Genomic DNA, 184017 nt, shown 5'->3' on the forward strand with positions numbered 1-184017 from the left:
TCCGCTCGACTTGCATGTATTAGGCACGCCGCCAGCGTTCGTCCTGAGCCAGGATCAAACTCTCCATAATAGGCGAAATGGCGGAGCCATTTGCGCCAAATGAATTTGCTTGTTAGCTCATTCAAAAAACTAGCTCGTCAGAAACACTTTCGCCAAATGGCGATCGTCGTTTCGACGTATTTTATGACCTTTTGACAGGTCGCTCATTGTTCAGTTTTCAAGGAACAAAATTCTTTATTTCTCGTCCCAACCTCTCGGCCGGAACTAGAATATATCATATATCGAAACTCAATTGCAAGCTTTATTTTTCAACTTGTTTTTCGTTTCGCCCACCGTGCTTGGCTTACCTCTCAGCGGCAGAATGCTATATTAACATGATATCAGCGTAGTAGTCCAGTGTTAAAATATTCCTGTTCATTCTCACTTCCCTTAAAAGATATTGTGGCGTTCACAAGCTTACTCTACTTTCTAATCGCAACAAATGAAAAGCTGCCCGAGTTACCTCGGACAGCTCACAATCATCATTTAATTAAAGCATCTATTCTCATAGAAAAACTGTCCCAGTCTCCATGGTAACCTAAGTTCATGCCCCAGCCTACTGCCCTTAAATCATCCTTTAGTTTTGTTAACTCCTCTTTTTGATTGTTATTGAGGTTTGTGTTTGGATAGCCTGTGTAAGTAGGATACTTTGAGAAATATCTATATAAGTTCCATAAATCATTTTCTTGGCTCTTTGACATTAATCCTGAATCTTTACCTGTAACCATCAAGTAATTAATATCTTCTCTGATATCTTCTATTTTTTCGAGAACCATATTTGCTTCCTGCCAGTTATTCTTTATTTGATAATCTATTGTACTTTCCAATTGAACTAGATCCCCCTGCAATCCAAAGGATAAATGGGAATAAGCATCTTTAATGTGTTTAACATTCAGATAAACATAAGTGAAGAGAATAATGTTAACTAGAACTGACACTATAATGATGCCTTTTTTGTATTTCATTTTGTCTCCTTTTGTTTTTTTAATGCCGAGGTCCTTACACAAAAATCCCATATTTCGAATATTCGCGAAGTGATTGAACTCTCCTGCCCGTTCGTAGTAAAGTCTGCTGGATCTACCCATATGGAGCGGCTCTGCCTTTTTACTTTCTCGGAATTATCTGTAAAAGCTTTTAAAGAACATAAAGTGCTGTGCATTACAATCAGTGGTTTGTATGTATTAGGTTTGCCACTCTTTCATTTAATAGCGAAGAAATTGCGTCTCCTACTGAGTATTGGGAATCAAATAGAGAAAAGAAGGGTAGCGATTAAGCTATCCCTTCTTTTCATTTGAGTCTGCTTATACGGATAAGCTTGGATCATCGAATCGGATTTACTTCGACTCCGTCAGCATATTGTTCACAGACTTGCTGAGCTGGTTGAAAATAAACTTCGGAGCAATCCGGTTCATAAGCTTCAAGGCGTTACTTTGCCCAGGCCGGATTTCGAAGTTATCCCGCTCCATGCCCCGAATTGCAATCCCAACCATTTTGGACACGCTCATCGCTTTGGAGCCTGCTAGATCTGCTGGCTCGAACGAGTCCACCAGCGGAGTTTCTGTCAACGGAGGCGCTAGCTCAAATACTTTTACTTTCGTATTTTTGAGCTGCACTCTCAACGACTGTGTATAAGAATGTAATCCTGCTTTTGCTGCACAATACACCGGTGAGATAGGCAGCGGGACGAAAGCAAGTCCTGATGATACATTCATGATAGCGGCCGACTCCTGCGTTTTTAAATATTCTAGGAATTGTTTCGTCATCCAAATTGGTCCGCTTAAATTCGTTTCGATCTCGCGATTGAGATCCTCCAGATCGATGTCCTGGTCATGAAGATTAATTCTACGCATGAATCCTGCATTATTGATTAGGACGTTGAGTTTAGGGAATTGCTTCACCACGGTTTCAAACAAACCAGCTATCGCTTTAGGATCCGCTGCATCGCTCTGTAACGTATGTACTGTCGGAAGTTTTTTCTTCGCAGCATCCAGCCTCACCAGATCTCGACCAGTAATGATAACGGTATTCCCTAGCTTAATCAGTTGTGCTGCAAATTCGAAGCCGATGCCAGATGTGCCTCCTGTGATAAGAACGGTGTTACCACTCATTTTCATACGGTTTCCTAACCTTCCTTGTTATGAGTACGAAGCTTCTATTCAGTATAGTAGCACACAAAAGAACTAAACTACCCGTTACTTCAACTAAAAAAGAGACCCACAGCAACGGGCTGCGGATCTAACCTCGAAATTTATTAGTCCTCATTTCATTGCAAGCCAGTATAGATTTGAATTTCTTCTATAAACAAATCATTAAGTGAGCTGACAGTGCCGTCTTTCTCCACCTGATATAAATCCAGTTTCTCTCCATTTACTGTAATCTCAATACAGCAGTTCCAACAATAATAATGTTGTTTACCGATCTTACCTATATCAACCGAGTTACAGTTCAAACATTTCATGCAGCATATCCTCCTTACATTTAAAACGGCTATAATCTATCAATATCTTTCCCTTTTGTTAGTAGATTATACGTAGTTCCATCTGTAAGCGCGGATTTGTATTCTAACAAACTCTCGATGTATACCATTTATAGAGCTGAATCGATCTTTTCTATTAAACCAGGCAGTTCTATTTCATATCGTTACTGGTTGGGGTCACTTGTCATGCTTCAATATAAAATCCACGATCGGCTTGGGATCCGGCAGTCCGTGCGGATGGTGCCCGCCCCCTTCTTTGCCGAAAACGGTGATTATGTCGCTCTATCCGTGTTTTTCGTAGAAGTCGCATAACTAATTGCCGGAAGTTTCAAGTTCCTCTGGTGAAGGTGGCTCAAAAATTTGTATCCACTCTTTAAGTTTAGCTTTGGGTATGAAAAAAGTTCCCTCTGGGTTCATCACATTTCTAGCTTCTAAACGTTCAAACAACACTTCTTCAGGCACATCAACAAAATGAATTTTAAAGTCGGCCCCAAGGTTATTAGCTCGAGTACGAAACTCGTCTCGTTGACTTCGGACCCAGCATCCAAAATCCAAAATAACATCAACACCAAGAATTAAAACTCTAGATGCCACTTCCCACATTAGGGATTCCACAGAATCATGTCTAGAATCATGCTTTGTTTCTTCAGATTGCGTCATGTTATCCCCGAAATCATGCCCAAATAAATGGATATGCCATTCATCAGGAGTAAGGCGAAGTGCAGAGTATTTCGTTTCGAGTTGACGGGCCAAAGTAGTCTTACCGCTACAAGGGAGACCAACCATTAAATGTAGAGACGCCACGAGATTCCTCTCCTTTATAAAACATATATCCAGCATTTTTTTGAAATAATCTGCTCTAGAGCTGCATACACATCGCCTTAAATCGGCTTCACCATGCGGCGATAGTCGCTGTCTCCAATCCGCATCGTGCCGGTTTCGTTATAGCCGCTTGCCACGTAGAGCTTGTAAGCTCTATCGTTATAGGCTTCCACGATTAGCGCCGTGCGGTCGAACCCGAGCTCGGCTGCACGCTGCTCGGCCGCAGTCATAAGCCGCTTCGCGATACCTTGCCCGCGGTAAGGCTCCGCGACAGCCAGTGCATCCAAGTAGTATTCACCGTCCTGGGCTTCCCTGACAATTGCGCTTTCCGCCATCAACGGAGACCGGCGGCGCAGCGGCGCCAGAAAAGGCTCGTCCAGCAGATGCGCATCATTGCCGGAGTAAGCGACGAGCATGCCCGCAACCTGCCCGTCTTGCTCAGCGACGAGGACATGGTCGCAGCTGACCCGATTGCCTTGCTGATTGTAGAAGCCTGCCAGCCGTTCAGCCGCCTCGGCCTCATCGGAAGCTCCAGTAAGCAAATACGCGATATCCCCGATCGCTTCGAGCAGCAGCGGAATGACCGCCGGCGCGTCGTCTCTTGTCGCCATACGCGTTAACACGGCAATTCGCCTCCAATCCTAATTCTACTTCTTCCTATGATACCGACTTCACTGAAAGTTATCTACGCACATTATATCCACTTGCCGAATGATGCAAAACTGCCCTTTTGCGTAGAAGCTCTACATTAAGTTTGCTTATTAGTTCGAATTACTGTAGCATAGGATAATAGTTGAACGTTAAATGATCAAAGTGCTTAGTTATACGATCATTATCGCGGGGTGGAGCAGCTCGGTAGCTCGTCGGGCTCATAACCCGAAGGCCGCAGGTTCAAATCCTGCCCCCGCAACCAACCTACACGAATAGCTCGACACATAGATGAAAATGCCTCCAATCCACGTTCAGTGGATTGGAGGCATTTTTGCATTACTAGTTTTCACGCATTATTTTTCAAGTAACGCACTGAATCAGACAAGCTCTTGCTCCGCTCACCGGATAAGCCGCATTCCAAGGATAAAAACCCCTCATAACGCAGCTCCTTCAATTTGGCAAAAGGCTGACGGAAGTCCAGATGGCCTGTACCCGGTTCCTTCCGCGCGCTATCCGCGAGGTGGAAGTAGCCGATGTTGCTGTAATGCTGCTCGATCGAAGCAGTAATATCGGCTTCCTCAATGTTCATGTGGAAGAAGTCAGCCATCACTTTAATGTGCGAGCTTCCGGTCCGCTGAATGAGCGATACGGCCTGCTCGACCCGGTTAATCATATGATCCTCGTAGCGATTAAGCGGCTCTAGCAATAGATACACGCCAAGCTCCTCTGCTTCTCTGCGATTCTCGTTAAGGAATCTAGCAATGCTTCCTCATCGCCTGCGGTATCGCGTGGCAGGGGGACGCCTCTCGTTACGATGCCAAAAGCAGCAGGTGCAATCAGGCCCTGCGCCCCGATTCGCCGAATTTGTTCCAGAGACTGACCGATTCCGGCTACTGCTACGAGACGCTGCTCGCGGTCAAAATCTCCGATCCAATGTTTATAACCGCCGCATACGGCGCTTGCAGGAATACCCGAACGCTCCGAAGCGAGTATAATTTCGTCTGCTGTTGCTCTGTTAAAGGCGCTCCATGATGCGTAATCTCCACGCCGTCATATCCCAATTGCTTAGCTTCCGCGAAGATATCGCTGTAGTCGCTCTTTCCGGTCAATCTGTCCTGCAATGCGAATCTCACCCTAGCATGACTCCTTTACTCAGACAAGTTGTTGTTCATGTATGGAAGCCGAAAGGCTTGTTGAGCTCCCGATATTGAGATGGCGGGACGCCCACATAGGATTTGAATAAACGGCTGAATGTCGGGATACCGCTGAAGCCTGCCGCAAGCGCGATCTCGCCGATGGATAGGTCGCTTGTTTGGAGCAGTGTCTTCGCTTTGAGCACTCGCATCTCGCGGTGAACCTGGATTGGAGACTTCCCGAACAATTCTTTGAAGCGATTGCTGACATACGTCGGATGCATCTGTATTTTCTGAGCTAATTTGCCGAGAGACAGCTCTTGCTCCGGATGCTGAATAATTTGCGCTAATATATCCAGAAAGCTGTTCGAATGCTGATCCGGTCGAGTAACCGCGTTCTCATTCATCGCCGAAACGAGGATATGATACAGCAATTCCAGCGATTTGGCTTTCTCCAGAATACGGGTCGGTAGAAAACCGGGCGCCGCATTGCGGGAATTCGCGGAGTTCTGAAATTGGAGGAACGCTTGCTCGAATTCGGACGTATTCTCCAGCTTGAATATAAGAGGAAGCTGAAACAACCGGAACACATCAATTAAACCAGCGATTTGGAACGTAAAATGCCACCAGAGAAAGACGGATTCCTCATTCGTGTCCTTGTAATGATCATGCTCGATATTGGGAGGAATAAGGACGACATGCCCTGTGTCGATCGGATAGATGACATCTCCAATCCGTAATGTCGCCTTGCCTTCTTTATGGTAAGACATGACATAATAGGGAAGGACGCGACTGAGAACCTTCAGCTCTCTTCGGCTATGAATGTCGAATTGTTGGATATGCAGCGACGCATGCTCGAGCAGCATGTTCAAGCTTTCACTCACGTTTCTTCCCTCCCTAACCAACCTTTTATTAGAAAGTCACACCAAGCTTGACGCTTCTTTCCGGATGCTGATCGACAAACTCCTCATAGCCTTCCGCACACTCGAGGAAAGGGATGACCGGATTAATGATTTCTTCGCAATTCATTTGATTTCCCTGCAAAATCGTCCAGCATTCGTTCTCGATTCTTCTCCAGCTCCATCTCGGATGGTCAGGGTTCGGATCGCTGCACGCGCGGGAGAAGATGATCTTCGCGTTATTGAAATGTGCTTCCCGGCCAAAATCAAGTCCGCCCTTGAAAGCGCGAGCCCATCCGACGTAAGCGATTGTCCCGCCGTAGGCTAACCCGCGCAGTGAAGATTGGAGCGCTTGCTCATTCGCGCTTGTTTCAATGATGACATCGACGCCGAGCTTGCCCGTTGCCTTCTTCAATTCGAGGCCAATATCCTGAGATAACGGATCGAATGCGGCAGTAGCTCCTGCCCGAAGCGCTGCTTCCCGCCGCTTGGCGATTGGATCAATGACCGCTACGTAGCTAGCTCCCCCGAGACGTGCCAATTGCGCCGCAATAGCGCCAATGGCTCCGAGTCCAAATATCGCTACCGTATCTCCGATTCGCATCCCGCTGTCCCGAATTCCGCTTAGCGCGAACTGGGCAGGATCGAAGCATAGCGCATTTTTCCAAGGCATGGCGTCAGGCATCTTGAGCAAATAATAGTTATCAACTGCATTGACGATATGCGTTTCACGAATGCCTCCGTAGCTGCACACCCGATCGCCCACTTTGTAATCAGTGACGTCGCTTCCCGCTTCCACAATAACGCCGACCCATTGGTTGCCCAAATTCCATTTCCCAAATTTATCGGACTTGTTCGTCTCATCCCTCGGAATAAACGCCTGCCACTCTTCATTATAGTAATCGTTCACATGCGGGCTCTCTCCACGGAACTCAGCGAGCTCGGAGCCGTGCTTCGGTGAAGCATACTGAATTTGGACCTTCACTTGATGCGCCTGAACGACCTCATCCTCATATGGAATCAAGGCTGCTTTTCTAGGAGAAACCGCTATCAATTTCTGCGTCATATTATTCATGCTCCTTTGATTTTCTATGGTTTCGTAGTAAGCGCTTACGACGACTTAGCCCTAATTATAATGTCATCTGTAGAACGCGTATATAGCCGTAATAAATTGATATATAACAGTTTTACAGGTCGTGCGGCTTATCTATCACCCCTAGTAAATAAGTACAAATTTGCTACTTCGTTAAAAATAAAAATGACCCGCAGGACAGTCACTTTTCAAAAAGTGTCTATCTTACAGGTCAAGGCTCGTATCGTGTTACACCAGCGACTTCAGATCTGCAATGTAGCGTTCGAAGCTTACCGTCTCGCCGGTCAAACGCGACTGCTCAGCGGCAAAAACGAGCAAATGGCTGTGCGCGGATTCCATGCCCGAGCTTACGCCGCTCGTCTCCGTCTCCACCTGCCTGACGAAGCTCTGCATCAGCACCGAATCAGCTCCGCTGTGCGAACCTTCCTGCTGCTCTGGCCGAATGATCTCCGTCTTGCCGGAGAAATGGCGAATCTCAATCTCATTCGTGCCGGAATGGCCGAGCAGCTCTCCGGTCGTGCCCATGATTTTGAAGGAACGGCTCGTGTCGCGGGTGAATGCCGTCATCGTGAAAGCGACCGTCACCTCATTATCGAACAGCATATTAACGACTTGATGATCGACGACGTCGTTATCGCAGCGGAACACACATCTACCGTACGGTCCGTGCTTTAAAGCGTGCAGACGCGCTTCGATTGTAGGGGCGAGCGAGACGACATTTTGCGGCCATTCGTCCTTCTCGTTCAGATAGAGCTTAATCGCCGATACTGGACATTCATGCTCCACCTTGCAGCCATCCGTGCAGCGGGCAGTTGACCCTTCGGGCGCATTCTCCTCTCGGAAATAAGACAAGCTGCCGTAGGAGGAAACGCTCTTGCAATTACCGCCGATAATCCACTTCAAGTAATCGAGATCATGGCAGCACTTCTGCAGCAGCATCGGGCTGGACAAGGTGCTATTGCGCCAATTGCCTCGCACGAAGCTGTGTGCTTGATGCGCGAAGCCGACGTTCTCCGTCCAATGAATCGTCATTAGTTTGCCGACGGCGCCTTGATCAAGCAGCCGCTTCACCGTGCTGAAATAGTTCGAGTATCGCATGCTGTGGCAGATTGTAAGTATCCGATTGCGGCGCTCCGCCTCTTCCGCCATAAGCAGCGCTTCCTTCGGATTCGGCGACATCGGCTTCTCTAGCAGAATATGATAGCCGACCTCAAGCGCCTTCATCGTCGGATGAAAATGTTCCCTGTCCATCGTGCAGATGAGCAGCGCCTCGCACAGCTTGGGCTGATTAAGCAGCTCCTCCCAGCATGCGAACTGCTTATCCGGCGTAATGCCGTACATCTCGGCGAACTTCAGCCTGCGCTCTTCATTCGGCTCCGCCACAGCAACGAATTTGATCTCATGCGGCTTGCGCAGCGCGTAAGAACCGAGACCGAACATGCCCCGATTGCCTGCCCCGATTACTGCAGCGTGAATCATTGCTCCATCCTCCTATTTTATGAAAATATTAGAGGTCCGTAATAACGCCAGTGACGCCGTCGTATGGAATGATTGTAAACAGCGCCGACTTCTGCAGCTTCGTTTGGTCATATACCGCATACACCTTGCTTGACCGTGCGATGAACAGTTGTGCTATGCGGGCTTCCAGCTCGGAATGTGTCGTGAAACCATGCTCGCGAGAGACTCCGTCGACACCGAGGAACATCTTCGTAATGTTCAGCTTCTCGATAACGCTCTCCGCCAGCGGCCCGATCAGCTCGTAGCTTTTATGCCGCATGACACCACCTGATACGACGACCTGGACACCTTCTGCATCAAATAATTCTGCTGCAATATTAACGGCGTTCGTGACGACCGTAATGTTCTGATGATCCTTCAGCGCCTTGGCAATGAGGAAAGTCGTCGTGCCGCCTGTCAGGCAGATGACATCGCCTTCCTCAACGAGCGCGGCAGCATCGGCAGCGATACGCTCCTTGCCTTCCTTACTGACGGATCGTTTATCGGCAAAAGCAAGCTCAGCGGCGTTGTTTCGGCTACTGCCTTCATCATAGACCGCCCCGCCAATGGTACGGATGATGAAATTCGATTGCTCCAGCGCCTCCAGATCACGGCGGATCGTGGCGATTGAGCTATCGGTAATATCCATCAGCTCACTAATTGACGCTTTGCCAGATTGTTTAATGCGCTCCAGCATTTTCGTTCGGCGCAGTTCACCTTTTGATTGCATAATCATTCTTGCCTCCAGCTTAACGTTGTTGGATGTGAGCAGCCTTGCCTATACAGCCACATAGCTGCATTTTCTCGATGGCAAGCTGCTTGACGGCTTTCTTCGCCGGTACCATGTAGGTTCGTGGATCGTTCTCGCTGGGCCGCTCCGCAAACACCTGCTTAATTGCATCCGAGAATGCAATACGAAGCTCTGTCGCAATATTCATCTTCGCCATGCCGAGCGAAACGGCGAGCTTCACCTGCTCGGCCGGGATGCCGGAACCGCCATGAAGCACGAGAGGCGCTGTCACCAGCTCTGCAATCGCAGCGATCCGCTTGAAATCAATGTTCGGTGTTCCTTTGTAGATGCCATGCGCCGTGCCGATCGCAGGCGCCAGTGTATGGACACCGGTTCGAGCCATGAATGCCACGCACTCATCAGGGTCAGCGAGCAGTGCATCTTGTTCCTCCACGACGATATCATCCTCGACGCCGCCTACTTTGCCAAGCTCTGCTTCGACATTCACGCCAGCGGCATACGCCACCTCCATCACCTTCTTCGTGCGGGACACATTCTCTTCGAATGGAAGCATCGAAGCATCAATCATAACGGAAGTATAGCCTGCACGAATGCATTTGACGATGATGTCGAAATCCGTGCAATGGTCAAGATGCAGAGCAATCGGCAAGCCGGTCCGGTTCGCAGCAACTGTAGCAGCGGCGGCGATATAGTCCGGTCCGAGATGCTTCACCGTCCCTACGGTCGATTGGATAATGAGCGGTGACTGCATCTCCTCAGCAGCTTCTGTTACGGCTTGAAGCATCTCCAAAGTATGAACATTGAACGCGGCAACGGCATAACGGCCTTTTCTTGCTCTGTGAAGCATGTCGGTAGATGAAATGAGCGGCATTCGATCTTCTCCTCCCCATGCTGAACCTTTGAACTTTTGAACCTCTGATCCTTATCCTTATCTTTATAGTTTTATCATAGCTGCGCTTCGTGATCTTTACAATCATTATTTGATCGTAAAGTTCAAATTGTGATTGATAGCATCAGCGAAACGATCTATGATGGAGATAGAAGAGATTGACCTATTCGGAGGAGGAGTTCAAAAATGAGCTTGACCTATGAGGAAATCAAACAGCAATACTCTGCCTTGCTGCAAACCTACGACTATATGCTCGAGCGCCGCGATTCGATTACCGAGTTCGTCCGTGCACAGGGGAAGAGCTCGGTCACGTTCATCGGCTGCGGCTCCAGCTACACGTTAAGCGCATCAGCCGCATTCTCGTTCCGCCTGCGGACAGGATTTCCCGCATCCGCACTAGCTGGCGGCGATCTGCTGCTGAACGCCGATGCCTATGCGCCGATGCTTCGCGATACGCTGCTCATCACCCCATCCCGATCCGGCTCAACAAGTGAGATCGTCGAAGCTGTTCGCCTGCTGAAAGCTCAAGGTGACGAGGCTTCAGTACCCGTACTCGCACTTTCTTGCGTTATCGACTCGGCGCTCGCGGAAATCGCCGATTTCACCTTGACCCTGCCATGGGCATTCGATCACAGTGTGTGCCAGACAAGAACGGTCACGAACTTATATACTGCGAATCTCTTGCTTGCGGCTTTTCTAGGCGATGAGGAAGATGTCATCGCAGATATCGGCTTTGCGATTGCGCAAGGCGAAGCTTACATGAGTCGCGTCGAAGCATCCATTCGGGCAGTAAGCGATTATGGATGGACGAACGCCGTCATTCTCGCCGACGGGGAGTTGAACGGACTTGCAGCTGAAGGCGCGATTGCACTGACGGAAATCGCCAAAATGCAGGCACATGCCTATCATCTGCTAGACGTCCGCCACGGTCCGATGGTGACAATTGGTCCTGATACGCTTGTCATTGCGCATCTGACCAACCAAGGCGCCGAGCATCAACGCAAGCTCATGCAGGATATTCGCGCGCGCGGCGCTAGAGTCATCGCATTCGGAGATGCGACATTGACGACCTTGCAGCCGGATGTCGATCTCGTCCTTACTGCGGTGTCACCGCTAGCGCTTCCAGCGCAAGGCATCCCGTTCCTGTTCATCCCGCAGATCGTTGCCCTCTGCAGCGCGGAGCGGCAGGGCTTCAACCCGGATCAGCCGGATGGACTGACCGCTTGGGTGAAGCTGTAGCTGATTGTTCATTTTTTCACCCTCAGCTTTTTATATAGCTACATGAAAAAAGGCATCGTTCCCGTCATACACGGGAACGATGCCTTTTAACTTATCGAGTGGTCGGCAGCTTGGCGGAGCTGTGAGTGCGTAATACGTACTCTCAGCGCGAAAATCAGCCGATTGATGCTCTGAGAGTGCAGATTCAACACTCTCAGATATGGAACCAACCGAAATCGGCAGTTTGGCGGAGCTGAGTGAGCTAAATACGTACTCTCAGCGCGAAAATCAGCCGATTGATGCTCTGAGAGTGTAGATTCAGCACTCTCAGATATGGAACCAACCAACATCGTCAGCTTGGCGTAGTTGAGTGAGCGAAATCGAGATTGGCCGATTGAATCGACACTCTCTATATGGGGGGCCCTCACCGCCGAGGCCGATCAAACTAATCTCAGTTCTGTAACTGAGAGAACACACACGTGCTCTCAGCATCCAAAACGCGCCATAAGTAGTCTGAGAGAACCTATATGTGCTTTCATCGCTGAAGTTCAACAAACTAACCATTGTTTCGTTGCTGAGAGAACACATATGTGCTCTCAGCACTCAAAACGCGCCGAATTGCGGCTGAGAGAACACATATGTTCTCTCGATGTGCAAGCTAGCCCCAAACCGCCGCCACGACCTATGTGTTCCTGGCACACTTTGATGGAGAGAGGGAAAACCCTCTCTCGACCATCGAAGCTACCCAAACAGGAACCTGAGTGCGGAAAAACCCTCTCTCAGTGAGCGCAAGAGCAAGAATTCCCCCGAAAGAGCAGCTCTAGAGTGGAAAAAGCCTCTCTCAGCTGTAAAAACACCGAAAAATCTAAAAGAGAGCGGGAAAACCCTCTCTATGAATTCTACGCGAAGTAATGGCGTGGGCCTCCGGCTCCCACTAGGCAAACTCACAAACATCACTCCAATAAATAAAAAAAATCCCTCTCACCGAATTCGTGAGAGGGATTTTGTGATCTTGCTTAATCTTGAGAGGGATTTTATAATCTCGCTACATTTTAAGAGTGATTATGTGTCTTGCTTAATCTTAAGAGTGTTATGTGATCTCGCTTATTGCAGCGGGTAATGACAAGCAACCTGCCGCTCATCCGCCATGCTCAGAAGCTGCGGCTCCTCCACCTTGCAGCGGTCCTGCACGAACGGACAGCGCGGGTGGAACCGGCATCCTGAAGGCGGGTTCGCCGGCGAAGGCACGTCTCCTTGAAGTATAATTCGCTCTTCCCGATGCTCCGTCGTCGGCTTCGGAATGGCGGACAGCAGCACCGAGGTATATGGATGAAGCGGCTTAGCGAACAGCTCCTCCGTCTTGCCTACTTCGACCATTTTCCCCAAGTACATAACTCCGACGCGATCCGAAATATGTCGAACGACGTTCAGGCCATGCGCGATAAACAAATACGTTAAGCCGAGCTCCTTCTGCAGCTTCATCATCAGGTTCAGTACCTGCGACTGCACGGAAACGTCAAGCGCCGACACCGCTTCATCCGCTACGATGAACTTCGGATTAAGTGATATTGCCCGGGCAATACCAATGCGCTGACGCTGTCCACCTGAGAATTCATGCGGATACCGGTTGCGTCTTCCGGCATCAAGTCCGACTAGCTCCATCAATTCGACAACACGATTATCCAATTCCCGTTCGCTCATTCGACGATGTACGCGCAACGGTTCACTGATTAAATCTTTCACAAGAAACCGCGGATTAAGCGAGCCGAACGGATCTTGAAAAATAATCTGCATCTCCTCGCGCAGCTTGCGAAGCTCCCGGCTTCCCGCGGTGAGAATGTTCGTGCCGTCATACTTAATCTCGCCATCCGTAGCACTCTTCAGGTTCAGCAGCACACGAGCGAGCGTCGACTTCCCACAGCCGGACTCTCCGACAAGGCCGAATGTCTCTCCTGCCCGAATGCCGAAGGAGACGTCATCGACCGCTTTCACATGGCCGATCACCCGATTCAGCAGCCCCGTCTTGATCGGAAAATACTTCTTCACATGGTTTGCTTCCACCAAATATCCGCTGCTGCTCATAACGCCACCTCCGTCTTGCTGCTGATCGTCACTTTCATCCCGTGGCTGCTCGCAGCCGATTCCGCCCCCGCAGTTCTTTTCAGCTCCGACTCATCGAGCCAGCAAGCCGCTTTATGCCCAGACGGTGACGCGAGAAGCGCAGGCTCTTGCTCCTTGCAGACATCCATCGCATGCGGGCAGCGCGGATGGAACCGACAGCCAGACGGAAGCTGGCTGATCGGCGGAATGACGCCCTTGATCGTATAAAGCTCTCCTCCGCGCTCGCCTTCGAGGCCAGGGATCGACTTCAAAAGCCCAATTGTGTACGGATGGCGCGGCTGCTCGAAGATCTCCTTCACGGTCCCTTCTTCCACGACCGTGCCCGCATACATCACGGCAATGCGGTCGGCTACCTCTGCCGCGACGCCCATATCATGCGTGATCAGCAGCATCGACATGCCGAACTCCTGCTTCAGCTGCCTTAGCAAATCCAGAATTTGCGCCTGCACCGTTACGTCGAGCGCCGTTGTCGGTTCATCGGCGATGAGCAGCTCGGGATTACACGCAAGCGCCATCGCGATAACGACCCGCTGGCACATTCCGCCTGACATCTCATGCGGATACTGCTTCGCGCGCATGTCAGGGTCCGGGATGCCGACACGGCGCAGCATCTTCACACTCGCCTGCCAGGCGTCCTTCTTGCTCATTCTCTTGTGAATACGCAGCGCCTCAGCAATCTGATCTCCTACCGTGAAGACAGGATTCAGCGCCGACATGGGATCCTGGAAAATCATCGTAATACGATTGCCGCGTATCTTCAGCATCTCCTGCTGCTTCTTCTTCACGAGGTCGCTGCCGCTAAACAGCATCTCCCCGCCTTCAATAAAGCCACCAGCATAATCAATGAGCCGCATGACCGACATGGCGGTGACGCTCTTGCCGCTACCGGACTCGCCAACGACGCATAATGTCTGTCCGCGATCGAGCTCAAGCGTGACGCGATCGGTCGCTTTCATGAACCCTTTTTCCGTCAGGAAGCCTGCCGTTAAATTACGGATTTGGAGAACTTTTTCCACCACTGCGCCAGCCTCCTTCGAGGAATTGTCGTCATCCTTGGATCGAGTCCATCACGTATGCCATCGCCGATAAAGTTCACTGCGAGCACGACGATAAGGATACTTAAGCCCGGGTAGAGCGCCTGCAGCGGATCGGTCAGCATGAACTCCTGAGCGTTGCTCAGCATCAGTCCCCAGCTCGTATCCGGCGTCTGCACGCCTAGCCCTAAGTAGGAAAGCGCAGATTCGCTCAGGATTGCGCCGCCAACCATCAGTGTCGCGGTTACGATAATTGGAGCGGTCGCATTGCGAAGCAGATGGCGAAAAATAATGCCGAGATGCGAGACGCCAATCGCCTTCGCTGCTTCCACATACTGCATCTCGCGCAGCTGCAGATACGTTCCTCGGACGAGCCGCGCGACCCCCATCCAGCTTGTAAAGGCGAGAACGAGTATCATATAGGACACTTTGGAGCCAAAAATCGCTAGAATCAGGATGTTCAGAAACAGAGATGGAATCGAGTTCATCACATCCACGAAGCGCATCGCAATCGTATCGACCCATCCGCCGAAATAACCGGAAAACGCTCCGACAAGCGTCCCGATGAAGACGGAGACAAAAGCGACGGAGAAGCCAACCGTTAGCGAGATTCGGCTGCTGTATAGCAAGCGGGAAAGAATGTCGCGACCGAGCTCATCGGTACCGAGCGGATGCCCGCTTGCCCCAGCATGAAGATTCGGTAACATCATATCGATGCGCGTCGGATCGTAAGGCGAGATCCAGCTGGCACATACAGCCGCAAGGATGAAGATTGATAAAATGACAAGCCCAACAACGGCGAACGGATTCTGCACGAACTTCTTCCATGCCGTTCTCCAAGGTCCCGGCGGCCGCTTGTCAGCAGGTGGGGTAACATCAGCCGACGAGACCTTCACAGCCTTCACTTGCTCCAGCTTCAGCCCGCTCATCGCGCCACGCTCCCTTTGCCGCCAAGCTGCACGCGTGGATCAACAATGGCGTACAGAATGTCCGCGATCAAGTTCCCGGCAACAACGATAACCGAAACGACGAGCGTAATGGACATGAGCACGGAATATTCCCGGGCAACAGCCATATCGACGAACAGGCGCCCCATCCCCGGCCAGTTGAACACCCGCTCAGTCAGCGCGGCGCCGCCGACAAGAATCGGCAGATCCAGCCCGAGTATCGTAATGATCGGAATTAGCGCATTGCGAAGCGCGTGACGGAAGATAACCCGGCCTTCACGAAGCCCTTTTGCCCGAGCTGTACGAATATAATCCTGCCCGAGCACCTCCAACATGCTCGCCTTCGCATACTTCGTGTAGGAAGCAAGAAAGCCAAGAGTCAGCACCGATACGGGTAAAATGAGATGCATAAACAGGTCGGCAATATTGCCCTCTTTCCCCATCGTATACATGTCGGATAAGGGGAGCCAATCGTGCTTTAGCGAGAAATATTCCTGCAATATGATACCGAACCAGAACGTCGGCATCGCAAACCCAATATAGGAAATGAAGGATGAGGTCTGATCGGAGAAGCCATATTGGGATGTACTGTTATAGATCCCCCACGGAATTGCAATAAGGAGCGAGAACAGCCAGGCAGCGCCCATGAGCACCATCGTGTTCTTCACCGTCGGCCATAGAATATCGCCTACCGGGATATGATTCTTGAACGTGTAGCCAAGGTCACCTGTCAGCAGATGTCCCAGCCAGATCGAATATTGTACGAACACAGGGCGGTCTAGCCCTAAGTTATGCGCTTGAACTTTGGCTGCTTCCGGTGAGAGTCCAGGTGCTAGAAACACTTGTGTGGGACCACCGGGAGCCGCATGAATCATCGCAAAGGTAAGGATGGAGATAAAGAATAGGACTACTACGGATTGGAATAAACGGCGTATTAGATATTCGGTCATTACGGATTTGGCCCCCCTTTATTCCTGAATACAGGAGAAGAGCCCCTCGGCTCTTCTCCTGATCAGACTGCGATATTTGAATTTTCCTTATTTCTTGTCGGACCACCAGTTAATCGCATGGAACAGATAGCCATAGCCAAGCGATGATTCCGGCTTATCAGCATCCGCCCAGTGCAGCGTCGACTGATCGATGACTTGCGGCAAGCCATATTGGTACAAGAATACATAAGGAAGATCAATCGAGATCTCTTTTCCGATTTGGTGATAGACTTCTGCGCGCGCAGCTTGGTCGGTTGTCGTCTGACCTTTCGTCCAGAGCGCGTCGATCGCTTCATTCTTATACCAGCCGCCATTCTGGCCAGCAGGCGGGTAGTACTTGGAAGAGAAGATGCTCTCTGCATCCGGATCCGGGTTAGATAGCGACCAGGAGAGCAGAATCGCAGGGAATTTACCCGGTGTAATGTTCTGGTCAATCCATGTTGCGAAGTCGATGCCCTTCGGCGTCACTTCGATGCCGACATCCTTCAGGTTCTGTTGAATAACGGCTGCTACCTGTTCGCGGCGGCTGTTGCCTGCGTTGTACTGGAGCTCGAAGGAGAAGCGGTGGCCGTCCTTCACGAGAATGCCGTCTTTGCCAGCTACCCAGCCGTCTTCTGCCAGCAAGCTCTTCGCTTTCTCTGGATCGAATGTGTAGTTGACCGCTTGATCGCCCGGATCCGCCCATGAGCCTGGCAGGAATGGCGAGTTCATCAGCTTGCCTGTGCCTTTCAGGACGTTATCCACCATGCCTTGACGGTTCAGCGCATTAGCAATCGCTTGACGCGTCTTCTGGCCTTTGAACGGCGAATACTTGTCCGGGAAGTTCTCATCCTTGAAGTTAAACTGTACGTACTCGTATTGCGGTCCTGGCGCAAGAATCGTGCTCAGCTTGTCATTCGCTTTAATCGCATCCATCGAAGTGACCGGAATCGCTTCGGACATTTGGATGTCGCCTTTGATCAGAGCTTGAACCTCTGTATTCTGATCGGCATAAATTTTGTAGATGACCTTCGCCACATGCGGCTTCACTTCACCCCAATAGTTCGGGTTCGTCTCCAGCGTAAGGTATTGGCCTTGCTTCCATTCGGAGAATTTCCAAGGGCCGCTTGTGACCGTTTTCGCTGGATCAACGCCGTACGCATTCTTGCTCAGTTCCTTCACCGGCACATCCTTCAGAACATGCTGAGGAACGAGAGAGCTGTACAGCGAGTATTGGAACGGCGCATACACCTGCTTCAGCTTAAATTCCACGGTGTAATCATCGATTTTGGTAATCGTATCGATCTTATCGAAGGCACTGATGCCTGGTGCACCGGCGTCCGGGTTGCGAACCGTGTTGTATGTAAACAGGACATCCTCTGCCGTAATCGGCTGGCCATCATTCCATTTGGCCGTGTTTTTCAGTTTGACCGTATAGGTCTTACCGTCCGCGCTAATCTGCGGAAGCTCTGCGGCAAGTGACCAAGGTTCTACCGCTAGATTCGCATTGCGGTCAACATCATAGAGTCTAGCATTAATGAGGTTCTCAATATCACCTGAGGAAGTATCGTTGATGTAAATGGGATTGACGGAGACGATATCGGAGAAGGTACCAATTGTTAATGTTCCGCCGTCTACTGGTGCATTTGGATCAGGAGTAGCTGTGTTGTTCGTCGTAGCAGAGTCATCTGTGGTAGCGTTGTTGGTTGTACTATTGTTCGAAGTGTTAGACGTGGTGTTTGAGTTCGCGCTGCTGTTTTTAGTACCATTGTTACCGCTGTTGTTGTTCCCCGAATCCCCACAACCACTGAGTAGAACTCCAACTAGCGCGATGACTGATAAGCCGGATACCCATTTCATTCGTTTGCTCATCTTTTACGTCCTCCCTCGTCATTAAACTTCGAAAGTTTAAATATCTCTACTTTTTAGAATTTACCAGATAACTAGCAATTGTTCAAAACATTTTTTTGAATATTTATATAATTCAGATAATTATTTAGTAAATCTTTAATTGACATTCTAGTTAAAATGTCTTAGTAAACCCCTTCCCTCTCTCTGTGATAGGTATGTCCGGCCATGGGATCATTGTAAACGATTTCAGTCATCTGCATATTGGGGGAATTAATGTCGAAATCCCTTGTAAATGGTAATGATTACGGAATATCTCTCGATTCTGCTGCGTCTTTATTGGGGGAAATTAGTGATGCCCATCTCGTATACGAATAGCGATTCCTGTCGAATGACGACGCTTCCCGCCATAAATTAGAAAGAAAAAGACCTGCTAGTCCAACCGGAACTTCCGGCGATCAGCAGGTCTTGCTATTCTATATCTACTCTCCTAGCCCACCCGGTGCAGCTTCTTCTGTTTAAGCTTCTGATAAACCACGATGTAACGGTCTAACCGCTGGCTGATGGAAACGACTTTTTCATGAGTAAAACTACCGTACGTAGAGGCTCTGTCGATCATTTCATATCGCATTGACTCAATTCGCTGTGCAAGAAATGATTCCATCTTGATCACTCCGTTCATCGTATGGTTGTTTGCTTGACCTCATGATAACAGCAAGATTTTAGAAAAATATTAGGAGTCTATTAGTTTCCACAAAAAATTGCATAAAATTATATAAAAAAGCGGCTGCCTTCGGCTAGGTGCTAAAGCCGTGGACATGCCGCTTATTCAAATTAGTTCTTAAAACCTATTATCCTCTTATATTCCTACTCGATGTCGATAAATACTTTACCCGCTTCCACTTTCACCGAGTACGTCTGCAAATCTTTGCAAGCCGGTACGCGTACGGCAGCGCCGTTCGTAATATCGAATCGGCCGTTATGCTTCGGGCATTCGATTAACTTCCCCATCACAAGTCCTTCCGCTAGATGGAAGCGGCCGTGCGTGCAGAAGCCGTCCGTCGCGTAATAGTCGCCTTTGTCGGAACGGTATACCGCGAAGGTACGCTCCTCTTGATCGAAACGGATCACATCTTCCACTTCAACTTCGCCTGCTTCACATACTTCAACCCATGCCATTAGGCTTCACTCCTCGTCTGTTCAAGTTCATCCAAATCCGGTCCGTAGCGGTAAGGCAGCGCCGTTGATGGCAGTGGCTTTACCACGACATAAGCCGGGTCATTCATCTGTTTACGTAGTGCGCTGATTACTTCGCGAAGAGCAGCCCATAGGCTTGGGCGCGCTTCCGGACAGTCGTGCTTCATCTCCTCATGCAGCTTCGGAAGCGCATGGAACGGAACCATCGGGAACATATGGTGCTCCGTGTGGTAGTTCATGTTCCAGTAGAGGAACCGGAAGATCGGATTCATATAGATTGTCCGTGTATTCAGTCTGTGATCCAGTACATCCTCATACAGACCAAGATGCTGCGTAACGCCGAACGTCAGTACGAGCAAGAAGCCGTAGAACGTAGGCAGAATAATAAACATCGCTGGCAAAATGCTGCCTGTTGCGATACATGCGGCAATAACGGCGAGGAAGATCAGCATATAGATGCGCGCTTCACGGAATACCTTATTGTGCTCCGAGGCCGGAATATATTCCTTCTCTTGTTCCTCCAACTTGCCAAACGTGTGCAAAATGAACCTTTTTATCTCAATAGGTCCACCGTAGAGATGGAAGATTTGCATATAAAGGATCTTCCAAATCGGAGGTCTTGCGGTGATGATCTCCGGATCTCGGCCAACAATAATCGTATCGGTATGATGGCGTGCATGGCTCCAGCGCCATGGCGTTGCGGAACGAAGCACACAAAACGAAGCGATATGGTAGACGACATCGTTCATCCAAGGCGTCTTAAACGCTGTTCCGTGTCCGCACTCATGCCATCTGGAATCGCCAGGCGATGCGTAAAGCGTGCCATAGAGGAAGAACGCCGGTATCGCCCACCATGTTCCCCATGATAGGTACGCGATGTACCCAAGCACGATCAAGCCTCCGAACCAGATCAGTGTATCCCTGATCGCCGGACCATCCTTGCGCTTCATGAGCTCCTTCATCTTCGCACGCGGGATTGGCGTGGCATGCCATTGTGCGGATGCCAGCCCTTTCTCATCGGCGCGCTTGCTCTCAGGCCCTTTCAAGCTATAATCTCTTCGTTGTACAACGATGGCCATACGAATCTCCCCCTCATCTAGTTATATCATGATAAAATGTGTGCCCGGGCACGAATTATTGTAAAAAAGAACCCCCTACAGGCTCTCGGGGATATAAATATGGGTTTCTGTAAAATAATGCTCCGTCTCCGGCTGCTTGCCTGCAAATACGAGATCGAACAGCAAGCGAAGCGATAAGTAGCCTTGTCTCTCCGGATTTTGAACAATGGTGAAATCTATAATTCTATCGCGCAGTCCTTGCTCCACCGAGGGAAGCATGTCGTTGCACACGACCCGGATCTTCCCTTCCTTGCGATGAAACTTGATGACTCCCAAGCAAGCGTCCGTATCACCTGTCGCCATATAGATGCCGCTTATATCCGCGTGATCGCTTAAAGTCTGATTCAGCTGCGCAAACGTATCCTCATAACGGTCGAACCCTTCGATAACGCGCTCCACTTGAAGGCTGCTGCCGCTGTCCTCCAGCCCTTGCTTGAACCCTTCCACCCGTGAGCGGTGAGCATGGAACTTCAAGTTACCTGTGACGATGACAACCTTCGCTTCCGCGGGAAGCACCCGATTCATCAGCCCCGCCGCCACGACGCCGCTCTTGTGCAAATCCTGCCCGACGAAGCAGACACGCTTGCTGCCCTCTACATCCGAATTGAACGTAACAACCGGCACGTTCTTCTGTGCCGCATAATTGATGCTCTCGCGGATAAGCTCGTCATCCATCACGGAGAACATAATGCCGCTTACGCCAATTTCTACGAACTCGCGGATTGCAGCCGCCCCTTCTTCAGGACGTTTATTATCCACATACCGATATTCCAGCCTGACACCGAGATCCTTAAGCTCTTCCGACGCGCTGCTGATCCCGCTCCGAATGAGTTCGAAGAACACAATCTCTTTGGGCGGCATGACGATGCCGAGCGTGACAGGCTTCTTCTGGTAAGCGAGCGCCTTGGCTGCAATATTCGGTACGTAGTTCAGTTCGTTCACAATCTCCAGTATCCGGTCACGTACTTCCGGCTTAACGCCGGGACGGTCATTCAGCACACGATCGACAGTTCCTCTCGATACTCCTGCATGCTTGGCAATTTCTCTTATCGTAACAGTCATAATTCACTCCTGTGAAGGCTGCAAGTTGCTCCTCGTGCCATGGGCAATATCATTATAGAGCGAAATGGTTCATTCCTACAAGAGCAGGTGTTGTAACGTTACCTTTTAGACGCCGACCTGTTTCAGCTTGCCATCGAGGAATTTTTTCGCCCGTGGAATGTCTTCCTCTTCCAAATGCTCGATAATAATCGGCACATTTGGATGAAGCTTCGCTAGACGCTCCAGGTATAGGTCATAGTTCAAGTTGCCAAGCCCTGGAGCCGGCAGCTCAACTGCACCAGCGCCGCGGAACGAGTGCGACTCGGAAGCGTCGATATTCGCGTGCTTCTCACCTGTATCTTCAGCAGGCTTGCAATCTTTGGCGTGAGCGATTTTGATTTTGTCGCCGAGTGTGTTGAAGATGCGGTGTAGAGTTTCATCAATATGGCCGATGTTCGTGTCCGTGTAATAGTTTGTTGGATCCATCAAGAGTCCAAGACCAGGATGGTTCACATCCGAGAAGAGACGAGCAACCTGATCGACGGAGCCAATCACGTTGTTCACGTAGTTCTCAACGAGGAACATAGCACCGTTGTCATACGCGAACTTCGCGAGGTCTTCAATCTGCTTGACTACTTCTTCGTAAGCCTCTTCGGTGCCGTTCTTCGGATCCCACACCCAGTCGCTCTCTGTGTTGAACGTGCCTGTCTCACTGACAACGTACGGGCTGCCGAGGTCGCGCGCGAACTGGATCGTTTTCTTCAAACCATGAATATTCTCGCGGCGCTTAACTGGATCGCTATGAATGATATTCGTGTAACCCGAAACGCAAACAATCGGAAGATTGGCGTCACGGAACGCATCACGGATCGTGCGGCACTTTTCTTTCGTTAGAGCATCGGGCGACAGATCCATACCTTTGAACGCAAGGTCGAGCTGGACGCAGGAGAAGCCGTCTTTCTTCATTCTTGCAATAGATTCCTCTAGAGAATAAGGATAATAAGCGTTAAAAATACCGACTGATAACATGTTGGTGGCCTCCTAGATAATTTATATCCACGTTATAATACTTCTTTGAATTGTACGGTTCTGCCTTCTGCGATGGACTTGTAGCATGCATCAACCGCTGCCATCGTCCGCAAATTGTCACGCCCGCCGATCTCCGGCTCGCTGTCGGATTCCACTGCGCGGAGCAGCTGCGCCATCGTTCCTTGGAACGCATCCGGGAACCAAGCCGCGTCCCACTGCGGACGAATCCACTCGTTCGGCACTTGCCGCGTCGTGAGTGCAAGTGTGCTCGGCGTATGCTCTGGATACTTCGGCCAGCCGATCGTACCGGTCGCCATCCCATCTAGCCCTTCAACCCGCCATTTAATATAAATATCCTTCTCGGTTCCTTCGCCCGGCCAAGCCCATACATCGTCAAGGCTCGTTGCCATCATCTCGCTCGCATATTGGAAGGTGTACTGCGAGATACCGTCAATATGAGGGAACTGCGTGCGCGGATCTCTGCGGGTAACTGCGGTAACCTTCTCCGGATCGCCGAACAGATAACGGAAGGAATCGATATGATGAATGCCCATGTTCAAAATCTCAATCTGATCGTACTGCTGCAGAAAAGCCTGCCAGTGTGGAATCGCCCGCATTTCGATCGTCGCTAGCACCGGCTCTCCGAGCAGGCCGCGATCCAGAATCGCTTTGAGCGCTCTGATCGACTGGTCATAGCGCATGTTGGAGTTGACCGCGATTTTAATGCCGGCTGCCTCGCACAGGTCGACGATTTCACGCGCCTCGCGCGAATTCATTGCGAGCGGCTTCTGGCACAGAATGCCGCGAATATGCGACTGCTTCACCGCTTCACGAACAACCTCAAGCTGCTTATCCGGCGGGAAAGCGATATCCAGAATTTCGATATCGGGATCACGGACTAGCTCTTCCCACGTGCGGTGCACCTTCGGAATGCCGCGCAGCTCCGCGACCTCCTTCGCATTCTCATAAGTGCGCGATGCGATTGCGACCGGGTTAAAGCCTGCGCCCTGGTATGCGACAAGATGGCAGTCCCGCATAATAAAGCCGGAGCCGATACAGCCGATCCGGAAATCTCTGCGAAGCGGCATCTCCGGTTTGATGGCCTCCGCGAAATCGATGCCGATTTTCTCAGCGATGCTGCTGTTGTTGCTATTGCTATTGCTATTGCTATTGCTAAGATCCATCTATTAGTGCTCCTTCGTCTTGAATTCGTTCGACTCTGTCCACAAAGCCGTCGTCAGTCGACGTTCTTCACCGGGGCGAATCCCCTGAGCGCCTGTCAGCTCGCTTGCATAGGGCAGATTAAACGCGTCAGTTACATAGGTGTATGGCTCAATGGAGAACGCATCGTCCCAATTCGGCCGGAACAGCAGCACGTAAGGGAATGCTTCATCCAACTGGTATGCGATAGTGTAGCCCCGCAGTGGAAAGGCGATTCGGCAGGTTGTGTCTGCTGCTTGGTCCAGCGTCAGCAAGGAACAGCCTAGGACAGGATAGTCCACGAGGTTAATGCCTTCTTCGCGAATGTTTCGGCTAAACGCTGTTACAGAAGGCAGATCAGTGACAAAAGCCTGATTCGTAACCGGCCACTCGTCCTTCGCCGGCACTTGAAGCACAGCCTTGTTACCGCTTTCATATGGTACCGAGAAATAAGGATGCAAGCCATAGGCGAACGGCGCATCATCAGTCCCTTCGTTCACGATGGAGCTCTCCATATGCAGCTTCCCATCAACGAGCCGGTACGTAATCGTAAAAGATAACGGATGTGGATAATAGGCCATGATGTCCGGATGCTCGCTGAAGCTGAACCGGCTCTTCGCCCATGCGCCAAAGTCATCTAATGCGCCAAACTCGACGAGATGCCAGCCTCTGCTAATGAGTTCACCATGCAGATGAAAATGCGGCGGTTCATTAATCGGTAGCTGGTAAGTACGTCCATTGAATGTATAAGTGCCTTCGCGAACCCGGTTGGGCGGAAATAAAATCGGCGTCCCGTATTTGGAGCACGCGAATGTTTCATTCTGAAGCGTCTGCAGGCTAACGGACGTCTTAATAACCTCATGTCCGCCATGCTGAAAGCTGAATAGGTTGTTGCCGATATCGGGAATCAGCTTGGCGATGCTATCGCTGGCTGAGTCCTTGAGCACGATAATATTGTAGCCGTCTTGAACACGGAGTTCTGCTGAATATCTACCCATTTTCACCCCTCCTGGCCTATAAACAAATGGATGCCGGAGCGTTGGTGCACTGTTACCTTACGCTTTTGTGCCCGGGCACATTTGATTATATACCTCTCTTCTGAATCCTTCAATAGTAATTGCTGCACTTGAGAAAAATTAAAAAAGAGATCGGTTTTCACTCCAACACTGAGAGCCAGCCCGCAGCTGCATATAGCGGCGGACACAAAGAGGCAAGCATACGGGATTCCCGATGCTTGCCTCTTTCTCTTTGGCCGCTTAGTTGATCAAGCTGGCTTTTTTCAGCATTCTTTCGATGATGGAAGCCACTTCCGCACGTGTAATGTTGCTCTTCGGATGGATTGAGTGGGTTTGATCCCCTGTAATCAAGCCGAATTTCACGTTGATTGCCGCGAAAGCTTGTGCCCATTCGCTAACGGAGCTGCCGTCTTTGAAGTCATCTAGGGATGCCTTGATATCGCTTGCGCTGATCGTCGTGTCGATTCCTGCAATTGTCATCGCACGCGTGAGCATAACCATCGCTTCTTGGCGTGTCACTTTCTTCGATGGCGCAAACGTATCCGTAGTTACGCCTGTAACAATTCCGTAGTGTGCAGCTGCAGAGATTGCACCAGCATACCATGCATCTGCGCTTACATCTTTGAACGGACTTGCTGCATCGGTTGTCTTCATTCCAAGGGCGTTCACGATAATCGTCGCAAATTCCGCTCTTGTCATATCGCCATTCGGATTGAACATCCCGTCACCTTGACCTTTTACGATCAATCTCGAAGCTAGGTTCTCAATGGATGCTTTCGCCCAGCCTTTAATGTCCGTGAATGTTTTATGACTGCTAACGAGTGCATACAGGCTGTTTGTCAGACTGTATACTTTGGCAACTTGCTTGCCATCCTTCGTTTCGAAGTAAGTCGGTACCTGACGCATGTTACCATCTTCATCAACCACCACTGCCGTAACCGCTTCGCCATCATTTCCAGCTGGAATGACGATGTCACGCTCAACGTAGCTGTTAAACTGATCGATCACCGTTTCATGACCGTCATGTGAAGCGATGATCTCGAACGAGACAGGATATCCAACAAGCTCTACACCATTGTTAGTTGCTGCCTCTTGAGCCGCTTGACGCTCCGCTGCTTGCGAATTCGCGATACGCAGTTCAATTTGAACATCGCTCAGACTCACGCCTGTTCCCAGCTGCGCTTTAAGCGCGTCTGCCAATTGTGCGGCATCAATGGTATAGGTCGCTTCCGGAGTGACAACCGTAACGGTAGCTTGTTTGTCTACCAAATGCTGAACCAGCTGTCCTGTCAGCACTCCAGTCGTTACATCGGTCACTTTATCGGTGCTGATTGTAACCGTTACGCCATCGGCACTGTTTTGCAGCTGTTCAAGCAATCCGGCTTCGTCTACTGTAATCGTAGTCGTATTTCTGCCGCCTTCAACAGCGTTTGTTTCTGTTACCGGTGCTTGAATGGCAGTGCCAGCGTCTGGATCCGGAGTGCCTGGATCCGGAGTGCCTGGAGTTCCCGGATTTTCTGGAGTTCCTGGAGTGCCAGGCATTCCCGGATTGCCTGAAGCTGCTTTCTTGACGATAAGTTCGAACTCTTTCGTCAACGGCGTTGCCGCGTTCTTAGTCGTAGTTGCTGTCAGGACAACGGTCTCATCAGCACCCATTCTATGGACGGTTCCGTCTGTTCCGATCACTTGCGGGTTGCTTGAGGTCCACGTAATTGTCGTATCATTCGCGCCTTGTGTCGGCAAGTACAGATCGGATGTTACTGTATTCTGATCCACGTTGTTCCTCTTAATGAGATTCCATACGATCGATGCCTGCGCTGCTTGTACAGGCGCATTGTCGTTCGCATCCTCGCTTCTGACGTAGAATCCGAAGGAAGCATATTTGTAGAACTGACCAATATTGAACAGACCTTCAACCATAACATATTGGTTCTGTGCAGGTCTTGTTATTTTACCGTCTGCCGCAATGACTTCCGGTGCATCGGATAACCAAGTGACCGAAGCATCACCGACAGTTGTAGGTAAAGTAATGTCGTGAGTGACATCAAGCTCGCTCTTGTTCTCACCGAGCAATTGCTTCAGCGTCAATGATTTAACCGCATGAATAAGAGCTGTTCTTTCCGCATTGTTCGCATCCGGCTTCACCGTCAAGGAGAACGTCTTGATTGCCTTGGTGCTTCCTCTTTGCACAGTCGCTTTCAGAACGACAACTGCATCGCTTTCATCAAACAATGGCTTATAGACACGGCCTGCATCAGTGATATGTGCCGTATCGTCTGAAGACCATGTGATGGTTGTGCCATTTGCTCCGCTCGTAGGTAGCGTAAGCGGCAGCGTGACATCATCCTGCGATCCATTTCCACCGCTGATCACACTCCAATCCAGGAACACTTTATCTTGATTGACTGCCGATTGATTGCTTGCAAGCTTCGCCAGTACGGTAAACTCGAACGATTTGGTCGCTGTCTCGCTGCCTTTCGTAACGGTTGCCGTCAGCGTAACAGGTGTATCCACAGCCGGTCTTGTTACAGCACCTAAACTGTTGATGATCGACGGTTCATTGCTGCTCCAGCTAATTTGCGTTTGGCCGGCTTCATCTCGATATGGCAAGTTCAGATTCGTCTCAATCGCATTCTGGCTTTCATTCCAGCCTTTAATCTGATCCCACGTCAGTGCCGCAGCCGATTGAGCTGCTGCTACCGAATCAGGAGCTTCCGAAGCGCCAAGACGGTAAACGATCAAATTGAATACAAGTGGATGGTTACCATAGAATACTTTGCCATCCAAGATGAGATCACCATCAATCTCCAGCATATTAATTCCGGGATGGAGATTATCTACTGTAATCGTGAAAGGATGTACGCCGGCTGGCTGTTCAAAGCCCTCAGGGAACGTGAAATCCTCATAGTAGATGGTGTTGCCCCACTCTGAGCCAAACAGGTTTCTCACATAATCTTCCGGACCCCTTCGAGTGTCTTTCAAAACGGTATAGAAAGGCGCGCCCTCACTATGAACCGTTCCTGAAATCTCAAAAGAGGTTTGATCTGTGAAGAAGGTAGCTGTGCCTGTCGACTGATCGATCACGGTATCATCGAATTGAACATAAGGGAAGCTCGTATTCTTGATTACAGTTACAGGAATCGTCGTCTGATTGCCTAAGAAATCAATCATCGTGACCGAATGCGTGCTTTCTCCTTCGACGATATCACCAGCATCCTCATAACCTAGAGGCTGATAAGTGAAATAATATTGATCCGCTGCTGGATCATATTTGAGATCCGTTTTAATCGCGTGATCGCCTGTCAGAAGAATTGGATAATAATCCCGGACGCCATAATAAGGATATTCTCCAACTGTTCCATCATTGCCATACTGGGATGTAACCGTTCCATACATATAAGGCGAAGCAAACTCCTCATGGATCTTACCGTCAACGCTGCTGCCTAAATCAATGAATATCGATCCATCATACGTCGCCAGGTTAGCAGGCACATCCATAATCGGAATCGCAGCTTCCTGATCATCGCCTACGGACATTACGACTTGCTTCTCCGAAAGGTTCATATGATAGTCGACTTGGATGGAGCTCGAATTCTCCATATAATCCGTTGCCGTGATGACAAGGGTATGTTGATCCTCATCCGTAATGACAACTGGATAACGGAACGTATCATCAACATAAGGGTTGACTTTACTGCCCATGACTACAGGATCTCCACCATCAAGTGAGTATTCGACCTTGAAGCCTCTTCCGTTCTTGATCAAATCCGTCACGGTTGCGTTGAGCATAAGCGAAACATTGGTCGTATCCGGTACGAAATAAGCTTTCGTCGTTTGGCTGCCGTCCCCGTCGCCCGTATTGAAGGTGATGGCTGGTGCCGTCTCATCGACATACGTATCGATGTTGATATAAGGAAGGTTTGGCTCAAAGCCGGTTTGCCCTTCTCCCAAGCAAACGAAATTCATCGAGTATTTGCCATCCGGCAAGCTATCCGGAATGACAACATGCGCTGAGATCGAATAATTCACCCCCGTTCCAAACGGAGTTGGCGTAGGCCAGGTGCCGACATTGTCGATCGGCTCTCCGACAATCGTTTTCGAGCCGTCTTCGTTCGTCTTTACGAATTGAACTTGGACGCTATCCAAATTTTTACCATAAGCATCGAAGCTGAGATCGAAGGAATCCCCTCTCTTCACATTCGCGTCATAGTAAACACTTCTTGGATTACCATTAACGCTTGCAGATTGGATATCAATCCAAACGGCCTTGTTCGTATTATTCACGATGACCGAATATTCTTCACCGTAATTGCCCACTCTGTCGATCGGCGCTATCGAAATAACGTTCAGTCCGTCTCTCAGATCTTTAATCGGCATTTCATAGGTTCCGTCATCGTTACGCTTCACGTCATCCTTGTAGTTGGTATACGGCTCTGAACCATTGATTGCGTAATAAATGTTCCAGTCCCCACCGCTTTCCCCGTTCGGCGCGTCTGCGTCGTCGTCCATCTTAAAGCGCAGCGTGTACTCGCCTGTATTCGTCTCGTCCGGCTCGTTCAGCTCATCGTAGCCGACATGCTTCAGGATATCCACGCTTGGCGCATGGGTATCTTTATAAGCAGGCATATAAATCGTCGGCTGTGGCTTTGCATTGGGAGCGTCCGCTGTAGCTGTGATGGCAAAATAGTATTGGCCATCCGGCACAGGAACGCCTAGGTTCGTTCCATCCCACATCGTGCCAGCGGATAATGAACCCGCTATACCGCCAGAGTAAGGGTCATTCTTTACAACCCAATCATCATTCGTCAAGTGGGTGACGAGGTTGTGCTCCGCATCGACGACATCGACTTTCACATTACGCGCATCGCGAAGCAGCGCAATTACCGGTACGGCGTACAAAGCGTTCACCGGTGAGAAGGCAAAGAATTTGTCCCCTAGCGATCGTTCATAGTTATCTTTTGGTTCACCATAAAGGAATGGGAATCCGGTGTGCATGTCTACAAAGGCCATTTGAGTTCCGAGACCGGAACTCCCCCATACGCTATCTGGGCCGGATGGAGCATCAATAATGGCCGGAGCATCCCACTTGCCATTAAAGCCTGTGTACGGGACATTCAATGTAGGCAGGTCCTCATCAGTCGGTGTCAGATACACATAGCCTTCAATGAACGTATTCTTCATCTCGGACGGATCCACGGTCAGTGTAACGGTCACACGCTGAGTGGATTTCGCCCCTACAGTGATTTTAGACGGGCTGAAGCTCAGCTTTGAATGCTCCAAATAACGGCTGCGGATATTGTCGGAACTAGTATCCAAATTCGCGTGAAGCAAATCCGTCATCACCGTTCCGCTCAGTTCATACGTTGCAGCTGTGCTTGTCAGATTGGAAGCGGTCAACGTAAACGTCGTCTTCGCGCCTATTTCCTTCAGACTAACGCGGCCCGTGCCGTCCGGTCCGGATACGACGACCGGTGTTTGCACGGCCAGGTCTGGACGAATCATGCCAGCGCCTTGGCGTCTTGGCTGATACTCCGTATTGTAATCCGCACGATCAGCAGGATTCTCTTCGTTCTCATAATCTCTTTTCGCCGGAACCGAAGTATTCATAACGACGTTTTTCACAAGTTGAACGAAGCTTCTAGTGCCTGGCTGGAAGCCCTTCTTCTTAAAGGCCTGCATCACGTCGGCTACCGCTCCTGCAACATAAGGAGCTGCCATCGAAGTGCCATCTTCACTCTCATATGCGTTGTGAACATTCGGATCTGATGTCCGAACGGAAGATACGATTTTGTGACCCGGCGCCATAATCTCTGGCTTCAGCAGCAAATCGCTCGTCGTTCCCCATGAGGAGAAATCCGTAGGGCTTCCAGGAGCGGATGCCTCGAAAGCAGAGCTTGTCTCATCAGTTTCAATGTACATCGGCAGCGTCGCGGATGCTCCTGGCTCCGGCGGGAGGTCAATGCCAATGTCAACGCCAGAGAGAGGACCAATATCGATGCCACCACCGCCGCCGTCACCGCCGCCACCCATTGATGCAAGTGCAGCTTCTAAAGCTGTACCGTCCTCGTAGCTAATAAACGAGAATGGAACTTCCATTTGTCCTTGTGGCGTCGGCGCTTTCTTACCCGCGTCGCTATTATAGACGATAGCGCCGATTGCACCATGTTCTTTGGCGATCTTCACTTTATCGTTAAAAGTGAGAGAGCCGCGTTTGATTAGTACCACTTTTCCCGCTACATCAACACCGTCGTAATCCTCGTCATAGCCCAAATGGTCGTTCCTCAGACCAACCAGCGAGATGGAATCGTTCTCCCATACATCAAGACCTTTCCAAACGTCCAGACCATGTCCCGTAATAAACGGCGCATCGAAGCTGTAGCTGAAAGAGACATCGTGCTGAACAACACTGTTGTTCGCTGCGGCTACCGTGAAGGAGTCGGGATAAACGCCCGGATTGCCGATTTTGTTCAAATCCGGCGTTTCTCCAAGCTTAATGGAAGCTCCCGATTCGCCTTTATCATCGTAGGCATTGGAAGCATTGCCAGCTGCGACGACAACGACAACGCCTGCATCTGTCGCATTGCGAATGGCAATGCCCATCGGATCATTCGCATCACGCGTATCAAACGTCGAGGAAGCACCAAGGCTCATGTTGATGACATCCGCCTTCATGGCTGTCGCGTGATCGATCCCTTTAATGATATCCTCCGTCAGGGCTCCCGCTTGCGTTTCGGAGAACACCTTCTCCGCGATCAGCTGCGCTTCCGGAGCAACGCCTTGCAGAACATCGCTAGAACCTGCCGCAATCCCCGCTACGTGCACGCCGTGCGAGCTTGGCGAGAGGTTCGTCCATTCCATGCGAGGAGTGATATCCTCGTTCTGATCGGCCCAGTTGTATCCTCCAACGACTTTGTCCGTAAATGGAGCTTCGTTATGCTTGTACTTCGCTTTCGACATATCATGCGGAGCAGGGAACGCTTCGTGGGAAGGATCGATCCCTGTATCGACGATCGCGATGACCATGCCTTCGCCCTTGTAGCCAATTGGCTCTTCGCCGGTTGCAGATCCATTCCACAGATTCTTGATGCCCGTCAGATCATGCTGTTCGTTAACGGCCGGAAGGAAGGTTTGCTGAAGCGTAACGGCCTTCACGTTCGGCAGTTTTTTAATCGCGTCTATATCGCTATACTTGATGTCATCAAGGCTGAAGCCTTTGAACACGTTCTCATAGTCATGTTTGAAATGGAACACTGGACCTGTGCTCTTCGACTTGCCAGTAGACAGCGTACTTATAACCTGATTCTTCGCCGACTTAATATCCGCCGTTATTGCGGTGTGTGCGGAACTTTCGACAGAGGTAGCATTAACGCCTGGCTTTGTCCCTGAAGCTGACAAAGCTTGCGAGATGGTTTGACCTTTTAACTCCACAATGACATTAACAATCTCATCTGGCTTATGCAGCTCAGCGCTCAGCTTCTCCGAAGCCGTCGCTTTCTCGCTTTGCTTCTTCTCGAAGTCACGCATTGCTGCTTCCTTCAAGCTGTTCTTCGCCTTCGCTTTGAACGCTTCGAGCTGCTCCTGCGTGTACGAGGAACCGCCTTTAGTTCCTGCACCGTTTACGTTCTGTACATGAACCCCTGCATGAGGTTTCGGAGCAGCGTTTCCTTCTGCTGCTGTCGGTGGCTGCAACGGCGCATCTTCGGCCGCCAACACAAGCGAGCCGTTTGACAGCACGAGAGCAGAAATAGACAAATAAGTAACTACTCTCTTCAATCTGTTCGAAATCTTCATCCGTCTCCCCTTCTTCCCTGATAAAAATTGCAAATGATAATAGCGCTTTCTACTTATAGTAATGGAGCGCTCGCTCGCGGTAAATCGGGGGAATCCGAGCTTCCAAACCTCTAGAAACGAGTAGTTTGTATGCTATAATGCAGGTACTGCACGTACATTGAAATGACTTTCTTCACATAACTTGGGGGAATTCATTTGTTTTCTAGCAAATAATGGAGGACCACCGCATGCATGAAGGGAAAATCATCAGATTTTATCGCGAAAAAGCTGGAATGACCCAGGATCAGCTCGGCAGAGGAATCTGCTCCGACACGCATGTCAGCAAAATCGAACGCGGATCGACGGATGTTTCTCTGGAAGTAATCACGCTTCTGGCCGATCGGCTTAGCATTCAGATTGAGCAGGAGCTTCACCATTTAGCGACGATTAAGAAACGGCTGCACGATTGGCACGAAGCCATCATACTGCTGCTGTATGACGATATGGAAGTGATTAAAGAGGAGCTGGAGAAGGAGAGCTTAATCCAAATTTCGGATTATAAAACCCTCTATAAATTGCTGCAGGGCAGATACTACCTCGTTCATCGGAAGCTAGGCAAAGCACTTGGCATCATCAAAGAAATGGAACGAACCAAATCAAAGCTGCCTCACTATGAAAGCAACCTGCTCTTGCATATTACGGGTATCTATCATTACTATACGCAGGACTATTTCAAGGCGATTGAAACCTTGAATGCAATCAACGAAGAGGAATATAACAATCCGGAGTACTACTATTATCTGGCCATGTCCTACCATTGGCTCGAATCTCGGATGATGGCCTACTATTACAGCGAGAAAGCCTTGCGACATTTTAAAGATACCCATAACTTCTTAAAGAGCATCGACGCGGAAATGCTTATGCTCCTTCAAATCATCTACGACGACAACCGGAATTATCAGGCAATCGTCAACCGGTTTGAGAACATTATAAAATCCTGTGATCTCTGTCACGCGCCCGAGCTGAAACGGATTGCCGTGCACAATCTCGGATTTCTATACCATGAGAACAAAGCCTATGAGCTGGCAGGAAAATACTACCAGGAAACAATGGGGCTATCAGAACCAACCTCAACGCTTTATCTGCTTTCCTATGAAGGGTATATCCGGAGTTCCGCTGAGGGGAATTTGTTATCCCAAGAGGATGTACTGAGTTTGGCGCATAACGGACTGACGATATCGAAAGAAATACGAGATGAGGTTCTGATTCTCAGATTTCATCTGCTTGTCCTGTTCATCGAGGAGAAGCAGGCAGACTATTACAGCTATCTACGCATGACCGCCTTGCCCCTTCTACGCAAGCAAGGCGATGCCTTCCTTGTGCAGCGTTACGAGAAGGAGCTATTCAACTATTATGTGGAGACCAATCAGATCGCCTTGGCTCTGGAAGCGGCCAGCTTCTTCATTAACAAAGCAAAGCCGGATCCGAAGTCAGCGGTAGCGCATTAACGATTGGCATGAAGAAGGCAAGCACGTTCCGGCCATTAGCCGGAGCAGAATATGCGATTTGCAAACCGATGAATCCATTCATCGGTTTTTTCTTTATTTTTAGGTAAAAAAGGAAAAACGAGGCATACTAACGGATGCGAAGCAGTCCATCCATGCAGCGAAGGGGGCTCAGTTTGACGATGATAAGACGATCAGCTCGTTCCAAAGGCGGCAATGACGACGGGAATAACGGGAACAACAGCAACAATCGGAACAGCGGCAATCTCTCTGTGCCTCGCGGCCAGCTCGAAACGAATCTGGAGGCGAACATGGACCGGATCAAGTCCGAAGTTGCCGCAAGCCCAGACCTAATCGTACGCCGATTTACGCTGCGGACCGCGCAGCATCAGCATGTAGCAGCTGTCTATCTAGAGACGATTACAGACAAGGAAGCGGTCAACGAATTCGTCATGCGTTCCTTGATGTCACCTTTTCTGCCAGAAACGCCGCCAGAGGAAGGAACGTCACCTGAAGAAGCATTCAAATATATTTGTGATAATGCATTAGCCGTTGGACAAGTTGAAGTGCTGGACAATTGGACGACGATGCTGCTTGAGCTGCTAACGGGTAAGACGCTCCTCTTCGTCGACGGCTGGGATCAATGCGTTAGCTGCAGCACAATTGGCGGCGACAAGCGAGCGGTCTCAGAAGCAAGCACCCAGGTCGTCATTCGCGGCCCTAAGGATAGCTTCACGGAATCGCTCCCGACAAACATAGCGCTTATCCGTAGGCGGATTCGGAGCGAGAGGTTCGGCTTCGAAGCAACTAAGATTGGCCGAGTGACGCAAACGAACGTTGCTATGCTCTATATCGATGGCATTGTCAAGGAAGAGATCAAGCAAGAAGTGCGCAAGCGGCTCGCGAAGATCGATACCGACGCCATTCTGGAGTCCGGCTATATCGAGGAGTTCATTGAGGACAACTGGAGCTCACCCTTCCCGACGATCTATAACACGGAGCGGCCCGATGTCATTGCGGCGAACCTGCTTGAGGGGCGCATCGCGATACTCGTTGACGGCACTCCATTCGCCTTGGTTGTGCCAACGATTCTGCCTCAATTCTTCGCGTCGGCCGAGGATTATTACCAGCGGTACGATATCGGCACCTTTCTCCGTCTGCTGCGGTATGCCTCCTTCATCATTTCGTTATTCGGCCCAGCTGTCTATATTGCATTAACGACATTCCATCAGGAGATGCTGCCGACGACACTGCTCATTAATCTGTCCGGTGCAAGAGAGGGCGTGCCTTTCCCTGCGCTGATTGAGGCGTTCGCGATGGAGCTCAGTTTCGAGATTCTGCGTGAGGCCGGGGTTCGGATGCCGCGGGCAGTCGGGCAAGCGGTATCTATCGTCGGTGCGCTCGTCCTTGGCGAAGCGGCTGTTCAAGCCGGTATCGTCTCGCCGATTATGGTTATCGTCGTAGCGATCACAGCAATCGCAAACTTTTCCATCGCAGCTTACAACCTGGCTATTACTGCACGGCTGCTGCGTTTTCTCTTCATGATTGCAGCGGGAACGATCGGCTTCTACGGTATAATTCTTGGCCTCATCATGCTGGTTGCCCATATGAATTCACTGCGCTCGTTCGGCGTCTCCTTCCTGTCGCCGCTCGTTCCGCTCAAATTCAAGCAGATGAAAGACGTCTTCGTCCGAATGCCGCACTGGAGCTTTACAGAACGGCCCGATGACACAACGGATAATACCACTCGGATGCCTTCGGGACAGAAGCCTCAAACTTAAAAAAGACGCGCGAACGAGGAGGTACAGGTACGGATGAGAGCAAGATTACGGATCGTGAAAATCATTCTGGCGGCAGCCGTCCTTGTCGCTTCCGCTTCGCTCGTAACCGGTTGCTGGAACAGCCGGGAGCTCAATATGCTCGCCATCGTTACAGCGATGGCAATCGATAAGACGGATAAAGACGAATATACGTTGGCATTCCAAGTCGTTATGCCCGGCGAGCTAAGCAATTCGGTTAAGGGCGGCGGCGGGGGCGCGCCGTTCTCCGTCTACACCGTAAAGTCGAAGACATTGTTCGAAGGCATCCGCAAAGCGTCGAAGCAGGTTCCGCGCCAGCTGTTCTTTTCCCACATCCAGGTCGTCATCCTGGGGGAGCGTCTTGCCCAGTCCGGGATCGAAGAGATCTTCGATTTCTTCGAGCGCTCCCATGAGGTTCGGCTCACCTCCATGCTGCTCGTGGCAAGAGGAGCTACGCCGGAGAAGCTGGTCAGCACACTTGTCCCGCTCGCTCCTATTCAGGCAGAAGCGCTGATGGGATCGGCCGAATTCACTACAAAACTTTGGTCAAGCTCGCCAGCTATCGGCATCGATGATGCCATCCGTAAGCTCATTAATCCAGGCGTTGAGCCATCGATCAGCGGTCTGAGGCTTTTTGGAGACGATCAGGATGTATCAAGCAAAAGCAATCTCGAGAAAACGCGGCCGCCCTATCATCTCGAAATAACCGGCGTCGCCATGTTCCGCGAAGGGAAGCTCGTCGGCTGGCTCGACAATAACAAAGCGCGGGGGTACATGTTCATCATCAATCGAATCAGCAGCACCGTTATGAATCTCAGCTGTCAGGACATGTTGGAGGGACTTGCACTCGAAGTCATTAAGAGCAAGACCAAGACAGATGTCTCGATGCAGAATGGCCGCGTCAAAGTGAAAATTAACGTCATGGCCGAAGGTAACGTATCCGAGGTGAAATGCGGCGTTCCGCTAAGCGATCTTGAAGTGTTGAACAAGATGGAGAAGGAATGGGGCGATGCCGCAATCGCGGACATGATGGGGGCGATTAAGAGTGCACAGTCTCTCCACGCCGACGTCTTCGGCTTCGGCGAAGTGCTGCAGCGAAGGCATCCGAAGCAGTGGCGGAAGGTGCAGGATCAGTGGAAGGACAAGTTCACCGATGCGGAAGTTAGCATCACGTTCCAGGGGCAAATTTTGCGGACAGGCATGAGAGGCAAGTCACTGCTCGAGAAACCTTAAACCGGCAAGGAGGCATATTTCATGAAAAAAACGATTGAGAATATTGGCCCTTTGCATCTTTTTGCATGGGTAACGTTATTCGAGCTCGGTACGGCCGTCGTCATTCCCGTTGGTATGGATGCGAAGCAGGATGCCTGGATTGTAACGCTCTCCGGCTGTTTAATCGGGATGACGTTCTTCTCCCTTGTATTTGGTGGCTTGTACAGGTTATATCCCGATATGCCGCTTACAGCATATACACGCAGAATTGCAGGATCGTTCCTGGGCTGGCTGATCGGTTTCGGCTATCTGCTCTATTTCATGTACATTGCAAGCCGAAATATCCGCGATTTTATCGACCTGCTAACAGCAGCAGCATATGATGCAACGCCAATGTTTGCCCTTGGCGCATTCATGATGGTCGCCGTCGGCTACATCATTAGCTTAGGAATCGAAGTATTTGGCCGGACGGCTTTCATCTTCTTCCTGCTCTGCTGCTTTGTGTTTATGTTTATCGTCGCACTGGTCCTCTTGTCGGATTTATCGGACTTTCATCGCATCGAACCTATTCTTGGCGAAGGCTGGAGGCCAATCTGGAGTGCGCTGCTTCCGACAGGCTTAACGTTCCCTTTCGGCGAAATGGTCGTCATGTCTATGTTCCTGCCTTACTTGAACAAGAAATACAAAGCCGTGCGGATCACTGCCGGCGCCATGGCATTCAGCGCGATTCTGCTGTGCATCGCAACGTTCGTGAATATCTCGGTGCTCGGCATCGAAATCGCATCAAGGTCGACGTTCCCGCTCTTCACCTCGCTCAGTCGGCTGAGACTTGCGGAAATTGTGCAGCGACTGGACTCCGTCGTCCTGTTCTTGCTCATCATTACAAGCTTCTTCAAGATCGGCACGTTCATGTTCGCTTCGGTCCTTGCCGCGCAGGATCTGTTCAAGATCAGCAACTACAAGACGCTCGTCATGCCGATTGGCGTCATCGTGCTGCTGACTTCGCTGACAATTGCCGGCAATCTGACGGAGCATCTGAAGGAAGGACTCAAGATCGTGCCGTACTATATGCATCTGCCGATGCAGTTCGCCATTCCGGTCTGCTTATTGCTGCTCGGCCTGATCCGGCGCGCCTTCCGCCGCAGTCGTTCCGCTTCCGCTGCTCCCTCCTCCTGATTCGTCGCCTGTTGCGCCGCTGCCGTCGTCAGTCTGTTTGCCCGGCAGCATGCGCTGCACGATCATGTAGAGCGGCTTGCGAATGAACATGAAGATAAGAGCCGCCATGATAAGCTTCTCAATGGGGTCCAGCATCAGGAACGGATAAGTGAAATTGCGAAGCATTCTGCTCGGTGGCAGCTTCAGCAGCACGTCCATGATGAGATCGACAGCGATGAGGCATGGCAGGAGCAGGGCGAATATCGCGTAGGGCTTCACATTTTTCATAACCGTCGCACGCTCCGTTTCTATGTCGCTAACACGTATTATTTCCCGAAATACCGCCAGCTAGCATAAACGCCAAATACCGCCAGCACTTAGCTGGCGGCCTCATCATACGCGTGTTGGATGCTAATGCTATGCTTCTGCTAAATCGACCATTCCTTGCGCGCTTCTTCCATCGACTTCGGCTTCTCCTTGTTCCACGCATAGTGGCCCTTCGGCTTGACGCCAATCCAGCGGTCATCGACCGGCTCCGAGCGAAGCTGATAACGCGTATCCGAGCTGATGCGATACTGATTCGTCGTGTTATTGACAGAGCCATGCAGGAGGAACATACCGAAGATAATCATATCTCCCGCGGCAAAAGGCGTCGTTGCCCATTGTCCGCCAAACTTCTCAACACATTCAATCGGATCCTTCGAGATCCAGCCGAGCTCGATATTGTCGCGATCGACGTCCATTTGCCCGTAAGTCGCCTTCATCTTCTCAAAATGCTGCGAGCCCAAGCAGATCGAGAGCGGCCCCTGCTCGTAAGGGACATCGCCGAGTGGCGTCCACATTGTATACAGCTGCTTCGTGCCTCTGCCCATGTAGACGATATCGTAGTGCGCGCCAGTGAAATCGCCGTTGCCGACAGCGCGCGGCCATTTGTAATCATACGTCATCGCCTCCCCGCCGAGCAGCCGGTCGAAGAATTGCATAACATTGTCACCGTTTACAAGGTTATAAAATGGCTGCATGTCCGCGTCCTCATCATTCGCCGGTCCGCCGAACATCGCGCTCTTCGCGCCTTCTGCAATGATCCCGTCTTCGACCTTGAAGTTCGTGTCCAGGCGGCCAGCACTGTTTAGCTTTCGCAAAATCCCGCTGCGCGCGTCAAGCACCTGCTCACGATCATGGAAACCGCGAAGGAGCAGATAGCCGTCTTCCTGCAGCCGCTGTCTCAGCGCATCCGTATCATCGAAGATATCATTGCTGCTGCGCAGCTCCGTCATATACTTGCTTCCCATCGTAAGCTCTGCGTTTCCCATCTTGATCTTCATCGTCATGGTCAATTAATACCTCCGGATTAAGTGGTCAGTTCCTTGCTCACTCTCTATCCGAATCATAACACCGGCTGTTGCCGCCAACCATTCGTAATGGTATGGAGTAGTTGCATAATTGTAGTCTATAATTAGGGAAACTACCTCGATACGTGTTGTAATAGCTTCTCTGTGATCCGTTAGACACGCAGGTAGAGTGTTGATTGGGGTATACTAATCCCGCGAAGCCTCGATCAGCTTCGTCGCATAGTAAGCAGGCTGTGTACGGAAATAGGTCATATGGTCGCCCTCCGCAACGACGAGTCGGAACATGCCCAGTCTACTCGACATATGCGGGTGCCAGCCGTAGCCCTCTCCTTGCTGAATGGCATTGTCCCCTGTCAGAAACAGATAACTTCGCGGCGTCTGCAGAGCATAAAATCTCTTCAGATCGAGTTTCTCGAACAACGGCTTCGCAGGCTCGGGGCGGATCTCACTGTAAAGCTGGCGCGCAAGAGCCTCGTCGGCCAAGTTCACGAAATTGTCCCGAAACAGCGGATAGGGCAGCATAATCGTGTCGTTAGCGCCTGATGCTTTGCGCAGCTGCTCGAAGCCGCTACGCGCTGCGGGCGGGAACTGATCTGCCAGCGATTCACCGTCACCTACCACGAATCCGTCCATAAAGACCATACGCTTCAGCCGGTCCGGCAAAAGTTCCGCCGCCTTCTGGACGACAGAGCCGCCGAAGCTGTGGCCAACGAGGATGACATCCTGTAAGTTATGGCCGATGATAAAGTCGGCGACGGCCTTGGATAACATGCCGTGCGTCACGTTCGTGTTCGGATCACTTCCGTGACCGGGGTACTCTGGTGCATAGACGATGTGGCCTCTTGCCGCGAGTTCTGCACCAACGCTTCTCCAGAAGCTCGAATCCGCCCATGATCCGTGTACGAGCACGAATGTGAGCGGCTTTCCCGGATTGCCATGACGGTAGTAAGAGGGCCAATAGCCCGAATGAACATAGTTTGCATAGTACATAACAACGTTCCTCTCTAAATAGACGCGGATATACGCCTATTTTATGAAAGGACTGCTCCCGAGGTTCAAGAGTTCAGAGTTCAGAGTTCAAAGTTCAAGGTTCGAGATTCAGCCTCAACTTTTGCTTATTTATCCCGATCGCAAAAATTGTCGAATCGTGGCGATTCAAAAACAGCCAAAGATGTTTAATGTAACTTGTGTAATCATACGCCATGCAAGCTTATTCATTGAAATTATGACTCAAATATATAGCGAAAAGGAGTGCTCACAGTGGAAATCAGATCGTTCTTGTTACCTAAAGAAGAAGTGTCATTCCTAACGACAGCCGCAACGATGAAGACGGCCGTCGACAAGCTGGATGCTTGCCATTACACGGCGATACCACTCATCGACGAGGACGGCAAATATGTCGGGACGTTGTCCGAAGGGGATTTGTTATGGAAGCTGAAGCGCACGCCTGGCCTCGATTTCGATAACATGCACGAGGTGTCCATCATCGACGTCAAGAAGCGCATTTACAACGAATGCGTCGCCGTTGACGCGCATATGGAGGATATGCTCACGCTCGCGGCTGACCAGAACTTCGTTCCAGTTGTCGACGACGACCGCTTGTTCCTGGGCATCATCCGCCGCAGAGATATTATCGAATATTACACTCGCAATATTACGGACTAACGGACTAACTGACGAACGCTAATCTTAGCCTAAAAGGAGGACCTACAGCGCTGCTGCACGCTGCATGTCCTCTTTTTCTATTTCAATCACGGCCGAAGCAGGCTCATCCCTTCACCAAAACTAGACATTTTCCAACCTTTTACACCTCTACTCCTGCCGGCAATTTCATGCTACCTTTATACATACACTTCGCTATCTTGTTGTACAAAGGAGAGAGTTCGCATGAGATTAATTTATGAAAACTACAGAGGCTTCCAGATTTACAAGTATGATGACTCTTATAACGCTGTCGCGCCGAATTTGAAATTCAATCACAACCAACTCAGCCAACTGTTGAACAAGGTCGATCTATATCTCGATAGCCAAGTCCTGCATATCGCGACATAGGGCCTTGACTTATACGTTAAATTGTAAGCGTATACAATACAAAGGACATGCAGCGCTTGAATGCGGTGCATGTCCCCTTTAACTCTACCACAGATACCGATCGAGGAACGAATTGCGGAACTTTCCTTGCGGATCACACTTGGAAGCGAGACTTAGAAAATCAAGGCGTTTCTCATACTGCGACTTCACCCGCTCCGGCGCCATCGTGAACAGCTTGCCCCAGTGTGGGCGCGCCTCATAAGGCTCGAGCGCTGCTTCGATAAGCGGCAATATACGCTGAACGGCCTCACCAAGCGGCTTCCACGTAAAATGAATCGCGACCGAATCTCGTCCATAGCTTGGACTCATCCATAGCTGATCGGCGGCGATTGTGCGCACTTCAGAAATATACAGCAGCGGCGCAATATGCTCCCGCAGCTGATGAATCGCATCTAATGCAGCATAGGCATGCTTGCGCGGCACAAAATACTCGCTTTGCAGCTCCTCTCCCGCGCTTGGAGTAAACTCCATGCGGAAATGCGGCAGCCGCTCGTGCCAAGGTCCCCGCTTGCCAAGCTGCTCACTGCAAGGCTCTGCAGAAATACCGGGTACGGGATGCAGCGAATTGACGGCCCTTGTCGCCCCGTGAAATTCTTCTGCGCCGCGCAAATCTTCTGCGCTAGCCAGATGCTTCAACCACACCTGATTGAAGCGATCGCTGCTCCAATCCGTGAACAGACTAACGCTGTACGCGCTTGAGTAAACATCGTCGAACCCATTTTCCAGCTTGGATAATGCAAGGTTCTCATACAGTAGCTGGCTAATGTCAAAGGTCGGCATAATGTCGAGCGTCAGCTTCGTCACGATGCCAAGCGCTCCAAGTCCGACAAAGGCTCCTTCCGCTTCTGGCTGCTCGCCACGCGTGAAAACAACCGTTTCTCCGCTTGCCGTAACGATCTCGATGGAGCGAACGGCCGTGGCAAGTCCTCCGTTGCGGTCCCCTGATCCATGCGTCCCTGTTGCGCAAGCACCGGCAATTGTGATGTGAGGCAGCGAAGCTAGATTATGCAAGGCGTAGTTGTTATTATGCAAAAACGCAGCCAGCTCTCCGTACCGAATGCCGCCTTCCACTGTGACGGTCCCCCGGGCATGATCAAGCTCCAGCACTTGATTCATTTTCTTCAGCGATAGCAAGCTGCCTTGCGTATCAGCAATACTGTTGAACGAATGGCGCGTCCCAAGCGCCCTCACTTGTTGGCGATTCGCCACCCATTCCTGAAGCTGCTCCATTCGCTCAGGCTCGAACAGCTCCGCAGCGCTAAACCTGTAATTCCCCGCCCAATTGCGTTCCTCTTGCATCATACCCTTCACACCTTCCACTTTGTTATTAGCCTAATACCGGCGCTACATTTTCCAGCAGATTCGCTTGTTCAGTAAGCCGAACGTAATTCGTCTTCCCCGTTCCTAGAATCGGGACTTCGGACAGATAGTGTACTTGAGTCGGAATATAAAGGGATGAAATCTTCTGAGTCTTGATATATTTCTTCAAGCTGCTCAAGTCTGTATCTGCCCTGGTTGAGAAGAGCACAATACGCTCCCCCTTCTTGTTATCGGTCACCGAAACCGCATAGAACCCAGCATGCTCGAAGCACTCGCTAGCCAGCTTCTCGACATGTCCAAGAGCAACCATCTCGCCCGCAATCTTGGCGAATCGCTTCAGCCTGGATTGAATGGTAATAAACCCTTCATCGTCCACGGTTACAACGTCTCCGCAGTCATGCCAGTCGTCGCAAGGCACAAACCCTTTGCCATGAATCAGGTAGCCCTTCATCACATTCGGCCCTTTCACGACAAGCGTTCCCCCGTGTGCAATGCCTTCGACCTTGTTTATCCGATATTCCAGACCAGGCGCAAGTCTCCCCACCGTTCCCGGTTTGCGGACATCCGGCGTATTCGTGGATATAACGGGAGACGTTTCTGTAACGCCATAGCCTTCGAAGATATGAATCCCGAACCGCTCCTGCCACAGCCTCGCTACTTCTTCCTTCAGCTTCTCAGCGCCGGCAATGACGAGACGAAGCGAAGTGAGGTCGCCGTCATCTGCATTTACGCCATAACCCTCAAAGAACGTGGATGTTCCACATATAATGGTCGCTTTCGTTTTGCGAATCGAACTTGGAATTTCCCTGTAGTGCAGCGGGTTGGGGTACAAATAGACGGGCAAATCATTGATCGCGCCAAGCAATACGAGCAGGAGCCCAAAACAATGAAACATCGGCAGCGCATTAAAGATCAGATCACTTGGCATAAAATGAACGACCGACAGCATCTGATTCACATTCGCATACAAATTATCATGCGTCAGCACAACGCCCTTCGGCTTGCTCTCCGTACCGGACGTAAACAGAATGATTTCGTTCGTTTGGTGAGCAGTCCGCCTCTTCAGCGCGTAGCGGACAAACCCATTTAATTTGTGACCGAAATTGACCTGCTTCTGAATATCCTCCAAGTAGATGAATTGAACCGTGGAAGACAAGTGCTTCACAATGGAATCCAGGCCGCCCTTCTCGATAAAAGCTTTGGAGGTAATGACCTTCTTCACCTCAGCCGTAGCACAGCAATCCGCAATGGATTCGGCGCCCATCGAGAAGTTCAGCATACACGGCGTAACGCCGAGCTTGAATAAGGAGAACAACGTAACGACGTTCCCAATGACGTTAGGCAATAGAACGCCGACCTTCGGCTGCCCATCAAGGTGCTCCCCGAGGACAGCGCTTACAACTTGAATCGAGAGCAGAAGCTTCTTATACGTCACTTTGCCAAGCGGGTCTTCGATAATGGTTGTTGTTCTCCCCTTATCTGCAGCGGCAAGAAGCTCATTGTATAGATTGACATTGCGCTTGTCTCCCATGCGCGAGAGAAACGCGGATTCGATAATCGATGGATCGGAATAGGAAGTTTGCTGCATCATATAACCCCTTCTTTATAAATAAACCAAAGTGGAGTATTCGCGTTAGCAGCTCGAAATTCCTTCACCTGTATGGCTTTATCTCATCTATCGTTAACCTTAAGAAATTACAGCTATACGTACAATTAGGTTATCTCCATACGGATACCCTGTTGCATGGAAACATAATAAACCTGATTCCACATCATGCGTGTAGGTCAGCTCTTCATCGTTATCGAGCCAGCGTATGCTAGAGACCGGTTTTGTTACGTTAGTAAACACTCTAGGTCCGATTCCCCCCGCAGCTGTCGTTACATTCGCATGGCCGTCAATCGTTAAATCATGCACAAAAAGATATGTAGTTCCGTCTTCTGTTTCCAGCGCAAAGTTATTGCCTTGTCCTTGAACCCGGCTCGGCTTCCCTTCGTAGATGACATCACCATGCAACTGGGACCAATCCCCGATGACCTCAAGCGTTGCTTCTTGCAGCTTCGATATTGCTCCGCCTGCCAGAGGACCGACATTGAGCAAATAGTTCGCTCCAACCTTGCGGCAAGCAAGCAGATTAGCAATTAGCTCACCGGTTGATTTATTCGAGAAATCATGTCGTCCGAAGCCCCAATGACCATTAATGGTTTGGCACATTTCGGCGGAGATATACTTGCTCATGCCTTCTCGATTCATCGGTTCAGGCCGTCCCTGCTCAAACGTAACGCTGTCGACCTCCGGATGTCCGACTTCTCCGCGATGATCTAATCCCGTATTGTTAATAATCATGGCATCCGGCTGTAAGCGGCGGATCGTCCCATACAATTCATCGAGCTTCCAATCCGCGCCTGGTTTGCTCCAATTCCCGTCAAACCAGAAGCCGCCAATCGGACCGTAATGCGTACACAATACCTCGACCGATGACCGTAAATATTCCAGGTAGCTGTCGAAATCCTCGTTAAAGCTCTTCTGGTACCAATCCAAAGTCGTATGGTAGAAGAAAGGAACAATGCCTTCTTCCCTGCATCCCTTAACGAATTCTGCGATTAAATCCCGCTTGGCTGCGCTGTGCGGCGCATCATAATCCGATAAACCACGCGTATCGTAAAGCGAGAATCCATCATGGTGTCTGGTGGTCAATACGATATACTTCATACCGGCACGCTTGGCAGTTGCCGCAATACGCCGCGCATCGAAATCACTTGCAGTAAATGTATCCTTTAATCTAGCATATTCCTCCATCGGGATATTCCTCAAATGCTGCACCCATTCCCCTTGCCCGAGCTGGGAATAGAGCCCCCAATGAATAAACATCCCGAATGCCTGCTTCTCGAAGTTCGCTACTCGCGGTAATGGAGTCGGTATCGCCATCGTCGAATTCATCTCCTCTAACTTTGATCAAATCAACAAACATTGATATTGATAATACGACATCAATCCAAATTCACCTTCCGTTTGAAGAAAATGGATATAAACATGCTGAAGCATCATCGCAGTTAGACTCTTGCTTTCACCGTCCGCGCGTACTCCGTCGGAGTCATATTTGTTTGTTTCTTGAATGCCTTGGAGAAATAGTGAATGCTGCTGAATCCGAGCTTCTCTGCAATCTCAGTCATGTTATCGGTACGCTCGCGAATCATCAGCTTGGCCCGCTCCACTCTTGCATTCGCTGCGTAGGCCATGACCGTATGGCCGGTCGCTTGCTTGAACAACTCTTTGAGCCTGGTCTTCCCAATCATAAACATGCGGCTGATCTCGTCCAGGGACAGCTCCGTATGGAGGTGATCATCCAAGTACTTGGCAATATGCCGAGCCAGCTCGTCGCTCGCTCTCTCCTTGGCGGCCGATGACAGCGATGGCTTGCGTGCATGCAACGTTTGTCTCCGCAGCAGACGAAGCAGAAACATCTCCAAGTAGCATTTGATCAGCTGCTCGCTGCCAAGCTTAGCATCCTCGCGGCGCTTCAGCGGATGCCGGAACGGAAATTCGAACGCATTCATACCCTCTCTGACGATATCCGCCAGCAGATTGCGTTCTTCGTCTTCCAATTGGATGACAAGATCACGGAACAGGGTGATCGCTTCCGATTGGCATTCGAAGGTCATCACGATCACGTTCGGCGCCTTGCCGCCCACTGCATTGAATTTGTGATATTCATTGGGCTTATGAAAAATCATCATGCCTTGCGTGAGCAAATGCCTCTCTTCATCCGCCATCACTTCGATTTCGCCGCGATCGACGTACAGCAGCTCCCAGAAATTATGACTTTCACCGCTAAACACGTAATCACGGCCGAATTCGAAGTAAAACATCGTAATCATCTGCTCAATCACGATCGTCTGCGTTAGCTGCGTGCGATAATAGTCGTCTAGCTCCGTCTGCGATTGTTCCATTGCTTTCCCCTCCGGGATGATAACCATTTTATAGAGACTAGCTTATCATGTTCTCTATCAGACATGAATGACAAAAAATACGGCTTTAAGGATAAAGAATCGGATAGTTAATCAGCTTATACTGGTACCATCAAGCACTTGAGGGAGGCTGCTAGCGACAATGAACATTGGCATTATTGGCTTCGGCGGGCGCATTCAAGGCGTCGCTAAAGATACGTTAAGACAAGACCCAAACTGCCGGATTGCGGCTATCGTTGATCCACGAAGCGGAGCGATTCAAGCAGATCGAGAGCGTCTGGGACTTGGCGAGGACGTTCGCTACTACAGCACAGCGGAAGAAATGCTAGATGCGGAGCAGCTAGACGGCGTTATGATTGGAACGAGATGCTCCGGCCACACGGAACAAGCGGTAAAGGTACTGCCAACGGGCCTTCCCTTGTTTATGGAGAAGCCTGTCTCGACCAATATGGCGGATCTCATGAGGCTCAAAGCGAGCTATGAAGCGAATCCAAGTCCAGTCGTCGTGTCATTCCCTCTGCGGGTAACCTCCATCGTTCAGCTGGTCAAGGAAATTGTTGATTCCGGCAAAATCGGCACAATCGAGCATGCCCAGGCGGTGAACAACGTCCCCTACGGCGGTGTTTATTTCCAGAATTGGTACCGTGACGAGAACGAAACGGGCGGCCTCTTCCTCCAGAAAGCAACGCATGATTTTGACTATATCAACTACGTTGTTGGCATGAAGCCTGTAACCGTCTGCGCGATGACCTCCAAGCAGATCTTCAAAGGCGATAAGCCGGCAGGCCTCAAATGTGTAGATTGCGATCAATATCTTACATGCCCGGACAGCACCTTGCAGACGAAGGTCGCTTCCTGGGAGTATTGCGCCTATGCGAAGGACACGGGCAACGAAGATTCCGGCAGCGCTTTAATCCGTTACGAGAGCGGCATGCACGTCTCGTACTCGCAGAACTTCTTCGTGCGGGGCGAAGCCGGTGCTCGCGGAGCCCGCTTCATGGGCTACAAGGGAACCGTCGAATTCGACTTCAACACGGGTGTCGTCACCGTGTACATGCATCATACGTCTCGCGTGGAAACATATCGAGTCGGGGCAGGCGAGAATCACTTCGGAGGTGACGCAGCACTCGCTGCTAGCTTCGTAGAGCTGATGCGAGGTACGACGAAGAGATCGGTATCGCCGCTGGAGGATGGCATTGACAGCGCGCTGCTGTGCCTGAAGGCGAAGGAATCCGCGGTGACGGGGCAGTTCTGTGCGGTGGAATTTGATCCAAGCCCAGTTCTTTCTTAATAAGAACGAAAAGAAGCGATTGTACCTACCGCAGGTACTAATCGCTTCTTTTCGTTCATCAAGTTTCTCTGACTTTTTTACAATTGAAGTTCGATATTACAATACGCACTTTCAGGTGCAGATTATAATTGGCTCATAACTTGAACACGAGGAGTGAGCACGCATGTGTTTGAAATTATCGGAGCAAGAAAGAACTGAAAGTTACTTGTTAGATCAGGCAATTCATACAGCTAGTGCTAAACAAGATCCCAGCTTAAGCGCTCCACAGAAACAATGTAAACAAAAGTGCGCAGACTGTAAACTCGTCCTTAAATCGTTAGAATGAATTCATTATTCCAACACACTTTTTTACAACTGTAATAGGACAGAAGAGGCTCACGAGAATTGAACAATAATGAAAAAAAAGTGCCCGAGAGGAAGTCCCGAAGACCTCTCTCTAGGGCACTAAGGAGACTCCTACGAGAGTCTCTTAGACGCGTGTGTTAAGCACTCTTCCTCTTCTCCATCTCGTGCATGATGCTCTCGCCTTCAATGTCGATGTTCGGCAGAATGCGGTCGAGCCACTTTGGCATGTACCATGCGGATTTGCCCATCAAGCTCATGACCGCTGGAACAAGCGTCATCCGTACGATAAAGGCGTCGAACAAAACGCCGAAGGCAAGCGCGAGGCCCATCGACTTGATGATCGCATCAGGAGCCAGCATGAAGCCGATAAATACCGAGATCATAATGAGTCCCGCTGCTGTTACGACTTTGCCGCTGTCGCGAACTCCGTCCAGTATGGCCTTTCGCGGATCACCTGTTTGGGCGTATACCTCGCGCATTTTGCTAACGAGGAAGATCTCGTAGTCCATAGCTAGTCCGAACAAAATACCGATCAAGATAACCGGCAAGAACGCCAGAATCGGACTGGACGCCGGGAAGCCGAAGAAATGAATCAGATGGCCATCCTGTACGACGAAGACGACGAAACCGAGTGTTGCTCCTAGCGATAACAAGAAACCAAGAACAGCCTTCAAAGGAATAAGAATCGATCTGAATACGAGCACCAGGATCACATAAGCAAGTACAACAATAAGTGCAGCGAATACGGGCAAAGCATCGTTTAGCTTGTTTGCGATATCAATATTCATCGCCGTCGTGCCGGTAACGAGCAGCTCGATCCCGTTCTCGGATTCCGTCTTGCTAGAGAGGTCTCGAATCGCCTTCACAAGATCCTTCGTCTTGGTATCATCAGGGCCAGACTTCGGAATGACTGTCATGATATACAATTTACCTGATGGTCCAGGGAAAGGCTGCGTAATGGTCTGGACATCAGCCAGCCCACTGATCTCTTTCTGAATACCCGTAATAGCCTCAGCAGTAGCTTCCGTCGGATTAGCTGCTTGCGCCCCGATGATCAAGGAAGCGTTGAAGCCTTCGCCATATCCTTCAATCAGCAGGTCAAAAGCTCTTCTCTCCGTCGTTGCTGTCGACTTCGTTGTTCCGTCTGACGGCAAACCGAGATTAATATGGAAGAATGGAGCAGCGATCGTTGCAAGCAGCGCAATACTTACGAACGATACGAGCAATGGACGTTTCGTAACGAATGTCCCCCACTTGCTGGTCGATTGCTTCTTACTAGCAGCCCGCTTGCGCTCCGATGCCTTCTTACCTTTAGACGGGGAAAGCTTGTGACCCATCCAGCCTAATAGAGCCGGCAACACAATGATAGATACGAGAACCGTCGTGATGACGCAAAGCGCCGAAGCGATTCCCATCATGGTCAGGAACGGAATTCCTGCAACAGACAGTCCGAGCAGTCCGATAACAACAGTGACGCCTGCGAAGAGTACCGCGCTTCCGGCTGTACCATTCGCAATGGCTACAGATTCCTGAACTGAGTACCCTTGAGCCAGCTGCTGCTTGAATCGGCTAATGATGAACAGCGCGTAATCAATGCCTACAGCTAGCCCCAGCATCGCTGCCAGTGAGAGCGATACGCTCTGAACTTCAATGAAGCTCGATGCAATGACGATGCCCAGCATGCCTATACCGAGACCGACCAGAGCCGAAAGGATCGGCAAACCTGCGGCGAGGAAAGAAGCGAATGTAATCGCCAATATGACGAAAGCTGCGACAATCCCGATCACTTCAACCGGAAATTCTCCACCCTCCGTTAGTACAACATCACCTCGCGCCTCTGTCGTAAGGCCCGCTTCTCTTGCCACATCCATCTGATGCACGATAGCTTCCTTCGTTTCGCTCGAAACGTCCAAGGCAGACAATTTAAACGTGACTTCTCCGTAGCCAATCTGCTTCGTCATGTTCTTGAGCTGCATGGGTGTGGTAACGGCCGCGACATCTGGCGCTTTGCCCATTTCACTGATTGCGCCCTCAATCACCTTCTGCCATTTCTCCGACGCCAATGTTTCGCCATCCGGTGCCTTAAAGACGACTTGGATCTTCGCTGACTGGAGCCCCGGCTGGGAGAACTCTTTGCTAATAAGCTTAGCGGCCTTGTCGGCCGGTGTATTCGGGATCGTTAATTCATTGCTGAAGGAAGGTCCCAGCGTCAAACCAATTGCACCTAGTGCGATTAAGAGAATAAGTGCGCCGAGCAGCACCTTCTTGCTGCCTTTGGCTGCCCACAACCCTAGCTTATATAAGTATTTTGCCATGCGTAAACTAACTCCTCTTCCCCATGCTGCCTCTTCTCTAGCTCTCGGATGGGTTTTCTTTTGGTAAAAACAAGATATCGTAATAATGATCATTCTGGGTTCCATCGGCCTTTGCTTTTTCTTTGACAGCTGTCACGAATAGCCGAAAGCCTTCTTCAACGGTCGCTTGATCGTCTGGCGGAAGCAGACTGAGGACGTCTCTTACATATTGGTTCAAAGGCTCCGGTGTTCTGTCTTTAATTTCCTTCAGAATCGGATCTGGCAGCGATATCTTCACAGCTCGCTTGTCGCTCGGGTCTATCGTCTTCATAAGAATGCCTCTTGCGGTCAGTCGCTCCACAATGTCAGAGACGGTGCTTTGCGTCATTCTGAGGTTCTGCGTCAGCTGCTTGATGCTGATCGACTCGTTCATCAGCACTTCAGCGATCACTCGCGTCTGAGGAACAGTGACCCCATGCTGCTCGGCATGCCTCTGCAGACTCTTCATCATGAACCGGTGCAAGTAATCAATGGATTCCCGTAGAAACTCTGCTCGTTCCACGTTCGTTCTCCTTTCCTGCTAAATACATCCCAGGCGATACATCGCACACGATGTATCGTGTTGGATTTATTCTAGCGTTCCCCACTTGGTATGTCAAATGCAAGGCAGACGACAATTATGCAAAAAGTCAGGACGATCGGAAAAGCAGTCTCCAATTCGTTAGTGCTACGATAGTACAGATAGCTGGAAAGGAGAAGATGACAAGATGCGTCTTCAAATCTATAAATCATTATGGGGCATGGAGCATCTCACTTATCAAGAAAGCTTGAGGCAAATTGCAGCCGCAGGCTACGAAGGTGTTGAAGCGCCGGTGCCTCAAGCCGAACATGTCGACGAATTTATGGAGCTGCTGCGTGAGCATCGGCTCCATTACATTGCTTTAATTGCTTCAACAGGCAGCTCCTTGAAGGAACATATCGAAACCTTTGCAAACGGAATGGGACGGGCAGCGCTGCTTAACCCGCAGCTCATTATTTCGCATAGCGCACGGGATTGTATGTCAGATGAGGATCAGGCGGCTTTCTTCCGGGCCGCGCTTAGCGAGGAGAAAGCGCATGGCGTCGCTGTCGGACATGAGACACACCGACACCGCGCTATGTATACACCGTGGAATACGGCAAAGATGCTTCATCAATTCCCGGATCTTAAGCTCACCGCTGATTTCAGCCACTGGTGCTGTGTATGCGAGACGCTTCTGCACGATCAAGCGGAGGCGATTGCACTCGCAAGCGAGCGCACCATTCACATTCATGCCCGCGTCGGGTACTCGCAAGGTCCGCAAGTGCCTCATCCGGCTGCTCCGGAGTATGAGCTGGAGCTGCGCACACACGAGGCATGGTGGAGGAACATTTTATCGATCAGACAGGCGCGCGGACTCGATGTCACGACCGCTACGCCGGAATACGGACCGCCGGGCTATATGCACACATTGCCTTTTACAAGACAGCCTGTATCCGATCCTTGGGATACCTGCCTTTGGATGAAAGATCGAATAGGGACAAGCCTTACCCGTTGACATAAAGTCTAATAATCAAAAAGTGATAGGATGGGATCAACACGTGGCAACCTTTGCAATAGACGGACGTGATTTTGTACTAAACGGGAAGAAGCAGCCAATCATCTCGGGAGCGATTCACTACTTCCGCATCGTTCCGGAATATTGGAAGGACCGTCTGTTGAAGCTGAAAGCTTGCGGCTTCAATACCGTTGAAACGTACCTCGCATGGAACCTCCATGAGCCGAAGCCCGGACAATTCAACTTCACCAGCATCGCGGACGTCGTACAATTCATCGAAATCGCAGCCGAGCTTGATCTTCATGTCATCGTTCGACCAAGCCCTTATATTTGCGCAGAATGGGAATTCGGCGGCCTGCCTTCTTGGCTGCTTGCGGAGGACGGCATGAAGCTGCGCTGCCATTATCAGCCTTACCTTGACCGCGTGGATGCGTACTATGATGTGTTAATGCCTTTATTAGTGCCGCTTCTGCATACGAATGGCGGCCCGATTATCGCCATGCAGGTGGAGAACGAATATGGCAGCTACGGAAACGATAAGTCCTATCTGGCTTACCTAAGGGAAGGCATGATCAATCGCGGCATCGATGTTCTACTTTTTACCTCGGACGGTCCTGTGGATCATATGCTGCAAGGCGGTATATTGCCTGGAACGCTCGCAACGGCGAACTTCGGCTCGGGCCCTGAGAATGCTTTTGCCAAGTTAAGCGAGTATGAGCCTGACGGTCCGCTCATGTGCATGGAATATTGGAACGGTTGGTTCGACCATTGGGGTGAAGAGCATCATGTCCGCGGCTATGACGATGTAGCGGATGTGCTCGATCGGATCTTGAAATCCGGCGCATCGGTTAACTTCTATATGTTCCAAGGAGGAACGAATTTCGGCTTCTATAACGGAGCGAACTTCTTTACGTCCTATGAACCTACGGTCACAAGCTACGACTATAACGCCCTGCTTACCGAATCCGGCGATATTACGGACAAGTATTTAGCCATCCGCGATGTCATCGCTAAGTATGCTTACATTCCCGAGGGGATTCTCCCAGAGCCGATTGTCAAAAAAGGGTACGGGACGGTTCAGCTGACACAGCAAGCAAATTTATTCAGCCAGCTCGAGGCGATATCAAAGCCGGTGAAGCGTGCTTATCCGGAGACGATGGAGAAGCTAGGTCAAGACTACGGATTTGTGCTCTATACAACGCATGTGAGCGGACCTCGGTCGCTCAGCAAGTTGACGGTGCAAGAGGTGCGCGATCGTGCACTTGTCTACTTTGGCGGGAACTATCAAGGTGTCATAGAACGGAATAAGCATGACTTGACGATTGAAATAGCCGAAGGCGATATTGCGGTTGAGACGCCAGCCGAAGGCGCGACCTTGAGCCTGCTCGTGGAGAATATGGGACGCATCAATTATGGGTGGAAAATGCATGATCCGAAGGGCATCACGGAAGGCGTGCGGATTGAACGACAGTTTCTATATGATTGGACGATGTATCCGCTCCCGCTCGATGACTTGTCGGGTGTTGTCTACTCCCCGCTTGATGCTGGCGCTGTGACTCAGGAAGAGCCGACCTTCTATAAAGGGAGCTTCCAAGTAGATGAGCCTGCGGATACGTTCTTGAACATGAGCGGCTGGACGAAAGGCGTCGTGTTCATCAATGGCTTTAACCTCGGCCGGTACTGGGAGATCGGGCCGCAAATTACGCTCTATGTCCCTGCGCCGTTGCTTCGAGAAGGCGAGAATGAGATTGTTATCTTCGAGCTTCACGGCACGAAGTCTCCGCAAGTTACGCTGCAGGAGCTGCCCGATCTTGGGTAAACGCACAAAAAAGATCAACTGCCAGGTTACGGCCTGGCAGTTGATCTTTTTTTAATATCGCTTATAGCGCTCTAGCACGCTGCCGAAACCGGATCGGCGGCATGCCCACCGCTGAGCGGAAGGAGCGGCTGAAGTGAGCGGACGAGGAGAAGCGCAGATGCAAGCCGATCTCCTCCATGCTCCAATCTCTCGTCAGCAGCAGGCTCTTCGCTTCACGTATGCGCGAGCTGTTAATGTACATGCTTGGCGAAACGCCGTACACGTTCTTGAAGCAGTGATGAAGATGCGTGCGGTGAACATTGAGCTGTTTCGCCACGTCATGCACGCGGATGTCATCAAGCAGATGCTCTTCGATATAGCAGGAGGCTTCGCGAGCCAGCCGAATTTGCGAAGGGGTAACTTGCATATCAGATAAGCTGACGCTCATCTGCATCAGACGGTTTGCAAGCATGCCTATGAACTCAAGCAAGCGGGAATGAATGCTGAGCGTGCGGATTGACCGCTCGAGCTGCTGCAAGTACGGCTCCTGCCGCTGCTCTCTTTTGCCGCCCGAAGCCGCAGCGTTCTGCCGCCCCATCTGATGAAGGTCCTCGCCAAACTCGCCTAGAAACTGCTCGATACGAGCGAGCAGAGGCTCGTGATCCACGTATTGAAGCAGTGGAGAGGCCGTAGACTGCATAATCGAATGAATATCAGATTGCTCCACATCAAAGTGAAAATCGAAGAACAAGCAATCCTTACCGATTTCCGTCCTGTGATGCATATCGGAGCCGATCAGAATCATATCTCCCGGCGTCAGCACATACAGCTGTCCGTTGACCCACTGCCGAATTTCTCCTTCTACACAGCACAGAAACTCGAAGTACGGATGCCGATGGCTCGGAAACGACCAGCCGGCAGGCTTCCTTGTATACTCCATTCCCGGTATGCGGATTGCACTGTACATCGTGGGAAGCTGAAATAAATTATCCATGGACGCTTCCTCCCGCTAGACATGCTGCAGCGTGTTAGATACAAAGATCGACAACGAAGATTGCGGAGTCAGCACGACAGGCGAGGCAAATGAACAGTCGCCGTTTGCTGCTTGGTTAACCGGAATTAAATCGCCCGCGAGAGTAGCAGCCAGCAAGGAGTCACCTTCCAAGAAAGGCAAGCGCAGCGTGCGAATAGAAAGTGTGCCATAGAGCACATGCAGTTCAACGTTCTTCCGCGTAATCCTAACCGTTCCCCAGCCTGAATCCAGCGACCAGAATGCGGTAAATTGGCCATCCTCGGAGGTTTGAACCGGATTAAATCCGATCATCCCTTCCACCATGTCGTACTCGAAGCCGCTGAATGCCGGCAGAAGCGCATAGCTCGCCATCGACCTTGCGTAATGGCTGCCGCATTCGAATTCGTTCCACGGATTGCGCCGCTCCCCATCATAGCGTGCACGAATGGCGCGGACGATTTCCATGCCCTCCTGTACCATGCCTTCTTGAATCATATGAATGGCAGCTTGATATTCGAAGCCGTTCATCGTTTCTTGATTGTACGTCAGCGGAATTCTCGGCATTGAGTCTGCCTTCGGCCAGGAACAGATAATGAGCCCTGCTTCGTCATTCAAGCTGAACAGACGCCATGCATTGAAATAATCGCCGACGACCCGGTAGTTATAGCTGTAGATAGAGCGCAGCGCCTGTTTCGTCTGCACCGGATCGAAGATTTCACCGAGACCGCTCAAGTTCGCATGCCACTGTGCGATGACCTGATCAACGCCGCAGCCGTCCCCGATTTGGTATTTCAGCTCACCTGACTCCTCGTTCCAGTAGTAGTCGGCGACTCGGTCCTCATACCCTTCAACCATCGATCTATCGGTCAAATCAATCTGCTGGACGTAATACTCTCCGTTGAACAGATGCTCGTCTGTCCATTTCTTCCCTTGCTCGAACAAGCCGGCATATTCATCTGCCTTCTCGGTATCGCCAAGATAACGCGCCATCTCGGCGCCAGCCTTGAGCGCTGCGAGATAGAATCCGTTCAACCAAGCATTCGGCCCGAACAGTTCAAGGTCAAGTGTATGATGCTGGCGACCTTCAAGCACGCCATCCTTATCGAGGTCCCACTTGTGCTCATTCGTCTCCGCCCACGCGTATTCGATCGACTTCTGTATGGACGGCCAGCTAGATCGCAGCCAGTCCGTATCCCCTGATATTTTCCAGTCACGGTACGCCTTCACGACGCCGCCGAACTGTCCATCCGCACAAGCGAACATCGTATTCGGCTTGCCGAGCGGCAGCATCAGGCGGAACGACATTCGCCCATCTTCACGCATATTGTACTTGTAATCCAAGTCCCGCATAGAACGCTCCAGCTTCGGGAACAGGAACGGCAGCGCATAGGCATAGTTCCAAACATGCGTACAGGAACCTTCACAGCAGCCCGAATGCTCAATGGTACCTTCAAACCCATAGAAGGAACCGTCGGCAAGGCGCAAGCAGGTAGCTGTTTTCAACGTTGAGATATTCGCAGATATTGCATCTATGGCTTCTACCGGAATGCTGGAGGAGAATAGCGCTTCCTTGAACAGCAGCGTATCTCCGTACAAACGATCCCAATGCCGCAGCGAATATGCGCCGCTCTGCACGGAATTCTCGAACAAAGAAGCATAATAATTGCTCCATACGGTCGGATGCTCTGGATGATAATAGGGATCATCCTTCGCGCCGTAAACTTCCGTGCTCCAGTAATTGAAGCAGTTTGGGTAATTCCAGGTGATGACGAATCGGACTGATTTCGTCTGCCCTGGCTCAATCTCGACGTGGGCAGCGAGTGAACAGAGGTCCGAGCCTTTGAACTCCTGATTCTCATAGGTCCGATTGTTAAACTTCGACGTTTCGGTGAAATCCCGCCAGAACATCTCGAGGTTATCGCACCAGGTGCCGCGATACCAATATTCCTGATAGCTGACATCCGCGGCATCCGTCGAGATGCTGATGTCGCCTCGCTTCGGGCTATCGGAAGCGTATTCATCCGTGCCCATCTGAATGTGATGAAGCCCGCTCCCGCTATCGTGTTTGTATCGGTTCCATCTGACCGGGCTCGTGTGGGGATTGCCCACCGAAGCGTTTACGGTATAGGTAATCAGCTGATCTGTCGTATTCGTAAGCTCAATCTCGAAGAAAGCGCCTGGAATACTGGAATCCGCATCATTAAGCGGGATAAACGGATTAAACGCACGCATGGATGCTGCACCGGGAAACCTTTCATCAGTAAATTCCAGCTTTGCAAGCGGGAACTCTCCAGTAAATACGCAATCGCGAAAATGCGGTACGCCCGCCATTGTCGTTGATTCCGGCCCGAATCCGTAACCGCTATGAGGAACGATACGACGCTCCCCCATATATGAAGGAAGCAGGTCCCCATTCAGCACACGGGCATCGAGCAGCTTCCCGCCAGCTTCTGCTTTTACGCTAAAATGGCTAAAGCTGTTGACGCTCCGTTTGTTAGGCCGATTGAATATCTCCCAGTCCACGAGCCGGCCGTTGCCGGCGAGGCCGATGCTGCCGCTTCCAATGCCGCCGAGCGGAAACACGATTTCTTTCGTCTTCTCTCCCTGGTAAACAAAGCTTGGCATCTCACTCTCTCCCTATTTTGACCGAGTCATTATTCTTTCACAGAGCCGAGCGTAATGCCATGTACGAAGTACCGCTGCAAGAACGGATAAATGATGAGTACAGGCACCATAGTGACTACGATCTTCGCTGCATTCAATGTTTTGTTCGATAGCTGCGACAGATTCTGCAGCTGATCGGTGGTAAGCTCCGCCGTATTAATGTTAATAACGAGCTGCTGCACGTAGGATTGCAACGGATAATGGGCCGGCTTATTCATCAGAATCAGACCGTCGAAGAAGGAGTTCCAGTGGAACACGATGCTGAACAGCGTGACTGTTGCCATGACGGGAACCGAGAGCGGCAGGTAGATCTTGAGAAGCAAATACCAAGCTCCCGCTCCATCGACCATCCCCGCTTCATCGAGCTCCTTCGGCAAGCCTCTGAAATAGTTGATGACGAGAATAATGTTGAAGACCGGCACCGCGTATGGCAGGACAAGCGCCCAGATGGAATCTAGCATACCGTACGATTTGATCGTCATATACCATGGGATGAGCCCGCTGTTAAACAGCATCATGGCGACCAGAAACCACATAATGATATTGCGTCCCGGAAAGATTGTATTCTCTTTCGAGAGCGGATAAGCCATCAATAAGGTAATGACAAAACTAATCGAAGTTCCGAGAACAACCCGTTCGATCGAAATCAGGAACGCCTTAAAAAACTTCCGGTCGCTCATAATTTCATGGTAAGCCGCCAAATTAAAGTGAACGGGATGCCATTTGACGAGGCCCCCTGCCGCTGCGCTGCTATCACTGAAAGATACCGCAACAGTATACCATAACGGATAAAGCGTAGAGATCATAACGATGCCTAAAATCAGGTAAATGAGTGTATCAGCGGAAATCGAGCCGAATGAGCGTGTTTTAACCATGGTTCAATCACTTCCTTTATTAGAAGATACGGTAATTCGCGAATTTGGACGCTAATGTGTAAGAAACACCGATCAGCAGCAAGCTGACGACCGATTTGAGTAAGCCTACCGCAGTCGCCAATCCGTACTGCACATTCAAGAGACCTACGCGGTACACATACGTATCGATAATATCGGAGGACGAGTACACGAGCGGATTGTACATGTTATATATTTGATCGAAGCCCGCATTCAAGACATTACCGAGGCTGAGCGTTGCAAGCAGCACAATCGTCGGTTTGATGCCGGGCAGCGTTACATGCCATAGCTGTTTGGCTCTACCGGCTCCATCGATCGCTGCTGCTTCATAAAGAGATGGATTAATGCCGGTCAGCGCGGCTAAATAAATAATGGTATTAAAGCCGAATTCCTTCCACACGTCACTTCCAACGAGAATGCCGGGAAACCACGTATTGTTAGCTAGAAACAGGACAGGCTTAAAGCCGAACACACCGAAAAATTGATTCACAATACCATGATAAGAGAACATGTCTGTCACAATGCCGGCAAGAATTACCCAAGACAGAAAGTGAGGCAAATAAACGATCGTCTGTACAAAACGCTTAAATGCCATCTTACGAACCTCATTCAGCAAAAGGGCAAATACGAGCGGTACAATCAAGTTTGCGATAATCTTCATCACTGCTAGGTAAATGGTATTCATAAAAATAACACGGCTGTCGGACAGCTGGAACATATACTTAAAGTTATCGAGTCCCACCCATTCCGAGTGCCAGATGCCAAGACCGGAGTTGAAGTTCTCGAAAGCGATTGCAACCCCGAACAGCGGAACGAGAGAGAACATAACAAGTAGTATCATTCCGGGAATCAGCATCAGGTAATAGTTCGTAATGAATGCCTTGTTCTTCATCTTTGCTTTCCCACTCCTTCATTTAGAACAATTAGCGCCAGGAGCTAAGCCCCCAGCGCTAATCGCTAGCTCGTTCTTCCTATCCCTTGAGAGCTTCTGTAACTTCCTTCGTAATCTCATCTCCACCTTGCGCCTTGAAGTTCTTAACGAACTCGTCAAAAGCATTCAGGTCGGCACTGCCCATAATGATTTTGGTATACGTTTCGTTTTGTAATTTCAGCAAGTTCGCCCATTTGGTTTCCATGGATTTGGTTTGACCATAGAACAAGCTGAATACTTTGTTCATTGGCTTGAACAGCTCCTGACCGGAAACAATGTAGGAGAATGCAGGGCCCCACGCGCCGAAGTCAGTTGCAGGAGCGTCTTTCGTTTTCAGCCAATCTTCATATAGCGGTTTTTGGTTGCTGTTTAGTGTCGATACGTCTGCAGTGCCGCCAATCACATCGTTGATCGCCTTCGAGTTGCGTTCTACGTTATCTGCATACGTCGTCACGCTGCGCAATGGCCAGTTCTGCAAGCCAACACCTGGATCAAGCTTCGACGAATCCGGATCCGCATAAGTTTCCGCTGCGACTTGAACATTAATATATTTCATGAGTGCTTCAGGATGCTTAAAGCCTTTCTTCATAACGAAGTAAGCGCTTGTCGGCGATTGTACATGCGTATTGAACGTGCCTGCGGAATCAAGAGGTACCAGATAAGGCTTCCAATTCGCTTTCGGATCATTCTTCATCGTATCCGGCAGCGGGTCGTAGCCCATCCACCATGGTCCGAAGAAAATACCCGACTTACCGCCTCTCACAAGCTCAAGCGGATCGGTGTGAAGCGCGAATTCCTTATCAATTAAGCCTTGCGCATACAGATCGCGGAGCTTGCCCAGCGCTTCCTTCGTCTCTGGCGTAATGCCGCCAAAACTCACATTACCGGAGCTATCCTTCACCCAGTTGAGCGGGTAGGACTTGAATGACGCGAAGATCGGATCCAATCCGCCGACAGAGTTGTCCATTTCGAACAAAGCTTTGTCTCCCGTAATACCGACCGTCCCTTTGCCGCTAGCATCTTTGTCGATGAATGCTTTCGCGACCGCTGCAAGCTCATCCACCGTCTTCGGCGGCTGCAGACCCAGCTTATCGAGCCAATCCTGACGGATCCACAGCATGTAGATCGAGTCCGCCAACGTTTGCGAGTTCGGAATCGCCATCAGCTTGCCGTCGAACGTCGCCTGCTTAAGACCGATTTCGCTCGCAGATTCATACATTTCTTTAATTTGCGGAGAAGCATAGTTCTTGTAAACCTCAGTCATGTCCTCCAATTGGCCAGCTTCCACCAGCTTCACGAGATCCGCATAGTTTACGATCATCGCATCCGGAATGTCGTTACTAGCGATCGCCAGCTTCTGCTTCTGCGTGTAAGCATCGCCTTGTGCTTGCCAAACATGGTTAAACTTAATGTTCAATTTCTCTTCCGTATAGCGGGTATACTGATTGTTCTCAACCGTATCACCAGCTGGTAGTGTCTTCTCCGAGGTCGGGTCAATCGATTTGCCGATATTGATCGTCACCGGCTCTGCGTATTTACCGAAAGGATCCGCAGGTGCAGCTTGTGCTGCAGAATTAGCTGCATTCCCATTCGCATTCGTAGTATTCGAGGTGTTCGCCGCTGCATTTTGCTCATTGTTGCTTGAGCTGTTGTTATTTGAAGCGCACCCTGTTGCTAGTGCCAAACAAGCTGTTAACATGATTGCTGTACTTCGCAAACGCAAATTCATCTTAATCCCCCTATAGTTTGGTTTGGCTTTCTTGCACTATCGTATATTAAAAAGGACCTTCTGCGAGAGCAAAAACGGTCCTTTGAAGGTAGCTATTCGATTCGTTCCTTTTAGGACAATTGGTAGACCGACTTCATCAAATCGGACGATTTTATACCTTTAGCACGATATTCACTTGGCAGCAGGTGAAATAAAGAACGAAATACTTTACTGAAGTACTTTTCGTTCGGATAGCCTGCCTTCTGAGAGACTGCATAGATCGGAAGTGTCGTCTCTTCCAGCAGCTTCAGCGCAAACTCCAGACGGGCGTTTCGCAGATAGTTTTGAAAGGAGATACCAACAATCTCTTTGAAGCATTCGCTGAAATAGCTCCGGCTTACGCTGACCTCGCGCGCCACTTGGTCCAGATGAAGATCCTCACTCAGATGCTCCCGGATATAATGGGCTGCCCGAAGGATCGCCTCGATGATTTCAATCGAGTACTGCGACAGCTTCTGTTCATTCTGGAACCAAGCTCGCAGTGCGATGATCTCCGTGTGCCATTCTGACAGCGTAACGATGGAAGCTGACGCTACCTTCCGCTCTTCCGGCAGGATCGGATTCAGCTTATGGAGCAGTTTCTCGCTAGCTTCTTGTACAGCTTCAAGCTTCAGCTTGTGCTGGCTCATATATTCGGTCAGCTTGGCAAACTTGCTAGCATCTCTAAGCCAGTCAAACGGCATCATTGCCGCCATGATCCATGCCTGTTCTTCAGGTGATGCAGACTGCTGCCGCTGGCCGCCTTGATCGTTCGGATGGTTAGTACGCTGCTTTAATTCAAACTGAATCCGCTTCGTAATCCGCTCCAGCACTTCTTCCAGCTTTACCTTCTCGAGCTGAATCTTTGCAATATAATCAATCGCCCCAAGACGGAGCGCTTCCTGAACCAATTCGAAATCCTGATGATAAGACAGCACCACAATAAATAGGTTCGGATAGAGCTCACGAACCTGCCGCATCAGATCGATTCCTGATAAGACCGGCATCGCGAGGTCCGTTATGAGCAGATCAACCTCATTCTCCTGCAGAAATTCAAGCGCCTTCTCCCCATTACTTGCTTCACCGACCACCTGTAATCCGAACTGATTCCAAGGGAGCAGGTTCATTAAGCCTGTCCGCGCCAAACGATCATCATCAACGATAAGTACGCGCATCATAAGCTTTCACCTTTCTTCATTGCATACATTCTAGGTAGTCGAAGCGTAATACACGTTCCTTCTCCTATTGCGCTTGTCATGTCAAATGCGGCTTGTCCGTCATATTGAGAATCGAATACGCGCTTCACATAGTAGACCCCGATTCCAAGCCCAATCCGATTCTGCTCTTCCGATTGCTTCTCGAGCAGCCGCGCAATCGTTTCTTGCGTCATACCGCGTCCGTTATCGCGGATACGAATGATCATAAACGCGCCGCCATCCGGCTCCACTGTAACTTCAATGAGACCATTCTTGTCAAAATTCCCATGATAGAGAGAGTTTTCCACGAGCGGCTGCAAAATAAACCGCGGTACCAAGCAATTCTGCAGCTCCTCCCCGACTTCGATTGTGACGCTGAACTCGAAATCGTAGCGGATCTTCTGCAAGGTCAAATAATCCTTCAGCGCCTCCAGCTCTTCCGCGATCGTCGATTGCGGTCCCTTCTTGCCAAGGTTGTAATAGAGCAATTTATTCAGCGAGGTCGCGACGGTATCGATATCCTCTTGCCCCTTCAAACGAGCCAGCCATTGAATCGTATCGAGCGTATTATGAATAAAATGCGGGTTAATCTGGTACAGCAGCTTCTCGACTTCAAAGTCAGCCCGGCGCTGTTCTTTCAAGGCGTTCTCTTCCAGCAGTTCCTTCACTCGGTCGCGCATCGTATCGAAATGCCGCATCATCGTATCAAATTCAACAATCGAGAATCGCGACAATGGCGTGTCAAAATCACTGTTCTCAACAAGCCGCATATCTTGATTGACCTTCCTCAGAGGCACATAAACCATCCGCCAAATCGCCAAGGCGAATAAGGAGCAAAGCAATATAGAAATGATTAGAATGACCACGAGCTGCTCAATCCAGCGTATGACTTCTTTGTGATAGGCGGCCTTCGAGATGAGATACACCGCTTTCCAGCCTTGATTGCTCGCTGTCTCAAACACATAATAGCCTCTGGCTTCCTTGAGCTTGCCTGCCGAACTGTCACGCAGAATCGACCCAATCGGAAAATCAGCCGTATTCTCGCTGAATGTAACCCGGTTCTCCTGATCGACAATGAGACGATACTCGTTCATGCTATCCTCATGGCCCGTTTGATTGATTTTATCCCACAGCTTATAGCCCGTCTCGAGATAGACGTAGACGTTATTCTGATCTGGCATGACAATTTTTCGTGCGACAGATAGCACTTGAACGTCGCTGTACTGCCGATTCGTCAAATGCGGCCCGTAATAGGTGATCCCGTTCAGCTCGACGAGCCGAGGAAGCTTTACCAAGGAGAAGTCGGGATTTACCGTATAGTTCTGGTAAAGGATCTTCTTCTGATCTTCGAAATAATAGAAGAATAGTCCGAGTGTCGGATTCGTGCTGGATATAATCGTTAAATCCTGCTGGATATCGTTGTTAATTTGTGTTTTCTTATAGAGGTCCTTTTCCGAAAGGAACTGACTAAGCTTCTTCCCAATTCTGCCGTCATACGCGAGGATTTGAGAGACGTTGTTAATGTTGGCGAGTGTATTCTCAAGCGACATCTGGTATAAATTCAGGTTGTTCTGGATGCCTGTCCGAATACGCTGATCGAGCAGCGGATATACGCTCTTGTATGAGATGAAGATAACCAACAGAAGCGGAATGAGAACGTTAAAGCCTAAGATGATGAATAATCTATTCTTTAATGTCTTCGGCCACAGGCCTGACATCGAAACTTTTATCCTGTTCTTTATGCTCATGATGACCTCCTTGCTGTCTATCGCAATAACTATAGCGCAAATAATCACGAAAATGTAACGATACGGATGAATCCGTAGGAAAGTGTACATTAACGCGTAAATTTCGGATGATTTTATACCCTGTGTGGAGAATGGCGAATCTCCTTAAACAGAGCAAGGGCCTTATCCTCCACAGGATAAGGCCCTTGCTCTTGATTATGCTTACAGCTTAAACTTCTCGACTGCTTGCTGAAGCTCACCTGACATCCCGTTTAAGCGGGTTGCCGTCTCCGTAACCTCGGACATTGTAGCCAGCTGACGCTCAGAAGCGGCGGAGATGCTCTTCGTCATTTCCGATGTCATGCGGGACTGCTCGGCCATCTCCGTAATGGAAGCTGACACTTCCTCGGAGCCTGCCGACATCTCTTCGGAAACGGCGGAGACATCTACCATTTGCGCAGCTACCATCTGTACGGTGAGAGCAAGCTGCTGGAAGGCTTGATCCGCCTTCTGCACGACCGTTTCAATGGCCTCGACTTCCACCATGCCGCGATCCATCGCGACGAATGCAGTTTGCGTCTCAAGCTGCACGCGACCGATCAGATCCTCGATTTGCTCTGACGATTGCTTGGACTGCTCCGCAAGGGTTCGAATCTCGCGCGATACGACAGCAAAGCCGCGGCCATGTTCGCCTGCACGGGCAGCTTCGATCGAAGCGTTAAGAGCAAGCAGGTTCGTTCGATTCGTCACTTCCGCGATCATCTTCGTAATCGTGCCAATCTCTTCCGATAATGCCTTCAAGCTAGTCATCGCTTGTACGCCTTGGCGAATTTCGCTCAGCGCCTGCGTCATTTGCGTAAGGTTCTGCTGCATGTGCTGATTGCCTTCGGAGGTCCATTGCATCGCTTCTTCGGAGCCTCTCGACGATTCGCCAGCCGATTCCGCAATACGCTGGATACCAGTCGTAATCTCATGCATGGCACGGCTGTTCTCTTGTGCCCCGACTAGCTGTTCATCGGAACGGGAGGATAGCTGCTCAATAGATCCAGAGATCGCCTGCGTTGCTTGTACCGTTTCCGCTGCGCCGTTCAACAATTTCTCTGAAGCTCCTGACACTTGCCGGGAAGATTCCGCGATATGCTCAATGAGCGAACGGAGATTGCCGATCATCGCGTTGAAGTTCTCGCCAAGAAGTCCAACTTCGTTACGGCTCTTGATCGAAATTTGACCGGATAAGTCTCCATTCGCCGCATTCTGAGCAAGGGTGCTGAGGCGATTGATCCCGCGGAGGTTAATTCGCACCGAGATGGAGAGCAGGATCATAAAGACGACGAGTGCGATAACACCGGCAGTTATGCTTTCCATCAAACGTTTATTTAGAATGGATTGAATGAGCTTATAATCAAAGTCCAGTCCGGCGAACGCGACGAGCTTGCCATCCTTGTCTCTAATCGCGCTGATGGCGCTGATCCATGTACCAAGATCGTCCGTGTAAGGCGCCGTAACGCTGTATCCAGTTGCCTCGGCTTCCTTGAGCGCATCATATAGCGCGGGCTGAGGAACGTAAGACATCGCAGGCAGTTCTCCGCCTTCGTAAAGCTCGGAATTAGACAATAAATTCAGCAGCGCAGGCTGCCCATCTTCTGTCGTCCATTCGGGATAGAACATATAGGCGTTCTCGACGAGGTCGGAAGACGCTGCTCGATCCATCTCTCCCTGTACCTCTGCAACCTCTGGAACGGTTTTATACGCTGCCGCATTCTTCTTCGATTCGACCTTCGATAACTCGATTTTGTCGGTTTGAAGCATGAGCGGGGAATGGAACATGCCCTCCACTGCATTCAATTCATCGTAAACTTGACTCGTCTGATGCCGGTAAGATACATAGGTCAATACGATGCATAGCAATAAACAACATACTCCGGCTAGTAGGGAAATACGAAAAGCAAGTGAACGAAAGTAAGAGATTTTCATGACCTTCATGCTGCGATGCACTCCTCAGGCGTTGGTGTCTACGGTAGATTGTTGCTAACTGTCTCACAGTTACAACTTATGAGAAACTTTTCCTACAATATATCACGAAGCAGCAATTGCCGAACACCAAAACCATATGTTGGAAATTACCGACGCGATACACGCAGTATCATACAGCAAGAGCCCCGTACGCAGTGTACGGGGCTCTTGCCATTTACCATTTCGCCTTCTACAGCACAACCGGCTGTCCGAGCTTGTTCGATTCATAACCTGCAATCGCCACCTGCGCGGCTTTCAAGCCATCTTCGCCGGTAATCGGCACCGGCTTTCCCTGCACCAAGGCGTTCACGAAATCCTGAATCATATAGAAATCCATGTCGTCGCCCCAGAAGGAATAGACCCCCTTGCCCGTTGCGTCGCTGAACAGATCGTTCTTCTGCGCGAGGCCGTCTACAGAAATAACACCCTTCGTGCCGACGATCTCCATCGTGACGTCGCCCCAGGTCGGGAACGATTTCGGACGGGACCAGCTCGTATCCAATACGGCGAATACGCCGTTATCGAACTTGACGTGAAGCATGCCGGCATCGTCGACTGCCAGCCCTTCCGTGAACAGAGTTGCGGCATAAGCATAGACTTCCTTGACCGGCGACTGCAACACCCAGTTCATGAGATCCATGACATGGACCGTGTGGTCCAGAAGAGCTCCGCCGCCAGAGAGACTTGGGTCGACAAACCATCCACCCGGATTGCCGCCGTGATTCGTTCCTTTAATCGCAACAATCTCGCCGATATCGCCACGATCAATCGCTTCCTTCGCGCTGATCACAGCTGCCAAGTAGCGACATGGGAAGGCCGTCATCAGCTGCACGCCATTCTCCTTGCATACGTCGATCATCTGCTGCATCTCTTCTACCGATACGCCAAGCGGCTTCTCGCAGAGTACATGCTTCTTCGCTCTCGCCGCATCGATGACCAGCTTGGCATGATGCACATTCTCCGAGCATATGACGATTGCATCGACATCTTGGGCAAGAAGCTGCTTATAATCCGCATAGTACGGTATGCCATGACGCTCCGTAATATCTGCCACTCGGCTCTTGCTGTCATCGGCTATGCCGACGACCTGCACATCCGGCAGCTGCTGCAAACTATTGAAGTAACTGAAAGCATGTCCGTGTGCGAAGCTGATCATGCCTACCTTTAACGTTGTCATGCTAGTGTCCCTCCCGTTTCATCATCACAGTAATACGACTTTGCCTGTCTCCAAGGATTCGCGCGCAGCTGCTGCAATTTCGAGCGCCTTGTACGCGTCATGTGCCGTCACAATTGGTTCGCTGCCTGTCTTAATACAACTCAGGAAGTGCTGCAATTCCTTATAGTAAGGATCGGTGAAGCCTGGGCTTTGCGGGATTTCCACGACCTTGTCTCCGCTCTGCTCCTGGGCCGATTTGCGAATCTGCAACGACTGCGACTTCATGCTGTCCGTGCTGACTAACCCTCCCGAGCCGGCAAATTCAGCCGCATAACGGAACGAACCCGGGTAACCCCAGAATGCCTCCAAATTGGCGACGGCGCCGCTCTCAAATACCAGCGTAACTAATGCGTATTCGATCTCGCCGTTACAATGCCCCATCGCATACACGGACTTCGCCTCTCCAAGCGTCCATCGCATGAAATCAATGTCATGCACCATGAGATCGACAATGACGCCGCCGCTTTTATCCGCTTCCTTAAACCAGCTTCTCGCTTCGCCTGGATGGCCTCCGACGCGGCGAGCATTGGCAACCCGGGCCTTGCCGATGAGACCGGCATCAACCTGCTGCTTGATCTGCGCGTATTCCGGGAAGAAGCGTACGACATGACCGATGAATAAGCGAACCCCATACTCCTCGCAGCATCGGATCATCTCTAGTGCGTCCTGCGGATGAAGCGCGATTGGCTTCTCGCAGATGATATGTTTGCCCGCAGCAGCAACCTTTACCACCAATTCCTTATGCAAGTAGGAAGGTACCGCAATGCTGACCACATCGAATTCGGCAGACAGGACCATCTCCTCAAACGAGCGGAACGCGGACGTATTCACCTTCTTCGCAGCATCCAACGCTAATTCATAATCGACATCGCAGACGCCAGTGAGTTCAACTCCGGGCATCTTCGCATAGCTCTGTGCATGGTACTGTCCCATGCCGCCGCAGCCAACAACAGCTACTTTCATCTCTCAATCGCCCCTTTAGTTGGTGTATACTAGTTAAAGCTATCATAACGATTCTCTTAGACTTCATGTATGCCGAGTTTTGACTCGTTTATATCCAAATTTGCACTTACTAGATAAGGTGAGCGATTAAGATGGAGACATTTCAAGAACCGATTCATTACCAGAATGAGCGCTTGTGCATGAAGGTTTGGCAGTTCACAGATTTCCGGACCAACCAGCCGCTCACAAGACAATGGCATTATCATAAAGAAGTAGAGCTCATTGTCGTACAAGAGGGCACGCTAGACATCCGTACGCCAGACAACACGTACATCCTCTCCCCAGGAGACGTCGTCCTTATCGGCTCCTCTCAGCTTCATCTCAGCAACAAAGTGGATGATGGGCCACTCGTCTATATCGTGCTGCATCTAGATCTCAGGCCATATTTCGATGAAGCGATGATGGGGTATTACCGCCATTTTTCCGAAATAATCAGACCGCTTGAGGATCTGAACTACATCTTTAGCGAGAATCCACGCACGAAGCAAGCAATCGGTCAGGTCATCATTGATATTCACGATGAAATGATGAACAAGACCAAGGGCTATGAAATCGCGATGAGCATGTACGTCAAGCGGCTGCTTCTCACCCTCCTTCGCAATGACGGGCGCGAGCTGCTCCAGCCCTTCGAGCATGTTGACGCTGCGGTGATGCAGCCGATTCTCGACTATGTGGAAAGCCATCTGAGCAGCAAAATTGATATGGAAGAAGCAAGCCGAATCGCCGGTATGAGCTACACTTACTTCTCCAAGTTCTTCAAGAAATGCGTCGGCGTTTCATTTACCTACTACGTCAATAGGCAGCGCATTCGCAGAGCCGAGCAGCTTCTAATTACGAAGAACATGATTATCGGAGATATTGCCACTGAGGTCGGAATCGAGAATATGGCTCATTTCTATGAGCTATTCAAGCGATTCACAGGCTGCACGCCGAAGCACTATTTGAGAAAGCTTAGACAATTGGTTTAACGCTCAATGCAGCCAATATCTTTGATACGCACTCTTCCGTTGAATTTTCGTATGTATTGATCTCCACATCGTATTTCATATGTTTATGTACAATTTCCAATTGTTCTTTGGCGATGCCGATATTTCTGTCACCACGGACGCGTTCGCGTCGTTCCAATTCTTCGAGCGGACAATGTACACCGACATATAATACATCTTCATCCTTGAACTGCTCTAAGAAATCCTCGGCATCGCTTTCCGCATCTAAGACCGTATCAATAATGATGTTAAAAGAATATTCCGAGATCACTTTTGTCAGCCTGTGCAAGATAAAGGTTATAAAATGCAGATCATAGTTTTGGTTGTTTATGATGGACCATGTCGACGGATCTTTTTTATAGTTACGCATTTTTGATATTAAGTCACCTAGATCGTCAAACCCTAATACGAAATAATTGGGCAATCTTTCCGACAGCATAGTGGCTATTGTAGATTTACCTGAACTTGAAACACCGTTCAAAAGGATAACTTCACCTTTAATCATAGCTACTTCCTCTCTTCATGAATTTCAAAACTTTCCTTATACATTCGTCGCTAACCAACCACTTTCCTTGGCGCTGATGTCGCTGAGTGATACGAACAAATAAAAAACCGTCCTTTATAAGGACGGCCTACTCCAGTGATAATCCCTCTTCCAGCATAGCCAACGCTTCATCGACCTTCGTAATAAAATAGGCATCCTCATTGTCGAGACAATATTGCTGTACCGCCATAACTGCCCCCAGGATGGATCCGGATAAAGTCATGATCTTGAAATCCTGCTTCGGAATGCCAAGCCGCTCGGATAAAATCTCCGTAAATATCATTAACGTATCATTCGTATGCAAGAGAGAAGCTGCCCGAAGCTCCGGAACGCTCATCGTCAGCCTTATTCGCTCTTGAAGCGCCGCCTTCTCTTCTTCCGAAATCTCGTCAAAGCCTTCCCGAATCGCTGCCCGGAACGCCTGAATCGGTGTCAGCTCAGGAGACTGCCTCTGAAAAGCACGGATGAGAACAGGATCGTAATCATCCTCTAGCACAAGCGCTTCCTTGGTCGCGAAATAACGGAAGAAGGTGCTCGGCGAAATCTCGCTCGCTTCGGCGATCTGCTCAATTGTGGTCGCCTGATAGCCCTGCTCCTTGAATAGACGCAGCGCGTGCTGTTGAAGCGTTAAGCGCGTCTTTTTCTTCTTCTTCTCGCGAAGTCCGATCTTCACCGGCTTTAGGTCACCAGGGGACATGGCCATAACTCCTATCTTCATTTCATAATTAAGCTTCGATTGTTGACGTACCTCCTGCTGCTGCGTGGTCGTCTTTCTTGTCCGATACGATCAGCACTTCCTTCTTGAGGAAGAAGCAGATGACGAATACGATCAACACGAAGACGAACGAGATCTGGTATAGATGCTGGAAAGCATTCGAGAACACACCTTTGATCTGTTCGACCAGATCCGCGTCCAACCCTTTTGGTATACCGCCTTGCGCTGCATGGCTTAATTGTTCCACGCTGTCCGCCGGTAGCGAGCCCGTAAGCTTGCTCATTCCGGAAGTAATTCTCGACGCCAGCAAGCTGCCGAATACGCTGACACCAATTGTTAGGCCGAAGGATTGGAACAATGTAACAGACGTTAATGCAATGCCGCTGTTGTCCTTGTCAACCGATTCCTGTACAACCAGGCTGTTATTAAACAATACGCCAAAGCCAAGACCAAGAATGAGGAAGAACACAACAATCTCGATCAGACTGGAATGCATGGTCAATCCGGTCATGAGGTAGAATGCAATCGCCGGCATCACCATCGACACGACGAATAGATATCGGTAAGGGAGCTTTGTCATCATTCTACCAGAAATGATACTGGAGAGCACAGCCCCTACCATCAGCGGCATTGTCAGATAACCGGACGCGATTGGCGTCAAGTCTAGCACGTTCTGAGCGAAGAACGGGAACGATGCGAAGGAACCCATCAAACCGATCATCATGAGGAAGATAATAAGCGAGATCACGACAAACGTGCGGTTCTTGAACAAGTGCATAGGCAGAATCGGTTCTTTCGCTCTCCGTTCCACGAGTACGAATACGGCAAGCAGCGCAGCTCCAAGCACCCACAAGCTAATCAGCACTGGTGAGCTCCAAGCATAGCCTTCCGTTTCATGAAGCACTGGCGTAATCAGCAGCGAAATAATTGCACCAACGAGTAGCAAAGCACCCGCCCAGTCGATGCTTGCCTCCTTATTCCCCTTCGATTCTTGAAGTCCCGCGGAAAGGACAATCGCTGCCAGTACACCAACCGGAATGTTCACCCAGAATATCCAATGCCACGAAATATGCTGTGTAAAATAGCCTCCGATCAACGGTCCAAGCAGCTGCGGTATGAACATAATCGCTCCGAAGATGCCTTGTGCCTTCGCTCGTTGTTCCACTGTAAAGATATCCCCAAAGATAACCATAGCGAGTGGCATTAATCCGCCTGCGCCAATCCCCTGAATACCGCGTCCAAGCAGAAGTACAGGCATGGCATCAGCAAAGCCGCTAATGATCGAACCCGCGATAAACAAGCTCATGCTCAAAATATAAATCTTCTTCCGTCCGTACAAATCAGCCAGCTTGCCGAGAATCGGCATAAATGAAGTCATCGTCAGCATGTAAATGCCTGCCACCCAGCCGTACAGCGATAATCCGTTCAGATCACGGATAATCGTCGGCAGTGCCGTATTCACGACGGTCTCATCCAGCTCAGAGAACACGAAGCCGATGAGCAGCCCCATCACAATAAGTGCTTTGTTATTCGTGCGTGTCAATATAAACCCTCCTACGTTGTCATGTTGCGTTCCATAATGAGAGTCTATATAAAATGATAGTCACTGTCAAATTAAATAAGCATTCACTTTTCAATGTGTGGGCAAAAAAAAGAACAGCGAAAGCCTTTAGGCTGTGCCGTTCCAATCCTACTTTTACAGATATACTTCTTTCCCTGTCTCTGACGATTGGTAGATCGCTTCCAGAATTTGCGTTACAACGAATGCCTGCTCCGGCGAAACGACAGGTTCAGTATCGTTAATGATGCACTGCAGCCACTGACGTGCTTCCCTTAGGCCTGGATCTTCCGCACCCGGTCCGAAATACGTGGATTGGTACCCTGAAATGAATCGGAGAATCTATCTATTCTGATAAAATGACCTGCAACTTCATCATATTGCTCTCTTAACCTGCCTACTTTCAATTTCCATACTATTTTCCTTCAATATAACGACTTCTTATCACACAACAAAAAAAATCCAGAATCGTGCAACCAGGTAACTTGGCTGGTTGACCGCTTCTGAATTTGTCTTTGCGATCTCGTTCCCTACATACGTAGTTTAATAATAACCATTAAGACTTCACCGTAATTTGCATACCCTTAATGAAATTTTTCTGAAGAAAGAAGAAAAGCAGCAGAGTAGGTATGGACGTAATGACGATACCTGCCATTAAGGTTGTAATTCCCGTAGAGAAATAGATGCCCTGCATGGCGGCAAGTCCTGACATAATGGGACGAATGTCATCGCTTCGCGTTAGGATCAACCCAAACACCAAATCATTCCATATGAATGTGAATTGAAATAAGAACAACACGGAAATCGGCGGTACCAAGAATGGAAATATGATCCGGAATAAGATGCCTAGTGTCGTATAACCGTCCATTTGAGCTGCTTCTACATATTCCCTCGATATCGTCGTCATGAAGTTACGCAATAGAAACACGCAGAATGGGATACAAATGGCGGTATAGAAGAGGCACATCCCAAAAAAGGTATCATAGATGCCCACTTTCTGATAGCCCGAGAACAAGGGAACCAGATACATTTGAAAGGGAAAGATCGTTCCGCTGTAAATGAACAAAAACCAGTAAAAGGAGCCTTTCAAGCGTAGGACAACCAAGCCATATGCTGCAAAGGCCGAGAGCAGGATACTAGCTGCCGAACCGATGACGCCATAAGTTAAGCTGTTCTTCACATATTTCGAAAGCTTGCCTACTTTCAACGCTTCCTCTACGTTCTGAAAGAAATGGAAGCTCTTCGGCCACGCCCACATACTCCCATTCGTAAAGTCAATTAATGATTTCGTCGAATTCATGAGAACGAGCACGACGGGAGCGATCCATAGAATGGCCAAAGTAATGACGATCATATATTTAATTGCTATTGCGAGCTGTTTCATGTTCTCACTCCTCTACGATTGTTTTTCTCAAATAAAACCAAGATGCAACAACCGTCAAAATCGTTAAGAGAATAGAGATCGCAGCACCTTGTCCGAAATGGAACAGCATAAATGTTTCGCGATACATCGTTACGGCCAGCGTCTCCGAGGAACGATAAGGCCCCCCCTGCGTCATGACCCAAATAATATCAAACGTCTTGAAGCTGTTTACGAGAGCCAGCCCCAGCACGACGATGGTTACCGGATTTAAGAGTGGCAGCGTTATTCTCCAGAAGATCTGGAACCGATTCGCGCCGTCGATTGCCGCAGCCTCGAACGGATCCTTTGGCAATGATCCCAGCCCGACTAGAAACAGCAGCATATTCGTGCCTGTTCCTTGCCATAAAGAGGCAATGAGCATGGCGACTGTATTATAGTGAGGCGTTTGCAGCCAATCCCTCGTCCATGATTCGAGACCCATATGGGTTAAGAGATAATTTATTCCACTAGAAGAGAATAGAAAGATCCAGATCACGCCTACGACCGTCAGGGACATCGCATAAGGCAAATAAAACAGATTCTTGAACAATCTCTGGCCTTTGATTTGTTGCAGCAATATGCTGAGGAGAAGTCCAAGACCCACGGGAAGAATTAAAGACAGTCCCACCCACATGAATGTATTCTTGAGCGAGGTGATATACGTAACATCACTGAACACCTCGACGTAGTTTTTCAAGCCTACCCAATGAGACCTCGTCAATCCATCCCAGTCTGTAAAGCTGACTACGAGTGTGTAAAGGATTGAAGATATAAAAAATACAGCTATTATCAAGGCCGCAGGCAATACATATAGCAATGCCTCTCCGTGTTTTTTGATGTAATTCATCTGGTCACACTCCCTATAGGTCCCGATAATAAGTAGGGTTAAGAGGCTTTTCTAACACCCCTTAACCCTAGCGACTATTATTTATTTTCCGCCCAGTACTTATCCGCCTTCTTCTGGATGTTATTCAAGACATCCATATATTGGTCCGGATTGAGCATGAACCTTATAAACTCACTGGATCCATATTCCGAAAGCTCCGATGGCGTCGCTTCCCAGTACCTTGTTATAGCGGCGTAATTGTCTTTCGAGATATTGTCCACGAGAGCTTTAATCGTCGGACTGCTTGCTTCGACATCCTTACGAGTAGGCACACCGCCAAATACAGCCAGCAGCTTCTCATTTGCTTCTTTCTTCGTAAGCGCAAGAGCAGCCTTAATGGCACCCTCTTTATTTTTGGCATTCTTCGAAACTAGAAACGGTGTAATTTCGGAGATAACGGTTTTGCCGGCTTCCGGCTTGATCGCAGGCATAATGAACGAGCCGTAGCCTTCCTCAGGCTTGAGGCCTGCGCCGGTCAAGAAGCTCTCATACCATGTACCGCACAAGAACATGCCGATTTTACCTTTTGCAAAAGCTGGCGGGATCTCGGTGTCCATCGTCATCGGTTTCGAGAAATAGCCTTTATCGTACATGGACTTCCATAGCTCCATCACTTCTACCACTTCAGGGTCCGTATATTTCGCCTGACCGACAACGAGCTTCTTATAGACCTCAGGGTAAGAGTGAATCATAAGATCCTCGAACCAAATAAATCCATTCCACGAATCCTTAATCGAAGTACCAATTGGTGTGATGTCCTTCGCTTTGAGCGTATCGTTAATTTTGATGAACTCATCCCATGTTGTCGGAACCGTTAATCCATTATCCGCGAATACCTTTTTATTGTAGAAGATCGTCCAATAATGGGCGGACGCTGGAATGCCGTAGATTTTGCCGTCAACAGTCAACGGACCGGAAAGCGAGGGCAGAATGCCATTCTCATCCGCGGTTAGCTCGTTCCATTGCTCCGTCATATCTGCCAAGTTCCCGCTATCTGCCAGCTCCTTCAATTTGTAGCCATTCCACCATTTGAAGAGATCTGGTGCCTCTTGCGTCGTAAATCCGATGCGCACCGCGGTTTGGTAAGCCGTCGTGTCGGTATAAGGAACACCTTCGAAGGTGACATTGTCTGAGGCTTGAACTATCGGATTGACATCGGTAATGTACTTGGTGAGTGCTGCGAAATCATAATAAAACTGTGCCTTAATCGGTTCCGCTTGATCTGCTGCTGGCGCATTATTATTCGTCGTATCAGCAGATGAATTGGCCCCTGAGTTAGCTTCTGTATTGGCCTCCTTATTAGCCTCTGCATTAGCTCCCTTATTCGCACTTGCCGTTGCGTTGTCCTTAGAATCTGATGAGTTGTTACTTGAACAGCCGGCCATGACTAGAGACAAGCTTGTCAATGCAACCACACAGCTGAGCAGCAAATTTTTCTTCTGCATTCTTGTTCCCCCCTAATTGATTTGACTGAATCGTATCCAACTACTTAGATTGTATAGGGGGAACGCTCCCGCTCCCATGAAGGAAATATAGATTATCTTCGAATATTTATAGTTCTGTATTCGAGTGGAGATACACCACTGTATTTCTTGAATAGCGTGGAAAAGTATGCGGCATCGTTGTATCCGACCATCTCCGCAATCTCATAGGTTTTTAACTCCATATTTAACAGCAGTTTCTTCGCTTCTCCCATTCGCACCTCGGTTAAGTACTCGATGATGCTTTTTCCCGCCTTCTTCTTGAACATGACGCTTAAATAAGCTGGATTCATATAGATAAATTCCGAGATTGAAGTTAGGTTGATATTCTCGTTGTAGTGTTCCCTTATGTATTTCATCACTTGTTTGGACGTGCAATTCTCTATGAACCCCTTCTTGCTGTCAGAGCTGATTGCCTTAAGTACGTTTAGCAGCGGGTTCATTCTCGCATAGAAGGAGTCTGCCGTTTCCATGATTCCGATTTCCGCTCCGAGATCGTACTCCCGGTCACCTAGTTCTTTCACAAAATGTCTAAGTAACGAATGGAACACCACTCTCACTTCTTGCTCCATGACTTCAAGAGAACCCAGACTCAGCTCTGCAGCCTTGAGGGCTTCATACCATTCTTTGAGCTGCTTAATAGCGGTATCCGCATGATCGAGATCGAACAGCTCTGCCAGCTGATCCATATGCGGCTTGATCAAATGGTTCGTATAGCGGCTAACTTGAGAGTGGAATTCGATTATAGGCTGGTCGGAGATGAGTCGGTACTTCAGAACCCGCGTTGCTTGCCCGTAACCTAGAGACAAGTGATATAGGTCATGCTTCTCGGAAATCCCGATAGAAACGGTTATTTTTAATAGCTCTCTACTTTTCATTGCAATCCGATTACCTAACACATTCAACTCTTCTTCATCCGCGATGCCCGCATGGAGCACAATGAGAACTTCATGTTCGTCATAATAACACGGCATATAACTGGTCAATTCCTCAACAATATTATGTAGGGCGTATTTCATAAGCATCCAACCGTTTTTTCCATAGTTACGCTTCTTTTCCGGCTTTTCTTCGATCTGAACAGCGATGATCGAGTAGCAGCTCGCTTGTAAATAAACGCCAATTGTCTCCGCTTCGGCAAGGCGTGCTTCAATCTGCAGCATCTTCTCCAGCTGTATGAACGTTCTCAAGAACTCGTGCCGAATGAGAGATTGATTCTGATTGAGGATCCCTTTCAGTTTTACTTCTTCAATCATCTTCGTCTGCATCGCAATGAACTCGGCCTCAATCTTACTTAGAAGCTCATAGAGATCCTGGAACATAACGGGCTTCAGCAAATAATCTTTACAGTTTAGCTTTAATGCTCGTTTCGCATATTCAAAATCATCGTACCCGCTTAGGATGATTGAACGTATATCGAGATTCAACCGCTGCACTTCCTCTAATAGCTGCAATCCATCCATTCTCGGCATCCGGATGTCCGTGATAATTAAATCAACACCTACGTGGGAAAGCTGCTCTAACGCATCTTCTCCGTTACCGGCAATGGCGACGACAGAACCGTTCAAGCTCATTCGTCCGATCATTTTAATAAGCCCGTCGCGAAGAAGCTCTTCATCCTCGACTACCATGATTCTCATGCGCCGATCCTCCCAGGAATTTCAATATAGAACCACGTGCCAATTCCTAACTTGCTTTGCATAACAAATTGAAAATCGCCTTCATAAGAGAGAGCGATGCGATTATAAACGTTCTGCAGACCGATTCCCCCCGGCTGTGCTTCGTACTCCTTCAATCGTTCCATGGTCTCGTCAACCGCGTGCTGGTCCATACCCACACCGGAATCTTTGACAGAAATAAACAGCCTGCTCTCACCGTCTTCAACCTCTTTCACTCCGACATGAATACTAACTTGTCCTTCCTTTCCTTTCGGAACGATGCCATGAATGATTGCATTCTCTACAATAGGCTGAATTAATAAGCGTATCATTAACCAGTGATTGACGCTTTCGTCGATGTGCAGGTCGAACTGAATCAATGGGAATCGATATTGCATGATGCGTATATACGTCCGGATATAATCGCATTCTTGCCTCACCTCCACCCACTCCTCCTGGCTGCCGATGGAATAGCGCAGCAGCTTTCCGAGCAAGGCGGACATGTCCGAAATTTTATAATTCTCATCAAGCTCTGCCTGCATGGTAATTGAACTTAATGTGTTGTAGAGAAAGTGAGGATTAATTTGCGATTGCAGTGCTTCGATTTCCGACCGCTTTCGTCTGCGTTCCGTTTCTGTCACCGTATCGATCAGATTATGAATTCTTCTGACCATCTGATTGAAGCTGCCCGTTATCATGCCGATTTCATCTCTCCGCTTGAAGCTGATCGTGTCGATGATGAAGTTCGTTTTCGAAGCTTGCTGCATGACCCTGCTAAGGTTCCACAGCGGCCTGGTAATTCGATAGCTGAGCAAATAGACGATTGCCATCGTCAATAATATAAATACAATATTGGCTAGTAAGATCCATTTGCGAAGGTAATCGACCTTCTGGAATAAAACATCCTCGGGCAGTGTGCCGACGAGCCGCCAGCCGGTTAAGTTAGAATTGTAGCTGACATGAAAATTCTGATCTTGCGAGTCCCAGTTCATTTTCTCGCCGGTCCATTTGCCGCTTAAATCAAAAATAACTTGGTCCTTACGATCCAGAACAAGTAAATCTCCGTGCTGCAAAAAGTTTTTATTATCCGTTTGCGTAAGGAAATTCAATTGAAACACAAGCTGAATCGTCGCCGTCATATGAAAGGAATTCGGATTAATAATCGTTCTCGTCACCGAGAATACCGTTTCACCATTCCCAAGCTTTTCAGGGGGCCAAACAAGGCTTCCTCCATTGTATTCACGGGTTTTATTAATCCACTCCTTGTTTATATCCACATAGTCCTTGCCCAAATGAAAGCGGTTACCATTTAAATCAACGAAATTAACCGCATAGATGTTATTATCCATTTCTCTTAACATGGACAGCCAGCCATTGATTTGTACCTGCTCCTCAAATGAATAGCCGTATAAACCGTTCGTATTGAATCGATGTTTCTCGAATATGTTCATCAGCGTACTGTCGTATTCCGGATTTTTGGTAATCCCTTTGACAAGCTGAATATAGCTATCCATCGTTCGCCCCGAGTTTTCCGTAATCCCTTTCAGCCATGTAATAGCGTCTTCCTGCATTTGTGTTTTTATCGTGGAGAAGGTAAGAAAATTAAGAAGTACCGACGGCAGCAGCACGGTCAAGAGGATAACCAGCATTAATCGGTGTTGAAAGGAAAGTGGTTTTCGGATCATCTACTCAGCCCAATCTATGTGGATTGATGCCCGGTGTTATCAGCATTATGACAATTATAGAGTGAGGAGCGAGTTCATGTATAGTACTCGATTTCATATAAAAGATAGACCTCTGACTATCAAAACAAGATTAGCATGTCCAAAAGTAGGCTTGCACTCACAATAAATAACACGTCTGAAAAATCAGACGTGTTATGGTCTTTTGGGAGTTATTTAAAATCCATCCATCAGATACGAAGTGCGATGAGAAATTCTGCGTCTCATCATCCTCGCATCCGGCCAAGAGACCATGCAACGGGCGATCCTATGTGACGGTATCTGCAGTAATCAAGAATAACCACAAAAAAAGCCGCGATTTACGCGGCAGTTTCTTAAATGTCCTGACTTCGTTTTTTGCTTATGCTCGTTAGCTCAAAAGCCTCTTTGGAAATACCCATGTCTAAGGCCAACTTCTTCTTTATCACCATGGCTTGCTGTAAACTGGTGGCTCGGTATTCAAACGTAGTGCCGGATGGATCTTCGAATGAATAGTAGCATTTTTGATTCGACAAGAACGATTCACCTCTCTTTGCTGATAGTTAACAAAATCATTATGTCCCTGATTAAAGTTTATAAACTCAAAGTTAACGATACCAGATAAGATTCCCCAACTCTTGCCGACTGGTCAAACACCAACGTTCCTTTCTCATATACCTTTAATCGATTACATTCACCGTTCCTAGTCACTTCCAAATCGAACACCGTTTGAAATGCATGAATCTCCCTAAGCGCTGCTTCTTCCCAATTCGTCGGCAGTTGCGGATTGCAGGTAAACGATTTAAAGCCGACCGGGCGAATTCCAAACAGTCCTTCAATAAAAATTCTAGCGTATAGCCCGCTTTCGGCCGACAAATGACGTTGGTTCCCCTCAGGGAAAGCTTCCACAAAATACGGAACATGCTCGCCAAGAAGCCTTACTGTACTCAGATGTTCTAAATGCTTTAATGCTAAATCAGGCTCTCTTACTGCAAATACGCCTCTAAGTGCATATATATCCGCTGCGATTCATTATAACGTCCACGATTGAAATCATTAGAATTTATTTAGTAAATGTTTACTAAATTCGATGAAGAGGATTAGTTCAAAAAAAAAGAACATACGTATCCCGTATGTCCCAATGGCTTCGTTCCAACGCCCTTGCGTCAGCTGGAAAAGCATTGTAGTCGAGGCTATCGTAAACTCACTCGCCATCAGGTCGAAATCTCCTAGCGCGATGCTAATTATCTATTATCATGTTCAAAAAAAAGGCGCAGCTGCCGCCTCGGCAATCTGCCCCTGATTATATTACGGTTGTTTCTAGTTTCTTAAACCTTTTACTCAGAAAAGATCCTGAGGAAGCTGAGGGTGCTCCTCATCCAATGGGACCGTTATGCCAGTATACCTTCAATGCGCTCAATCATGTCGGAGCTCAGCATAACGCCGGCTGCCTTTACGTTCTCTTCTACTTGCTCAGGCCGGCTTGCGCCTACCAGGGCACTGCTTACGTTCGTCTGCCGCAGAATCCATGCCAAGGCCAACTGTCCGACTGTCAAGTTCAGCTCGGCCGCCGCTTCGCTCAGTTGCTGCACCTTGGCGATTTTCTTCTCGGTGAGCCCCTTTCGCATTCCATCTAGTTTGGATGCCCGGCTATCTGCTGGTAGGTCCTGCACAGAGACATACTTGCCCGTCAATAAACCTTGAGCAAGTGGTGAGAAAACAACTTGTCCGATCCCACCACGCTCCCCGTAAGGAATGACATCCTTTTCGATATAGCGATTGAACATATTGTAAACTGGTTGATTTGCAACTATGCGATCGAGCAGGTAACGATCAGCAATCGCATGCGCTTCAGCCATCTGCGATGCCGTCCATTCGCTGACCCCCACATACAGCACTTTGCCCTGTCGTACCAGATCGTCCAATGCACGAAGAGTTTCTTCCATTGGCGTGTGTGGATCAAAACGGTGGCAATAATACAGATCGATATATTCGACCCCCAACCGCCTTAGGCTTGCATGACATTGCTCCATGATGTGCTTACGTGAAAGTCCACGGTCGTTAGGACCATCGCCCATCTGCCCGAACACCTTGGTCGCTAGCACGTACGATTCGCGAGGGAATGCCCGCAGCGTTTCTCCCATGAGCTTCTCAGCCGCTCCCCGCTCGTAAACATTCGCTGTATCGAAGAAATTGATGCCCAGTCCATAGGCGGTTTCTATGGATTTGACCGCGTTCTCCCGCTCGACATATCCTCCATAAGTCAGCCAACTGCCCAGACTAATCTCGCTGACCTTTACCCCACTCTTTCCCAATCTCCGAAATTGCATGGTAGGCTCCTCTCTCTTTCTACTCGAATTTGCCCTCTTCTGGGCTCGTTAACTATTATATGTAAGTAGGCTTAATAACGTAAGAAGTGAATATATTATCACTAAATTATATAGTATATACCTACTATACTATAGTTAACTACTACACTATAGTTAACTACCAAGGTTATAAGGAGTGGTATGCTTCGGGAAGTGAACCAGGATATAAACCCTGATATGTCTTCTATAATCTTGTTTTCCCGAGACTATAACCAATACTCAGACAGAAAAAACCTTGATAGATCAAGCTAAATGGTCATCAAGGTTTCTTCTGTTATATTGCCGTAATCTGTCTCAACTATGGACGTTCCCCAGAGAGGGGGATTCCTATTAATTAATAATCAAATTGGGAATAGTTCGCCGCTCGATCATGAATTAAGTTCGACTATAAACGATCGGAAACATATCTCCTTGCACGATGTCTCCGTCCTTGCCGCCGGCAGCGATGAATTTCTTGATTTCCGAGTATTCATCGGCGAATCCCGCTCGATAGCGAGTCTCTGCTGTAAGATAATGAAGCGCTGACGAACGGCGTACTCGGTCAGATATGTTTGGCCCGCTTCCGTGAATCGTTAAACTATGATGGAAGCTTATTTGACCTGCTTTCATAATAATAGGTACGGTACGAGCGATTTGCCCTTCCGGCGCCATATCCTGTAGCTGCTTCTGCATGTTTTGCTCATAAAAGTCGTTACCGTTCAAAATCCCCCAATTGTGGCTGCCTGGCACCATTTGCATACAGCCATTATCCAAGTCAACGTCATCGTAAGCTACCCATGCGGTGATCATCGTCTCCGGGTTTTGAAAACATCCCCAGTAATGATAATCCTGATGCCAGCCGACATTCGCCGCGTTTCCGCTGGATTGCGCTGGTTTAAGCAACAGCTGATCCTCCCAGAAACGAATCGTATTCGTCCCTTTCAAGGCTGCGGCGATCTGTCCGATTTGTGAGTCATGGGCTAGCGCTCGGATCGTTAAATCTGACAAGTTTGCATTATCAGTCTTTCGAAGGGAGTTGGGACGGCTTGTCTCCCGGCTCCATACGGCATCAGGTGCTGTTCCGGTTTCAAACTCTCCCTGGTATACCCTCTCCATCCTATCACGCAATTTTTCAAGCCTTTCATCACTAATTATTTTAGGCGAGATCCAATATCCGTTTGTATTGAAAAAATCGACATCTTCTTGCGTTGGCACTCCATTTGCATGCGGCATTCTGCTTCATCCCCCTAATATTGTAATCGCTTTCTAACTAAGTTAATTATGACACCCACAGGAGTTTCCGTCTTTAGCGAGAACTATTATTGTTATCCGATTGTATGATAATTTCAATTAAATACGTAGGAGATGAGGTTAAAGATGCAGCCAATGTATCCCTTTGTACGGTTCGGTATTCGGGTCCCTATTCGTCCGGAAGATCGACATCCGGCTCGATTTTGTTTCGTTCCTTCTCTTTATTTCATCGAATCCGGCTGCGCTAAAGTAATCTACGAGGATGGTACCATTGTACGGCTGAAGACAGGGACGCTGTTCTTCCTGCAGCCGGGTATAATGCATGTGTGGGAGGTAGAGGGGCCGAATCCGTTCGCGTTCCGGTGTGTGTTCTTCGAATGGTCGTATCGGTCAAAATCAGGAGCGACAATTCCCGGTGATTTGTTGTGCCACCATCCGGAGGATTACGACAACAGCATGCTTGATGAGCCGATCGACATGGGAATCCCTGAACGGCTCTCTGTCGAGTCAATTCCTTTCTGGAAAGGATTGTTCGAAGCCGTATCAACCGAGTTCAGAGTATACAATCATGAGGATTATCCGGATATGCTTGCTATAAACGGCTATTTCCACCTGCTGCTGCATCAAGTCTATCAGCTCATTCAACGTCAAAACGATTATATGGACCCACGGATCGCCAAGTTAAAGACGTTAATGGAGCAACAGGCTGGAGAAGAAAATGGGGATATCGACCATTGGGCGGCGACACTAGGGCTCAGCCGAAGCCACTTCCATTCGTTGTTTCGTGCTCAGATCGGTTTCACGCCTACACGATATTGGAACCGATGCCGCATCAATAAAGCACAAGCCGACCTACGCGGCACCACCGATTCCGTTACCATGATTGCCCAAAAATATGGTTTCTCTTCAGTTCACGCCTTTATTAAAGTGTTCCGCCAACTGACAGGCGTTGCTCCGACAATCTATCGACAGCAAAGCCGATTAACTTAATAAAACAACAACCGCCTACTCATAAAAATCTAAAACAGACTCATCCAATATTCACGGAACAGGGCGCCATTGGCGGCCGCCTTGTTTTATTCTACCGACCGTCTCCACATGCTCGGCGAGCAGCCGATCACCTTTCGGAACACATTCGTAAAGTGCTGGCTTGTCTTGAACCCAAGCTCATGCGCAACATCAATAATCGCTTGGCTTGATTGGAGCAGCACGCATGCACGCTCAATTCGAATCCTTTCCAAATATGCTGCAGGCGATTGCCCGAATGTTTCGTGGAAGATTTTAAAGAAGTGCGATTCGCTCACATTAACAGATTGAGCCATCTCCGCAATGGAATACCGTTTTTCAGGCGACTGACCAAGCTGATTGACCAGGTGCACCATCTGCTCCCGGAGCCCGGGCTCGATCGTCTTTATCGGAGCAGGCTGAAGCAATCCCAACAAAATTTCAAGCACTTGATGCCTGGTAAATAGTTTCAAGCCTTCCCCTTCCTGCTCCAGTGTCGCCTTTAGCCGCTCGAATTGCTCCCGCACCCGATTGCTCCCCCGAAATACACGCGGCAGCTGAAGCAACCGCTTGTGAATAAAGTCTCGCTCCTCTTGTACCAGCCCGAGCCAGCTAGATCCGCAGGCAGGATCCTTCACAATCAACCACCAAATACGGCTTGGCTCCATATGATCGAATCTCGCTTTATGCAGCTCCCCCGGATAAGTAAAGAACCACTGCCCTGCGCTCGTCGGGTAGTGAACGCCGTTTATCTCCCAAGTCACGCTTCCGTGCTCCAAATAAACAAACTCGTAAGCTTGCTCATGAGCATGCATTGTAAGCTGATACGCTTCCGAATACTTCTGGCATCCCAGATTAATTAGCTCGGGAATCAGCCCTCCCCTCGGTGGCTTCACATCTGACCATTGATCCCTATCCAATTCCGCTATATCCGGATAAAGCCAGCGCATCGCGCCTGATGATGATTTGCGTGCCATTCTATTGCTTCATCCTTTCGATATTCTCTGATGTACCAAAAACTATTTCGTATGATTTGGAAAGCCAGCTCATTCGCACTTCATTACACTATAAAGTAAGCGAGTAACTACATTGGACAAGGAGCGCAATTATGAGAGAACAGGCGAAGCGAGATTACAGCATAATAGGGCCAGAGCGAGATAAAGCGATCGAGAAAGGACTTGTCTCCGCCGATTGGTACACCTGTCCCATTCCGAGGAAACGATTGAAAGAGCTGATGACCCGTAGAAACGCACCTGCGGTTCGAGACATTCTGTTATGGCTCATTGTCCTTAGTGCTTCAGGCTATCTCGCTTACTTATCATGGGGGACGTGGTGGGCAATTCCCAGTTTTGCTCTTTACGGTACCATATACTCGGTTTCCTCCGTATCGAAGTGGCATGAGTATGGCCATGGAACACCTTTCAAAACCGCGTGGCTTAATGAAGCCATCTATCAGATCACATCGTTCCTCATTCTCATTCAAGCCACGAATTTCCGCTGGAGCCATGTACGCCACCACACGGATACGATCATTGTCGGCAGTGATCCGGAAATTATGGAACCGCGTCCTCCGAGGTGGATGCGGCTGCTCAAATCGCTTCTTCGTATTGACGACCTGCGAATTAATACGGCGAAATCACTATTTAAGCATGCTTTCGGTCGACTGAACGCCCAAGAGAATGAGCTCATTCCAAGCAGCGAATATCGCTCTCTATTCTGGGAGGCACGTATCTTTCTTCTGCTCTACACCGCTATTATTGCACTTTGCTTCTATGTGCACAGCATCCTGCCGTTGATGTTTGTCGGATTGCCTGCGTATTACGGCTACTTCCTGATGACATGCCTGAACTCCACCCAGCATCTTGGACTGTTCGAGGATAAGCTGGATCACCGGCTCAGCTGCCGAACGTTCTATACAAACCCGATTCTTCGGTTTCTCTATACGAACATGAATTATCATATGGAGCATCATATGTTCCCTATGGTTCCGTTCTATAACCTGCCTGCACTGCATGAAGAAATCAAGCAATATTGTCCTGCCGCCGCTCCAAGCTTTCGGGTTGCGCTCCGCGAGACAGTGGCCGCCTTATGGCGAATCCGGAAAGACCAGGCTTTTGTCGTAACGCGTTACCGTGAGTTTGCCAATCGCATTGAAAATGACTCCAAAGGGGTTTAATGAAAAATGACAACGACCAGCAATTGGATTGAAGTTTGCAGCTTAGACGATGTTGAGCAAGAGGACGTCATCCGCTTCGATTATGGTGATCGCACATTTGCCATTTACCGCACTGACCGGGATATCTGTTATGCAACCGACGGCCATTGTTCGCACGAGAAGGTGCATCTCGCTGACGGGCTCGTGATGGGTAATGTGATCGAATGCCCCAAGCATAACGGACGGTTCGATATATCGACCGGCGCACCGATGCGGAAGCCCGCATGCAAGTCTCTTATTACCTACCCTGTCAAAGTTGAGGACGGGAAGATCCACCTGCAATTGAACTAAGAGAGCAGCTCGCTATCCCGCCCTTTGCTTATAGGAAACGGCACATCAAGCGGCTAGCTTGATGTGCCGTTACAAGTGTATTCCTTCACATGATTATTTCAATTCGAGCGAGAATCTGAACTTCATATCATCTTCAAACCACATGCGGAAGTTCGTTCCCCATACGTTGTTATGCAGGTTAAAATGCATGCCGCCCTCTAATGGAGCAAACTGCTGATTGAACTGCAGCATCCGTTTTTCTCCAGGCGATAGAACGCACGCGTCTGATGTCAATAGATTCACGCCGCCGTCGCTACCTTCGTAATAAACGCCCGTACCCACGGCATGCAGGCTGCGATTGCCGTTCTTCACAACATGAAGCGGCGATACCCTCTCGCCTAGCTTGTCCATCTTCCACAGATTCGGATTGTCGACATTTAGCATGAACGAAAACCAACTGGCTTCCGGCAGCCTGTTTGCCTGCTTATCGAACCAATCCAGCTCGACCTCGATGCGCTGCGTCTCCTTGAAGAAACGATAGCGAACTTGCAGCTTCTTAGGTGCACCATACATTTGCGAGGCTTCATCACTCATACTTAACTGCAAGCAAACTTCATCATATTGCGCGTCTTCCCGTACCGCAGCTTCACGAACTCGTGGAGAAAACCGCTTGTGCTCCGGTCTCGGCTCCACAAACTCTATGCCTGGCTTGCCAAAGTCAGGCTCCGACCAGGAGCACGTTTCAGCCCAATTGACAACGTAATCTCTGAACCAATTATTATAGTGATCCATGCCGAATGTCTCATACTCGTAGACACCGATCCGATGCTGCTCGTCGGCCCATGCTTTCCCCTTCTCATCAACGAGCTTAACGATGGAGCCGTCGCGTTCGAATTGAACGGTAAAGCAGCCTAATTGCTGCTCTTGATCGATTTCGAATTCGTGCCCACTAACCTTCGACACACTCGGAATCAGCTCAGCAAGCGCCATTCGCGCCTCGTCTTGCTTGTCTTTGGACAGCGCGGCTATCGCACTGTTGATATAATCCCGCTGCTCCTGCCAGGAGCTTTCGTATAAGCTGAAGCTTTTGCCAGCATTCGTTCCGATGTGGTGCGGGTCACCACCATAAATGCCGAAGTACCCTGCATATCGGGCCGGGATTACATCATTCTTGACGATATTATCCTGCCTAGCTGCATGGAATTCTTGAACCGAATAATGCTTGAAATCGGTCAAATGCGTCTTCTCGTCCATGCCCCATGTATGTTCGGGAACGAGCATTAGCTGCTCGCAGAAGTCGGCATATTCTTGACAGCCAGCATCCAATCGGCCTTCGCCGGCCCACTTGTCGCGCAGCTTCAGCAGTTCCCGATACTGGGCTATCTTTAATGGATCAGATGCCGCACCATGAATCCATGAATCGCCGATTTCTTCGGTCACGACCGGGAATTGATCCTTCAAAGCAATAAGTTTGCTCGCGAAGGCATCCATTGTTGAGGCCGCGATGGCTGCGTTCGGGAACTGCTCGGACAGCCGTTCGTACAGCTCGTGAATACTGCTTGCCGAAGGTGGTCCCATATTATCGTTCGTATGCGCGAAATATAGAGCTTCATCCAAGCCATCAACAATCGTCATATTTCCGTAGCTGCCCGCATAGTTAACGATGATTTCCGAGCCATCCTTCGCTCTCCATACGAAGACATCCGGAACACTCGGCTTTGTGGAAGCATAATTGACGCCTAGATGCAGATATTGAATGTTGTTCTTCGCCAAATACGGAACCATACCGATCGTATGGCCCGGGACGTCCGTCATCTTGGCACTAATCGTACGCTTGCCGTACTTCTCATCCAGCTTGCGAGAAATCGACAAGCCATGCTCGAGCAGCATCGGATCCATCAGCTCGGTATGCGTCGTAAACGGTAATCCGTGCCACACGATTGTACCGGCTGCAATCGCTCTTTCCAAGCGGCTTCGCTGCGCTGGATTTGCTGCTTTCAAATATTCATGAATGAGCCAAGAGCCAGTCGTCCAGATGAACTTGGCACCACCTTGCTCCTGTCCCAATTCCTCTGCCAGATCAAGCGCCCCGGGAATAAACGAATGAAAATATTGATCAACAACTTTGCTGGCTAAATCCGTAAATCCGATATCCAGATGCGTTTTAAAAACGACATGAACCTTGCGAATATTGTTCATTTAAGCCTCTCACTCCTATTCTTTTACGGCACCAAGCACAATGCCGTGAACAAAATATTTTTGCAAGAACGGATAGATTGCCAGCAGCGGAACCATCGCAACGATCAGCTTAGCTGAATTGAGTGTCTTATCCGAAGCTTTCGACAGCTCAATTAGTTGTTCTGTCGTCAACGTCTTCATCAGCTCCGGATCAATGCGCACAACAAGCTGTTGAATATAGGTCTGCAGCGGATACATACTCGGCTTATTCATATAGATGAGTCCGTCAAAGAAGGAGTTCCAATGGCCGACGATGCTGAACAATGTGACCGTCGCCAGGGCCGGCATCGAAACCGGTATAAATATTTTCAATAACGTATACCATGGGCCGGCGCCGTCAACGATTGCTGCTTCTTCGAGCTCCTTCGGCAAGTTTCTGAAGAAGTTCATAATGAGAATGACGTTAAAGATAGGCACAGCACCTGGCAATACGAGCGCCCACAGCGTGTTCTGCAGGTGCAGATTCGTCACTGTCATATAGAGCGGAATGAGCCCTCCGGAGAAGAGCATGCAGAACACCAGGTACCAGATATAAATCGTTCTGCCAGGAAACTTCTTGTTGTCTCTTGCTAATGGATAAGCCATGATGACGGTTAATACGAAGTTGATCGCGCCGCCAAGCAGAACCCTTTTCACGGAAATAAAGAAGGCTGCAAAAAATTTATGATCCTGCAAAATAATTTTGTACGATGTCAAGTTGAATCCAACTGGCCACGCGAATACTCTCCCCGCATTTACCGCAGACTTGTCGCTGAAGGAAATAGCAATCGTGTACCATAGTGGAAACAACGAAATGAGTGCGATTAGCGTTAATGCGAAATAGATGAAACCATCAGCGCTCCGACTGCCCCATGATTTTGAAAGAACCATGCCTAAACCCCTTTTCTTAGAAGATGCGATAGTTGGCGAATTTATCGGCCAGTTTGTTAGAGATCGAGATTAATATAATAGCGATCACCGACTTCAAAAGGCCGACAGAGGTGGCCAGTCCGTATTGCTGATCGACAAGTCCCATGCGATATACGTACGTATCAATTATATCGCCAGACGAATATACAAGCGGATTGTACAGGTTGAACACTTGGTCGAAGCCTGCATTCAAGATGTTGCCAAGGCTCAGCGTCGACAGCAGTACAATCGTTGGCAATATGCCTGGAATCGTCACATGCAATAATCTGCCCATTCTCGTCGCGCCATCGATCTCGGCAGCTTCATAGAGTGACGGGTTAATGCCAGCAAGCGCTGCCATATAGACGATCGCACTAAAGCCAAACTCCTTCAGCACATCGCTCCATACGATAATTTGACGGAAATAGTGATTATTAGCCAAAAACATAACAGGCTCTTTGTGAAACAAGTGGGTTATCTGGTTAACAATTCCGTCTATAGATAACATCGCAATCAGTATCCCCGATAGAATAACCCAGGACATAAAGTGCGGCAAATATACGATAGTTTGTACGATACGCTTATAGGCACGCGTACGAATTTCATTCAATAGCAAGGCAAACGTAACTGGAATAATCATACCGAGGACAATCTTCATTGATGCGATCGTAATGGTGTTGATGAATACCTGTCTGCTATCCGGAAGCTGAAGCATAAATTTGAAGTTATCAAGGCCGCTCCATGTCTGCTTTAAGATCGGAATTCCCGGAATAAAATCCTGAAACGCAATAACGGTTCCGAATAACGGAACTGTACTGAAAATGATGAGCAGCAAAATACCCGGAAGCAGCATTAAGTGATAGTTTAGAAGCCATTTCTTCGAAGTCATCGGTGTTCCACCTATCCTATGGAATGATAGAAGGAAAGCGCCAGCATTCAGCACTGGCGCTTTCCCATTGTACTATTTTGTTTACTATTTGATTAATTGCTGTTGATTTCGTCTGTAACTTCTTTAGTAATTTGTTTACCGCCCAGCGTATTCCATTGATCTACAAACTTATCGAAGCTGTCAAGCGGCTGCTCGCCCATAATAATCTTGAGGAAGGTTTCGTTCTCAAGCTTTTGCAGAATCGACCATTTTGTTTGCATCGACTTGGTTTTACCAAAGAAAAGATTGTGTGACAGGACGACTCTGCTGTCATTCATCAATGCTGCGCCTTCAAAACGAGCTGAAGCATTAGCCCAAATGGCAACATCCTTCTTCGGATTAGCTTGATTTGTAAAGTAATCCTTATACCAGCCCTTAAGCTCGGAGTCGAGTTTCGAATCGTCTTTCGCATCTACAGCTTCTTGAGCTTGTACATGCGTATCATAAACGGTTGTTTCAGGACCAACTTGAAGTGTATAAGGCCACAGCTCCCAGTGCTGCTGAACTTCTGGATGACCAGCGTACAGCTGAGCTGCTTCCGGATCAATCTTACGAATACCTTGATACTCCTCATTCAACACGCGAACAACTGCATCCGGATGCTCGTAGCCTTTTTTCACGACTAGGAAACCACTCGTTGGATCTTGGTCGCCAGTGTAGAATTTGCCTTCGCCATCAAGCGGCGCGATATATGGCTTCCACTCTGCCTTCGGATCATTCTTAACCGAATCTTCCAGCGGCCAATATGGAATCCACCAAGGACCAAATGCGATACCGACCTGATTGTTTGCTACAACTTCAGCCGAATCCTTACGGATCGCGAATTGCTTATCGATGATGCCTTGATCATACATTTCGTGCAATTTACCAAGCGCTGCTTTCATTTCTGGCAATGTCGAGCTGTACACAACGTTGCCATCGGCATCCTTTACCCATTGATCAAACGTTGCATGGTAAGCGCCCATGATCGGGTCAAAGCCTGCGTAATTGTTCCAGCCTGCAAGAGAAGGAACACCGGAAAAACCAAGCGTATCATGTTTGCCCTTGCCGTCTGCATCCTTATCAATGAATGTTTTCGCTACGTTAATCAGCTCATCCACTGTCGTCGGCGCTTTCAAGCCGTATTTATCAAGCCAGTCCTGGCGAATCCACATAATATTGTATTGCTGACCGATATTCGTGTTTGGAAGACCCATCAATTTGCCGTCGAACGTTGCTCTGCCAAGCACGCGATCACCATAGGAATCGTAGTAGCCTTTAATGAGATCGCTGGCATTGTCTTTGTAAGCTTGCGTCAAATCTTCGATGAGATCCGCTTGTACGAGCTGCTTGAGCTGCTGCTCATTAACGATGAAGGCATCCGGAAGATCACGGCTTGCGATCGAAATACCCATCTTCTGATCATATGCATCTGCTGTTTCTACCTGCCATGCATTCTTAACCTGGACATTCAGCTTTTTCTCGATCCAACGATAAAATTCATTGTTATCAACCGAATCACCACTCGGGAAAGTGATACTTTTGGTATTAATCGATTTAGCGATATTCAGCACAACGGGCTGATCGAATTTGCCGAATGGATCAGACTTCGCTGCATCTGACGACGTGTTCGTCGCTGCTTGATTCGTCGAATTATCCGAAGTCTTGTTGCTAGCATTGGTTGCTGTGTTGCTTGTACTGTCGTTTGTGTTGCTTGAACCGTTGTCACCGCAAGCGCTTACAAGTAACGTTAGCGATATCAAGCTCATAGCTGCCAATTTTTTCTTCATCTGTCATCCCCCATAGAATCTAGTTTGAATATGCATTAATCATAACTGCAATAAGTCCGATTCAGGGAGAGAAGCTTGATGTTCCTCGTTAGAATATGGTTCATCCTCCCCCCCCTCCAGAGAAAGATAATTTCATTTTCTACCCTGCCCGAACCATTTTCACACCTTTAGTTCTGAGAACCAACAATTGCAAGCGGAATCATCAGCTTTACCGTCGTGCCTTGTCCCAGCTGACTATCAATCGAGAACGAACAGTTATCGCCGTATAACGCACCAATGACTCGCTTGACGTAATCAAGTCCAATACCTAACCCTGATTTTTGCAGCGGGTTTTTCTCTTCAAGCATCACTTTCGCGATTTCCTCAGCTGACATGCCATTGCCGTTATCCTGAACCTCAATCACAAGCTTCGACTCGGGCATTTTTGTATAAATGCGAAGCGTAATTTTGCCATCTACTTCACTGAGGCCATGATAAAGCGCATTCTCAACAATCGGCTGCAGTATAAATCGCGGAACATCCGTACCCAGCAGCTGCTCCTCTACATTCGCCTCGATCTGGAACTCGCAATCATACCTGACGCGCTGCAGCGCTACGTAATCCTGCATGGACGCCAGTTCATCTCGCAGCGCAATGATTTCGCCCTTCTTGCCCAAGTTATAATGAAGAATACGGGTGAATACGGAAACAAACTGGTCGATCTCTGTTTGACCCTTCATTCTGGCAAGCCATTGAATCGTGTTGAGTGTATTATGAATAAAGTGCGGATTGATCTGATAAAGCAGCTTCTCGACTTCGATCTGTCTCTTGTTGTGCTCTCTTTGCTCGATTTCAACGATCAGCTCCTGAATTCGTTCTCTCATCTGGTAGTACTTCTGCATGAGCGAATCGAACTCAACGATATTGGTGTACGATTCGGGGGAATCGAACTTGCTGTTTGACAGCAACTGTATCTCGCTGCCGACCTTTCGAAGCGGCCGATAGACCGTTCTCCACAGCACAAAAGCAAATAGAAGACTGATGAACAAGCTGCCTGAAACGATCAAAATATATTTGAGAAACCACTTGCTGAATTCATTCTCGAAATCCTTCTTGGCGATGACGACCATTAATGTCCAGCCCTGCTCATTATGCTGGCCGAACAAATAGTAGTCTCCTTGCTTCTCCTTAAAAGTATCTGCTGCGGACGATTTGGGGAATTCAGTATAGTTGCCAAGCTGAAATTTCTTCGGGAGATCACTGTAAACAATGCCCCCTTGCTCGTTAATCAACACGTTATAGGCATTCATGCCGTACTGCTGCTTGTCCATAATTTGACCGAACAGTTTATCGTTCGTCTCCACGTACAAATACACGGGATCCGCTCCGGATAAATACAAGGGCCTTACCAATGAGAAGACTGGCTTCTTCATGCCATACCGATATAACGAATCATGCGGCCCGTAAAACTGAACGCCATTCCTCTCCGTCAGCTTCGGCAGCTCATTAAAGTTGAATTGGGGTTCTATCGCCAAGTTTTCAAACCTCACCTCTCGCGTCTTCGGCAAATAATAGAACATCACGCCAAGGTTAGGGTTCGTGAAATTGACCAAATTCAAATTTTGCTGAATGCTTTGCCCCAGCTCCAGCTTTTGATAGATGCTGTCCGTTGTCAAATAATCGTTCATTCGCTGTCCGACGCTGCCTTCATTCGTTAGCTGCAAGGAAGCATAATCTATATTGTTCAAGGTGCTGTTTAGGTTAAAGCTGCCCTGGTTCAACGAGTTGAATATACCGCTTTCAATTTTTTTACTCGTAATTTCTTCGATCGATAAATAAGACACCCATCCTAGCAGTGTCAGTGGAATTAATGCGCTAAGCAGTAGAATAAAGATTAAGCGAGTCTTCAATGACTTTGCTTTTCTTTTGCGAAATAGGATTACATTCACGGCGTCCACCCGCTTCTTCGGCCATGTTGCTTGCGATACTCCTGCGGGTTTTTGCCGAACTGCTTGAAGAACATTCTGCTGAAATATTTCTCGTCCTGAAAACCTGTTTTCTGGGCGATCATATAGATCGGCAGCTGAGAGGTCTCGACCAGCGCAAGTGCCTTCTTGAGTCGCATGTTCTTCGTATACTCGCTGTAGGATTGGCCTATGATATCTTTGAAGCAGCGGCTGAAATAGCTTCCGCTCATATGAAACTTTGCAGCGACTTCGTCCCGATTAAAATCATAATTGTCGCTCTCGTGAAGAAGCTGAACGGATTTCATCATCATAAGAATAATCTCCGTCGAATATGGCACCGTCCCCGTTTGCTTGTGCACAGCCTCTCGAAAATGCGCCAGCCATGCCGCAAGTTGATGCCAAAAGTAACAGGTGTGCATGTTATGAAGAAGCTCGTCATATCCAGCTCCGCTTAACCAGGAAAGCCAATGGACCAATTGTTCTTCATTCAGCTGCTTCGTTGCATGGTAATCAGGCTTTAAATGTTCGATCGCTCTTAGGAACTCACGAAATGAAGCGTCATCATAAATCCAGCCCATACCACTCCAGCGAGCCAACAGCTGCGTCCATTCCCCTGTTTCGAGATACGAATCGGCTGATGCTGCGTTATTTAACGAAATAATGCCCATCTTCTGCCCGGACTTAAAGCTATAATAAATCTGCTTCAGTGCGGCTGTATCAACGACTCTAATGACTGCATTAACCGATCGTTCACGGCTGCCTTCAATATCCACCCAGATCCAATGATCACGCCCAGTGACAAATTGCTGAATCACGCGATCCAGCTCATGATTATCCTTACAGAACAGCCACATTCCATTGCCTGCATCATATACATGCTCTGATCTCGTGAGCTGTTCGGGAAAAGGACTAGACTCATTCGTATATGCAGCTGCAACATCGATAAGCAAGGAATAATAATACTGCTGCCGAGCTATTACTTTCTCGCTTCCATGAGAGCTCGTATCCTCACTCTGAAACCGCTCTACGATCCGACCCAATATATCATCGATCTTCTCCGTATCGAGCTGCGTCTTGACGATGTAATCAAGCGCTCCTAAGCGCAGCGCCTCTTGAATATAATCAAAGTCTTGATGACAAGTCAGAACGACCATCCTCGTGGATGGAAATGTCCGCTTGACTTCCTTCATCAGTTCTATCCCGTTCATCACTGGCATCGTCAAATCAAGAAAAAGCAGGTCGACCTCATGCTGCTGCATGAATTCGAGGGCGAGCTTCCCATTTGCAGCCTCGCCTGCGACTTGAATCTGAAACTGCTCCCACGGAACGATGGATATAAAGCCCTTCCTGGCAAGTTTTTCGTCGTCTACGATGAATGCTCTGATCACAACAAAAACCTCCTATTTAACGGCTCAAGCAAAAGCAAGCGGCACTCCTTTATCTGCTCCCGACTGTCATCGAATGGAAAGCCGTTTCAATTTGCAATAAAGCTTGCTCAACGATGGAGCGAGGACATGCCACATTCATCCGCATAAATCCGCTACCTTCAGCTCCGAAGTGGTAGCCAGCGCTTAGCGCAACCTTGGCCTGATGAACAAAGAAGTGCTCCAATTCCTGATCCGAAAGCTTGAGCCCACGGCAATCCAACCAGATCAGAAATGTCCCTTCCGACTGTATCGCTTTAATCTCAGACACGTGTTCTTTCAAGAATCGCGTCACAACCTGCACATTATGCTCCACGTACTGAAGCATCTGTTCCAGCCACTCTTCCCCATGCCGATATGCAGCTTCTGCGGCAATAACGCCAAATGTGTCCGGGGAAGCCATCGATAAATCATTCATAGCTTGAATATACGTGTCGCGCCATTTCGTATTCGGAATAATAACGCTCGACGTATGCTGATCCATCAAATTGAATGTTTTGCTCGGCGCGATGCAGGTGATGCTGTTCCGGGCTAATTCCGGTGAGATGGATGCGAACGGAATATGCTTATGGCGGCTATGCACGAGGTCAAAATGAATTTCGTCCGACACAACCATAATGTTGTGTTTGAGGCAAATCTCCCCTAGGCGGGTCAACTCTTCCCGGCTCCACACGCGTCCTACCGGATTGTGCGGATTGCACAAAATCATCATGCGCACTTGTGGATCCAAATTGGATTCCAAACTTTCAAAATCCATCATGTACCGTTCGTTATCCAGCTTAAGCGGATTAACGGCAACTTCGCGCCTCTGTGCCTTAATAACACGATAGAAATTATGGTAAACAGGCGATTGTACCAGCACTTTATCTCCAGGCTTTGTAAACGCATGGATGATCAGCGATAACGAAGAAAGCACGCCAGGGCTGTGTGCCAGCCATTCTTTCTCTATTTTCCATTGATGCCTGCGTCCGAGCCAATCCACGACGGCCTGCACGTAGGAGTCTGGTCTTACGGAATAACCGTAAACTCCATGCTCGACCCGGCATTTCAATGCTTCAATGACTGCTGGCGGAGAACAGAAATCCATATCTGCCACCCACATCGGAATCGCATCTTGAACGCCGTAGCTGTTCTCCAAATGGTCCCACTTCAGACACGCGCTATTACGGCGATCGATCGGTAAATCAAAGTTGTAGTTCATCACATAGCCCCCAAATTTGTTTACAATTACACATTGCCAATTGACTTAAAGCCGAATATAACACTTTCGACCTAGCGTGTACAGAAGTACAATTCCCAACTCTAAATGTGTCAAATCCTCTCTGTGAAGAAGTGGGGCACGTGGTGAGCCATACCTTAGTTCAGCAAGCATTCGGCATTCTGAATTCCTGAAAGCCAGTACCGAAAGCTATTCTGGAAGGCTCGCATTTTCATAATTGTGATTGCGGTGTGGAAACAAACGAGGTTTCAAGATATGTTGGGTCCATAGTTAACTACTAGATGGTAAAGTGCAGATAGGTCACCTATTGCCATTATAATCCCTGATGACAGCGTCGACGGGTGGTAAGTATTACAAGCCATGACAAGTGAATTCCCCCGATCATAGAAACGTTATTTATGCGCTGCGGCTCGAATTTTTGAACGAAGCCGGAGAAACTGCTGACCAACGAGGGCCAACTTCGCTTAGTTATGGTTCGGTATTCAGACTTAGATTCGGGAGAGTGGAAATGGCTGAACGGTGGTCGATCCTCTGGCAACTGTGGAGCAATATTGTCTAAAGTACCGGAGCTCGAGCATAAGAAAAACCGCCAGAGCACAATACCTTGGCGGTTTATTTATTGTTGATCTAATTTATATTCTTTGTCAGTACCATCAGACTGTCCGACTTGCACAGTTCGTGATACTATCGTGACCCGTAAAACCGGACCTATGTGAAAATGAGAGCATTCATGGAAGAAGCTACAATCATGATTAAAGAAAATACAATAAGCAAATAATCTCTAGGTTCCGGAGGTGAACTCCGCTTTCAAATCCTCAACGTATTCCCGTATGGACACGACCCGCTTCTCCAGCCTGGATTTCTCCGCGGCGAACGCAATCAAGTGGCTCTGCACCGAAGCCTTCGCTCCGGTCAGCCCCTTCTCCTGGCCGTCGCTTCGAACGAGACGAATAAAATCCCGCATAATATTCGTATCCCCGCCGCCATGCCCCGCCGCATCCGTAGCCAGATGAATCGTTTCCGTTTCCCGAGTAACGAAGCTTGTAACGTCGATGATGTTCTTATCCATATCTGCCCGTATCTGGCCGTGCGTCCCCATCAGCTTCACCGAACGCCCTCCTTCGAACGTGAAGGCGCTCATCGTGAACGCAACGGTCACGCCGCTCTCGAATTCGAGGTTGACGACTTGATGGTCTACTACGTCGTTATCGCAGTGATAGACGCAGCGGCCGTAAGGACCATCCTTTAACGAGCTGAGCACGCCTTCGTCACTCGTATCATTGCTGACGACCGCCCGCAGCACCGCTCCTACCCAGTCGTCTCTTTCGAGATACATGCGCGGCGCATAGTACGGGCATGTATCTTGAACCGGGCACCCATCCAAACAGCGTTTGGGAGCGCCTTCGGGTGCACTTTCTTTGCGAAAGTGAGTCAGTGAACCGAAAGAGGACACGTTCACGCATTCCTCATCGACAAGCCATTGCAAAATATCCATATCATGACAGCTTTTCGCTAGAATCATCGGGCTCGAAACCTCAGCTTTGCTCCAATTGCCACGGACGAAGCTATGAGCTTGGTGCCGATGCTCAACGTTCTCCGTATGTTGAATCGAGACGAGCTTGCCAATTCTGCCGTCCGAAACAAGCTGCTTGATCGTTGCGAAAAAATCCGTATAACGAAGCACATGGCACACGGATAGCACACGCCCATACTTCTCCGCGTATTCTCCCATAATGAAGCATTCCAACGGGTCTGGTGACATCGGCTTCTCCAGCAGTACATGGTAGCCTTTCTTCAGAGCCCTGACCGTCGGCTCAAAATGCATTTTATCTTGCGTGCAAATAAGGACAGCATCCGCCAGTTTGGGTCTTGCTAACAGCTCTTCCCAGTCGTCGAACGTGTTCGAATCGGTGATTCCATAAGATTGTGCAAACCGTTCCCGCCGTTCCGGATCCCCCTCCGCAACCGCCACGAAACGTAAGTCCTCTGGAAAATTTATCGCATAGGGAGCGTAGGCGCCAGCCCCTCTTTGTCCCGCTCCGATCAAGGCAACCGTGATCGTTTTCATCTAATGTCTCTCCTTCATATGAGGTTTTAGCTTTAATTTCTCTTCTCCAACCTATCAATGACGAGAGAGTCTGTGAACATTGAAAAACTTACATTCCTTCGAAACCGAAATGAGAGCTACTTCAGAATCCACATATTTCTTAAAAATAAATAGAAAAGCAGACCGCCAAAAGAAAGCCCCTTTTGATAGGCATAATATCTCCAGATCAAAAGGGGCTCTTCTGTGCCGACTACTAGCTCTCTTTCATTACTTACCGTTTGCCGCTTTCCATGCGTCGATTTGTTTCTGCTTCTCGGCGATGATATCGTCGGCGCCAGCGTCCTTGAGTTTCTTCAGATACGTATCCAGGTATTTGTCCGGATCGATTGCACCTACTTCGAGCCCCTTCAGCAGTTCGGCGGTGACAGAGTTCACATTTGCAACTTGAGTCTTAACAGGCTCGGAGTCGAAAACGAAGCCCATGACCGGCGATACCATTGCTGTCTTGTCCGCTGCGTAGATCGTGCTGAGGCGCTTATCCCCAACGGTCAAATCCGTGCTCTTGTCCCAAAGCATTCTTCCGTAAGATTGTCCAACTTCCCACTCGGAATAGTTGAAATTGTACTTATCCGGTATTAACTCGAATTGTCTGTCGCCCACCGGCTTGTAATCGACATTTGGCTGTCCGAATGCGATCAGATGGAACAACTCGTCATTCGTATTGAGCAATTCGATCAACTGCATCGCCTTTTCCTTGTGCTGCGAATTCGCGCCAATTGTCAGGACTGCTGCAGAAGGCGTGCTCGCAGAAATGAACGCAGGGGTGAACCGTTTTTGATAAGAATAAACTTTCGCTGCAGGATCCGCTTGAGACATCATAGCGGCACCTGCACCTTCCGGCATATCCACATCATCCGGGAAAGACTGGGTATAGATGGCTGCGAGTTTGCCAGCTTTACGGTCAGGGAGGTTATCCTTCAGTGTAGCAGCGTCTTTCCGAAGATAGCCGCTCTTATACCAATCGCGCATCGTCTTTAGATACGCATTGAATTCTGGCGTCTCATACTGATTGAATACTTTAATATCTTTGTCGTCGTATTTGACCCAACCTGGAACGGTTGTATCGCCAACGGAATCCATGTTGTAGTACACCGGCTGACCCGAGAACAATTGTCCCGCTTCCATCGGAATGGTACTTTTCTCGCCTTTCTTGACTTCAGCGAAGAATGGCGTCAGGTCGTTCCAGCTCTTAACCGATTTCCAATCAAAGTTATATTTATCTACAAGGTCTTTTCGAAGCTGAATGCCCCTTGCTCCTGCCATCCCCCACACTTGATAGTTGACGGCACCGTAGATTTTACCGTTTACCTTCACACCGTTCCATACGGAATCAGGCACACGTGATTTCGTCGTAGGCGCATATTTGTCAAGCAAATCTGTCATATCGGCAAATGCGCCTTTAGATGCGCTTTGGAAGTAGTTCAGATCACCCCAGCTTGCGCCAAATGCGATGTCGAACGGTTCGCCGGAGGAGATCATCAGATTCAGCTTTTGCGGGTACGAGCTCCAATCCGTTACGACAAGCTTGAGCGTAGCATTGATGTTTTCTTTAATGATCTTGTTAGCTGCTTCCATAACTCGGTCCATGTCTTTAACTGGTGAGTTCGCAATATACATCGTGATCTCGACCGGATCTTCAGCAGCTGTATTTGAAGCTGTTGCGTTGTTAGTTGTTGCGTCGTTAGCCGCTGCGTTTGTTGTTGATGAATTCGAATTCTTGTTGGAGGAATTTGAGGTTGATTGATTCGTCGTATTGGCTGCTGAATTAGTAGAAGCTTGATTGTTATTACTGCCGCAGCCGGTGAGTACTAGTGATCCCATAAGCATGACTGCAACTGATGAAGCAACGAGTTTCTTCTGTTTAGACAAGTACTTCGCCTCCCGTTTCATTGAATGGATAATTGATGCAGATGATGCAGATCCCTCTTCGTTTTTGTAGATCGGTCATCTTCCTCTCCCCCGAAATGGTGTGCCCATCATGTTGCCGAGCTCAATTTTAAGATAGAGGTTCACCATCTCGCTTGAATACCGAAAAATGCATACCATCCATCAATTTATTGCGATTGAAGTACTTCGAAAAAAGCAGATTACAAAAAAATCATGCTATTTATCCGTGTTTTTCGGCTTAAGGCGGTATTGGGACAGCGGCATTCCAAAATGCTTCTTAAACAAAATATAAAAATAATTGGAGTCTTCCCAGCCGCACTGCTCTACGATTTCTTTCGTCGTCAAGTTGGACTCGTCCAGCAAATGCTTAACATGCTCCATCCGAACAGCGGTGATGTGTTCAACGACGGATTGACCGGTCGATTCCTTGAAGATCCGCCCTAAATAGACATGCGACATCTGAAATTCCTCGGCAAGTACGCTTAGATTCAAGTTCGGATCCCGATATTGCTCGGCGATCATCTTCTTGATTCGAGTCACGATCATATGACGCTTGTTCTGTTTATTCGTATCTAGTGAAGCTACGATTCCTTTGAAGATCTCTTCGAAATTCCGCTGAATCTCTTCGAGCGACTCGATGCTCTCGATATTAATGAAGAAGCCCTGGAGTAAGTCCGGCACACGAGATTGATCACTGTCTGCAACGCTAGGGAAAGCGCTTCGAATCATAAACATCATACGCATAACCGATGACAGAACCGTCTCATACTTCGACCTGATAAGACCTTCCATGATCTCGTCGTAATACCCAATGGCTTTATCGAGATGACCAAGCTTAAGTGAATCAAGCAGCAGCTTGGCCTTACTTTCCGGGAAGGCTGGCTGATTAGGCTCGATAGAAGACAGGAAGACAGGTGTGAGTACACTTCCTTTCCCAGTAACCAGCCGGTACATGGAAAGCGCCAGCGTTTCTGAATAAGCGTCTCCTAGGAAATGCGCAGATACTGCCGGCTTTCCTATCGCAGCCGAGACGGAGAGGCGCAAATAATCACTTACTGAACGCTGCACATTTCGAACCAGTTCCACTAAAATCGGTTCTTCCTCTTCCGAACCACCCGAATCGAGCAGCAGCACAATCTTATCGCTGTCCATATCGATGGCGTCACCGCGATGATGGGCTAGCGAGAGATCTTCGATAATATTAGCGATTGCGAATTTCAACAGTCTACGGTCTCTCTTGCTGTAGTTCTCCACGAACGATTTATATCCATCCATTCGGAATAATACCATCCGAACCGTTCCGGCAAGACTCGCGTGAATGCCGAGCTCCGACTTTTGAGCTTCCAATTCTTGTTCATCGAATGATTTATTTCCTAGAACGACTTGCTTCAGCCAATCACCCTTCAGCGTATGACGCTGATCACGCTGTTTTCGTACGAGCTCGTCGTTCTTATTTCGAACGGAATCGATGAATGTTCTAACCGGTGAATAGAGCGATCTGGACATGAATAGCGAGAAGAGCAAACCAAGCAAGAGCACAATGACGCTAATGAGCAGCGTTGACGACTTGATGGCTTTCACAGGCGACATGAATGTGTCATACGCAGTCAAACTGATAAACTTCCATTTTAATTTATCAGATGATACAAACGTAACGTTGAAAGGCTTCCCCTCGATATTCGTCTTGAAACTGCCGGACGATTGATTAGATTCAAGTACGGTACGCGCATAGCTCGTTTCCTTCATATTGTGCTTGAACATCTCCGCCGAAGTGTGGTTAACGACTACACCGTTTGCATCAATGACGAAGATATCACTGGTGTAATCAGCTTCTTTCGTATTCAAGGACGTAATCAGCGCGCGAAGCACGCTTGCTTTGATATTAACAACCAGAGCTGTCTGAAGATGCTCGCCTAAACGGGCCTGATAAGGCATGACGTAGGTATAAACATTGACTCCCCCTAAACTAACGCTCGGGATTGTGCGGGCAATTGGATTCGAGGACATGGAGTCTTTCCATTCTCTCACGAGCCGAACAGCTTCAGGATCATAGAAGTCGTGAACGGAGTAGAACGCACCATTCTCTGTAGACACGATTCGATCTAATGGAAGGCTCACCGTATAAGCCGAATAGACATAATCATTGGTCGTAACAAGCAGGTTAAGGAACCGGAATGCACCGCCAAGCAGAACCATATCATCTTCCGGATTAAAGAAGAGGTTCGCGACACTTGGTTCTGCCGTTGCTGCGGTTATAAACTTCTGCGTAACGTTATCCATGTAATTAGCGCTGTAGCTGATCTGATGCAGCATAGACGTATTCGTCCGATTAATACTATCGATGGAAGCCGAGGTATAGTTCCGGTACAAGAGGGCCGACAATCCGAAGATCAATAAGGTGACTGTTAACGTAAAAGTGACAAGCAGTTTTGTATACAAGCTGCTCAGGTGCAGCTTACTTTGAATTGCCATGCTCAATTTCGCCCCTTCAATGATCTCTCTTTTTACGCTTGTTTGTTCGTCATACGAAACAGGTTTCCTGTAGAATGATTTTCCATTGTGGTCGAAATCGATAGGAAACGCACAATATTAGTGAAAAGTGCATTTTTTCATGTGCTTCATAATCGGATTGTTGTAGGAAAATACGCATTTTTCGGTTTGTTCCTCGCCTTGCTGCTGATACATTGATAACAAGACAACAAAACAGGTTTCGAATGAAGGAGTGGTAAAATGAGTTCCCCATCACATACGGTTGCAGCATCCGTGAAAGGTGAACAGAAGAAAACTAGAGTCCTCTCACCGATGACTTTCCTGAGGGAGATCACGAAGCATTGGGCTTTCTACGCCATGACTGTACCAGCGCTGCTCGTCGTGATCATCTTCAATTACTTGCCGATGTTCGGGGTAGTCATTGCGTTCAAGGACTATAATCCAGTCGCAGGTGTATGGGCCAGCAAATGGATAGGCTTCAAAAATTTCGAGTTTTTCTTCAAATCCGATGCGCTATGGCGGGTTACTTCCAATACGATTTTCTATAACCTGCTCATCATGGTCCTCGTAACTTCGATCTCAATCGTGTTTGCCATCTCGCTTCAGGAGACCGGAGGCCGTTTCCGTGCGGGCATCTACAAGAGCCTTATGCTACTTCCATTCTTCCTCTCATGGATTGTTGGCGATTACATCGTGTACGCCTTGCTCAACCCGGATCAAGGATTATTAAACCACATCAGGGGGATGTTCGGATACGCTGCGATCGATTGGTATGGCGAAGCTTCCCACTGGCGAATTATTATGCCAATGGCTTATCTTCTGAAGAATGTGGGCTTTACGTCTGTCATTTACGTTGCGGCGATCACCGGCATTTCCTCCGATTATTATGAGGCTGCTGATATCGACGGCGCCAGCAAGCTGCAGAAGGCAAGATTCATTACGATTCCTCTTCTGATTCCAGTTGTGATCATTCTCTCGTTGCTCTCGCTTGGAAAAATCTTCAACGGCGGACTTGGCGACTGGAACGCATTCTTCACGCTGCCTCGGGAATCCGGCATCTTGTTCCCGGCTACCGACGTTATCGATACCTATGTATTCCGGGCGCTGAGAGGCTCGAGCGATATCGGCATGTCATCCGCGGTCGGTCTCTATCAAGCGGTCGTAGGACTCGTCATGGTACTTGCGACCAACTATCTTGTCAAGAAATACGATTCCGAAAGCTCGTTATTCTAGATATGAAGGAGTGATTGCAATGCAAAAAAGCGGATCCGTGCTGGGACAAACGCCCAAGCTCGTGATTAACCTTATTTTCATCATCTACAGTCTCATGTGTATCCTTCCGGTTGTGCTGGTGCTGTCGATATCAATGACGGACGAACGATCACTGATGACCGACGGCTACCATCTCATACCGAAAGTATTCAGCTCCTCCGGCTATGATTATATTATTTCGGGCACATCGACCATTCTGAATGCATACAAGGTATCGCTTTTCGTAACGCTTGTCGGCGCCTTCTCTTCCTTACTCGTAACGTCGTTGATAGGTTATGCCTTATCAAGGCCCGAGCTCAAATATCGCGGCCAAATCTCGTTCATCATCTTCTTCACGATCCTGTTCAATGGCGGATTAGCTCCGTATTATATCTTGGTCACTCGCTATCTTCATATGAAGGATACGCTTCTGATCTTGATTCTCGCGCTGCTCGTCTCACCGGGGAACATTCTTCTCATGCGCAACTTCTTCAAGGATGTGCCAAGCTCCATTATTGAATCAGCTAGAATCGATGGTTCGGGCGAGTTCCGGACGTTCTTCCAGATCGTACTGCCGGTGTCTACCCCCGTACTGGCGACGATTGGATTATTCGCCTCCATCGCTTACTGGAACGACTGGTTTACGTACTCATTGTTTATCGAGAATGGCAAGCTCTACAATCTTCAATACTTGCTCCAGGCGCTTATGTCCAATCTTGATTACTTGCAGAGCAATGCAGCAGCATTAAAATCGCTGGAAAACGCAGCGGCTATGCTGCCAGGGGAAAGCGCGCGAATGGCGACATGTATTCTTTCCATTGGGCCTATCATTCTCTTGTATCCGTTCCTGCAGAAGTATTTCGTAAAGGGACTTACGCTTGGCGCTGTGAAATCGTAGGTATCATCCTTCATTATCACAGATTAGGGGAATTATAGTATTGAAAATCAGTTATGTATAATACACAAATTGTTATCATACATAGACTGAAATATATATGAATGTGATCAAAAAGAATGGAACAACCAGCTAATGATATACCTGGTTGTTCCACTCTTTTTGTCCAAGTGATGCTATGTCCAGGAAGCAGATTTCTGATCCATGTACTTGGCAACCGACACATTGTTGGCACAACAAGAAGCCCTGAGACAGAGATTGTTCTCAGGGCTAATTCTTTTTCTTTTTCTTTTTTTTTTCTAATTCTAATTTCTCGAGTGCTACCTCTCAAAAAACACGAGCAAATGCTTCATTTCTTTTGCTCCTAGCATAATCTTCAAAGATTCAACTTGTATGTCCAAAATATTTGTTTGTATATCTTCTAAGACACTGACTATAAATGCTGCTTCGATGTTTCGGTTCGGGAACTGCAGTTGCGCATTCGTATCTTGATCCGTTACATTGACTAAGCGCACCACAATACCTCTATTATCTTCCGCAGGTTTCACGTCGAATACTTGAACGCCGTCTCCACTTAACTGAATAAATTGACCAACCTCTTCTTTACAATCAATAACAGGCGTTGCAAATACAGAAGCCATGGCTCCTATAGAAGAAATCATAGCGGTAGACGGATCGAAAGAGCTACATGTATTCAAATAATAGGTAAAGGTTACGGCTCCTGGCTGGCTTCCTCGGAAGTTCGTATCCCAGTAATTATTCATCGGCCAAGCTAATAACAGAGGGTTATCGTTCTTTTCGATAAATTGCTGCTCTTTGCCGAAATTAAAATTCCCCACTTGCACGAGCGGTGCATCCGGACAACTCATCGTCACGCCATGCTGTCCGTCATATATCGATACGCTTTTATCAATCGTGATATAATCTCGACACACGCCCTGCATCTGCTGCGCGTCCAGTTCAACCCATTGTCCAGCCGTATCATAATGGCAGCGCCACTTCTGTAGATTTAATGGAATAGCAAAATAAGTGCCCTCAGGCGTCGTAATATCTTGCTTGAAGAAAGAGGCTTTCATTTCGATGTCTGGCTGATAGCTAAAGAAGGTATATGTCTGTTCAAACTGCTCCACCCCCGGCGCCTCCCAGCTCAGGATCAGGGAGGCGCTATGCGCGCTCCGCTCGACGCGACATGAGTTTAACCGGGTATAGGATTGTCTACTCGCCTTCCAGTTATGGTTCCAATCGGTTAAACTGTTGTTTCCTCTCTCAACGTTTCTAGGAAAGATCGCGCTGCGGATATTCAAATGATGGATGGGATCGACCGTTTCCTGTACGTATTGAAACAACGCCCACGGACTGGAGGTATCAAGCACTTCCCAATCCTGACGTTTATCGATTAGGCTTGTAATCCGGCCTGTTAACGGGTCGAAGCGCATCGAATGGAACGGCGTTTCGATCGCTCCCTCCTGAATTTTAACCTTCCGAAGCCAAGGACCCTCCCCCTCCGTTCCGACTTCCCCAACATCTGCCATAATGCTCGCTGACCATTCCGCTTCCTGAAGAGTTGCAAACGGTATTTTACGCCAGCTGAAAGGCGGCAGATCGATCGTACCGTAGCTTGTCCCTTGATGATGGACGTCGTTATTCATTAGAACATGGCGCATTCGGTCGGCGCCGAGATGCCTTCCCTCCGTTTTGAAGCTGGAAGGAATGCGAATGTCGTGCGTTAAAGCAACGGAAGTCGGATTAAGAAGCAACAGACCTTCCGGTTCTTCCGATTGTAGCGGGTTACCTGCAAGCTTCTCAAGATGAACATTAAGCAAATAACCCGTCAAGCTGTTTGCTTGGTAGGCGTAATGGGCTTTATGCATCCATTGAATTTCAACGTCCGAATTGTATGGCTCTGAAACGGAGTTGTGTGCTCCCCAAGTATGCTCGTCGTACAGGTGGATCTGATGCCAGGCTTCCTTCTTTATCCTAACAAACGAAAGGTCTTCTTCCGGTAGGAAAGCATCAAGCAGTTCTACGGCCTTCATACCATGCTTCGTGCGACGGCTTAACTTCGTTTCTTTCGCAGAGCTCGCTGAACCGAAGTTCCAATAGTCCGTCCAATCACCGGCATGAGTCGGCAGATTCGCGGCATGCTCTCGGACCCTTTTATACAATTGTTCGGGCGTGACAAACGAGATTCGGATGCCCCGGTCTTCTTCATTCCACTTCTTTAATAGTTCGGCAAGGTCACGATCAGGCGGATTGTTGTCGTACAGCGGCAAATTCGTCGCTGTCAAGTAAATGAAGTCAAATGGATACTCCGGATTCGCTTCGATTTTTCTCAAATAGGTAGACAAACCATCGGCCATTTTGTCCGTGCACTTGGCATTGACGTCGCAAATTTGGCTGAACAACGAGTAGTGCTCGCCATTGAAGGTTAACAGCTTTCTGCGGTCCGGAGCTTCCCAGTGAAAGGCATTTGGACGATTGAAAGGAACTCCGCCAAAATGAATATTGATACCCATGATGAAAAACTCAACACCTGCATCGAGCAACAGCTGCGCATACGGCCAAGGCTGCCCATTTATATCATGGTGAATGGCTGTTTTGAGCTCGATCCCGAACACCTCGCGCAGCCGACGAAGGGGATACAGCGTTCTCGCTGCTTCCTCAGCCGAAGTGAGCGGGGTCATGTGCATATACGAAGCTACGATACTCATCTGACCATTATGCAAATAATGCTTAAATCGTACGATTTGTTGCTCCGAAGCCGTTTCCAGCCAGTTTAGAACGGGTAAGGTGGACTCGCAGGTCCATCTGAAGCGGTTATACTCCTCCCACTCCTCGGTCATTTCACAAAGTTCCAGCGCTTGATCGATGTACCTACTTTGCATTGCCAGCAAAATCGGCTGGGCAGTCGTGTATCCGACATCCAAATGGCTGTGGTGCAGCACGAGCACTTCTTTGATTTTCGGCATAAATTCATCCATCCTCACTCAGTTAATAGGTTGCAAATGATATTGTTTGTCTGCTTTTGTGGTGAAAATGATGACGCTATCTTCCAATTTCCACTCAATTTCCTCTCGACTATTACCATCAATTTCAAGAATTCTGATTTCACCATTAGGCCACGGGTTTAAGAGGCGGCATTCTCTTCCTCTCTCACTTGTAATGTCAACGTATTGAATGATTCCATCTGACAGTTCACTCGAAACGAGAAAGGCACCAAAGGCTCTCAGGCTCATGAATCGAGCTTTTCTCTCACGCGGCCAAACAGGGTACAACCGGATGATATGCTCATGACTTTGCAAAAGCATCTCGTTGATTGCCGAAGGTACTCCACTGCAGCATTCAATGCCGCCACCACCAAAGAAGATAAATAGATTAGGAAAACTATGCTCGCGGCACTGATGACGAAGTTCATGCAAAATAATCTCAGGATCATAGCCAACACGTGCTGCAGCGGTAAATATCGTTGGAAAGCCGTTATAATCCGTCCATCTGTTCATTACTGAGATTGTATTTCTTGCGATTTCAAGTAGCTGCGGATCTGAACCGAGACCGATCGTGCCAGCAGGCCAGATATGCTGAATAGCCAGCGTATTGTCATCCCACCAGTCGCGTCCTTGCTCCGTTAGCCTAAAAATCGTTTTCCCATCAAGCTCAAACGTTGGGAAACCGCTAATATGCTCCAAGATATGTGTCCACTTTTCCCGCCGATTCGCATCGACGCTCAATTCGTTCGACATATCGATCAGTCCTTTGAAAACTGCCCTGAGAAGCCCTAATGAAAGGATAGGATTCATGTCCTCAAATTCCCGCAGCCATTCATCATTAGAATGGGATTCAGCCCAGGTTGGGACTTCATGAATGGCGTCTCGATAAATAACGTATCGGTTATCTTCGAATGTCAAATAATCCTCCCAAAAATTAGCAACCTCGAACAAATATGGATAAGCAACCTGACCAACATAATGCAAATCATAGGTAGCATAGAAACGCATCAGCATGTTAATTGCGGTATAGGCTGTATTGCTTTTCTGCCCCAAAAATAAATGACCGTGCTCGTATTTCAGGCTTGCTTGTGTAGTAGACAACGCAGTAGGCAATCCCTTAGGCCCGATTCCGACATCATAATAGATGCCGCTGCGCCCCAAATATTGTTCAGCATATCTCTTGCCACTTGGCATATATTCTAGCAGCGGTGTATCGTAGGGTTCACTCAATTCAATATGATTGGATGAATATACTCCCCACCACGGCGCCTGATAATTGTAATTTAAGTGGTAATCTCCCGCCCAAGCTGGACTGTCTGTTGTAATCCAGCTTCCAAACAAACCAGGTGGAAATGATTTGTTGCGACTGCTGCAGGCCATGATGTAATGAGAACCATACCAAAACTTCTCCAGCAGCTCATCACCGATATCGATCGCTGATTTTGCCCAAAATTGATTCCACCAGTCTTCGTGTGCAGCGTAAATCTCATTTATCTGGCTCTCATTTATGTCCTTTATCCTTGTTATCGATTCATGCAAATAATCCTCCACATCATGATTCGTCAGCACATAACTTACGATGTAGGTTTTTGTTCCAGGCTTTAATTCAAATGAACTGCCGCGATCAGCTAAGCAGCGCAGGGCAATAGCGCCTTCGGTTGGCCATTCTAAGTCATCGCCGTTAAATGCTCTTGTCGCCCATTTCACATCGGCCTCAATACCATATTCGGTTTGGGATTCATTCCCTGACTGAACCCACAAGTCTAACGCAACCGATACAGCATTCCCTTCACAAGATAATTCCACGACCAGCATATTGTCTGCAGCCGATATCCAAGTTGTCATGGTCACCGACGAGGCGATCCCACGAAACGTTGACACCACTTTGGCTTCAAGCAGTCGTTGTTCGCTGTAATACGTTGCTCCAGCCAACTCCGGGATATGAATGTCTATCCCCCCAATCAGACAGAGACCTCCATTCGGATACACCAATTTGGACTTCCAGAAGTCTGTCTTCGATATCCATATCCTCTGTTGTTCAGGAGGGCCACTAAGAACAACGCCGACATCTCCGTTTCCAATTAAAGGTCCATCCACAACTTTCTCTGAAGGCACCTGTTTCGGGGGCTCATGAAAGACTCCCTTATACTTTTCTAGTTGGTTTCTCCAATACGCAAACACCTTTGTATCCTCCTTTAAATTGTCCACGCTTTACCTTACTCGATACTCCTCAAAGTACCTCGGTAGAATTGTCGTCGAAGCGCCTGGTAGTTCAGGCAGCACATAGTGCCCTTCTTTAACAGTTGCCGGCTCCTCAAAGATATGGCGGATCCACGGGATGTACTCCAACATAATCGCATTCTGGGTCGAGGCAACGAGATGCTGGTGGATCTGGCCCATATCCCCGACATGCGGGCAAATCGGTACATCGTAAGACGCGGCAAGTCCAGCTACCTGCATCCATTCTGTGATACCGCCTACACGTGTTACATCGACTTGGCAGTACTCAATCGCGCCTTGATGGATATAATCGCGGAAAGCATATTTGTTGTAAACATGCTCGCCTAGCGCAATCGGCACATTAAGTGCATCCGCCAGCTTCTTATGCCCCATAATATCATCTGGATTGAGCGGTTCTTCGAGCCAGAACAGATCGAACTCCTCCAACTTTTTGCCCCATGTCATAGCAGTATTGATGTTCCACTGCTGATTGACGTCGATCATGAAGATAACGTCGTCACCGATTGCCTTCCGCACCGCTTTGCATCTATCGTAATCCTCGCGAGGGTCTGCCTTGCCTACCTTGATTTTGACCCCAGTAAAGCCCGATTCTACGATCTCCGTTACATCCTTCAGCAGTCGTTCCTTTGACCAGTTCAGCCAGCCGCCGTTCGTATTATAAGCTTTAATCGGCTTCGACTTGGCTCCGCCAAGCAGCTGCCACAATGGCTTGTTCGATGCTTTCGCCATGATATCCCAAAGGGCAATGTCAACCGCGGCAAGCGCCATATGCGTAACGCCCGCTCTGCCGATCCAATGCATTTTTCCAAAACGCATCTCGTCCCACAGCGCCTTCACCATAAATGGATCTTTGCCGATGAGCAGCGGAGCGTAGTATTTCTCAATCGTATCGACGATCATATCATCGCCATGCGCACATGTTCCGGTATATCCGTAGCCGACGAAACCCTCGTCGGTATAGATTCGAACACCTGACAAGCCCCAGTGTGTTGCGACATTGATGGCATCGGTAATTGGAGGTGTAATCGGGACGTGCAAGACGAAGCTTTCTACTTTCGTAATTTTCAATTGAAACATCTCCTTGTATTTAGGTATAAAATCTATTAATAACCAAGCGATGCACCGCCATCGACGGGAAGAGCAACACCTGTAACAAATCCGGACATTTCGCTTGCTAGAAAGAGAGCCGCCTGCGCCACTTCTTCTGAAGTAGACGGTCTTCCTAAAGCATGCATATCATTCAGGTCCTGCACCGTTTGAGCCGGATTATCCTGCTGCAGAATCCATTGCTCCAATAATGGAGTCGTGACTCCCGCAGGACAAATGCAATTCACTCGAACGCCGAATGGCGCGTAGTCCAATGCCAGAGCCTTTGTCATCGCGTTCATGCCGCCTTTAGTTGCCGCGTATACCGGATTCATTTTCTGTCCGATCAAACCGTTTAGCGAAGACATGTTGACGATGGTCCCTCGTGTTTTCTTCAATTCCGCTATGGAATGCTTGATCATCAGAAACACGCTCTTTAAATTCACATTGAAAATCCGATCCCATTCTTCCTCTTCGAAGTCTTCTAAATACTTAGGCATGATAGCTGCAGCATTGTTAACTAGGATATCGATTCTCCCGAAGTTCCTAACCGTCTCTTCTATGACCTCGCGAACATTGTCTTCCTTGGAAACATCGGTTCTCACGGCAATGACATTGTGCCCATTGGCCTGCAAGTGATCGGTAACCCGGGACGCCTCCAGCGTGTTCCGACTGGCAATCACCACATTCGCTCCTTGTGATGCAAATAATCGAACAATTGCTTCACCGATTCCTGATGAACCGCCGGTAACAATAGCTGTTTTTCCAGCTAACATCATAAACACCACTCCTTGACGATGTATCATACATGATAGAGCTCAAAAAATTAGACAAAAACTGCTCTTGTTCTTCTATACGAATTTTCCAGATGCATCTTAAGAGCCCGCTCTGACTCTGCCATCTCTCTTGTAGCCAGCCAGTTTACGATTTGCATATGTTCATCCCACTCGTCTCGAATCAGTCGATGATCTAGACTCTTCTGATTGAAAACTAAGTATCTTTGGATGATTTCGATATACTTAATGATTAAGTTTTTTAAAGAATCGTTATCGCAATAATTTAGAATTAAGCCATGCAAACATTGATTCATTTCGGCGATGACCTGAAATTTGGATTCACTTGTCATGCTCTCGAAGTTGGAATACGCTTGCAACTTTAGTTTTAGCTGATCCAGACTCGATGGAGGTATTAATAGTACGGCCTTACGAATCGCCAAACATTCCAGTTCTATCCGAATTTCAAACATTTCATATAACTCTTGTAACGACATTTTGGCCACATACATGCCTTTGAATGGCACGTTAACAACTAAGCCTTCCGCCGATAATCGGAATAATGCTTCACGTATCGGAATATTGCTTACCTCTAAATCGCGTCCCAATTGATCGATGTTGATTTTCTCTCCGGAGGCAATTTCGTGGTTCAGAATTCGGCTCTTCAATATCGCATATATTTCATCCGTTAAAACATATCGATTCAAGCGGCTCGTCATGTTACATCCTCTCATCCAACCCTATTAATACGGATGACTGTGCTGTCAAAATCGCCGATTAGATTCAACTTAATCCCAACTTGCTTTAAGGCCTTGCCGCTAATAGGCTGCTGCTCGCCTTCGATTAAATAAAGCGCGTGATCCTCGAGCCCGTCAAGACGGAGCTTGGGCAATGTACTCGCAAACGAGTTGGAACGTAAGAAAATGAAAACAACTGCTTCGTCCTTCGACCTGTTCACATACATCGTTGCCGAAAGTTCATTGTTTCTCGGCGATAGCAGCCTGTACTGATCGCCGTGCTGAACGATCGGACGAATGTTTTTATACAACTCGACCAGTTCCCGCGCTTCTTCCTTCTCCGTATCGGACCATTTCAACAAATTGTCGCCAATTCCCAAATTCCCCATCATGGCGCTATGGAACCTATATTTCAGCGAGAGCTTTCTTTGATTTAAAGGATGGACCTCGTCGGATACCCAAGCCTCCATGATTTTGGCACAGTAAGCAAAAGAAAACCCTTCCTGAATGCGAAGCCGATCATACGCATCTGTGTTATCGCTTGTCCATACTTGGTCGAAATACTGGATGATGCCAAGATCAACTCTACCTCCGCCGCCGGAACACGACTGAAAGAGCACCTTAGGATGTCGTTCTTTTAATTTTGTCACTATCTCGTATACACCTAATGCATGCCTTACCCAGACTTCACGCTGTTCGGAAATTGGCGCCTCAGGATTTCCAGGTTCACTGAAGTTCCGATTCATGTCCCACTTAATAAATTTGATCGGGTGCTTGCTTAGCAACTCGTCCATGAAACCAACTATGTACTCTCGAACATCTTCTCTCGCCAAATTCAAGATGAGTTGATTGCGAATCTCAGTCCGCAGCCGCGTTGGAAAATGGTACACCCAATTCGGATGCGCGCGATATAAATCACTATCCGGATTCACCATCTCCGGCTCGACCCACAAGCCGAAGTCCATTCCGAGTGCATTCACCTTTTCGATCAACCCGTTCAGTCCACGCGGAAACTTCTCGGGGTTCACATACCAATCTCCCAACCCTGCTTTATCATTCATGCGCTTCCCGAACCATCCATCGTCAATGACGAACAGCTCCACGCCGATGGAAGCTGCCTCCACCGCAAGCTTAGCCTGCAGGTCCTCGTCAAAATCGAAATACGTCGCGTCCCACGAGTTATAAAGCACCTTTCTCAATTCCCCTCTTGCTGGGGCTGGCAATAGGTGTTGACGCTGGAGTCGATGCAGGTTGCGGCTTGCCTCACCAAATCCGGCATTGGAATAGCCAATATAGAAGCTAGGCGTCGTGAAGTTGCTGTGCGGTTTCAGGTCCCAACTGAAATCAAAGTCGTTCACGCCAGCGCTTATTTTTACGAGTCCGAGTCGGTCCTTCTCAAGCGTTATTTTCCAGTTCCCGCTAAACGCAAGCGCGCCGAAATACACTTCACCCGACTTCTCAGTTGCCTGTCCGTTCGGATCCAGCGTATAGAAGGGATTAGCAAAATGACTCGTCGTTCCCCTTCTGCTCTCCAACACGACTTTCGTAGTCGTGAGCATCATCTGATCGAATTGTGTCTCACCAACCCACTTGCCCGTCAAATATCCGAGTCTATAATTCTGATGCTTAGGCACGTAAGTCGAACCGGAGAGAACCGCCTCCAGAGCTACGCATTGCTCAGACTCGTTGACAATTGTTGCAGACCTCTCGATGATGTCGAACTCTTCGTAGAGCTTGTAGGTTACAAGCACCGACAATGGGTAATGTTGATCCTTAAGGACGATTGTGAGCGTGTCCGCCGTCATACTCCACGAACAATATTCAAGAACGACATCTCTCACATGATCGGCAAAGGTTGCCTTTAGACAAGGTTCCGTAAATTTGGCCTTTGACCATCCCATAAATTCCTCAGCGCTCAATTCGCTGCCTAACGTATACGGATATTTTGCCTCGATCGAGGCGTTTGGATAATCGGATAGGTAAGGGAGCTTCTCACCGAAATAGATATGGTTGATTGTCCCTGATTCGCATAACCCTATTGCATATGCCGCTGTTTTTGTTTCCATAACCCATATCGTTCTCTGATCGTCAAAGCGAATCATGGTATTCCCCCTATCCTAGTTCCTCGTAATCCTGCAGAGTAACGACGGCCTCTTCCGTTCCATGGAGCTCGAAAATGATTAACTCATTCTCACCTTTACACAGGAGCGGAGCCGGAACATATAACGTTTGCTGTGGCCCTTTGTTCCAATAACGGCCTAAGTTAAAGCCGTTCAAATAAGCAACGCCTTTCGTCCATCCCGCCAACTTAAGGAACGTATCTCCTGCCTCTTCCACATAAAACTTTCCTTTATAGAATGTAGGCGTGGAAGTTGTACTAATCTGCTGCTTTGAACTAAATTCAAGCCCCGTCAACTGATCCAATGGAAGCGTATGGATTGTCCAATCATATTGGAACTGCCGCTCCAGTCGCACACCTTCCGTAATGCCCTTCGAATCCTTCATCATCCAGCCGTAATTGGTTCGCCCCATGTTCTCGACCAGAATGCTGAGTGTCGCGCCTTCCGAAGGGATTTCAAGCAGGATGTCGTTTTCCTTAATCGCCAGCGTAATGTCATGCGTGTTGCGATCGATGACACCCTGATAGCGGCCATCCAGATAAACAAGCGCACGATCGCGAACGTTCTGAAGCGCTAGCTTGCTCGCGGCTCGCGGTCCCGTTACGCGGGTCGTGTATAAGATATAGCCATAATTCTGGCCAAGCTTCTCCATCGTTTCAGGGCAAGTCCGCTGCACCGGCGAAGACAGCTGCTGCAGTGATGCGAATAGAGGCACATGCTCCGTAAGCTGAACGCGCCCATAGTTCCGCTTCGGCTGCAGCTCTGGAAGCTCCACCTTCGGAATTTCAACGTATCTCGCGATAACATCACGAATGGCCAGGTATTTATCCGTAATATCGCCAGACTCATTTAGAAGCGCATTATAATCGTAGCTCGTAACGGTCGGCTCATAGCTGCCGAAGTCATTGGCACCGTTATAGAAGCCGAAGTTTGTACCTCCATGGAACATATAGAAGTTCACGGATGCTCCCGATTTCAGGATCCGGTCAAGCACATCGGCAACATCGTCGAAGCCTCTGACATGGTGCTCTTCCCCCCAGTGATCGAACCAGCCGTTCCAATACTCCATGCAGACAAGCGGCTGTTCCGGTTGATACTGCTGCAGCTTCTCGAATGCTTCCTCCGGCCGAGAACCGAAATTGACGGTCGATAATACGCCGGGGATTGAACCGCCTTGAAGCATATGGTCTTCGGGACCGTCTGAAGTAAATAAAAGGACATCCATCCCCCTATCCCTCATTCCTTGCCGTAGGTATTCCAAGTAAGCATGGTCATTGCCGTAACTGCCATACTCGTTTTCGATTTGCATCGCGATGATCGGACCGCCGTTCGTACACAGCATCGGCTTCAACATCGGCATCAAGGTGTCATAATACCGGTCTACCTTCTCCAGATAATGCTTGTCCATGCAACGCAGCCTCATATCCGGGGATGCCAACAACCATGCCGGTAGACCGCCGAACTCCCATTCTGCGCAGATGTACGGACTTGGACGGACGATGACGAACAAGTCGAGCTTTGCTGCAATACTGATAAAGCGAACAATATCCGCAATACCCTCGAAACAAAATTGCCCTTCCTTCGGTTCATGCATGTTCCACGCGATATACGTTTCAACTGTATTGAAGCCGCAAGCTTTCATCTTAAGCAGCCGATCTTCCCAGTACTCAGGAACGATTCGAAAATAATGCATCGCCCCGCTCAATATGCGAGCTGGCTCCCCGTTGTAATAAAACTGATTTCCTTCTATCATGAACTCGCTCATTGTCGCACCTCATTCTCCTATATGATCTTGTTGTCCTGGAGCTGAACGCCGCTGCAAGCCGTTAAACGGAAAGCCCCGGTCAGATCGTTTGGTTTACGATCAGTACCTGTAAAAGTGATGTCATTCTCCCGAAATGTCAGTCCGCGTGTACTCTTCGCATCAAGCAAAAGCGCATCCGCAGTATGAATGCAATTCTCTTCGATCCGAATGTTCCGGTGAACCGGAATATCGAGATCGACGTGTCTATTCTCCGGAGCAATATAAATTACGGGATGCTCTCTCCCCCCGCAATGGTTGAACGTATTCTGTCTGATCGTGACATCCTCTACTCGGCCAGACTCGAACCAGCTCTCCGCATCATCTGCTATTAGAATGCCGCTCATCATCAGCCGATCGAAGTGATTTTGTTCAATAACAACTTTACGGCGTGTAGTGACCAAGATGCCTCTTGTCGGAATACGTGCGAACCGATTGTTTCGAATTTCCACCTGAGGTGTCCATGTAACATTCTCAATCACATCATGCGGAGCGATACTATCTGATGGAGGTTTATCTAAAGTCAATAAGATGTCCCTCGCGTTAATACGCTGAGCATCCGTTACGATATTGCTGTCAAAGACCGCTAGAGAATGGGCTCTTACGAATTCAATATGGTCTCCAGGGAAAAAGGCGTCAAAGCCATAGCTTTGACCATGCATAAAGCGAACAAGGATCTGATTGGCAGAGGGCTTGTCTATAACCCGAAGATGAGTGCCATGAATATTTATTGGATCATCATGCGTACCTTCAAACTGGCAGTTTACAATTTGCACAAGTCCCCGACATCCTGACAAATGAATGCCGTCGGCAAACGCAGCCGCTGTTCTTCCCGACTCCTTGCGCGGCACGATAGCTAAACCGTCGAACGTCAGATTCTCGCTGTACTGTCCGACAACACCTAAACCGTGAGTGTAATGCAAATTAACGTTCTTCCAAGTGATACTGCTGCTTCTATGAATGAATACGCCCGCTTGATCGCGAATCCCGTCACGCATCTGATAAGTGAGTCCGACTGCCGTATCCGGCACATCGCCCTTCTCGTAATGAAGCCGCAACCTTCCATGTTCAATCTCCTCGATATGAATGGCCGATGAAATCGGGCTAGGCACCCGCCATGTCGTATTCATTGCCGGATCGAAGAGCTGTGCCGGACCATCTTGATAGGTCCAGCCTTCACCTTTCCAATGCAGCTTCCCGTCATGCAGCTCGTACCACGAATCAGGATGAACGCTCACCTCGATATATCCCGGAGCTATTGCAGCTACAGTCATTTCAGACATCGTCGGTCTAGAGAAGTCCGTACTCAGGTTGCGAACCTCAATATTCTTGCATTGATCGAAGACGAACATCGTAAATTTGCCATGGAACCGAAACAGAGCCCCATTGCCCTCAAGAACGATGTTGCGTAGCCCTTGAAGCAGCACGCCGATCGTCTTCGTCACATCCGGAGTTTCTTGCTCGCTGGCACTGTTTGTAATATAGAAAGGAACCTTCGCTGCATGCTCTGGATAGAAATCGTAGCAACCTTCACTGCATGCCAGAACAACAGGCATATCCTGTGCTGCAGCGGCTTCAAGAGCGCGCCTCATTGGAAGCACCGTATCCTCGCCGCTATTCGGTCTCGCTCCGAAATCCATAAGATGAATGACCTTCATGTTTAGCTCCCTTCAAAAGCGAGGCCATACAAAGCAACCCTTGCATGGCCTCTTCTCTAAACGAAATCGTTACTTCGACCAGGCCTCAATTACTGCATTCGCATCGGCAGATAGAACCTTCTTGGCATTGCTGGAAATGTTATTCTGCAGAGCAGAATTATTCATATGCTTCAGGAAATCCTGCATATGTTTTACGGCTTGATCCGTATGACCTTTGACGGACTGATCCATCGCTTGTCTCAAGCTATTGGATAGCTGGGACTGAATTGACCCGGTCAATTCGCCTGATGCAGTGAATTTATTTAAGAGCTGTTGCATTGAATTACTGCTTGTCGTTACATTCACACTCGCGGTCCAATTTGTTGCATTACCTGCTTGGTCCGTTACGATGACTTGGATGACATGAGGCCCGATCTGCCCGGCGAAATTGAGTGGCGCTCCGGGCTCATAAGGCTTTCCGTCCACAGTTACGGATTGAGATGCCCCTCCTGCTAATTGATCCGCACTTTGCAAATTGAGCGTAATCGTCTTGTAATCCTCGAATACATCGCCGTTGTTCAACGATTGTCCATTCGCCGATAGCGTGAAAGCAGGCGCCTCAATATCGGACTTAATGGTAATGGATTGGGTAGCGCTCACGTTACCCGACTGATCGGTGGAACGATATTGAATTTCATAAATCCCGTCGCTAAGCACAATTGGCGATGTATAAGGGACAAAGCCACTCGTCGATTGTGTGCCGTTACTGCTTTGGTCGGCAATAAGTGAATATTCGGTAGACGCAACTCCAGATTCTTGATCCGATGCTTGCAGCGATACGGTCACATCCGATGTATACCAGTCATTCGCTCCAGCGGTTCCGCTTACGGTTGCGGAAGTAACTGGCGAAACCGTATCGGTAACGGCCACGTACGCGGTCCATTTACTTGAGTTACCCGCTTGATCCGTTACAAGCACTTGGATGACGTGAACACCGATTCCCGCTAGATTCAGTGGAGCTCCTGGCTCATATGGCGTACCATCCACCGTTACAGATTGCGTAACCACCCCAGATAAAGTATCTGCACTTTGCAGTTCGAACGTAACCGTCTGTCCATCCTCGAATACTGCGCCGTCCTCTAGCGGATTACCGTTCTCCATCATGGTGAACGTAGGCGCGTCAGGGTCCGACTTCACCGTGACGGATTTTACGACTTCTACGTTACCCGCTTGATCCATCGAGCGGTATTGAATTTCATAAATTCCGCTGCTCAGTACGATAGGAGACGTATAAGGCACAAAGCCTGCGGTCGACTGCGTACCGTTATCGCTGAGCAGGACATTGATGGCGTACTCGGTCGATTTGACTCCTGATTCGTCATCCGTTGCTTGGAGTGAAACAGTTGCTTCCGATGTATGCCAATCATCCGCTCCGACAGCTCCCGTTACAATCGCAGAAGTGACTGGCGATGTAGTATCCGGTTCTTCTACCAGCCCTTCTTTGGCATAGAACAGATTGCTATTAGCCTCACTTACCTGAGTTTCAGTTGCACCCGGATTCCCAAGCACTTGTTCCGCCGCCGTGAGCGCTGCCGAAAAATTCGCCCAAGTTTCATCCGTGTACCTGTTTGTTACAAGTGTTAAACAGTCATCATACAAGCTTTGCAAAACAGACTTATCTGCTCCTGTAACCGCCTTGGCATAGACTTTCACTTCGGCCAAGCTTAAGTAATTCGTGCCTGTTAATTGAATTTTTACATACCTGCCGTTGGCGCCGCCCGCATCGACAGTCGTGCTTGGATTTGGCTGTGTTGTCTGATGGTTAGACCAAACGACATTTTGATTCTCGTCCAAAAGCAGTACGTTAAAATCACTCAAGCGATTGCCACAACAATCCGTTCTTCCAAAAATTTGAATTTGCCCAATCGAATTCGTCGCGCCAAGATCCACCATCCACCAAGCTTGCGCGTTATTATCCGTGTGCGAAACGGAACCGTTGCTATAGTTGCCATCGGTATTCCCGTCTACAGCCCGACTTGCCACCGCGCTGGAACTGGATAAGATTGAGCTTTGAGTCGCTGTTCTATTTAAAGCCAAGTTACCATCCGTTGATGATCCTTTTATCGCTTGACCTACGCCAAACAGATTGAACTCGCTGATTTTAGGAAGAGCATTCGCGGAGACAATATACAATCTCACTTTCTGGGTTTCAACTGTTGGGAAATTAACCTCTAGAGATCCCCCAATTGATGCTCCGCCGACAAGATCAACCCACGTCGAGCCTTTAAAGTACTGGAGCTTGTAGCTAGTTACTGCGTTGCCTGCCTCATTGATAACGGCTCTGTTTACTCTGGACGTTCTTGAAAAATCCATTTCCAGCCAAGCACCCGCCGTTTTGGTCGGTTTCCAGAACGTCTCTAGCGCTCCATCATTTGCATTTTGGCTATTTTCTGCCACTGTATAATTGACATTGACGCCCCGATCATCCGGGATCACCAACGTATCCGTCGTAACGGAGTCAGCAGAAGACGCAGCCTTTCTCGAAAGGTTGGCATCCGCATATACGCTGAACTCTTTGATTTGCGGATTATTTAATGATTGAGCGATATAAAACCTAACCTTATCGGTTCTGATATTCGGGAACAAGAACTGTTTTTTAGCTCCTATTTTGGTGCCGGCTTTAAGATCAACCCAAGCATCACCTTGCTTATATTGAAGCTTGTACCCATAAATTTTATTGCCCTGCTCCATAATATCTACGCGGTTTACTTCCGTTTCATGGTCGAAAGTAACTTCCAGCCAAGAGTCGCTTCCACCTTCTGCCGTCCAAACCGTAGCCTCATTGCCGTCAACCGCATTGGCTGCAAAGTCGGTTCCCGACTCGCTCGAAGCTTCCGCCTGGCCTTCTTTTGCCGTGTTGACAGCGCCTGCTTCTACCGCTTGCGAAGCTGCAGGGACAAGGATATAAGGTACCTTCGCAGGGGTATCCAAATGAACTTGGCCATCCGTTACATCAATTCGATCAATATAAGACTTTCCGGACTCCGTAAGCTCATAACGATCGACTTGTGCAACTCCCGCCCAAGATGCCGGAAGCACCCAATCCCGACTGCTTCCGTTCAAGCTATAGACATGAATCTGCTGACTTGGTTCCTTCAGATCCGGAATAAATCTGTCATTACCGTCCGCTATGATAACATTGCCTTGTGTAACCATAAACTTGTTGCCCTTGGTCTTATCAAGCTTGGCATACGTGTTATTGCCCCATCTTACAGCCGTCATTTGTGCATTATCGATATACTCCGATGCAGATTGCTGCTGTAAGAATGCGTTCAAATACGTATAGGTATAGAAGTCATCGATTACGGCATTACCAAATATATTGCTAGCCTGCAATAAATTTCCCGAACGACTGGAGCTTGCAATAAGTCCACTGAATAATTGAGCTAGATTACCTGAACCGATGTGATAAGAAGAACGGCCGGCAGCTACGAAATCATCGATTCGGGAATTCGTGTTGTTTCTGTATTTGTTGCTGAATTGGCCATTTCTCAAGTGAACCGGCGAATAGCCCTCAGTGGCAATATTAATCCCAAATTTACGGTAGGTATCAAAAATTTGTGCTTCAGCCCAAGCTTCGTGTACGCCATACACACCGTTAAATGGACTTGGGTTTTTCCACATCTGGTCATTGTAAAGCATCTTAGGCGCCGGCATGCCTTGCGTAGTAAAGAAGTTATTCATCCGTGCAGGCGTGTTTCCGGCTGCCCAATCCAAAAAGTAAGATTTGTTATAAAACGTATGTTGACCGAATACGGCGTTATATGCAATTAAACCTCCGCTAGAATTACGCGAAATCACTTTTGGATCGTAGGAATCCGCTTGGTCAAGCGTGAGCTCTTGATTTAAGTGGTAGGATACTTCTCCGCCATAATTAGACATATCGTCTTCGGCCTTAATCATAGCCTGAAGACCGCCTGCACCCGGGCTTACCGGCTGATTCCAGTCTCCCCATCTCCAGTCATGGCCGTGTTGCTGCCATCCGGCTACGGCGAATTCCTGTGGCGAACCTTCTGTCATGTAGTAAATTTCTCTCATTTGAGGCGCAAAAATAGAATACGGTGACCTTACCTCCGAGTTGGTAGCGTTGCTAGGGAAAGTGCCGTGAACTTGCTGCCATGCACCTCCGGCCGCATATATATCCTGCATGCCTTGCAAAGGTTTCGGCAGCTGGTCTCTTACCCAAATAGCGCCGTCCTGCCAATCCACTACGCCGTTGGTATTCGTATCGGCGCCGATATAAGTTCTGCTTTCCAACAATCGCCCTGTTGGTACGCTAGTTTCGGCACCGAGCGTATTTCCGGCCCCCGTGTTCGGCTTATACGGTAAACGATAATAGTATTCTCTCTCATACAAGCCGGCGTGCTTGACGTTATTATAGGTTTTTACCTTTACTTGTAACGGCGTATCGAACAGATTGTTATATACCGTACCTACAATCTTATCCGTATACGTAAATGCCCATGAGCTCCAATCCGTACGATCAGTCAGCGCACTGACCGCAGATAGGGTATCGCCATTTACTTCGCCTTGGTAGTTATTGTACATATCCGGATCATCTTCATATTCGTATGCAACATTGGCATTTGCCTGATCGCCTCTAGCCCTAATGGTAGGAACATCGAGCTTAAGCGACATGAGGCTAGTTTCACCGGATCCGGAAATGCTTGTTATTTTCTTTACGAGTTGATTGCCGTCCAGTGAAAATTCATACCCGATATTAACACCGCCGTGGAAGTCGGGCACGCTCAATGTATAAGTTGATTTCAGTGCTCCCTGAGTAAAAGAGGTAACCGTGGCAGGATAGGACTTACCTACCTGGTTTACACTATCCGTAATATAGGCTACATGATCGGCGTTCGGATATCCGCCATAAAGCAAGCCGTTTGTCGATTTCAATTGATACGTTAGTGCTTGAGGGAATGTTTTGTCCAAAGAAACCTTAATACTATCATTTTCCATCACATAGCTGTCGGCCGGCGCATTATCATCCGGTCCTCCTGACAGCGAAGAAGCAATATATTGAAAGGCATCGATATTCATACCGCCGCCATTTCTGCCATAGGCATCGACCTCAATGGTATGCGTGCCCGGCGGCAAATCGGTTTTCTCAAAAATGAGTTGATTGCCGGCATTTGCACCGCCATTATTCAAACTATAAGTCGTTCCCTGCTGCACATTGTCAATTAACACCACAGCGTCATTGGCGGCCCCATTCCACTTCTCAGCAATCCACCTAATAGCGCTTCCAGTAAAGGTGAACTTTGCCGAACCTGCCAACACTCCGCTTGTTTGGCCGCCGTTATTATGAATATCGTTATTGATGTCGGCTGGGGTAACAGTCCGATTGGAACTGCCGGACCAATTGTTAGCTGCATTTGTGTAAGTGATGCTAGAGTCATTGTCATTCACTGTAATCCAAGTGACCGTTTGTCCGCTAATTACGATCGATGCAGAACCCTTCACTCCGCTACCGTCTGTAGTAGTCGCGACGACCTTAACGCTCCCGTCTTTGAGGGCCGTAAGCAATCCATTGGCATCAATTGATGCTTTATCCGTAGCTGTCTGACCATCAGCTTCATAAACACTCCAGGTTACATTGCTGCTTGCACCGACTGGCAGAACAGCAGCCTGCATTTGCAGCGTGCCGTTCTTAACCGCAATAGCAGTCGCACCGCCTGCTCCGCTTACAGTCAGCGATGTAGCAAGTGTAGAGGAGACTAAATATTGGAATGCATCGATATTAGTGCCGCCGCCATTTCTACCATAGGCATCGATCTCAATGGTATGCGTGCCTAGTGGCAAATCGGTTTTCTCAAATATCAGCTGGTTGCCGGCATTTGAACCGCCATTGTTCAAACTATACGTCGTCCCCTGCTGCACGCCGTCAATTAACACTACAGCATCATTGGCGGCCCCATTCCACTTCTCAGCGATCCATCTAATACCAGTTCCGGTAAATGTTAATTTTGCGGATCCACCCAAATTACCACTTAAATTGCCACCATTATTATGAATATCTTTATTGATGTCGGCTGGGGTAACATTCCGATTGGAACTACCCGACCAAGAGTTAACTACATTTGTGTACGTGATGCTTGAATCGTTGTCATTCACTGTAATCCAAGAACCCGAATCTCCTGTAGCTGCGCTTGCGGTTTTTACAGTGGATGGGATATTGGGCGCAATAATTAATGCCGTCAGCATAAGACATGTACTTTTCTTCAAAAGCTTTTCCCATGACTTTCTTGCCACAAAATGACCTCCTCTTTGTATAGAACGCATACTTTGATACTTCCTCGCTACAACTTGTATTACATGTTACATTTACAGATTCATGATGCTCCTCTCACCGTGCACTGGTCCCCCGCTTCAAGCAACATCGGGCATACCCCGCCAATCCTACATTCCAATACAGTTACAGCCCCATCTCGCTCGACAGTGAGTTTATCCGTATCAAACCGGTTCTCGAGCAAAAATACTCCGCCCCGCTCAGCCTGCAAATGTACATAATCCAATCGCCCTCCAACCGCTTTGGCAGAGATCAAGATGCCCATTTCACCGCGGAACCGTTGAAACTCGACTCCCTTCTCAAGCCAATCGTTCGGCACGGCTGCGAAAGGTCTTATGATCCCGCCGTTTGTTTGAAGTAGCATCTCTTGCAAAGCATCCGCCGCAGCCATATTCCCTTCCAGCGTGAATGGCCGGTAGTGGAACTGTGTAAGTCCCGTCCTTCGGAAGTCACCATTAAGGTGGAATCCGTTAGGTGAACAGAGGTGCTCCCAGAATTGCTGTAAGTGATACCTAGCCGCCTCGCCGTTCCCCTGTCTCGTATAGAGAGCCGCCATCCAGGCGAACGAGTAGCCTACCCACATCCCTTTGCCGAGTACCTCTAGACGCGCAATTGTATCGTCAATGATCTTCTTCTCCGCTTCGGAACGGTGATAATCGACGGTTTGCAACGGATATATGGCCATCGCATGCGAGAAGTGACGATGACTTTCTAGCAATCTCTCATCCGGACTGAGCATGAATCCCGATTCATCAACGGCAAGCTCGGGCAGCACTTCGGAAGCTGCTGACCAGCACTCGAAATCCTCTGTCATGCCCAGTAGCTCTGACATTTGCGTCAATCGTGCAAAGAGATACCGAAGCAGCGCCAGATCGTAATTGCTATTCGGCGTAAGCCACGAGTCCAAGCTGTCATCGTGAATTTCCGGCGAGCTCGAAATCGGCAGCTTCAGCTTGCCGTCATCCCCTCGAACCAACAGGTCTAGGATACACAGCGCCGTTTCTTTGAAATAAACGTATGTCTTTGTTTCAAGGAACTCTCTGTCTCCGGTATACAGCCAGTACTGATCAAATGCATGACACTGCCAAATTTGATTCGTCGGACTTAGCGAGTACATCGGCCAGCCGCCGAGCGGTTTGCCGTCAATGGTCATAACAGAGGGCAGATTAATACCATCGGTTTCATAGTAGGACTGTGCGAATTCACGTGCTGCCGGCCGCAGCTTCCATAGGAAATCGAGGAAGCTCTCCCCTTCCTCCAGATGGTTAGCTTTCAGGTAATGCCAGTAGCTCAGCTCGGTATTCAGATCATGGTGATAATCGCCTTTCCATGGCGGCAGCTTACCTTCATCAGCCGTCCAAACGCCTTGAAGCGGCATAGGTGGAGCGCCTTTACGTGAACAGGATCCGAACAAGTAATTGGTGAGGTACCACTGCTGCTCCATCTCAAAATCTGGCAGCATAATCTCGCTCTTCTGCCAATACCGCTTCCACCACGAGAAGTGAGAAGGAAACGCTGCATCAAAGCCGGTTTGAACGGCCGCCCGCACTTTAGATTTCGCTCGCTCAAACCAGTCGTCACCGTCATGGTTAGCTGCTACGAGATACACCCATTCTGTCGTGCGCTCGGACGTTTTGCATTCGGCTACAACAATGGCATACTCTAGCTCATGGCTTGTTCGCTGCAGGAACCAAGAGAGCCCATCTTCACTGCCATACTCTGCACCAGGGTAATCCAGCAGAGCCAGAGAGTCTGGCGATAGATCGGAAGAATTCGTATATACAGGAGCCATTAGCTTGAATAGAAGCTGGTCCCGCCCTCCTCCACTGGATATGCGAATATAGCCAAGCCCATTCTCAGCATGCAGGAACGTCTCTAGGCGATGCGACTTGCCATCAGCTTCCCATGTCACTTCCGCCATCGCTTCGCGAAGATGCATTTCGCATGACATCGTCTCCGCCGCAGGTCCATGAAATTCAATCCGGCCAGCCGGCAGCTTCGTCGGGTTCGGATATTCAGAGAAGAAGTCGCTGAATCTGCGTGTGATCTGCTGTTGATCCCCATTACGGACAAGCTCAATGAGGTTCCGATACGTGAATCCTTCATCCTGTACTTCTGGGACGAGCCTTGTATCCCACAGATCCCCCCGATCAAGGCTTAGACAAAGCGGCGCACCGTTTCCCCATACAAGACATCCGGTCAATCCGTTTCCTAAAGGCAGAGCCTCATCCCAACGATTAATCGGCTGATTAAATACCAGGTTGTGTAACCTGCATGGTATTTTAATCGGCCGACTCATCCTTTTACTGCCCCTACCGTAATACCGGCAACAATTTTTTTCGAGACCAAGATATAGAGAATAAAGGTCGGGAGAAACACAATCATCGAAGCCGCAAAGATGCCTGCGTAATCGCCAGTGTTCGTGAAGCCTTGGACAATGGATTGAAGCGCCAGCGACAGCGGTTTGCGCTCGGGAGAATTTGCGAAAATCAATGCATAGAAATATTCGTTCCAAATGCCAAGGAAATTAAAGATTGATAATGTAATGATTCCAGGTGAAGCCATCGGCATAATAATCCGGATAAAGGCTTTAATCGGACCGCAGCCATCCATGGCGGCGGACTCTTCCAACTCTTTAGGTATGGAAGAGAAGAACCCGACCAATAGGAAGACGCTGAACGGTACGTTAGTGAAAATATAGATGAAGATTAACGTAAAGATGGAGCCAGTAAGCTTGAGTTGGACAAATAAAGCGAATAGAGGAATCGAAATAAGCAGTCCCGGAATCGAGAGCGCAGAGAGAAACATCATGTTCACGATTCGTTTGCCGCGAAACTCAACGCGACCCAGTATATAGGCAGCAGGGGCAGCTACGACGATGATTCCGAGACAGGAAACCACGGTGTAAATGACACTATTCGTGAAATAGCGGCCCATATCCGTCGTTTTAAATAAATTCGTATAATTGGAGAAGTGAAATCCCGTGCTAAGCAGCTTGTTTGTAAAGATATCTCTGGTGGTGCTGAACGAGGCCAGAAACGCATATCCAAACAGTACAATCGAAAACAACAGCCACGCATAAAGCGGTATATACCGAATCTTCTTCATACTTCAACACCTTCCTTAGTATTCCAGACGTTCCTTGCGGAAGAACAAATTCATAACCGCAGATATTGCGATGATGGCAATCATGATGAGAATGCCTACCGCTGCACCGGTCCCGACATTAAACACTTCTGTTGTGGTATGTGAGTTGGTACTGCTTCCGAAGACTTTCATGTACATGTAATAGCCCGGTGTTGTCGTGCTCTGTTCCGCTAGACCGAACGTTGCAGACCAGACAAACCAGTTAATCGCCGTAATCGTCCACAGCATAAGCGTCGTGCGAAAGACATCCCGCATTAAAGGCAGTGTTATAAAGAAAAACTTATGAAACGGATTAGCTCCTTCCAGCACGGACGCTTCATAAAAATCAGTAGGGATTCTATCCATCGCAGCTTGTAAAATTAACATGAAATACCCGATCGAACCAAAGCAGTAAGCGATCACCATCGAACCGAAAATATGTTCACTGTCCGTCCATTGGACGCTCGCAAGTGTATTCAACCCCAGAAACTTAAATACCGTCTTTAAAAATCCATAATTGGAGCTATAAATGTACTGCAGCCAGATGACCGACAAAACGACGGCAGAAACGGTATTCGGCAAGAAAATAAGGGAACGCCAGAAGCCTTTGCCGCGTACACCCGAAGATAAGATAGCAGCAAACAGAAAAGCGAATACAAAAATAATCAAACCGCCAACTAACCAAATGACGAACACATTCCAAACTGAGCCTCTAAAATATTGGTTTGCAATCAGATCCGAATAGTTTCCGATTCCAACATACTTCCACTCCTTAAAAGCAGCTGTCAGCGTATCGATGGAATAGAAGCTCATAACGCCTGCCCGAAGGGTTGGATACAGGAAGATTACGAGGTAAATGAGCACTGCCGGCATAAGAAATAGTGCGATTATAGGTCGCTTGATTAACATGTCCTGCCCTCCAAAAAAATCGATATGCAGCAGTCCTGCTGACTGCCGCATATCGATTGTCATTTTACGCTACTTCCGGTTATTTCCCTGTATAGAACTTCTTCGACTCAGAAACCATTTTATCCACGTATTGTTCCGCGCTAAGCTTGCCTGTTATCAATTCCATAAATACCGGTATAATCGTACCGGAGGAGAAGTCGCCGCCGTTGTCGATACCGAAGCCCCATGGCATATTGACTTGTGCATTGTTGAATGCGGTTTGAGCATCCGCAAGCTGTGCCGGCCAGTCCGTATCAATCGTTGCAGGGATGGCCACCGCTTGCTTAACCATGCCTTCCTGTGTTTTCTTGCTAACGAGATACTTCACAAACTCGTACGCCGCAGGAATGTTCTTGCTGTCTTTATTCATCAGAATGCCTTGAGCGCCGAATACAAGATTTTGCTGACCGCCTTTATCGTTACCATTTGCTACCGTTGGGAACTGGAACGCGCCCCATTGGAAATCCGGGCCTGCTGTCTTCGATACTTCGTTAGGCAGCCATGTACCATTCAGGTAAGTCGCCGATTGTCCCAATACCAAATCCTGTTGAGCGGCTGGATATTTGCTTCCCGCGATTTTGTCGGAGAAGAAGCCTTTTTCTCTCATCGCTTGAACGTCTTTTGCAAACTGAAGGACGATCGGATCTTTCCACATATCGCCCGTCTTGTCTTTAACCAGCTGGTCGACCCAATCGCTGCCCATTGCGCTTGCCAAGTAACCGCCGATGAATTGGTCGCGGTAAGCGTCGTCGAATGTCACTGGAGCGGAGCCGGATTTCTTAATCAGATCGGCAGCTGCCATGAACTCATCCCAAGTTTTTGGCGCCTGCGTCACGCCTGCTTTATCCCAAACCGACTTGTTATAGAAGAACTCAACTGCAAACGGCTGTTGCGGGAGCGCATAGAAGCCTTCCTCCAATCCTGCCTGCGTGGACAGCGATTTGGTCCAGTTCATCAAGCTAGGTAGCAAGGAATCCTGTACGGACTTGTCCATGCCAATTGCAGGTTGGGTAAGCAAGTCATCAAGTTTAAGAACATGATCCTTCGTCGTGTTAATCATATTGGAAGGATCCCCTTCCCAAATATCGATTGCTTCTCCGCCGTCCAAAGCTGGTTTAATAAGCTTGAATTCATCGCGGCCCTGGAATTTAACCTCAAGATCCACGTTAGGGTTAGCAGCTTTGAAATCTTCAACTGCTTGTTTGATGACAGCCGCTTGTGGTTCTGTTTCACTCCACATCGACCACATGACAACTTTGCCCTCAAGAGCTGAAGTCGTGGTATTCGTTGACGTATCCGTAGAAGCATTGTTTGAGGCTGTGTTTGTTGAAGCGGTGTTTGTTGATGAATCGTTCGTTGAGGCAGCGTTCGTTGAAGAAGTGTTGGATGATGCCGAGTTGTTCGTGTTTGAATCCCCGCATCCTGCGAGCAAAGATAGCGATAATGCAGATGTAACCATTAAAGCCGGAACAGCAAATCGTTTTTTCATTGAATGACTCCTCCTGATTGTGGGTGTATTTGCTTGCATCTTTTACCCTGACCCAATTATACGTGGATGCACTCCTAACCCAACATTCACAAAATTGCACAAAGCCTGCACTATCTAAGCCACTTTATCTTGTATCTCAATTCAACAAAAAAAGCAGTATGAGTTGTGGATTAACTCATACTGCTTCTCTGATTAATTCGCCGTGACACTCGCAAGCAATGCTCTGAGCTTAGCGGATGCCGCCTCAAGCTGGTCCTGCCATTGAGATACCGACATCATGCTTTGCATAATGCTTCCTAAAGGCAACCACAGATCATTTGTGATATTGACGTCCGTACTCGGCGTGGATTTCCACTGAAAAATAATCGGTTTGACACCGTTATCGAAAATTTTAGCTGCATCGTAAAAGACTGGGGATATATACGGCTTGGCTAAATCCGCGCCATTCTTAACAGCCACGACGCCTTGCGTAATCTCCGCATTCAGCTTCACGCTTTCATCCCGGTATTGATAACTTAGAAAGGCTTTGGCTAACTCTATGTTTTGTGCTTTGGCTGGAATATATATGCCGTCCATCCAAATCTCTGCATATTGCTGCGCGTCCTTCGTAAATACAGGCGGTGCCAGAAAACCGTATTCAAATCCGTCCTCACGAGGCATATTCTTCATTTCATCTTCAATCCAAGTCCCGCATGGAATAAAGAGGGCTTTGCCTTGTAGAAACGCAGCCTGTGACTGCGTATGATTCATCGTCACGGATCCCGGCAACAGATATCCTTTCTTCGCAATGGTAGCATAGACTTCCATTGCTTGTTGCACCGAGCTCGATTTAAAAGCACCTTTAACGTAGTTTTCTGCGTTCATCACAGCTTCGGGCGCTCCTGCAGATGCAACGGAGGACCAGAACATGGATTCAATATAACTCGGATATAGTCCCTGATACGTGAACAACGATCTTCCTTCCTGTTTCGCAGCTTTGCCGAGTGCCATAAATTCATCCCAGGTTTTAGGTGGCTTCCATCCTTTGCTTCGAAACAGTGCTTTGTTATAAATGAGTCCCATCGGGCTTGTCGTAAAAGGTGCAAAATACATTTTCCCATCGTTCAAAGGCCTGGAATACGTTAATATTCCATCCAAAAAGCTGTCTTTCAAAGGTGAATTCGTCCCCGTCCCGTTACTTTCGAATAGCGGAGTCAAATCGAGGAATTGCTTGTCCTTTGTCATTTGATCAAGAACTCCCCCGTTTGAATTCGGCGGAATTACGATCAAGTCAGGAGGATGACCCGTGATGAACTGAGGGGCGATAATATCCAGAATATTGGGGTTCGACTGAAGATGAATCGTAACTCCCGGATAATCCGCTTCGAACTTCTGGATAATCGCACGCCAATACTTTTCTTTGCTGCCGCTACCATTGTCGAATACCGCAACACTTAACGTTTTATTGGCAAACGTATATTCGCCAGGCGAGCCGCTCGCGTCATCGAGCTTAGCTTTGCTTTCTGACAAGCTGCAGCTGCATAAAAGAGCCCCTATGATTGCCATGCTTAGACCTATTGCTATCCATCTCGTTATACTCATGACAGCCACCTCGACAATGAAGATCCTTTAATGGGACTGATTGCTTGGAAATAACCCTCTGCGAAAATCAGATGGACTTTGGCCAACCGACTTCTTAAATAGCCGGTTGAAATAAAACGGATCCTCGACACCTACTGCAAGCGCAACTTCTTTTATCCTTGCATCGGGCATCTTCAACAATTCAACCGCATGATTAATTTTCAATTCGTTCATATATTGCACGATGCTCTTGCCAACGTCTTGCTTAAAGATTCGGCATAAGTAGGTTTCCGTCATATTAACAGCGCTCGCAAGCATTTCTAAGGTGATTCTACGATCGAGATGTTCCCCCATGATTTCCATAACACGAAGTACTTCTTTTCTAAATCGCTTCTGTTTCACCTCAAGCACGTGTTCGACTACTTCTATGAATGCTTGCACGGCCAACGCATGAAGTGTTTCCAACGTATCCGCTTGTTGAATGGGCTGCTGCTTCGACTCCAGCTCGGAATGCGTTCGCCCACTTCTTATGATGCTTTCCACTCCGTTATTTTTTTCCCATCTCATAATCAAACTTTCGGCTTCTGCCAGCAGTGTCATAATGAAATGCTTAAGCGTATTCGGCTTACAGTTCGATGCCCTCGCATGCTCCATTAGCGTATCAAGCATCTCCGTGATCTGCGTGCTATCTCCGGCATCTACTGCCCCTATTAATTCATTGGTCCACTCCAAATACTCCGATTGCATGAGCGCCGATTGGAACTGAACAGACTGAACAGGGATCACCGAACCCGCACCGGTATAAAAGGTAGCAGACATCGCCTCTATGCACCGGGCAAACTGAACGCGAAGCTGATCAAATCCAGTAAATCTGTCACTGATCGCTATACTTACACTTAAATTTAAATATAAATTCAACGTGTACATTAAGTGTCGCAGACTTTGCTGCTTGGCTGCTTCATCATCGGACTTATCCTGCGAGTACTTTAGGATCACATAATGCCCGTTCCCAATACCCACAATCTCAATCGCATTTTTGACTGCGACCGTTTCCTTGATGATGTTAGTAACCGAAAAGTCTAGCAGCTTTTTGTTATTAATTTTGCCATTCGTTAACGCCGCGTCGTAATGGTCAATCTTAATTAGGAAGAGCTGGCCCGCTACGCTTTCCGAGCTAATACCGAGCTTCTTTCCCTCTTTTATAACGTTAGTTATATACCACTCATCTTCTTGAAATAGTTCCTTCCAGAAGCTATTTTTTTGCTGAAGCTGCTTCTCGATTAACTCATTAAGCATAAAGTTGTTCTGTATTTTTAGATGACGCTCCTCCAAAAGAACGGAACTGGCCTTATCCAGTATTTCAATTAAATCTTTCGCTTTAAGCGTTACTTTCAATATATAATCGACCGCACCAAGTTTCATCGCTTCTCGAACCATTTCAAAATCATCATAATTACTAAGCACGATGATTTTACCTGAAAAGTTGCTTTCGCGAAGCTTACGAATCAAGTCCAGTCCATCCATATTCGGCATATTTAAATCGGTGATTACAATATCCGGATTGCTGCTCTCAATTAATTCCAGTGCTTGGAGACCATCAGCCGCCGCGCCGAGTAAATTATAACCGAGTTCCGACCAGTTAATGAGCATCCCTAACGCAATTCTCATGACCTTCTCGTCATCCACAATCAAGATGTTAATCATACTGCCTTCTCCTCTTTACTTCGGGTTATATAAGGAATTGTAATGACAATGTCCGTCCCGCAATTCGGCTCGCTTCGAATATCCAAACCATACTGCTGTCCAAAATGGATGTTGATCCGCTCCTTGACATTGCCCATTCCAATACTCGCCAATCGTTTTTTTGAATCGTGAACGTTTGAACTTAATAGCTGCTGTATTTTCACGGGTCCCATACCTTTACCATTGTCACTAATCATAATTTGCAGGCTGTTCGTATCCATGAGCTTTGCGGAAATCGTGATCCGCGGCTCTCGATCCACGCCTTCAAAACCGTGGATAATTGCATTCTCCACAATTGGTTGCAGCAAAAATTTCAAAATATGCGCATCCATCAGCTTCTCTTCGATGTCATATTCCGTTTGAAGCGACGTGCCATACCTCACTTGCTGGATCACGACGTAATTTGAAATATTCCGAAGCTCATCTCGAAGCGTAACCTGCTCATCCTTATTGACAATTGTACTGCGTAAGAGCTCCGCTAGCGCGCCAAGTCCATCACCTACACTTGTGGCTTGGCTCATCACTGCTGCCCATTTCAACGAATTTAATGTGTTGAACAAAAAGTGCGGGTTAATTTGAGCCTGCAGCATGCTTAATTCAGCATCCCTTTTTCTCGCCTGTTCTTCCTTTACCTCTTCAATTAACTTATAGATTCGCTGCATCATTTGGTTGAATTTGAGCGCTAGAAATCCGATCTCATCCTGGCCCTCGTCACGGATCAATACTTTAAGATTTCCGCCCATGACTTTGGCTGTCGCAGCGTTTAGATTTCTAAGCGGAGAAGCAATGCTGGAGGAGATCAATGCAGCCAGAACGAATGTGAAAATTATACAAAGCACAATGGCAGCAACAATCGTGTAAGCGATATCATAGGATTGTGCATTCAAATAGGTATAAGGAATTAGCCCAACCAAATACCAATCCAAACTATCATCATGAATAGCGGAAACGAAGTAATTCTCCTCATTTAGCTTTACATTTTTCTGCACTTGCTGGATTCCGAGCATTACTTTAAGTGGATTTTCTTCTTTCAGTGTCTCTCCTACATGAAACATATCGGTCTTGCTGGACAACATTTCTCCAGTCCCGTTTATGATGAGCAATTCACTGCCCGTGCCTAGATTGGCTGTACTATACGTGGTCTGTGCAAATAGACTCTCATCGATGCCGAGAATCAAATAGCCAAGAGTGTTATCTTTCCCGTCCAAAGCGGGAATACGCCGAATAAGCGTTAAGCAAGGCTCACCGCTTGTTGTCCTCCCGTAACTCCATGTATCGATAAGGGAGCTCTTCTTTGCTCTTGTCATTAGCCTGTTAAAATCTTTGTCCGTCAATCGGCCGTATCCATAATCATATAATAACCGGCCATCTTTCATTTGGATCTGCATACTTCTAATCACGGGAAGAATCCAAACGTTTTCTTTTAATACAGACTCCTCAATATAATTTTGCAAGGTGCTTCGATCTAAATCATTCATTTGGTCGAAATCCCGTAGTCCGTTTTGAATACGAGCATTCATCATAATTTGATCGGCGAAGGTCTCGTACTTCTGAATTTCATTGTTAATTTTATTGTTCAATAAAGTCAAAATTTCGGTCGAATAGATGCTTGTCTTCTCATGAATCGACTGTGCCGATTTGTTGTATGATAAAACACCAATGATGCCCAGCGGGATAATCGAAAGTATTAAAAAAGTGACGATCAGACGGGTTTGAACCTTCGATCTCCGTGACCACTGAATGAGTTTGTTCCAAACGTACATCTATACACACCTGCCTTGTACTACTGCTGATTAACTATGGAAGGTATAAAAACAATCACTGGAAGCAACAAAAACTGGAAGAAAACGCTTTCATTTCGACATATTTCGCATCTCTGGAATATTGAATTCATTATAGGTTGGATTAGAGCTAAAGTAAAATGTCAAATCAGTTATATATGATAGCTTGAAGGCTATTATTTGAAGAGCAGTCTCTTTGGTACCGTATATAACGAAATAAGCAGAACCACAGACCCTAATTATGGCTGCAAGACTGCCCATGTATTCGAAGCGAGAGCCTAACTAGTTCTTTTATAACAGCATTTAGGGGAAGAGCATTCGTCAACTTATTATAAGCATCTCAAGCACACGGCCCATATGGACAATATTATTATAAACATGGACTATCTTAGCCTGAAAATAGATTGCCGCCATATTAAACAATCATAGTGTTGCATGTCCCTACTTCTGAATTTACAAACGATCCAGAATATGGGGATACATGCAAAGAGAAGGGTCCGACATTGATACTGTAACTACAAAAAAATCCCGCCAAAGTGAGATTCACTCACATCGGACGGGATTTCAATGAATTCTTAGTTTTAGCGACGCAATCTCTAGCATTTCTAACTGATCTTTCCGATCTAGCTCACGAAATATATGTAGTAGTTGACTTTCCAATTCAGGGAGGTCTTTAGCTCCCTTTTGTTCTCTCCCGGTAAGAAGCAACTCTAACGAACAATTGAAAGTTTGATATATTGATACGACTGTATCAATTGATGATTTGCATTTGCCCGATTCAATATCACTTAAGCTACCTTGTGATATGCCTATCTTTCTTGAAAACTCATTCTGGTTGAGCATGTTCAGCTTTCTTAGACGTCTAATGTTTCCCCCAATATCATACATTCCGATCGCCTCCACTATAATGGCTCAGGATTGTCTTATCATAGGTTATAAAAATATACCCCCGCATTCTTTTGACTTAAAATGAAGTATCCATATTATAACTACTGACATTAACTCCCCAAAGCCCTTGATTTATGGGGAGTTCTGAGCTCTAGTAGACGTTATAAATTGTCTCATTTAAACCTAAAAACAGTCTCATATAATGTTATAACCCACAACAACTCACAAATAATTATAGCTATACCGAATACCGCCGCTGCCGCATCGCTTCATATAGTAGCACCGTCGTCGCCATCGCCACGTTAAGTGATTCTGAGCGCCCGTGCATCGGAATAATGATCCGCTCATCGACCTGAGCGAGTGATTCCTCGGACAGCCCTTGCGATTCGCTGCCCATAAGTAGCCAGGTCGGCTCGTTCCAGTTGTAGCCGTAGCAGGTCGATGTCGCCTGCAGGCTTGTCCCGACTAGCGTGATGCCGCGTTCCTTCGCCGCCGGAAGCAGCTCCGCCAAGTCGCCTTCGATAACTGGCAGGTGGAAGAGCGAGCCCATCGTCGAGCGGACCGTCTTCGGATTGTACAGATCAACGCAGCCTTGCCCGAGGATGACGGCATCGGCGCCAACAGCGTCCGCACTGCGGATGATGGTGCCGACATTGCCGGGATCGCGCACGCCGTCAAGCACGATGACGAGCGAATTCGGTCCCCATAGCGCCGAGTTATCCGGCAGCGGCTTCGCGACAACGCCAAACACCGGCGGCGGCGAGTCCGTTCCGGTACATTTTGCGATAATGGCTGGCGTCGCTTCAATAAGCTCGCAGTCCGTCTGGCTCAGCAGCGTGCGCAGCTCTGCGGGAATGCCCCGCTCCATGTCGATGACGATCGTCTCCACATCAGCATCCGCCAGAAGCGCCTCCTGCACGAGATGCACGCCTTCCACAATGAAACGTCCCGTACGGTCGCGGTGCTTCTTCTCAAGCAGCGCCGCAATCGTTTTCACTTTTTCGTTCTGCAATGAAGTAATGCTCATCATTCGTTTATTCATATTTATTCCCCACGTTCAATCCGCATAGTCGAGCTCTAATTTCGAAATATCTTTGCTTTTGCCCGCGATGACGAGCACGTCGTTCTCTTCAACCCAATCATCGTCAAAAGGAGCAATGTTCAATTCCGCGCCGGACTTTATGGCCAGCACATTGCATCTATAATTGGCCCGAATATCGAGCTGCTTTAATGTTTTGCCCACTAACTCAGCCGGAGCCTTCAGCTCTATAATGCTATACTCCTGCGACAACTCAATAAACTCGAGGATATTCGGGGATACTAAGTTATGCGCAAGCCGCATGCCCATGTCGCGCTCTGGAAAAACGATCTTATCTGCGCCGATCTTGCTCAGCAATTTGCCATGGAGCTCGTTCTGCGCTTTCACTATAACTTGCTTCACGCCGAGTTCCTTTAGAATCAATACGGTCAGGATGCTCGCTTGAATATCCGCGCCGATCGCCACAACGACCACATCGAAATTCGAGATCGCGAGTGTGCGAAGCGTATCTTCATCTGTCGTATCCGCCGAAACCGCGTGCGTAGCCCAATCCGATACATCCTGGATGATCTGCTCGCTCCGATCTATGGCAAGCACATCGAAACCAAGCTCCATTAAAGTAGTGGCTACACTGGAGCCGAAACGCCCCATTCCGATTACTGCAAACTGCTTCTTAGCCAAGCTCATGTTCCTCCCTGACCATAGTCGTAACCTTTCGCCTAGTATATCACAATTGCCGAATTTATCCGAATGAGCAGCCAGCCGCATCCGGCATGAAATGTGGCGCCACAGGAGATATTAACTGTCGAATCTGTAGTTATGATGGAGGGATCAGATTGAACAATCTTGATTTGCGGCAGGCAATCGTGCGTCGGGTACAAAATAAAAATGGTGAGGAACTGACCGACGTGATCGAAAGCTCCATCGGCAATGATGAAAAAAGACTTCCCGGGCTCGGCGTTCTATTCGAAATGATATGGCGAAGCAGCGAAAAACCCGATCAAGAGCGTATGGTTGGTGTACTCTATAATGAGCTGAACGGCGTAGATGAGAGCGCGCCCCCAAGTCCAAGCTAAGTAAAATACGAACTAGAAACGGCCATAACAACAAACAGCTTGTCCGCTGGACCAATCCAATCTTCAGCCAAGGGCCGAGACTAGATTGTCCGTTGGACAAGCTGTTTTTACTGCTTTATAGAGCTAAGAGCTACTTACAGAGATGGTTCGCTCTCGAGAACCGGCATTGCCTCTGGACGCTCGCATGTGCTTTCCATCGTGTAATGCTTGCCGTCACGGGAAGCATCGTGGAAGCCATGCATCGCCTCAAGCACATGATAAGCCATCGCGCCATTCGCACGGTGAGTGCGGCCTTCTACAATTGCGCGTGCCATATCCGCTACGCCAATACCACGGTTGTTGTCCGTGTTGCCATGTGTGAGTTCTACTTCTTCCCACTCGCCGCCCAGCTTGCGAACCTTCACGGGACCGCCGAAAGTGTTCGGGTCTGGTACAAGAATCGAGCCTTCACTGCCGTGCACTTCGATGTTCGGAAGCGACGTGCCTGCCTTCGTATCGAAGCTTGTGATCAGCGTGCCGACTGCACCGCTATGGAAATCAAGCACGCCGGCAATATGCGTAGGCGTCTCAACCGTAATGACTTTGCCGTTCTTCTTCTCGCTCGTAATTGTTCGCTCAGGGTACGAGATTACAGCGGAGCCTGTCACTCTACGGATTGGACCAAGCAGAGTAATATAAGCAGTGAGGTAGTATGGGCCCATATCGAACATTGGACCGCCGCCAAGCTCATAGAAGAACTCCGGATCCGGATGCCAGCCCTCAGGACCGCCGCCGAGCATGAAGCCCGAGATGGATACAGGTGTACCGATTGCACCGTCATCAATAAGCTTACGGCAAGTTTGGATACCGCCGCCAAGGAATGTTTCAGGTGCACTAGCAACGCGAAGTCCTTTTGCAGCAGCCAGTTCAAGCACCTTCTTGCCTTCTTCGCGTGTAACCGCAAGTGGCTTCTCCACGTACACATGCTTGCCCGCTTCCAGCGCCTGCAAGCAAACCGATGCATGAGCCTTCGGAATCGTCAGATTGACGACAATTTCAATCTCAGGATCAGCCAGCAGTTCTTCTACCGTATAAGCCTTCTCGAGACCGAACTCTTCCGCACGCTGTTTCGCACGCTCCAGATCGATATCCGCAGCAGCAACAAGATCAATTTCAGGGTACTTCTTCAAGTTTGTAAAATAAATTTGGCTAATATTTCCGCAGCCTACAACGCCGACTTTCACTCGTTTCATGCTCGAATGCGCTCCTCTAACTATGTAGTCCTTACAAAAAGAAGCAGCTTACCCAAGGCGGGCAAGCTGCTCTTGTCTCATTCCTTTAGTGTATCGTTATTTCGATTGTGCTTCAAGCGCTGGCATCGGTTCCGGACGCGTGCATGTGCTCTGCATCTCGTAATGTTTGCCTTCACGGGATGCATCATGGATGCCATGCATGGCCTCGAGCACGTGGTACGCCATCTCGCCGTTCGCACGATGCTCGCCGCCTTCGCGAATTGCACGCGCCATATCCGCTACGCCAATACCGCGGTTGTTATCGGTATAACCATGCGTGAGCGAAATCTCTTCCCAGTCTCCGCCTCTACGACGCAGCTTCACTACGCCGCCAAAGCCGTTCGGGTCTGGTACGAGCAGCGTGCCCTCGCTTCCGTGAATTTCAATGTTCGGTAGCGAAGTGCCAGCCGCAGCATCGAAGCTCGTCAGCAGCGTGCCGATCGTGCCATTCTCGAAATCTAGCACACCGGTAATGTTCGTCGGCGTCTCCACCTCGATGATCTTACCGCGCTTCTTCTCGCTCGTAATCGTTCTTGTCGGATGCGAGATGCGCGCAGAACCCGTTACACGCTTGATCGGACCAAGCAGCGTAACGAATGCAGTCAGATAGTAGGGACCCATATCGAACATCGGGCCTCCGCCGATCTCATAATAGAACTCAGGATCCGGATGCCAGCTCTCATGACCGCCACAGAGCATGAACCCTGTTGCGGACACCGGCGTACCGATTGCCCCATCGTCAATGAGCTTACGGCAAGTTTGAATGCCGCCGCCAAGGAATGTCTCCGGCGCGCTCGCGACACGGAGCCCTTTCTCTGCAGCAAGCTTCAGCACTTGCTGGCCTTCTTCACGCGTCACGACGATCGGCTTCTCAACGTACACATTTTTGCCAGCTTCAAGCGCTTTCAAGCAGACCGAAGCATGAGCCTTTGGAATCGTCAGATTGACGACGATCTCAATCTCCGGATCGGCGAGCAGCTCATCGACTGTATACGCCTTCTCCAAGTTAAACTCTTGCGCACGGCTCCGAGCGCGTTCAATATCAATATCCGCTGCGGCCACCAGCTCAACCTCAGGATATTTCTTCAAATTCGTAAAATAGACATGGCTGATATTTCCGCAGCCGATAATGCCAACTTTAACGCGACTCATAGAACAGTACGCCTCCTCTAATCATGAACAATTCAACTAAAAAAGTTAAAGCTTACTTCGCTGCCCACAGGAAGCCGCGGCGCATCAGCTCAAGCGTCTGCGGCAACGCCACAATATTCGCTTGGTGGCCGAGCGAGTTGTAATAAACACGGCCCTGACCCCATGTTTTTGTCCATACGATTGGCATCAGCACATCGTCAAACGACGTTGTTGCATGCACCTTAATCGCTGGATCAACATGCATATAATACTTCTCCGTACACACCTCGAAGTCGCCAATGCCCTTCGTCAGTGGATCATCCTCGCTCACCATGTTCACATCGTAGCGCACACCGTCATTGCCCGGATGAGCAACCCACTGGCCGCCAACCATGTACTGGTAATCGACATCATTGCGGAACGAATCGCCCATACCGCCATGACACCCTGCGATGCCGCAGCCGGCAGCAACAGTATCAAGCAGCGGACGAAGCTGCTCCTGCGTAATGGAACCCATCGTCCAGATCGGCACGATCAAATCTAGCGACGCCATCAGCTCCGCATCCTTGTAAGCATCCAGCGTATCCGATACGGTTACGTCGAACCCTTCTTCCTTCAACACGCCTTCACAAACTTCAGCGACTTCCTTCGGCTGATGACCATCCCAGCCGCCCCAAACGATGAGTGCTTTTTTCATTGGTGATACCGTCCTTCTTACCAAAGTATGTTTATCTCAGCTCTGAAATCGAAACCCAGCGGCGTTCCTCAATCGACTTGTCGACCGCTTCCAATACAGCTTGGCATTCTACGCCGTCCACGAAGTTCGGTACCGGCTGGCGATCTTCTTCAATCGCAAGCATGAACTCATGGAACTCGTGCGTGAACGTGTGCTCATAGCCAATACTGTGACCAGCTGGCCACCATGCCTCGCTGTAAGCGTGTGCACCTTCTGTCGCGTGAACACGGCGGAAGCCTTGTACGTCAGCAGCATCGTCCGTGAAGAACACTTCCAGCTCATTGACGCGCTCAAAATCAAATTTAATACTGCCCTTGCTGCCGTTAATCTCGAACGAGTTCGTGCAGCGGTGGCCTGGCGCGAAGCGAGTCGCTTCGATGCTGCCGAGGGCGCCGTTTGCGAAACGAGCTAGGAACAATGTCGCATCATCAACCGTTACTGCGCCGCGCGGTGCGTCTTTGTCCGCCTTTTTGCTAAGTCCAGTATTAAGCTCACTTGACGATGCTTCCAATGGACGCTCTTTGACAAACGTCTCGCTCATGCCGATAACCTCTTTGATTTCGCCAACGAGGAAACGAGCCATGTCGATGACATGCGCGCCAAGGTCGCCATGCGCACCGGAACCGGCGATTTCCTTCTGCAAGCGCCATACGAGCGGGAACGAAGGATCGACGATCCAGTCTTGCAGGAAGAATCCGCGGAAGTGATAGATTTCACCGAGACGACCTTCTGTAACGAGCTTCTTAGCCAGCTGAATCGCAGGCGCGAAACGGTAGTTGAAGCCGACCATATGCTTCACGCCAGCTTTCTCAGCCGCATTCAGCATTTCAATGGAATCTGCCAGATTTAGTGCAAGCGGCTTTTCGCAGAAAATATGCTTGCCCGCTTCAGCGGCCGCAATCGCAATTTCTTTGTGCGCGTCGCTTGGCGCGTTGATATCAACCAAATCTACATCGTCACGGGCGATCAGCTTGCGCCAGTCAGTCTCCGCTTGCTCCCAGCCGTATTGTGCGCGCGCCTGCTCAAGAGCAACAGCGTCACGTCCGCAGATGACAGCCATCTCTGGGCGAACGACCTTCGGGAAAAACATCGGGAGAGCACGATAACCGTTGCTATGGGCCTTTCCCATAAATTTATAACCAATCATACCGACTCGAATTTTGCTCATCTTCTTATTTCATCCTCTCAAGCGAATTGGGTTTACTTCCGTCAATTAATCGCGAGTCTCTCTGGATACTTGGGATGATGCACGTTCAATCAGTTTCACAGGCAGTTTGATTTCGAAAGGGGCAGGCGGTTCGTTCTCAGACATCGCATCGAGCAGCCGTGAAGCCGCCTCGCAGCCGACCTCATAGAACGGAACGCGGATGGAACTTAGCGCCGGCTCAGTCATCCGAGATATGTCGGAATCGTCGCAGCCGACGAGCGCAAGATACTCACCGATGCGTATGCCTTGCTCCTTGAGTCCTTGCATGAGCCCAATGGCCATCCGGTCGTTCGCGGCAATTACGGCATCTACTTCACCGCTCTCCACCAGCTTTGCAACCGCTTCCGAAATTCCGTAGCCGCTCTTTCGACTATAGTTGCCGATGAGAACATGCTCAGGAATAAACGGCAAGCCCGCTTCCTTTAGTGCCTGCTGGTAACCTTTCAGTCGATCTAAGCTGTTCGAATACTCCGCCGGACCGTTCAAGAAACAGATACGACGATAGCCTTGTTTCACAAGATGTTTGCCTGCATGATAGCTGCCCATACGCTGATCGGCGTCTACGGTGCTGAATGCTTCACCCTCGAAACGCTGATTGACTAGACAGAACGGGTACTCTCCTTCTTTCAACTCCCGCAGTGCTGCCCGTTCAGAAGGAACGTCCTGCGCGCCTAAGATGATGCACCCGTCAATCTTCTGCGTTCGAAATAAGCTGGCGTAATCCCGTGGCTCATGAGGTTCACGGAACAAGAGCAGCAGATCATAGCCCCGCTGCTTGGCCGTTATCCCAATGCCGCTTAACACTTCAGAGAAGTAGTGCGTAGAGAAGAGATTCACTTTAGGCAGCATAGGCAGGATGATGCCAAGGTTGCCGCTTCTGCGCAGCGCAAACCGCTGTGCCAGCGCATTCGGAACATACCCTAGCTTATTAGCCGCTTCCATAACCCGTCTCGCTGTTTCTTCCTTTACGTTATCAGCGCCGCTTAATACTCGGGACACTGTCGCTTCCGATACGCCTGCAAGCTCCGCAACTTTTCTACGAATAAGCCCTTCCTCCCTTCCATGTTACTGGAAATGTACACGCGTACATTTTCTCATGCAAAAAAGCGCCTGTCAATATGTAAAATTACGACTTCAGGCGCTTTTTCTGATATTTTCAAAAGCTGTTAGGGTGCGGCGGATTCGGCGGCGGGACCGCTTCGTTCCGATCCTTGGCTGCACTTACCATAAGCAGAATCGCTGTAAGGATATGCATAATCATACCGAGAAACGGAATCCATGCAACAACCGAAGTAATAATGCCGAGAATGCTGCCGTGCCTCGCTTTCTTCTCCGTGGAACAGAAAACAAGTGTTACGATATGAAGAATTAACATGACAAGCAGTGGGGTCCAAGACATCGAGATGACGAATAATCCCCCGACTATCGGGATACCCAGAAATGCTTCAATCCCGCCGGAAACCCATCGTAGTACGCGTGAAGTTGACATGTTCAGCTTTATCTCCTCTCCAATAAAAACAGCCGGTCAAGGACGTGTCCTTAACCGGCTGTTCGACGAAGCCTTCCATCCTGCGACAGCGATAATTAAGGTGCCATTTCCAAGAACTTGGAAGTAGGGTTCTTCTCCATTGCTGTACGCATTGCGTATTCATTCTCGAATAGCGCAACATAATTCTCTTTCTTATCCTTCACAAGTGTGGAATTAATCCGGTACTTGGTCGGGTCAATCTTATCATCTACAATCCAGCGGGCGAACTGGAATGTCATCCGGTGCAGCTGGATTTCTACGCCGTACTCGGCACGCATCCGATGCTCGAATACTTCGAATTGCAGCTGACCGACAACGCCGAGAATCGTCTCTTCGAAGCCGCCTGTCGAGCGGAACACTTGAATCGTGCCTTCCTCGGTCAGCTGGTCAATACCTTTCTGGTATTGCTTATGCTTCAAAGCGTTCTTCACCGTTACTTTCGCGAAAATCTCCGGCGAGAACGTCGGCAGCTCGTCGAATACGATTTCGCTGCCCTGCGACAACGAATCGCCGATACGGAAGATACCCGGATCGAACAAACCGATAATATCGCCCGGATAGGCGTTCTCAACGATGTCCCGATCCTGCGCCAAGAACTGCTGCGGCTGCGACAGCTTGATGTCTTTGCCATTACGCACATGGCGTACACTCATGCCGCGTTCGAAGCGACCCGAGCAAATACGCAGGAACGCAATACGATCGCGGTGCGCAGGGTTCATGTTCGCCTGGATTTTGAAGACGTAACCCGAGAACTTCTCGCTCATCGGATCGACAGTTCCGCTCGTGCTCTGTCTTGGAGTCGGCGAAGGCGCCAGCTGCAGGAAGTTCTCAAGGAACGTCTGCACGCCGAAGTTGTTCACCGCACTGCCGAAGAACAGCGGCGTAAGCTCGCCTGCACGCACTTTCTCATAATCGAACTGATCGCCCGCAACGTCCAGTAGCTCTAGATCCGCAATCAGCTGATCAGTCAGATAATCGCCAGCCATCTCGCGAATATGCGGATCGTTGTAATCGGCTACTTTCTCAACCGTGATCGTCGAATGGTCGTTCCCATTAAACAACTCCACCTGAGTCTTCATCCGGTCGTAGACGCCGCACAGCTCGCGGCCCGTGCCGATCGGCCAGTTCATCGGAACCGCACGAATGCCAAGCACGCGCTCCAATTCTTCCATCAGCTCGAACGGGCTCTTCCCTTCACGGTCAAGCTTGTTGATGAATGTGAAGATTGGAATGCCGCGCTTGCTGCACACCTGGAACAGCTTAATCGTCTGTGCCTCGACGCCCTTCGCGACGTCAATCAGCATCACGGCGCTGTCCGCTGCAGTAAGCGTCCGGTACGTATCTTCAGAGAAGTCTTGGTGACCAGGCGTATCCAGAATGTTTACGCGATGTCCGCTATAATCGAACTGCATAACCGAGGAAGTAACGGAGATACCCCGCTGCTTCTCGATTTCCATCCAGTCACTTGTTGCGTGGCGGCTCGCCTTACGCGCCTTAACGGAACCCGCTTCACGGATAGCGCCCCCGAACAGGAGCAGCTTCTCCGTTAGTGTTGTTTTACCCGCATCCGGGTGAGAGATAATGGCGAACGTGCGCCGTCTCTCGACTTCTTGCTTTATTTCATCTGTTATCGTAAGTTTGCTCATCGCTATTCCCTTCGTCCTTTACATGCCTCACTCTAATTCGGTCAATCGTCTTGGGTCGTCTCGCTATCCTCCAGCATATGCTTCAGGCCCATCCGCGTGCGCCTAAGACTGCCTTAGGTCACTTCGGTCCACCCGAAATCCAGATGACATTATCTTCAGCTTGCCCGTTCACCGGCCACCAGTGGAAGCCGTCTGCTGCGAGCAGCGCTTCAGCGCTCTTCGGTCCCCACGAGCCCGCAGGATAGAGTTGCAGATTGGAGCTATCTTCGCGCCATGCTGCTGCGATACGGTCAACGAACGACCATGCCTCCGCCACTTCATCCCAGCGGGTGAAGTAGGTCGATTCGCCGCGAGCCGCGTCATAGATGAGGCGCTCGTACGCTTCAGGCGTATTGATGCCGATCATGCAGCTTTGGCAGAACTCCATCGAAACCGGCTGAACGACGTTGTCGACACCTGGCTTCTTTGCATTGATCTTGATATAGATGCCTTCCATCGGGTTCACCCGAATAACGAGCAGGTTCGGCGCCAGATCATGACGCTGTGCGAACAGCATGTTGTCCGGTACATTCTTGAACTCGATAACGACCTCGGTAGTCTTCACAGGCAAGCGCTTGCCTGTACGGATGTAGAAGGGTACGCCCGCCCAGCGGAAATTATCCAGGTACACACGAGCCGCAAAATAGGTCTCCGTCGTCGAATCCGGATTAACCGAATCCTCTTGGCGGTAGCCGCTAAGCGCTTTATCGCCGGTTGAGCCTTCGCTATATTGACCGCGAATAACATGCTGGTTCACTTCGGCAGCCGACTCGAACGGACGGAGCGAACGAAGCGCTTTAACCTTCTCATCGCGGATATCTTCCGGGTGAAGACGGCTTGGCGGCTCCATCGCAATCATCGCCAGCATCTGCATCGAATGGTTCTGTACCATGTCGCGCAATGCGCCTGACTTATCGTAATAGCCACCGCGCTCTTCGACGCCAACCGTTTCCGATAGCGAAATTTGGACATTGGCAATATGTTTATTGTTCCACAGCGGCTCAAAAAATGCGTTCGAGAACCGCAGTACTTCAATATTTTGCACCATTTCCTTACCAAGGTAATGGTCGATCCGGTAAATCTCCGACTCCTGGAACACTTGGTTCAGCTGTTTGTTCAGCTCACGAGCGGATTCCAGATCGTAGCCGAACGGCTTCTCGATTACGAGGCGATTCCAGCCCTGCGACTCGAGGAGACCGCCATCACGCAGATTGAACGAGACAGGTCCGAACAAATTAGGCGCAAGCGCCAAGTAGAACAGGCGGTTGCCTGGAATGTTGAATTTCTCGTCCAGCCCTTGGCTGAGGCGCGCAAGCTCGCGGAAGCCGTCGACATTGTTAATATCAAGAGACATGTAGACAAAATGCTCCGCAAACCGTTCCCACAGCTCGGCATCGTCAGCCTTGTAGCGGCAGAATTCACCAATCGATTCATACACGTCAGCACGGAATTGCTCATTCGTCCGCGGTCTGCGCGCAAGTCCGACAACAGCGAAGTTCTCAGCTAGCTTGCCTTCCTTATATAAGCTGAAAAGCGCAGGAAATAGCTTCCTACGCGCTAAATCGCCTGTAGCTCCAAACAAATAATAAACCGCACCCTCTGCGGCAATCGTATCCAGTTTGCTCACTTCGGTCTTTTCCCTCATTCTGTTATGTATTTTCATACAAGTACTGTATGGATCAATTTATGTTAGTTTAGCATATTGAGCCAGTAGATGCTATTCATGCACCGATAAAATATCGCCCCGGAGCAGGCTTATTATCTTATTTCTGCTCCGTATAATCGCCTGTTATTAGCGGTACTCCAATGATGAGTTCACGAGCAGCTTCGCCTGTTGTCAGCGCGCCTGCAATTTGCAAATTCACCTTCGTCGCCCCGCTTTGTACGCCGCTTTGCAGCGACTTACTATAATACGTCAAGCTGGAAGTATGGCTGTCGTCGTACGCCTCCACTTCCGTAGCCCCCGCTGCAGCCGCAATTCGGTCAGGCGCATCTGCTTGCACCATTTCTCCACGTACAGTAAACCCTCCCTGCAAAAGCAAACCAGCAGCAATTGCCGCATTTTCCACCTTATGAACCTCATCTGCAATCGACTTGCTATCGGATCCTCTCGCCGTATCCAGCAGCAATACAAGCTCATATGGCATTTTGGAAGAATCGCCTAGCTGCCCTGCTGGCTTCGAACGGACCCACAGCTTCAGCCTGTCCGCATCGTTCGTTGCCGTAATATCAACTGGCGCATCACCGTCCAAGCCGGTTGACAGCGTGAATCCAAGCGCTTCGGCAAGCCGCTCGATGCCATCAGCCTTCGCCCCACCGTCCCAACGGAACGACCAGTGCGCTTTTTCCGCTCCGCCCACATAGGTCGTACTGCTCCATTTCCACACTTGTTCAAAATCATGCGATACAGCAAATTCGGCACTCGATGTCGCAGGTAGGTTGCGGTTATGCCATAGGGTCCTGGTTACGAGGATGAGCAGCAGAACGACCACGGCGAGCATGCCGCCTTTTGGCTGACGGCTATGGTTAGCTGGCATCTGAAGATCCGCTCCCTTCAAGGAAACTTTTATCCTAATAAGTAGTAGGTAAATATCCATACGCACTTACCTGTAGGTGAATACACTGTCACAGGAACCCAAAGGGGAGGTGTCATCGAAGTTGCAACCTATATATCCACTTCATGAAGATACGATTAAACAGTACTGCGGCATGCCTGTCTGTGTGGTCACGAACGAAGGTGAGCGCCATGTCGGTATTCTCAGCCGGTGCCACGGCGGCCGTATTATGCTGAATGAAACGGAAGCAAGCATGCAACAGAAGACTACAGGCACTACGGTTGGTCAGCTGGGTAAAGTAACGAATACGAAGGTGAAGAAGAAAAAAGGCGGCAAACCGAGCAAACCAGCGGTAGAGGGCAAGTCTCAGACGAAGGAAGCCGCACAGACGCAGGCTTATTATCCTTACGATTCTAACTACTATGGCGATCCTTATTACGGGTATGGAAATAATTCATTCTTTGGCGAGGCACTTGCGTTTGACTTGGCGTCCCTTGCATTTCTGTTCCTGCTCATATAATTCGGCATCCAAAGCCCATACCCTCTCGCTTGCAGCTTCGCGGCGTTGTGGTGAGGGCTTTTTCATTGATAGAAGTGCTTAGAAGACAATCGACAAATTGGAAAATTTTATTTAAACTATATGATAGATGAACAATCGCGAGCGGAGGGATTGCTATGGTTCTGCCTTATTCCATGCCCGCTGTATTCGGGACGGTTCGCCATACGAGGGAACCGGTCCAGCCCGTCGAGCGGTACGCACTTTATCCCTATTCAGGCCAAGGCTATTTATCATTGATGTCGCAAAATACGAGGAAGCAGGTCGCCGCATCCATCCCGGCACGCGGCTCGGTGGGCAGCTTTACGCTACCGAAGCAGGCACAGGCTGCGCTGAAGGCTGCTGCGAACAGCTCCGCGGATTGGCTCGCTCAGAGCAAAAAGGTCAGCTCTGCGCTATCAGACATTCGGATGAAGGGAAAGTCGGCGTTCGAACAGCGCTCGGTGCAAGTTGATGGGACAGGCACTGCTGGTGTAACCGGCGATGCTGACGCAAGCGCAGCCCGTACGGACTACAGTGTTCAAGTTGCATCGCTTGCTAAGTCTCAGCAGAATCAAGGCTACGAACTGACGAAGAATGCGCCTTCTATCATCAACTCTGGCGCACACATTTTCACGCTTCAAGTAGGCGGGCAGACACACTCGCTCTCTACCGTCATTCGTCCCGGAGATACGAATGCGGCTGCTCTCGGCAGATTGCAAAGCAGCATCAATGGGGCTAAACTCGGCGTAACAGCATCTGTGCAGGAGAATCAAACGAACGGGACGGTTAAGCTAGTCGTCGATGCTGGCGGGGTAGGAACGGAACATGCTTTCGCGCTTCAGGATCAGAGAGGCAGTATTATTGCTTCGAGCGGCGCAGACCGAGCGGTCGTTAAGGGGTCGGACATGCACGTTCTAGTGGATGGCAAAATGTATGATTCGAATGAGTCGAATACGATCGTTTTGCAGCATGGCCTTGTACGAATCTCGCTAGACGAAATGACCTCACCTGCTGATTTCAAGATTAAGGTACGAAATAATTCCGAAGCGCTGCACAGCCAGCTGCAGTCGGTCATCAGTGAAGTCAATTCGCTACAAGATACTTACGATTCATCTGGCTACTTAAACCCAGTGCTGAAACAGCGTGTGGATGATGTACTGCGAAGCCCTGAGCTTGCTTCGCTCGGAATTTCACAATCGCAGCAAGGCAAATGGCAGTTAGATGAAGAGAAGCTTGGTGCTGCAATGGAAGCTCAGCCAGACGATGTAAGCCGCATCATCAGCGGCCGTCACGGACTTGCATCTCGGCTGCAGCAGACGATTAACCAACTGTCGGAGCTGCCGACAGAATCTCTGATCAGCACAAAGGCGAGCGGCTTCCAGTCGTTCACTCTCTACCGCGCCTCGTCCGGCTCGTATTTGCAGCTTCCGCTTGGCGGGCTGTTTTTGAATTCATTTATGTGAGTGGATGGATGGGTTTGTAGGGGAACACGGAGGCTTAGCGACAATGTGAAGCGGCGCAAATGATGAGCGGCAAACGAAGAATGGCAAACCGAAAACGTATTTTTGATGAGGCAGTGACTATAGTCACTGCCTTTCCTTACTATTTCCGACCACTTGTTGCGGCTCGAAGAGTTGAACATAACGGAAAAAATCGGCTCGAAGAGTTGAGAGTTAATGAAAAGAAAGTTCTCGAGAGAAAGTTCCGAAGAACTCCTTTTCGAGCACTCTGACCCGCTCTCGATGAGTGGGTTTATTCTTTTTAAAGGAGAATGACATCGACGATAGCACCGGACTCTGCACCGATGGAGCCGGGCTTCAGTCGGATAAGGCAGTCTGCGTCTGGGATGGACGCCATCATGCTTGACTTGCCGAACGCCAGCGGATCGGCGTAAAGTACACCGCGTTCAGTGTACAGACGCGCTCGCACGAATCGTTCATGCGGGCTGCCTTTGGCGAAGCCTGCGGCAAGCTTCGCGGTTGCCTGCTTCGGCAGCGCTTCAGCGGCGGCGACGCCTTGAAGCCGGCGCAGCGCTGGCCTCGCAAAAAGCTCGAAGCCGACGAAGCAGGCTCCGGGATTGCCCGACAGCGCGAGCAGCAGCTTGCCCCCGACAACAGCGGCGGACGTCGGACTACCTGGGCGCATCGCCGCCTTGTTGAATAAGAGGCGGCTGCCCGGGGGCAGCTCGGCTGACGTGCTTGGCGCGGCCGCCGTGGTAGGTGCGCTAGTCGCGGCGGGAGCGCTTGGCTCGGACGCCGCCGGAGCTTGCCCCGCCTCCGTGCCGGTGCCGGCGGCGGGCAAGCCTGCGAGCAGGCTCGCCATCACATCATAATCACCGACCGACACACCGCCGGTGGTGATGATGATGTCGCTCAACGCGAGCGCAGCCGCAATCGCGCGAGCCGCTGCCTCCGGCTCGTCCGGAACTCGGCCGAGCAGCAGCGGAACGCCGCCGTTTTGCTGCACAAGCGCGGCGATCATCGCGCTATTGCTGTCGCGGATGCGCCCCGGCTCTAGCGGCGCCTCAACCGGCAGCAGCTCCGTGCCGGTTGCCAGCACCGCTACGCGCGGGCGCGCGAAGACCGGCACGTCGGCGCAGCCAAACGTGCCGAGCAAAGCGACATGGCCCGGCCGCAGCTTCGTGCCGGGCTCCGCAAGCATGCTCCCCCGGCGGAATTCTTCGCCGAGGGGCGCAATGTTCTGCCCGGGCTCCGTGGCGCGTTTCACGCACACCGCGGGTCGCCCGTCAATAAGAGCGTCCGCCGTCTGCTCCAGCATGACGACGGCGTCCGCCCCCAATGGCACCGCGCCGCCGGTCATAATGCGGACGGCGGTGCCTGGCTCCACGGCAGCGGAGGCAAGCTCGCCCGCGCGGGCCGTGTCCACCACGCGCAGCGTCACCGGTTCACTCGGTGACGCCAGTGCCGTATCTGCGCTGCGGACGGCGAAGCCATCCAGCCCCGACCGCGCAAAAGGCGGCCAATCCGTCGTCGCAACAAGCGGCTCCGCCAGATAGCGGCCGTAAGCCTCCCACAGCGGGACATGCTCATGCCGCCCCACTTCAGCCGCTTCAACAACAAGGCGAATCGCCTCGTCCACTTTGACCGCGCGCCTGCTAAAACGCGTCTCCCCCTGCAGTTGCACAGCCATCTACTCCTTTACGCTTCCGTAACCATCTATCTCCCCATTGTAACAGAAACACTTAATTCCGTAATACAAGCTTATGCTATACTTAATTCATCTCTATCTATTACCCTTTACAAGGAGCACTGAGCGCGATGTCATCTGACCAAAACAGCTACCATTCCGTACCCGCACAGTCACAGCAAGCACCATTCGTGTTCCAAATCGTCGGCTATAAGAACAGCGGCAAAACAACGCTTCTCTCCCAGTTAACCCGTAAGCTGAAACAAGCAGGCTTCACCGTTGGCACAGCGAAACACGACGCACACGAGTTCACGATGGATACGCCAGGTACGGACACGTGGCAGCATCAAGAGGCCGGCGCGGATATTACCGCGATCAGTTCCGCGTCCCGCAGCGCCATTATTAGCAACCGAACCGAGTCGCTCTCCGCCCTCCTTACCCATATGCAGCATGTCGACTTCGTGCTTGTTGAAGGCTTTAAACAAGAGCACTACCCAAAGCTTATGCTTCTTCGCAATCCTAAGGACGAGCCGCTGCTCCAATTATCCAATATTGTGATGATTGCTAGCTGGGACACTTTCGATATCCCCCTACACCACGCTTCTCCAACATTCGGTATCAGCGATTTCGATGCCATCTACAACCACCTTCTCACCCTTCACCCCTTCCCGCCAAAATAAAACAGACCGCTCCAAATCAGGAGCAGCCCAGAATAAAGTAGATCCCTCAGGGACATTCTTTCACCATTCCCAGCAAACCAAGCTAAAGAGGCTCTACATAGACGCAAATCCGACGAATCGAGCCAATGAGTATACTCCAGGGCTCTACATTGGCAGAATTCCGGCAAATTGAGCTAAAGAGTGTACTCCAGGGCTCTACATTAGCGGTGGTTCGGCGAGTCGAGCAAATGTAGCTGGTCTAGTCGACTTCTTTGACGGAAATTCGTCGAATTAGGCAATTGTAGCTGGTCTAGTGGACTTCCTTGACAGATATCCAGCGAATCGCACGGATGTAGCTGGTCTAGCGGACTTCTTTGAAGAATATCCGGCGAATTTCGCGAATGTAGCTGGTCTAATGGACTTCTTTCGACGCTTTTAACCCCAATAGAATGTAAATCCCTTAGTGACACTCTTGCTCTTGCTCTTGCTCTTGCTCTTGACCTCGGCCTTGCCCTCGCCTCCCTGCCCTTACCCTATAACTCTACTCACCCGAATAATAAAACACCTCCGGGATCACTTTCACCGTCCCGCCCTCATGATGCTTCACAAGCAAATCCTCCATAAACTGCTGCCACTGAACGTTCGCCGGATGCCTCTCCAGCGCCGACATTGCCTCAGCGAAGTTTTCCACCTCCATATATGCGAACAGCCTGCCGCCATCCATAAAGATGCTATACGTCTTGATGCCAACCTCGCCGAAAGCCTTCAGCAGCTCTGGGTCCACTTGTTTATGCCGCTCGATATAAGCTTCTCGGTTGCTCTCATCAATTTGCAGTACAAAGGAAACACGTTCCATAGCGACAACCCTCCACCAAAACTAGTTTTTACAAGCTTCACTTTTCCCATCTGTCAAACCCACATCTAACACACCTGCATCTGTCACACCTGCATCTGTCACACCCGCATCTATCACACCTGCATCTATCACATCTATCGCCCACACAACTGCAACAATTCCTCCACCTTCTTGAACTGCCCGGCCTGGTTTCCAACTGCCATCGTACTGTGATGCATAGGCTCTTCAACTAACCAACCAGTTGCCCCTCTAATTTTTACACAGCGTCACATTCCGCATTTGCAGCAGCTCCGCCACCTTCTTGAACTGCCCTGCCTGGTTGCCGACGGCAATCGCGCAGTGATGCGTAGGCGCCTCAGCGAACCACTTCTCCATATATTCATCAGGGTGCAGCGCGAATTTCACATGTGTCTGCGTATTGCCAATTGTCATAATCTCGCCGTCTGTCGCCTCTCCTTCGCTGATGACCATGCCCATTTTGCCATCGCCGGTTTGCGTAATATTGAGCGTCGTTATCCGCCCCCGCTTCACCTTCGCCTCAACGGATACGCCAGTTCCCCTCTTGCCGTGATAGAGCCCCATCCCCCGCAGAATCGGCTTTCCTTCCGCAATCGCAATATGGAACGGTCCGTCATGCCCGAGCAAGATCGTCTCATCCACATAATCCACCACGACAATTTCCGAGAAGCTTCCCCCAGTGCAGAGGATATCGCATATTTTCATCCCGATCGCCGTCTTCAGATCACCTTCGCCCGAACAAGGAATGCCCCGCGCTGTGAGCAGCGAATGCCCGACAATAAAGCCTGATTGCAGCTTCTCGTAGTCGTTCCCGTTCTGCCCGTGGTAGTAATAAGTAAGCGCATCGAGATCATACGCCCGCACGAGCTTCTCCTGTGCAACCGCAACTCTCGCAGACCAGTCAAGCTGCTCCACGGTCGGCTTGCGAGCAATCGGATCGGACGGCGAATCTCCGCTAATCTCGAACATCTCGTACACTTCCTCGAGCTTTGCCGCGACCTCCTCATCCGTAACCTCCTGCAGGAAACGATCCAGATCGCACATCTCCAGCACCTCAATATGAAGCCCCAGCTGCGCCTGCACCATCGCGAAATCACTATACATATCGAGCATCCCACTGTACGTATTGCCAAGAAAACCGAATCGCGCATGGCGCATCGACCGCACGACGCCGGCCGCTTTGATCCACTCCGTTATTTCACGCCAAGCCCGCAAAGCTTCGGGTCGTTCATGCGTCACTTCATCGGTGAGCGAGCCCACTGGCGTATAGTCAAGTCCAAGCAAACCATTAACGACACGAAAGCGAATGCCCGCCCGATTGAACGCATTAGAAATCTCCGGCACCGGACATGCGCCGCAATGCGCGAGCCATTCCCCCGTAGTAGACTGCGCATAGTTAATGCGAGCGGTCGGCTGCAAATTGAGCACAATGACCGGCTTTGAGCAAATTTGATGGATAGGCAGCACAGTTGAGCTGGTCGAGTATGTCGCGGTATGGCAGAAGATAAGGTCAACATTGTTCTCATTGAAATACTCCCCAGCCTGGCGTCCTCTCCCTTCCGCATCGACGAGACCGAAGTAAAACACTTCACCATGCTCTTCCATCTTCTTCTCCAGATGGTTGCCATATTCAATGAGCCGCTCTCGCAAACCGGGAAATTGCGGCCAATACGCTTCAAGGCCGATGGAATATAAGCCAATACGCGGTTTTTTGGTTGGTTTTATCGGGGTAAGCAGGGACATGAGCAGCGCCTCCAGTGCACCAATAGTAGAATAACTAGCCCCATTGTATGCGCTAGCATCTCAAGTTACATCGCCGTATGTTGCTTTGAAATAACAGAATATTGCTTTTGTATGAGCCAGCTGTTCATAATGAAATTAACAAGTCTCAGGAGGAGGCAAATTGCCATGCCGCAGCAATATACGGAGAAAGCATCGCATAGCTGGTCGAACCATTCGATCCGGGTCATCACATCGCCAAGTGTCGCTGCTAGATCTTCGCTGATGTATGTGCAGGAGGCGGGCTACTTTTGGACGGACTCGGCTTATTTTACAGAACGGCAGCATCTGCCCTCTTATTTGATGGTCTGTACGGTGTCGGGGGAAGGCTTGCTGGACTATGGCGGGCATACATATAAGCTTGGGGCAGGCTCGCTCTTCTTCATCGATTGTATGGCTTATCAGCATTACCGGACGGCACGCAGCGGGCATTGGGAGTTTGCGTGGGTTCACTTCTACGGCGGCGCAAGCAGTCACTATTACGATACCTATGCCAAAAAAGGCGACCCTCTTCTGCAGCTGCAGCGAGAATCACCTGTACTCGGCTTTATTCGAAGCTTGATTGATGTGCATGAGCAGACGACGCCTCACACGGAATTACTTGGTGCCAAGCTGTTAACCGAGCTCGTTACCGAGCTCATCGTATCCGCCCACATCGGCGACTCCGCGTCCACAACAGTCCCTGCCTTCATTTCCACGACCATTCGCAAAATAGAGCGCAGCTATGCCGAACGACTTCGGCTCGATGAATTGGCGAAAAGTGCAGCTGTGAGCAAATATCATTTCATTCGTGAATTTAAGAAGCATGTCGGGATGTCCCCGAATGAATACATCATCTTCCTGCGGATTGTAAGAGCAAAAGAGCTGCTCAAATACACGGGCATACCGATCGCAGCAATCGCTGAAGAGGTCGGCATTGACCATGTCAGCCACTTCATCAACCTGTTCAAAGCCCGCGAGGGGATTACTCCTTTTGCCTTCCGCAAGAAGTGGAACACCTTATAAGTGTTAGGCCCAGCCCAAATGACTCCCTATTCCGCAATCCCATGCTTATGCGCATAGATCGCCGCTTGCGTTCGATCATCAACGCCGAGCTTAGCGAAAATATTCGTCACATGGAACTTGACGGTCTTAATGCCAATGAACAGCTCTTCCGCAATTTCCTGGTTCGATAAACCTTTGCCTACGCATTTCAGCACATCCATCTCCCGCTCCGTCAGCTGCTCATGAAGTTTCTGCACGGTCTCTGCCTTCGGCTGACGGAATCGGTTCATCATCTTAGCAGCAACTTGCGACTCCAGCACCGACTGGCCCCGTGCCGCAGCCCGAATCGCATCTGCAATCTCTGTCGCGCGTGACGTCTTGAGCAGGTAGCTGAACGCGCCCGCTTCGATAACCGGATACATTTTGCCATCGTCGAGGTAGCTCGTCAATACAATGACTTTGCAATCCGGATACAATTCGAGCAGCCTGCGTGTCGTTTCCACTCCGTCCATACCTTCCATGACGAGATCCATCAGCACAACATCCGGCCGGTAAGCTTGCGCAAGCCGGATACCTTCCATTCCGTTGCTAGCCTCACCGACAACCTCAATGCCGTCCTCGGTATTTAATACCGCTGCTAGCCCAATACGAACCATCTCGTGATCGTCAACTAGCAGCACTTTAATCGGCTGTTCCAAGCTGCCCATTTGCTCCATTGCTTCCACTTCGTCATTTCCCCTTCCATCAAGAACCGCCCGCAGGCACCTTTATATCGATCAAAACGCCATTCCCTGGCGATGTAATGAGCTTCAGCGACCCGCCCAGCACGTTCACCCGTTCTTCCATGGTGAGCAGTCCATAAGAAGTTTGCTTCTTCTCTTCCAAATTAAAGCCAAGACCATCATCCTGCAGCGTCAATCTAACATGGGAACCTGCATGCTGCAAGAAAATATTCAAATGCTCGGCCTTCGAATGCCGCAGCGTATTGGACAATGCTTCTTGTGCAATCCGGAACAGATGATCCTCCGCTTCTGTATCCAGCTTAATGGTCGGATCAGCCTCAAGCGTGATGACCATTGGCACCTTCTGTTTCAGCTCATCAATAAGGCTGTGCAGCGCCTGCCCAAGATTCTTGCCATCGAGATGTACAGGACGAAGATGAAGCAGCAGAGCACGCATCTCGGACTGTGCGACAGATGCCATCTCCTCGATTAGCTGGACTTGACGCTTCGCCCGCTCCCAGTCCTTCTCCATCGTTCGGCTGACCGCAGTCGCCGTCATCGATATCGCGAACAGCTGCTGGCTGACCGCATCGTGAAGCTCACGAGCGAGCCGCTGACGCTCTTCGATGACCGCCGAGAAACGAACCTGCTCAGTCCACGCTTCATCCTCTGCTGTGAACGACTCTGGCGGCACTTGTGCTCCGCCATCCTCGGACAGCAGCGTTACCCGCTGCTGCCGCTTGTTGCGCTGCTGATCGGTGAGCCGCTGCACCGCTGCACGAAGCTTCAGTCCCTGCAAGTAGCTGTACACCGCAGCGAGTGCAAGTGACAGGGCGATGACGGAAAGCCCGATGAGCGCAGCCTTGCTCTGCAAGGCGAATAGCTTCAAATAACCTGTTCCTTGCAGCAGCAGTACGCCGAGGCCGAGAATAACGAGCAGCCATAGCACCGTCTCCGCTGCATTTTTACGCTTCTCCGATTGGCTCGGCAGCGGTTCTGTACTTTTCAGATAATCCGGGAATTGGTGCCCGGCTGCCCTAGCTGGCTGCGAAGAATAGGCTCCCACTTGCGTACCCGTTCCTGCTTCCGCGCTAGTAGCCGCTCCGGTTACTGCGTTATCCGGCTTGTTCGGCGAAGACGACTCCGCTGACATGCTGTTCCCCCTTTAGACTATGTAAACCTGCAAAACAAGCCAGAGGCCGATGCTATTTTAAGCATCGACCAAGTATGGCTACATCTTTTGCAAATTCATTCTCGTTTTATTCACCTGTCGGCGTTTCAATCGTTGCTTGCGCTACAGGAGGATTCAGCTTGCTCTTGAGAAGCTGCAGTTGTTCTTCCACTTGTAGCTGCTTTGCTGTATCAATCGTGCCGACTGCTTGGTGTGCGCCAGGAGCTCCGTAAGGTACGCGCATGACGTCCGCTTCCGCTTCCAGCTGCATGATTTTCTCTTCCATACGGCTGAATCCGCGGGATGCGTGACCGCTCTCGATGGAGTGTACGGCAGATACTTGCGCCATTTGCTTCTTCGCCTTCGCCATTTGGGCACGGGCAACAAGCTCATTGCGCTTGTTGCGCAATTGATAGTACTCATCTTTCATGCTGTGCAGCTGATTCATCAGCTCATCCGCTTGCGACTTCGCATTCTGGTGGAGCTCCGTATATTCTGTCGTCTTCTGGTCGAAGAAGATTTTCTCTTCAAGCAGCTTGCGAGCAAGCTCTTCCTGACCGGCGCGAAGAGCTGTTTCTGCCTTCGCTTCACGGTCGCTAACGCCACGTACTGCTTCCTCAAGACGCTGCTTCATGCGGCGCTCGCTAGCCATTTGCTTCGCAACAGTCAGCTCTGCGGTATGGATTTCACCCTCCATATCGCGCAAATATTGGTTCAGCATGACGACTGGATCTTCCATTTTGTCTAGCAGCTCATGCACCGATGCCTTCGTCATATCCTTCATTCGTTTAAAAATACTCATATTATAAATCTCCCTTCTCATGTTTCGCTAATTTAGCACGAAGCTCTTCAATTTCTTTGCGCAGCGCACGTTTCTCCAGATCATCCATCATCGCATCTATATTCGAAGCCGACGTTTGTGTCGGAGGCTGCCAGCCGGCAGCGCCAGGGCTAGGCTGAGGCGGGTTCGTGTAAGAACCGCCACCGCTAGCATTGCCGCTACCGTAGCCGCCGCCGAAGCTTTGGCCGGAATTGTGGCTATGTCCGCCTCCGAAAGGGCCGTTATTCCAATTGCCATTGAAGTTGCTTGGACCGTAACCCCCGTGGTGGTAAGGGTCCTTCGGAACGACTAAGCCAGCCAAGATATAGATTAGAATTAATATTCCGCTAGTAAAGACGGTCACGACGATCAGAAGAATCCGCAGCAGCGTCGCATCAACATTCAGCATCTCGGCAAGACCACCGCATAAGCCAAACAGTTTCTTATCGCGGCGCGACCGGTACAGTTTCTTCATTACGACTTCCATCCTTCCTGCTGTAATTTCCGTTTCAATTGCTCCATCTCACGTTCAATCGTGTTCTGAAGGGCAAAGCCCGCTTCGCTTAACAGTTGCCCGCCCGCTTTACGCAGATCACGCAAACTGCGCGCTTCCAGCTCCATATCACTGATCCGGTCTTCCAGCTTGCGGAACATGCCGCCTGGCTGCTGACCCGGTCCATTCGCACTGCCGCCTGTGTACCGCTCGTTCATCCGCTGCTGCAGACGAAGTGACTCCATACGTGCGGAGAAGTATTCCCGCTTGTCGTAGACCGTCTGGTACTCGCTGCGCAATTCGCGCAGCTGCTGTTCAAGCTCGGTTGTGCCGTGCAGCGCTTGCTCATACAGTTCGCGATACTGCGTTGCACGCTCCTCGCTTGATGCTTTCTCCGTCAGAGCAATGCGCGCAACATGCTCCTCGCCTGCTTTCAAGGCGATAATCGCTTGCTGCTCGCGCTTCTCTTTCAATTGCTCCGCTTGCAGCCATTGTGCTTTCAGATGATTGCTATGTGTCAGGCATTGCTGGAACAGCCGCTCTGCCCCGATAATTTCTTCTCTTGTCGACCAGAGGAACTGGTCAATCAGCTTAACAGGATCTTCTGCTTTCTCCAATCGCTCATTGAGCGTTGCCACCGTCATATCCCGAACTCTGCGAATGATGCTCATCGGTTCGCCTCCTTTGTTCCCAATTAGATGTTAGTACTAGTGCAACGAATTAACTTTATACGCGTTTATGGCGATTCTTGAATAGGGAGACGCCCCATGCGATGATTGCGATCGCGATTACAAGTCCGATAATCGTACCCAGCTTGCCAAGCAGCATAATCGCGCCGACGACGATCAAGATACCGCCAATCACTTTGCTGTTGTTACGAAGTCCGATTACACCAAGTCCGATCAGGATGAATGGCATCAGAAGCCCAATAATCCAACCGAGGTGAAGACCGATAAAGTTCATGATCATAAGTGCGCCGATTACGACCAAAATAGCGCCCAGTGCATTTTTTCCGTTCATTGTTTTAGTCACCGCCTTTCGCTAATTAAATTACATGTTGTTCATTCCGTACGTTTTGTTTCTTTGTTTGTTTCGCTTAACGCAATTGTTACTCTCGTTGTTTCTATTCGTACCAATTCGTTTTGCTGACGCAATTGCTACTCTCGTTGTTTCCGTTCGCACCAATTCGTCTTTATGTATTCATAATAGGCTTTTTCCGATCGGTTCAAAACGGACTGAGGACGGTTTTTCATACTGGACCTCAGTCGGGGAACCCTCCGTACCTAAGACGTAAACCCGGTCCGCCTCACGGCCATTACCGGTAAAAAAGAGGCTTCCAGACGTCATATCCGCCTTGAAGCCCCTCCTATAGCCAACTTACAGCAGCTGACCTTTCCGATATTCGTTCGGCGTCATCCCAGTAAGCTTCTTAAACACCTTGCTGAAGTACTTCTCGTCTTGATACCCGACCATCTGCGCGATTTGCACGACTCGCATATTCGGATTCTCAAGCAACCGCTGCGCCTTGGCAATACGGATCCGGCCGATATAATCCGACAGGTTCTCGCCGAGCTCCTGCTTGAACTTGCGCGAGATATACTCCCGGCTGAGGTAGAAATGGTTCGCGATGTCCTGCAGCGATATCTCCCGTTGGTAATGGGTCTCGACGTATTTCTTTATCTCATAGATGACATTGCCTGTCTGCTGCTTGAGCTCGCGTAGCGACAGCTCAAAGCGGATCAGATCTTCCGCCAAAGCCTGCTCAAGCTGCTCAAGCGAGAATCGACAGTCCGGCTCGTACCGAAGAGTGAACACATCCTCATCGATTGTTGGTCCCGGCGGCGCGTCGCTAGCTTCTTCCAGCCACGACTTTGACCATTGCGAGCACAGCACGCTATATTCACTTCGCCACATCTCCAGCATATCCGGCGTTATGCGTCCGGCACCAGTCACCGCTTGGATCCAGTCGGCCACCGCTTCACGAATCCGCTGCGCCTGCCCACTATGGAACGCGATTCGAAACGCCTCGCCATGATCGGAGAGATGAACAAGCTGCATTCTGCCCCTAGGGTCAAGCTCCGAGTACTGATGGATCGTCTGTCCCGCTTCAAGCAGATTGCGATGGTGCAGCGCTGCGCTTGCTTCTTGGTAAGCAGCCTTTAAGCCCGAAGGAAACGGATGAACGCCGCCTAGGCCAAAATGAAAGGAAGTACGAAGCGTACGCTTAAATCCTTCCTGCATCCGGTTCAAGCTTTGAGCCGCGTCCTCCAGCCTGCTCCACATGATCACGACTATTTCTCGCCGCTGATTCCAATAGGAGAATGCATAGCCTTGGCGCGCTTCCTGCACAATTTCATTACTAATATTCATCATCGTGAAGTAGAACAAATCTTCATCCGACGAGAATGATCGGAGGCTCTCTGGATTGACGCCTTCGAACGACAGGACCGCCACTCTGACAAGGTCTGAACCGACAGGCAGCCCGAATTCTTGCTGAAGCGGCTCCGCTTGTGCGAAGTAAGACTGCGGATCCTCAATCATTTGGGAGAATACCTTATCCCAATACACCGGCTTTAATTGATTGATTTCCATCACTCGATTTTGCGAAAGCGTTCGGTCTTGATTTTCGCGGCACCACATTTCAATGGCTTGTTTGACAGCCTTGATTAACTGGTCCGGCTCAATTGGCTTCAATATATAGTCAAGCCCGCCATAGCGAAGCGTCTCGCGCGCGAGCTTAAAATCATCATAGCCGCTAATGACAATCGTCTTGCTCGTCAGCTCCTGCTCGTGGATCCAGCGCAGCAGGTCGACGCCATTCATGACTGGCATCATCATGTCCGTGAAGATAAGCTCCGGCTTCTCGCGCTCGATCAACTCCTTCGCGCTTTGGCCGTCTGCAGCTTCGAGCAGAGCTGTAATACCAAGCTCCGACCACGGTACCAGCAGCTTGATTGCATCACGCACATGCTTTTCATCATCTACAATTAATGCTCTCATCGTTCGATTCCCCCCTTCGCAAGCGGAATGAGTACAGTAACGGACAAGCCCGCGGGCAAACGCTTGTCCAGTTTAATTTGGGCATCCTGGCCATTATATAGCCTAAGCCTTGCGATAACGTTCATGAGTCCGATGCTGCCGGACTTATCAATCACAGAGCCCTCCGCCTCCTCGGTAAAGGTATGGATCACGTTCACGTCCTGTTCGCCTGTCAGCATTTCCGCCAGCCGCGCAAGCTCATCGCTTTCGATCCCTTTACCATTATCCATAATTTCAAGCACCAGCATCTCATCTTGGATTGCGCTCGTAATTCTAATCTCACCTGTTTGAACGCCGCCAGTGTATCCATGCTTGAAATAATTTTCAACGATCGGCTGGAGCAGCATTTTCGGAACAACAATGTTCATCGTCTCCGGTGAGAATGATGTTTCCACATGAAGCTGCTCGCCGAACCGTTCTTTCTGCAAGTCCAGGTAAGCTAGCACATGCTGGACTTCACGCTCAAGCCGAACCTCCGTTTCATCGGTCGTCATGCTGTAACGCATCATTTTGGCCAGCAGTGTAATGAGGCTGTAGGTTTTATGCGCATTTCCCTGTAGTGCCTGCGTACCGATTGACTGCATTGCATTGTACAGAAAATGGGGATTGATTTGTGCTTGCAGCGCTTTGAGCTGATTGGTCTTGTTCGCAAGCTCCAGCCGGTATTCCTGCAGAATGAGCTGATCGATCGTCTCCATCATACTCTGCATCTTTCTGGCCAGCAGACCGATCTCATCCGTATTGCGCACCTCGAGTGGAGCCGACAAATTGCCTGCCTGCACTCTATTCATGTATCCAATCAATCGTTTAATCGGCTCAGTCAGCTGGAACGATATGAAGACCGTGCCGATCAGCGCGATGAGAAGGAAACCTCCCGCAATTAGTGTGTTGATGCGCGTTAACGCCGTAGCGGTGCTGTAAAGATCTGAATACTTAATTTGTTTAATGATTGTCGCCTTCATATAAGGCGTATCTAAATGGTCGTAAAAAATAATCCCGGAAAAAAGATCATCCTTCCATACAAAATGCCCGCTCCCGCTCGTTTGCGCCAGCTTCACAGACCAATTCTGGGTAAGCTTCTTCCCATATTCTTCAGCCTCGGATGAATATAAGTAGCTGCCAGCCTCGTCCGTGATGGCGAGACGCTCACGTCCATTCTGGTTGTACAGCTGCCCGCAGATTCGGTTGAAGCTGTCCATTTTCAAGTCGACGGACAACAGGGCGATAACCATCTTGGTCGGCGTCATGTAGATGGGCCGGTGCAGCGTAATGACGGGTTCCTTCGTTGTCTTCGACTCCGGCAGCGAGAACTGCATCCCGTACTGCGTGTTCATATGAGTCGGTTCAATGAACGGATTCGCTTCCCCGTTACGATCCCGAGCAAGTGGCATCTTATAGCTTGGATTATACTCACGGCGGAAGAAACCGTTTATCCAAAGATTGGACTGGCTGCCGCTCGGAATAAATAGGTGCAGTTGATAAATATCTTTGCTCGCTTGTGACAAACTAAACAGGTGCAAATAAACCAGATCATGGCTTGTAGCGACCATATTGCTGCTCACTGGTTTTGAGATCGACTTCTCCAAGTAGGTGTATAAGGAGTCTGCCGCGTTGATACCGCCGTATACGGACAATGACAGCTGGTTGATCGTGTTGAAATAGCTCGCGATATTGTTCTTCCCGAGCTCCAGACGGCTGGAGTTCTCATTAATTGTCGCATCCGTGACAGAACGCTTCGTATAGAGATTGGATACGGCAATCGAAGCGCCGATCGGAATTATAGTCGCAGCGAGCAAGAAGAAGATGAGCTTCTTGCGAATGCTGTTTCGAATCATATTGTTTTCTCCTCCGTAAGCTGCTAGGGCGATGACGTCCCGAATTTGCGCCACCATCCAATAATTATTGTAACAGGCAGGTCAATATATTCCACCCTACTCTTCACGATCTTCGGTTTTCTGGCGGGAGGGGGTGCTATATACTGTTTCCTAGCGTAACAAAAGATCACGCAAATTGAACATCTAGAGAGAGGAGCGACTTAATTATGAAAAACAAAAGGCTCAGCGAATGGATGCAGCAACTCGTATTTGTAGGACCTGGCTTGCTGTTCTTCCTGGCTATCGTGTTTATCCCGTTTCTGCTCGGTTTCTATTATTCCTTTACCGACTGGAACGGACTCGATATGAACAAAGCACATTGGACGGGACTTCACAACTTGCATCTGATCGCATCTGATACGAATTTCTGGCACTCCCTTGGCTTTACGCTCAAATTCACAGTGGTGACAGTCATCGGCGCTAACGGGCTCGCATTTTTGCTCGCGATGGTTTTATCGAAGCCGCTAAAAACCCGCAACTTCCTGCGGACCGTGTTCTTCCTGCCGAACGTCATCGGAGGGATTCTGCTCGGTTTTATTTGGCAGTTTATTTTCACCAAAGGCTTCACTACGATCGGTGAATTGACGAATCTTCCGTTCTTTAACCTCCCATGGCTCGGAACGCCGTCAACTGGCTTCTGGGGAATAGTTATCGTCTTTATTTGGCAAACTGCTGGTTATATGATGGTTATTTACATCGCGGCACTTGCTGGCTTGCCTAAAGATCTAACGGAAGCTGCCCGCATCGACGGCGCAAACTCCTTCCAACTACTTTACAGCGTAATTGTGCCGCTCATTATGCCGGCGATTACGATCTGCTTGTTCCTGACAACATCGAATGCGTTCAAAATGTTCGATCTCAACCTGTCCCTCACTAAAGGCGGTCCGGGTACATCAACACAATCGCTCGCATTCAACGTGTATGCCGAAGCATTGAACAATAACCGCTATGGTCTTGGCACAATGAAAGCCATGCTGTTCTTCTTTGCAGTCTCGCTTATTACAGTAACGCAAGTTTGGTTTACGAAACGCCGGGAGGTGGAAGCATAATGGAGCGCAAAGCGAATTATTCCTTCCCCATTCTGGTAATGGAGATTGCTGCGATCTTGCTCGGCCTAATCTTCCTATCACCGTTCTACTTCGTACTGTCGAACTCGGTGAAGACATTAGGGGAAATTTTACTTAACGCAGCGAAGTGGCCAGCGACTTATCACTGGGACAACTATAAGAAGGTGTGGGAGCAGCTTGATTTCCCTCATGTCTTCATGAATTCGCTACTTATTACTACATTTAGCGTAGCCGGTATTGTGTTCATCAGTGCCATGATGGCTTACCGTCTCGTTCGCAGACCGACCGTGTTTAACAAAATCCTGTTCACGGCTCTCGTTGCATCAATGATCATTCCGTTCCAGTCCGTCATGCTCCAGTTGGTTCGTATCACGTCCTTGCTTGAGCTGCGCGGCCATTTGTACGGTATTATCATTTGTTACTTCGGCTTCGGCCTCGCGTTATCCATGTTCTTGTTCCACGGCTTCATTAAGAGCGTTCCTCTTGAAGTCGAAGAAGCGGCAGTCGTTGACGGCTGCACACCTTACGGTGTGTTCTTCAAAATCGTCTTCCCGCTTCTAACACCGATTATGGTGACTGTCATCATTCTAAATACACTATGGATTTGGAATGACTATCTGCTGCCTGTACTCGTGATCGGCGGCAACAAAGATTTAACGACGATTCCGCTCGGCATTACGAAGTTCTTCGGCGCTTATACGAAGAAATGGGATCTTGCCTTACCTGGACTTGCCATCGGTATCGCACCAATTATCGTGTTCTTCCTCTTTTTACAAAAGTACATCGTCGAAGGTATTACTGCAGGCTCAGTGAAAGGGTAATCAATATGTTCCACCTTTTTGTTCAATGCAATCGGTGTAAGAAACATGTGATTATACCTACAATGAGAATGTAAGCATTTACAAAACAGACAACTTGGAAGGGGTACTAAAGACAGATGAAAAGAGTTTCAGCACTCGTCATGACTACTGCGCTTGTTGCACTTGTGGCATCAGGCTGCGGATCGTCCGACAACAACACTAACAACACTGCAGGTAACACAGGAAATAATACAGAAGCAGGTTCTAACGCTGGCACGAACAACTCCGGTGACAAGAAACCGATTAAAGTATTCCAATTCAAAGTTGAGATTGCAGATCAACTGAATGCAATGGCAGCAGAATATGAGAAAGAAACAGGCGTTCACGTTGAAGTTGAAACTCACGGCGGCGGCGAAGACTACGGCGCGCTTCTGAAAGCAACAATCGCTTCAGGTTCCGAGCCTGAGATCTTCAACAACGGCGGTTACTCCTCGCTCGTTCCTTACATGGACCGCGCAACTGATCTTTCGGATCAGCCTTGGGTAGCTAACCTGCTTGAGACGACGAAAGCTCCTACAACAGTTGACGGCAAACTGTACGGTATGCCGATGAACACTGAGGGCTTCGGTCTGATCTACAACAAAGACCTGTTCTCTAAAGCAGGCATCACAACTGAGCCTAAGACGCTTCCTGAGTTGACTGATGCGGTTGCTAAGCTGAAAGCTGCAGGCATCACACCGTTCGAAACGACGAACGAGTGGTGGTCGCTTGGTATTCACCTTGCTGACGTAGCGCTTGCGAACCAACCAGATCCAGCGAAGTTCATCGAAGACTGGAAAGCAGGCAAAGCAACAGCGAAAGGCAACCAAGTGTTCGAGCAATGGGTAAACCTTGTTGACCTGCTCTTCAAGAACGCACAAAAAAATCAGCTGACAACTGACTATGCAACACAAGTAGCAAGCTTCGCAGCTGGTAAAGCAGCGATGATGCAACAAGGTAACTGGACACAAGGCGACATCGATAAAGTGAACCCAGACCTGAATCTTGGCGTGCTTCCGCTTCCGATCAATGACCAACCAGGTCATGTGTTTGTAGGCGTACCGAACAACTGGATCGTTAACAGCAAGTCTGCAAACGCTGAAGGTGCGAAGAAGTTCCTCGATTGGATGGTTACTTCCGACACAGGTAAGAAGTACCTGACGAAAGAATTCCACTTCATGCCGGCTGAGACTAACATCGACGCGACTAAAGAAGATATCGGTACTATCGCAGCATCCATCAAAGATCAATCCTCGACAGCACTTGGCTGGCACTGGGATCGTTTCCCAGACGGTACAACTCAAGGCTTCGGTGCTGCAATGCAAGAATACCAAGGCGGCACAATCAATAAAGATCAACTGCTTGCGAAGTTCGACAAAACAGTTGCAGATATGATGAAGAAATAAGCATCATGCTCTAATCACAAACGACCGCTCCCCTATACAGGAGAGCGGTCGTTTTGTTTTATAACCGATTAGCTTTTTGCTTTATACCACTCGTCAAACTGCTTCTGCTTCTCTGCAATGATTTTGCCCACGCCAGACGCTTTCAATTTATCGAGAAATTGTTCAGTGTATTTGTTCGGATCTACGATGCCAGCATTCAGTGTACCGAAATATTCCTTGTACACGTTGACGCAAGCAGCCACCTCACTCTTCACGCTATCGCTGTTGAACGTGAAGCCAAGCGCGATAGACGGCTTCGCGGAATCGTTAAACGTTTTGAACAGATCCCATTTCTGTGGATTTTCCGTGTTAAACAAGTAGTTCAAGAATTGGTTGCCGATTTGCCAGTTCGTGCCCGGGCTGTACGTGGATTTCGTTGCATCAACACCGTCCGGATATTTGATGACGTTGTCGGACCCTTCTACCTTCACGTAATGCTTTCCTTCGATTCCGTAGTTAATTAAGTTGTTCAGCGTTTTGTCCGTATGCAGCAGGTTGATCAGCATCATAGCGCGTTCCGGGTTCTTCGAAGTGCGAGAGATCGCCAGCATGGACCCTGTCGTATCACCAGTCGTTGTCGTCGCCTCTGTCAGTTCGACCTGTACGAGCGGAACGCCGGCCGAACGCATCACTTCTTCAGCTGCGCCTGGCTTTAAGGATGTCGTGTAGCTGAACACTTTCCCTGCCTTCATAAGCTCCTCCGGCTTCACCTTCGTCGTTGCTGCATCTTTGTTGATATAGCCAGCTTGATACCATTTCCGGCTAAGCGCAGCTGCCTCTTTAAATTCAGGTGTTGCCGGCTCGTTCAGAATCGTAGTTTCCGTGCCGATCTTGTGCAGGACGCCTGGCACGGAATTATCGCCAAGTGTGTCAAAGTTGAGGTTCGTCAGCAAGCCACTGTCGCTGGACACGTAGAACGGTGTCATATCGGCTTCTTTCTCTTTTACTTCCTTCAGCATTGGCTCTAGATCCGCTGTCGTATGAATCGTACTTAGATCAAAGCCGTACTTCTCTACAATGTCTTTGCGCAGGAGCAAGCCGCGTGTCGCTGCCAATTCCTTATTCGTCGGAATCGCATAATTGCGACCATTTACTTTCGATCCGTTCAGGAAAGCCGGATTCATGACCGCCTTCATCTCTTTGCCGTACTTGTCGATAAGGTCGCTCAGATCGAGGAATGCACCTTTGCCGACATTCACTGTGAACCCATTCCAAGCAGCGGTGAATAGGATGTCAGCCGGCCTCGAGGACGAGATCATCAGATTGATTTTGCTGTCCCAGCTGCCCCAGTCAATCGGCATGAGATCCAGCTTCGCATTGATCTTATCCTTCAAATAATCGTTAATCGCTGCTTCTACCTCCTGCTCATCCTTCTGCGGGGAGCCTGGATAGTACAGCGTTAAATCCGCTTCTTCCAGCTTTGGCGCAGTGTCAGTAGCCGCTTTGTCATTGTTATCTGCTTGCTGGGACGTACTCCCATTGCCGCTGTTGTTGCTCGTGTTGCCCTCTCCACTGCTGCCGCATCCGGATAATACCAGACCGAGTGCGCACACCAGAGCAAGTGAGGAAATACCTTTTCTTTTGCCCGAATTCATGTGAAAACCCTCCCATAACAGTAGTATAGCTTGCCGGAATCAGCCTTTGACAGCTCCGATTGTGAGCCCTTTGACAAAATATTTCTGAAAAAATGGATAAGCCAGAATGATTGGGCCGATGCCGATGACTGCCATCGCCATACGAATCGCCTCGCTTGGCAGACGAAGCGTGCCTCCTCCTCGCGTGAGAGCTTCCGAAGCTTGTACATTTGACGTGAGATACTGGATGTTCAGCATCGTTTTGTACATCAGAAACTGCACGCTGACCGTTTCGTTATCGCTAATGAAGATCAAGCTCAGGAACCAATCATTCCAGTACATCAGTGTATTGAACAGCGAGATCGTCGCAATGACCGGCAGTGACAGCGGAAGCACGATCTTGTAGAAGATTCGCAGCTCTCCCGCTCCATCTATCGTCGCTGCCTCAATTAAAGCGCCGGGGATGGTCGTCTGGAAGAAGGTGCGCATGATGAGTATGTTGAAGGGCTGCACGAGCATGGGGACGATCAGTGCCCAGATCGAGTCACTCATGTGCAAATATTTGGTGTACACGAGGTACCATGGAACAAGCCCGCCGTTGAACAGCATCGTGAAGAAAATAAAGAACATAAAGCCATTCCGCAGCGGCAGCTCCTTACGTGAGATCGGATAAGCGAATGCTGCCGTCAACAAGAGGCTGAGCAATGTGCCGACAATTGTAACGAACAGCGAGACACCGTATGAGCGTACGATTTGCGCTGAATCCTCGAACAGTAGCTGATAGGCTATCGTGCTGTATGCTTTCGGGAAGAGCTGGTAGCCGTTCTTCAGAATCGACATTTCGTCTGTGAAAGAGACAGCGATGACAAGTGCCAGCGGAAACACGCACGCGATGGTGTACAGCCAGAACAAGATACTGATGAGATAATTGGCACGCTTCGAGATGGCATTGGGCGAATGCGGTCGTGCTGCTTTCATAGTCCAAGCCTCCTTAGAATAGCGTGTTGTCGCGGTTGATTTTTTTGACGATGAAGTTCGATGCGAATACGAGCACCAGTCCAACTGCCGATTGATACAAGCCAGCGGCGGAAGACATCCCGATATCGCCCATGACCATAAACGAGCGGTACACATACGTGTCGATGACGTTCGTCGTCGGATACAGTGCCCCTGTATCGAGCGTCACTTGGAAGAACAAGCCGAAATCCGCGTAGAAGATGCGGCCGATCTGCAGCAGCGTCATGATGACCATCACCGGAATGAGCAGCGGAAGCGTAATGCTAGTCAATTGCTTCCACTTGCTGGCGCCGTCGATTAGGGCGGCCTCGTAATACTCTTCGTCGATCCCGACAATGGCGGCCAAGTATACAACGGAGAAGTAGCCAACGTTCTTCCAAGCATTAATGATTGACAGCAGAATCGGCCACGCTTCAGGTTTGGCATACCATGAGATCGGGTCAAAGCCAATCGACTTCAAGATTACGTTGTTGACGAAACCATGCTCCTCACCCAGCATCGCGAAGACGAGATAACTGATGACGACCGCAGATAGGAAGTAAGGCAGGAACATCGCGCTCTGGAACCATTTCGCAAGCACCCTGTTGCGCATTTCGTTCAGCATGAGCGCGCAGCTAACTGCGAACACCAGGTTCGTGGCGATGAATACAACGTTGTACAACAAGGTGTTGCGCGTAATCATCCAGGCATCCGTTGTGGCGAAGAGGAACTTGAAATTCTCGAACCCAATCCATGGACTTCCGAGAATGCCCAGCTCATAGTTCATTTTTTTGAACGCAATGAGAATGCCGAACATGGGCAAATAATTATTGATGATGACGAGCACAAGCATCGGCAGCATCATCAAGTAGAGCATTCGGAAGCGGATTAATCTACGAACCCGACTGCGGCTGCGGCTGCGGTTGTGGCTACGGTTTTGGCTTTCGTGGACCTGCCTCCCACCTGCCTCCGCTGCGATGCGTGCTTGCGGTTTCGCGGGTATAGTCTTCATGGTCCATCCTCTCTTTCTCTAGAAGTTTCTCTCTATTTGAATTATAGAAGGAGGGGATACCCGCCCTCTACGCATCGAGATGACATGATAAACGTTTTAGTTACACATGGATGTAATTCCATAAAAGCCCACAAAATAGAAAAAACCGCCACAGAGATCTTCTCTGGGCGGTTAAAGCTTCTTGCAAGCTACATCATGGAAGCGTACCGTTCGTAATGATAATATCATCGACAAACCCGCGATACTGTCCGGTATCGGCAGCATGATCATAGTTCAGAATAATACGATCAATCGTTTTACCAGCCAACACGGTGCCGATATTGGATTTAATATTCGTCCACGCGTTCAGAGGGATTGCGCCTCCGTGTCCAGCGTTCGGATGCATGCTGAACCCGTTGTAGTCGACCGCACCGCTATCACGCAGCGTCGTGCCGTCCGTCATGATGAGGTCAACACCAACGTACCGCGCATTGTTCACCTGCGGATACAGCCAATAGCCGAGCTTCGTCGAAGCAGTTATCGCAATATTAACGTCAAACACTTTGCATTTGGCGTAGGACATAGACGTGCTGTTATCCGTTCCTGAGAACATCAAAGTCGCAGTTCCTGCATGCGGCGACTCCAGACGAGGCGAGCACTCCGGATTGATGCCAGCGGTATAGCCGGTCACATTGCTGCTGCCGTCAAGCGTATCGAGCCATGTCGGCGGTGTCTCGCTGCTCTCGAAGCCGTTCGTGAACAGAACGGTGCCGCCACCACCACCGCTTCCTGGTGTCACTTCGAAGGCAACGACCGTCATCGGTGCAATCGAATACGTGAACTGGCTACCGGAATAGGCCTGTGAAGTGCTTGCCGTTGGATTCGTCGATGCATCCAGCTTCCACACATTTACCGTTCCAGTCGTCGAAGAGATATTTTGCAATTGGACAGAAGCATCGTATGTGACGCTCGCATCTTTATTAACAGCGATGATGTACGTTTTGCCAGTGGCTGTATCCTTGGACGAGACAAATTCGAGATTGGTCGCGCCGCCGGACGAGGTCAGTTTCTGATTCCCGAAGTGATTGCCGAACAGATGGTACGTGTAATACGGCTTATAGGGACTGTATCCGGCGTTATCCAGCAGACCGAGCAGATTCGTTCCGGTTTCCGCCAAATTATAAGACATAAACATATCCGCGTTGCCCTTCATCGCATTGATAATCGCACTTGCCGAATATACCGCGTTGAAAATATTATGGTACTTCGCGTTGTACGTACTTCCACCGTCTTGGTGGCTCATGTTGTATTCGGTAATCGCCGCACCATACAGCTTGCCTGACGGCCCCTTGAAGATGTCGCCAGTGCCGCCTGACTTGACCGTTGCCACATTGTCTTGATAGTGCGGCTTCGTCCATGCGAGGCGTGTCGCATCCGAATTGGTAGGGTCCGGACCATAATCATGCCAGCTCAGAATATCGATCTGGCTCTCCAGTTGCTTAGCTGCATACGATAAGTATCCCGTCCCGCTCAAATCCGACCATGCATCAACCGGTCCGATCAGCTTAATGGAGCTGTCCTGCGCCTTCATGGCATTCCCCACTGTTTGGGCAAATGTTTTGTAGGCTGCCTGACTCGCGAATTTACCGTCTCCCTCGATGGTCGGCTCATTCCATAGTTCCCAGTAGCGAATCGTCTTCGAAGCGCCTAAGGCATGGTCCGTATTGTACCGCTTCACGACGCCTTTCATGAAGTTACCGTATTCCGTCCAGTTTGCCGACGTAATGGTTCCGCTTGCGTCGCGGGTATTCGGCACGCCAGCAGGGAACCCTGCGACAACGAACAGCGGCTCCGCTCCCGCATCGAAGATCGTATTCAGAATCGCATCCATATCTGTTAGCGAGAAAGTGCCGGACGAAGGATATGGATCTCTGCTGTTGTACAGCATATTTTGAATCGGATTTACGCGTACAAGCTTAATCTTCGCATCGCTGATTCTCGTTTTGAGCGCCGTATTCCCCGCCCACCACGCGTACTTGTCCGGAGCCCCAACGCCCCAGTCGAACGGATTGACAGTTCCCGCGTTTGAAGCCGTATCCACGGTAATTGTCGTAGCCGTTCCAGCGAAGCTAACTGCTGCCGGAAACAACAGCGTCAAACCTAGTGCTGCCGCAACACCTAACTTCGACCAAGCCTTCAGATTGCTTTTCTGACGAGCATTCCTCACATTAGTCACCTGCTCCCATAGAATTGTGCAGCTATATGAAGGGGAGGACATGCATTTGATCTTCCAGCCCTGACCTCCCCGTACTGCCTTTCTACTGCATCAGCCACAATGTACCGAATTGCGAAGCATTTTTGGCGCCGCCGACTCCGGAAGACCATTCGATATAGCCTTCACGCCCGCTGCCATCGTTGTCATTAACGAGGAAGGAGAAGCCCGCTTCCTTCATCGCCGTCCCATCACCGAAGCCATCAAGCTCAGTGAACGGAATGCTCAGCTCATACGTCGTCGTTCCGTTCGCTTCATCACGGATGACTGCGATATTGCCGCCTTCCATCAATCCGGATTTGGCAAAGCCCATCCCTTTGAAAATCTGCGCTTCTCCACCGTCCTGCTTGCCGATCTGCAGTTCATAGACCTGCGAACCATAGCCGGCGGAACCCGTATTCGCCGCATCGAAAGCAAGCTGTAGCGAGTCTCCCTGCCACATCGCACCGCCAGATTGCGGCTGGAATGCCCGATCATCCTTGACGACCGCAAACACATACAGCTTGGAGGCATCCCACATGAGCTTCACATTTGCCGAGACATCGTCCACCTGCCAGCTGGCGCGATAATCCGCACTCACTTGCTCCTGCATATTTGTCACCGCTGCGGCGGCGGAGGACCAACTGTCATCCGCAAGTCCGTCGATGACGGGAGCTTGCTCAGCATGCGAAGCGGTGATGACATAGAGCGTCTGGGCAAAAGGAATCGTTTCCCCTTCTGTGCTAATCGTACCCACAATGGCAAGCTCGCTCGATGCCTTTGTGCCACTGAGCGGATTCATGCGGTATGGCAGCGATACGGATGCGCCGGCAGGGAGCTCGAAGTTCGGCTGCGCGATCGTCATCTGCCAACCCGCAGCTGCTTGAAGCGCTACGCTGCCGGAGACGGACTGGCTCGTCATGTTAGTTAGCTTTATCGCCTTCTTATCAACCTGAACTGCCAGCTTCGGAACAATGTCTAGCGGTACGGTTTTGGCTTTTAATGTCGGCTTTGAACCTGTCTCTCTAACCGTTACCTGTACCGTGCCAAGCTCTACATTTGCAGGCGGCTTCAGCTGGAACGTGATTGTCTGGCTTGTATATGGCTGTACTTCATACGCACGTAACATCCCCTTAGCTGAAGCGATCCAGCTCTTCGGGATACCGGCGAGCTCTAACGTACCTGTAAGCTTGCGACTGCTATAGTTGTACACTTCAACCGAGAACGAATTGTCAAAGCCACGTGTGAGCGTAGCATGACCGATTCGCGTATACGGGCTATTCATGATCCAAGCCTGGTCAGGATCGTTATGCTTACCGGACTTCCCAGGATGATCGGCGTGCTTGGTGCCGCCTGTTCTCGGGTCAGCGCTCCCCACGTAAGACTGGAGCTTGCCTTGCACATAGAGAGGCTGCGCCGACAGCATCACCGTCACTTTGCCTTGAACAGGCGTGACTGTGGTGGCATTGCCGTAGAAATCATAGATCGTGACAGGCTTCGTCGTCCTGAGCTCAATCGTCTTCGCTGTCGTTGACCACATGGCGAGCACGGAATCAGCGCTGCCGTGCCCGCTAAAGGCAAGCGCGGTTACGCCGTCATCGCCAAGCGCGACATCTCCAGCGTAGGAAAGCTCTGCCAGTACGTGATTCATGGCAGCTACTGCCGGATAGACCGGCTTCACCGCCCCCCCGATGCTGGAATCGGCAAGACCGAACTGCGTATCCGTCGCAATGTTAAACGAGTAAAGTGCGTTGCGCTGCACGCCCATCGCATCCGCGAGCAAATAGCCCTTCACGGTGTATATGGCTTGATTCGATGCCCCCTGCTCATCTGTCCGCCAGCCCCATTCCGTCAGCCATAGCGGTTTATTCGGCGCCTTTGCCTGTACGCCTGCAAGATCATGGACGAAAGCATCTCCAGCCTCTGGATCACCTGCCTGATAAGGATGGATAACGACCGCGTCCGTGTAGTCCATCGCTCCGGCAGCGATCATCTCATCCAGATAGCCTCCGCCGGTTCCCGAGAGCCCGCTCATGACGACAGTCGCGGTAGGATCGGCCCGCTTCGCTGCCAAATACCCTGCCTTCAGCAGTTCAACATAAGCCTCTGCCGAGTGCGTCGGTCTGAAGAAGCCGTCCAAATTCGGCTCATTCCAAATCTCCCACTGGTGGACGGTATCCTTGTATCGCAATACCGTCTTATAGACGAAATTCGCATACTCGGAGACCGTACGTGGAGGGTAATGATCAGGCATATCCGCACCTTCTGCTGCGGTGCTTGCCCAAGTCGCGCTGTATGCCAGCATGCCGATCATTTGCAAGCCTTGCGATTTATTCGCCGCTACGATACGGTCATACAGCGACCAATCATACGAGCCTTTGGCCGGCTCGATTGTGTTCCACAGAAAATCATTCCGAACCAGCTGCGCGCCGGCTAGCCGGATGAGTCCCGCTTCCTGCTTCCGGAGATCGTCGCTAGCCAAATAATCGTAATGCGTCGAGAACCCACTTAGCGAAGCATCATCATCAGAATTATCATCCTTACGTGCCAATGCCGTCCCTTCCGATGATGAAGCCGGAGCAACGGCAGCGAAGGCAGAAGTCCGCGCCGACACCACGCCTGCATCATCCTCCATAACCGCTTCGATCGTATAATAGCCGTATTTCGGCACTTGGAACGACAGAGCTACATCAGTCTTGCCGCCTGCAGCAATTGCCGGTATATCGGCTGTACTTGACAATACGACCGCTTCAGACTCATCTCTGACGGTATAGCTTAACTTCCTTGTCAGCGCTGTCGGTACAGAACCGCTATTATCCAGCTTCGCATCCAGCGTGATGTTCTTGCCTGTGAACACCGAGCCCGCTCGTGAAGCAGTCAGCTCCGTAACATTCAAGGATGGTTCTTGAACCACCGGAGGCAACAAGCCGCCTTTGTAGAACGTAAAATCATCAAGCGACCAGCTGCCGGAGCCGTTCTCTTCCGGACTAATATTGATGCCGTTCACCAGTCCGAAGTCTAACTGTCCATTGCCTCCGCCATCCTGATAGGCGAGGTCTGACGCTGCAATCGTCACCGGTGTCCATCCCTCGCCATTCACAGCAATGACGGCACGGAACTTATCGCCGCCGTCCTTCTCCTCCACACCGACTGAATAATGCCGCTCCGTTCCGTCGCCGCGAATCATAAAGCTCAGCGCCTCTGTTCCTTCCAGCTTCCAGTCCGCTGGAATTGAGCCGTGAGCAACTAAGCCCCAACCGGCCGCGGAGCGTGTATAGTCGAACCTCGCTCCTTGACCTCCTTTGAACCCATCAATGGCTGACTTTGTAATTTGACTGCCATCTCCAGCCCACAGTCCCCAGTCTCCGAATACATCGGGCGAGAACGTATTCGTCAAGCTTGGCTCGAAATTGCCTAGCGTCATGTCGTCAATAGTGACTTGACCGGAGCGATTGATCTCCGGGCTGATATTGATCGAATTGACGCGATCCCAATCCAGATGCTGATCGCCGCCATCCTGATAGGTAAGCTCAGATACCGGTATCGTAACAAGCGTCCACTCCCTGCCGCTGATCGATATTAGCTTACGGTACTTGTCGCCGCCATCCTTCTCTTCGACACCGACATAGAAGTCCTGCTCAATTCCATCGCCTTTTGCATAGAACTGAATCGTTTTTATACCGTCCAATCGCCACTCCGCCGGTAGCTCCGCATGCGCGACAAGTCCCCAACCGAGCGCTGAACGATCGTAATCCATACGAACTGCCTTGCCTGTAACGCCGTCCACGCTCATCTGTTTAACGGAGCTGCCTTCGCCTGCCCATAATCCCCAGCCTGTAAATACATCAGGATCGAAGTTATTCATCCAAGTGACCGCCTCAGATGATGCAGCCCCCTCTGCCGCTATCTCCTGAATGGGCATCGACAACGGTAATGCCAGCATGAACGCCATCAACCATTTACCGCCGATTGCCCAAACCCTCGCGTGCTTCCCCAATTCGCTTCCTCCCCCGTTTATTCATCTCCTTGTGCTCATTTGAATAATAACGTTTGAGAAAGCGCTTTCTCTACCGAGTGTGGTGACAATTCCGACGTTTCTGTTACCTTATTGGACATACAGCAAGCCCCCAACCATGTTGATTGGAGGCTATGACCGTTATTTATTGAATTTTTGCCGATATTCCTTCGGACCAACACCGACAATCTTGCGGAACACTTTTGCAAAATGAGACAAATTCGCATATCCGACCGCGACCGCAATATCCGATACTTTACGGTCCGTATTCGCCAAGTAAGACTTGGATTTGTCCACTCGTGCATGCATGATGTAGTCCGACAAGGCAATCCCCGTTTCTTTCTTATAGAGTCGTGACAGATAAGCTGGATTCAGAAAAACATGCTTCGCAATATCTTCTCGCTTCAGCTCTTCCTCCATCAGATGCTGACTAACATATTGATGGATCTTATCAATGACCGCCCTCGTATCTGCCACCTGCGCGTGATAGACTTCAAAAGCCTCTTCAACCGTTTGCTGTGCCCACGAATGGAACTGTGTTAACGACCGGATACCACCCTTCACTACGAATCCGCCAAACATAGGCAAGCCTTGACGATGGAATGATCGATAGAGCAGATGCTTGATTGAGGTCGTAAGCATATCTACCGTATCGGCGGTCGTGTCACGCTCTCTAATCGAATTCACCGTGTCATCCAGCCGCTTCAGCAGCTCCTGCTTATTCCCCGATTCGAATAGCACCAGCCAATCATCAAACGGGGCAAAAGGAACCGCCTGCATCGTTCTGTCCGCCGATTGCTCGCGCGTAAACACATTGTTTGATTCCGCCACATTATCTTGTTCCTGCTCTAATAATGCACGGTAAGAAACAGACAGACGAGAGAGTACCGTCTCTTCCCCGATATAACAGGAGATTTCACAGTAGAAATATCGCTTTGCCGCCTCTAACAGCATTTTACATCGATCCTTCAACCTTTCCATCCCATCCACTTCGGCTAGACCGTCATAGAGGAGAGCCACATTGACGCCTGATCGGTCCTGCAGCACTGCCCCTCGTTCTTCCGCCAGCAGAATCTCCAGCGCCGAATTGCGGATGGCGTATTCCATAATCTCTTCATCCCGAGTATCGAGCTCTTTACTCCACTGCTCCACGCTAATTAATACCGGAAGGACCTTCTGATTCGATGTGAGCGGCAAGTTGTAGAGATGGATAGCCTCATCAATATTGCCCTGCGATGAAGCGATACGCTGGCTGAGTAAGTCCTGCCAGAACCGTTCGATGAGCAGTGGCTTCTGCTGCACCCAACGGTCGTGATAGCGCCGGTATGTTTCTTGGTACTCCCTTGCTTCTCTCTTGTCGCTTATCTCCTTCAGCGCTCCAGATACGATTCTCTTAAGCTCCTCATAATCTATTGGCTTTACGATATACTCATAGCTGCCGAGGTGTACCGCCTGCTGCGCATAGCTAAAATTAGCGTGTCCGGTCAGGAAGATCGTCTCCGTCTCTGGAAAATGTTCACGTGTCCACTCGAGCAGCTGAATGCCATTGTCACCAGGCATCTCGATGTCAGAGATCAGCAGGTCAACATTGACGTTGTTCATAAGCTCCTTCGCTTGCTTGGCGCTATATGCTTCATAGATGTTCTCAACGGGCATGCCTGTCCAATCGATCCCTTGCGTGATACCGGCAACCGAATATTTCTCATCGTCTACGATCAGCAAATTAAACATGCACATGGCCTCCCCCGTCACTCCCGAGCTGTAAGGGCAGCGTCAGCTTCACGACCGCGCCGCCTGTAACTCCATTCGCAAATTCCACAGCCGCTCTCTCCCCAAAATAAAGCCGCAGCCGATACATCACATTCCATATCCCGATATGATTGCCGTCCGCTTCCTCCATAAAACTTCCCGACCCTAACTGAGCCAGCTGCTCCGGAGGGAAACCTACTCCGTTATCCGAAATCTCGATCGTGAACAGCTCCGGGTCGTCCGTAAGCGCTTTCGCTTCAATCCGAACGATGAACGCCTCTCCTTCCATTCGTATGCCATGAATAATCGCATTCTCGACGAACGGCTGAACTGTAAGCGCCGGAATGGCCGAAGCTCCGAGCGGAACTGGGATATGCATCTCAAAGTCCAGCATATCGGGATAACGCAGTTTCTGGATCTCTAAGTAGTTGGAGATATGCTTTATCTCTTCATGTAAAGCTACATGTGTCCGGTTCGTCCGAATCGTAAATTTGAAATAATCCGCTAAGTATAAAGCCATCTTCTGTACGTTACCATGTAGCTTAAGAGTAGCGAGGCTATAGATAATATGTAAGCTGTTCAAATAAAAATGGGGATTGATCTGTACCTGCAGATGCTTAAGCTCCGCTTGTTTAACTCTCAGCTCTTGCTCATAGATACCAATCCGCAGCTGTTTGATCTGGTCAGCCATATGGTTGTAAGTCGAGGATAAGAACAGGAGCTCGCTCGTCTTATCCTCTGCCAGCCGGAAATTCAAATCTCCTTGAATGATCCGCCGCATACCGCGTATGAGATCACTGAGCGGTCTGAACAGAACGCGCTTAAGTAGAAAGATGTATAAGCCAAGCACGAGGACAGCGCCAAGCGGAATTAGCCATGCCGCCCTTACGAAGAAGGTGAGACGCTGAAGCAAGCTTCGTTCAGGCACGAGTACGACGACCCGGATATCCGATTGCGCAGACTTAGTCCCTACAGCAAGCTCCTTACCCTCTGGCTGCTCCAGAACGAAATAGGAGCCGTCTAGTGACTTCAGATGATGGCGGAGATCATCCAGGCCTGTATCCGACAGTGAGGATGGAGTCAGCGGCTCTCCATTCGGACCGATCATCATAACCTCACCGCCACCGCCGAGATTCAACTGTCGAAAGGGTACGAGCAGATTGTCCACGTCGATCCAGGCGCCGAGCATAACGTCAGGCGATGCGTGGACGGCCGTAAATAAACCATATTCGTCCCCGTTACGCAGAATGGTCCATTCTGCATTATCGTTCGTACTGCTCTTCTGAAGCCAACCTGCAAGCTCTCCAAAGTTTTTATAATTGCCGTCCGTGACCGTTAAATCCTGCGCCTTTCGGGAATATAGGAAAAATGTATTGATCCGGTACAGCACAAGATCATCACGCAGCCGATTTATAATTCTTGCTTTGCGTAGCTGATATTCACCGTCGTTGTCCGGGTATAAATTCAACGAGAGGACGTCCGGGTCGCCGGCAGCTCGCGTCAGCAAATAGTTACTCGTATCCTCAAGCACCTGATCAACCTTGCTCTGCATGAACAAATCGACCAAGTCATTATTGGAAGAGGCAACTTTCTCTCTCACAACTTGAATCGCATAAAAGTTGGTGTAGAGATGGTACGCAACAAGTGGAACGAGCATGGCGAATATGCCGATAATCAATTTAAACTGCAGCGACTGGAACAGTTTCACTTCGGATCGACCCTTTACCAATTTATTCATTCGATTATCTCATACAGCGCAAAATCCCGTCCACGATATTCCGGTGCGTAATTGAACGTTATCATTACTAATTGCGCATAAGCTTAGAAACAACAAAAAAAGCCTACAAGATCTAAGATCCTGCAGGCTGTCTGATGTATAAAGTGGTGCCGGCGAGAGGACTCGAACCTCCACGGTTTCCCTCACGATTTTGAGTCGCGCGCGTCTGCCATTCCGCCACGCCGGCTAAACTTATGGCGCGCCCTAAGAGATTCGAACTCCTGACCTTTTGATTCGTAGTCAAACGCTCTATCCAGCTGAGCTAAGGGCGCTCATTGCTAAAATAAAATTGTGGAGGCGCCACCCAGACTCGAACTGGGGGTAAAGCTTTTGCAGAGCTCTGCCTTACCACTTGGCTATGGCGCCAAACAAAAAATGGAGCGGAAGACGGGAATCGAACCCGCGACCCTCGCCTTGGCAAGGCGATGCTCTACCGCTGAGCCACTTCCGCAAATTAATGGCTGGGGATCTAGGATTCGAACCTAGGAATGACGGAGTCAAAGTCCGTTGCCTTACCGCTTGGCTAATCCCCAATACATTAAATGTTTTTTAGTAGTTGTTATGGGGCGACCGATGGGAATTGAACCCACGAATGCCGGATCCACAAACCGGTGCGTTAACCACTTCGCCACGACCGCCATACAACTATATTTAATTGGCAGGGGCAGCAGGAATTGAACCCACACCAAAGGTTTTGGAGACCTTTGTTCTACCTTTAAACTATGCCCCTAGGAAATGGTGGAGGATGATGGATTCGAACCACCGAACTCTGAGAGAGCAGATTTACAGTCTGCCGTGTTTAGCCACTTCACTAATCCTCCAAGATGGTGCCGGCGATAGGAGTCGAACCCACGACCTACTGATTACAAGTCAGTTGCTCTACCAACTGAGCTACACCGGCATATACAATTGCTTTCGAAAAATGGTGGCTCGGGACGGAATCGAACCGCCGACACGAGGATTTTCAGTCCTCTGCTCTACCGACTGAGCTACCGAGCCGAACTTTGATTAAATGGCGGAGCCGACGGGATTCGAACCCGCGGTCTCCTGCGTGACAGGCAGGCATGTTGGGCCACTACACCACGGCTCCGCGTTGAGCTATTTCGAATATTTATTCGAAATAAGAAATTGGTTGCGGGGGCAGGATTTGAACCTGCGGCCTTCGGGTTATGAGCCCGACGAGCTACCGAGCTGCTCCACCCCGCGTCATTAAGTTATATGGTGGAGGCTGACGGGATCGAACCGCCGACCCTCTGCTTGTAAGGCAGATGCTCTCCCAGCTGAGCTAAGCCTCCATGACAGCGACAAGTAATATCTTAACTCAATTACTGTATCGAATGCAAGTCTTTTTTTCAGGTAATAAATGGTGACCCGTAGGGGACTCGAACCCCTGTTACCTCCGTGAAAGGGAGGTGTCTTAACCACTTGACCAACGGGCCATATCTGGCGGAGAGCGAGGGATTCGAACCCTCGAGACGCGGTTAGCGCCTACACGATTTCCAATCGTGCTCCTTCGACCACTCGGACAGCTCTCCAGAAATGGCTCCCCGAACAGGACTCGAACCTGTGACAACTCGATTAACAGTCGAGTGCTCTACCAACTGAGCTATCAGGGAACAATGTAATTGTTCGGGCATTACTTAACACCCTGAAAACTGGATACGAACCTTTGCGAAGGTTTCTTGCTTTAGCTGATTTTAACTTATTTAGGATAAGCCCTCGACCGATTAGTATTCGTCAGCTGCACACGTTGCCGCGCTTCCACCTCGAACCTATCAACCTGATCGTCTTTCAG

Annotated in this window: 135 protein-coding genes, 17 tRNA genes, 2 rRNA genes and 2 pseudogenes; 26 read left to right on the forward strand and 130 right to left on the reverse strand. The window is 49.3% G+C overall.

Going from position 1 to position 184017, the window contains the following annotated elements:
* Both BMY11_RS23790 and BMY11_RS23795 read right to left on the reverse strand, forming a co-directional pair.
* Positions 1-70: ribosomal RNA gene (locus BMY11_RS23790) — 16S ribosomal RNA — on the reverse strand; the annotation flags it as partial.
* A gap of 451 nt (positions 71-521) precedes the next feature.
* Positions 522-1004: a hypothetical protein gene (locus BMY11_RS23795; protein ID WP_143069338.1), complete on the reverse strand. Its 483-nt coding sequence runs from the start codon at positions 1002-1004 to the stop codon at positions 522-524.
* Positions 1005-1148: 144 nt separating this feature from the next.
* Here BMY11_RS23795 and BMY11_RS29775 point away from each other — a divergent pair.
* Positions 1149-1259: pseudogene (locus BMY11_RS29775) on the forward strand (DUF2975 domain-containing protein); the annotation flags it as partial.
* Between the two features lie 114 nt (positions 1260-1373).
* On the opposite strand, the gene BMY11_RS23805 reads toward BMY11_RS29775, so the two are convergent.
* The 4 genes from BMY11_RS23805 to BMY11_RS23820 all read right to left on the reverse strand — a co-directional run bounded on the left by BMY11_RS23805 (position 1374) and on the right by BMY11_RS23820 (position 3960).
* A complete protein-coding gene (locus BMY11_RS23805; protein WP_090582108.1) occupies positions 1374-2153 on the reverse strand; it encodes an SDR family oxidoreductase in 780 nt (259 codons plus the stop codon).
* 149 nt (positions 2154-2302) lie between these two features.
* Positions 2303-2497, reverse strand: a complete 195-nt coding sequence (locus BMY11_RS23810; RefSeq protein ID WP_090582110.1) for a hypothetical protein — start codon at positions 2495-2497, stop codon at positions 2303-2305.
* Positions 2498-2827: 330 nt separating this feature from the next.
* Positions 2828-3319 carry a P-loop nucleotide/nucleoside kinase family protein gene (locus tag BMY11_RS23815; protein WP_218150214.1) on the reverse strand — a complete coding sequence of 164 codons (492 nt, stop codon included), beginning with the start codon at positions 3317-3319 and terminating at the stop codon, positions 2828-2830.
* 77 nt (positions 3320-3396) lie between these two features.
* Positions 3397-3960: a GNAT family N-acetyltransferase gene (locus BMY11_RS23820; RefSeq protein ID WP_090582112.1), complete on the reverse strand. Its 564-nt coding sequence runs from the start codon at positions 3958-3960 to the stop codon at positions 3397-3399.
* A 213-nt stretch (positions 3961-4173) separates the two neighbouring features.
* On the opposite strand from BMY11_RS23820, the gene BMY11_RS23825 reads away from it, so the two are divergent.
* Positions 4174-4250: transfer RNA gene (locus BMY11_RS23825), tRNA-Met, on the forward strand.
* Between the two features lie 84 nt (positions 4251-4334).
* Here the strand turns inward: BMY11_RS23825 and BMY11_RS23830 are convergent.
* The 7 genes from BMY11_RS23830 to BMY11_RS23860 form a co-directional block, all read right to left on the reverse strand.
* A complete protein-coding gene (locus tag BMY11_RS23830; protein ID WP_090582114.1) occupies positions 4335-4751 on the reverse strand; it encodes a sugar phosphate isomerase/epimerase family protein in 417 nt (138 codons plus the stop codon).
* A gap of 133 nt (positions 4752-4884) precedes the next feature.
* Positions 4885-5121 carry a hypothetical protein gene (locus tag BMY11_RS23835; protein WP_090582116.1) on the reverse strand — a complete coding sequence of 79 codons (237 nt, stop codon included), beginning with the start codon at positions 5119-5121 and terminating at the stop codon, positions 4885-4887.
* Between the two features lie 35 nt (positions 5122-5156).
* Positions 5157-6005 carry an AraC family transcriptional regulator gene (locus tag BMY11_RS23840; RefSeq protein WP_090582119.1) on the reverse strand — a complete coding sequence of 283 codons (849 nt, stop codon included), beginning with the start codon at positions 6003-6005 and terminating at the stop codon, positions 5157-5159.
* A gap of 28 nt (positions 6006-6033) precedes the next feature.
* Complete coding sequence (locus BMY11_RS23845; protein WP_090582120.1) at positions 6034-7086, reverse strand: zinc-binding dehydrogenase; 1053 nt, start codon at positions 7084-7086, stop codon at positions 6034-6036.
* A gap of 255 nt (positions 7087-7341) precedes the next feature.
* On the reverse strand, positions 7342-8592 hold the full coding sequence (locus BMY11_RS23850; protein WP_090582122.1) for a Gfo/Idh/MocA family protein: 1251 nt from the start codon (positions 8590-8592) through the stop codon (positions 7342-7344).
* Between the two features lie 28 nt (positions 8593-8620).
* Positions 8621-9346 carry a DeoR/GlpR family DNA-binding transcription regulator gene (locus BMY11_RS23855; RefSeq protein WP_256217747.1) on the reverse strand — a complete coding sequence of 242 codons (726 nt, stop codon included), beginning with the start codon at positions 9344-9346 and terminating at the stop codon, positions 8621-8623.
* Positions 9347-9359: 13 nt separating this feature from the next.
* The gene (locus BMY11_RS23860) at positions 9360-10232 is read right to left on the reverse strand and encodes a class II fructose-bisphosphate aldolase (protein ID WP_090582124.1); all 873 of its coding nucleotides are present in this window, start codon (positions 10230-10232) and stop codon (positions 9360-9362) included.
* 204 nt (positions 10233-10436) lie between these two features.
* Between BMY11_RS23860 and BMY11_RS23865 the strand changes: the two genes are divergently transcribed.
* Positions 10437-11489 (forward strand): SIS domain-containing protein, encoded by a 1053-nt coding sequence (locus tag BMY11_RS23865; protein ID WP_090582126.1) that lies wholly within the window; start codon positions 10437-10439, stop codon positions 11487-11489.
* A 1083-nt stretch (positions 11490-12572) separates the two neighbouring features.
* Here BMY11_RS23865 and BMY11_RS23870 read toward each other — a convergent pair.
* The 13 genes from BMY11_RS23870 to BMY11_RS23935 all read right to left on the reverse strand — a co-directional run bounded on the left by BMY11_RS23870 (position 12573) and on the right by BMY11_RS23935 (position 32778).
* Entirely contained in the window at positions 12573-13550 is a 978-nt protein-coding gene (locus BMY11_RS23870) for an ABC transporter ATP-binding protein (RefSeq protein ID WP_090582128.1), read from the reverse strand.
* Entirely contained in the window at positions 13547-14608 is a 1062-nt protein-coding gene (locus tag BMY11_RS23875; protein ID WP_090582130.1) for an ABC transporter ATP-binding protein, read from the reverse strand. The genes BMY11_RS23870 and BMY11_RS23875 overlap by 4 nt, the downstream gene beginning before the upstream one ends.
* The gene (locus BMY11_RS23880) at positions 14575-15552 is read right to left on the reverse strand and encodes an ABC transporter permease (protein ID WP_090582132.1); all 978 of its coding nucleotides are present in this window, start codon (positions 15550-15552) and stop codon (positions 14575-14577) included. Before BMY11_RS23880 ends, BMY11_RS23875 begins: the two co-directional genes overlap by 34 nt.
* On the reverse strand, positions 15549-16520 hold the full coding sequence (locus BMY11_RS23885; RefSeq protein ID WP_090582134.1) for an ABC transporter permease: 972 nt from the start codon (positions 16518-16520) through the stop codon (positions 15549-15551). Before BMY11_RS23885 ends, BMY11_RS23880 begins: the two co-directional genes overlap by 4 nt.
* A gap of 87 nt (positions 16521-16607) precedes the next feature.
* Positions 16608-18410 (reverse strand): ABC transporter substrate-binding protein, encoded by a 1803-nt coding sequence (locus tag BMY11_RS23890; protein ID WP_090582136.1) that lies wholly within the window; start codon positions 18408-18410, stop codon positions 16608-16610.
* A 466-nt stretch (positions 18411-18876) separates the two neighbouring features.
* On the reverse strand, positions 18877-19050 hold the full coding sequence (locus tag BMY11_RS23895) for an aspartyl-phosphate phosphatase Spo0E family protein (RefSeq protein WP_143069339.1): 174 nt from the start codon (positions 19048-19050) through the stop codon (positions 18877-18879).
* 203 nt (positions 19051-19253) lie between these two features.
* On the reverse strand, positions 19254-19565 hold the full coding sequence (locus BMY11_RS23900; RefSeq protein WP_090582140.1) for a MocE family 2Fe-2S type ferredoxin: 312 nt from the start codon (positions 19563-19565) through the stop codon (positions 19254-19256).
* A complete protein-coding gene (locus BMY11_RS23905) occupies positions 19565-20662 on the reverse strand; it encodes a fatty acid desaturase family protein (protein WP_090582143.1) in 1098 nt (365 codons plus the stop codon). Before BMY11_RS23905 ends, BMY11_RS23900 begins: the two co-directional genes overlap by 1 nt.
* Before the next feature lie 75 nt (positions 20663-20737).
* Positions 20738-21763, reverse strand: coding sequence for a LacI family DNA-binding transcriptional regulator (locus BMY11_RS23910; RefSeq protein WP_090582145.1), 1026 nt, complete (start codon positions 21761-21763; stop codon positions 20738-20740).
* A gap of 105 nt (positions 21764-21868) precedes the next feature.
* Positions 21869-22771, reverse strand: a complete 903-nt coding sequence (locus BMY11_RS23915) for a sugar phosphate isomerase/epimerase family protein (protein ID WP_090582147.1) — start codon at positions 22769-22771, stop codon at positions 21869-21871.
* Positions 22772-22803: 32 nt separating this feature from the next.
* Entirely contained in the window at positions 22804-23955 is a 1152-nt protein-coding gene (locus BMY11_RS23920) for a Gfo/Idh/MocA family protein (RefSeq protein ID WP_090582150.1), read from the reverse strand.
* A 3-nt stretch (positions 23956-23958) separates the two neighbouring features.
* Positions 23959-24969: an aldose 1-epimerase gene (locus tag BMY11_RS23925; protein WP_090582152.1), complete on the reverse strand. Its 1011-nt coding sequence runs from the start codon at positions 24967-24969 to the stop codon at positions 23959-23961.
* Positions 24970-25227: 258 nt separating this feature from the next.
* Positions 25228-32778: an immunoglobulin-like domain-containing protein gene (locus BMY11_RS23935; RefSeq protein WP_090582156.1), complete on the reverse strand. Its 7551-nt coding sequence runs from the start codon at positions 32776-32778 to the stop codon at positions 25228-25230.
* A 227-nt stretch (positions 32779-33005) separates the two neighbouring features.
* On the opposite strand from BMY11_RS23935, the gene BMY11_RS23940 reads away from it, so the two are divergent.
* The 4 genes from BMY11_RS23940 to BMY11_RS23955 all read left to right on the forward strand — a co-directional run bounded on the left by BMY11_RS23940 (position 33006) and on the right by BMY11_RS23955 (position 38449).
* Positions 33006-34265, forward strand: coding sequence for a helix-turn-helix domain-containing protein (locus tag BMY11_RS23940; RefSeq protein WP_177182797.1), 1260 nt, complete (start codon positions 33006-33008; stop codon positions 34263-34265).
* Positions 34266-34444: 179 nt separating this feature from the next.
* Complete coding sequence (locus BMY11_RS23945; protein WP_256217748.1) at positions 34445-36043, forward strand: spore germination protein; 1599 nt, start codon at positions 34445-34447, stop codon at positions 36041-36043.
* A 33-nt stretch (positions 36044-36076) separates the two neighbouring features.
* Positions 36077-37294, forward strand: a complete 1218-nt coding sequence (locus tag BMY11_RS23950; protein ID WP_090582160.1) for a Ger(x)C family spore germination protein — start codon at positions 36077-36079, stop codon at positions 37292-37294.
* 21 nt (positions 37295-37315) lie between these two features.
* Positions 37316-38449 carry a GerAB/ArcD/ProY family transporter gene (locus BMY11_RS23955; RefSeq protein WP_090582162.1) on the forward strand — a complete coding sequence of 378 codons (1134 nt, stop codon included), beginning with the start codon at positions 37316-37318 and terminating at the stop codon, positions 38447-38449.
* Here BMY11_RS23955 and BMY11_RS23960 read toward each other — a convergent pair.
* The 3 genes from BMY11_RS23960 to BMY11_RS23970 form a co-directional block, all read right to left on the reverse strand.
* Complete coding sequence (locus BMY11_RS23960; protein WP_090582164.1) at positions 38378-38716, reverse strand: YczF family membrane protein; 339 nt, start codon at positions 38714-38716, stop codon at positions 38378-38380. The genes BMY11_RS23955 and BMY11_RS23960 overlap by 72 nt on opposite strands.
* A 140-nt stretch (positions 38717-38856) precedes the next feature.
* Positions 38857-39759 (reverse strand): phytanoyl-CoA dioxygenase family protein, encoded by a 903-nt coding sequence (locus BMY11_RS23965; RefSeq protein ID WP_256217749.1) that lies wholly within the window; start codon positions 39757-39759, stop codon positions 38857-38859.
* Positions 39760-39966: 207 nt separating this feature from the next.
* Entirely contained in the window at positions 39967-40770 is an 804-nt protein-coding gene (locus BMY11_RS23970; RefSeq protein WP_090582166.1) for an alpha/beta fold hydrolase, read from the reverse strand.
* Between the two features lie 270 nt (positions 40771-41040).
* On the opposite strand from BMY11_RS23970, the gene BMY11_RS23975 reads away from it, so the two are divergent.
* Together BMY11_RS23975 and BMY11_RS29010 are read left to right on the forward strand one after the other, a co-directional pair.
* Complete coding sequence (locus BMY11_RS23975; protein WP_090582169.1) at positions 41041-41445, forward strand: CBS domain-containing protein; 405 nt, start codon at positions 41041-41043, stop codon at positions 41443-41445.
* Positions 41446-41667: 222 nt separating this feature from the next.
* Positions 41668-41832: a hypothetical protein gene (locus BMY11_RS29010; protein WP_177182798.1), complete on the forward strand. Its 165-nt coding sequence runs from the start codon at positions 41668-41670 to the stop codon at positions 41830-41832.
* Positions 41833-41916: 84 nt separating this feature from the next.
* On the opposite strand, the gene BMY11_RS23980 is transcribed toward BMY11_RS29010, so the two are convergent.
* The 4 genes from BMY11_RS23980 to BMY11_RS23995 all read right to left on the reverse strand — a co-directional run bounded on the left by BMY11_RS23980 (position 41917) and on the right by BMY11_RS23995 (position 47139).
* Entirely contained in the window at positions 41917-43173 is a 1257-nt protein-coding gene (locus BMY11_RS23980; protein WP_371262931.1) for an FAD-binding protein, read from the reverse strand.
* Positions 43174-43198: 25 nt separating this feature from the next.
* A complete protein-coding gene (locus tag BMY11_RS23985; protein WP_090582171.1) occupies positions 43199-44782 on the reverse strand; it encodes an AMP-binding protein in 1584 nt (527 codons plus the stop codon).
* A gap of 96 nt (positions 44783-44878) precedes the next feature.
* Positions 44879-46117, reverse strand: a complete 1239-nt coding sequence (locus BMY11_RS23990; protein ID WP_090582173.1) for an alpha-L-fucosidase — start codon at positions 46115-46117, stop codon at positions 44879-44881.
* Positions 46118-46242: 125 nt separating this feature from the next.
* Positions 46243-47139: an AraC family transcriptional regulator gene (locus BMY11_RS23995; protein ID WP_090582175.1), complete on the reverse strand. Its 897-nt coding sequence runs from the start codon at positions 47137-47139 to the stop codon at positions 46243-46245.
* Between the two features lie 160 nt (positions 47140-47299).
* Between BMY11_RS23995 and BMY11_RS24000 the strand changes: the two genes are divergently transcribed.
* A complete protein-coding gene (locus BMY11_RS24000) occupies positions 47300-48448 on the forward strand; it encodes a Gfo/Idh/MocA family protein (RefSeq protein WP_090582177.1) in 1149 nt (382 codons plus the stop codon).
* A gap of 482 nt (positions 48449-48930) precedes the next feature.
* Here BMY11_RS24000 and BMY11_RS24005 read toward each other — a convergent pair whose 3' ends face one another.
* Both BMY11_RS24005 and BMY11_RS24010 read right to left on the reverse strand, forming a co-directional pair.
* Positions 48931-51108 carry an MMPL family transporter gene (locus BMY11_RS24005; protein WP_090582179.1) on the reverse strand — a complete coding sequence of 726 codons (2178 nt, stop codon included), beginning with the start codon at positions 51106-51108 and terminating at the stop codon, positions 48931-48933.
* 37 nt (positions 51109-51145) lie between these two features.
* Positions 51146-51649 carry a MarR family winged helix-turn-helix transcriptional regulator gene (locus BMY11_RS24010; protein WP_256217750.1) on the reverse strand — a complete coding sequence of 168 codons (504 nt, stop codon included), beginning with the start codon at positions 51647-51649 and terminating at the stop codon, positions 51146-51148.
* Positions 51650-51854: 205 nt separating this feature from the next.
* Between BMY11_RS24010 and BMY11_RS24015 the strand changes: the two genes are divergently transcribed.
* Entirely contained in the window at positions 51855-52664 is an 810-nt protein-coding gene (locus tag BMY11_RS24015) for a sugar phosphate isomerase/epimerase family protein (RefSeq protein WP_090582181.1), read from the forward strand.
* Positions 52665-52707: 43 nt separating this feature from the next.
* Complete coding sequence (locus BMY11_RS24020; RefSeq protein WP_090582183.1) at positions 52708-54483, forward strand: glycoside hydrolase family 35 protein; 1776 nt, start codon at positions 52708-52710, stop codon at positions 54481-54483.
* A 61-nt stretch (positions 54484-54544) separates the two neighbouring features.
* Here the strand turns inward: BMY11_RS24020 and BMY11_RS24025 are convergent, their stop codons facing one another.
* From BMY11_RS24025 to BMY11_RS24070, 10 genes are all read right to left on the reverse strand, one after another.
* Positions 54545-55456, reverse strand: a complete 912-nt coding sequence (locus BMY11_RS24025; protein ID WP_090582185.1) for an AraC family transcriptional regulator — start codon at positions 55454-55456, stop codon at positions 54545-54547.
* A gap of 15 nt (positions 55457-55471) precedes the next feature.
* Positions 55472-58099, reverse strand: a complete 2628-nt coding sequence (locus BMY11_RS24030) for a GH116 family glycosyl-hydrolase (protein WP_090582187.1) — start codon at positions 58097-58099, stop codon at positions 55472-55474.
* A 29-nt stretch (positions 58100-58128) separates the two neighbouring features.
* On the reverse strand, positions 58129-59013 hold the full coding sequence (locus tag BMY11_RS24035) for a carbohydrate ABC transporter permease (RefSeq protein ID WP_090582189.1): 885 nt from the start codon (positions 59011-59013) through the stop codon (positions 58129-58131).
* A gap of 19 nt (positions 59014-59032) precedes the next feature.
* Complete coding sequence (locus BMY11_RS24040; protein ID WP_090582191.1) at positions 59033-59923, reverse strand: ABC transporter permease; 891 nt, start codon at positions 59921-59923, stop codon at positions 59033-59035.
* Positions 59924-60002: 79 nt separating this feature from the next.
* A complete protein-coding gene (locus BMY11_RS24045; RefSeq protein ID WP_090582193.1) occupies positions 60003-61691 on the reverse strand; it encodes an extracellular solute-binding protein in 1689 nt (562 codons plus the stop codon).
* 110 nt (positions 61692-61801) lie between these two features.
* Positions 61802-62887 (reverse strand): response regulator, encoded by a 1086-nt coding sequence (locus BMY11_RS24050; RefSeq protein WP_090582195.1) that lies wholly within the window; start codon positions 62885-62887, stop codon positions 61802-61804.
* Complete coding sequence (locus tag BMY11_RS24055; protein WP_177182799.1) at positions 62884-64653, reverse strand: sensor histidine kinase; 1770 nt, start codon at positions 64651-64653, stop codon at positions 62884-62886. Before BMY11_RS24055 ends, BMY11_RS24050 begins: the two co-directional genes overlap by 4 nt.
* A gap of 201 nt (positions 64654-64854) precedes the next feature.
* Complete coding sequence (locus tag BMY11_RS24060; RefSeq protein ID WP_090582199.1) at positions 64855-66615, reverse strand: methyl-accepting chemotaxis protein; 1761 nt, start codon at positions 66613-66615, stop codon at positions 64855-64857.
* Between the two features lie 220 nt (positions 66616-66835).
* Positions 66836-67822, reverse strand: a complete 987-nt coding sequence (locus tag BMY11_RS24065; RefSeq protein WP_090582201.1) for a Gfo/Idh/MocA family protein — start codon at positions 67820-67822, stop codon at positions 66836-66838.
* A 24-nt stretch (positions 67823-67846) separates the two neighbouring features.
* Positions 67847-68824: a Gfo/Idh/MocA family protein gene (locus BMY11_RS24070; RefSeq protein WP_090582203.1), complete on the reverse strand. Its 978-nt coding sequence runs from the start codon at positions 68822-68824 to the stop codon at positions 67847-67849.
* 131 nt (positions 68825-68955) lie between these two features.
* On the opposite strand from BMY11_RS24070, the gene BMY11_RS24075 reads away from it, so the two are divergent.
* On the forward strand, positions 68956-69831 hold the full coding sequence (locus BMY11_RS24075) for an AraC family transcriptional regulator (protein WP_090582205.1): 876 nt from the start codon (positions 68956-68958) through the stop codon (positions 69829-69831).
* Here the strand turns inward: BMY11_RS24075 and BMY11_RS24080 are convergent.
* From BMY11_RS24080 to BMY11_RS24135, 11 genes and pseudogenes are all read right to left on the reverse strand, one after another.
* Positions 69815-70354, reverse strand: a complete 540-nt coding sequence (locus BMY11_RS24080; protein ID WP_090582208.1) for a phosphotransferase-like protein — start codon at positions 70352-70354, stop codon at positions 69815-69817. The genes BMY11_RS24075 and BMY11_RS24080 overlap by 17 nt on opposite strands.
* A gap of 127 nt (positions 70355-70481) precedes the next feature.
* On the reverse strand, positions 70482-71090 hold the full coding sequence (locus BMY11_RS24085) for an acyl-CoA-like ligand-binding transcription factor (RefSeq protein ID WP_256217752.1): 609 nt from the start codon (positions 71088-71090) through the stop codon (positions 70482-70484).
* Between the two features lie 28 nt (positions 71091-71118).
* The gene (locus BMY11_RS24090) at positions 71119-72651 is read right to left on the reverse strand and encodes an MDR family MFS transporter (protein ID WP_256217753.1); all 1533 of its coding nucleotides are present in this window, start codon (positions 72649-72651) and stop codon (positions 71119-71121) included.
* A 153-nt stretch (positions 72652-72804) separates the two neighbouring features.
* Positions 72805-72975: pseudogene (locus BMY11_RS29510) on the reverse strand (Gfo/Idh/MocA family oxidoreductase); the annotation flags it as partial.
* Between the two features lie 247 nt (positions 72976-73222).
* Positions 73223-74050, reverse strand: coding sequence for a carbohydrate ABC transporter permease (locus BMY11_RS24095; RefSeq protein ID WP_090582210.1), 828 nt, complete (start codon positions 74048-74050; stop codon positions 73223-73225).
* Between the two features lie 4 nt (positions 74051-74054).
* Positions 74055-74915: a carbohydrate ABC transporter permease gene (locus BMY11_RS24100; protein WP_090582211.1), complete on the reverse strand. Its 861-nt coding sequence runs from the start codon at positions 74913-74915 to the stop codon at positions 74055-74057.
* 77 nt (positions 74916-74992) lie between these two features.
* Positions 74993-76399 (reverse strand): ABC transporter substrate-binding protein, encoded by a 1407-nt coding sequence (locus BMY11_RS24105; RefSeq protein WP_090582213.1) that lies wholly within the window; start codon positions 76397-76399, stop codon positions 74993-74995.
* 92 nt (positions 76400-76491) lie between these two features.
* Positions 76492-78072 carry a response regulator transcription factor gene (locus tag BMY11_RS24110; RefSeq protein ID WP_090582215.1) on the reverse strand — a complete coding sequence of 527 codons (1581 nt, stop codon included), beginning with the start codon at positions 78070-78072 and terminating at the stop codon, positions 76492-76494.
* Positions 78069-79775, reverse strand: a complete 1707-nt coding sequence (locus BMY11_RS24115; protein WP_090582217.1) for a cache domain-containing sensor histidine kinase — start codon at positions 79773-79775, stop codon at positions 78069-78071. Before BMY11_RS24115 ends, BMY11_RS24110 begins: the two co-directional genes overlap by 4 nt.
* A 1406-nt stretch (positions 79776-81181) precedes the next feature.
* Complete coding sequence (locus BMY11_RS24130) at positions 81182-82120, reverse strand: aldo/keto reductase family protein (protein WP_090582222.1); 939 nt, start codon at positions 82118-82120, stop codon at positions 81182-81184.
* 414 nt (positions 82121-82534) lie between these two features.
* The gene (locus BMY11_RS24135; protein WP_090582224.1) at positions 82535-83371 is read right to left on the reverse strand and encodes a phytanoyl-CoA dioxygenase family protein; all 837 of its coding nucleotides are present in this window, start codon (positions 83369-83371) and stop codon (positions 82535-82537) included.
* A gap of 144 nt (positions 83372-83515) precedes the next feature.
* Between BMY11_RS24135 and BMY11_RS24140 the strand changes: the two genes are divergently transcribed.
* A complete protein-coding gene (locus BMY11_RS24140) occupies positions 83516-84379 on the forward strand; it encodes a helix-turn-helix transcriptional regulator (RefSeq protein WP_177182800.1) in 864 nt (287 codons plus the stop codon).
* Between the two features lie 86 nt (positions 84380-84465).
* Here BMY11_RS24140 and BMY11_RS24145 read toward each other — a convergent pair whose 3' ends face one another.
* Positions 84466-85371 carry a helix-turn-helix transcriptional regulator gene (locus tag BMY11_RS24145; protein ID WP_090582229.1) on the reverse strand — a complete coding sequence of 302 codons (906 nt, stop codon included), beginning with the start codon at positions 85369-85371 and terminating at the stop codon, positions 84466-84468.
* A 131-nt stretch (positions 85372-85502) separates the two neighbouring features.
* Here BMY11_RS24145 and BMY11_RS24150 point away from each other — a divergent pair, with 131 nt between their 5' ends.
* Positions 85503-86570 (forward strand): fatty acid desaturase, encoded by a 1068-nt coding sequence (locus tag BMY11_RS24150; RefSeq protein ID WP_090582231.1) that lies wholly within the window; start codon positions 85503-85505, stop codon positions 86568-86570.
* Positions 86571-86576: 6 nt separating this feature from the next.
* Positions 86577-86900 (forward strand): MocE family 2Fe-2S type ferredoxin, encoded by a 324-nt coding sequence (locus BMY11_RS24155; RefSeq protein WP_090582233.1) that lies wholly within the window; start codon positions 86577-86579, stop codon positions 86898-86900.
* Between the two features lie 93 nt (positions 86901-86993).
* Here the strand turns inward: BMY11_RS24155 and BMY11_RS24160 are convergent, their stop codons facing one another.
* From BMY11_RS24160 to BMY11_RS24205, 10 genes are all read right to left on the reverse strand, one after another.
* Entirely contained in the window at positions 86994-89078 is a 2085-nt protein-coding gene (locus BMY11_RS24160; RefSeq protein ID WP_090582235.1) for a DUF5054 domain-containing protein, read from the reverse strand.
* Positions 89079-89093: 15 nt separating this feature from the next.
* Positions 89094-89987 carry a carbohydrate ABC transporter permease gene (locus tag BMY11_RS24165; RefSeq protein ID WP_090582238.1) on the reverse strand — a complete coding sequence of 298 codons (894 nt, stop codon included), beginning with the start codon at positions 89985-89987 and terminating at the stop codon, positions 89094-89096.
* Positions 89988-90003: 16 nt separating this feature from the next.
* Positions 90004-90894 carry an ABC transporter permease gene (locus BMY11_RS24170; protein ID WP_090582240.1) on the reverse strand — a complete coding sequence of 297 codons (891 nt, stop codon included), beginning with the start codon at positions 90892-90894 and terminating at the stop codon, positions 90004-90006.
* Between the two features lie 92 nt (positions 90895-90986).
* Positions 90987-92702 (reverse strand): extracellular solute-binding protein, encoded by a 1716-nt coding sequence (locus BMY11_RS24175; protein ID WP_090582242.1) that lies wholly within the window; start codon positions 92700-92702, stop codon positions 90987-90989.
* Positions 92703-92869: 167 nt separating this feature from the next.
* Entirely contained in the window at positions 92870-94630 is a 1761-nt protein-coding gene (locus BMY11_RS24180) for a sensor histidine kinase (protein WP_143069340.1), read from the reverse strand.
* Positions 94627-96036 (reverse strand): response regulator transcription factor, encoded by a 1410-nt coding sequence (locus BMY11_RS24185; RefSeq protein ID WP_090582248.1) that lies wholly within the window; start codon positions 96034-96036, stop codon positions 94627-94629. The genes BMY11_RS24180 and BMY11_RS24185 overlap by 4 nt, the downstream gene beginning before the upstream one ends.
* Positions 96037-96085: 49 nt before the next feature.
* Complete coding sequence (locus BMY11_RS24190; protein WP_090582251.1) at positions 96086-97273, reverse strand: MalY/PatB family protein; 1188 nt, start codon at positions 97271-97273, stop codon at positions 96086-96088.
* 799 nt (positions 97274-98072) lie between these two features.
* Entirely contained in the window at positions 98073-99359 is a 1287-nt protein-coding gene (locus BMY11_RS24195) for a Gfo/Idh/MocA family protein (RefSeq protein WP_090582253.1), read from the reverse strand.
* Between the two features lie 246 nt (positions 99360-99605).
* Positions 99606-101267 carry an ABC transporter substrate-binding protein gene (locus BMY11_RS24200; RefSeq protein WP_177182801.1) on the reverse strand — a complete coding sequence of 554 codons (1662 nt, stop codon included), beginning with the start codon at positions 101265-101267 and terminating at the stop codon, positions 99606-99608.
* Between the two features lie 234 nt (positions 101268-101501).
* Entirely contained in the window at positions 101502-103757 is a 2256-nt protein-coding gene (locus tag BMY11_RS24205) for an AraC family transcriptional regulator (RefSeq protein ID WP_090582257.1), read from the reverse strand.
* 258 nt (positions 103758-104015) lie between these two features.
* Here BMY11_RS24205 and BMY11_RS24210 point away from each other — a divergent pair, with 258 nt between their 5' ends.
* Positions 104016-105008 (forward strand): ABC transporter permease, encoded by a 993-nt coding sequence (locus BMY11_RS24210; protein ID WP_090582259.1) that lies wholly within the window; start codon positions 104016-104018, stop codon positions 105006-105008.
* Positions 105009-105027: 19 nt separating this feature from the next.
* A complete protein-coding gene (locus tag BMY11_RS24215) occupies positions 105028-105924 on the forward strand; it encodes a carbohydrate ABC transporter permease (RefSeq protein WP_090582261.1) in 897 nt (298 codons plus the stop codon).
* 317 nt (positions 105925-106241) lie between these two features.
* Here the strand turns inward: BMY11_RS24215 and BMY11_RS24220 are convergent, their stop codons facing one another.
* The 19 genes from BMY11_RS24220 to BMY11_RS24310 all read right to left on the reverse strand — a co-directional run bounded on the left by BMY11_RS24220 (position 106242) and on the right by BMY11_RS24310 (position 138910).
* Entirely contained in the window at positions 106242-108890 is a 2649-nt protein-coding gene (locus tag BMY11_RS24220; RefSeq protein WP_090582263.1) for a glycoside hydrolase family 38 N-terminal domain-containing protein, read from the reverse strand.
* Positions 108891-108908: 18 nt separating this feature from the next.
* Complete coding sequence (locus BMY11_RS24225) at positions 108909-111089, reverse strand: glycosyl hydrolase family 95 catalytic domain-containing protein (protein ID WP_090582265.1); 2181 nt, start codon at positions 111087-111089, stop codon at positions 108909-108911.
* 30 nt (positions 111090-111119) lie between these two features.
* Positions 111120-112217, reverse strand: coding sequence for a mandelate racemase/muconate lactonizing enzyme family protein (locus BMY11_RS24230; RefSeq protein WP_090582267.1), 1098 nt, complete (start codon positions 112215-112217; stop codon positions 111120-111122).
* Positions 112218-112252: 35 nt separating this feature from the next.
* Complete coding sequence (locus tag BMY11_RS24235; protein WP_090582269.1) at positions 112253-113014, reverse strand: SDR family NAD(P)-dependent oxidoreductase; 762 nt, start codon at positions 113012-113014, stop codon at positions 112253-112255.
* Between the two features lie 47 nt (positions 113015-113061).
* Positions 113062-113727 carry a GntR family transcriptional regulator gene (locus BMY11_RS24240; protein ID WP_090582271.1) on the reverse strand — a complete coding sequence of 222 codons (666 nt, stop codon included), beginning with the start codon at positions 113725-113727 and terminating at the stop codon, positions 113062-113064.
* Between the two features lie 11 nt (positions 113728-113738).
* On the reverse strand, positions 113739-115847 hold the full coding sequence (locus BMY11_RS24245; RefSeq protein ID WP_090582273.1) for an alpha-galactosidase: 2109 nt from the start codon (positions 115845-115847) through the stop codon (positions 113739-113741).
* Between the two features lie 10 nt (positions 115848-115857).
* The gene (locus BMY11_RS24250; RefSeq protein WP_090582275.1) at positions 115858-117630 is read right to left on the reverse strand and encodes a glycoside hydrolase family 35 protein; all 1773 of its coding nucleotides are present in this window, start codon (positions 117628-117630) and stop codon (positions 115858-115860) included.
* 17 nt (positions 117631-117647) lie between these two features.
* Positions 117648-119324 (reverse strand): right-handed parallel beta-helix repeat-containing protein, encoded by a 1677-nt coding sequence (locus BMY11_RS24255; RefSeq protein ID WP_090582277.1) that lies wholly within the window; start codon positions 119322-119324, stop codon positions 117648-117650.
* Between the two features lie 69 nt (positions 119325-119393).
* The gene (locus BMY11_RS24260) at positions 119394-125618 is read right to left on the reverse strand and encodes an OmpL47-type beta-barrel domain-containing protein (protein WP_177182802.1); all 6225 of its coding nucleotides are present in this window, start codon (positions 125616-125618) and stop codon (positions 119394-119396) included.
* An 80-nt stretch (positions 125619-125698) separates the two neighbouring features.
* Positions 125699-127954 carry a glycosyl hydrolase family 95 catalytic domain-containing protein gene (locus BMY11_RS24265; protein WP_090582282.1) on the reverse strand — a complete coding sequence of 752 codons (2256 nt, stop codon included), beginning with the start codon at positions 127952-127954 and terminating at the stop codon, positions 125699-125701.
* Positions 127951-128763 (reverse strand): carbohydrate ABC transporter permease, encoded by an 813-nt coding sequence (locus BMY11_RS24270; protein ID WP_090582284.1) that lies wholly within the window; start codon positions 128761-128763, stop codon positions 127951-127953. The genes BMY11_RS24265 and BMY11_RS24270 overlap by 4 nt, the downstream gene beginning before the upstream one ends.
* 15 nt (positions 128764-128778) lie before the next feature.
* Complete coding sequence (locus BMY11_RS24275; protein ID WP_090582379.1) at positions 128779-129690, reverse strand: carbohydrate ABC transporter permease; 912 nt, start codon at positions 129688-129690, stop codon at positions 128779-128781.
* 79 nt (positions 129691-129769) lie between these two features.
* On the reverse strand, positions 129770-131218 hold the full coding sequence (locus BMY11_RS24280; protein WP_177182803.1) for an ABC transporter substrate-binding protein: 1449 nt from the start codon (positions 131216-131218) through the stop codon (positions 129770-129772).
* Positions 131219-131410: 192 nt separating this feature from the next.
* Positions 131411-132799, reverse strand: a complete 1389-nt coding sequence (locus tag BMY11_RS24285) for a carbohydrate ABC transporter substrate-binding protein (protein WP_090582288.1) — start codon at positions 132797-132799, stop codon at positions 131411-131413.
* 27 nt (positions 132800-132826) lie between these two features.
* Positions 132827-134464 carry a response regulator transcription factor gene (locus BMY11_RS24290; RefSeq protein ID WP_256217756.1) on the reverse strand — a complete coding sequence of 546 codons (1638 nt, stop codon included), beginning with the start codon at positions 134462-134464 and terminating at the stop codon, positions 132827-132829.
* Positions 134465-134478: 14 nt separating this feature from the next.
* A complete protein-coding gene (locus BMY11_RS24295) occupies positions 134479-136284 on the reverse strand; it encodes a cache domain-containing sensor histidine kinase (RefSeq protein WP_090582292.1) in 1806 nt (601 codons plus the stop codon).
* A 582-nt stretch (positions 136285-136866) separates the two neighbouring features.
* The gene (locus BMY11_RS29780; protein WP_090582295.1) at positions 136867-137190 is read right to left on the reverse strand and encodes a helix-turn-helix domain-containing protein; all 324 of its coding nucleotides are present in this window, start codon (positions 137188-137190) and stop codon (positions 136867-136869) included.
* A gap of 238 nt (positions 137191-137428) precedes the next feature.
* A complete protein-coding gene (locus BMY11_RS24305) occupies positions 137429-138232 on the reverse strand; it encodes a TrmH family RNA methyltransferase (RefSeq protein ID WP_090582296.1) in 804 nt (267 codons plus the stop codon).
* Between the two features lie 15 nt (positions 138233-138247).
* Positions 138248-138910 (reverse strand): potassium channel family protein, encoded by a 663-nt coding sequence (locus BMY11_RS24310; RefSeq protein WP_090582298.1) that lies wholly within the window; start codon positions 138908-138910, stop codon positions 138248-138250.
* 155 nt (positions 138911-139065) lie between these two features.
* On the opposite strand from BMY11_RS24310, the gene sspI reads away from it, so the two are divergent.
* On the forward strand, positions 139066-139305 hold the full coding sequence (gene sspI, locus BMY11_RS24315; protein ID WP_090582300.1) for a small acid-soluble spore protein SspI: 240 nt from the start codon (positions 139066-139068) through the stop codon (positions 139303-139305).
* A 134-nt stretch (positions 139306-139439) separates the two neighbouring features.
* Here sspI and BMY11_RS24320 read toward each other — a convergent pair whose 3' ends face one another.
* From BMY11_RS24320 to BMY11_RS24360, 9 genes are all read right to left on the reverse strand, one after another.
* Positions 139440-140537, reverse strand: a complete 1098-nt coding sequence (locus tag BMY11_RS24320) for a Gfo/Idh/MocA family protein (RefSeq protein WP_090582302.1) — start codon at positions 140535-140537, stop codon at positions 139440-139442.
* A 96-nt stretch (positions 140538-140633) separates the two neighbouring features.
* The gene (locus BMY11_RS24325; RefSeq protein WP_090582305.1) at positions 140634-141728 is read right to left on the reverse strand and encodes a Gfo/Idh/MocA family protein; all 1095 of its coding nucleotides are present in this window, start codon (positions 141726-141728) and stop codon (positions 140634-140636) included.
* A gap of 52 nt (positions 141729-141780) precedes the next feature.
* Complete coding sequence (locus BMY11_RS24330) at positions 141781-142404, reverse strand: ThuA domain-containing protein (protein WP_090582307.1); 624 nt, start codon at positions 142402-142404, stop codon at positions 141781-141783.
* Between the two features lie 31 nt (positions 142405-142435).
* Positions 142436-143611, reverse strand: a complete 1176-nt coding sequence (locus BMY11_RS24335; protein ID WP_090582309.1) for a Gfo/Idh/MocA family protein — start codon at positions 143609-143611, stop codon at positions 142436-142438.
* A 45-nt stretch (positions 143612-143656) separates the two neighbouring features.
* Positions 143657-144694, reverse strand: a complete 1038-nt coding sequence (locus BMY11_RS24340) for a LacI family DNA-binding transcriptional regulator (protein ID WP_090582311.1) — start codon at positions 144692-144694, stop codon at positions 143657-143659.
* Positions 144695-144806: 112 nt separating this feature from the next.
* Complete coding sequence (locus tag BMY11_RS24345; RefSeq protein WP_090582313.1) at positions 144807-145139, reverse strand: hypothetical protein; 333 nt, start codon at positions 145137-145139, stop codon at positions 144807-144809.
* A 95-nt stretch (positions 145140-145234) separates the two neighbouring features.
* The gene (locus BMY11_RS24350; protein WP_090582315.1) at positions 145235-146824 is read right to left on the reverse strand and encodes a peptide chain release factor 3; all 1590 of its coding nucleotides are present in this window, start codon (positions 146822-146824) and stop codon (positions 145235-145237) included.
* Positions 146825-146942: 118 nt separating this feature from the next.
* Positions 146943-148508, reverse strand: a complete 1566-nt coding sequence (zwf, locus tag BMY11_RS24355) for a glucose-6-phosphate dehydrogenase (protein WP_090582317.1) — start codon at positions 148506-148508, stop codon at positions 146943-146945.
* Between the two features lie 118 nt (positions 148509-148626).
* Positions 148627-149400, reverse strand: a complete 774-nt coding sequence (locus BMY11_RS24360; protein WP_177182806.1) for a YwmB family TATA-box binding protein — start codon at positions 149398-149400, stop codon at positions 148627-148629.
* A 121-nt stretch (positions 149401-149521) separates the two neighbouring features.
* Here BMY11_RS24360 and BMY11_RS24365 point away from each other — a divergent pair, with 121 nt between their 5' ends.
* Positions 149522-149938, forward strand: a complete 417-nt coding sequence (locus BMY11_RS24365) for a hypothetical protein (RefSeq protein ID WP_090582321.1) — start codon at positions 149522-149524, stop codon at positions 149936-149938.
* 155 nt (positions 149939-150093) lie between these two features.
* Positions 150094-151419 (forward strand): flagellar filament capping protein FliD, encoded by a 1326-nt coding sequence (gene fliD / locus BMY11_RS24370; protein WP_090582323.1) that lies wholly within the window; start codon positions 150094-150096, stop codon positions 151417-151419.
* Between the two features lie 298 nt (positions 151420-151717).
* Here the strand turns inward: fliD and glp are convergent, their stop codons facing one another.
* Complete coding sequence (gene glp, locus BMY11_RS24375) at positions 151718-153106, reverse strand: molybdopterin molybdotransferase MoeA (RefSeq protein WP_090582325.1); 1389 nt, start codon at positions 153104-153106, stop codon at positions 151718-151720.
* A 128-nt stretch (positions 153107-153234) separates the two neighbouring features.
* Between glp and mobB the strand changes: the two genes are divergently transcribed.
* On the forward strand, positions 153235-153783 hold the full coding sequence (gene mobB / locus BMY11_RS24380; protein WP_090582326.1) for a molybdopterin-guanine dinucleotide biosynthesis protein B: 549 nt from the start codon (positions 153235-153237) through the stop codon (positions 153781-153783).
* A gap of 520 nt (positions 153784-154303) precedes the next feature.
* On the opposite strand, the gene BMY11_RS24385 is transcribed toward mobB, so the two are convergent.
* Complete coding sequence (locus tag BMY11_RS24385; RefSeq protein WP_090582328.1) at positions 154304-154618, reverse strand: L-rhamnose mutarotase; 315 nt, start codon at positions 154616-154618, stop codon at positions 154304-154306.
* Positions 154619-154867: 249 nt separating this feature from the next.
* On the reverse strand, positions 154868-156379 hold the full coding sequence (locus BMY11_RS24390; protein WP_090582330.1) for an L-fucose/L-arabinose isomerase family protein: 1512 nt from the start codon (positions 156377-156379) through the stop codon (positions 154868-154870).
* Between the two features lie 165 nt (positions 156380-156544).
* Between BMY11_RS24390 and BMY11_RS24395 the strand changes: the two genes are divergently transcribed.
* A complete protein-coding gene (locus tag BMY11_RS24395; RefSeq protein ID WP_177182807.1) occupies positions 156545-157420 on the forward strand; it encodes a helix-turn-helix domain-containing protein in 876 nt (291 codons plus the stop codon).
* Positions 157421-157446: 26 nt separating this feature from the next.
* On the opposite strand, the gene BMY11_RS24400 is transcribed toward BMY11_RS24395, so the two are convergent.
* The 8 genes from BMY11_RS24400 to BMY11_RS24435 all read right to left on the reverse strand — a co-directional run bounded on the left by BMY11_RS24400 (position 157447) and on the right by BMY11_RS24435 (position 165479).
* Positions 157447-158115, reverse strand: a complete 669-nt coding sequence (locus tag BMY11_RS24400) for a response regulator (protein WP_090582382.1) — start codon at positions 158113-158115, stop codon at positions 157447-157449.
* 28 nt (positions 158116-158143) lie between these two features.
* Positions 158144-159274, reverse strand: a complete 1131-nt coding sequence (locus tag BMY11_RS24405; protein WP_090582334.1) for a sensor histidine kinase — start codon at positions 159272-159274, stop codon at positions 158144-158146.
* A gap of 106 nt (positions 159275-159380) precedes the next feature.
* Positions 159381-160094: a PspA/IM30 family protein gene (locus tag BMY11_RS24410; RefSeq protein WP_090582336.1), complete on the reverse strand. Its 714-nt coding sequence runs from the start codon at positions 160092-160094 to the stop codon at positions 159381-159383.
* A 1-nt stretch (position 160095) separates the two neighbouring features.
* Positions 160096-160587 (reverse strand): PspC domain-containing protein, encoded by a 492-nt coding sequence (locus BMY11_RS24415; protein ID WP_090582338.1) that lies wholly within the window; start codon positions 160585-160587, stop codon positions 160096-160098.
* The gene (locus BMY11_RS24420; RefSeq protein WP_090582339.1) at positions 160587-161276 is read right to left on the reverse strand and encodes a PspA/IM30 family protein; all 690 of its coding nucleotides are present in this window, start codon (positions 161274-161276) and stop codon (positions 160587-160589) included. The genes BMY11_RS24415 and BMY11_RS24420 overlap by 1 nt, the downstream gene beginning before the upstream one ends.
* A 55-nt stretch (positions 161277-161331) precedes the next feature.
* The gene (locus tag BMY11_RS24425; protein WP_090582341.1) at positions 161332-161625 is read right to left on the reverse strand and encodes a LiaF transmembrane domain-containing protein; all 294 of its coding nucleotides are present in this window, start codon (positions 161623-161625) and stop codon (positions 161332-161334) included.
* 357 nt (positions 161626-161982) lie between these two features.
* Positions 161983-163605 carry a response regulator gene (locus BMY11_RS24430; protein WP_090582343.1) on the reverse strand — a complete coding sequence of 541 codons (1623 nt, stop codon included), beginning with the start codon at positions 163603-163605 and terminating at the stop codon, positions 161983-161985.
* Complete coding sequence (locus tag BMY11_RS24435) at positions 163602-165479, reverse strand: sensor histidine kinase (RefSeq protein WP_177182808.1); 1878 nt, start codon at positions 165477-165479, stop codon at positions 163602-163604. The genes BMY11_RS24430 and BMY11_RS24435 overlap by 4 nt, the downstream gene beginning before the upstream one ends.
* 206 nt (positions 165480-165685) lie before the next feature.
* On the opposite strand from BMY11_RS24435, the gene BMY11_RS24440 reads away from it, so the two are divergent.
* The 3 genes from BMY11_RS24440 (at position 165686) to BMY11_RS24450 (ending at position 168830) form a co-directional block, all read left to right on the forward strand.
* Positions 165686-166567 (forward strand): carbohydrate ABC transporter permease, encoded by an 882-nt coding sequence (locus tag BMY11_RS24440; RefSeq protein WP_090582346.1) that lies wholly within the window; start codon positions 165686-165688, stop codon positions 166565-166567.
* Entirely contained in the window at positions 166567-167406 is an 840-nt protein-coding gene (locus tag BMY11_RS24445) for a carbohydrate ABC transporter permease (RefSeq protein WP_090582348.1), read from the forward strand. Before BMY11_RS24440 ends, BMY11_RS24445 begins: the two co-directional genes overlap by 1 nt.
* 116 nt (positions 167407-167522) lie before the next feature.
* Positions 167523-168830, forward strand: a complete 1308-nt coding sequence (locus BMY11_RS24450) for an ABC transporter substrate-binding protein (protein ID WP_090582350.1) — start codon at positions 167523-167525, stop codon at positions 168828-168830.
* Positions 168831-168898: 68 nt separating this feature from the next.
* Here the strand turns inward: BMY11_RS24450 and BMY11_RS24455 are convergent, their stop codons facing one another.
* From BMY11_RS24455 to BMY11_RS24570, 24 genes are all read right to left on the reverse strand, one after another.
* Positions 168899-170464 carry an ABC transporter substrate-binding protein gene (locus BMY11_RS24455; protein WP_090582351.1) on the reverse strand — a complete coding sequence of 522 codons (1566 nt, stop codon included), beginning with the start codon at positions 170462-170464 and terminating at the stop codon, positions 168899-168901.
* A gap of 39 nt (positions 170465-170503) precedes the next feature.
* Positions 170504-171421 carry a carbohydrate ABC transporter permease gene (locus BMY11_RS24460; protein WP_090582353.1) on the reverse strand — a complete coding sequence of 306 codons (918 nt, stop codon included), beginning with the start codon at positions 171419-171421 and terminating at the stop codon, positions 170504-170506.
* A gap of 13 nt (positions 171422-171434) precedes the next feature.
* On the reverse strand, positions 171435-172451 hold the full coding sequence (locus BMY11_RS24465; RefSeq protein WP_256217755.1) for an ABC transporter permease: 1017 nt from the start codon (positions 172449-172451) through the stop codon (positions 171435-171437).
* Positions 172452-172644: 193 nt separating this feature from the next.
* Positions 172645-174657, reverse strand: coding sequence for a GH39 family glycosyl hydrolase (locus BMY11_RS24470; RefSeq protein ID WP_090582355.1), 2013 nt, complete (start codon positions 174655-174657; stop codon positions 172645-172647).
* 91 nt (positions 174658-174748) lie between these two features.
* Complete coding sequence (locus BMY11_RS24475) at positions 174749-178678, reverse strand: sugar-binding protein (protein WP_090582357.1); 3930 nt, start codon at positions 178676-178678, stop codon at positions 174749-174751.
* Positions 178679-178837: 159 nt separating this feature from the next.
* Positions 178838-180427: a response regulator transcription factor gene (locus BMY11_RS24480; protein WP_177182809.1), complete on the reverse strand. Its 1590-nt coding sequence runs from the start codon at positions 180425-180427 to the stop codon at positions 178838-178840.
* Positions 180420-182183, reverse strand: coding sequence for a sensor histidine kinase (locus tag BMY11_RS24485; protein ID WP_090582361.1), 1764 nt, complete (start codon positions 182181-182183; stop codon positions 180420-180422). The genes BMY11_RS24480 and BMY11_RS24485 overlap by 8 nt, the downstream gene beginning before the upstream one ends.
* 144 nt (positions 182184-182327) lie before the next feature.
* Positions 182328-182409 (reverse strand) — tRNA-Leu (locus BMY11_RS24490).
* A gap of 8 nt (positions 182410-182417) precedes the next feature.
* A tRNA-Arg gene (locus BMY11_RS24495) sits at positions 182418-182494 on the reverse strand.
* Between the two features lie 20 nt (positions 182495-182514).
* Positions 182515-182588 (reverse strand) — tRNA-Cys (locus BMY11_RS24500).
* 10 nt (positions 182589-182598) lie between these two features.
* Positions 182599-182673: transfer RNA gene (locus tag BMY11_RS24505), tRNA-Gly, on the reverse strand.
* Positions 182674-182680: 7 nt separating this feature from the next.
* A tRNA-Gln gene (locus BMY11_RS24510) sits at positions 182681-182755 on the reverse strand.
* A 29-nt stretch (positions 182756-182784) separates the two neighbouring features.
* Positions 182785-182860 (reverse strand) — tRNA-His (locus BMY11_RS24515).
* 18 nt (positions 182861-182878) lie between these two features.
* A tRNA-Trp gene (locus BMY11_RS24520) sits at positions 182879-182952 on the reverse strand.
* Between the two features lie 6 nt (positions 182953-182958).
* Positions 182959-183043: transfer RNA gene (locus BMY11_RS24525), tRNA-Tyr, on the reverse strand.
* A 4-nt stretch (positions 183044-183047) separates the two neighbouring features.
* A tRNA-Thr gene (locus tag BMY11_RS24530) sits at positions 183048-183123 on the reverse strand.
* Between the two features lie 22 nt (positions 183124-183145).
* A tRNA-Phe gene (locus BMY11_RS24535) sits at positions 183146-183221 on the reverse strand.
* A 14-nt stretch (positions 183222-183235) separates the two neighbouring features.
* Positions 183236-183312: transfer RNA gene (locus BMY11_RS24540), tRNA-Asp, on the reverse strand.
* A gap of 39 nt (positions 183313-183351) precedes the next feature.
* A tRNA-Met gene (locus BMY11_RS24545) sits at positions 183352-183428 on the reverse strand.
* A 13-nt stretch (positions 183429-183441) separates the two neighbouring features.
* A tRNA-Val gene (locus tag BMY11_RS24550) sits at positions 183442-183517 on the reverse strand.
* A gap of 69 nt (positions 183518-183586) precedes the next feature.
* Positions 183587-183661 (reverse strand) — tRNA-Glu (locus tag BMY11_RS24555).
* 5 nt (positions 183662-183666) lie between these two features.
* Positions 183667-183757, reverse strand: a tRNA-Ser gene (locus BMY11_RS24560).
* Positions 183758-183762: 5 nt separating this feature from the next.
* A tRNA-Asn gene (locus BMY11_RS24565) sits at positions 183763-183838 on the reverse strand.
* Between the two features lie 91 nt (positions 183839-183929).
* Positions 183930-184017, reverse strand: a 23S ribosomal RNA gene (locus tag BMY11_RS24570); the annotation flags it as partial.

This window comes from Paenibacillus sp. OV219 (genome assembly GCF_900110075.1).
Taxonomy (GTDB): domain Bacteria; phylum Bacillota; class Bacilli; order Paenibacillales; family Paenibacillaceae; genus Paenibacillus_Z.

Coding starts and splice junctions, on each gene's coding strand:
- BMY11_RS24320 (WP_090582302.1), bottom strand. CDS start 140,537: ATGAAACGAGTGAAAGTCGGCGTTGTAGGCTGCGGAAATATTAGCCAA.
- BMY11_RS24400 (WP_090582382.1), bottom strand. CDS start 158,115: ATGGAGCAAATGGGCAGCTTGGAACAGCCGATTAAAGTGCTGCTAGTT.
- BMY11_RS23970 (WP_090582166.1), bottom strand. CDS start 40,770: ATGTACTATGCAAACTATGTTCATTCGGGCTATTGGCCCTCTTACTAC.
- BMY11_RS23960 (WP_090582164.1), bottom strand. CDS start 38,716: ATGAAAAATGTGAAGCCCTACGCGATATTCGCCCTGCTCCTGCCATGC.
- zwf (WP_090582317.1), bottom strand. CDS start 148,508: ATGAGGGAAAAGACCGAAGTGAGCAAACTGGATACGATTGCCGCAGAG.
- BMY11_RS23995 (WP_090582175.1), bottom strand. CDS start 47,139: ATGGAACAATCGCAGACGGAGCTAGACGACTATTATCGCACGCAGCTA.
- BMY11_RS24255 (WP_090582277.1), bottom strand. CDS start 119,324: ATGAAGGTCATTCATCTTATGGATTTCGGAGCGAGACCGAATAGCGGC.
- BMY11_RS23890 (WP_090582136.1), bottom strand. CDS start 18,410: ATGAGCAAACGAATGAAATGGGTATCCGGCTTATCAGTCATCGCGCTA.
- BMY11_RS24105 (WP_090582213.1), bottom strand. CDS start 76,399: ATGCAGAAGAAAAATTTGCTGCTCAGCTGTGTGGTTGCATTGACAAGC.
- BMY11_RS24440 (WP_090582346.1), top strand. CDS start 165,686: ATGAAAAACAAAAGGCTCAGCGAATGGATGCAGCAACTCGTATTTGTA.
- BMY11_RS24240 (WP_090582271.1), bottom strand. CDS start 113,727: ATGACGAGCCGCTTGAATCGATATGTTTTAACGGATGAAATATATGCG.
- BMY11_RS24040 (WP_090582191.1), bottom strand. CDS start 59,923: ATGAAGAACAAGGCATTCATTACGAACTATTACCTGATGCTGATTCCC.
- BMY11_RS24405 (WP_090582334.1), bottom strand. CDS start 159,274: ATGTCAGCGGAGTCGTCTTCGCCGAACAAGCCGGATAACGCAGTAACC.
- BMY11_RS23920 (WP_090582150.1), bottom strand. CDS start 23,955: ATGGATCTTAGCAATAGCAATAGCAATAGCAATAGCAACAACAGCAGC.
- BMY11_RS24420 (WP_090582339.1), bottom strand. CDS start 161,276: ATGAGCATCATTCGCAGAGTTCGGGATATGACGGTGGCAACGCTCAAT.
- BMY11_RS24015 (WP_090582181.1), top strand. CDS start 51,855: ATGCGTCTTCAAATCTATAAATCATTATGGGGCATGGAGCATCTCACT.
- BMY11_RS24220 (WP_090582263.1), bottom strand. CDS start 108,890: ATGCCGAAAATCAAAGAAGTGCTCGTGCTGCACCACAGCCATTTGGAT.
- BMY11_RS24150 (WP_090582231.1), top strand. CDS start 85,503: ATGAGAGAACAGGCGAAGCGAGATTACAGCATAATAGGGCCAGAGCGA.
- BMY11_RS23965 (WP_256217749.1), bottom strand. CDS start 39,759: ATGACGATGAAGATCAAGATGGGAAACGCAGAGCTTACGATGGGAAGC.
- BMY11_RS23935 (WP_090582156.1), bottom strand. CDS start 32,778: ATGAAGATTTCGAACAGATTGAAGAGAGTAGTTACTTATTTGTCTATT.
- BMY11_RS24480 (WP_177182809.1), bottom strand. CDS start 180,427: ATGTTTAATTTGCTGATCGTAGACGATGAGAAATATTCGGTTGCCGGT.
- BMY11_RS24235 (WP_090582269.1), bottom strand. CDS start 113,014: ATGATGTTAGCTGGAAAAACAGCTATTGTTACCGGCGGTTCATCAGGA.
- BMY11_RS24170 (WP_090582240.1), bottom strand. CDS start 90,894: ATGACTTCGAAGAAATGGCTTCTAAACTATCACTTAATGCTGCTTCCG.
- BMY11_RS24080 (WP_090582208.1), bottom strand. CDS start 70,354: ATGATTAAAGGTGAAGTTATCCTTTTGAACGGTGTTTCAAGTTCAGGT.
- BMY11_RS23845 (WP_090582120.1), bottom strand. CDS start 7,086: ATGACGCAGAAATTGATAGCGGTTTCTCCTAGAAAAGCAGCCTTGATT.
- BMY11_RS24055 (WP_177182799.1), bottom strand. CDS start 64,653: ATGAGCATAAAGAACAGGATAAAAGTTTCGATGTCAGGCCTGTGGCCG.
- BMY11_RS23870 (WP_090582128.1), bottom strand. CDS start 13,550: ATGAGCAGCAGCGGATATTTGGTGGAAGCAAACCATGTGAAGAAGTAT.
- BMY11_RS24005 (WP_090582179.1), bottom strand. CDS start 51,108: ATGGCAAAATACTTATATAAGCTAGGGTTGTGGGCAGCCAAAGGCAGC.
- BMY11_RS24305 (WP_090582296.1), bottom strand. CDS start 138,232: ATGAATAAACGAATGATGAGCATTACTTCATTGCAGAACGAAAAAGTG.
- BMY11_RS24335 (WP_090582309.1), bottom strand. CDS start 143,611: ATGAGCAAAATTCGAGTCGGTATGATTGGTTATAAATTTATGGGAAAG.
- BMY11_RS24280 (WP_177182803.1), bottom strand. CDS start 131,218: ATGAAAAAACGATTTGCTGTTCCGGCTTTAATGGTTACATCTGCATTA.
- BMY11_RS24285 (WP_090582288.1), bottom strand. CDS start 132,799: ATGAGTATAACGAGATGGATAGCAATAGGTCTAAGCATGGCAATCATA.
- BMY11_RS24175 (WP_090582242.1), bottom strand. CDS start 92,702: ATGAAGAAAAAATTGGCAGCTATGAGCTTGATATCGCTAACGTTACTT.
- BMY11_RS24000 (WP_090582177.1), top strand. CDS start 47,300: ATGAACATTGGCATTATTGGCTTCGGCGGGCGCATTCAAGGCGTCGCT.
- BMY11_RS24270 (WP_090582284.1), bottom strand. CDS start 128,763: ATGAAGAAGATTCGGTATATACCGCTTTATGCGTGGCTGTTGTTTTCG.
- BMY11_RS24425 (WP_090582341.1), bottom strand. CDS start 161,625: ATGAACGGAAAAAATGCACTGGGCGCTATTTTGGTCGTAATCGGCGCA.
- BMY11_RS24205 (WP_090582257.1), bottom strand. CDS start 103,757: ATGGCAATTCAAAGTAAGCTGCACCTGAGCAGCTTGTATACAAAACTG.
- BMY11_RS24145 (WP_090582229.1), bottom strand. CDS start 85,371: ATGGCACGCAAATCATCATCAGGCGCGATGCGCTGGCTTTATCCGGAT.
- BMY11_RS23915 (WP_090582147.1), bottom strand. CDS start 22,771: ATGTTATCAGTCGGTATTTTTAACGCTTATTATCCTTATTCTCTAGAG.
- BMY11_RS24485 (WP_090582361.1), bottom strand. CDS start 182,183: ATGAATAAATTGGTAAAGGGTCGATCCGAAGTGAAACTGTTCCAGTCG.
- BMY11_RS24130 (WP_090582222.1), bottom strand. CDS start 82,120: ATGCAATTTCGGAGATTGGGAAAGAGTGGGGTAAAGGTCAGCGAGATT.
- BMY11_RS24135 (WP_090582224.1), bottom strand. CDS start 83,371: ATGCCGCATGCAAATGGAGTGCCAACGCAAGAAGATGTCGATTTTTTC.
- BMY11_RS24455 (WP_090582351.1), bottom strand. CDS start 170,464: ATGAATTCGGGCAAAAGAAAAGGTATTTCCTCACTTGCTCTGGTGTGC.
- BMY11_RS24025 (WP_090582185.1), bottom strand. CDS start 55,456: ATGGATAATTTATTTCAGCTTCCCACGATGTACAGTGCAATCCGCATA.
- BMY11_RS24450 (WP_090582350.1), top strand. CDS start 167,523: ATGAAAAGAGTTTCAGCACTCGTCATGACTACTGCGCTTGTTGCACTT.
- BMY11_RS23945 (WP_256217748.1), top strand. CDS start 34,445: ATGATAAGACGATCAGCTCGTTCCAAAGGCGGCAATGACGACGGGAAT.
- BMY11_RS24360 (WP_177182806.1), bottom strand. CDS start 149,400: ATGCCAGCTAACCATAGCCGTCAGCCAAAAGGCGGCATGCTCGCCGTG.
- BMY11_RS23855 (WP_256217747.1), bottom strand. CDS start 9,346: ATGATTATGCAATCAAAAGGTGAACTGCGCCGAACGAAAATGCTGGAG.
- BMY11_RS23885 (WP_090582134.1), bottom strand. CDS start 16,520: ATGACCGAATATCTAATACGCCGTTTATTCCAATCCGTAGTAGTCCTA.
- BMY11_RS24385 (WP_090582328.1), bottom strand. CDS start 154,618: ATGGAACGTGTTTCCTTTGTACTGCAAATTGATGAGAGCAACCGAGAA.
- BMY11_RS24350 (WP_090582315.1), bottom strand. CDS start 146,824: ATGAGCAAACTTACGATAACAGATGAAATAAAGCAAGAAGTCGAGAGA.
- BMY11_RS24265 (WP_090582282.1), bottom strand. CDS start 127,954: ATGAGTCGGCCGATTAAAATACCATGCAGGTTACACAACCTGGTATTT.
- BMY11_RS24345 (WP_090582313.1), bottom strand. CDS start 145,139: ATGTCAACTTCACGCGTACTACGATGGGTTTCCGGCGGGATTGAAGCA.
- BMY11_RS24110 (WP_090582215.1), bottom strand. CDS start 78,072: ATGAGAATCATGGTAGTCGAGGATGAAGAGCTTCTTCGCGACGGGCTT.
- BMY11_RS24190 (WP_090582251.1), bottom strand. CDS start 97,273: ATGAACTACAACTTTGATTTACCGATCGATCGCCGTAATAGCGCGTGT.
- BMY11_RS23860 (WP_090582124.1), bottom strand. CDS start 10,232: ATGCCGCTCATTTCATCTACCGACATGCTTCACAGAGCAAGAAAAGGC.
- BMY11_RS24030 (WP_090582187.1), bottom strand. CDS start 58,099: ATGCCAAGCTTTGTTTACCAGGGAGAGAAGACGAAAGAAATCGTGTTT.
- fliD (WP_090582323.1), top strand. CDS start 150,094: ATGGTTCTGCCTTATTCCATGCCCGCTGTATTCGGGACGGTTCGCCAT.
- BMY11_RS23810 (WP_090582110.1), bottom strand. CDS start 2,497: ATGAAATGTTTGAACTGTAACTCGGTTGATATAGGTAAGATCGGTAAA.
- BMY11_RS23990 (WP_090582173.1), bottom strand. CDS start 46,117: ATGGCGATACCGACTCCATTACCGCGAGTAGCGAACTTCGAGAAGCAG.
- BMY11_RS24465 (WP_256217755.1), bottom strand. CDS start 172,451: ATGAAGACTATACCCGCGAAACCGCAAGCACGCATCGCAGCGGAGGCA.
- BMY11_RS23940 (WP_177182797.1), top strand. CDS start 33,006: ATGCATGAAGGGAAAATCATCAGATTTTATCGCGAAAAAGCTGGAATG.
- BMY11_RS24070 (WP_090582203.1), bottom strand. CDS start 68,824: ATGAAAGTAGCTGTTGTTGGCTGCGGCGGCATGGGACAGTACCATGCA.
- BMY11_RS23955 (WP_090582162.1), top strand. CDS start 37,316: ATGAAAAAAACGATTGAGAATATTGGCCCTTTGCATCTTTTTGCATGG.
- BMY11_RS23950 (WP_090582160.1), top strand. CDS start 36,077: ATGAGAGCAAGATTACGGATCGTGAAAATCATTCTGGCGGCAGCCGTC.
- BMY11_RS24215 (WP_090582261.1), top strand. CDS start 105,028: ATGCAAAAAAGCGGATCCGTGCTGGGACAAACGCCCAAGCTCGTGATT.
- BMY11_RS24100 (WP_090582211.1), bottom strand. CDS start 74,915: ATGAATTACATCAAAAAACACGGAGAGGCATTGCTATATGTATTGCCT.
- BMY11_RS29780 (WP_090582295.1), bottom strand. CDS start 137,190: ATGTATGATATTGGGGGAAACATTAGACGTCTAAGAAAGCTGAACATG.
- BMY11_RS24445 (WP_090582348.1), top strand. CDS start 166,567: ATGGAGCGCAAAGCGAATTATTCCTTCCCCATTCTGGTAATGGAGATT.
- BMY11_RS24140 (WP_177182800.1), top strand. CDS start 83,516: ATGCAGCCAATGTATCCCTTTGTACGGTTCGGTATTCGGGTCCCTATT.
- BMY11_RS23925 (WP_090582152.1), bottom strand. CDS start 24,969: ATGGGTAGATATTCAGCAGAACTCCGTGTTCAAGACGGCTACAATATT.
- BMY11_RS24210 (WP_090582259.1), top strand. CDS start 104,016: ATGAGTTCCCCATCACATACGGTTGCAGCATCCGTGAAAGGTGAACAG.
- BMY11_RS24460 (WP_090582353.1), bottom strand. CDS start 171,421: ATGAAAGCAGCACGACCGCATTCGCCCAATGCCATCTCGAAGCGTGCC.
- BMY11_RS24275 (WP_090582379.1), bottom strand. CDS start 129,690: ATGTTAATCAAGCGACCTATAATCGCACTATTTCTTATGCCGGCAGTG.
- BMY11_RS23905 (WP_090582143.1), bottom strand. CDS start 20,662: ATGGCCATCGTTGTACAACGAAGAGATTATAGCTTGAAAGGGCCTGAG.
- BMY11_RS24075 (WP_090582205.1), top strand. CDS start 68,956: ATGGAGACATTTCAAGAACCGATTCATTACCAGAATGAGCGCTTGTGC.
- BMY11_RS23985 (WP_090582171.1), bottom strand. CDS start 44,782: ATGATGCAGCAAACTTCCTATTCCGATCCATCGATTATCGAATCCGCG.
- BMY11_RS24250 (WP_090582275.1), bottom strand. CDS start 117,630: ATGAGCGAGTTCATGATAGAAGGAAATCAGTTTTATTACAACGGGGAG.
- BMY11_RS24050 (WP_090582195.1), bottom strand. CDS start 62,887: ATGATGCGCGTACTTATCGTTGATGATGATCGTTTGGCGCGGACAGGC.
- BMY11_RS24155 (WP_090582233.1), top strand. CDS start 86,577: ATGACAACGACCAGCAATTGGATTGAAGTTTGCAGCTTAGACGATGTT.
- BMY11_RS23850 (WP_090582122.1), bottom strand. CDS start 8,592: ATGATTCACGCTGCAGTAATCGGGGCAGGCAATCGGGGCATGTTCGGT.
- BMY11_RS23880 (WP_090582132.1), bottom strand. CDS start 15,552: ATGAGCGGGCTGAAGCTGGAGCAAGTGAAGGCTGTGAAGGTCTCGTCG.
- mobB (WP_090582326.1), top strand. CDS start 153,235: ATGTCATCTGACCAAAACAGCTACCATTCCGTACCCGCACAGTCACAG.
- BMY11_RS24330 (WP_090582307.1), bottom strand. CDS start 142,404: ATGAAAAAAGCACTCATCGTTTGGGGCGGCTGGGATGGTCATCAGCCG.
- BMY11_RS24035 (WP_090582189.1), bottom strand. CDS start 59,013: ATGGTTAAAACACGCTCATTCGGCTCGATTTCCGCTGATACACTCATT.
- BMY11_RS24115 (WP_090582217.1), bottom strand. CDS start 79,775: ATGATCCGAAAACCACTTTCCTTTCAACACCGATTAATGCTGGTTATC.
- BMY11_RS24060 (WP_090582199.1), bottom strand. CDS start 66,615: ATGAAGGTCATGAAAATCTCTTACTTTCGTTCACTTGCTTTTCGTATT.
- BMY11_RS24390 (WP_090582330.1), bottom strand. CDS start 156,379: ATGTCCCTGCTTACCCCGATAAAACCAACCAAAAAACCGCGTATTGGC.
- BMY11_RS24165 (WP_090582238.1), bottom strand. CDS start 89,987: ATGGTTCTTTCAAAATCATGGGGCAGTCGGAGCGCTGATGGTTTCATC.
- BMY11_RS24410 (WP_090582336.1), bottom strand. CDS start 160,094: ATGAGTATTTTTAAACGAATGAAGGATATGACGAAGGCATCGGTGCAT.
- BMY11_RS24295 (WP_090582292.1), bottom strand. CDS start 136,284: ATGTACGTTTGGAACAAACTCATTCAGTGGTCACGGAGATCGAAGGTT.
- BMY11_RS23900 (WP_090582140.1), bottom strand. CDS start 19,565: ATGGCATGGGTTGAAGTATGTGAAGCAGGCGAAGTTGAAGTGGAAGAT.
- BMY11_RS23865 (WP_090582126.1), top strand. CDS start 10,437: ATGAGCTTGACCTATGAGGAAATCAAACAGCAATACTCTGCCTTGCTG.
- BMY11_RS23980 (WP_371262931.1), bottom strand. CDS start 43,173: ATGATGCAAGAGGAACGCAATTGGGCGGGGAATTACAGGTTTAGCGCT.
- BMY11_RS24430 (WP_090582343.1), bottom strand. CDS start 163,605: ATGAGAGCATTAATTGTAGATGATGAAAAGCATGTGCGTGATGCAATC.
- BMY11_RS24160 (WP_090582235.1), bottom strand. CDS start 89,078: ATGAACAATATTCGCAAGGTTCATGTCGTTTTTAAAACGCATCTGGAT.
- BMY11_RS24045 (WP_090582193.1), bottom strand. CDS start 61,691: ATGAATTTGCGTTTGCGAAGTACAGCAATCATGTTAACAGCTTGTTTG.
- BMY11_RS24245 (WP_090582273.1), bottom strand. CDS start 115,847: ATGATTCGCTTTGACGATCAGAGAACGATATGGGTTATGGAAACAAAA.
- BMY11_RS24435 (WP_177182808.1), bottom strand. CDS start 165,479: ATGATTCGAAACAGCATTCGCAAGAAGCTCATCTTCTTCTTGCTCGCT.
- BMY11_RS23910 (WP_090582145.1), bottom strand. CDS start 21,763: ATGACTGTTACGATAAGAGAAATTGCCAAGCATGCAGGAGTATCGAGA.
- BMY11_RS24095 (WP_090582210.1), bottom strand. CDS start 74,050: ATGAAACAGCTCGCAATAGCAATTAAATATATGATCGTCATTACTTTG.
- BMY11_RS29010 (WP_177182798.1), top strand. CDS start 41,668: ATGAGATTAATTTATGAAAACTACAGAGGCTTCCAGATTTACAAGTAT.
- BMY11_RS23895 (WP_143069339.1), bottom strand. CDS start 19,050: ATGGAATCATTTCTTGCACAGCGAATTGAGTCAATGCGATATGAAATG.
- BMY11_RS24415 (WP_090582338.1), bottom strand. CDS start 160,587: ATGAAGAAACTGTACCGGTCGCGCCGCGATAAGAAACTGTTTGGCTTA.
- BMY11_RS24065 (WP_090582201.1), bottom strand. CDS start 67,822: ATGACAACGTTAAAGGTAGGCATGATCAGCTTCGCACACGGACATGCT.
- BMY11_RS24325 (WP_090582305.1), bottom strand. CDS start 141,728: ATGAGTCGCGTTAAAGTTGGCATTATCGGCTGCGGAAATATCAGCCAT.
- BMY11_RS23805 (WP_090582108.1), bottom strand. CDS start 2,153: ATGAAAATGAGTGGTAACACCGTTCTTATCACAGGAGGCACATCTGGC.
- BMY11_RS24395 (WP_177182807.1), top strand. CDS start 156,545: ATGCCGCAGCAATATACGGAGAAAGCATCGCATAGCTGGTCGAACCAT.
- BMY11_RS23795 (WP_143069338.1), bottom strand. CDS start 1,004: ATGAAATACAAAAAAGGCATCATTATAGTGTCAGTTCTAGTTAACATT.
- glp (WP_090582325.1), bottom strand. CDS start 153,106: ATGGCTGTGCAACTGCAGGGGGAGACGCGTTTTAGCAGGCGCGCGGTC.
- BMY11_RS24195 (WP_090582253.1), bottom strand. CDS start 99,359: ATGAAAACGATCACGGTTGCCTTGATCGGAGCGGGACAAAGAGGGGCT.
- BMY11_RS24085 (WP_256217752.1), bottom strand. CDS start 71,090: ATGTCCCCTGGTGACCTAAAGCCGGTGAAGATCGGACTTCGCGAGAAG.